This window comes from Hymenobacter sp. YC55 (assembly GCF_029433095.1).
Lineage (GTDB): Bacteria > Bacteroidota > Bacteroidia > Cytophagales > Hymenobacteraceae > Hymenobacter.
Genome location: NZ_JARNTX010000001.1, coordinates 459,811 through 690,496, shown reverse-complemented (window position 1 = coordinate 690,496; position 230,686 = coordinate 459,811). Strand labels below are relative to the sequence as shown.

At 51.9% G+C, this 230,686-nt stretch carries 189 protein-coding genes, 1 tRNA gene and 1 pseudogene (2 of these 191 running past the window's edge); 81 read left to right on the top strand and 110 right to left on the bottom strand.

The genetic code is table 11. The features are described 5' to 3' along the window. The 3 genes from P1X16_RS02955 to mltG form a co-directional block, all read right to left on the bottom strand. On the bottom strand, window positions 1–668 hold the 5' portion of the coding sequence (locus P1X16_RS02955; protein WP_277226210.1) for a YihY/virulence factor BrkB family protein. Its footprint begins 337 nt before the window's first position; 668 of the gene's 1,005 nt are visible here — the first part of the coding sequence; the start codon lies at window positions 666–668; its stop codon lies beyond the left edge, outside the window. A 67-nt stretch (window positions 669–735) separates the two neighbouring features. Continuing rightward, window positions 736–1,224 carry a thioesterase family protein gene (locus P1X16_RS02950; RefSeq protein WP_346771229.1) on the bottom strand — a complete coding sequence of 163 codons (489 nt, stop codon included), beginning with the start codon at window positions 1,222–1,224 and terminating at the stop codon, window positions 736–738. 97 nt (window positions 1,225–1,321) lie between these two features. Beyond that, window positions 1,322–2,398, bottom strand: a complete 1,077-nt coding sequence (gene mltG, locus P1X16_RS02945; protein ID WP_277226208.1) for an endolytic transglycosylase MltG — start codon at window positions 2,396–2,398, stop codon at window positions 1,322–1,324. Between the two features lie 20 nt (window positions 2,399–2,418). Here mltG and P1X16_RS02940 point away from each other — a divergent pair, with 20 nt between their 5' ends. Both P1X16_RS02940 and P1X16_RS02935 read left to right on the top strand, forming a co-directional pair. After that, complete coding sequence (locus P1X16_RS02940) at window positions 2,419–3,519, top strand: T9SS type A sorting domain-containing protein (protein ID WP_277226206.1); 1,101 nt, start codon at window positions 2,419–2,421, stop codon at window positions 3,517–3,519. Window positions 3,520–3,707: 188 nt separating this feature from the next. Beyond that, a complete protein-coding gene (locus P1X16_RS02935) occupies window positions 3,708–4,340 on the top strand; it encodes an L-threonylcarbamoyladenylate synthase (RefSeq protein WP_277226204.1) in 633 nt (210 codons plus the stop codon). Between the two features lie 60 nt (window positions 4,341–4,400). Here P1X16_RS02935 and P1X16_RS02930 read toward each other — a convergent pair whose 3' ends face one another. Together P1X16_RS02930 and P1X16_RS02925 are read right to left on the bottom strand one after the other, a co-directional pair. Beyond that, a complete protein-coding gene (locus P1X16_RS02930; RefSeq protein ID WP_277226202.1) occupies window positions 4,401–5,303 on the bottom strand; it encodes a lysophospholipid acyltransferase family protein in 903 nt (300 codons plus the stop codon). Further along, entirely contained in the window at window positions 5,300–6,142 is an 843-nt protein-coding gene (locus P1X16_RS02925) for a hypothetical protein (RefSeq protein ID WP_277226201.1), read from the bottom strand. Before P1X16_RS02925 ends, P1X16_RS02930 begins: the two co-directional genes overlap by 4 nt. Before the next feature lie 246 nt (window positions 6,143–6,388). Here P1X16_RS02925 and P1X16_RS02920 point away from each other — a divergent pair, with 246 nt between their 5' ends. After that, entirely contained in the window at window positions 6,389–7,048 is a 660-nt protein-coding gene (locus P1X16_RS02920) for a WbqC family protein (protein ID WP_277226199.1), read from the top strand. A 121-nt stretch (window positions 7,049–7,169) separates the two neighbouring features. Next, window positions 7,170–9,776: an ATP-dependent Clp protease ATP-binding subunit gene (locus P1X16_RS02915; protein ID WP_277226198.1), complete on the top strand. Its 2,607-nt coding sequence runs from the start codon at window positions 7,170–7,172 to the stop codon at window positions 9,774–9,776. A gap of 142 nt (window positions 9,777–9,918) precedes the next feature. Here P1X16_RS02915 and P1X16_RS02910 read toward each other — a convergent pair whose 3' ends face one another. Next, on the bottom strand, window positions 9,919–10,272 hold the full coding sequence (locus tag P1X16_RS02910; protein WP_277226196.1) for a hypothetical protein: 354 nt from the start codon (window positions 10,270–10,272) through the stop codon (window positions 9,919–9,921). 204 nt (window positions 10,273–10,476) lie between these two features. Here P1X16_RS02910 and P1X16_RS02905 point away from each other — a divergent pair, with 204 nt between their 5' ends. The 4 genes from P1X16_RS02905 (at window position 10,477) to P1X16_RS02890 (ending at window position 14,438) form a co-directional block, all read left to right on the top strand. Continuing rightward, window positions 10,477–12,042, top strand: coding sequence for an acyl-CoA carboxylase subunit beta (locus P1X16_RS02905; RefSeq protein WP_277226194.1), 1,566 nt, complete (start codon window positions 10,477–10,479; stop codon window positions 12,040–12,042). Between the two features lie 20 nt (window positions 12,043–12,062). Then, window positions 12,063–12,374 (top strand): hypothetical protein, encoded by a 312-nt coding sequence (locus P1X16_RS02900; RefSeq protein ID WP_277226193.1) that lies wholly within the window; start codon window positions 12,063–12,065, stop codon window positions 12,372–12,374. 39 nt (window positions 12,375–12,413) lie between these two features. Then, the gene (locus P1X16_RS02895; protein ID WP_277226192.1) at window positions 12,414–13,484 is read left to right on the top strand and encodes a M42 family metallopeptidase; all 1,071 of its coding nucleotides are present in this window, start codon (window positions 12,414–12,416) and stop codon (window positions 13,482–13,484) included. Window positions 13,485–13,622: 138 nt separating this feature from the next. After that, complete coding sequence (locus tag P1X16_RS02890; RefSeq protein WP_346771228.1) at window positions 13,623–14,438, top strand: helical backbone metal receptor; 816 nt, start codon at window positions 13,623–13,625, stop codon at window positions 14,436–14,438. Here the strand turns inward: P1X16_RS02890 and P1X16_RS02885 are convergent, their stop codons facing one another. Both P1X16_RS02885 and aroB read right to left on the bottom strand, forming a co-directional pair. Further along, on the bottom strand, window positions 14,439–15,659 hold the full coding sequence (locus P1X16_RS02885) for a 3-phosphoshikimate 1-carboxyvinyltransferase (protein ID WP_277226191.1): 1,221 nt from the start codon (window positions 15,657–15,659) through the stop codon (window positions 14,439–14,441). A gap of 186 nt (window positions 15,660–15,845) precedes the next feature. Continuing rightward, the gene (gene aroB, locus P1X16_RS02880; RefSeq protein WP_277226190.1) at window positions 15,846–16,886 is read right to left on the bottom strand and encodes a 3-dehydroquinate synthase; all 1,041 of its coding nucleotides are present in this window, start codon (window positions 16,884–16,886) and stop codon (window positions 15,846–15,848) included. 153 nt (window positions 16,887–17,039) lie between these two features. On the opposite strand from aroB, the gene P1X16_RS02875 reads away from it, so the two are divergent. Together P1X16_RS02875 and P1X16_RS02870 are read left to right on the top strand one after the other, a co-directional pair. Continuing rightward, window positions 17,040–17,465 carry a hypothetical protein gene (locus P1X16_RS02875; RefSeq protein WP_277226189.1) on the top strand — a complete coding sequence of 142 codons (426 nt, stop codon included), beginning with the start codon at window positions 17,040–17,042 and terminating at the stop codon, window positions 17,463–17,465. Window positions 17,466–17,561: 96 nt separating this feature from the next. Then, window positions 17,562–17,951 carry a lipocalin family protein gene (locus tag P1X16_RS02870; protein ID WP_277226187.1) on the top strand — a complete coding sequence of 130 codons (390 nt, stop codon included), beginning with the start codon at window positions 17,562–17,564 and terminating at the stop codon, window positions 17,949–17,951. 5 nt (window positions 17,952–17,956) lie between these two features. On the opposite strand, the gene P1X16_RS02865 is transcribed toward P1X16_RS02870, so the two are convergent. Then, a complete protein-coding gene (locus P1X16_RS02865; RefSeq protein WP_277226185.1) occupies window positions 17,957–19,054 on the bottom strand; it encodes a chorismate mutase in 1,098 nt (365 codons plus the stop codon). Window positions 19,055–19,207: 153 nt separating this feature from the next. On the opposite strand from P1X16_RS02865, the gene P1X16_RS02860 reads away from it, so the two are divergent. The 6 genes from P1X16_RS02860 to lysS all read left to right on the top strand — a co-directional run bounded on the left by P1X16_RS02860 (window position 19,208) and on the right by lysS (window position 27,473). Then, window positions 19,208–20,398: a proline dehydrogenase family protein gene (locus P1X16_RS02860; protein WP_277226184.1), complete on the top strand. Its 1,191-nt coding sequence runs from the start codon at window positions 19,208–19,210 to the stop codon at window positions 20,396–20,398. 115 nt (window positions 20,399–20,513) lie between these two features. After that, on the top strand, window positions 20,514–20,882 hold the full coding sequence (locus tag P1X16_RS02855) for a hypothetical protein (RefSeq protein ID WP_245122639.1): 369 nt from the start codon (window positions 20,514–20,516) through the stop codon (window positions 20,880–20,882). Window positions 20,883–21,396: 514 nt separating this feature from the next. Beyond that, on the top strand, window positions 21,397–21,891 hold the full coding sequence (locus P1X16_RS02850; protein WP_277229436.1) for a hypothetical protein: 495 nt from the start codon (window positions 21,397–21,399) through the stop codon (window positions 21,889–21,891). 316 nt (window positions 21,892–22,207) lie between these two features. Beyond that, window positions 22,208–24,358 (top strand): carboxy terminal-processing peptidase, encoded by a 2,151-nt coding sequence (locus P1X16_RS02845; protein WP_277226182.1) that lies wholly within the window; start codon window positions 22,208–22,210, stop codon window positions 24,356–24,358. A 297-nt stretch (window positions 24,359–24,655) separates the two neighbouring features. Next, entirely contained in the window at window positions 24,656–25,687 is a 1,032-nt protein-coding gene (locus P1X16_RS02840; protein ID WP_277226180.1) for a hypothetical protein, read from the top strand. 232 nt (window positions 25,688–25,919) lie between these two features. Continuing rightward, a complete protein-coding gene (gene lysS / locus P1X16_RS02835) occupies window positions 25,920–27,473 on the top strand; it encodes a lysine--tRNA ligase (protein ID WP_277226178.1) in 1,554 nt (517 codons plus the stop codon). Between the two features lie 655 nt (window positions 27,474–28,128). Here the strand turns inward: lysS and P1X16_RS02830 are convergent. Together P1X16_RS02830 and P1X16_RS02825 are read right to left on the bottom strand one after the other, a co-directional pair. Continuing rightward, entirely contained in the window at window positions 28,129–28,506 is a 378-nt protein-coding gene (locus P1X16_RS02830) for a YtxH domain-containing protein (protein ID WP_277226177.1), read from the bottom strand. Window positions 28,507–28,698: 192 nt separating this feature from the next. After that, window positions 28,699–29,136: a YtxH domain-containing protein gene (locus P1X16_RS02825; protein WP_277226175.1), complete on the bottom strand. Its 438-nt coding sequence runs from the start codon at window positions 29,134–29,136 to the stop codon at window positions 28,699–28,701. 377 nt (window positions 29,137–29,513) lie between these two features. Here P1X16_RS02825 and P1X16_RS02820 point away from each other — a divergent pair, with 377 nt between their 5' ends. The 5 genes from P1X16_RS02820 to P1X16_RS02800 all read left to right on the top strand — a co-directional run bounded on the left by P1X16_RS02820 (window position 29,514) and on the right by P1X16_RS02800 (window position 32,802). Then, on the top strand, window positions 29,514–29,750 hold the full coding sequence (locus P1X16_RS02820; protein ID WP_277226173.1) for a Kazal-type serine protease inhibitor domain-containing protein: 237 nt from the start codon (window positions 29,514–29,516) through the stop codon (window positions 29,748–29,750). 23 nt (window positions 29,751–29,773) lie between these two features. Continuing rightward, a complete protein-coding gene (locus P1X16_RS02815) occupies window positions 29,774–30,145 on the top strand; it encodes a cupin domain-containing protein (RefSeq protein WP_277226172.1) in 372 nt (123 codons plus the stop codon). Window positions 30,146–30,181: 36 nt separating this feature from the next. Then, window positions 30,182–31,057: a hypothetical protein gene (locus P1X16_RS02810; RefSeq protein ID WP_277226171.1), complete on the top strand. Its 876-nt coding sequence runs from the start codon at window positions 30,182–30,184 to the stop codon at window positions 31,055–31,057. Between the two features lie 372 nt (window positions 31,058–31,429). Then, window positions 31,430–32,290 carry a dienelactone hydrolase family protein gene (locus P1X16_RS02805; protein ID WP_277226169.1) on the top strand — a complete coding sequence of 287 codons (861 nt, stop codon included), beginning with the start codon at window positions 31,430–31,432 and terminating at the stop codon, window positions 32,288–32,290. After that, window positions 32,248–32,802, top strand: coding sequence for a hypothetical protein (locus tag P1X16_RS02800; protein ID WP_277226168.1), 555 nt, complete (start codon window positions 32,248–32,250; stop codon window positions 32,800–32,802). The genes P1X16_RS02805 and P1X16_RS02800 overlap by 43 nt, the downstream gene beginning before the upstream one ends. A gap of 138 nt (window positions 32,803–32,940) precedes the next feature. Here the strand turns inward: P1X16_RS02800 and ilvA are convergent, their stop codons facing one another. The 10 genes from ilvA to P1X16_RS02750 all read right to left on the bottom strand — a co-directional run bounded on the left by ilvA (window position 32,941) and on the right by P1X16_RS02750 (window position 45,619). Further along, window positions 32,941–34,209 carry a threonine ammonia-lyase IlvA gene (gene ilvA, locus P1X16_RS02795; protein WP_277226166.1) on the bottom strand — a complete coding sequence of 423 codons (1,269 nt, stop codon included), beginning with the start codon at window positions 34,207–34,209 and terminating at the stop codon, window positions 32,941–32,943. 174 nt (window positions 34,210–34,383) lie between these two features. Then, window positions 34,384–35,451 carry a ketol-acid reductoisomerase gene (gene ilvC, locus P1X16_RS02790; protein ID WP_277226164.1) on the bottom strand — a complete coding sequence of 356 codons (1,068 nt, stop codon included), beginning with the start codon at window positions 35,449–35,451 and terminating at the stop codon, window positions 34,384–34,386. Window positions 35,452–35,682: 231 nt separating this feature from the next. Next, window positions 35,683–36,291 (bottom strand): acetolactate synthase small subunit, encoded by a 609-nt coding sequence (ilvN, locus tag P1X16_RS02785; RefSeq protein ID WP_277226162.1) that lies wholly within the window; start codon window positions 36,289–36,291, stop codon window positions 35,683–35,685. Window positions 36,292–36,454: 163 nt separating this feature from the next. After that, window positions 36,455–38,137: a biosynthetic-type acetolactate synthase large subunit gene (gene ilvB, locus P1X16_RS02780; protein WP_277229433.1), complete on the bottom strand. Its 1,683-nt coding sequence runs from the start codon at window positions 38,135–38,137 to the stop codon at window positions 36,455–36,457. 37 nt (window positions 38,138–38,174) lie between these two features. Then, a complete protein-coding gene (gene ilvD / locus P1X16_RS02775; protein ID WP_277226160.1) occupies window positions 38,175–39,893 on the bottom strand; it encodes a dihydroxy-acid dehydratase in 1,719 nt (572 codons plus the stop codon). Window positions 39,894–40,122: 229 nt separating this feature from the next. Continuing rightward, window positions 40,123–41,025, bottom strand: coding sequence for a branched-chain amino acid transaminase (locus P1X16_RS02770; RefSeq protein ID WP_277226158.1), 903 nt, complete (start codon window positions 41,023–41,025; stop codon window positions 40,123–40,125). A gap of 310 nt (window positions 41,026–41,335) precedes the next feature. Then, the gene (gene leuB, locus P1X16_RS02765) at window positions 41,336–42,460 is read right to left on the bottom strand and encodes a 3-isopropylmalate dehydrogenase (protein ID WP_277226157.1); all 1,125 of its coding nucleotides are present in this window, start codon (window positions 42,458–42,460) and stop codon (window positions 41,336–41,338) included. Next, window positions 42,448–43,044 (bottom strand): 3-isopropylmalate dehydratase small subunit, encoded by a 597-nt coding sequence (gene leuD, locus P1X16_RS02760; protein WP_277226156.1) that lies wholly within the window; start codon window positions 43,042–43,044, stop codon window positions 42,448–42,450. Before leuD ends, leuB begins: the two co-directional genes overlap by 13 nt. Before the next feature lie 12 nt (window positions 43,045–43,056). Next, window positions 43,057–44,451 carry a 3-isopropylmalate dehydratase large subunit gene (gene leuC / locus P1X16_RS02755; protein WP_245122598.1) on the bottom strand — a complete coding sequence of 465 codons (1,395 nt, stop codon included), beginning with the start codon at window positions 44,449–44,451 and terminating at the stop codon, window positions 43,057–43,059. 1 nt (window position 44,452) lies between these two features. Next, window positions 44,453–45,619, bottom strand: coding sequence for a 2-isopropylmalate synthase (locus P1X16_RS02750; protein ID WP_277226152.1), 1,167 nt, complete (start codon window positions 45,617–45,619; stop codon window positions 44,453–44,455). A 166-nt stretch (window positions 45,620–45,785) separates the two neighbouring features. On the opposite strand from P1X16_RS02750, the gene P1X16_RS02745 reads away from it, so the two are divergent. Both P1X16_RS02745 and P1X16_RS02740 read left to right on the top strand, forming a co-directional pair. Beyond that, window positions 45,786–47,330 carry a hypothetical protein gene (locus P1X16_RS02745; RefSeq protein ID WP_277226150.1) on the top strand — a complete coding sequence of 515 codons (1,545 nt, stop codon included), beginning with the start codon at window positions 45,786–45,788 and terminating at the stop codon, window positions 47,328–47,330. Window positions 47,331–47,495: 165 nt separating this feature from the next. After that, window positions 47,496–47,816 (top strand): hypothetical protein, encoded by a 321-nt coding sequence (locus P1X16_RS02740; RefSeq protein ID WP_277226148.1) that lies wholly within the window; start codon window positions 47,496–47,498, stop codon window positions 47,814–47,816. A 321-nt stretch (window positions 47,817–48,137) separates the two neighbouring features. On the opposite strand, the gene P1X16_RS02735 is transcribed toward P1X16_RS02740, so the two are convergent. Beyond that, entirely contained in the window at window positions 48,138–49,718 is a 1,581-nt protein-coding gene (locus P1X16_RS02735) for a M20/M25/M40 family metallo-hydrolase (RefSeq protein WP_277226147.1), read from the bottom strand. A gap of 601 nt (window positions 49,719–50,319) precedes the next feature. Between P1X16_RS02735 and P1X16_RS02730 the strand changes: the two genes are divergently transcribed. The 12 genes from P1X16_RS02730 to P1X16_RS02675 all read left to right on the top strand — a co-directional run bounded on the left by P1X16_RS02730 (window position 50,320) and on the right by P1X16_RS02675 (window position 65,671). Further along, window positions 50,320–53,508, top strand: a complete 3,189-nt coding sequence (locus P1X16_RS02730) for a SusC/RagA family TonB-linked outer membrane protein (protein ID WP_277226146.1) — start codon at window positions 50,320–50,322, stop codon at window positions 53,506–53,508. 10 nt (window positions 53,509–53,518) lie between these two features. Then, on the top strand, window positions 53,519–55,138 hold the full coding sequence (locus P1X16_RS02725) for a SusD/RagB family nutrient-binding outer membrane lipoprotein (RefSeq protein ID WP_277226144.1): 1,620 nt from the start codon (window positions 53,519–53,521) through the stop codon (window positions 55,136–55,138). A gap of 176 nt (window positions 55,139–55,314) precedes the next feature. Next, entirely contained in the window at window positions 55,315–56,601 is a 1,287-nt protein-coding gene (locus P1X16_RS02720; RefSeq protein WP_277226142.1) for a M20/M25/M40 family metallo-hydrolase, read from the top strand. A 368-nt stretch (window positions 56,602–56,969) separates the two neighbouring features. After that, the gene (locus P1X16_RS02715) at window positions 56,970–57,764 is read left to right on the top strand and encodes an alpha/beta hydrolase (RefSeq protein ID WP_277226140.1); all 795 of its coding nucleotides are present in this window, start codon (window positions 56,970–56,972) and stop codon (window positions 57,762–57,764) included. A gap of 111 nt (window positions 57,765–57,875) precedes the next feature. Beyond that, entirely contained in the window at window positions 57,876–59,687 is a 1,812-nt protein-coding gene (locus P1X16_RS02710; RefSeq protein ID WP_277226138.1) for an ABC transporter ATP-binding protein, read from the top strand. A gap of 29 nt (window positions 59,688–59,716) precedes the next feature. Next, entirely contained in the window at window positions 59,717–60,229 is a 513-nt protein-coding gene (locus tag P1X16_RS02705; RefSeq protein WP_277226136.1) for a hypothetical protein, read from the top strand. A gap of 214 nt (window positions 60,230–60,443) precedes the next feature. Continuing rightward, the gene (locus P1X16_RS02700) at window positions 60,444–61,457 is read left to right on the top strand and encodes a hypothetical protein (RefSeq protein ID WP_277226134.1); all 1,014 of its coding nucleotides are present in this window, start codon (window positions 60,444–60,446) and stop codon (window positions 61,455–61,457) included. Window positions 61,458–61,544: 87 nt separating this feature from the next. Continuing rightward, window positions 61,545–62,363: an alpha/beta hydrolase gene (locus tag P1X16_RS02695; RefSeq protein WP_277226133.1), complete on the top strand. Its 819-nt coding sequence runs from the start codon at window positions 61,545–61,547 to the stop codon at window positions 62,361–62,363. 136 nt (window positions 62,364–62,499) lie between these two features. Next, complete coding sequence (locus P1X16_RS02690; protein WP_277226132.1) at window positions 62,500–62,907, top strand: hypothetical protein; 408 nt, start codon at window positions 62,500–62,502, stop codon at window positions 62,905–62,907. A 203-nt stretch (window positions 62,908–63,110) separates the two neighbouring features. Then, entirely contained in the window at window positions 63,111–63,719 is a 609-nt protein-coding gene (locus P1X16_RS02685; RefSeq protein WP_277226131.1) for a hypothetical protein, read from the top strand. Between the two features lie 97 nt (window positions 63,720–63,816). Continuing rightward, window positions 63,817–64,497 carry a metallophosphoesterase gene (locus tag P1X16_RS02680; RefSeq protein ID WP_277226129.1) on the top strand — a complete coding sequence of 227 codons (681 nt, stop codon included), beginning with the start codon at window positions 63,817–63,819 and terminating at the stop codon, window positions 64,495–64,497. A gap of 310 nt (window positions 64,498–64,807) precedes the next feature. Further along, window positions 64,808–65,671 (top strand): glycosyltransferase, encoded by an 864-nt coding sequence (locus tag P1X16_RS02675; protein ID WP_277226126.1) that lies wholly within the window; start codon window positions 64,808–64,810, stop codon window positions 65,669–65,671. Window positions 65,672–65,872: 201 nt separating this feature from the next. Here the strand turns inward: P1X16_RS02675 and P1X16_RS02670 are convergent, their stop codons facing one another. Beyond that, window positions 65,873–67,441 carry a hypothetical protein gene (locus P1X16_RS02670; RefSeq protein ID WP_277226124.1) on the bottom strand — a complete coding sequence of 523 codons (1,569 nt, stop codon included), beginning with the start codon at window positions 67,439–67,441 and terminating at the stop codon, window positions 65,873–65,875. Window positions 67,442–68,123: 682 nt separating this feature from the next. On the opposite strand from P1X16_RS02670, the gene P1X16_RS02665 reads away from it, so the two are divergent. After that, window positions 68,124–69,782 carry an FAD-binding dehydrogenase gene (locus P1X16_RS02665; protein WP_277226122.1) on the top strand — a complete coding sequence of 553 codons (1,659 nt, stop codon included), beginning with the start codon at window positions 68,124–68,126 and terminating at the stop codon, window positions 69,780–69,782. Window positions 69,783–69,956: 174 nt separating this feature from the next. Here P1X16_RS02665 and P1X16_RS02660 read toward each other — a convergent pair whose 3' ends face one another. From P1X16_RS02660 to P1X16_RS02645, 4 genes are all read right to left on the bottom strand, one after another. Then, complete coding sequence (locus tag P1X16_RS02660; protein WP_277226120.1) at window positions 69,957–71,744, bottom strand: serine hydrolase; 1,788 nt, start codon at window positions 71,742–71,744, stop codon at window positions 69,957–69,959. Window positions 71,745–72,132: 388 nt separating this feature from the next. Continuing rightward, window positions 72,133–72,762, bottom strand: a complete 630-nt coding sequence (locus tag P1X16_RS02655; RefSeq protein WP_277226118.1) for a class I SAM-dependent methyltransferase — start codon at window positions 72,760–72,762, stop codon at window positions 72,133–72,135. Between the two features lie 176 nt (window positions 72,763–72,938). Continuing rightward, window positions 72,939–73,355 carry a hypothetical protein gene (locus P1X16_RS02650; RefSeq protein ID WP_277226117.1) on the bottom strand — a complete coding sequence of 139 codons (417 nt, stop codon included), beginning with the start codon at window positions 73,353–73,355 and terminating at the stop codon, window positions 72,939–72,941. Between the two features lie 108 nt (window positions 73,356–73,463). After that, window positions 73,464–74,789, bottom strand: a complete 1,326-nt coding sequence (locus tag P1X16_RS02645) for a cytochrome P450 (RefSeq protein WP_277226115.1) — start codon at window positions 74,787–74,789, stop codon at window positions 73,464–73,466. A gap of 333 nt (window positions 74,790–75,122) precedes the next feature. Between P1X16_RS02645 and P1X16_RS02640 the strand changes: the two genes are divergently transcribed. After that, window positions 75,123–75,851 (top strand): hypothetical protein, encoded by a 729-nt coding sequence (locus tag P1X16_RS02640; protein ID WP_277226113.1) that lies wholly within the window; start codon window positions 75,123–75,125, stop codon window positions 75,849–75,851. A 387-nt stretch (window positions 75,852–76,238) separates the two neighbouring features. Here P1X16_RS02640 and P1X16_RS02635 read toward each other — a convergent pair whose 3' ends face one another. The 9 genes and pseudogenes from P1X16_RS02635 to P1X16_RS02595 form a co-directional block, all read right to left on the bottom strand. Further along, complete coding sequence (locus P1X16_RS02635) at window positions 76,239–77,060, bottom strand: SDR family oxidoreductase (protein ID WP_277226112.1); 822 nt, start codon at window positions 77,058–77,060, stop codon at window positions 76,239–76,241. A 152-nt stretch (window positions 77,061–77,212) separates the two neighbouring features. Then, window positions 77,213–78,886 (bottom strand): DNA repair protein RecN, encoded by a 1,674-nt coding sequence (recN, locus tag P1X16_RS02630; RefSeq protein ID WP_277226110.1) that lies wholly within the window; start codon window positions 78,884–78,886, stop codon window positions 77,213–77,215. A 244-nt stretch (window positions 78,887–79,130) separates the two neighbouring features. Then, window positions 79,131–80,015 carry a DUF4835 family protein gene (locus P1X16_RS02625; protein ID WP_277226108.1) on the bottom strand — a complete coding sequence of 295 codons (885 nt, stop codon included), beginning with the start codon at window positions 80,013–80,015 and terminating at the stop codon, window positions 79,131–79,133. Window positions 80,016–80,052: 37 nt separating this feature from the next. Further along, window positions 80,053–80,703, bottom strand: coding sequence for a phosphopantothenoylcysteine decarboxylase (locus P1X16_RS02620; RefSeq protein ID WP_277226106.1), 651 nt, complete (start codon window positions 80,701–80,703; stop codon window positions 80,053–80,055). Between the two features lie 143 nt (window positions 80,704–80,846). Continuing rightward, window positions 80,847–81,374: pseudogene (locus tag P1X16_RS02615) on the bottom strand (flavoprotein); the annotation flags it as partial. Between the two features lie 154 nt (window positions 81,375–81,528). Continuing rightward, window positions 81,529–81,873 (bottom strand): DNA-directed RNA polymerase subunit omega, encoded by a 345-nt coding sequence (locus P1X16_RS02610; protein ID WP_277226104.1) that lies wholly within the window; start codon window positions 81,871–81,873, stop codon window positions 81,529–81,531. 115 nt (window positions 81,874–81,988) lie between these two features. Continuing rightward, window positions 81,989–82,816, bottom strand: coding sequence for an outer membrane protein assembly factor BamD (bamD, locus tag P1X16_RS02605; protein ID WP_277226102.1), 828 nt, complete (start codon window positions 82,814–82,816; stop codon window positions 81,989–81,991). A 106-nt stretch (window positions 82,817–82,922) separates the two neighbouring features. Continuing rightward, entirely contained in the window at window positions 82,923–84,638 is a 1,716-nt protein-coding gene (locus tag P1X16_RS02600; protein ID WP_277226101.1) for an OstA-like protein, read from the bottom strand. 147 nt (window positions 84,639–84,785) lie between these two features. Next, complete coding sequence (locus P1X16_RS02595) at window positions 84,786–85,640, bottom strand: glycerophosphodiester phosphodiesterase (protein ID WP_277226099.1); 855 nt, start codon at window positions 85,638–85,640, stop codon at window positions 84,786–84,788. A 156-nt stretch (window positions 85,641–85,796) separates the two neighbouring features. On the opposite strand from P1X16_RS02595, the gene tilS reads away from it, so the two are divergent. The 4 genes from tilS to P1X16_RS02575 all read left to right on the top strand — a co-directional run bounded on the left by tilS (window position 85,797) and on the right by P1X16_RS02575 (window position 89,699). Continuing rightward, entirely contained in the window at window positions 85,797–87,125 is a 1,329-nt protein-coding gene (gene tilS, locus P1X16_RS02590) for a tRNA lysidine(34) synthetase TilS (RefSeq protein ID WP_277226098.1), read from the top strand. A 145-nt stretch (window positions 87,126–87,270) separates the two neighbouring features. Beyond that, complete coding sequence (mdh, locus tag P1X16_RS02585; protein WP_277226097.1) at window positions 87,271–88,212, top strand: malate dehydrogenase; 942 nt, start codon at window positions 87,271–87,273, stop codon at window positions 88,210–88,212. A 117-nt stretch (window positions 88,213–88,329) separates the two neighbouring features. Beyond that, window positions 88,330–88,962, top strand: a complete 633-nt coding sequence (locus tag P1X16_RS02580; RefSeq protein WP_277226095.1) for a macro domain-containing protein — start codon at window positions 88,330–88,332, stop codon at window positions 88,960–88,962. Between the two features lie 38 nt (window positions 88,963–89,000). After that, window positions 89,001–89,699: a DNA alkylation repair protein gene (locus P1X16_RS02575; RefSeq protein ID WP_277226092.1), complete on the top strand. Its 699-nt coding sequence runs from the start codon at window positions 89,001–89,003 to the stop codon at window positions 89,697–89,699. Window positions 89,700–89,764: 65 nt separating this feature from the next. Here the strand turns inward: P1X16_RS02575 and P1X16_RS02570 are convergent, their stop codons facing one another. The 5 genes from P1X16_RS02570 to mutL form a co-directional block, all read right to left on the bottom strand. Then, complete coding sequence (locus tag P1X16_RS02570; RefSeq protein ID WP_277226090.1) at window positions 89,765–90,910, bottom strand: acyltransferase; 1,146 nt, start codon at window positions 90,908–90,910, stop codon at window positions 89,765–89,767. Between the two features lie 300 nt (window positions 90,911–91,210). Then, the gene (locus P1X16_RS02565; protein WP_277226089.1) at window positions 91,211–92,083 is read right to left on the bottom strand and encodes a glycosyltransferase family 2 protein; all 873 of its coding nucleotides are present in this window, start codon (window positions 92,081–92,083) and stop codon (window positions 91,211–91,213) included. A gap of 146 nt (window positions 92,084–92,229) precedes the next feature. After that, entirely contained in the window at window positions 92,230–93,114 is an 885-nt protein-coding gene (locus P1X16_RS02560) for a rhomboid family intramembrane serine protease (RefSeq protein WP_277226087.1), read from the bottom strand. Window positions 93,115–93,221: 107 nt separating this feature from the next. After that, entirely contained in the window at window positions 93,222–94,019 is a 798-nt protein-coding gene (locus P1X16_RS02555) for a rhomboid family intramembrane serine protease (RefSeq protein WP_277226085.1), read from the bottom strand. A 211-nt stretch (window positions 94,020–94,230) separates the two neighbouring features. Beyond that, the gene (gene mutL / locus P1X16_RS02550; protein WP_277226084.1) at window positions 94,231–96,285 is read right to left on the bottom strand and encodes a DNA mismatch repair endonuclease MutL; all 2,055 of its coding nucleotides are present in this window, start codon (window positions 96,283–96,285) and stop codon (window positions 94,231–94,233) included. Between the two features lie 318 nt (window positions 96,286–96,603). Here mutL and P1X16_RS02545 point away from each other — a divergent pair, with 318 nt between their 5' ends. Together P1X16_RS02545 and bshA are read left to right on the top strand one after the other, a co-directional pair. Continuing rightward, a complete protein-coding gene (locus tag P1X16_RS02545) occupies window positions 96,604–99,558 on the top strand; it encodes a glycoside hydrolase family 3 N-terminal domain-containing protein (protein WP_277226083.1) in 2,955 nt (984 codons plus the stop codon). A 168-nt stretch (window positions 99,559–99,726) separates the two neighbouring features. Next, complete coding sequence (bshA, locus tag P1X16_RS02540) at window positions 99,727–100,866, top strand: N-acetyl-alpha-D-glucosaminyl L-malate synthase BshA (protein WP_277226081.1); 1,140 nt, start codon at window positions 99,727–99,729, stop codon at window positions 100,864–100,866. A gap of 342 nt (window positions 100,867–101,208) precedes the next feature. Here bshA and P1X16_RS02535 read toward each other — a convergent pair whose 3' ends face one another. After that, on the bottom strand, window positions 101,209–101,739 hold the full coding sequence (locus tag P1X16_RS02535) for a 5'(3')-deoxyribonucleotidase (protein WP_277226079.1): 531 nt from the start codon (window positions 101,737–101,739) through the stop codon (window positions 101,209–101,211). A 77-nt stretch (window positions 101,740–101,816) separates the two neighbouring features. Then, window positions 101,817–102,353, bottom strand: coding sequence for a hypothetical protein (locus P1X16_RS02530; RefSeq protein ID WP_277226077.1), 537 nt, complete (start codon window positions 102,351–102,353; stop codon window positions 101,817–101,819). Between the two features lie 290 nt (window positions 102,354–102,643). On the opposite strand from P1X16_RS02530, the gene P1X16_RS02525 reads away from it, so the two are divergent. Next, window positions 102,644–102,994: an iron-sulfur cluster assembly accessory protein gene (locus P1X16_RS02525; protein WP_277226075.1), complete on the top strand. Its 351-nt coding sequence runs from the start codon at window positions 102,644–102,646 to the stop codon at window positions 102,992–102,994. A 106-nt stretch (window positions 102,995–103,100) separates the two neighbouring features. On the opposite strand, the gene P1X16_RS02520 is transcribed toward P1X16_RS02525, so the two are convergent. After that, window positions 103,101–103,448, bottom strand: coding sequence for a hypothetical protein (locus P1X16_RS02520; protein WP_277226073.1), 348 nt, complete (start codon window positions 103,446–103,448; stop codon window positions 103,101–103,103). A 100-nt stretch (window positions 103,449–103,548) separates the two neighbouring features. Between P1X16_RS02520 and P1X16_RS02515 the strand changes: the two genes are divergently transcribed. Then, entirely contained in the window at window positions 103,549–105,744 is a 2,196-nt protein-coding gene (locus P1X16_RS02515) for a penicillin acylase family protein (RefSeq protein WP_277226071.1), read from the top strand. 85 nt (window positions 105,745–105,829) lie between these two features. On the opposite strand, the gene P1X16_RS02510 is transcribed toward P1X16_RS02515, so the two are convergent. The 10 genes from P1X16_RS02510 to P1X16_RS02465 form a co-directional block, all read right to left on the bottom strand. Then, window positions 105,830–106,786 (bottom strand): 3',5'-cyclic-nucleotide phosphodiesterase, encoded by a 957-nt coding sequence (locus tag P1X16_RS02510; RefSeq protein WP_277226069.1) that lies wholly within the window; start codon window positions 106,784–106,786, stop codon window positions 105,830–105,832. 22 nt (window positions 106,787–106,808) lie between these two features. Next, the gene (locus tag P1X16_RS02505; protein WP_277226067.1) at window positions 106,809–107,261 is read right to left on the bottom strand and encodes a GNAT family N-acetyltransferase; all 453 of its coding nucleotides are present in this window, start codon (window positions 107,259–107,261) and stop codon (window positions 106,809–106,811) included. Between the two features lie 57 nt (window positions 107,262–107,318). Further along, a complete protein-coding gene (locus P1X16_RS02500; RefSeq protein ID WP_277226065.1) occupies window positions 107,319–107,963 on the bottom strand; it encodes a hypothetical protein in 645 nt (214 codons plus the stop codon). Window positions 107,964–108,098: 135 nt separating this feature from the next. Next, window positions 108,099–109,001: a ChaN family lipoprotein gene (locus P1X16_RS02495; protein WP_277226063.1), complete on the bottom strand. Its 903-nt coding sequence runs from the start codon at window positions 108,999–109,001 to the stop codon at window positions 108,099–108,101. A 128-nt stretch (window positions 109,002–109,129) separates the two neighbouring features. Then, window positions 109,130–110,497, bottom strand: a complete 1,368-nt coding sequence (locus tag P1X16_RS02490) for an ABC transporter permease (protein WP_277226061.1) — start codon at window positions 110,495–110,497, stop codon at window positions 109,130–109,132. A gap of 45 nt (window positions 110,498–110,542) precedes the next feature. Then, a complete protein-coding gene (locus P1X16_RS02485; RefSeq protein ID WP_277226059.1) occupies window positions 110,543–111,484 on the bottom strand; it encodes an ATP-binding cassette domain-containing protein in 942 nt (313 codons plus the stop codon). Window positions 111,485–111,569: 85 nt separating this feature from the next. Then, window positions 111,570–112,193: a hypothetical protein gene (locus tag P1X16_RS02480; protein ID WP_277226057.1), complete on the bottom strand. Its 624-nt coding sequence runs from the start codon at window positions 112,191–112,193 to the stop codon at window positions 111,570–111,572. Continuing rightward, window positions 112,193–112,705, bottom strand: a complete 513-nt coding sequence (locus P1X16_RS02475) for a sigma-70 family RNA polymerase sigma factor (protein ID WP_277226055.1) — start codon at window positions 112,703–112,705, stop codon at window positions 112,193–112,195. The genes P1X16_RS02480 and P1X16_RS02475 overlap by 1 nt, the downstream gene beginning before the upstream one ends. Window positions 112,706–112,976: 271 nt before the next feature. After that, complete coding sequence (gene dnaJ, locus P1X16_RS02470) at window positions 112,977–114,125, bottom strand: molecular chaperone DnaJ (protein WP_277226053.1); 1,149 nt, start codon at window positions 114,123–114,125, stop codon at window positions 112,977–112,979. A 103-nt stretch (window positions 114,126–114,228) separates the two neighbouring features. Beyond that, on the bottom strand, window positions 114,229–114,798 hold the full coding sequence (locus P1X16_RS02465; RefSeq protein WP_277226051.1) for a nucleotide exchange factor GrpE: 570 nt from the start codon (window positions 114,796–114,798) through the stop codon (window positions 114,229–114,231). 505 nt (window positions 114,799–115,303) lie between these two features. Here P1X16_RS02465 and rfbF point away from each other — a divergent pair. The 4 genes from rfbF (at window position 115,304) to P1X16_RS02445 (ending at window position 119,531) form a co-directional block, all read left to right on the top strand. Beyond that, entirely contained in the window at window positions 115,304–116,161 is an 858-nt protein-coding gene (gene rfbF, locus P1X16_RS02460) for a glucose-1-phosphate cytidylyltransferase (RefSeq protein ID WP_277226050.1), read from the top strand. A gap of 86 nt (window positions 116,162–116,247) precedes the next feature. Next, window positions 116,248–117,354, top strand: coding sequence for an SDR family oxidoreductase (locus P1X16_RS02455; protein ID WP_277226048.1), 1,107 nt, complete (start codon window positions 116,248–116,250; stop codon window positions 117,352–117,354). 42 nt (window positions 117,355–117,396) lie between these two features. Then, window positions 117,397–117,954 carry a dTDP-4-dehydrorhamnose 3,5-epimerase gene (gene rfbC / locus P1X16_RS02450; RefSeq protein ID WP_277226047.1) on the top strand — a complete coding sequence of 186 codons (558 nt, stop codon included), beginning with the start codon at window positions 117,397–117,399 and terminating at the stop codon, window positions 117,952–117,954. Window positions 117,955–118,187: 233 nt separating this feature from the next. Continuing rightward, entirely contained in the window at window positions 118,188–119,531 is a 1,344-nt protein-coding gene (locus P1X16_RS02445) for a Gfo/Idh/MocA family oxidoreductase (RefSeq protein WP_277226045.1), read from the top strand. A 181-nt stretch (window positions 119,532–119,712) separates the two neighbouring features. Here P1X16_RS02445 and obgE read toward each other — a convergent pair whose 3' ends face one another. From obgE to P1X16_RS02420, 5 genes are all read right to left on the bottom strand, one after another. Beyond that, complete coding sequence (gene obgE / locus P1X16_RS02440; RefSeq protein ID WP_277226044.1) at window positions 119,713–120,705, bottom strand: GTPase ObgE; 993 nt, start codon at window positions 120,703–120,705, stop codon at window positions 119,713–119,715. Window positions 120,706–120,971: 266 nt separating this feature from the next. Further along, a complete protein-coding gene (locus tag P1X16_RS02435) occupies window positions 120,972–121,595 on the bottom strand; it encodes an adenylate kinase (protein WP_277226043.1) in 624 nt (207 codons plus the stop codon). A 112-nt stretch (window positions 121,596–121,707) separates the two neighbouring features. Then, entirely contained in the window at window positions 121,708–122,247 is a 540-nt protein-coding gene (gene hpt, locus P1X16_RS02430) for a hypoxanthine phosphoribosyltransferase (protein ID WP_277226042.1), read from the bottom strand. Window positions 122,248–122,437: 190 nt separating this feature from the next. Next, on the bottom strand, window positions 122,438–124,681 hold the full coding sequence (locus tag P1X16_RS02425; RefSeq protein ID WP_277226040.1) for a sodium-translocating pyrophosphatase: 2,244 nt from the start codon (window positions 124,679–124,681) through the stop codon (window positions 122,438–122,440). A gap of 140 nt (window positions 124,682–124,821) precedes the next feature. Continuing rightward, window positions 124,822–125,736, bottom strand: a complete 915-nt coding sequence (locus P1X16_RS02420) for a M20/M25/M40 family metallo-hydrolase (protein WP_277226038.1) — start codon at window positions 125,734–125,736, stop codon at window positions 124,822–124,824. A gap of 109 nt (window positions 125,737–125,845) precedes the next feature. Here P1X16_RS02420 and P1X16_RS02415 point away from each other — a divergent pair, with 109 nt between their 5' ends. Together P1X16_RS02415 and P1X16_RS02410 are read left to right on the top strand one after the other, a co-directional pair. Beyond that, on the top strand, window positions 125,846–127,090 hold the full coding sequence (locus P1X16_RS02415) for a tetratricopeptide repeat protein (protein ID WP_277226037.1): 1,245 nt from the start codon (window positions 125,846–125,848) through the stop codon (window positions 127,088–127,090). Window positions 127,091–127,109: 19 nt separating this feature from the next. After that, window positions 127,110–128,444 (top strand): hypothetical protein, encoded by a 1,335-nt coding sequence (locus P1X16_RS02410; protein ID WP_277226035.1) that lies wholly within the window; start codon window positions 127,110–127,112, stop codon window positions 128,442–128,444. Between the two features lie 21 nt (window positions 128,445–128,465). On the opposite strand, the gene P1X16_RS02405 is transcribed toward P1X16_RS02410, so the two are convergent. The 9 genes from P1X16_RS02405 to P1X16_RS02365 all read right to left on the bottom strand — a co-directional run bounded on the left by P1X16_RS02405 (window position 128,466) and on the right by P1X16_RS02365 (window position 137,153). Next, on the bottom strand, window positions 128,466–129,254 hold the full coding sequence (locus P1X16_RS02405; protein ID WP_277226034.1) for a formyl transferase: 789 nt from the start codon (window positions 129,252–129,254) through the stop codon (window positions 128,466–128,468). Then, window positions 129,254–130,276, bottom strand: a complete 1,023-nt coding sequence (locus P1X16_RS02400; RefSeq protein WP_277226033.1) for a polysaccharide deacetylase family protein — start codon at window positions 130,274–130,276, stop codon at window positions 129,254–129,256. Before P1X16_RS02400 ends, P1X16_RS02405 begins: the two co-directional genes overlap by 1 nt. Before the next feature lie 13 nt (window positions 130,277–130,289). Beyond that, the gene (locus tag P1X16_RS02395; RefSeq protein WP_277226031.1) at window positions 130,290–131,363 is read right to left on the bottom strand and encodes a glycosyltransferase family 4 protein; all 1,074 of its coding nucleotides are present in this window, start codon (window positions 131,361–131,363) and stop codon (window positions 130,290–130,292) included. Between the two features lie 27 nt (window positions 131,364–131,390). Then, window positions 131,391–132,524 carry a dTDP-4-amino-4,6-dideoxygalactose transaminase gene (gene rffA, locus P1X16_RS02390; RefSeq protein ID WP_277226029.1) on the bottom strand — a complete coding sequence of 378 codons (1,134 nt, stop codon included), beginning with the start codon at window positions 132,522–132,524 and terminating at the stop codon, window positions 131,391–131,393. A gap of 37 nt (window positions 132,525–132,561) precedes the next feature. After that, window positions 132,562–133,245 (bottom strand): acetyltransferase, encoded by a 684-nt coding sequence (locus tag P1X16_RS02385; RefSeq protein ID WP_277226027.1) that lies wholly within the window; start codon window positions 133,243–133,245, stop codon window positions 132,562–132,564. A gap of 64 nt (window positions 133,246–133,309) precedes the next feature. Then, window positions 133,310–134,245, bottom strand: coding sequence for a glycosyltransferase family 2 protein (locus tag P1X16_RS02380; protein WP_277226026.1), 936 nt, complete (start codon window positions 134,243–134,245; stop codon window positions 133,310–133,312). After that, entirely contained in the window at window positions 134,242–134,964 is a 723-nt protein-coding gene (locus tag P1X16_RS02375; protein ID WP_277226024.1) for a WbqC family protein, read from the bottom strand. The genes P1X16_RS02380 and P1X16_RS02375 overlap by 4 nt, the downstream gene beginning before the upstream one ends. Before the next feature lie 42 nt (window positions 134,965–135,006). Further along, window positions 135,007–136,227, bottom strand: a complete 1,221-nt coding sequence (locus tag P1X16_RS02370; protein WP_277226022.1) for a glycosyltransferase — start codon at window positions 136,225–136,227, stop codon at window positions 135,007–135,009. Between the two features lie 23 nt (window positions 136,228–136,250). After that, the gene (locus tag P1X16_RS02365) at window positions 136,251–137,153 is read right to left on the bottom strand and encodes a glycosyltransferase family A protein (protein WP_277226021.1); all 903 of its coding nucleotides are present in this window, start codon (window positions 137,151–137,153) and stop codon (window positions 136,251–136,253) included. Window positions 137,154–137,351: 198 nt separating this feature from the next. On the opposite strand from P1X16_RS02365, the gene P1X16_RS02360 reads away from it, so the two are divergent. Then, window positions 137,352–138,317 (top strand): hypothetical protein, encoded by a 966-nt coding sequence (locus tag P1X16_RS02360; protein ID WP_277226019.1) that lies wholly within the window; start codon window positions 137,352–137,354, stop codon window positions 138,315–138,317. 23 nt (window positions 138,318–138,340) lie between these two features. Here P1X16_RS02360 and P1X16_RS02355 read toward each other — a convergent pair whose 3' ends face one another. The 25 genes from P1X16_RS02355 to asnB all read right to left on the bottom strand — a co-directional run bounded on the left by P1X16_RS02355 (window position 138,341) and on the right by asnB (window position 166,773). Next, window positions 138,341–139,774: an oligosaccharide flippase family protein gene (locus tag P1X16_RS02355; RefSeq protein WP_277226017.1), complete on the bottom strand. Its 1,434-nt coding sequence runs from the start codon at window positions 139,772–139,774 to the stop codon at window positions 138,341–138,343. Window positions 139,775–139,879: 105 nt separating this feature from the next. After that, on the bottom strand, window positions 139,880–140,992 hold the full coding sequence (gene gmd / locus P1X16_RS02350; protein WP_277226015.1) for a GDP-mannose 4,6-dehydratase: 1,113 nt from the start codon (window positions 140,990–140,992) through the stop codon (window positions 139,880–139,882). A gap of 165 nt (window positions 140,993–141,157) precedes the next feature. Beyond that, window positions 141,158–142,264: a glycosyltransferase family 10 gene (locus tag P1X16_RS02345; protein WP_277226014.1), complete on the bottom strand. Its 1,107-nt coding sequence runs from the start codon at window positions 142,262–142,264 to the stop codon at window positions 141,158–141,160. 54 nt (window positions 142,265–142,318) lie between these two features. Then, window positions 142,319–143,416 (bottom strand): glycosyltransferase family 10, encoded by a 1,098-nt coding sequence (locus P1X16_RS02340; protein WP_277226012.1) that lies wholly within the window; start codon window positions 143,414–143,416, stop codon window positions 142,319–142,321. A 79-nt stretch (window positions 143,417–143,495) separates the two neighbouring features. Then, window positions 143,496–144,455 (bottom strand): hypothetical protein, encoded by a 960-nt coding sequence (locus tag P1X16_RS02335; RefSeq protein WP_277226010.1) that lies wholly within the window; start codon window positions 144,453–144,455, stop codon window positions 143,496–143,498. Between the two features lie 52 nt (window positions 144,456–144,507). After that, window positions 144,508–145,329: a DUF5672 family protein gene (locus P1X16_RS02330; RefSeq protein ID WP_277226009.1), complete on the bottom strand. Its 822-nt coding sequence runs from the start codon at window positions 145,327–145,329 to the stop codon at window positions 144,508–144,510. A gap of 118 nt (window positions 145,330–145,447) precedes the next feature. Beyond that, a complete protein-coding gene (locus P1X16_RS02325; RefSeq protein WP_277226007.1) occupies window positions 145,448–146,449 on the bottom strand; it encodes a glycosyltransferase in 1,002 nt (333 codons plus the stop codon). Beyond that, complete coding sequence (locus P1X16_RS02320) at window positions 146,446–147,408, bottom strand: glycosyltransferase (protein WP_277226005.1); 963 nt, start codon at window positions 147,406–147,408, stop codon at window positions 146,446–146,448. Before P1X16_RS02320 ends, P1X16_RS02325 begins: the two co-directional genes overlap by 4 nt. A gap of 125 nt (window positions 147,409–147,533) precedes the next feature. Then, on the bottom strand, window positions 147,534–149,090 hold the full coding sequence (locus P1X16_RS02315) for a glycosyltransferase (RefSeq protein ID WP_277226004.1): 1,557 nt from the start codon (window positions 149,088–149,090) through the stop codon (window positions 147,534–147,536). 90 nt (window positions 149,091–149,180) lie between these two features. Beyond that, window positions 149,181–150,170: a glycosyltransferase gene (locus tag P1X16_RS02310; protein WP_277226002.1), complete on the bottom strand. Its 990-nt coding sequence runs from the start codon at window positions 150,168–150,170 to the stop codon at window positions 149,181–149,183. A 44-nt stretch (window positions 150,171–150,214) separates the two neighbouring features. Then, window positions 150,215–151,096: a glycosyltransferase gene (locus P1X16_RS02305; protein ID WP_277226000.1), complete on the bottom strand. Its 882-nt coding sequence runs from the start codon at window positions 151,094–151,096 to the stop codon at window positions 150,215–150,217. A 19-nt stretch (window positions 151,097–151,115) separates the two neighbouring features. After that, window positions 151,116–151,937, bottom strand: a complete 822-nt coding sequence (locus P1X16_RS02300; RefSeq protein WP_277225999.1) for a glycosyltransferase family A protein — start codon at window positions 151,935–151,937, stop codon at window positions 151,116–151,118. Window positions 151,938–151,984: 47 nt separating this feature from the next. Further along, on the bottom strand, window positions 151,985–152,854 hold the full coding sequence (locus P1X16_RS02295) for an FkbM family methyltransferase (RefSeq protein ID WP_277225997.1): 870 nt from the start codon (window positions 152,852–152,854) through the stop codon (window positions 151,985–151,987). 30 nt (window positions 152,855–152,884) lie between these two features. Beyond that, window positions 152,885–154,153, bottom strand: coding sequence for an ABC transporter ATP-binding protein (locus P1X16_RS02290; protein ID WP_277225996.1), 1,269 nt, complete (start codon window positions 154,151–154,153; stop codon window positions 152,885–152,887). Between the two features lie 83 nt (window positions 154,154–154,236). After that, on the bottom strand, window positions 154,237–154,989 hold the full coding sequence (locus P1X16_RS02285; protein WP_277225994.1) for an ABC transporter permease: 753 nt from the start codon (window positions 154,987–154,989) through the stop codon (window positions 154,237–154,239). Between the two features lie 337 nt (window positions 154,990–155,326). Next, entirely contained in the window at window positions 155,327–156,289 is a 963-nt protein-coding gene (locus P1X16_RS02280; protein WP_277229431.1) for a GDP-L-fucose synthase, read from the bottom strand. Window positions 156,290–156,335: 46 nt separating this feature from the next. Next, complete coding sequence (locus P1X16_RS02275; RefSeq protein WP_277225992.1) at window positions 156,336–157,319, bottom strand: glycosyltransferase family 2 protein; 984 nt, start codon at window positions 157,317–157,319, stop codon at window positions 156,336–156,338. Window positions 157,320–157,335: 16 nt separating this feature from the next. Beyond that, window positions 157,336–158,337 (bottom strand): STELLO glycosyltransferase family protein, encoded by a 1,002-nt coding sequence (locus tag P1X16_RS02270; protein WP_277225991.1) that lies wholly within the window; start codon window positions 158,335–158,337, stop codon window positions 157,336–157,338. Window positions 158,338–158,818: 481 nt separating this feature from the next. Further along, entirely contained in the window at window positions 158,819–159,922 is a 1,104-nt protein-coding gene (locus P1X16_RS02265) for a DegT/DnrJ/EryC1/StrS family aminotransferase (RefSeq protein WP_277225990.1), read from the bottom strand. A gap of 188 nt (window positions 159,923–160,110) precedes the next feature. Next, window positions 160,111–161,061 (bottom strand): glycosyltransferase family 2 protein, encoded by a 951-nt coding sequence (locus P1X16_RS02260; protein ID WP_277225988.1) that lies wholly within the window; start codon window positions 161,059–161,061, stop codon window positions 160,111–160,113. Between the two features lie 39 nt (window positions 161,062–161,100). After that, entirely contained in the window at window positions 161,101–162,051 is a 951-nt protein-coding gene (locus tag P1X16_RS02255) for a hypothetical protein (protein WP_277225987.1), read from the bottom strand. Next, window positions 162,039–162,443: an FdtA/QdtA family cupin domain-containing protein gene (locus P1X16_RS02250; RefSeq protein ID WP_277225985.1), complete on the bottom strand. Its 405-nt coding sequence runs from the start codon at window positions 162,441–162,443 to the stop codon at window positions 162,039–162,041. The genes P1X16_RS02255 and P1X16_RS02250 overlap by 13 nt, the downstream gene beginning before the upstream one ends. Window positions 162,444–162,449: 6 nt before the next feature. Continuing rightward, window positions 162,450–163,394, bottom strand: a complete 945-nt coding sequence (locus P1X16_RS02245; RefSeq protein WP_277225983.1) for a UDP-glucuronic acid decarboxylase family protein — start codon at window positions 163,392–163,394, stop codon at window positions 162,450–162,452. Window positions 163,395–163,451: 57 nt separating this feature from the next. Then, window positions 163,452–164,810, bottom strand: a complete 1,359-nt coding sequence (locus P1X16_RS02240; protein WP_277225981.1) for a UDP-glucose/GDP-mannose dehydrogenase family protein — start codon at window positions 164,808–164,810, stop codon at window positions 163,452–163,454. Window positions 164,811–164,835: 25 nt separating this feature from the next. Further along, a complete protein-coding gene (gene asnB, locus P1X16_RS02235) occupies window positions 164,836–166,773 on the bottom strand; it encodes an asparagine synthase (glutamine-hydrolyzing) (RefSeq protein ID WP_277225980.1) in 1,938 nt (645 codons plus the stop codon). 126 nt (window positions 166,774–166,899) lie between these two features. On the opposite strand from asnB, the gene P1X16_RS02230 reads away from it, so the two are divergent. Both P1X16_RS02230 and P1X16_RS02225 read left to right on the top strand, forming a co-directional pair. Then, on the top strand, window positions 166,900–167,400 hold the full coding sequence (locus P1X16_RS02230; RefSeq protein ID WP_277225978.1) for an acyl-CoA-binding protein: 501 nt from the start codon (window positions 166,900–166,902) through the stop codon (window positions 167,398–167,400). Window positions 167,401–167,645: 245 nt separating this feature from the next. After that, the gene (locus P1X16_RS02225; RefSeq protein ID WP_277225976.1) at window positions 167,646–169,574 is read left to right on the top strand and encodes a peptidylprolyl isomerase; all 1,929 of its coding nucleotides are present in this window, start codon (window positions 167,646–167,648) and stop codon (window positions 169,572–169,574) included. Between the two features lie 64 nt (window positions 169,575–169,638). On the opposite strand, the gene P1X16_RS02220 is transcribed toward P1X16_RS02225, so the two are convergent. Continuing rightward, entirely contained in the window at window positions 169,639–169,980 is a 342-nt protein-coding gene (locus P1X16_RS02220; protein ID WP_277225975.1) for a cupin domain-containing protein, read from the bottom strand. Between the two features lie 217 nt (window positions 169,981–170,197). On the opposite strand from P1X16_RS02220, the gene P1X16_RS02215 reads away from it, so the two are divergent. Together P1X16_RS02215 and cysK are read left to right on the top strand one after the other, a co-directional pair. Then, window positions 170,198–171,037 carry a serine O-acetyltransferase gene (locus P1X16_RS02215; protein ID WP_277225973.1) on the top strand — a complete coding sequence of 280 codons (840 nt, stop codon included), beginning with the start codon at window positions 170,198–170,200 and terminating at the stop codon, window positions 171,035–171,037. Between the two features lie 108 nt (window positions 171,038–171,145). Then, window positions 171,146–172,066 (top strand): cysteine synthase A, encoded by a 921-nt coding sequence (gene cysK, locus P1X16_RS02210; RefSeq protein WP_277225972.1) that lies wholly within the window; start codon window positions 171,146–171,148, stop codon window positions 172,064–172,066. Between the two features lie 138 nt (window positions 172,067–172,204). On the opposite strand, the gene P1X16_RS02205 is transcribed toward cysK, so the two are convergent. The 6 genes from P1X16_RS02205 to P1X16_RS02180 all read right to left on the bottom strand — a co-directional run bounded on the left by P1X16_RS02205 (window position 172,205) and on the right by P1X16_RS02180 (window position 184,476). Continuing rightward, window positions 172,205–172,278, bottom strand: a tRNA-Ala gene (locus tag P1X16_RS02205). A gap of 169 nt (window positions 172,279–172,447) precedes the next feature. Beyond that, window positions 172,448–175,999: a TonB-dependent receptor gene (locus P1X16_RS02200; RefSeq protein ID WP_277225970.1), complete on the bottom strand. Its 3,552-nt coding sequence runs from the start codon at window positions 175,997–175,999 to the stop codon at window positions 172,448–172,450. 246 nt (window positions 176,000–176,245) lie between these two features. Further along, on the bottom strand, window positions 176,246–177,049 hold the full coding sequence (locus P1X16_RS02195; RefSeq protein WP_277225968.1) for a DUF4397 domain-containing protein: 804 nt from the start codon (window positions 177,047–177,049) through the stop codon (window positions 176,246–176,248). Window positions 177,050–177,078: 29 nt separating this feature from the next. Next, window positions 177,079–180,324, bottom strand: coding sequence for a TonB-dependent receptor (locus P1X16_RS02190; protein ID WP_277225967.1), 3,246 nt, complete (start codon window positions 180,322–180,324; stop codon window positions 177,079–177,081). Window positions 180,325–180,544: 220 nt separating this feature from the next. After that, on the bottom strand, window positions 180,545–183,736 hold the full coding sequence (locus P1X16_RS02185) for a TonB-dependent receptor (protein WP_277225965.1): 3,192 nt from the start codon (window positions 183,734–183,736) through the stop codon (window positions 180,545–180,547). A 131-nt stretch (window positions 183,737–183,867) separates the two neighbouring features. Further along, complete coding sequence (locus P1X16_RS02180; protein ID WP_277225963.1) at window positions 183,868–184,476, bottom strand: C40 family peptidase; 609 nt, start codon at window positions 184,474–184,476, stop codon at window positions 183,868–183,870. A 104-nt stretch (window positions 184,477–184,580) separates the two neighbouring features. Here P1X16_RS02180 and P1X16_RS02175 point away from each other — a divergent pair, with 104 nt between their 5' ends. The 12 genes from P1X16_RS02175 to P1X16_RS02120 all read left to right on the top strand — a co-directional run bounded on the left by P1X16_RS02175 (window position 184,581) and on the right by P1X16_RS02120 (window position 196,641). Continuing rightward, window positions 184,581–186,002 (top strand): FAD-linked oxidase C-terminal domain-containing protein, encoded by a 1,422-nt coding sequence (locus P1X16_RS02175; RefSeq protein WP_277225961.1) that lies wholly within the window; start codon window positions 184,581–184,583, stop codon window positions 186,000–186,002. A gap of 220 nt (window positions 186,003–186,222) precedes the next feature. Then, window positions 186,223–186,804, top strand: coding sequence for a TetR/AcrR family transcriptional regulator (locus tag P1X16_RS02170; RefSeq protein WP_277225959.1), 582 nt, complete (start codon window positions 186,223–186,225; stop codon window positions 186,802–186,804). 83 nt (window positions 186,805–186,887) lie between these two features. Continuing rightward, entirely contained in the window at window positions 186,888–187,967 is a 1,080-nt protein-coding gene (paaE, locus tag P1X16_RS02165) for a 1,2-phenylacetyl-CoA epoxidase subunit PaaE (RefSeq protein ID WP_277225957.1), read from the top strand. A gap of 80 nt (window positions 187,968–188,047) precedes the next feature. Further along, the gene (paaA, locus tag P1X16_RS02160; protein WP_277225956.1) at window positions 188,048–189,010 is read left to right on the top strand and encodes a 1,2-phenylacetyl-CoA epoxidase subunit PaaA; all 963 of its coding nucleotides are present in this window, start codon (window positions 188,048–188,050) and stop codon (window positions 189,008–189,010) included. A gap of 272 nt (window positions 189,011–189,282) precedes the next feature. After that, window positions 189,283–189,570, top strand: a complete 288-nt coding sequence (paaB, locus tag P1X16_RS02155; RefSeq protein ID WP_277225954.1) for a 1,2-phenylacetyl-CoA epoxidase subunit PaaB — start codon at window positions 189,283–189,285, stop codon at window positions 189,568–189,570. A gap of 11 nt (window positions 189,571–189,581) precedes the next feature. Continuing rightward, a complete protein-coding gene (gene paaC / locus P1X16_RS02150; protein ID WP_277225952.1) occupies window positions 189,582–190,385 on the top strand; it encodes a 1,2-phenylacetyl-CoA epoxidase subunit PaaC in 804 nt (267 codons plus the stop codon). Next, window positions 190,379–190,888 (top strand): 1,2-phenylacetyl-CoA epoxidase subunit PaaD, encoded by a 510-nt coding sequence (gene paaD, locus P1X16_RS02145; protein ID WP_277225950.1) that lies wholly within the window; start codon window positions 190,379–190,381, stop codon window positions 190,886–190,888. The genes paaC and paaD overlap by 7 nt, the downstream gene beginning before the upstream one ends. A 269-nt stretch (window positions 190,889–191,157) precedes the next feature. Beyond that, window positions 191,158–191,943 carry an enoyl-CoA hydratase-related protein gene (locus P1X16_RS02140; protein WP_277225948.1) on the top strand — a complete coding sequence of 262 codons (786 nt, stop codon included), beginning with the start codon at window positions 191,158–191,160 and terminating at the stop codon, window positions 191,941–191,943. Then, complete coding sequence (locus P1X16_RS02135; RefSeq protein ID WP_277225946.1) at window positions 191,940–193,109, top strand: 3-hydroxyacyl-CoA dehydrogenase NAD-binding domain-containing protein; 1,170 nt, start codon at window positions 191,940–191,942, stop codon at window positions 193,107–193,109. Before P1X16_RS02140 ends, P1X16_RS02135 begins: the two co-directional genes overlap by 4 nt. A gap of 423 nt (window positions 193,110–193,532) precedes the next feature. Next, complete coding sequence (gene paaZ, locus P1X16_RS02130; protein WP_277225944.1) at window positions 193,533–195,584, top strand: phenylacetic acid degradation bifunctional protein PaaZ; 2,052 nt, start codon at window positions 193,533–193,535, stop codon at window positions 195,582–195,584. A 3-nt stretch (window positions 195,585–195,587) separates the two neighbouring features. After that, a complete protein-coding gene (locus tag P1X16_RS02125) occupies window positions 195,588–195,845 on the top strand; it encodes a hypothetical protein (RefSeq protein WP_277225942.1) in 258 nt (85 codons plus the stop codon). A 22-nt stretch (window positions 195,846–195,867) separates the two neighbouring features. Next, window positions 195,868–196,641: an enoyl-CoA hydratase/isomerase family protein gene (locus P1X16_RS02120; RefSeq protein ID WP_277225940.1), complete on the top strand. Its 774-nt coding sequence runs from the start codon at window positions 195,868–195,870 to the stop codon at window positions 196,639–196,641. Window positions 196,642–196,692: 51 nt separating this feature from the next. On the opposite strand, the gene P1X16_RS02115 is transcribed toward P1X16_RS02120, so the two are convergent. Beyond that, window positions 196,693–197,481, bottom strand: a complete 789-nt coding sequence (locus tag P1X16_RS02115; RefSeq protein WP_277225938.1) for an NUDIX domain-containing protein — start codon at window positions 197,479–197,481, stop codon at window positions 196,693–196,695. A gap of 740 nt (window positions 197,482–198,221) precedes the next feature. Between P1X16_RS02115 and P1X16_RS02110 the strand changes: the two genes are divergently transcribed. From P1X16_RS02110 to P1X16_RS02095, 4 genes are all read left to right on the top strand, one after another. Next, complete coding sequence (locus P1X16_RS02110) at window positions 198,222–201,461, top strand: TonB-dependent receptor (RefSeq protein WP_277225937.1); 3,240 nt, start codon at window positions 198,222–198,224, stop codon at window positions 201,459–201,461. 3 nt (window positions 201,462–201,464) lie between these two features. Next, window positions 201,465–203,036, top strand: a complete 1,572-nt coding sequence (locus P1X16_RS02105; protein WP_277225935.1) for a RagB/SusD family nutrient uptake outer membrane protein — start codon at window positions 201,465–201,467, stop codon at window positions 203,034–203,036. Window positions 203,037–203,040: 4 nt separating this feature from the next. Beyond that, window positions 203,041–203,232, top strand: a complete 192-nt coding sequence (locus tag P1X16_RS02100) for a hypothetical protein (protein ID WP_277225933.1) — start codon at window positions 203,041–203,043, stop codon at window positions 203,230–203,232. Window positions 203,233–203,420: 188 nt separating this feature from the next. After that, the gene (locus tag P1X16_RS02095; protein WP_277225932.1) at window positions 203,421–205,064 is read left to right on the top strand and encodes a carboxylesterase family protein; all 1,644 of its coding nucleotides are present in this window, start codon (window positions 203,421–203,423) and stop codon (window positions 205,062–205,064) included. Window positions 205,065–205,188: 124 nt separating this feature from the next. Here P1X16_RS02095 and P1X16_RS02090 read toward each other — a convergent pair whose 3' ends face one another. After that, the gene (locus P1X16_RS02090; RefSeq protein WP_277225931.1) at window positions 205,189–206,247 is read right to left on the bottom strand and encodes an MJ1255/VC2487 family glycosyltransferase; all 1,059 of its coding nucleotides are present in this window, start codon (window positions 206,245–206,247) and stop codon (window positions 205,189–205,191) included. Between the two features lie 341 nt (window positions 206,248–206,588). Here P1X16_RS02090 and P1X16_RS02085 point away from each other — a divergent pair, with 341 nt between their 5' ends. Continuing rightward, window positions 206,589–207,509: a hypothetical protein gene (locus P1X16_RS02085; RefSeq protein ID WP_277225929.1), complete on the top strand. Its 921-nt coding sequence runs from the start codon at window positions 206,589–206,591 to the stop codon at window positions 207,507–207,509. Window positions 207,510–207,601: 92 nt separating this feature from the next. Here the strand turns inward: P1X16_RS02085 and P1X16_RS02080 are convergent, their stop codons facing one another. The 4 genes from P1X16_RS02080 to P1X16_RS02065 form a co-directional block, all read right to left on the bottom strand. Beyond that, complete coding sequence (locus tag P1X16_RS02080; RefSeq protein ID WP_277225927.1) at window positions 207,602–208,207, bottom strand: DUF4136 domain-containing protein; 606 nt, start codon at window positions 208,205–208,207, stop codon at window positions 207,602–207,604. A gap of 391 nt (window positions 208,208–208,598) precedes the next feature. After that, window positions 208,599–209,054, bottom strand: coding sequence for a GNAT family N-acetyltransferase (locus tag P1X16_RS02075; RefSeq protein WP_277225925.1), 456 nt, complete (start codon window positions 209,052–209,054; stop codon window positions 208,599–208,601). A gap of 46 nt (window positions 209,055–209,100) precedes the next feature. Further along, on the bottom strand, window positions 209,101–209,694 hold the full coding sequence (locus tag P1X16_RS02070; protein ID WP_277225924.1) for a hypothetical protein: 594 nt from the start codon (window positions 209,692–209,694) through the stop codon (window positions 209,101–209,103). Between the two features lie 267 nt (window positions 209,695–209,961). Then, the gene (locus tag P1X16_RS02065) at window positions 209,962–211,842 is read right to left on the bottom strand and encodes an ABC transporter ATP-binding protein (RefSeq protein ID WP_277225923.1); all 1,881 of its coding nucleotides are present in this window, start codon (window positions 211,840–211,842) and stop codon (window positions 209,962–209,964) included. Between the two features lie 195 nt (window positions 211,843–212,037). Between P1X16_RS02065 and P1X16_RS02060 the strand changes: the two genes are divergently transcribed. After that, a complete protein-coding gene (locus P1X16_RS02060) occupies window positions 212,038–213,282 on the top strand; it encodes a serpin family protein (protein ID WP_277225921.1) in 1,245 nt (414 codons plus the stop codon). A 117-nt stretch (window positions 213,283–213,399) separates the two neighbouring features. On the opposite strand, the gene P1X16_RS02055 is transcribed toward P1X16_RS02060, so the two are convergent. Beyond that, window positions 213,400–213,660, bottom strand: coding sequence for a hypothetical protein (locus P1X16_RS02055; RefSeq protein WP_245122256.1), 261 nt, complete (start codon window positions 213,658–213,660; stop codon window positions 213,400–213,402). A 547-nt stretch (window positions 213,661–214,207) separates the two neighbouring features. Between P1X16_RS02055 and P1X16_RS02050 the strand changes: the two genes are divergently transcribed. Next, window positions 214,208–215,734, top strand: a complete 1,527-nt coding sequence (locus P1X16_RS02050) for a hypothetical protein (protein WP_277225919.1) — start codon at window positions 214,208–214,210, stop codon at window positions 215,732–215,734. A gap of 100 nt (window positions 215,735–215,834) precedes the next feature. Here P1X16_RS02050 and P1X16_RS02045 read toward each other — a convergent pair whose 3' ends face one another. Together P1X16_RS02045 and cmoA are read right to left on the bottom strand one after the other, a co-directional pair. Continuing rightward, window positions 215,835–216,560 carry an isoprenylcysteine carboxylmethyltransferase family protein gene (locus P1X16_RS02045; protein ID WP_277225917.1) on the bottom strand — a complete coding sequence of 242 codons (726 nt, stop codon included), beginning with the start codon at window positions 216,558–216,560 and terminating at the stop codon, window positions 215,835–215,837. Then, on the bottom strand, window positions 216,561–217,307 hold the full coding sequence (cmoA, locus tag P1X16_RS02040) for a carboxy-S-adenosyl-L-methionine synthase CmoA (protein WP_277225915.1): 747 nt from the start codon (window positions 217,305–217,307) through the stop codon (window positions 216,561–216,563). Window positions 217,308–218,484: 1,177 nt separating this feature from the next. Here cmoA and P1X16_RS02035 point away from each other — a divergent pair. Then, on the top strand, window positions 218,485–219,579 hold the full coding sequence (locus P1X16_RS02035) for an acyltransferase (RefSeq protein ID WP_277225913.1): 1,095 nt from the start codon (window positions 218,485–218,487) through the stop codon (window positions 219,577–219,579). Window positions 219,580–219,960: 381 nt separating this feature from the next. On the opposite strand, the gene P1X16_RS02030 is transcribed toward P1X16_RS02035, so the two are convergent. Further along, a complete protein-coding gene (locus P1X16_RS02030; protein ID WP_277225911.1) occupies window positions 219,961–221,631 on the bottom strand; it encodes a catalase in 1,671 nt (556 codons plus the stop codon). Window positions 221,632–221,815: 184 nt separating this feature from the next. On the opposite strand from P1X16_RS02030, the gene P1X16_RS02025 reads away from it, so the two are divergent. The 5 genes from P1X16_RS02025 to P1X16_RS02005 form a co-directional block, all read left to right on the top strand. After that, the gene (locus P1X16_RS02025; RefSeq protein ID WP_277225909.1) at window positions 221,816–223,015 is read left to right on the top strand and encodes an MFS transporter; all 1,200 of its coding nucleotides are present in this window, start codon (window positions 221,816–221,818) and stop codon (window positions 223,013–223,015) included. 214 nt (window positions 223,016–223,229) lie between these two features. Then, a complete protein-coding gene (locus tag P1X16_RS02020) occupies window positions 223,230–225,173 on the top strand; it encodes a DUF3857 domain-containing protein (RefSeq protein ID WP_277225907.1) in 1,944 nt (647 codons plus the stop codon). A gap of 272 nt (window positions 225,174–225,445) precedes the next feature. Beyond that, on the top strand, window positions 225,446–227,497 hold the full coding sequence (locus P1X16_RS02015) for a DUF3857 domain-containing protein (RefSeq protein WP_277225905.1): 2,052 nt from the start codon (window positions 225,446–225,448) through the stop codon (window positions 227,495–227,497). Then, on the top strand, window positions 227,494–229,458 hold the full coding sequence (locus tag P1X16_RS02010; RefSeq protein WP_277225904.1) for a DUF3857 domain-containing protein: 1,965 nt from the start codon (window positions 227,494–227,496) through the stop codon (window positions 229,456–229,458). Before P1X16_RS02015 ends, P1X16_RS02010 begins: the two co-directional genes overlap by 4 nt. A 206-nt stretch (window positions 229,459–229,664) precedes the next feature. After that, a protein-coding gene (locus P1X16_RS02005; RefSeq protein WP_277225903.1) for an SDR family oxidoreductase crosses the window boundary here: on the top strand, window positions 229,665–230,686 show its 5' portion. 82 nt of this gene lie beyond the right edge of the window; only the first 1,022 of its 1,104 coding nucleotides appear in the window; it begins with the start codon at window positions 229,665–229,667; its stop codon lies off the right edge, out of view.

Sequence of the window (230,686 nt, the reverse complement as noted above, 5' to 3'; positions counted from 1 at the left end):
GTGAGCAGAAACAGCCCAACCACCGAACCGTATTTGATGACCGTAATTAACTCGCTGGTATACTGCTCAGGCACTATTTCCTCGAACACCAGCGCATCAATTATATACGTACCGAAGAAGATACCCGCCACCGACACTAGCAGTACGGCTGAAAGTACTACCGTTAGTAGTGTGGCAATTACGCGCTTGCGCACATACGTCCGCTTCTTGAATGAGGGATACTTCTTCTCGAAGGCATCGAGTAGTGCCATGATGCCGTTGCTACTTAGCACCAAGGCGGTAGCAAAACCGAAAGAAAGCAACCCCCCGTGTGGGATGTTTACAATGTCCTCGATGGTGCCCGACACTACTTTGTACATCTCCCCCGGAATCAAGTCGGCCAGAAACTGCAGAATATCGACGTTGAGGTTGGGGATAGGCAGGTAAGGAATCAGGGTGAACAAAAAGATGATGGTTGGGAACAGAGCCACGGTGAAGTTGAAAGCCATGTAGCCGGCTCGCTTCTCCACACTATCCTGCTTCAGTTCCTGAATCATCCGGTCCACCACATCGTATACGGACGCCTTGCCACCGGCAATACGCAACCGCTTTAACCACACAATAAACCGCCGGTAACTACGCCGACGGCGCAAGTCCGGCAAATGGTACCGACGAACTGGCAGGTGCATGGGATGCTTATTAATTACTAAGGGGCGGCTCGTTGCAATGACCAATAAGCAGCCATTCAACAACTATTTACTTTTTCAAAAACGCGGCGGGCGCGGGGGCATCTACGGGAGCTTGAGGTGGCGTAAGTGGGCTAGTCAGTTCGTCATCTGTGAAATACGGAGCAAGCTTTGCTTTGATTTGCTCTGGAATCGGAACAGGCCGCCCATTGCTGGTGCTTACGAATACCATCAGCGTATGGCCTTCCGTTAACAACTCATTTGCCTCGTTATAGATTTCATATTCAAACATCACTCGCGACCCTTCAGGAGGCTGACGTAGCAACAGGCGCACCGTAAGCAAGTCGTCGTAGCGAGCGGGCCGCCGGAAGCGGGTCCTAATTTCTCCTACTGGCATCCCCACACCACTGGCTTCGAGGTCTTTGTAGCTGATGCCCAACTGGCGAAACGCTTCGGTACGGCACACTTCAAAGAAAGCCGCGTAGTTGCCGTGGTACACGTAGCCCATTTGGTCGGTTTCGGCGTAGCGGACTCGAATTTTGGTGTCGGATTGGTACATGGCTGAATGGCTGGATCGGTAAATGGCTGGTAAGTCAATTATTCGCTTGAACAGCTAACCATTTACCGATTCAGCCATTCAATCCAATCCTGTACCCTTACTTCATAATTCCTGCACGACTCAGCGCGGCCTGGTAACGGCGGGCATTCACGAGGTGCTCTTGCTCATTACGAGCAAAGGCGTGGTAGCCACTGAAGTCTTCTTTGGCGCAGAAATAGAGGTAATCGTGCTTTTCGGGTTTGAGAACAGCGTCGATGCTCGCAATGCTAGGCAGGTTGATGGGGCCAGGCGGTAGCCCAGCGTACATATACGTATTGTAAGGCGAGTCCTTGGTTAGGTGTACGTTGAGTACTCGCTTGATAGTAAAATCATTGTTGGCGTACACCACGGTTGGGTCGGCTTGCAGCTTCATGCCGCGCTTGAGGCGGTTGAGGTACACGCCCGCCACGCGGGGCCGCTCATCGGCATGCTGTTGCTGCTCGGCTTCCACTATGCTGGCCAGCGTACTTACCTGAGCCCGAGTCAGGTTTAGTTTTTCGCGTTTGGCGTCGCGCTCAGGCGTCCAGAACCGCTCATATTCTTTCTTCATGCGTTGCATGAGGTTGTTAGCCGACGCATTCCAAGGCAGCTCGTACGTGTTCGGAATGAACATGGTAAGAATGCTTGTGGTATCAAAGCCCAAGCTCTTGGTGTAGCTAGGGCTGTTGAGTAGGCTGTCAAACTGCCCAGGCCGGGCATCGATGGTAGTCGCCAGCTTACGGGCTAAATCTTCGCGCAACCGGATGTTTTGGAAAGTAAGCAGCAACGGCAGCCGGTTACGGCCAGTGCGCAGGTCGTTGATAAGTTGACGGTTAGTATATCCGTCCTTCAACTCGTAGCGGCCAGGCCGCACTAGCTGATCGTACTTCATCAGGCGCGCCACAAAGTGCAAGGACAGCTTGTCGACAATAACGCCCGATGCATCAATCGAGTCGAGCACCGATTTGGCTGATTGGCCGCGCCGTACGACCACGTATGTGGGGTGGCCCTTCGTTTCCACGTTGGGCGTAAAGAAAACCTGATAGAAGTAATAAGAAAACGTAATGAGCAGCAAGCCAATAATACCTACCGTGTAGGAGTAAATATTGCGGCGGCGAGTCGCCTTGGCTTTGTAGTCGATGCGGGGTTTGGTCATCGGGAACAGATAGGTCAGGAATGTTACCAGAAGAACTTCTGGTTGACAGCTTGAATAAGCGAAACAGTTTGAAGCGGATTTGCCACTTCAAAAGTACGTGGAATCCAGTAGTGGCTAATGTCCAGGTTATGTATGCAGGCTATTGGGTTTGTGATGTTACATTTGTTATGCCATACAACTACCATTTTCTACAACCCTTCATTTACACATTTTCAAGGCGCTTTGTGCCGACAAACGACTTCACTTACTTCTTCACATTATCCATTCTCTTCTTTAATTACATGAAAGATTTGTACTCTTTACGGTTAAAAAATTTAACCCTTTTGGTATCCTTTGGCCTATTCAGCAGCGTAGCGCATGCTCAAATAGCCACCTATACTTTTACGGGTGCGACTGGTTCTGAAGCCACTGTTGCAGTAGATGCGCAGCCTATCAATGCCTCCTTTAGCCCGATGTCGCGCGGAGCGGGCGTCACAGCTTCTGCTGGTGCCAATACATTCGCAGCTACCAACTGGACTTCAGCAGCTCTTGATGCCACCGACTACTTCGCATTCTCAGTACAGCCAGCTACTGGCTTCCAAATGCGGCTAGATAGCGTGGTGTTAGATGAACGCCGTTCAGGTACTGGTATTCGTGAATGGGCTGTTCGCTCTAGTCTAGACAATTTCACAGCTAACATCATAACGGTGACTGTGCCCGATGACGATCAGACACGTGCTAACAAGAAAATAGTATTACCGGCTAGCTTTGCTGCCCTCACAACGCCAGTGGAGTTTCGTATTTACGGCTACAATGCAGAAGCCGGAGGCGGCTCTTGGCGCCTCGACAACGTGCGCACTTATGGCGTAGTCAGTTCCAGACCTTTGAGTACCCAAAATGCAGTAAAAACCAGCGCCGTGAGCTTGTTCCCAAACCCAGCCACAGATGTATTGAGCATTCAAGTGAATGGTAAAAGAACCAAAGCTTCTGTGATAGTAGCTGATCTGACTGGCCGCAAAGTAGCGAGTGGCACCACTGCTGCTGATGGCACATTTGACTTGCACAGCCTACCTGCGGGCAGTTATACGATCACCGTTAATGACGGCACCGAAAGCTCGGTTCACAAGGTGATCAAGCGTTAATCTATTTCAGTTTCAATAGAAAAGCCTCTGCCTTTTGGTAGAGGCTTTTTTGTGAGCTGGATTTAGAAGGCAAGTAACCTAATAGCAATTTTACACGAAGATTGTAAGCAGAAGTCTGCCACATCGGCTACCTTGCCCCGCTCCGGCCGCCGGGCCGTTTGTTTCACCTGCCACTCCCCTGTTTCATCATGCCTGCTACGCTGCTCCGCATTCATCCTGATAATCCACCCCAGAATCGTATTCAACAAGTAGTGGAAGTGCTACGCAAAGGTGGCATCATTATCTACCCCACGGATACAGTCTACGGTATCGGCTGCGACATTCACAACGCTAAAGCGGTAGAGCGGCTTTGCCGCATCAAAGGCCTCAATCCCGACAAGGCCAACTTGAGCTTTATCTGCTCCGACCTTTCCCACATTTCCGATTACGCGCACGGCATTACTACGCCCACTTACAAGGTGCTTAAGAAAGCCCTTCCCGGTCCGTTTACTTTTATTTTCGAGGCCAGCGCTAAGGCTCCACGCCAAGGCGGCAACAAGCGCAAAACAGTAGGTATTCGGGTGCCCGACAATACCATTATCATTCAGCTGGTGAAAGAACTCGGCAACCCCATCATCAGCACTTCGGTGCGCGAAGATGAAAACACCCTGGAAGAGTATGTAACCGACCCCGACCTGATTTACGAGAAGTACCGCTTGCTCGTAGACTTGGTAATCGACGGCGGCTTCGGCGGCAATACCCCTAGCACCATCATCGACTGCACCAACGACGACTTCGAGCTAGTTCGCCAGGGCGCTGGTGATATCGAGCAGTATTTGTAAGAAGAGTCAAAAGCACAAAAGAGTAAGGAGCTAAAAGCAAGAGAATGTTCTTGTCGATTTTCAGCTCCTTACTCTTTTGTGTTTCCATCTCCTGTGGCTCCAGAGATAGTCGGAGGGGAAAGAGCGAATGTCGGCCTCTAAGAGTTGCACAAACGACTCGGTAATAGGAAAACTATCGGTAGGCAGAGGGGAATCACCGTCGTAGAGGTCGGCCAGCACGATTTCGTACCGGCCCCGATGCAGGCGGTGAATGCCTACGTACACAACTGGGCAGTTGAAACGGCTAGCTAAACGCTCGGCACTTGTATAAAAGCCGGCTTCCTGATTCATGAAAGTTGTCCAGTAAGGCCGGTCCTCAGGTCCGGCCGCCTGGTCGGAAAGGAGGCTAACTACCCGTGTTTCACCCCGCCGCTGGATTAGGTCGCGCAAAGTGTCTCGCATGGGTATCAAGCCAGCACCTGTACCTGTGCGTAGCTGCCGCATAAAATTCTCGAAGAAAGGATTCATCAACGGCTTATACACGCCGTCTACGTGCGCCGACAACCAGAGCGCCCCAGAGGTAAGCACCCACTCCCAGTTACCAGCGTGCGACGATAAACCAAGCACAGTACGTCCTTGCGCAAAATGCCGCTCTAGAACTTCCGGGTTACTGAACGTGACCCGTCGCTTTAGCTCAGCCTCCGACATTGCGGCCAGCTTCAGCGTTTCGACTATAACCTGCGCGAAGTTGCGGTAGAACAAGCGCTGAATCCGCTGAATTTCGCTTTCCGACTTTTCCGGAAACGAATTGCGCAGATTGGTAAGCACCACCCGCCGACGATACCGCACTACGTAAGCCATCAAAAGGTAAATAAAGCTAGCTAACCAATAAAGCACAGTAAATGGCAGGTGCGCTAGCCCACGCAGGAGCCAACCAAGCGGGTGGTAGTACCAAGCATAGGATTTAGAAACAGACTTGCTCATCGGGCAGGGCCTGCACCGCTTGGAGCGTAGTCGTTCGGCATACGATGCACGGTAGCAGTTTGAGAGGCTAGAAGTAGCTTAGGAGTTCGAACTTCCACTGTAAGGACATAGTCGCCAGCAGGCAGCTTGCTTAGATCTAGCTCGGTGGTAATAGGCGTAGGCCGACCCGAGAGTCCGCGAGTAGTACCCGGCAAAGCAAAAGCGTCCGTCTTGCTTCCAACTCGGCGTAACCGGTAGCGCAGTTGCAACTCTTGCTCGGGAGCTACATTGTACAGTTCGGTATAGAACCAGAGCTTATCGGCTCCGCGGGTATATAGGCCACCAGGAGTGCGCGTCAGGCTAAAGCCACCACGACTAAAGTTGCTGGCTTCTGCGCCTTTAGCGGCTGGTTTCGCCAGAAGCACAATATCGCTAAGGGCTGGTTTGGTGTCTGTAGAGGCTAGCACCAGCGGCAATTCCAGCAATGCTTGTTGAGCAGAACGATACTGGTCCCGCACCAACCCGCGAATGTTATATGTACCATCAGGCAGTACCACCCGCTTCTGAAAGCTAAGGGGATTTTTGATGGCAGCGGTAGTATCACTTAGTACGGGTGGCTTGAGCGTGACAGTTTCCTGATAAGCTGCTTGTCCATCAGGCCGGATGATTTCTAGTGTCAGCACGGCGGCAGCCTGATACATTTTCGGGGCCCGACGCATGTACGTCAGCCATTGGGTAGGCACGGTGGCATATAGTTCCACTACATTACCTTTTACGCTCGTGTCCGTATTGCGGAACCGAGCCACATCCAGTAGAAGTTGGGGCTGAGCAGCCACCGCCGAACTGGCTAGTGGCAGCATTATTAGCAGTAGAAAGTAGAACGCGCGCATTGTGTCAAATTGGCTGGCAAAGGTAGGGCGACTTTAACTGGAATGTGAATTATTGGCGGGAGCCATAATTTTATTCATATGGTTAAAGCTCTTTAACATCTCACTTCGGCGGCCCCTACAGCCACAAGTTTCAACCTTGTCAATAGTCTTTGCATTGGAACGCCAGCTACTTTGCAGGCTCAACGTCATGTTGTTTTTTCTTCTTGCATGTTTCCAATGCCTATCGTACTTTTTGAATCCCAATACCACCCGCCGCTCCCCTTTTTCTCGGAAATTATTGGGGCTGAAGCACTAAGGTTAGAAACGCAAGAGCACTACCACAAACAAACTTACCGCAACCGTTGCCTCATTCTAACAGCCCAGGGCGTTAAGCCGCTCACTGTTCCTGTGGTTGATGGCAACCGTAGTGAGAAAGTAAAGATTACCGACATAGAGATTGATTACCGCCAGAATTGGGTGCACCAGCACTGGCGAACCATCCAAACTGCTTATGGCGGTACACCGTATTTCGAATACTACTCCGACTATCTGCACGATATCTACGTACAAAAGCATCAACGCCTATTCGATCTGAATCTTGCTTTCTTGCGCTTCTACCTGCGCTGTCTTCGGTTGCGGACTCCCGTGGAGTTTACCACCGAGTATTTTTCTAGCTATCCTGCAACGACATCGCCCTCTTACTCTGTTGATCAAGTAGCCAATGAAGTAAAGGACTGTCGTGACTCACTGACACCAAAGGCACTCGTGACATCTGAACCTGACAGGAAGTCGGTACAAATGTACACGCAGACCTTTGGTAAAGATTTTGTATCGGGACTGAGCATCCTAGACCTGTTGTTTATGCAGGGCCCGGCTGCCGGCAATTTTCTCGTGTAGTATATCTGCCGCCCGAACCATCGCCCGTTTATATCTGTTTTCAGATTACTACGGCCCAACCCGCCGGAAAACGCTTTTACTGCGCTTGCGGGGTTCCGTTTTTCTTCACTACCTTATCTGCATGGAAGCTAAATTCTCAAATCGAGTCAAAGAGGTCATCTCTCTGAGCCGGGAAGAGGCCATCCGGCTCGGGCACGATTATATCGGTACCGAACACTTATTGTTGGGCATGATTCGCGAAGGGGAAGGCACGGCTATCGGTTTGCTCAAGAAGTTGGGCGTATCTGTAGACGAGCTGAAGTATGCCCTCGAGCAAGCCACTCGCAATACGGCCACGCAGGGCACGAGCATCACTGGCTCTATCCCGCTGACGAAACAGACCGAGAAAGTCCTCAAAATTACCTACCTCGAAGCTAAAATCTTCAAGAGCGAAATCATTGGCACCGAGCATCTGCTGTTGTCAATCTTGCGCGATGAAGACAATATTTCGTCTCAAATTCTCAGCAAATTCAACGTGAACTACGAATCCGTGCGCGATTCGCTGGACTACCACGGTAACACGGCGAACAACCCTACCAACGGCCCCGAGGCCGATGACGACGACAACGACCGCCTCTTCGGCGGTGGTGCAGGCCGCGGCGGTGCCGGTGCTGGCGCCACGCCTAAGAAAGGCACCGAAAAGTCGCGTACTCCTGTACTCGACAACTTTGGTCGCGACCTTACTAAGCTAGCCGAAGACGACAAGCTGGACCCCATTGTTGGTCGCGAAAAAGAAATTGAGCGTGTAGCCCAGATTCTGAGCCGCCGCAAAAAGAACAACCCGATTCTGATCGGTGAGCCTGGTGTTGGTAAAACAGCTATTGCTGAAGGCCTAGCTCTGCGCATCATCCAGAAAAAAGTATCGCGCGTGCTATTTGGCAAGCGCGTCGTGACGCTGGACTTAGCCTCGTTGGTGGCAGGTACCAAGTACCGTGGCCAGTTCGAGGAGCGCATGAAGGCCGTGATGAACGAGCTGGAAAAGTCGCCCGACGTGATTCTGTTCATTGACGAGCTGCACACGATTGTAGGCGCTGGTGGAGCTTCGGGCTCACTGGATGCTTCCAACATGTTCAAGCCGGCTCTGGCCCGCGGCGAGATTCAATGCATCGGTGCTACCACCCTCGATGAGTACCGTCAGTACATCGAGAAAGATGGTGCTTTGGCCCGTCGTTTCCAGATGGTAATGGTAGACCCTACCACGCCCGAGGAAACCATCGAAATCCTGCACAACATCAAAGACAAATATCAGGACCACCACCATGTAGTGTACACTGATAAAGCTATTGAGTCGTGCGTGAAACTGTCGGACCGCTATATGTCGGACCGTTTTCTGCCAGACAAAGCCATCGACATCTTGGATGAAGCTGGTGCTCGTGTGCACATCAACAACATCGTGGTTCCTGAGGATATCTTGAAGCTCGAAGAGAGCATCGAGAACATCAAAACCGAGAAGAACCGCGTAGTGAAGTCTCAGAAGTACGAGGAAGCTGCCAAGCTCCGCGACAACGAGAAGAAGCTATTGGAGCAACTCGACCAAGCCAAGAAGGATTGGGAAGAGGAGACCAAGAAAAAGCGCTATACCGTTAAGGAAGAAAACGTAGCCGAGGTCATTGCCATGATGACCGGTATTCCGGTTAGCCGCGTCGCGCAGAACGAAAGCGCCAAGCTTTTGAATATGGGCGAAGAGCTGCAAGGCAAGGTTATCGGTCAGGACAAGGCTATCAAGCAGTTGGTGAAAGCCATTCAGCGCACCCGCGTAGGCTTGAAAGACCCTAAGAAGCCTATCGGTTCGTTTGTGTTCCTTGGCCCGACAGGTGTTGGTAAAACCGAGCTTGCCAAAGTACTGGCTACTTACCTCTTCGACAAAGAAGATTCGCTGGTGCGCATCGACATGTCGGAGTACATGGAGAAGTTCAGCATCTCGCGCCTGGTGGGCGCACCTCCCGGCTACGTAGGTTACGAAGAAGGCGGTCAATTGACGGAAAAAATCCGCCGCAAGCCGTACTCGGTTATCCTGCTCGACGAGATTGAGAAGGCGCACCCCGACGTGTACAACTTGCTGCTGCAAGTACTCGACGATGGTATCCTGACCGACGGCCTCGGCCGCAAGGTGGATTTCCGCAACACCATCATCATCATGACCTCCAACATCGGTGCCCGCGACTTGCAGGACTTCGGTGCAGGCATCGGCTTCGGCACGAAGGCCCGTCAGGAGAATTTAGATGAGTTGACGAAGAGCACCATCACCAACGCCCTGCGCAAGACGTTCTCGCCTGAGTTCCTCAACCGTTTGGACGATGTGATTGTCTTCAACTCGCTCGAGAAGAAAGACATTCACCGCATCATCGACATCTCGCTGTCGAAGTTGCTCAGCCGCATTCAGTTGCTTGGATACCGTGTTGAGTTAACGGAGGCTGCTAAGGACTTCGTGGCCGAGAAAGGATATGATCCGAAGTTTGGTGCTCGCCCGCTGAACCGGGCTATCCAGAAGTACATCGAAGATCCGATTGCTGAGGAAATCCTGAAAGCGGAGCTTGTGCAAGGTGACGTTATCACGGCCGACTTCACGGAAGGCAGCGAGGAGCTAACCTTCACCGTGAGCAAGAGCGACGAACCGCAGAACCTTGCCAGTGACGAGCGGCCAGCCGAAAAGCCTGAGCCAAGCGACGACGTTGATTCCAAGAAGTAAGCGAATAGCGCAGACTAGAAACGGCCGGTTCCTGCAAAGGAGCCGGCCGTTTTGGTTTGTGGCACTAGCGAGTAAATAGAAAAGTGGCTCAGTAATTCGCCAATCGTTTTTTTGCGAATACTATGTTTGGTGGTTCGTGCATTCAGAGGAGTTGTACCACCATAGTATTCATTACAGGGTCTACTTCAAGCCAGTCACTATTTTCAGCATTGGGCACACATTCTTCTAGGCGCAGATTTCTTGTGTATCTACTTAAAGTCTTTCTACCAAATAATAATGTCAGTTTGTATTCCCCTTGCCCTGTTTTTCCTGCGAATGCTTTCGTGACAACGCACCGTTTGTCATGAACCTGCTTTTTTGAATACTCACTGTCAATGTCAGGAGGCAAAACGCCGTCACACCAGAAGCCTTTCAACCGCTCATCAGTTTGCCACAGGAGTTGTAGTGCACCTCCGATTTGCCATTCAAGATGTTCACAAAATGTTTGGTCTAACATTGCCTAAATATTTTCTCCAATTGCTATGCAGTACAGCTCTAAAATAACGTTTTGAAATTGGCCTCTAGCTGCCGCCAAGGTTGATGCAGTAGTATGCCAAGTCCAAGTAGCCGCCCCGGAATTCTGGTGCGGCTTTTCTATGTCGCTACATTACCTTTGATTTACTGACCTAATTCATACTTGTCTAATCTGAATTCCCACTCCATGTCTGATCCGCAGGCGGAAGCCCATTTGAGCAAACTTGAAGTTCTCGAACGCAAAAACCAAGAAGCCCTGCTTGGCGGCGGCCAAGCGCGCATCGATGCGCAGCATAAGAAAGGCAAGCTCACAGCGCGGGAACGGGTAGACTTGTTGCTCGATGAAGGCTCGTTCGAGGAAATCGGCAAGTTCGTCATGCACCGCTCCAAGGACTTTGGTCTTGATAAGGAGTACTACCTCGGCGACGGAGTAATAACTGGCTACGGCACCGTGAACGGACGGCTTGTGTACGTCTTCTCACAAGATTTCACGGTTTTCGGCGGTTCACTAAGTGAAACGCACGCCGAGAAAATCGTGAAGATTATGGACTTGGCCATGAAGAATGGCGCACCTGTCATTGGCCTCAATGACTCAGGCGGCGCCCGGATTCAGGAGGGCGTAGTGAGCCTCGGCGGTTATGCTGACATCTTCTACAAGAATACCCTGGCCTCCGGTGTGGTACCGCAGTTGTCGGCTATTATGGGGCCGTGTGCAGGCGGCGCAGTATACTCGCCGGCTATTACCGACTTTATTTTGATGGTAGAAGACACGAGCTACATGTTCGTGACTGGGCCTAACGTGGTGAAGACGGTAACGCACGAAAACGTAACCAGTGAGGAACTAGGCGGTGCCAGCACGCACTCCACAAAAAGCGGCGTTACGCATTTCTCGTGCGCCAACGAGGTGGCCTGCATCAATCACCTCAAGCAGTTGCTGAGCTACATGCCCCAAAACTGCGAGGAAACAGCGCCGGCAGTTCCGTACGAAGCCGGCAACGAAGAACGCCCCGCTCTCGACAATATCATCCCTGAAAATCCCAACCAGCCCTACGACATTCGGGAGGTGATTGAGGGCATTATCGATGCTGACTCCTTTCTGGAGGTGCACCAGAATTTCGCCGAGAATATTGTAGTAGGCTTTGCTCGCCTTGGGGGCCGTAGCATTGGCATCGTAGGCAATCAACCGGCCGTGTTGGCTGGCGTACTCGACATTAATGCCAGCACCAAGGCCGCGCGATTCGTACGGTTCTGCGACTCGTTCAACATTCCGTTGCTGGTGCTGGAAGACGTACCGGGCTTCTTGCCTGGCACCGACCAAGAGTGGCGCGGTATTATCACCAACGGCGCCAAGCTGCTTTATGCGTTTTGCGAAGCCACTGTGCCACGCATTACTGTCATCACGCGCAAAGCCTATGGGGGTGCCTACGACGTAATGAACAGCAAGCACATCGGAGCCGACATGAACTACGCTTGGCCAACAGCCGAAATTGCGGTGATGGGCGCCAAAGGCGCCGCCGAAATTATTTTCAAGCGTGAAATAGCTGCGGCCGCGGATCCGGAAGCCAAACTGCAGGAGAAAGTAGACGAGTACCAGCAGAAATTTGCAACTCCTTACCGAGCCGCCCACCGTGGTTTTGTGGACGAAGTCATCCTGCCTTCTCAAACCCGGCAGAAACTAATTCGGGCATTTAAGATGCTGGAAAACAAAGTAGATACCATGCCTCGTAAGAAGCACGGCAACATTCCATTGTAAGCTATTACACTGAATAAGACATGTCTCCTACTCTCTATTTATTGTTGCCTGCTGCAATTTTTGTGGCAATAGGTGCACTTATCATTTCTCTTGGTAGATCAGTGCGCAATGGTAATTTGGAAATATTGAGTGGCTATGATGCCGATAAAATAATCAACAAACCTGGCCTTGCTACCTGGGCCGGTAGCAACCTAACTCAGCTTGGCTACTGGCAAATGGTGGCTGGTCTATTGGCAACAGTTAACTTACCTGCTGGCGGTGGCTTATTCTTTCTTGCTACAGTCGCCCTAGTAGGACGTACTGTTTTCGGTAGCTTTCGATTTTATCGTTAGCCACTACATCCTTTTACTCTCCGTTCGTCACAAGTTTTTATGCGTCAAGAATCTTTCGACTTTTTACAGAAGTACCTCAATAACCCATCTCCTACCGGCTTCGAGAAAGAAGGACAGAAAATTTGGTTGGATTACATCAAGCCGTACATCGACGAGTATTTTGTTGACACTTATGGTACGGTAGTAGGCGTTATTAATCCAGAAGCCAAGTACAAGGTGGTGATTGAGGCGCATGCCGATGAAATCAGCTACTTCGTCAATTTCATTACTGAATCAGGCTTCTTGTATCTGCGTCGCAATGGCGGCTCTGACCCGCTGGTGGCGCCTAGCAAACGGGTGAATATTCACACGGCCAAGGGCATTGTGAAAGCAGTGTTTGGCTGGCCTGCCATTCACGTGCGCAAAGTGGAGCAGGACAAGGCTCCTACTATTGAAACTGTGTTCCTGGACTGCGGCGCTTCAAGTAAGGAAGAAGTCGAGGAAATGGGTATTCATGTTGGCTCGGTCGTCACGTTTGAAGACGAGTTCATGGTGCTCAACGACAAGTTCTATGTGGGCCGGGCACTCGACAACCGCGTGGGTGGCTTCATGATTGCTGAAGTGGCACGCATGCTGAAAGAAAACGGCAACACCCTGCCTTATGGTCTCTACATCGTAAATGCGGTGCAGGAAGAAATAGGCTTGCGGGGTGCCGAAATGGTGGCGCATCGGATTCAGCCCGACGTAGCCATTATTACGGACGTAACGCACGACACTCAGTCGCCGATGTACGAGAAGAAAACCGCCGGCGACTTGTTCTGCGGCAAAGGACCCGTGATAACCTACGGCCCGGCTGTTCAGAACAACCTGCGTGACTTGATCTTGCGCACGGCGCAAGAAGCGGAAATTCCGTTCCAACGGGCTGCCGCTACCCGCGCCACTGGCACCGACACCGATGCATTTGCTTACTCTGGCGCCGGTGTTGCATCGGCCTTGATTTCGTTACCACTCAAGTATATGCACACCACTGTTGAAACCGTGCATAAAGATGACGTGGAAAATGTCACTAAGCTTATCTACGAAACGCTGTTGCGCATCGAAGACAACCATGACTTCCGCTATTTCAAATAAACCAGGTCAGCTGAGGCTGGAATCTATTCAACGGCTGCTCCTGCTTGGAGCAGCCGTTTGTTTTGCTTTCACTGTCACTTTTAGAGGGGCATGCTATGGCTTATTTCTCCCCTACCATCATCTAGAAGCTCTAAAGCTGTGCAACTCGAGCAACTCGGAAATTTAAGGGTACCGCTCACCGTCACCGACCAAATGAATCGGCGGGTAGCGGTGCCATTTCCCCCGAAACGGATAGTATCCTTGGTGCCTTCTCAAACGGAACTGCTGTTCGACTTAGGGCTAGGGGAGCGAGTGGTTGGGGTGACGAAATTCTGTATTCATCCTGCCGAAGCCAGGAAAACGGCAGCCGTGGTGGGGGGAACCAAAAACTTCGACTTCGAGAAAATAGCTGATTTAAAGCCAGACCTTATTCTGGGTAATAAGGAAGAAAACTATCGGGAGGGAATAGAGCAGTTGGCGGCCCAATACCCGGTGTGGCTCAGTGATATTGCTACCTTAGATGAAGCTCTCGACATGATTCGACGGATCGGGTTAATCACCGGGCGCAAGGAAAAAGCTGATGCTCTAGCAACCGACATAGCCACTTCTTTCGCGCTACTGAAAGCAGCAGCCACACCCATTACGGGTGCTTACTTCATTTGGCGTAAGCCCTACATGGTAGCTGCACCAAGCACGTTCATTGATGATTTGCTGCACCGTGCTGGCTTTCAAAACGCATTTGCTCACCTAAGCCGCTACCCCGAAGTGACTGCCGAGCAACTAGCCACCGTTGCGCCGCAACAGATTTTGCTGTCTTCGGAGCCCTATTCGTTCGGCGAAAAGCACATAGCCGAATTTCAAGCCATTTGCCCGTCAGCACAAATACGAATTGTGGACGGCGAGTTGTTTAGTTGGTACGGCAGCCGGTTACGTCATTCGGCAGCGTACCTCCATGAACTGATTTCCGCTGGCTAATCAGCGGAAATCAGTAACGAAGGCAGCCTTTTCCAATTCCGACCAGAATTGCGGATACGACTTGCGCACTACTTGCGGCGTTTCGATGGTAAGTGGGCCACGTAACGCCAGCGGTGCGAAGGCCATAGCCATGCGGTGGTCGTGGTAGGTGGCTACGGTTTGGCCGTTTACCCTGAATTGTTCGGTCGAGACGCGGAAATAGCCTTCTGTTTCTTCCGTCAAGAAAGCGCCGAAGTTGGCGAGTTCAGTTTGCAAAGCAAATATCCGGTCAGTTTCCTTGATCCGGAGGCTTTCCAAGCCGGTCATGAGGACGGGCACGTTTAGGGCAGCAGCTACTACAGCTACGGTTTGCGCCAAGTCAGGGCAGTCGGTGAAGTCTTGCGTGAAACCAGCTGAGGGAGGTGTTTGCATCAGGCGCACACCATCCGACAAGAACTCGGTTGCCACGCCTAGCTGCGCCATTATATCGACTATAGCTTGGTCGCCTTGCCAAGAGTAGCGGCGCAGACCGGGCAGCGTGAGGTGTGAGCCAGCCGGCGCCAACGCCACCATAGCATACCAGTAGCTAGCCGCCGACCAGTCCGACTCAATCGTATAATCGGCGGGTTGGTAGCGGCCGGCACGGGCCTCCAGCGCTGTACCTAAGTCGCGGCACTGGCCCCCGAAATGCTGCATAAGCGCCATGGTCATGCGGATATAGGGGCGCGACCCTACTTTGCCGGTAAGCCAAAGCCGCAGTCCAGTTGGCAGCATTGGCCCAACCATCAGCAGGGCCGATATGTACTGGCTGCTGATGTCGCCGCGTACTTTCAACTCAATGGGTTCGGTTTCGTCTGCTTGTGGCTCCTGCCCTTCTACTTGGTGCCAACCGCGCAAGCGCAAAGGCGGATAGCCTTCTGCTTCTTCGTAAGCAATATCGGCCCCGAGTTGACACAAAGCCTCGACTAGGACGCCTATGGGCCGCTCACGCATGCGGGCGGTGCCTGTGAGCAGCGCATGACGGTCGGTCACGGCCAAATAAGCTGTTAGGAAACGCATGACGGTCCCGGCATCTTCGGCGTCGAGCACTTCGGCAGTAGGATCAGCCAATAAGCGCTGCATAAGCTGCGTGTCGTTGGCATCCGACAGATTATCGAGTTGGCCTCCGCCAGCTAACGCTCGCAGGATAAGGGCACGGTTACTTTCGCTTTTCGACGCCGGTAATTGCGCTGTCCCGCGCAACGGACCACCAGGCCAGGTAAGGTTGACTGAAGAGCTAATGGCGGTTAAGAATGTAACACCAAGCTGTTGCTCGGTGAATAGGTGAAAAATGAATTCAACAAATGGGTTTGTACCTGCACCACGGTAGCGGATACGTATCTGTAATGCCGCTTACCACTACAGCCACTCAGGCCGGTACGGCTGGCTTTACAACCTGTGATAATACCGCAAGGATGACGCTATTTCTGCTACCGTTACGGGCTGGTTGTAAACGCCGCGGCCTATGCTTTCGAGCAGGGTACAGTTGATCGTAGAGCCGGCATTTTTCTTGTCCTGACGAGCGTAATCAGCAATAGCTTCGGTCTCTAAGGAGACAAACTGCACCTTTTCGAAAACTGAGAACAAGAAAGTCTCGATTTGGTCCAGTTCATTCTCATCGAGCAAGCCGTGCTGAACGCTCAACCAAGCTTCGCAAATCATACCTGCAGCTACTGCTTCGCCATGCAAAATCTCACGGCCCGGCTGCGACAACAAGAAGCTTTCCAGCGCATGACCTACCGTGTGTCCGAAGTTGAGCAGCTTGCGTGGACCGTTCTCCAGAGGATCTTGAGTCACAATTTCCTGCTTCAGCGCCACAGAATGCCGAATGGTATCGGTCCAGTTGTCTATGAAGACGCTATTGATCCGCTGCTCCCGAAAAGCAGCTGCATCGGCAATCAGCGCATGTTTTACCACTTCAGCATAGCCCGATTTCAGCTGGCGTGGGTCCAAGGTATCCAGAAACTTAGGATCAATGAAAACGCCTGCTGGCTCCTGAAAAACGCCTAAATGGTTCTTAAAACCCTGGAAATCAATACCCGTCTTGCCGCCCACACTGGCATCTACCTGCGCGAGCAGCGTGGTGGGCACCTGCACAAACCGAATACCCCGTTTGTACAACGACGCGCAGAAACCACCTAGGTCCGTTACCACACCACCGCCAAGGTTTACAAGAACCGCAAATCGGTCGGCTCGCTGCTCAGTTAGCTCGTTCCAAACAACCTCGCAGGAGTCTAACGTCTTGGCTTCTTCACCAGCGGGAATCTCAATTAGAGAATGAGCTTCGGGCAAGTAAAAACGCAGCAGCGGATAACACAACCGGCTGGTATTAGCGTCCGTGAGTACAAATACTTGACTAACAGCGGGCTGGCGCAGCAACTCGGCTAAGGCTGGCAGGGCCTCCGAACCGATGGATACTTTATTATTCAAATTTGATTCCTTTTAGAAGAAATGGGACCGTTCAGGTATGGCATTTGCTGAGGACAATTTCATCATGAATAAGGCGCAAAAATAAGATTCTTTAATGCAACCCTACAGGCTTGGCCTTACTCATACAACTGCAACTTACATTCTATATTAGTTATGCCTTCCTATTTGCGCGGCTTATCTGCCGCCGTGCTACTCTCAGCCGTTCCACTGTGGGTTGCTTGTCAACGTGAATCTATACCTAAACCAGAAGAACAGTTAGTAGGGCGTTGGGAGTGGCAGCAAACGGCTGCTCCCAACTCGCCCGTACTTACGCCAGCTAGCACGGGCCACCGTGTGGTAGTTGAGTTCGACCGGCGCGGCCGAGCCCGCTTTTATGAGGACGACAATTTTGTGAGTGCCACTGTCTTTGCGGTTCGGCGCGAACGGCAAGGGCTTGGGAAACCCGTTCGTCAGGTGCTGATGTACCGGGGCTACCGGGGTACGCAACTATACTCTATATCGGGCAACAGTCTTCAATTGCGCGACTCCAACGGCGAGCCTTTCGAACACCGCTACGTTCGGATAGCCCAAAAGAATTAGTGCGCCACTTTCTGATTTGATCCAGTAAGTGGTTGCTATCGGCAAAAGGAATTTGCGCCCGATAGCAACCACCCTTACCTCTATTCACTGCAAGCCATGAAGCTGCTTTATGCCTCCTTGCTCTTATGTAGTATAAGTGCCTGCAAGCCAGACAAGGATGCTGGACCAGCTATTATAGTTGGTCGTTGGCAGCTAACTAGTGTGGAATGCTACTGCGTGCCAAGTCCGACGCCCAATGTAGCTGTCGAGTTTAAAGCAGATGGCAGTGTTGTGTTCTACAAAGACAACAAAGAAGAAGCACGTGGCACATATGCTTTTACCACAGGCAAAACTCCGTGCTCGCCAAATGACGTTCCTGTGCTTGAGTTAAAAACCTCATCTGCTTTTCCTAGTGGTTCGCCAGCCTACACTATTAAGCCCTCCGAGTTGGTAATTGATTATGGTTTGTGTGTGGATCTTTTTCGCATGACTTATCGGCGCGACTAGTTCCGCTATTCAGGCCGCTGCATAATTTCGGTTTGCCGCCGGATGCTTTCCAAGTGAACCAGTTTGTAGAGTTCGGCAATGAACTTCTCGTTGACTCCTAGCTTGCGAGCCCACGCTTGCCGAGATTCAAAAATCTCATTCCAACGGTCCATTTGCAGGATTTTAACGTCGTTTTCTTTTTTGTATTCGGCTAGTTCACCCACTAGCGCCATACGTCGCGCCAGACCTTCCATAATTTCGCGGTCGGCTTCATCCATCTTGTGCCGTAGCTCCTCGGCTTTGTTTAGGTACTCGGCATTGTTGGAAGAGCGGTAGCGGAAGCGCAACTCATTGAAGATTTCGCCTAGGCGCTCTGGCGTTACTTGCTGGGCAGCGTCGCTGAGGGCGTGGTCGGGGTCGGGGTGCGTCTCTATCATCAAGCCGTCGTAGTCGAGGTCGAGGGCTTTTTGAGCGATGGGCAACAGTAGGTCGCGACGGCCACCAATATGGCTAGGGTCGCAGATAAGCGGCAGCTGCGGAAAACGGCTCTTCAACTCGATGGGCAGAATCCAGGTGGGGGCGTTGCGGTAGCGCGAGGGAGCAAACGTGCTGAAGCCCCGGTGAATTGCCGCCAAGTCGGTGATACCTGCCCGCTCTAAGCGCTCCAGTGCGCCGGCCCATAAGGCTACATCGGGGTTTACTGGGTTTTTCACCATTACCGGTACACCCGTTCCAGCCAACGCATCGGCCAGTTCTTGAATCGCAAAGGGGTTTACGGTAGTACGAGCCCCAATCCAGAGCACATCAATGCCGTGTTCTAGCGCCTCTTCTACGTGGCGTGGCGTGGCCACTTCCACAGTAGTCGGAATGCCTGTTTCGGCTTTCACCCGCTGCAACCAAGGCAAGGCTACTGAACCCATTCCCTCGAATCCGCCCGGCTTGGTGCGCGGCTTCCAAATACCAGCCCGAAACAAATCTATTTTGCCGAGAGCCTTCAGGCCGTGCGCAGTGGCCAGCACTTGCTCTTCGGTTTCGGCTGAGCAAGGACCCGCAATAAGCAAGGGACTACCTTTGGCAGTGAGGTGGCGGGTGAAGAAAGTATCGGGAGCCGAAGAAGTTTGCATGAGAAAAAGGAAATAGAGAAGTCGCAGATTCGATGAATGAATGCGAGAATAACTGTGTTTAGTGCAAGATAGATGGGTCGACAACTAAGCCCGGCAAAATCTTGTTTAAAGGCTACCTTTGTCTACCTAAACTTCCGCCCAAAGCTACACCCAATGCCTGTAACCCAAGCCCCGCCGGTTTCTTTTGATGACACTGCTGTTGCCTTCGCCTCCAAGTCAGATGCGGAGTTGCGAAAGATGTATGCCCTTTTCGCCTCCATGAACAACAATACGCTGGTAAAAACTGGCGGAGGCTTAATGAAAACGGCACTAAAGTGGAATCTACCCGGCACGAAGTTTCTAATTAAGAACTCTATTTTCCGGCAGTTCTGCGGTGGCGAAACCATTAAAGAATGTATTCCGGTAATTGCCGAGCTTGGTCGGTACGGCATCGGCACCATTCTCGACTACTCGGTGGAAGGTGAAGGCAGCGACAAAAGCTTCGACCAAACCCGCGACGAAATCCTAGCTACCCTCGACTTAGCACACCGCTCCACGCATATCCCGTTTTCGGTCTTTAAAGTAACGGGCTTAGCCGACAGCGCATTGCTTGAGAAGATACAGGCCGGCAAACCTCTTACGCCTGTCGAGCAAGCCAGCTACGACCGGGCCCATGCCCGTATGGATGCCATTTGCCACCGGGCTCATCAGTATGGCGTACGCGTGTTTGTTGATGCTGAAGAAAGCTGGTTTCAGCAGACCATCGACAACATGGCTTACGAAATGATGCGCAAATACAACCGCGAGTCGGCCATCGTCTGGAACACCTACCAGCTCTACCGCCACGACCGGCTCGACGCCATCAAGGAGGCACACGATGTGGCCAAACGTGAAGGCTACTTCTTGGGCGGCAAGTTGGTACGCGGTGCTTACATGGAAAAAGAAGCGCGTGTGGCTACGCAGCGCGGCTACAAAAACCCTATCAACCCTACCAAGCAGGAAACAGATGCGCTCTACGACGAGTCGTTGCGCTATTGTGTGCAGCACGTCGACCGAATCAGCATTTGCGCTGGCACGCACAACGAAGCTAGCTCCAAGTTGCTCACCCAACTGATGCAAGAGTACGACGTGCAGCCCGGTGACCAGCGCATCTGGTTTGCCCAGCTCTATGGCATGAGCGACAACCTAAGTTATAACCTTGCGCACGCCGGTTACAACACCGCTAAATACGTGCCCTATGGCCCCGTAGACGCCGTTATGCCCTATTTGCTGCGGCGGGCCGATGAGAATACGGCTATTGCTGGTCAAAGCAGCCGCGAATTTCTTCTCATCCAAAAAGAAATAAGACGACGCCAAGGACGTTAGGATTGTTTTGCCTATTCGGCACGGTTTTGGGTAGCCGCCGCCCGTTGTTTCAGATACCGCTCTGGAACAACGGGCTTTTTTGTACTTTCCGTCTTTAATCCCATCCCCTCTGCCCATGTTCGGCCGAATTCGCAGCCATTTAATTCGCTTTTCCCGCCACCAGGTAGGCACTATCAGCTACCTGAATCTTGTACAGGAGGCCGAATTGGGCCTTAATCTGGACATCTCGCACGAGAAAGGCCGCTTAAACGAACTCCTAGCTGAAATTTCGGAACAGGAATACAAAGCGGGGCGCCCTATACTAAGCTGCCTTGTTAAAGTAGAAGGCTCGAAAGGGCAAGGCGATAATTTTTACAAACTCTGTGAGCGGCTCGGAATGGGCGAATGGCGCACCCTTAAGCACCAAGAAGACCTGTTAAAGAATATGCGCCGGGAGTGCAGGGCGTTCTGGCAAGACGATGCCAACTACGAACGGTGGGGCTAAAGCTCGGCTGTGCAAAGAAAATAGTTGAAAAATAGGGATGCCTTAATTATATGTGTAACCCCTATAGGAACGGTCGCGTTTAGCTACTCACATTCGGTGCAGCATTCCACTTTCACAGCTGCATTGATTGCTTCCTTTCCCCACCTTTTCAACTTAACATCTCTCGCACATGAACACCAACGAATCGAATAACCCGATGAATACCGGTACTGGTTCAGGTTCAAACTATGGTACTGGCAATGCTGGCACTGGCTTTGGCAGCGGCTCTATGGGTTCTAACGCTACTTCGAGCGGCAACTTAGGCAACTCCAGCACTGGCGATTCTAGCATCAGCGGTGCAGATACTAATCCTACTCACGACTACAGTGCCACTCAAAAAGGAGCTGCTCTAGCAGGTTCAGCAGGCGCAACTGTTGGCGCTGGCATTGATGCCGTACAAAATGCTGCTAGTGACGCAGGCAACGCCCTAACTGGCAACAGCTCTACCTCTAGCAGAGGCGGTATGATGACGGGCATGTTCCGTGACCGCAGCAGCGCTGAGCAAGCATATCAGTCATTATCGTCGCGCGGCTACACTAAAGACGATGTGAACGTGCTCATGTCTGACGAAACGCGCAAAACGCACTTCGGCAGCGACACAGCTGATACCGAGCTTGGCGACAAGGCCATGGAAGGTGCTGGCGTAGGTTCAGCTATCGGTGGCACAGCCGGTGCCGTAATTGGCGCCATTGCAGCTATTGGTACTTCGGTAGCTCTTCCAGGCTTGGGCTTGATCATTGCTGGTCCTATTGCAGCAGCTTTGGCTGGTGCTGGTGCCGGTGGCCTGACGGGTGGCCTAGTAGGCGCTCTGGTAGGCTCGGGTATTCCTGAGGAGCACGCCAAAGAGTATGAGTCCGACATCAAGAATGGCGGCATTGTGATGGGTGTAAATCCCCGCAACGATGAAGATGCTCGTTATTTCGAAGAAGAATTCCGCCGCAGCAACGGTGACAAAGTACGTCGGTACTAGCCGCTAAGTAGCTCATCCTCAAAAGCCCCCTCCTAGTTCTAGGAGGGGGCTTTTTTTGTCTGGAGAGAATCAGTAAATTACTGCACCTGCCGAAATAACATATTTCGTTCTTTGGCCCGTTTTTAGCACCTGTACGCTCTAGAAAGCAGACAACTTTAAAGCAACTTATTTGTCTTTGTTTCTAGAATAGCAGCGCCTGATGGCACTTATTTCTTAACCTTCGGCGTTTTTAGTTTAACCAGGGCTGCTACCGTGCCGTAAGTATCAGAACGGCGCTTTGTTACAATTGATTTTCCTCCATTTCACTCGATTTTCCATGTCTTTTCCCCGAATCAAGATAGGCTTGTATGCCGCGGTGGTGCTGGCAGTTTTCGTGCTGGCTTCCTACAAGCTCTACCGTCGTAGTGATGCGCGGACGCCTCAGAAGGACGCCGTGCTGGTTCAGGCCATGCTACAGGGCCTCACTACGATGCACTACCAGCCTGAAAAGCTCGATGATACCTTTTCCAAGCGTGTCTTTGATCTGTATCTGAAGCGTGTAGACTCCAATAAGAAATTTTTGCTGGCCTCTGATGTGGCCCAGCTTCGCACAAAATTCCAGAGTGATATTGATGAGGAAGTGAAGCGTGGCACTCACGAATTCATGGACCAAACCAATGTTCTGCTTGATCAGCGCGTGAAAGACGTGCAAGCTTTGTATCGTGACATTCTAACGAAGCCTTTCGATTTTACCACGGAAGAGACTTTCGAGACCGAGCCCGACAAAGCTAGCTTCGCTGCCGACAAGGCCGCGCAGCGTGAAGAATGGCGCAAGTTCTTGAAGTATCAGACCTTGGTGCGCGTTTCGGAAATGATGGACGCTCAAGCAAAGAAAAAAGACAAGCCGCTGGCTTCGACTAGTGTTACCCCTTCGCCAGCTACCACTTCTGAGCCAACCCGTACGCCTGCTGAGATGGAAATCGAAGCCCGTAAGCGCGTACTGAAGTACTTCGACGACCAGTTCAACGACCTGCTTCAAAACGATGCAAATGACCGTTTGGCCATGTATGCCAACGTTATTGCTAACACCTACGACCCCCACACCGAATACTTCGCTCCGCGCGATAAAGAATCGTTCGACCAGGCAATGACCGGCCGTTTCGAAGGTATTGGTGCTTCGCTGCAAGAAAAAGACGGTCAGATCAAAGTATCTGATATTATTCCTGGCAGTGCTTCTTACCGTCAAGGTGAGTTGAAAGCTGGCGACATCATCACCCGCGTTGCGCAAGGCGATGCCGAACCAGTATCGGTAGAAGGTTTGCGCCTCGACAAGGCAGTGTCGATGATCAAAGGCAAGAAAGGCAGTGAGGTTCGTCTCACAGTAAAGAAGCCTGACAACAGCACTAAGATTATCTCTATCATCCGCGATGTAGTGGTGATCAAGGAAACCTTCGCGCAGTCGGCTACTATCAACGAAAGCGGTAAGAAGATTGGCTACATCAAGCTTCCTACCTTCTATGCCGACTTCAACGACAATGGCGGCCGCAGCTCAGCCGAAGACGTGAAGAAAGAACTCGAAAAACTCAAGCAAGAGAATGTATCGGGCGTAGTACTTGATTTACGCTTCAACGGTGGTGGTTCTTTGCAAGACGCCGTAGAAATGGCAGGTCTGTTCATTGACAGCGGTCCAGTAGTGCAGGTAAAGGGTCCTCAGGGCGCACCTAGCGTGCTCAACGACCGTGACCCCCGCGTGCAGTACAGCGGTCCGCTGGTGGTGCTTGTAAACAAGTATAGCGCTTCGGCTTCCGAGATTCTGGCTGCTGCCATTCAGGACTACAAGCGTGGTGTAATTATGGGTGCGGCCAGCACCTATGGCAAAGGCACGGTGCAGCGTATCTTCGACCTTGATGATGCTCTTCCTTCCGAGTTTAACAGCATCAAGCCTTTTGGCTCGCTGAAGCTGACTACGCAGAAGTTCTACCGCATCAACGGTGGCTCGACTCAGTTCAAAGGTGTAGTACCAGACATTATTTTGCCAGATGCATACAGCTATCTTGATCAGGGCGAAAAAGAGTCGGATTACCCATTGAAGTGGGATGAAATCACGCCAGCTCGCTACCGCCCTTGGGCACAAGCTCCTGCTACTGATAAGTTGCGTACTGCTAGCCAAGCTCGTGTAGCTGCTAGCCCAAGCTTCCGTCTTGTAAACGAGTTAGCCCAGCGGATGCGCAAGCGCAAGGACGATACGAAAGTATCGTTGAAACTGACCGCTTACCGCGCCGAGCAGCAAACCAACAAAGCTGAGTCTGATAAATATGAGGCCGCGCAGAAGGCCGCCGCGCCTATAGCTATTGCTCCCCTCTCTGCTGACTTGCGGGCTCTAGGCTCCGATACGGTAGAAATCAACCGTGCTTCGCGCTTTACTAAAAATCTAAACAAGGACATTACGCTTCGCGAAGCTGTGTCCGTAGTGAAAGATCAGATGTAATAGCGGCTTAGTCGTCAGGAAAGGTTCACTTAGCCTTCCTAGATACTAATTCAATTGACAAAAAAAAGCCCCCGTTGCTATAGCAGCGGGGGCTTTTTCTTGTTAGAAAACTAATGAGACAACCACACGTTAACATACTTAGCAAATCAGCCCTAAATTGCCCACTAAATAACAGGCTGTTTCACCTACATAAATCATTGATAATCAACTACTAAAAATCATTAAATTTCACCCAATATTTTTAGCAAATAAGAACTATAAACTATACCTTCATGTTAAACTAGCATGACGACGAACATGGAAACACCTATCATTCCGCTCGTGACGGACGAGCAGCAGAAGCTAGCTGACGAGACCTGGCGCAAGTCTATCCCGGCGCAGGTTTTCCTCAACTACTTCTTCGCCATTAACTATCATATTCAAGAGGCCGACGACGCTACTGGCGGCTTGCAGCACTTGCCGTTCTTCCGGGCACACCAGGCCGAGCTTACTGAAGCAGACCTAACGGCTGTAACTAAGCTATTGCATTCGTGCTGGAGCACTGAATACGCGCTACGCTCTACGGCCGAGCTAGGCGATGAAGACTATCTACGCAACGCCCTGCACTGGACGTTCCCGCAGGCATACCATACCATCATGGCTGGCTTGCAGGCGTTCTTGTTCACAGCTGGTGTACGCAACAACAACCCTTCGCTGGTGCGCCGCGAGGTAGGGCGCTTGGTAGTGCGCAATGCATATCCACGCCCAATATCGTTCTACGCGGCCGGTGCCTACGGCGACTTTAGCATTCACCGCTTGCCGCTGGCTGGCTACAAAGCCGGGCTTAACATTGCCAGCAAGGAGATTGATGCCCAAGCGCAGATTGGCCAGTTTTTGCGTACCACCCGCAAGATGAAGGCACAGGCTACGCGCTTGCAAGTGCAAGCTAACCCCAACACGGCTCTGCGCAGCCAGAAGACGGGCAAGGTGCTCGACAAGTGGACAGCTTCGCATTGGCAGCAGATTACGTGGCGTTTAGGCTACACCACCATCTTCGACTTGCTAGGCCGCTTGCGCATCTCGCAGACTAGCCGCGAGATTGAGCGCTACATCGAGGCGGAGATTGATTTCAAACTCTTCCATCAGTCGCTGCTCAACATTGTGAGCTACCTCAATGGTATCCACGAAACGTATGTAGCCAAGGCTATCGGCCTAGAGCGCTACCAGCAATTGGTTGACGAGTTGCCAAAGCACTTGCGTAATAGCTTCGTAGAGGAGCGCCTACGCACCCGCGTGCAGCCCACGATTACGGGCGAGGCACCGGCCCCACAAATGGGAATTGCGGCATAAGGTTTGCATTGCTCTTATTAGCTAGATCCTACTCCATATACACCAAAGCGCCGTCTCAGGGAGACGGCGCTTTTTGCTTGTAGTCGTCTAGCAACTTATAAGCTACGTACTGCCAGCTATCAGTGGAAAACCAACACGGGCAAGTACCGGTTAGGTTAGCCGAGCGGACCATCCTATTTTTGCAGTTCGTCTTTTTTGGCCCTGTGCGGGCCTTCTTTTTACACCATGCCCCATGCACCATCTTAGCGAACAAGAAATAATTCGCCGCAACAAGCTCGACGAGCTTCACAAGCTTGGCATCGAGCCGTATCCGTCCGAGCTGTTCGACGTGAATTTCTACGCTCAGGAAATCCTCGACAATTACCATCCCGAGCTCAACAACTTTCAGGAAGTAAGCTTAGCGGGCCGGATTATGTCGGTGCGGGTGATGGGGAAAGCATCATTTGCCGAGTTGATGGATTCCTCGGGCCGCATTCAGCTCTATGTAAACCGCGACGAAATATGTCCTGGTGAAGACAAGTCGCTTTACAATAACGTGTTCAAGAAGCTCGTAGACCTCGGCGACTTTGTGGGCGTAAAAGGCCGTGTGTTCACCACAATGGTTGGCGAAATCTCCATTCACGTTACGGAGTTCAAGTTTTTGAGCAAGAGCCTACGCCCCCTGCCAGTTGTGCGCGAAGCCGTAGACGAAGCCACGGGCGAGAAAAAGACCTACGATGCCTTTACGGATCCTGAGCAGCGCTACCGCCAACGTTACGTGGACTTGGTAGTGAACCCGCAGGTACGTGACGCTTTCGTGAAGCGGACGCAGTTGGTGCAGGCCATGCGCAATTACCTCAACGACAAAGGGTACCTAGAAGTGGAAACCCCGATCTTGCAGCCGCTCTACGGCGGCGCGGCGGCCCGGCCCTTCAAGACCCACCACAACACGTTGGACATGACGCTGTACCTGCGCATTGCCAACGAACTGTATTTAAAGCGTCTGATTGTAGGCGGTTTTGATGGGGTGTACGAGTTCAGCAAGGACTTCCGCAACGAAGGCATGTCGCGCTTCCACAACCCGGAGTTCACGCAGATGGAGCTCTACGTAGCCTACAAAGACTACTACTGGATGATGGACCTAGTAGAGGAAATGGTAGAGCGGGTGGCGCTAACCTTGCACGGCCAAACCGAAGTGCAGGTAGGCGAGAACCGCATCAACTTCCAGCGCCCTTGGAAGCGCTACACCATGGCCGAAGCCATTGAACACTTCACCGGCCTCAACATTGATGGCAAGTCGGAAGAGGAATTGCGTGCGGCGGCCAAGGAGTTGAAAGTAGGCCTCGACCCAAGCATGGGCAAAGCCAAGATCATCGACGAAATCTTTGGCGAGCATGTAGAGCCCAAGCTGATTCAGCCAACGTTCATTACCGACTACCCCGTGGAAATGTCGCCGCTGGCGAAGAAGCACCGCAGCAAGCCGGGCTTGGTAGAGCGGTTCGAGGCTATTTGCAATGGCAAGGAAATCTGCAACGCCTTCTCGGAACTCAACGACCCTATCGACCAGCGCGCCCGCTTCGAGGAGCAACTGGAGCTTGGCAAGCGTGGCGACACCGAAGCTATGGTGCTCGACGAAGATTTCTTACGGGCCTTGGAATATGGCATGCCACCCACAGCGGGCCTCGGCATCGGCATCGACCGCCTAAGCATGATCATGACCAACTCGAATTCGATTCAGGATGTGCTGTTCTTCCCGCAGATGAAGCCAGAAAACACCAAGTCAGAAAACGCTCCGAAACCTCAATAGCAGCTTCCTTTTTACTAACACGAACGCCACCTCAATTGGGTGGCGTTCGTGTTTGTGGGCCTATAGAGCTTGCTACGCTTTTCCTTAAACGCGTTGCCCTTAAATCGAGAAAGCCTCCCGCATATCACTGTGCGGGAGGCTTTCTTTTGTAACCAATTTACCTTTCAGCTGGGAGGCTTACTTAAAGAAGCTTGCGATGAACAAGTACGATTTTACTGTCGGATCAAGTTAACCACGATCAAACAGAAGCTCTTACTGTCGGCAATTTTACTTCAAGTGTACTACTCAGCTTCTTTCAAGCTAGTTACATTCTCTTTAACGGCACCTCTACGGATAGGGTTACCCTTAGCCGTATTATTTCTTAGAAATTCTCTTTGGCTCTTTGGGTAGAGGCCAAAAATCAGAAAGCCTCCCGCTCATTGAATTGCGGGAGGCTTTCCTTTTGAATTACAACCAACTTACCCTTCCAATCGGGTTCAATTGCAGAAGCTTGCGATGGGCGAACTAGATTTTACTGATGGGCTAATAACCAAGTCCCGCCAGAAGCTCAGCAGCCGGCAATTTTACGACAATGAAATCTCCGATCTTCTTTCAAGCCGGTTATATATTCTTTAACGGGGTAGCTAGAAACAGGTTACAAAATCCAGCAAGTTTTTTAGAGCCCTCTGCCGTAACCAGGGAAATGGCGGGAGTCGCCGCCACTACCATCGTAGTCAGAGTCGATGTCTCCAATGCTTCCGGCATCTGGTTCGGTGAAGCCGCCTGGCGTATTGATGGAGCCGAGCAAGCTATCGGCAGCCGAGCGGTCTGACTGTTGCTGAGCAGAAACAGGTGCTTGTTCTTTCAGCGAACTGATACGGTTAAGTCCTTCTTTCAACAGCTTGTTGAGGTCGTCGCCGAGTTTGCCAGCCGATTCTTTAAGACCTGCCCGAGTTTTGTCGCCGGTTTCGGGCGCTAGCAACAAGCCGGCTACAATGCCTGCAGTAGCTCCAGCCAACAAGGAGAGAATTACTTTGCCTTTGGTGTCTTCCATGATGCAGCGAATATGAAGTGAGAAAGAGAGTGAAGCCAAGAGTTTAGCTACTGGTTTACTTACCTGCCTCTTAAGGCGGGTAGGCAACAGTTCAACCTGTTCTGTGCTAACGGCTTCTGGCAAAGCAAGGTTAACAGAAAAGCCTCTGCTTTCTCGCGAAAACAGAGGCTTTTCTGTGCAAGCAAACTTAGCTTACAAATCGTTGAGCAATTTTACGATTTCGCTTTTGCCTTTGCCGAGCTTTTGCTGCAAACGGCCTACTAGCTCGTCGCTTTTGCCTTCAGCGTACTCCAGGTCTTCGTCGGTGAGCTGCGCGTATTGCTGCTTCAGCTTGCCTTTGGCGTCGTCCCAGCTGCCTTTCAGTTTCAGGCTGCTGCCAGCGCCCCCGATACCGAGGTCTTCCAGCTTTTCTACATAGCCTTTAAACTTGGCATCCAAATCTTCGGTGTATTTCGAGAGCTGCTCGCCCAGCTGGCCACTATACTTTGTGGCGGCGCTGCCAATTTTCTCGCGGGTAGCTTTGCCTTTGTCGGGAGCCATCAGCAAACCAGCAATAATGCCGGCGCCGGCACCAGCCAGAGCAGCGAGGAGAATTTTGCCCGAGTTGTCTTCTTCTTCGTAATACGACATAGTGTGGAGAGAGAAAGGTGATGAATTTCAGACAGATGACTTGCTACAGCCGAGTTGCGGCTCACACCATAGATAGGCTGCTAGCAGCGCATTATGGCTCGTCATTCTGTGCCTAATACGGCGCTAAGCTGCACAGGTTTTCGTTGAACACCAAAAAAGTAGCGTTCCACAATATAGTATTTCGTCACTACGCCTGTTGCGTATGCAGCAGAAGGTAGCTGCACCGTAGCAAACCTCTCCTATCGCCGACTAAACCATTAAACGCCTTCCCTTAAGGAGATGGCAGCGTGAGAGCTACTTGTTTTAGTACTTGGCAGCGGGGCGCTATATGGCGCTGAAGTTCTACTTTCGCGTTCCACCTCTTCTGTATACTGCTGATGAGAATCTTATTCCCCCTGCTGGCCTTGCTGCTTAGTGGCGCCTGCCAAAAACAGCCTGCATCAACTGCTGCAAAACCGTGCATCGACCCGGCCAAAATCCGTACGGACGCCATGTGTACCATGCAGTACGACCCAGTGTGTGGCTGCGACGGCAAAACGTACGGCAACGCCTGCACGGCTACCAATGCTGGCCTGACCAGTTTCACTCCTGGCGCCTGCCCCGATAAGAAGTAGTACCCTTTTTCTATTCTGTACTTATGTCCGAAAAGCGTTTTTTCCGCCAGCAGAACCCATTCGTGGTGCCTACCACCGACGGCAAGCTCATTGAAGAGCACATTGGTTTGGCCAGCACTCAAACCGGCGAATACAGTGTGGCCCACATGGTAGCGCCGCCCCAATGGAGCGAGCCGCACCAACGCCCCGAATTCGACGAAGTAACAATCGTGGTGCGCGGACGCAAGCGCTTCGAGATTGATGGCGATGTAGTGGAGCTAGGGGCTGGCGAGTCGTTGCTGATCAAGGCTGGCGCGCGGGTGCGCTACTCCAACCCGTTTGATACCGAGTGCGAGTACTGGTCGGTGTGCGTGCCGGCATTTAGCCCGGCTACCGTGAACCGGGAAGAAGAGTAACTCCTGCTGTTGAGGCGAAACGCTGCTCCCTTCTTTATGAATTTATTGTATCTGGTGTTCGGCGACAATGTGCGGAATCATTTCCAGGCGTGCTTCTCTATTCTGAGCTTTCTGCGGCACCGCACTGGTCTTGGCACCATTACCATCGTGACGGACGCACCCGATTTCTACCGTCATCTCGCCGACCACGTTACGGTACTGCCGGTAGAGGCGGCCACGTTACGCGAGTGGAAAGGCGAGTTTGATTTTTTCTGGCGCATCAAAATCAAGGCACTGGAGTTGGTTGCCGCTAAATATCCAGGTACTCCCCTGCTCTACCTCGACTCCGACACGTTTTTGCACGGCTCGTTTGAGGGCTTACAACAAGCCCTCGCCGCTGGTCAGGCTTTCATGCATGAACCCGAAGGCGCACTGGCAGAGCTAGGCAGCAAAACCGAGCGGCGGATGTGGCAACAAGTGGGCGGCAAGTCGTTTGGGGGTGTGTTGTTCCACGAACGACACGGCATGTGGAACGCCGGGGTGGTGGGCATTCCAGCCCAGGGTGCCACCGAGGCCATAGCCTTGGCCCTGCGCATCTGCGACGACCTCAGCCGGGCCGGCGTGACGCCTCGCCTGATTGAACAATTTGCCCTATCCGTAGCGCTACAAGAACACTTCAACTTGCAGTCGGCACTCCCATACATCGGGCACTATTGGAGCAACAAAACAGAGTGGAATGATGCCATTGCTTCCTTTTTGTTGGAATCTCAGTTGAAAAACCGTTCTGTGGCAGAGGAAATCGAAGCAATTAACAACTTCAATTTTCGGTCCGTGCCGGTCAAGAAGCGGCTCAAGAACACCCGCTGGCGGCTCTACCACCTCGTCGACCGTCTTTTCCCGCCGAAAGAAACTATTTACGCCGGCGATACCTGAGCTAGCCACGTTACCAAGGTTAGCGGAGGCTTCAACAAGAAACCCATCAGGCATAGGCAGTACTAACTTGCGTTGGCACTACCCGTGGTTGATGGGTTTCTATTTAAATATACTGGTAGGTTGGCCGGAATATGAGTTGGGACTACAGGATACAATGAATTTAAGGATGTACCCAAAGCCCTTGTAGATAACTGCTTTCCAGGTAGCTTAGCTGCTGAAGGGTAAGCCGCTTCAACCAAGCTTTAAGGTTGGTTGCTGGCACTAGCACCCTATCACTGTCAAGGCTTAGGCATGTTAATTAGTAACCGAAACACGAAACATTCCGCCGAGCTTACGCTGCACTTCCCTAAGCACCCCAACTAAACGCACTCCATGGATCAGCGCATCATCAACCTCTTCGACGAGTATACCCACGCCCCGCTCAGCCGCCGCGACTTCCTGGACCGCCTGCACAAGCTAACCGGCGGCGCGGCTATGGCCGCGGCAGCGCTGGCCGTGCTGGAACCTGGCTACGCCCAGGCCGCCACCGTGCCCGAGCAAACGGATGACTTGGTTACGGAAGAGGTAACATGGCCTAGCGATGCCGGCGTGACCATGAAGGGCTACCTAGTGCGCCCGAAGAGCAAAAAGAAACTAGGTGCTGTGGTAGTGATTCACGAGAACCGTGGCCTCACGCCTCATATCAAGGACGTAACGCGCCGCGTGGCGCAGGCTGGTTATTTGGCATTGGGGGTTGATGCGCTGTCGGTGTTCGGCGGCACGCCCACCAACGAGGACGAAGGCCGTACGCTGATTGGTAAGCTAGATAAGCAACAGAATCTGAACAACTACCTAGCCGCTCTCACCTACCTGCGTGGCCGCAAAGACTCGAACGGCAAAACCGGCTGTGTTGGCTTCTGCTGGGGCGGGGCCATGGCCAACAGCCTGGCCGTAGCCGACCCCAAACTAAACGCAGCCGTGGCGTATTATGGCACCCAGCCGAAGGCTGAGGATGTGCCTAAAATTAAGGCAGCCCTCCTACTCCACTATGCCGGCCTCGATGAGCGGGTGAATGCCGGGAAAGACGCCTACGAAGCCGCCCTGAAAGCTAACAACATCAAGTACGAGCAATACGTGTACGAAGGCGCCAACCATGCCTTCAACAACGACTCCTCACCCGCCCGCTACAATCCCGAAGCCGCTAAATTGGCGTGGGACCGGACGCTGAAGCTGTTCAAGGAGAGGCTGGCGTGATGCGTCAATTAGCTTATGCCATGCGCCTTATATTGGCCAGCTTAGCTACTGCTTGTCAGGAAAAAACCAGTGCTCCTGCTGACTCAATTGCCTACTGGCTTGTCACCAAGCAATTAGAGGTATATCCAAAATCGGTGTTGCAAGTAGACACTATAGCCCACAGCTATAGCGTCGTACCTGGGACTAAAACAGTGCTAATTTTCTCTCAACAAGATTCCCCTGTTTTTAAACCAAATAGAAGGCTAACTGACATGTACAGCGAGAAAGCCTTGCTCATGCAGTTAGATCCAACGAAACCAGATAATAAGCCTATTGTACTTCGTAAGTTGATAGCCTTTAGCCCTTATCATGGAATAAAGAAGCTTCCTAAGCATGAAACCGTGCGATTTAAGAAAGTCAATGACTCTTTGCCAAGCACATGGTGGATTGAATCACACGTCACTGGTATAGTGTTCAATACAAAGGTCGATTTGAATTCTAGCGTGACTTTACAAGAAGTCAATAAGCACTAATAACTTTCCACCTGTGACGCTGAACAATCAAGTTTGGCTAGGTGCACTAGTCTACAACCAATAAAACAAGCTACCCAACTCATTACGACGAGTTGGGTAGCTTGCTTAGACCAGTAGAAAAGGGGACTTATTTATTATTTAAACCAACAGGGCCAGGAAATCCGGCTTGCCATTTAGATACTCGAAGGCAAAGCCTTCCTCCACCATGCGGGCTTTTATGCCTTCTACATCGTGGGGTCGCTTGACTTCGACGCCAATGAAAACGGGGCCTTTTTCCTTGTTATTTTTCTTGATGTACTGAAACTGGATGATGTCGTCGCCCTCGTGGAGCACGTTGTTGACGAAGCGGCGGAGGGCGCCGGGGGCCTGGTTGAAGGTCACCATGAAGTAGTGCTTGAGGCCCTGGTGCTGCATGGCGCGCTCCTTGATATCCTCCATGCGGGTGATGTCATTGTTGGAGCCACTAACCACGCACACCACCGTCTTGCCCTTGATTTGCTCCCGAAACTGGTGCAGCGCCGAAATGGTGAGCGTACCAGCCGGTTCGAGCACGATGCCTTCCTCGTTGTACATCTTCAGCAAGTCCTGGCAGATCTGGCCTTCCGGCACCAACACTACCTCGTCCAGCAGTTCGCGACAGATTTCGTAGGTCAGTTGGCCGGGGCACTTCACGGCCGCGCCGTCCACGAAGCTGTCGATGCTGGCGAGGGCGGCGTGCTGGTTGCCGCGGATGGCGGAGTACATGGATGGCGCACCCAAGGGCTGCACACCAATAAGCTTAGTGGTCGGGCTTAGCTGCCGAAACACGCTGGCTACACCTGACGCTAGCCCGCCGCCGCCGATGGGCATAAAGCAGTAGTCGATGGGCACAGTGGCGGATTTTAGGATTTCCAGGCCGACGGTGGCTTGGCCTTCTACTATAGCGAGGTCATCGAAGGGGTGGATGAAGGTGCTGCCCCGCTGGTCGCAGAACTCACGGGCCGAGCGGAATGAGTCGTCGAAGCTGGCGCCGGTGAGGACCACTTCCACGTATTCTTTGCCGAAGAGCCGCACTTTGTCCACCTTTTGGGCGGGCGTAGCGGCGGGCATGAAAATGTAGCCTTTCAACCCGAGCATCTGGCAGGCATAGGCGACGCCTTGCGCATGGTTGCCGGCGCTGGCGCACACTATTTCCCGCTCCCCGCTAATGGGCGGCAGCGTGAGCATCTTGTGGTAGGCGCCCCGAATCTTGTAGGAACGTACGACTTGCAAATCCTCCCGCTTCAGCAGCACCGTCGCGTCGTAGGTGCGCGAGAGGCCGTGGTTTTGCAGCAAGGGGGTTTTGTAGATGACACCTTTCAGGTTGCGCGCGGCCTGCTCTACGTTTTCCAGCGTCACGGCCAACGGCGCGGCTACTTCCTTTTCCATGTCCTTGGTAGTTGGTGTCTCATTAGGTGAGACTAGAACAAGTCCTGCTGAGCTTGCCGAAGCATCTCGCGTGCTGATGTGTGATTACCTCTCCGGCGTCAGCACGCCAGATGCTTCGGCAAGCTCAGCATGACGTTCTTTTGTTTGCCTGATCTTATTTCAGCCAGAACGTTACTAGCTTAATTCCTCCACTTTTTCCGCGGCTTTCGAGCGGAGCTGGCGTACGGTAGCGCCGGTCTGCCATAGCTCGGAGTCGCGCACTTCTTTGAGTTCGGCTTCGAGTTCGGAGCGGTAGTTGGGCGTGGAGCCGCGCTGGATGGTGCGCTCGGCTTCTTTGCCGCTGGCTACGCTGTCGTACAGCTCGTTAAGTACGGGCAGGGTGGCTTCGCGGAAACGGCCTTTCCAGTCGAGGGCGCCGCGCTGCGCAGTTACCGAGCAGTTGCTGAACATCCAGTCCATGCCGTTTTCGCCTACCAACGGCACTAGGCTTTGGGTGAGTTCTTCTACAGTTTCGTTGAAGGCCTCGGAAGGCGAGTGGCCGCGCTGCCGCAGCACTTGGTACTGCGCTTCGATAATGCCCGCCAACGCGCCCATCAACACGCCCCGCTCGCCGGTGAGGTCGGAGTACACTTCCTTCTTAAAGTCGGTTTCAAACAGGTAGCCCGAACCAACACCGATGCCCATGGCCACTACTTTCTCGTAGGCCTTGCCACTAGCATCCTGGTACACGGCAAACGACGAATTCAAGCCACCACCGGCCACGAACAAGCGGCGCAAGCTGGTGCCGCTGCCCTTGGGCGCTACCAGAATCACGTCCACATCGGCGGGTGGGATGATGTTAGTTTGATCGTTGAATGTGATGCCGAACCCGTGCGAGAAGTACAGCGTTTTGCCGGGCGTCAGCTTGGCTTTCAGCGTGGGCCACAGCGCAATTTGGCCGGCATCGGAGAGCAGGTTGCAGATGATGGTGCCGCGCTCGGCTGCTTCCTCAATCGAGAAAAGCGTTTCGCCTTCCACCCAACCGTCCTTCAGCGCCCGCTCCCACGACGGAGAATCTTCGCGCTGACCGACAATAACGTTGAACCCGTTGTCGCGCATGTTGAGCGCCTGGCCCGGACCCTGCACCCCGTAGCCGATAACGGCAATCGTTTCGTCTTTGAGAACGTCTAATGCCTTTTCCAGGGGAAATTCCTCGCGGGTAACTACAGTTTCGTCTACTCCGCCAAAATTGATTTGTGCCATTTTGCTGTGGGCTATTAAGGGTGAATGTGTGTTGTTGCTTTGTTTGATTTAGACTGCTATGCTGAACTAGCACTAGCGCCTGCTGACATAGTTAAACCATCTGTCATGCTGAGCGGAGCCGAAGCATCTTGCGTGCTGACGTTGTGATGCCATTGGTTTACCACACTAGCGAGATGCTTCGGCTCCGCTCAGCATGACGTTCTTTTGGTTGCGGTCTACTGTTCGGTACTGTTACATCGTGAACACCTTGCTGCGGCTGTTCAGGAACTCGTTTTCGGCGGGTTCGGCGCTGGGCTCGGTTCGCTCGAACTCGCGGAGCTTGTGGTTGAAGCCGTCGCTGGCTTTGATGATGGCAATGCGGGCGCTGCGCACGAATTCGATGAGGCCGTAGGGTTGCAGCACGCGGATCAGGTTGTCGGTTTCCTCGCGGTGGCCGGTGGTTTCGAACACCGTGTAGTCTTTGCGAATCACCACGGCGCGGGCCCCGTTTTCGCGCAGCAGACGCTCCACTATGGCTTTTTCAGCAATGACATCGGTAGGCACTTTGTAGAGCGCCATTTCCTGCCAAATCACATCGGCGTTGGTGTTGTAGTACACCTTCAGCACCTCGATCTGCTTCTCGATTTGCTTGGCCAGTTTGCTAACCACCTCTTCGGTTTCGTGAATCACGATGTTGAAGCGGTGAATGCCCTCGATTTCAGAAGGCGACACATTCAGGCTCTCGATGTTGATTTTGCGGCGCGAGAAGATGATGGCAATACGGTTCAGCAGCCCCACCTGGTTTTCGGTGTACGCCGTGATGTTGTATTCCTGCCGGTCGATGGATGGTTGCTGACTCATGGCTGATTGCTATTAATAAAGAACTGTCATGCTGAGCGAAAGCAGAGCCGTAGTCGAAGCATCTCGCGTGCTGATGCCAGAGTACAAACTAAGTTTACCACACGAGCGAGATGCTTCGGCTTCGTTGCACTGCGCTCAGCATGACACGTTCTTTTTGATTTTGCTACCGCAGGCGGATTTCGGCTACGCTGCACCCTTGGGGCACCATGGGGAAGATGTTGTTCTCTTTCGACACCATGACCTCTAGCAGGAAAGAGCCGGGGTGCTCCAGCATCTGTTGCAGGGTTTGCTTTAGTTCGGCGCGGGCTTCTACACGCTTGCCGGTGATACCGTAACCGCGGGCCACCGTCACGTAGTCGGGGCTGGCGATGTCCACGAAGGAATAGCGCCGGTCGTTGAAAAGCTCCTGCCACTGCCGCACCATGCCGAGGAAGCGGTTGTTGAGGATGATGATTTTCACGTCGACTCCGGTTTGCATGATGGTGCCGAGTTCCTGAATGGTCATCTGGAAGCCCCCGTCGCCGATGATGGCCACCACCGGGCGGTGCGGCGCGCCGAACTTGGCCCCAATGGCCGCGGGCAGCGCAAAACCCATAGTGCCGAGGCCACCACTGGTGATGTTGCTGCGCGTGTTGTTGAGCTTGGCGTAGCGGCAGGCTACCATCTGGTGCTGCCCCACGTCGGTCACGATGATGGCCTCCCCACCTGTCAGCTCATTGAGCTGCTGGATGACTTCGCCCATGGTCAGTTCCTCGCTGGTCGGGAACAGCTCCTCCCGTATGACGGCGTCTACCTCCTGCTCCATGTGCACCCGGAACCGCTCGTGCCACTCGGGGTGCAACTTGGCTTCGACCAGCGCCGTGAGTTGCGGCAGCGTCTCTTTGCAGTCGCCCCACACGGGCACGGTCGCCGCCACGTTCTTGCCGATTTCGGTCGGGTCGATGTCGAGGTGGATTACCTTGGCTTGCTTGGCGTACTTGTCGAGGCGGCCGGTTACCCGGTCGTCGAAACGCATGCCGATGGCAATGAGCACGTCGCACTCGTTGGTGAGGACGTTGGGGCCGTAGTTGCCGTGCATCCCGAGCATGCCCACGTTCAATGGGTGGTCGGAGGCCAACGCACCGGCCCCGAGGATGGTCCAGGCCGCTGGAATGCCGCTTTTCTCGATGAAGGCTTTGAACTCCTGCTCGGCTTTACCCAAAATCACCCCCTGGCCCCACAGCACGAATGGCCGCTTGGCTTGGTTGATGAGGGCCGCCGCTTCCCGGATGTACTCGGGCCGCACAATGGGCTTGGGGCGGTAGCTGCGGATGTGCGTGCAGGGCTGATACGGCGCGAAATCGTGCTTCTGCTGCTGCGCGTTCTTGGTGATGTCAATAAGGACCGGGCCGGGCCGACCGCTGCGGGCAATGTAGAACGCCTTGGCCAGCGCCTCCGGAATTTCCTCGGCGTTGGTTACCTGGTAGTTCCACTTGGTGATGGGCGTGGTGATGTTGATGATGTCGGTTTCTTGGAAGGCATCGGTGCCCAACAAGTGCGCGAAAACCTGCCCCGTGATGCACACCAGCGGCGTGCTGTCAATGAGCGCATCGGCCAAACCCGTTACCAGGTTGGTAGCGCCCGGGCCGCTGGTGGCAAACACCACTCCTACCTTGCCGGAGGAGCGCGCGTAGCCCTGCGCCGCGTGGATGCCGCCCTGCTCGTGGCGCACCAGCACGTGATTTAGCTGCTCTTTGAAATCGTAGAGGGCATCATAAATCGGGATGATGGCCCCGCCCGGATACCCGAAAATGGTATCCACGCCTTCCGCCAGCAGGGCCTGTAAGGTGGCCACCGCGCCGGTCATGGTTTCCGTTTCCGTCTGTACCGCCGTGGCGGTAAACTCAGGCAGGGTTTGCGCTGATTGCTCGTTCGTTAACATAGCTTTCGTCTAAGTCGGTGATACAGCCGTGACTGGCGTCGCTGACCGTGCGGATATATTTCAGGAGTACTCCTTGCGTGGCGTTAGGGCGCGGGCGCTGCCACTGGCTGCGGCGCAGTTCCAGCAGTGCGGGCTCTAGCTGCACATCCATGGTGTTGGTGGCGGCGTCGAGCACTATCCAGTCGCCGTCTTCCACCAGGGCGATGGGGCCACCGTCGTAGGCCTCGGGGCAGACGTGGCCGATAACGAAGCCATGCGTACCGCCCGAAAAGCGCCCATCAGTAATCAAAGCCACTTTGTCGCCGAGGCCGGCCCCGATGATGGCGGAAGTCGGCTTCAACATTTCCGGCATGCCGGGTCCGCCCTTTGGTCCCACGTAGCGAATCACCACCACATTGCCAGCCTTGATTTTGCCTTGCACGATGCCTTCGTTCAGCTCTTCTTCGGAGTTGAAGACCACAGCCGGACCTTCAAACCGCAAGCCTTCCTTGCCGGTGATTTTGGCCACAGCGCCTTTCGGAGCCAGGTTGCCGTACAGAATCTGAATGTGGCCGTCGGCTTTGATGGGGTTGCTGAGCGGGCGTAGTAGGTCTTGCTCGGCGCCGAGCGGCTTCACGTTGGCCAGGTTTTCAGCCAGCGTCTGGCCCGTTACGGTCAGCAGGTCGCCGCGGAGCAAACCGGCATCAAGCAGGGTGCGCATCACGGCGGGCACGCCCCCGAGGGCGGCAAGATCTTCCATGAGATACTTACCGCTTGGCTTGAGGTCGGCCAGCACCGGCACCCGGTTGCTGACTTCCTGGAAGTCTTCCATGGTGAGGTGCACGCCGGCCGCGTGAGCAATGGCAATCAGGTGGAGGACCGCGTTGGTAGAGCCGCCAAGCACTGTAATCATCACCAGCGCATTCTCGAAGGCTTCGCGCACCAGAATGTCGCGGGGCTTGATATCAAGCTCCAGCAGGCGCCGCAGGTACACGCCGGTATCCAGGCATTCCTGGCTTTTCTCGGCACTCACCGCCGGCGACGACGACGAGAACGGTACGCTCATGCCCAACACCTCAATAGCCGATGCCATGGTGTTAGCCGTGTACATCCCCCCGCAAGCTCCCGGACCAGGGCAAGCATTGTGGATGATGCCCTTGTAGTCCTCATCGGAAATCTGCCCTTGCAGCTTCTTGCCGTACGCCTCGAAGCACGATACAATATTGAGCTGCTGCCCCTTGAAATGGCCACCTTTAATCGTGCCGCCGTACACCATCAACGACGGCCGGTTCAGCCGCGCCATGGCAATCAGGGCGCCCGGCATATTCTTGTCGCAGCCTACCACGGTGGCAATGGCGTCGTAGTTGTGCGCGCCGGCCATGGCCTCAATGGAATCGGCAATGATTTCCCGCGACACCAGCGAGAAGCGCATGCCCGGCGTACCGTTCGTGATACCGTCGCTGACCCCAATAGTATTGAACCGCAGCCCCACCAGCCCTTGCGCCTGCACGCCGACCTTTACCGCGTCGGCTAGGCCGTCGAGGTGCATGTTGCAGGTGTTGCCTTCGAAGCCGGTGGAGCAGATGCCCACGAACGGCTTACGCAAGTCTTCGTCCGACAACCCGGAGCCAATCAGCATGGCTTGGGAAGCCGGCAGGCTGTCGTCTTGGGTGTAGATGCGGCTATACTTATTGAGAATCATTTTCAGAGCGTAGATCAGGAATGGAAATGCGAACGGGAGGCGGTATAGAGACGCGACACTTGGCTTTGCCGACCTTCGGTTTGCGTCTCGTCGTTGTCAAACTATCTGTCATGCTGAGCGCAGCCGAAGCATCTCGCGTGCTGATGCAGGAGTAGTATATACCACACTAGCGAGATGCTTCGACTTCGGCTGCGCCTCCGCTCAGCATGACGTTCATTGTTTATGTGGGTTAGCTATGCGCAAGGCTGGAACTGTGAGCTACCGATTGGCCGGTTACTAGGGCGTGGTAGCGCTCGGCTAGCACGTGGCCGAGGGTGTCTTGGTAAGGCGTGCTGAACACCAGGTCGTCGATGGAGGTGATGCCGATTACTTCGGCGGCGGTGCCGGTGAAGAAGGCGCCGGTTGCGCCTTGCAGCTCGTCGGGCATGAAAAACTTTTCGGTGACGTTGATGCCGGCTTCGCGGGCCAAATCGATGATGGTGTTGCGGGTGATGCCGCGCAGGATGCTGCCGGGAGGCGCTGTAAACAGCTCACCGTCTTTCTCGAAGAAGAAGTTGGCGCCGGGTCCTTCGGCCACGAAGCCGTTCATATCCAGCAGTAGGGCTTCATCGAAGCCACGGCCGCGGGCCTCCGAGCTGGCAATGATGGAATTGACGTAATGGCCCGATACTTTGGCCTCGATAGGTACGGCCTTGGGGTTGGGGCGCTGGTAGGGCGAAATACTCAGGCGCAGGCACTGGTCGCCGAGGTACTTGCCCCAATCCCACACGGCAATCATCAGGTTGCTGGTGCTTGCGTGCTTGAGGGTCATGTTGGGCGTGCCGGCGTACACCAGCGGCCGGATGTAGGCATCCGACAGGTTGTTGAGTTCGAGCAGCCGGTAGGTGATTTCCGTCATTTCCTCAATCGAGTAAGACAGCGGCAGCCCCACGGACTTGCAGGAATATTGCAGCCGCTCGTAGTGCTCCTTGGCCTTGAAAATCTGCGTGCCCGCCGGTGTAGCGTATGACCGAATGCCTTCAAAAACAGCATAGCCATAGTGCAACGACTGCGCATACGAGCTGACCTGCGCCTGGTCGGCTTTTATGTATTCGCCGTCTACAAAAGCGAGGGTGTCGGGATTGAAATACATGCGTAACGTACTTGAAAAGAAGAGGAAGCAAAAGAAAAGCCTTTCTGAGCGCGGGGCTTAGAAAGGCTTTTGTCGAGATACAAAAAGCTGTTCCTATGCGCCCGCGAGGCAAGGAATAATCACTATAATCACCAGTAGCAGCTGCTGTCTCATTGAGTTATGTAGGTCTATCCAGTCCGTCATGCTGAGCGCAGTGCAACGAAGTCGAAGCATCTCGCTAGTGTGGTATAGTCTGATGCCTGCGGAACGAGTCGAGCGAGATGCTTCGGCTCCGCTCAGCATGACGTTCGTTTTTTATTGTTCAGCCGACCTAGATAATCGTGCTAGCGCCGATTTCCACGTTGTTTTTGTTCCACTGCTTCTCGTTGGAATCAGCAATCCAGAAGGCGATGTAGCTGCCTACTTCCTCGGTGCTGTACGGGGCATTGGGGCTGAGTTCTTGGGTCAGGATGCCGTTGTGCAGGGCTTCGTCCACGGCCTCGCGCACCATGGCGGCTTCCGTGTTCAGGTCGAGGTGCTCCAGCAGCATGGCGGCCGAAAGAATGGCGGCAATGGGATTGGCAATGCCTTTGCCCTTGGCCTGCGGGTACGAACCGTGGATGGGCTCGAACAAGGCCACTTCCGCTCCTACCGAGGCCGAGGGCAGCAAGCCCATGGAACCAGCAATAACCGAAGCTTCGTCGGAGATGATGTCGCCGAACATGTTCTCGGTCAGAATCACGTCGAACTGCGTGGGGTTCAGGATAATCTGCATAGCGGCGTTGTCCACGAACAGATAGTCTACCTCCACCTCGGGGTATTGAGCGGCCATTTCGCGTACTACTTCGCGCCAGAGGCGGGAGGTTTCCAGCACGTTGGCTTTGTCAACCAGCGTCAGCTTTTGGCGGCGGCCCGCAGCAGCCTTGAAGGCCAGGTGCGCGATACGCAGAATCTCGTCGCGGCTGTAGGTGCAGTGGTCGTAGGCGCCGGTGCCATCAGCGGTGCGGCCTTTCTCACCGAAATAGATGCCGCCGGTTAGCTCCCGGAAGATGACCATGTCGGTGCCCTGAATCCGCTCCCGCTTCAGGGGTGAGTGGTTCAGCAGCACATCGTAGGCGGTTACGGGGCGGATGTTGGCGTACAAGCCCAACGACTTGCGCAGGCGCAGCAAACCCTGTTCGGGGCGCACCTTGGCGGATGGGTCGTTGTCGTATTTCGGGTCGCCGATGGCGCCTAGTAGTACGGCGTCGGCCTCGCGGCAGGCAGTGAGGGTGGCTTCAGGCAGCGGGTCGCCGGTGGCGTCGATGGCGCACGCGCCCATCAGATGGTTGCGCATCTCGAACCGATGGCCGAACCGCTCGGCCACGGCTTGGAGCACCTTCACCGCCTGTCTACACACCTCCGGCCCGATACCGTCGCCGGGCAATACCGCTATTTTCTTGCTTACCATGCCCATGTTCTGCGTTGTTCGTAGGCCTCGATGGCCTGTTTCTGACTTACTAGGAAATCGATGTCGTCGTACCCATTAATTAGGCATTCCTTCTTGTAGGGGTCGATATCGAAGTGAATAACTTGGTCGGTGGCCGGCACGTGCAGCGTCTGCTCAGGCAGGTTGACCACAAACTGTGTGTTGGCGTCCTGCTCTACCAAGTCGAACAGGCTACTTAGTTCGGCGTCGGTTACTTGCAGCGGCAGCAGGCCGGTGTTCAAGGCATTGCCGCGGAAGATGTCGGCGAAGTAGCTGGAAATCACCACCCGGAAACCGGCATCGTAGAGCGCCCACGCGGCGTGTTCCCGACTGGAACCACACCCGAAGTTCTTGCCCGCCAGCAGAATCTGGCCGTTGTAGCGCGCGTCGTTGAGCACGAAGTTGGGCTTCGGCGTTCCATCGGCGTTGCAGCGCCAGTCACGAAACAGGTTTTCGCCGAAGCCCTCCCTCGTGGTGGCTTTCAGGAAACGGGCCGGAATAATCTGGTCCGTGTCGATGTTTTCGAGTGGCAGCGGTATTGCGCTGGAATGTAGGGTCTGAAACTTTTCCATGGTCGTCGGCCCTTAGTTCAAATACTGCGTGATGTCGACAATGCGGCCCTGTACGGCCGTAATGGCGGCTACGAGCGGCGAGGCCAGCAACGTGCGGGAACCCGGCCCCTGGCGGCCTTCGAAGTTGCGGTTGGACGTAGCCACGCAATAAGCGCCGGCCGGAATCTTGTCCTCGTTCATGGCCAGGCAAGCGCTGCAACCCGGCTCGCGTAGCTCGAAACCAGCTTCCGCCAAAATCTTGTCCAGGCCTTCAGAAATGGCTTGCTGCTCGACTTGCTTGGAACCGGGCACAATGATGGCCTCCACGTGCTTGGCTTTCTGCTTGCCTTGCACGTACGCCGCCACAGCGCGCAAATCCTCGATGCGCGAGTTGGTGCAGCTGCCGATGAATACGTAGTTGATTTCCTTGCCCAACAACGACTCGCCGCGTTGGAAGCCCATGTAGGCCAATGATTTATCGAAGCTCTCGGATTCGCTGGCGGCTACCTCGCTTGGGATGTTGCCGTTCAAGGCAATACCCATACCGGGGTTGGTACCGTAGGTTATCATCGGGGCAATGTCGCGGGCGTTGAAATGGTGTTCGGCGTCGAACACCGTATCATCGTCGGAATACAGGGTTTTCCAGTAGGCAACGGCTTGTTCCCACACAATGCCCTTCGGGGCGTAGGCGCGGCCTTCGACATAGGCAAACGTAGTAGCATCGGGGGCAATAAGGCCGCCGCGCGCCCCCATTTCGATGCTCATGTTGCAGACCGTCATCCGGCCTTCCATGCTCAGGCCGCGCACAGCACTACCCGCGTATTCAACAAAATAGCCCGTGGCACCACCGGTACCGAGCTGCGAGATAATATAGAGAATCAGGTCTTTAGCCGTCACTCCGCGGCGCAACTCACCATCCACCGTAATGCGCATGCGCTTGGGGCGGCTCAGCAGCAAGCACTGCGTAGCCATTACCTGCGCCACCTGGCTGGTACCGATACCAAACGCCACCGCACCGAACGCGCCGTGCGTAGAGGTGTGACTGTCGCCGCACACGATGGTAGCGCCGGGCAGCGTAAGGCCCAATTCCGGCCCGATTACGTGCACAATGCCTTGGCGGGCATGGCCCAAACCGTACAGCTCCACGCCGTACTTTTCGCAGTTCGCAGTCAGCTTATCCACCTGCGAACGGGACAGCGGCTCCTCGATGGGAAGATGCTGGTTGCGGGTCGGAACGTTGTGGTCGGCGGTGGCCAGGATGCGGTTAGGGCGGTAGAGCGGCAAGTTGCGGGCTTCGAGTTCGTCGAAAGCCTGCGGGCTGGTCACCTCATGAATCAGGTGCCGGTCGATGTACACAATATCCAAGCCGCCCGGCGCGGTTTTCACCACGTGCGCATCCCAAATTTTATCAAATAAGGACTTGGCCATGTTAGTTGACTGCTACTAATTTTTCCTGCTCTACCAACGCGTGCAAATCCTCGTCTACTACCTCCCGCTTGCGGTCGGCGAGTTCGAGGAAGCAGGCGTAGGCTTTGTTCAAGGCGACTTTTTCAAAATCGTACCCAATCTTCTGGAGGCGGTAGGCCAGAGCCGCACGGCCCGAACGAGCCGTGAGCACAATCGAAGAATCGGCGACGCCCACTTCCTTGGGGTCGATGATTTCGTAGGTTTCGCGGTGCTTGATGATGCCGTCTTGGTGGATGCCGCTGGAATGCGAAAACGCATTGGAACCCACAATAGCCTTGTTGGGCTGCACTGGCATGGTCATCAAATGCGACACCATGGCGGAGGTTTCGGCCAGCAAGCGGGTGTTGATGCGGGTGTCAAGGTTGAGGTACGGGTGCTGACGCAGGATCATCACCACTTCCTCAAGGGCTGTATTGCCGGCCCGCTCCCCTACCCCGTTGATGGTGCATTCAATTTGGCGGGCACCGTTCATCACGCCCGCAATGGAATTGGCTGTGGCCAACCCTAAGTCGTTGTGGCAGTGCGTGGAGAGGCGCACGTTTTGAATGCCCGTCACGTTTTCGTGGAGGAACTTGATTTTGGCGCCGTACTCCTGCGGCAGGCAATAGCCGGTGGTATCGGGGATGTTGAGGACAGTAGCTCCAGCCTTGATAACTTCCTCGCAGACGCGGGCTAGAAACTCGTTGTCGGTGCGGCCGGCATCCTCGGCGTAGAATTCCACATCTTCCACAAAGCTTTTGGCGAGCTTTACAGCAGCTACTGCCCGCGCCAGCACGTTTTCGCGCGTGGTGCAGAGCTTGTGCTGGATGTGCACATCGGAAGTACCGATGCCGGTGTGGATGCGAGGGTAACGGGCCTTTTGTAGCGCTTCGGCAGCTACTCGGATGTCGTTTTCAACGGCGCGGGACAGGCCGCACACGGTAGCATCCTTCGTTTGGGCCGCTATGGCCTGAACGGCGGCAAAATCGCCGGGACTGGAAACAGGGAAACCAGCCTCAATTACATCGACGCCAAGTAGCTCTAGCTGTCGGGCAATAACAAGTTTCTCTTCCCTGTTTAGCTTGCAGCCCGGCACTTGTTCGCCGTCGCGGAGCGTGGTATCGAAGATTTGGATTTGCTGGTGTGCCATGCTAGAATAGCCTAGTGAAACCCGAACGAGGTATTGAATAAGTGACTAAGTACCGTGTTCTACCCTCCTCTGTAAACTGCTTTTTACTTAGTTCTACTATTTCAAACTTCGCCCTATACTAAATTAATCATTTATCTATCAGCGCATTACCGAATAACTTCTTACAATGCCCAACAAGAACACAGAGCCCATTTTTCAGTTAATAAAGTCTCTTACCCGCTCCGAAAAGCGTCATTTCCGGCTTTTTACCAATCGGCAAGGCTCCTCGGAAGACCTGAAGTTCCTTCAACTTTTCGACGCCTTGGAAGCGCTGGAAACCTACGATGAGGCGCAGATTCTGGCGCATGTGCCGACACTCAAGCGGGTGCAGCTCGCCAATCTAAAAGCCAACCTCTACAAGCAGCTCCTATCCAGCTTGCGGGTTTACCATGCCGGTCAGAACCCAGACATTCAGCTCCACGAGCAGCTCGACTACGCGCGGGTGCTGTATAACAAAGGCTTCTACCAGCAAAGCCTGCGCATGCTGGAAAAGGTAAAAGTGGCCGCCCGGCAGGTGGAAATGCCGCACATCGTGCTGCTGGCGCTGGACTTCGAGAAGCTCATCGAAAGCCAGTACATCACGCGCAGCATAAAAGACCGCGCCGAAACGCTGGCTACCGAGGCCGTAGACACGGTGGAGCATTTGGGTAAGATGCACGCCCTTTCCAATGCATCGTTGCGGCTATATGGACTGTACTTGAAAGCCGGCCACGCCCGCAACCGCGCCGACCACGAGCAGATTACTGCTTTCTTCCGGGAAAACCTGCCACCCTTTGAAGACAGCAAAGGCGGCTTTTTCGAGAAGCTGTATTTCTACCAAGCACACGTGTGGTACTACACACTCAACCAGGATTTCCGGGCCTGCTACCGCTATGCGCAGAAGTGGGTGGATTTGTTTGAGCAGGCCCCGCACATGAAGGACTTGCAGACCATGCTCTATATCAAAGGCTTGCACAACCTGTTGGCTACGCTCTACAATATGCTGTACTACAGCAAATTCATGGAGGTGCTCAAGAAGCTGGAAGAGTTTTCTGCCAACCAAACCCGGCGTAGTAGCCCCAACACCGAGATTCTGCTGTTTCAGTACATCTATACCAACCGCATCAACGCCTACTTCTTGGAAGGCCGTTTCACCGAGGGCCTAGAAATTATTCCGGAGTTGCTGGAAAACCTAGAGCACTACAAGTCGCAGCTGGATATGCACCGCACGTTGGTATTCTATTACAAAATAGCCAGCCTCTACTTCGGCAGTGGCCAATACCATAAGGCCATCGAGTATTTGAACCTCATCATCCAGCAGAAAGACCTGAGTTTGCGCGAAGACTTGCAGTGCTTTGCCCGCATCCTCAACTTAATTGCGCACTACGAAGCTGGCGAAGATGCCAGCCTAGATTATCAGGTGCGGTCGGTGTACCGCTTTCTGGGCATGATGAATGACCAGCAACCTATGCAGGTGGAAATTTTCCGGTTTCTGCGCAACGTCGGCAATATTGCGCCACATCAAGTACGTGAGGCATTTATCACGCTCCGCGAGAAGCTGATTGTTATTGCCGCCAACCCCTTTGAGAGTCGGCCCTTTCTCTACCTGGATATTGTTTCGTGGCTGGACAGCAAGATTACCAACACGCCGGTACAGGAGATTATGAAGCGTAAATTTCTGCTTATGAAGTAGCTGTTAACCCCTGACAGTCAGGCACCTTTGTACTCTTTCGGCTTTTGCTGCGCTGAACTTGTGAAGCAGCCTGCTTGCTTCAACAGAAAACCGTGGCAGCTTTGTACCGATGCACAGACAACCCTCTTTGTAGCAGCAGCATCTTTATAGCGTCATAAGGGTCCGATGTCTATCAGTAAACTATTTACACTTCTGGTTGCGCTACTACTGCTCACGGCCGTGAACAGCCAGGCTCAGAGCCGACCAGCGGCTGATACTCCTCCCTCGGAACCGCAATACAAAGAAGTGAAAGTGAGCGTCACGCTCCCGAAAGCCGTCAGCGTCATCCGGGACTATGGTAAGATTCTGCTTTCCCGCAACAGCGAGAAAGACAGGCTCAGCCGGTTGACTGACCGCTTAAAAGACAAAACCGACAAGCCAGTAGTCGAAGTGACAGTAGAGGTACCGAAGAATTGGGTGACGAGGAAACTAGGCTTAGCTGAGTAGCAATATAGAGCTGCTTCTTCCGAGAGAAAGTCATACAAAGCTTTCTGAAGCGCTTCTCAGGCTGACGTTGCAATAGGCGTTGCTATACATACCTGTCATGCTGAGCGCAGTCGAAGCATCTCGCGTGCTGATGTTGCTAAAGTAAATGAGGTTTACCACACTAGCGAGATGCTTCGGCTCCGCTCAGCATGACAATAGTTTTGCTGCGTCAACACTTATACAATAATTTCAACAAGTGGACTCCAGCCAGTAGCTGCTTCAAACAAAACGCCCCGCCGACTTCAAAAGTCAGCGGAGCGTTTTGTTTGAAGCAGCTACTGGTTATTGCGCCTTAGCAGTAGCAGCGGGTAGCGGCTTGCGGGGCAGCTTTTGGTCGCGCATGGCAGCATTGTACACAAAGGAGGCCACTACTACCGAAGCTTGCTTCAGGTCTTCTGGGATAAGACGGTCGTAAGTATCCTGGTTGGTGTGGTGGGTGCGGGTACCGTAATCGAGTGGGTCCTGGATGAACTGGAAGCCAGGCAGGCCCACGGCGTCGAACGACAAGTGGTCGGTGCCGCCGGTATTGCGGGGCGTAACGGTAGTGGCGCCGAGGTCGGCAAAGGGCACGAGCCAAGCAGTGAAGATAGGAGCTACTGCTTCGTTGCTTTGCTGGTAGATACCACGGATTTTACCGCCGCCGTTGTCGAGGTTGAAGTATGCTGCCAGCTTCTCGTGCTCGGGCAGCAGCTTCATGGTAGCGGGGTCGGCAAAGTGGTTTTTCACGTAATTGCGCGAGCCAAATAAGCCTTGCTCTTCGGCGCTCCAGAGTGCAATCCGGATGGTGCGGCGCGGCTTTAGGCCGCTGGCCTTCAGGATACGAACAGCTTCCATCATTACGGCGCAGCCGGCGGCGTTGTCGGTAGCGCCGGTTGCCGCGTGCCAGGAGTCGAGGTGGCCACCGAGCATCACCACTTCGCTTTTCAGTTTCTTATCGGTGCCCGGAATTTCGGCTATGACGTTGTAGCCCTTCAGGTCTTGGGTTTGGAAGCGGGTTTTGGTTTCCATCTCCACTTCCACCGGAATACCCGCTTCTACCAGCCGAATAATACGTAGCTGGTCCTCGGGCGACATTTCTATTTCGGGCAGAACGGGTTTGGCATCGGGAGCATAGGGCGCACCGTTTGAGGTGAAGAACGTGCCTTGGGAGCCGCCACGGGTGCTCAGCACGGCCGCAGCGCCTTCGCTCATCATCATTTCGCTCATCTTGGTGCGCAGCGCCATACGGGCCCGGTAGGTGGCCATTCGGTCGGCTTCGGAAGTGGCAGGAGTGCCAGTCGCCGCTGGGCGAGCAGCGGGGGTGCCGTCGGCCATTTTCTTCAACTCTTCATCGGTGTAGCGCTTGGCATCGGGCTCGAAGCCTTCTTTCGGCGGGGTGGCTACTTCCAGCACCACTATTTTGTCGCGAAGCTGGCCCTTGTATTTGTCGAGTTCGGCTTCGGTGGTGGCTTTCACGTAGGCTACTTGCTTTTTGACGTTGCCGCTGGTGCTAGGAGTCCAGGCCTTGGGTGCTCCAATCATGGTGTGGTAGTAGGGAGCCGTCATGGCCACGTAGGACTTCTCGATGTCCCATCCCCGACCAAAGTCACCCCAAGGCTCGAGGTTGGCATTAGTGAGGCCGTATTGGGTGAGGCGGGTCTTGGTCCAATCATAGGCGCGCTTCAAGCCGTCGGAACCAGCCAGGCGGGGGCCACACACATCAGTAAGATAGAAGGCCGTTTCCATCACCTTGGAGCGGTTCATGCCCTCGTCCTTGATTTTAGCAATAGCCGCCTGATCCACCTTCTCAGTGGTTTGCTGAGCTAAAGTAGGAGCGGCTATGGCTAAACTGCTGGCGAGGGTAAAGAGTCGGAATGTGTTCATAGAAGGTTTTAGTGAGAGAATCTTCAGTAGCTAAAGTACCAGCAATTACCGTTTCGTTGCGTTGAATTGTGCATTCTACCCATTTAAAACAGGATTGCAGCTTAGCTAAAAAGTTTTTTCTCTGCAAAAGCCCGTCTAAAACAGGGCAAGGTGGTAGCTACTGATAGTAATAACTATTAGCAAGCTTTATATAATAAAAACAAGAACAACCCTCGAACAATTCGATGAAATAATTTCAGTGAAGTCGGCGGACTGTTAGCAACTAAAACGGGCTTTTGCCAGCATTTTACTTGTGCTTGTTTAAATGCAGTAAAGTGCAATCGATTTACGGAAATGTAAACACATTATGACGGCCTGCATTTACGAAATTATGCGGAGATAACCATGTAAGTACATCAATAGGAATATAATGAGCCGACAACAATCTGATGATATAACATTGATACCCTAGAATTATTGAAAAACAAGGAATTAAAGCGGCCTTCAATTACATTTTTTTAAAATCGTCCGCTTGATTTAATTATTATTTAATGGAACATCTGCTGTATACTTGTACAGTTGCATGTTTCCAACAACCATTTTCACTCACCAAAACAAACACATGAAGCAAAAATTACTTCTGACCTCTGTTCTGACTGTCAGCCTGTTGCAGCAGGGGATGGCCCAGAGCAGAGCAATTTCAGGTAAGGTTACTGACCAAGCAACCGGTCAGGGGCTTCCTGGAGTAACTGTGTTAGCCAAAGGCACCTCGGTTGGCGTATCGACGAATGCTGACGGAGGGTACTCTATCAGCGTTCCGGCAGGAACTACAGTTCTTACTTTCTCCTCGATTGGGTACGCCGCTATAGAACGGCCCATCGGCGATGCAGCGGTTATTAATGTTGGGCTCGGTGCCGATACCAAACAACTAGGTGAAGTTGTTGTAACGGGCGCACTCGGTATTCAGCGGCAAGCGCGCGAAATAGGATACGCCACTTCCACTATCGACGCAAAAGAACTGAACCAGGCTCGCGTAACGAACGTCACCAATGGTTTGGCTGGCAAAGTGTCCGGCTTGCAAATTCAAACGGTCAACAACGGTATCAACCCGAGTGTGCGGATCACGTTGCGTGGTACCCGCTCGCTGACGGGTGAAAACCAAGCACTCGTGGTAATCGACGGGGTGCAGACCACACAAGATGTATTGACGGCGCTCAACCCCGATGACATTGCCGACATTACTATTCTGAAAGGAGCCAACGCCGCCGCACTCTACGGTTCGCAAGCAACCAACGGGGCGTTGATCATCACGACGAAGAGAGGTGGTACTACTCCGAGTGTCACCTTCTCGCACACGTCGCAGCTAGAGCAGATCAGTTTCTGGCCGAAATTCCAAAACGAATTCGGCCCAGGTTCTTCAGAATGGATTCGGGAGTATACGCCCTACGAAAACCAGCAATACGGCGACCGTTATGACGGTTCTATTCGGGAGTTAGGGTACCAGACACTAGGCCCCAATAACCAGAACACCATTCAGAGCATCGAGTACAAAGCCCGGCCGAACGAGCGCAAAGACTTCTTCAACACTGGGTACCAGATGCAAAACAACGTCTCGTTCTCGGGTGGCGACAAGGACACTAAGATCTTTGTGTCGTACCAGAACGTGAAGAACAAGGGCGTGTTGCCAAAAGATCAGTACGACCGCAACACGTTCCGAGCCAATGCCTCGCGCCAAATGAACAAGCTCTCAACGGGCATGAACGTTTCGTTTGCACAAGCGAAAGTGGATCAGAGCAATGGTGCTGTATATGATCAGTTGCTCAATACTTCGGCCCTAATTCCGATTACTAGTTATAAGGATTGGCGCAACAATGTGTTTGCTAATCCTAACGGCTATTACAACGAGTATTACGCCAACCCCTATTTCACCCTCGACAACAACCGCCGCAATATTCGCCAAAGCACCCTGATTGGTAATATTGATTTGGGTTACAAAATTAACGATTGGTTGTCAGCGCAGTATCGGATTGGTCTGACCTATATCACCCAAGACAATAAGAACTGGCAGGACAAATTCACTTACACTGCCAGCACCCTTGGCCGTCCTGTCAATTCGCGGAGCAACATTGCTGGTGGCGTAACGGAATTAAATAGCAGCGTTAGCCGTCTTAACTCCGACCTCTTCATCAACATTGTCAAGCAGGTCGGCGACATTTCGATAAAAGGTATTCTGGGCAACAACGTTCAGATGAACAACTCTCAGTTCTTGTCAGCTACAGCGAATGCCTTGGCGGTACCCGGCATTTTCAACGTCGGTAGCAACCGGGTTGGAGAAGCCACAGTTAGCCAAGGCCGGTACCGTTATCGGCAGGCTGCCTTCTTCGGTGACTTGACGTTGGGTTACAAAGACATGTTCTTCCTGCACGGTTCGGCTCGCCAGGAAGAAGTTTCTGTGTTGAACCCAGAAAACCGCTCTTATTTCTACCCTAGCGTAGATGCTTCTGTGGTGCTATCAGAAGTTATTCCAGCTCTGAAGTCAGTTGCGTTCTTCGACTATGGCAAGCTTCGCGGTGGTTACTCTAAAGTAGGTCAAGTGAACTTGGGTGGTAACGTTGGTGGCGTAGCCAACAACTTTGGAGCGTATAGTATTGCGCCCGTTTATAACCCTGGCAGCGGCTATCCTTTCGGGTCAGCAGCTTCCTACACGCTTAGCGACCGAACCATTGTACCAAACCTAAAGCCAGAGTTTACACACTCCACGGAGGTAGGCACCGAATTGAGCTTCCTGAAGCAACGCCTCAATTTTGCTGCTACCTACTATTACCAGCTGTCCATCAACCAAACTATCAACGCCAACATTGCGCCCTCAGGCGGCTTCACCAACTATCTGCTTAACGCGGGTAAAGTGCAGAACAATGGTGTAGAATTGGATTTGAATGTAACGCCAGTAGAAGCTGAAAACGGTTTGACCTGGAGAGTAGGCCTGAATTACAACTACAACAACAACAAGGTTCTTAAAATCACGGATCAAACCAAGCAGCTCCCCCTCACGACAGGTGGTGATGCACAAGTATATGCCATCGAAGGGCAGCCGTATCCGGTGCTTCAAGGAACTGATTACAACCGTGACAATCAGGGCCGTGTGATCTTAACGTACATCGATCTGGGCGAGGAGGAAGCAGCAGATGGGTCTACCTACCAGCGTCAAGGCTGGGTGCCATCGCAGGCGAGCCAACTCACCACTTTTGGTAACACGCTGCCAAAACATAAATACGGCTTCAATACTAGCCTTACGTTTAAGGGTATTACGCTGGCCGCCCAGGCCGAATACCGGACGGGCTACTACGTGTATCACGGCCTTGGCTCGACTATGGACTTCACGGGTGCTTCGGCACGCAGTGCTTCTACAGGCCGCGAGCCATTCGTGATGCCAAATTCCTCAATACAGGCCCCTGACGGCACCTACGTAGCCAACACTACAAATTTGACTCCTGGAGGCGCCGAATTCTGGGCCAACAGTTCTTACAACCGGAACATAGCAGCGAACTACGTTACGAAAGGAGACTTCTTCAAGCTGCGGGAGGTTTCGCTGAACTACAGCTTGCCAGCTTCCTTACTCAGCAATACACGTTTCATCAAGGGCGTGACGCTCAACCTGTACGGCCGTAACCTGTACACTTGGGTTCCTAAAGCAAACCAGTTCACCGACCCCGAATTTAGCTTCACAAGCGGCAACGGCATCGGTATCAACAACTCCGACCAGACGCCTCCGACTCGTTTCTACGGCGCTAGTTTGTCGGCCACTTTCTAATTTAATAGTGATGAAAAATACAAGTAAGTTTTTGGTGGCTCTAGCGCTCGTCTCCGCGATGACCGGCTGCAGCGACGACTTTTTCGATATCAACGAGAACCCTAACAGCTTAACCCTCGAGTCAGCGACGCCCAACGCCATATTGGCGCAAGCACTAAAAGTGACTGCCGACAACTATGGCCTCACGTTGAATACATATGGCAGCTGGACCGCCGGTTATTGGGGCAAAACGGGTACGGTAAACGGCTACAACGCAGAACGCACTTACACCTACAGCAGCACCTACCAGCAAGGGCTTTGGGGATCTGTGTACGACAACCTCAAGGATTACGACAACATCGAGAAGAATGGTGCCGCTCAGGGGTTGGTTTATATCTCGTCGATTGCCAAAATCATGAAGGCGTTGAACTATCAACTGCTGGTTGATCAGTACGGCGACATCCCGTATTCTCAGTCATTACAGGCTGATGCAACGGCACCTGTCCTTGCCCCGCAATACGACAAGGCGGAAGACATCTACAAAGACTTAGTGGTAAAGCTCGACGAAGCCGTAGCTGCCATCAAAACCGAGCAAGCTAACACCGCAGCCGTAGCCGTAGGACCCGAAGACATTGTGTTCGGGGGTACGATGGCTAACTGGATTCGGTTTGCCAACACGCTTAAACTCCGGATGCTGCTGCGTCAATCGTTCGTTCCGAGCCTGAGTGGGTACGTGCAAACTGAAATGACCAAATTACGGTCGGCTGATGGCTTTGTTACTGCCGATGTATTAGTGCAACCAGGCTATTTGCAGACGGCTGGCAAGCAGAATCCTTTCTGGAACTCCTACCGTGCCAACCCTGCAGGTGCGCGTATTGCCCAGAGCAACTATCAGGCTGGTACGCAATACGTCATTGATCAGTACGATAAGAACAATGACCCTCGGGTATCACAACTCTACGTACTAGCATCGGCTGGCGCTTTCAGCGGCAAATACAAAGGGGTAGTCTTAGGCGACCCAAACCCACTGCCTGGTAGCACCCAGATATCTCGCTGGAAAGATTACGGTGGCATTCTAAAAGGGTACGATGCTCCCACGCCGCTCATGCTCGCTGCGGAGAGCTATTTCTTACAGGCAGAAGCTAAATCCAGAGGCTTCCTAGCCGGTGGTGATGCCGCCGCAAAAACCGATTATAACAACGGTATCCGCACTTCGTTTGTGTATTTCTACGCGCCGGCTCCTAGCCGCGCAGGCACTACCAGCAACGTATCGGCCAACGCGGCTGCTGACTACGCGAAATACCTGGCGGCAAATACCACCAATGGCTTAGTGGATTGGGATGCAGCTACCACTACTACTACGTTGGGAGCTCCAGCAAGCAGCCCAACTCGTCCGGTAAGCAAGCTGGAGAAGATTATCTACCAGAAGTATCTGGCAATGAACTCGGTCACTGGCATTGAGGCTTGGAATGAGTACAGAAGAACTGCTTTCCCTAAGTTTCCGGCTTCGTTGCAATCCACTTCGCCAAGAGCTGATAAGCTGCCAGTTCGGCTGCTATATCCACAAACAGAAATCAGCACAAACTTCTCGAATATTCCTACTGATGTAAATCAGTTCACTTCCAAGATTTTCTGGGATGTAATGGACTAACTGATAAGGTCTAGGCATAAAAAAGGGGGTTGAATTGTTCAACCCCCTTTTTTATGCTACCTATAGTAGGCGTCATCTCATATGTACTGCGCTGCAGGCGCTATCTATTATACCTAGTTAGCAGCAGCCAGGCCATTCCTGTATGTTTTTTCTTGAAAGCTGTTCTACCTTATTCTATGAGAAAACAACTTACCCTTGCTTGCGCGCTGGCGTGCAGCATTGCTGCCAATGCCCAGAAGCTGACCGCCACCGAGCAAAAGATAATTGCCTCCGTCAAGCAGAATATGCCGCAGAGTGAGAAGCTGCTGGTGCAACTCGTCAACATCAACAGCGGCACCCTGAACCAGAAAGGCGTGCAAGAGGTGGGAGCTATACTGCGCAAAGAGTTTGATGCTATCGGCTTTAAAACCGAATGGGTAGCCATGCCCCCGGCTATGCAACGAGCAGGCCATTTGGTGGCGCAGCGCAAAGGCAAAAAAGGCAAGAAGCTTTTCCTGATCGGGCACCTCGACACAGTATTTGAATTGGACATGCCCTTCACCAAATACACGCAGCTCAACGACTCGACCGCTACCGGCCAAGGTCTCAACGACATGAAAGGCGGCGACGTAGTAATTCTAGCGGCTTTGCAGGCCTTGCAGCAAAACGGCCTGCTCGACAACACCACCATCACGGCCTATTTCACCGGCGACGAAGAGCGCAAAGGAGAAGGCGAAGCCAGCCGCGCCGACTTCATTGCCAAGGCGAAAGAATCGGATGTGGCGCTGGCTTTTGAGTCGGCGGCGGGGTTGCACTCGGTGGCAACGGCGCGGCGCGGCTCTAGTAGCTGGCAACTCAAAACGTATGGGCAGGCGGGCCACTCGTCTACCATCTTCAAGCCAAATGTGGGCTACGGCGCTATTTTCGAGGCGGCCCGCATCCTGAACGAGTTCCGGGAGAAGCTAAGCCAGGAACAGTACCTGACGTTCAATCCGGGTTTGATTGTGGGTGGCTCAGAGGTGAAGTATGAGGCAGCCAAAGCGCATGGCGAGGTAGCCGGCAAAACCAACATCATTTCGCCGGAAGTAGCAGTGGCTGGGGACTTACGGTTTCTCACCGAAAAGCAGAAGGAAGACGCTCGGGTGAAGATGCGCGAAATAGTGGCGCGCAGCCTCCCGAACACCCGCGCCGAAATATCCTTCACCGACAACCTGCCAGGAATGCCTCCCACCCCCGGCAACCAGAAATTAGCCGCACTCGCTGATCAAGTGAGCCGCGACCTAGGCTTTGGCCCCGTAACCGCTGGCGACCCAGGCTCCCGCGGCGCTGGCGACGTGTCGTTGGTGGCGCAGTACCTGGACTGCCTCGATGGGCTGGGGGCTTCGGGCAAAGGTGCCCACGCTCCCGGCGAAACTCTCAACACCAAGGAGTTTCCCTTGCTTGTGCAGCGTGCGGCCCTTATGATCTACCGGCTTACTCGCTAGAATAGAGCAGTTGTAGCATGGAGTGATACGGCTACTATGCACTGCTCTCAGCCTACTTATTAAGATGGATTAGCCTGTAGCGCCACGTGTTGCGCTACAGGCATTATGTGTAAAAGCAGCTGCGGGTATTCTTGCGCTATACCTGAACCGTATTGACTGGAAGCATTGCCGTCGAACTCCCTCACAGCGGCCTAAATCGGCTTGTTACCTTCAGCAAAGCTGTCCAAAACGCTCCCATTTTGAATCGACGGACGGTAAAACTGCCGGAAAAGGCGAGAAAAAAGGGGAAATCCGTCCTATTTTGAAATTAATTGATATTGAATATCACTAAAAAATAAATTCAGTGTTACTAGGCTATAGCGTTATCTATGAATGTGCTCAAAAAAAACAATGTACAAGTAATAGGTCAAGGGCAACAGACCCTCCTATTCGTGAATGGCTTTGGGTGTGACCAAAGCATTTGGCGCTACATTTTACCGCCTCTTTCCAAGCAATTCCGCCTAGTGCTTTTCGATCATATAGGTGCGGGGCAATCCGACGTATCGGCTTATGACCCCACCAAGTATGCTTCGCTGGACGGCTATGCGCAGGATGTGCTTGCAATTTGTAGGGAGCTAGAACTTACCGATGTCACGTTGGTAGGCCATTCGGTGGGTGCCATGATTGGGATGCTTGCCGCTATTGAAGAGCCCACTCGGTTTCAGCAACTGCTACTACTATGCCCTTCTCCCTGCTACTTCAACCAATCCGACTACTATGGTGGATTCGAGCGAGGGGATGTTGAGGCCATGCTGTCCTACATGGAGCAAGACTATGTAGGCTGGGCCGACTCTTTTGCTCCATTTCTGATGGGCACTCCTGACCGTCCTTCACTGGCGGCTGAGTTGGCTCACAGTTTCTGCCAAAATGATCCTTCTATTGCCAAGCAGTTTGCCCGCGTTACTTTCTTGTCGGATAACCGCCAGGATTTGCCGCATGTGCACACTCCGTGCTTGCTGGTACAGTGCGCTCAAGACCTTATTGCGCCACCGGAAGTAGGCGACTATTTGAAAACTGCCATTCCGGGAGCAACTCTTATCACTTTGCCGGTCAACGGACATTGCCCGCACGTAAGCGCCCCCCGCGAAACGCTGCAAGCCATTGAAGCTTTCCTGGAAATTTGAGTTGACTAGCTCTCTTATCCTATGCTTTCGGAGGCAGCTCTTCTTTTAGGATAACCTCGTCCAGTACTCCCGCGTCTAACCGGCTACCTCTTACCTAGCCCCTACCGACGCATGAGCCTCTGGGAAATTATCAAGCGCCTTTACCCGTACGTCCGGCCCTACCGGCCTCTTGTGCTTGGCACCTTGCTGCTGACGCTGGTAGGGTCGTTGGCGGCGCAGGTAAATCCCTTTGTGCTGCGCTACACGGTGGATACGGTGCAGGGCCTACTCAACGCCAACAAAGGTCTTATAGAAGGGGCCAACTTGCTGCTGCTGGTAAGTGGGCTGCTGCTGGGCAAGGAAATCATCAACACCTTCATCCAGTTCGGGCAGAAGTTCTACGGCGAGAAAATCCGCATCAACGTGTCGAGCACCCTCTCGCAGGATGCGGTGCGCAAGATTCTGAGCTACCAGCTTGGTTTCTACTCCGACAATGGCAACCAGACCGGCAAGCTCCAAACCCGCATTGATCGGGGCGTGGAAAGCCTCATGAAGCTAGTGCAGAACTTCTTTATCGACATTCTGCCGCTGTTTGCCAATGCCATTGTGGCGCTGGTCGTTATGTTTTCGGCCAACTTGTACGTGGGTTTGGTAGCGGTGTGCATTCTGCCACTGTACTTCTGGATCAGCTACCGGCAGGCCGACAAGCTGAACGGCACTCGTCGGGCCTTACGGGGCCTGCGCGAAGCCAAAAGCCAGGGCCTCGTCAACCTCATCGACTCGGCGGTGGTCATCAAGAGCTTTGTGCGCGAAGACTACGAGGAACTGAAGCAAGCGCAGGCGCAGCAAAACCTCCAGGAAGCTCAGCTCCAAACCCGCAAAACCAACTTTCTCTTCGACGGCCTCAAAACCTTCACCGAGCAGGTGGGCGTGGTGCTCATCATTATCCTGACGGCCTATCTGGTGCTCGACCGGCAGATTTCCATTGGGGCCATCATGTTCCACATCTTGCTCTTCAACAACGTGTCGGCACCTATCCGGCAGTTGCACCGCATTTATGATGAAATGAACGACGCCCTCACTTACTCTGAAGGCTTCTTCGACATCCTCGATGCCAAAGAAGCCGTGGAGCCCACGGGCCCGCTGCAACCCACTCACCTGCACGGCACCTTCGACATCTGCAACGTCGACTTTACCTACCCTAGCGGCACCCAGGCGCTGCACGACGTGTGCCTAACCATTGAAGCCGGCAAAACCACTGCCTTGGTGGGTCTGAGCGGGGCGGGCAAGAGCACCATCATCAACCTGCTCTGCAAGTTCTACGCCCCCGACCGTGGCAAAATGCTGCTCGACGGCAAGCCCCTAGCCGACTACGACACCCACACCCTACGCCAGCAAATTGGGCTGGTGCTCCAGAAAAACCACATCTTCAAAGGCACTATCGAGGAGAATATCCGCTACGGCCTGATGAATGCCAGCTTCGAGCAAGTGCAGCACGCTGCCAAGCAAGCTTACTTACACGAGCAGATCATGCAGTTACCCAAGCAGTACGAATCCGATGCGCAGCAGCTTTCGGGTGGGCAGCAGCAGCGTATTGCCATTGCGCGGCTGTTCCTCAAAAATCCGCCCATCATCTTCCTCGACGAGCCTACCGCCTCCCTCGACGCTATTGCCACCGAGCAAATCAAGAACTCGCTCGACGCCATCAAGCAGGGACGCACCGTCATCATCATCTCCCACAGCCTAGCCCAAATCGTGGATTCCGACTGCATCTACGTCATGAAGGAAGGGCGCATGGTGGAAAGCGGCACCCACGAGCAGCTCTACGACCAGCGCGGCACCTACCGCGAAATTTTCGACGCCTCTGCTCGCAGCCTCAACATCGAGAAACTAGCCCGCGTGCTGGTGGATGATGAAGACGAGGTAGGCGATACGGCGGCGTGAAGTAATTTTCGTGGCTTAACTGATGCACTATGGGATACGCAGCTATTGTTAGATGCAACTGCTACCGGGATGGTCTTACAACAGAGCCACCACACAAGGAATATGTGCAGGTAGATGAGGAAGGTGTATATATCAATCTTGATGAACTTGGCTTAACTAAGACTACACGCTTAGCGTGGTACTTAGAGTTTGATTCATGGCAAATGAAGGCTTGCATACATCCGGATATGCATTACGCTTACGAACACCTCCAGAACATATCTGGTATGGCCAATTTCCGTTCAACTCTAGCTAAATTGAATGCCCCACGCCGCTTTCAAGCGTTGAATCAATACTTACCTGTTGCCAACAGTGGTGCTTTGCCAATCGAGCACGCCGCTACAGCGCTGCAGGAAATTAATGCTCTTTCAATGGAATACATAATGGCATTTGAGTCAACCAAATTGGTGCAAGTTGGTATCCGTCACGCTTACATCCTGGATGCGCTGCGTAGAGTGCTAACTGCATCTTTAGAAACAAATAATCCAGTCATCTGGATATAGCGGCGTCAGATGCTAGATTTTGCCACACTGGCGCCAGTCTAACGTAGCATAATTCGTGACTAGCAACGACGATGAAGTTATACCTCATTTGCTGCACGAGCGGACTCCTATTCCCACCGTTCTTCATATTTTCTATAGCTAGCTTCATCCATCCATAGCGAACTTTGCAGGCTGCCTCGTTGTCCGATTCGGCCTGTACTCTTCTTGCTACTAGATGTTACGCTTTCCACACCTGCTTCTCCTGGTTCTGCTGCTACACACCAGCGCAACCACTGCTCAAAAGTCGCCCTTTACCGTTCGTACCCTCAGCTTACCGAAGGAAATAGCCGACCGCAACAATCAGTTTTCGGGGTTATATCTCCATAGAAATCAGTTGCTACTGCTCGCCGAGAGCCGCTTGCAGGAGCAGGCTGAGGCCAAAGTATACGCCTTGGACCTGGCTAGCATCTACGGCCAGTTGGCCCAGAAGTCGGCGGAGCTGACGTATAAGAAATACGTTATCCAAAACCTCGATAAGCTTAAGACCCGGATAGACAGCGCGGGCCAACACTACGAAGGGCTGGAAGCTCTGACCATGCTGGACAACGTGGTGTATTTCTCGATTGAAACGGCCACACTTTCGCCTTACTGCTACGTGGTTAAGGGCTCGATTGACGATGCGCAGGCCACCATCACCCTAGACGTGCGCTATCTGGTGGCAGTAGCCAAACCTACCCTCACCAACGGCACGCACATCTACAATGCGGGCTTTGAAGCTATGGCAAGCTACCGCAAAAGCCTGCTGTTGCTCTATGAATACAACTACTTCACGCACGACAACTACGCCCTCACCCTCCCCGATGCTGCCGCTACGCCCGACATTCCGAAGTATGTACCAATGGCGCGTCTGCCTTTCCGCGTAACAGACATGGTGCAAGAAGGCAAAAACCGCTTTACTGCTATCAACTACTTCTTTAGTGGCGCCGACGACAGCGTGTACCGCACCCCCGCCAACGACCCGAACACGCGGCTCATCCGGGAGGATAGCGGCTACCAGAACTACTGCCGACTTATCAGCGTGCACTACAAAGGCAACAAAATCAGTTGGAAGCCCTTATTCGAGTTGCCCAAAGAGTATATGACCTACAACTGGGAGGGACTAGCTGCTTACCGAGGTGGCTATTTTCTGATCAACGACAAGTATGGCCCTTCCAATCAGTCAACCTTGTTGTATCTTCAGAAGCGGTAAGTCGTTTTCCTACGGGCTATCAATAAGGAGGCTGAGGCGCAAGGACTTTGCCGCCAGTGTTTACTTTAGGGTATAGTTTACCTGACTATGCCTCATCTCTTACTTGTTGCGCTACTGCTACTCACCCGACTGGCTTATGGGCAGGCGGTACCGTATGGCAATAATCCCGCTGCCGGCAAGTATGCTACCGTGCGCGGTGTGAAGCTGTACTACGAAGCGTATGGTGCTGGTCCGCCCCTGCTGCTCTTGCATGGCAACGGCGGTAGCAGCAAAGAATTCGCCAAGACCATTCCCTATTTCGCCAAGCGCTACCGCGTAATTGCCATGGATAGCCGGGCGCACGGCAAATCGGTGGACCGCGCCGATTCGCTGAGCTTCGAGATGCTGGCCGATGACTGCGCCGCCCTACTCACCCACCTGCACCTCGATTCGGCCTACGTGCTTGGGTGGAGCGACGGCGGCATTACGGCGCTGCTGCTGGCATTGCGCCACCCCGAGAAAGTGAAACGGCTGGCTGCTACCGGCGCCAACCTCTGGCCCGATTCCACGGCCCTGATGCCGGAACTGTGGCAGCAAATGAAGCGTGGCTACCAGGAAGGCCGCACCCAAACCTTCACCGACCCGACTCGCAAAAACGACTGGAAAGTTTTCCTGCTCGACTGGCGGCATCCGCACATCCCGCTGACGGCACTGGCGCGCATCAAGGCTCCTGCCTTCATCATCGCCGGCGACCGAGACGTTATTCGGCCTGAGCATACGGTGGCCATTTACCAGAATCTACCTCGCGCTTGGCTCTGGCTTATTCCCAATAGTGGCCACGCTACCCTCCACGAACACGCCGACGAATTCAACCGCAAAACCGACGAATTTTTCCGGGCGCGCGCCATCTTGCCTCCTTCGCGCTAAGCTCCTGCTAATGCTGTGCACAAGCTGATTTGCGTGTCGACGGCGCAGGAGCACAACTAATATATTGCTACGCCGTTATTTGTAGCTTTGTCTCCTTGCGCGAGGCAGCCTAGGCCCTTTATCTGACACACCTAACATGATTGATTCGCTGCGGCGGGGAGACGGAAGCGTGTACCTGACCATAGAGTACGACCAAGACGAAAACTGGATACACGCCCGTTGGTATGGCCGCCAGACCCTGGGCACCGTAATGGACGGCGGCCTTACATATCTAGACTTGCTGCGGCAGACGCCTTGCCCCAAACTGCTCAACGACCACCGCGACCTTGTGGGCACCTTCACGGATGCCAACGACTGGATTCAACAGGTCTGGACGCCGCTTATTATCAAGGAAGGGCTTCGCTCTATTGGCCAGGTCGTGTCGCCTGACATTTTCGGCCAACTTTCCATCGAAGACTTGAAGTTTCGTATCAGCGACCAGCTCGATATCTACTTATTCGATAACCTGGAAGACACTCAGGCTTGGCTTCGGGCCCAGAAGTAGCCTTCAACTTTAACGCTACTGCTTCAAGGTGCAAAGCGGCAAAGCCATGCCAGGTATATTTCTGCATTTTCTTTTGCGACGCCCTACCCGAAAACGCTTGTGCGAAGTATTTTAGTGCTCGGCTAGCTTGTATCAGTGTGTAACTGCCTCGACACGGCACTGTAGGGCTAGCTGCTCTTCACCTGTGCGAAAAAGTATTGCCTGTGTTCCAGAAGTACAAGCTTGTCATCTTTGGGGCTTTAGCTATAGCGTATGGCTGCGCCCAGTTGCTGGCACTTACTTATTTCTCGAACACTGTACTAGACCAAATTCGCGCCCTTGAGCCGCAACCGGCTTCGGTGGTTCGGGGGCTCCCGCACGGCACTCCCGTGTTGGTGGAAGGCCGTATTAGTTCTGCCACGGCGCAGCGCTACGGCACGTTGGTAGCGTACGTTCGGAGCAGCGAATTGAAGTACTCCGACAAACAGGGAGCCGTTTGGGTAGAAGACGATTGGGTTACTCCTCCCCTATTACTCGACGTTGGTGGTGCCACCATACCTATTGAGGCGGGGTATATGATAGAGCGGTCCACCATCCAAAAGAACAGGAAAAAGGTTAACTACAAAGGGTTCGACCGGGGCTCTCAGGTATTTGCCGTCGGCGTTATTAGCCCAGCCGGGGCTGTCAGGGCGACTACCGTATACGGTGGTAAACGCGACGATTATCTGTTTACTAAAACCGGCGAGAAATGGGTCGGCTACTTTTCGAGCCTATTTCTTATAGCGCTCGGCACCGTGTTTATAGTCGTTAAACTAGTATTCGGCCGCCGTTGATACCACAGCTCCGGCGCGAAGGTTCAACGCAGATGGCGCGCTTCAGCGTCTGCTGTCTGAAGCATTGCCCTACCGCTGGTTTGCACGTAGTAAGCACATGGAAACCTACGTACTCGGCGACATACATGGCGCTTTCCGGGCCCTGGAGCAGGTGCTGGAGCGCAGCCCGTTTCGCCCGGGCATCGACCGTCTCGTCCACCTAGGCGACGTAGCCGACGGCTGGCCCGAAACCCCGCAATGCGTTGAGCGGCTACTTACCATTCCCAATAGCATCTGGCTGCAAGGCAACCACGACTGGTGGGCCGCCGAGTGGATGGCTACTTCGCTACCACAAACTCAGCTAAACCAAATTTGGTACCTGCAAGGCGGTAAAGCGACGTTCGACGCTTACTCGAAAGGCCCCAAAGAACAGATTCAACGGCATTTCCACTCTTTTTTTGGCAAGCAGCGGCCTTATTACGAAGACAGGGCCGGTAATCTTTACGTCCATGCCGGCTACGACCCAACCCTTCCTATTGCCGAGCAAGAACCGTACGAATTGATCTGGACGCGCACGCTGTGGCGTTATGGCCTGGAGGCTTCTGCGTACAAAGAATGCTTTATCGGCCATACTCCTACTTGGCCCCTAAGCAAAGTCCCGCTTCAACGCGCCAATGTCTGGAACGTTGACCAAGGTGCCGCTTACGGTGGCCGCTTGAGTTTGATGAACGTCCGCACCAAAGAGTTTGTACAGAGCGACGTGGTGCAGGAGCTCTATCCGGGCGTGAAAGGCCGTTAATGGTTAAGGTCCTCACGATACGGGCCTCCCTGCTATGACCCTGACTAGCATCGAGTAGCAAGCTAGTCTGCCGGCTGCAGCAATGGCAAGCCACGGTATGTCGTACAGTTGATGGCGATGGTAGGGTACTGCTAAAGGAGCCCTGATGGTGAATACCGGAGAGTTTTCGTCATTGACGAACAAGAAAGTATGAGGTTGTATTTGCTGACGCCCGCTAGCTTCTTACTCTTTTTACATCTTTGCGCAGGATTTGCAATATTGTTGTCAGGCAGTGATTGGCTGGCCCTTATCAGATTGCATCGTATCAACTATGACACAAGCTCTTTCCTCTCCTGCTCCACACACCGGCAGGCAAGCTCATTTGCAGCCCCTAGATGAAGGCACGGCTATTCCCCGTGTGATTCATCAGACGTTTATGTCGAAGAATTTGCCGCCCGAGCTACAGGAGAATGTCAACAACCTCAAGAAGTTGAACCCCGGTTGGGAGCACATCCTTCACGACGATGATGATATCAAGGCATTCATTACCGAAAACTACGGGCCTCGCATACTCAGTTATTATGAGCGCATAAATCCACGGTACGGCGCAGCCCGTGCCGATTTGTTTCGTTATCTGCTGCTCTACAAGCGCGGCGGCGTTTATCTGGACATCAAGAGTACGTGCACGCGCCCCCTCGACGAGGTATTACTGCCCGACGACCGGTACATTCTAGCGCATTGGCGAAACAAGCCCGGCGAATCGCACGAGGGCTTTGGCCTCTCGAAAGAAGTGGCACACCTGCCGGGTGGTGAATACCAGCAGTGGCACATTATTGCCGCCCCCGGCCACCCCTTTCTGAAAGCGGTGCTTGAAACGGTGCTTACCAACATCGACAACTACCGGCCGTGGCTCCATGGCACGGGCGGCATAGGTGTGCTCAGGCTGACTGGCCCGCTTGCTTACACACTTGCCATCAATCCGTTGCTGCCAACTGCTCCCCACCGATTAGTAGCCGACGAGTCGGTTGTGGGTCTTCAGTACAACATTTACAAGACCACTTCGCACCGAGCCGTCTACAAAACGAACTACTCTCTGCTGACCGAGTCCGTTATCCACATGAAGTGGATCGACAAGATACCAGCTCACTTGTACAGCATTGCCAAGAAAAGCAAACACCTGCTCTTCGGCAGATAACGCCTAGCGTCGGCACTGAAAGCATACAACAGCAAGGAATAAAAAGGCTGGCGTACTAGCTTGGGTTACGTAACCCAAGCTAGTACGCCAGCCTTTTTATTGCGCCCACAAAAGCGAAGCCTTGCCTATGCCGTGGTCGATTAGCGCAGAATAGACTCTAAAATCCGTTAACGGCCCGTTTTAGGCCCGTTTTGCTGTGGGTTATTGCTTACTGACTCTTTGCAATAAATGCCACTTATTGACATCCTTCACTTTCCGGAAGGTATTCAGAGAATCAAGGATTTTTTGATCACGAGCAGCAATATCACCTCTTACCAACAAGTAGTCTGACTTTGCAATCATTTCTCTCGGGCTCTCATTATAGTACATATACGCCTGATACGGCAATCCGCCGCTTGCCTTTCTTCTGATCATACCGAATCTGTAATCAATTATTCTAGTTGTGGAAATTCCCTTATCGCGCACTATGAAATAATTCTGAAAATGGTCGTATATCATCCTCCCTCTATAGTTAGGATCATAATTCATATACGATAATTTCTTCGTGTTATCTTTTGGCAACACCTCAGAGAAGCCTTTATTTTCCTGATCGAACTGGTAGAAATATTGACCCCACAGTATCAAATGCGCAAAAGCCACGAGAATAGCTGCATACGCAAAAACTCTATTATCTACCTGGGGCGCTTTGCAGGCAATAAATAGTAAGGCAAACAGCAGGATAGTAGAGAACCGCTCGTACAGTGGCTCTTGCCCCGGAATACGCTGAGGCAAAATAAAATAGCAAAAACAGCTTACAAGTAATAATATAAACACGTAGGCCATCTTCTCATCTATGGCAGGAAATAACCCTTGCTGCTGCGCATTATTTCTGTTAAAGAAATATTTATAAGCAATTATTATAAAGGGAACCAGGATTATAAAAGCTAGCAGCAGAGCAACTATTTTTCCAAGTGGGCCATTAAACAATTGCGCATTATCAGCCACAATAAACTTGGCTCTAATTAAAAAAGTCTGCAAGTACTCGTGCATGTAGTACTCTTTCATAAACGCTCCGGTCGACGTTTCTTCGGTTGTAAACCCTGCGCTATTCTCGGCTGATTTTTGAAGAACAAACCACCAATAGACAACTAGCAAGCCCAAAGGCACCAAAACAAAAGAATTCAGAACTAAGCCTATGAAGTTGGTCCTGTACCTATACAGCAGAAAGGACCCAACCATCATCATACAGAACAAGGCCACCATAGCGTGCGAAAAATACACGACTAGTAACAGCAAGGATATAAAAATCATATTCCTCACATACCTAGACTTGTTGCTAACAGCTCGCAGCCACAACCACAAAATAAGCAGCACCACATTATTAGCAATGGCGTTTCCGGTAAAGCCAAAAGTTAGGTTATAATTATAAACGAGTATAAAAGAGATAATAGCAAACCACCTATTGCCATTTAATTCCTTAATTATGAGCAGAACTAGTATTGGCAGCGTAACGACGAGAAGTAGGTGCAATATCTTGTTTGCAATTTCTACGTCAGGGAAAATAGGTAACGCAAAAAAGAATAAGTGAAACGTATTCGGGTAAAACTTATAGTTTAATGTATAATATTGATTAAATAAATTCGAAGCATCATTATAATATCTATAAATAACTCCTTCTGCTAAATGACTAGGTACATCGGCAAACGGAAAGAAATCAATACGCAAGACTAAAGCTGCATGAATACAAAGCAGAACAATAAAAAAAATCCAGAAGCTGTCTTTAAGTCTCAAAACGCAAGAATTTAATGTAAATAATGGGCAATTTTATTCGCGTACTAGTACCCGCGCCTTACAACGGAGTGTAGCAGGGGCGCTCAGTAGCACAAGTAAGAAGAGGACAGTTTTACTCCGGCATCGAGCACCAGGAAAAAGTAGATCAATTATCTACAGCAAGGGCATTTGCGCTATTTAGTATCCTTTCAGGATTCTATTCTTTTTCACTTGCTTAAGGCCTTGTGCACTAACCGCAGGTGATTTAGAGTAGCTACCAGCCCCCTGAAAGCAGGTGTACCGCTTATCAAGAGGAACTCTCTTAGGTAGAGGCAGCAAGGCATAGCAACGCCGCAATATACGTATTCCAATTAAAAATTGTATATATCCGTAAGATCATAAAATGTACAAGAACAGCACGCTTTCAAACCTGTCGGGCTAAGCTGCCTTATATTCCCGAAGCAGAGTACACCGACACATTGCTCAAAGAATAGCCGCCCTCCTTATCCTGTCCTAGTCTCACTGCGTCTTTTAGCACGCATTTAGCTGTTGGTACTTTCTCCGGCCGTTGCGCCAAACGCCTATTCGTGCCCATCCGAAGTTGGCCGAGACATTGGTATATTCGCTACATCAGAAAATCACCCACCTTGCTCTGACTCTGTTGCGCCAGCAGCCCTCAAGGACAGGCAAAAATCTAGTTACCATGCAAACGGAGGCCGACGTACTAATCATTGGGGCGGGCTTGGCAGGGCTGGTAGCAGCAACTGAGCTTGCTGATGCAGGCAAACGGGTAGTACTGCTCGATCAAGAACCCGAGCAAAATATGGGTGGTCAAGCGTTTTGGTCGTTCGGAGGGTTGTTCTTAGTTGATTCTCCCGAACAGCGGCGTCTCCGCATCCGCGACTCCTACGAGCTGGCTCTGCAGGACTGGTTTAGTACAGCAGGCTTCGACCGCACCGAGGACAAGTGGCCCCGGCGGTGGGCCGAAGCCTATGTAGGTTTTGCCGCAGGCGAAAAGCGTAGCTGGCTGCACCAGATGGGTGTCCGATTCTTTCCGGTGGTGGGCTGGGCCGAGCGGGGTGGCTACGGAGCTATGGGACCCGGCAACTCGGTGCCGCGTTTTCACGTGGCCTGGGGCACCGGCACGGGCGTAGTAGCGCCATTTGCTCACCGAGTGCGCGAGGCCGTAAAGCGTGGCTTAATCACGCTTAAGTTTCGCCACCGGGTTACGGAGCTAACGTCAACCAACGGCATAATCGACGGAGCACTCGGAGAAATACTAGAGCCAAGTTCCGTATTGCGGGGCGAGAAAAGCTCTCGGCTGGTAGTGTCCGACTTCGCGTTTCGTGCCCAGGCTGTTATCGTAACCTCCGGGGGCATTGGAGCCAACCACGACCTAGTACGCCAGAATTGGCCGGCCCGCTTGGGTAACCCACCGCAGCACATGCTCTCAGGCGTGCCCGACCATGTAGACGGCTTGATGCTCGGCATTAGTGAGGCGGCTGGCGCCAAATGCATCAACCAAGACCGGATGTGGCACTACACCGAGGGGGTTGACAATTGGAACCCTATCTGGAGTCGCCATGGCATCCGCATTCTACCAGGTCCTTCTTCGTTGTGGTTAGATGCTCGCGGCAACCGGTTGCCCGTGCCGTTGTTTCCAGGCTTCGACACCCTAGGTACGCTCCAGCACCTGCGCCAAACCGGCTACGACCATAGTTGGTTTGTCTTGACGCAGAAAATAATCCGCAAAGAATTTGCCCTCTCTGGCTCCGAGCAAAACCCCGACCTAACCAATAAAAGCTGGCGCCAGACCTTGCGCCGCGCGGTGGGCAAAGGAGCCCCGGCCCCCGTAGAAGCCTTCAAAAACAAGGGCGTTGACTTTGTAGTGGAAAAGAACTTGCCTGATTTGGTACGGGGCATGAATGCACTAACTCCCGAACCCCTACTCGACTTTCAGAAGCTGGAACAGGAAATAGTAGCGCGTGACCTGCAAATCGATAACTCCTTCAGCAAGGACTCGCAGATTACGGCCATCAGAGGAGCCCGCCAGTACCTAGGCGACAGGCTTATTCGGACAGCCAAACCCCACAAGCTGCTTGATCCGGCTATGGGGCCGCTGATTGCCGTCCGCCTACACATCCTCACTCGCAAGTCGCTGGGCGGGCTTGAGACTGACTTATCGGGCCGGGTATTGGGAGCCAATGGTGAACCGGTACCGGGACTCTACGCGGCCGGGGAAGTAGCAGGTTTTGGTGGTGGTGGCATGCACGGCTACCGAGCGCTGGAAGGCACCTTTCTTGGGGGCTGCCTCTTTTCAGGCCGCATAGCAGGACGCGCCGCTGCCCAGGCAGTACTCTAGAATTCTTAATGTACAGTACAGCCTTAAGCAAGCTGCATTTATCAAGCACCCCGAGCCTGCTTGGAACCCATACTAGCTTGCCGAAGCGGCTTGCTAACTAAGCAGGACTCAGAGTGGTTATTGGTACGTTGTGTTAAAGCTTGCTACGTTTTCAAACCCAACCGCAAATGATGCTTACTCCTTCACGAAGCGGCGAGAAATAGGCCCTTCTGGCGCTTGAAAACGAATGAAGTAGGTGCCGGGCTGTAAGTCAACGACGGGTATGGTTTGTCCTGGTGCCATCTGCCCGCTCGTTACCTGCTTTCCGTCTTGGCTTAGCAGTTCGTATGGCAACGTAACGCTAGAGCCCGCCACAGCTAGTTCTTCGTGCGCCGGGTTAGGATATATGTTCAGTGCCAATACGCCAGTTGGTTGCAGTACCAAGGTTGGGTTCCCGTCCAGGGTGTACACAGGCTGATTATGGGTAGCGGCGTTGTCGGCATATTCTACTACTCGAATGTGGTAGGAATGCCGCGCGTCCAGATTGCGGATAGTGAGGGAATCAGCAGCTTCATCGGCTACTACGTAGGTGCCATGGCCCAGCGGCTCGCCCTGGCCGAAAGGGGCGGCCGTGTACCGAACCCCGTCCGTAGGAAATACATCAACTGGTGCATCGGCGCGCATCAGCACCAAGCGGCGGGTACCCGTCCCCCGGGTCCAGCGCAGCAGCACGCTTGCCGTATCTTGGGTGGCAGTAAGGGCCGTAGCGTTTTGTAGCGGAGTAGAGAGGTTGTGAGACGGCCACCCGGCTGCAGCCGGAACGGCAATCCAGCCCAATTGGTCGAGTTCCTGCCAAAAGGCCGGTGTGCTCGGACAAGTGTTGAGCAGAATAGCCCACGTATAGCCCCCAGCAGTGCGCACCAAGTAAGTAGCGGTGCCATCTAACCGCCCCCCGTGCCAGCGGTTGCCGGTCCGGTTCACCTGCCACCCCTTCGCATACCCCGGCTCAGAAGTAGAAGGACGAACCAAAGTGGCTAGCGTGGCGGGCGTCAGCAACCCAGGGCGGTCGGGGCCGCCTTCCACAGCTTGTACTAGGCGCACCAAGTCGCGGGCCGAACACACCCAGCCGCCGTGGGCGCTCATAGCTTCGAGGTGGAAGCCTCCGTAGGCGGCGGGCACAGTTTGCCCCGAGCCATTGCAAGCCAGCGTTCGGTATTGGCTTTGATACTCCGCCTCCCGCTCCATCCGATTTGCGCGCAGGTCATAGCCTAAATGGGCTTCGAGTGCACCGGCAGGCGCAAGCAAGTTGTTTTGCACCCAGGTTTCGTAGCCCTGCCCCGTGACTGCCTCCACTATTTTGCCCAACACCAGGTAGCCTATATTGGAATACGCGTAGCGCGTGCCAGGCGCGAAGTTTAGCTTTTTGGACAGCAGGAAGCGCACCATCGTAGAGTCGCCAACGGGGCTAGGCACATTCTGCTTTTTAGCTACGTGCAGAGGAAAGTCTACCGGGTCGCAGCTGCCGAACCCGTCGCAGCCAACAAGCCGGTCCCAACCAGCGCTGTGCTCGAGCAGTTGCTGCACCGTGATGTCGTAGACCCGTTGGTCGGTGATGACGCTCGTGTAATACGGACTACGCAGATAGCCTTGCGGCCCAAATGCTTTGCCGGCCAGGTTGATACGGCCTTGCTCTACCAGCTTCAAAACGGCCATAGCAGTTACTGGCTTCGAGAGGCTAGCTACCCGTAGCAAGTGGTAAGGCTGCAAGGGCTCAGTACGGGCTAAATCGGCGTAGCCGAATGCCCGTGCGTAAACCAGCCGGTCTTCCGTACCGAAAGCAACCGAGGCACCTAAGATTTCCCAGCGCTGCATAAACTGCTGCAACGCCACTTCAAACTGTTTAAATTCTGGAACCGGAATCCCCGTTTGGGCTCCAACATTAAAGGATAGTAAGAAGAAGATAAGAGTGTAAAATTTCTTCAAATTAAATATAAATAAAAAGCCATAAAACCGTCATTCACAGCCTACTTTAGACTTCGAATGACATGGCAATTTTATTATATAATCTGAAGTTTAAAATACAATTATTGTGTATAATTTATAATTTTTACAATATAATAAGCTCAAATAACTATTATAAATCAACAAACAGACATTTGCATTTTACCGCTTCAAAGACAACATAATTTATAAAGCAAAATCACTGCTCATCCTTACGCCAAATACTGGAGCGCACTACTGATTTCTCGAATGCGCCTGTACAAGCATTTCTCGGATGAACTGTTGCATGTGCGTTGCTCGAAGTAACACGCACAACTAACATCACAAGGCTCAACTCTGCCATTTACTAGCAAGGCCCGTTCTCACGTCTCTACTCTTTCCGAAACAGGAACGAGGCAATTCGTGGCACACCAGTTGGATTCTCTTCATCAAACCATTCTTGCAAGGCTACGCAACTGAAGCCGTTTTTGCGGGCGCCTTCGGTGTAGTCTGAAATGTGGTGTACGTGGCACTCTAATTCGAATACGGCACCAGTGGCCGTGTCGAAGCGGGCTTTGCTACCTTGGTACTGCTTGAACGGATGCAACTCGCCAATGTAGAACAACCCACCAGGCTTGAGTGCTTGGTAAGCCTGCGCGAACACAAAGTTTAAGTCTTGGATATGCTCTAGAATAAGGCTGCACGTAAGTAGGTCGGCGGGCTTGTCGACGAAGTGCCACTCCTTGGTAATGTCGCCTTGCTGAAACGTTACGTTTGGCAGTTGCAGTTTCTCCTTGGCTTTGTCAAGCATCTGGGCCGAGAAATCAACAGCGGTGACGTAAGTAGCCTTGGTAGCTAGCCATTCCGTATTCTTGCCAGTGCCGCATCCTAGCTCTATTATTTCCGAGACACTTGCCGTTTCCAATACACTTCTGATGGCGTGAGCCTCCAAATCGCGCGTTTTGTTGAGAACCGTGTCGTAGGTGTCGGCCCATGTATTGTAGGCTTGCTGAATATTCATAATAAGTATACAGGAAGACGTTTAGGTTGAGGCAGAGCAATATAGGTGCTCCAACTAACAACAGAAAGCAACGGTCAACTCTACTAGTTGTTGGTTTTACTTCCTACTTGCTAAACGAGAAAGAGACGCGAAAATTCGCGTCTCTTTCTCGTTTAGGCTAACTCTAAAACATCTCTTTAGCTGACGGTAGCGGCATTGCGGCCGGAATCGGGAGTGCCACCGGTTAGTTGAGCAACCATGTCATCCAGGATGCCTTTGCTGTAGCCGATGCGGTTAGCGTATTCCATGCAGAGGCCATATTCGCGCGGGTCAATCTGGCCGTCCTGCAGCATCATTTGCACCAGGGTTTGCAATTCCAAGGTTTTCTGGAGTCCCTCAGAAGGTACGATAAAGCTCAGTACCCCGAGGTTGTCGACAATAGGCTGCACATCTTCATAGGTGAGCGACAACCGGTTGCCGATTTGCAACAAGAATTGGCCTTCTTCCTTGTCCAACTGCCCATCGGCAGCGGCTACCAGCACAAGATTTTGGAAGAAGGCGAGCTTCTTTTGCTGGGTATTTAAGAGTTCTTCGAGTGTTTTGGTATCCTGCATGGCGGTGGGTTTCTACGAGGCAGCTGAAAAGCGAGCCACTACGGTTGCCTTTATCGAACGCGGCGCATCCATGAAAGTTATAGCTCAGCTTGAGGCCCTTCCTTCCCACTACCCATGATGGAACGGGCACCCTCCGGTAGGAGCTGGAGCGGGACTAGCCACTGGCGTAACGATAGGAGCCGTTTTGCCAGTGACGCGCACATTACGCATCACAAAACCACTGGCTGGCAGCGTAGGCATACGGGTCAGGTCGTAGCGTAGGTCTTGAGGTGGCACATCGTAGGTGATGCCTTCGTTGAGAAAGTGCACGGCTTGTTTCATGGCTTCAATCGTGATCCACTCGCCGGCACAGCGGTGGCCAGTGAGGAAGTCGCCGCCGCCTTGCGGAATAAAGTTGAAGGCGTTGTCTTGCCAGTGGCGGAACCGATCGGGCCAGAACACTTCCGGGTCTTGCCACCACCGCGCGTCGCGGTTGGTGCCGTACACGTCGAGCAGTACCATGGTCCCTTTCGGAAACTTGAAGCCGTGCCAGGTGAAATTGTCGCGCACAATAGCTCCCACAAACGGCGTAAACGGGAAGTAGCGCCGCACTTCCTGCACAAACAACTCGGCATAGTCTTCCGACGGATTGCGCAGTTGCTGCCGGTACGGCGGATACTCGTGCAGGGCCACGGCCGCGAAGGCGATGTACGTGGCAATAGCCACGATGGGACGCACCGCATTTATGAGTTCGATAGCGGCCATTTGCACGTCGAACAACTCACCATCAGGCTCCCGATGCCACGCCACCGCATGGGCGGCGGTGCCTGGCTGAGGCTGCAATTTGCCGGAGCGGATGTCTCGGATGATTCCGCGCATCCATTTTTCGCCGCGTATCCGGGCCTGCTTGCCACGCCAATGCCGCGGGCCAACGCCGCCAAAACCGTCAATCATTGCGCCGAAGTCACGGGCTCGGAGTTCCACCTCGTCTTCTTGTAGCGGCACTCCCGCCCAAGTACAAGCAGCCCGGCACAGAATCTCCTGCGACTCCCGGAACAAAACCACTTCCTCTGTTTGCTCCCACCGTTGCGCATACTGTTGCCACTGCTCGGCCAACAAACTCATCAACCGCTGCCGACTCTCCGGCACCATCAGCGACATAAACATCTCCTTGCGGCAGCGGTGCTCCCCGTTGTCGCGCGTCTGAATAGCGTGCAATCCCATCAACGTGGTTTGTACTCGCCGCGGAATAGCTCCGGTGCGGATAAAATACTCCGGGTCATAGAACAGCTGAGCAGCCTCGGGGCCATGCAGGCATATAGCCTGCATTCCCATCAAACGAATCTGAAATATATCGGAGTCATACTCGCGGCTGCGGTCATACAGGAAGGTATAGCCTTGGCGCAGCACGTCTAAGGTGCTGTCGAGCTTTGGGTCGCGGACGATTTCGGGCATAAGGAAATAAGGCCGGAGGTGAGTGTATGACCGGCTCCATTCCTACGCACCAGCCCCTAGCAAGATGCAGCCGAGCTTCTCGTTTTTAGGCCGTCGCACCTACAAAACCTACTGCTATTGTCTTAATCTGTCTCAGCTCAGCGACTAGTACGATGACCATATGCTGTTAGCGGGAGCCTCGCACTTGGTACAATCATCAATTGGTATAGTCCTACTACAATGAACTGCAAAACTATTTACAAGGCTATTAACATAAAATAATTATATAATATACTTACTTTTGCGGCTGTATTATAGCCCTTCATTAGCTAACAACTTTCTGCTTTAGCCTCTATGTTCAAACGTTTATTTACCGGAGTAGCTCTTCTTACTTTGCTCACTAGTTGCGAGAAAGACCCCGACCCCATTATCCAATTAGAAGGCACTTATGAAACCAGCAACACTATAGTACCCGGCCCTATTCAACTCTACACAATGGGCGGCCGGCGGATAACCGATCAGCAAGTCATCAAATCTTTTATCAAACGGAGGCGCGCAGAAGAGTATTTCCTGTTTGGAAATCAAACTATACCCGACAGCAGCTCTATTGAAGTACAGTTTCAACCTGCCGGCAAAGTTATCCTGTCGTTCAAACAGCCCAATCAGAACGCTAAGGTTGTCGAAACTGAAATAACGGCTAGAACCCAGGAACAACTGACGCTAACCACTCTGGCCGAATCGAGGTTTTTTAAAACCACCGACGGACCAAGCAACCACTGCACTGAGTTAGGCGATAAAATCAAGACCGTCTATCCGGAGCTCAACTGGCAAGCAGTGTCATCGGCTAGTGGCTACTCGGGTTCCTATTGCACCGGGCGGGAGACACGGGTGCTAACCCTCAAAAACGGTAAGCCTGTCCTAACACTTCTGAGTTGGGCGGTTCTTGCTTATGGAAATTTTGGTGGCTGCTCTTCCGCTTACAATAATGAATGGAACACGTTTAACACTGCTCTGCCTGCGCAGCTTGGCAGCAAAGACACCGTTATGGTGCAAACCAAGGAAATAGCACTACTCAAAAAATAGAACCACTTCTCCGTCTACAGTAAAGCAAAGAGCCCGAGCATCTGGCTTGTTGTTACCCAATATTTAGAAGCCCTCCTAACCATGTTGGCTAGGAGGGCTTTTTTGATCCTGCGCGGACTGTTTAGGAGGCAACAAGAATAATCAGCTTACGAGTAGAAAGGCGTCTTGACTTCTGAAGCCAGACTCAGTGAACCAGTTGGGTAAGGACAAGCTCTTGTATGGGCGCAGCTAGGGCAACTACCGGGACCTGCGACAAATGCTATGTGTGGTCGTCCTTAAAATAAGGCATCAAAAAAGCGCTACCCTAACGGCCAGCGCTTTCTTGATAAGAGTTGGGTCAGAACAAGCCACTTGGTCGGGCTTTTTGCGTTCCTGTAAGCGGAAAGCTTACGAGTTAGCTTTCGTAATCAATTCCACAATTTCCTCGGAAATACCGGTGGTGCTGAAGCCGCCGTCGTGCATGAGATTTTGCATGGTTACGTAGCGGGTCAGGTCCGAAAACAGGCTCACGACATAATCAGCACAGGCTTCGGCCGGAGCATTACCGAGCGGCGACAGCCGGTTGGCGTACTCGAAGAAAGCATCGAAACCGCTGATGCCGGTACCAGCTGTGGTTTTGGTAGGCGACTGCGAGATGGTGTTAACGCGCACTTTCTTGAGCTTACCTAAGCGCTGCCCGTAGCTGCGGGCAATGCTTTCGAGCACGGCTTTGGCCTGCGACATATCGGTGTAGTCGAGGAAGGCACGCTGAGCGGCTATGTAACTTAGCGCTACCACCGAACCCCATTCGTTGAAGGCGTCCTGCTTCTCGGCTACGGCCAGCATCTTATGGAACGACAGAGCCGATACGTCCAGCGTCTTTTGGTACCACTCGTAATTCAACTCGCCATAGTGCTTGCCTTTGCGGATGTTGGCGCTCATGCCTATGCTGTGCAGCACAAAGTCGAGCTTGCCGCCGAGGTGTTCTTGCGCGCCGCTGAAAAGCTTTTCCAAATCCTCCATCGAAGTGGCATCGGCCGGGATGATGGGGGCGTTGCACTGCTCGGAAAGGCGGTTGATTTCGCCCATGCGCATGGCTAGTGGCGCGTTCGTGAGCACAAACCGAGCTCCTTCGGCATGCGCTTTCAGTGCCACTTTCCAGGCAATAGATTCTTCATTGAGCGCACCAGAAATGATGCCGACCTTGCCAGCAAGTAGGTTGTTGGACATATGGGGAAAAAGTAGTTGAGCAGATGAGAGTAGTTGGAGTTACAAAAGAGGCAAAAAAATGTCATTCCGACCGGCAGCAGGAATCTAAGTACGCTTCAAGAGCGGCTACCTAATTCCCCCTGCCGGTCGGAATGACATTTTTCAATCTCGCCTTATCCTACTAATTCCTCGCCGCGCATAGCTAGTAGTTCGCGGGCACTCTGGAAGGCATGCTGACTCGGATTGGCTCCAGCAATCATGTGCGCAATTTCGCTGATGCGCTCGTCGAGGTTCAGCATCTTGATGCAACTCACCGTGCGGTCGGCGCGGTCTTGCTTGTACACGAAATAGTGCGTATCGCCGGCGGCGGCCATTTGCGGCAAGTGCGAAATGGCAATCAGCTGGTGCTTCTGCGCCATTTGCTGCATCATACGGCCAACTTTCACCGCAATTTCGCCGGAAATACCGGTATCAATTTCGTCGAATACGATGGTTGGCAAGGCAGTCTTATCGGCTAGCATGTACTTGATGCATAGCATAAGGCGCGAGAATTCACCACCCGAAGCGGCCTTGCTGAGCGTTTGAGGCTGCGCCCCTTTGTTGGCCGTGAACAGGATGCTGATAACATCCATGCCGCTAGCCGTCAATGGTCCGGCCTGATGCTGTACTACTATGCGCGAGTTAGGCATTCCTAAATCGGCCAGTAGAGCTACCAATTCCTTTTCGAATTTCGGGAAACTCTTGCGGCGCGACTCAGAAAGACGAGTAGCTAGTTTGGTAGCGGTGGCTAATGCCCCTTCAGCATCTCGCCGCAAGCGAGAAATTTGCTTGTCTAGGTTCAGTACCGAGCCGACTTTGTCGCGCAGTTCGTCGCGCACGGTCAGCAGCGCTACTATGTCGCGCACTTGGTGCTTGCGCTGCAAGTTGTAGATGACGTTGAGACGGCTTTGCAGCTCATCAATGCGAGCCGGGTCGCCCTCGGTGCGGCGCTCGGCGGCTTCGGCCTCGGCAGCAATGTCGTTGATTTCAATCAGGCAGCTATCGAGGCGCTCCTTCAGGTCGCGGAAGGTGTCGGCGTAGGGAGCAATCTGGCCGAGCAGAATGGCGGCGTCTTTTAGGCTGCTGCTGGCGCAGTACTCGCCTTCGCTCAGGCTTTGTAGGGCGTTGGTGAGCTTGAACTTGATTTCTTCGGCGTGTTCAAGCTGCTTCACTTCCTGCTCTAGCTCGTCCTGCTGTTCGTTGTCGAGGCGGGCTTCTTCCAGCTCATTCAGCAGGAAGCTATGGTAATCAAGCTCTTTGTTGGCCTTGGCTACCTGGTCTTCCAACGATTTCAGGTCGGCTTCCAGCTTGCGGTACTGGCGGTAGGCGCTGCTGTACTGGCCCCGCGCGGGTATCAAGCCGGCATACAAGTCCAGCAGGTTAAGCTGAAACACGGCATCCCCGAGCAGCAGCGTATCGTGCTGCGAGTGAATATCCATCAGGTTGGCCCCGATGTGCCGCAGTGTTTCCAGCGTCACGGGCGTATCGTTCACGAAGGCCCGCGACTTACCCGCCGGACTAATTTCGCGGCGCAGGATGCACTGCGTATCGTAGTCGAGGTCCTCGGATTCGAATATATCCTGGAGCTGGTAGCTGGAAATATCGAACTGCCCCTCGATTACGCATTTCTTCTCGGTGTCGAAAAGCATGCGCGAGTCGGCGCGGTTGCCGAGCAGCAACCCAATCGCGCCAAGCATGATGGATTTACCGGCGCCGGTTTCGCCGGTGATAATATTGAGGAGCGCTGAAGGCCGCAGCTCCAGCTGCTCGATCAGAGCGTAATTGCGGATGCGAAGATCAACCAGCATAATATCAAGTGAAGGCCGGCACCGGCCGTAGCTAACAAACAAGAAACCCGCCGCGCTGACAATGTCAGACAAGACGGGTTTTACAAACCTACTAATTACTTTAGGTTATTGCCAACTATATTCGCATCAAGTTTTTATGAATTTCTTGACTGTCCTTACGCAACAGGGAAAATACAGCCAAACCCAATAAACAAGCAGTTCAGCTTGCCCTTACCTTGGGAATGATAGCGGGGTTAAAGGGCCATCAGGGCTGCTTGAGCATGGCCTGATACTTAGCAGAATTGGTAGGATCTACCTCGGAAAGCAGATTTGCCAGGTTTTGCTTTTGCTGTACATCCGTGCCGCTACGGAAAATATTAGCTATTTCGTCGGCCTTGGTATCGAAGAAAGCGCGGGCTAGTAAGGTACCAGGGCGGCGCGTTGCGGCTTGTTGTACTCCCTGTAAAGCAGTGAAAATACTCGTGCGAGCGTCGTCGGGCTTCTCGATGAAAACGTCGAGACCTTGGCGGTAGTAGGCATAGCTGCCCGTGCGAATAGCTACCAGCTGAGGGTCCTGCAGGTTGTTGAGCAACCAGTAGCGGTTGCGCGTCTGGCCGTCTTTCCACGCCTCATCTACCTCATTGGTTGTGGTTTGGGAGGCAGCATTTTGCAGCACGTTGCGGGCTCGGTCGTAGTAGGGCGAACCACCAAGCCGGGAGAAGCTGTCTTGGTCGAGCCCGATGGCGATGTAAGCGTAAAAAGATAATAACGAGGATAGATTGCCGACAAACGTGTTTTCCGAGTAGTCTATCGGGTTTTGCGGCGAGTAGTTGAACTTGAAGTTGCGGTCAGTGAAGCTCAGCAGGTTGGTTTCGTAGCCGGTGCCATACACAGGCCGCGTCGTGACGATGCGGGTAGTGGCTACGTATTGTCCGTTCTGAGGAATAGCCGTGATACCAACGAACATCCGCATCCGGATTCGCTCTTCCGGACGGTAGGTCTGGCTGGTGAAGGACCTGGTATTTATGAAGCCTTGAATGTCCTTCTGCAGTTGCTGCACCAATTGCTGGTCGGCAATGGTTACGTTTTCGGTAGTAACGCGCACTTCCGCCAGTATCTCTTGGGCGTGACTAGCACGCGTTGAGAGCAAGCAAACCAGAACAATTATAACAGACGACAGTAGAGAATTACGCTTCACGGGGCAGGCGGGCAAGAACAGCTTGAACAATATCGTGAGCCACGGCGGCTTTCAGCTTTACTTCAAAGATAAGCATTTCGCCCTGGGCATCCAGCAAGGTTACTTTGTTGGTATCAACGCGAAAACCCGCGCCGGCATCACGCAAAGAATTAAGCACTACCAGGTTGAAGTTTTTGCGGTGCAGCTTCTCACGGGCGTTGGCTTCCTCGTTATTGGTTTCCAACGCAAAACCCACCGAAAATTGTTCGGGCCGCTTGGTTTTCCCTAGCGTGGCGGCAATATCCACGTTCTTGACCAGTTCCAGCGTGAGCGTATCGCCTTCCTTCTTGATCTTGTTTTCGGCTATGTGCGCGGGCTTGTAGTCAGCTACTGCCGCCGCAAACACCCACACGTCTGCAGTCGGAGCCACTGCCGCCGCTGCCGCATACATCTGGTCGGCAGTTTCTACCCGTTGGGTTTGAATACGCGGATTCAGTGGATCGGGCAGGTTGGTAGGTCCGCTAACCAGTGTTATCTCGGCCCCTGCGTCAGCAAATGCTTCGGCCAAGGCGTACCCCATTTTGCCAGTACTATGGTTGCCGATGAAGCGCACCGGGTCGAGAGGTTCGTAGGTGGGGCCAGCCGTGACGAGGACGCGCATATTTTAAAAAGAATCGATAGTAGTGTCAGTGAAGAAGTAGCGCGTGGTGCGGCCTACAAACCTAGCGCCGCTACGCGCATTTGCCGAATCAGGCCGCAAATTCCTTAGGCTCTATCCTTCATTCTTATCTCACTTAGTGCTGCTACAATATCCTCGGGCTCTAACATGCGGCCCGGACCGGATAGGCCACTAGCTAGTTCACCAGTAGGCGAATCGAGGATGGTATTGCCGTAGGAACGTAGCCGCGCCAGGTTAGCCGTGGTGGCGGGATGGGCATACATATCGAGGTCCATGGCGGGAGCCAGCACCACGGGGCAGCGGGCCGAGAGGTACACGGCATCCAGAAGCGAATCGCAGAGGCCATGCGCAAAATGCGCCACGGTATTGGCCGAGGCGGGCGCCACCAGTAGCACATCGGCCCACAATCCTAAGTGCACATGGTTGTGCCACTCACCGGCTTGTTCGTCTTTCAGAAAACTTTGGAGCACAGGCCGTTTTGAGAGCGTACCTAAGGTGAGCGGCGTCACGAAAGCCGCTGCCGAAGCAGTTAAAATAACTTGTACCTCGGCACCGGCTTTGGTGAGCAGACGCACCAAAGGAGCGGCTTTGTAAGCTGCAATGCTGCCGCAAACTCCAAGCAAAATCTTGCGCCCTTCCAACGATGAAGACATGATGGCACTAAATGAAGTGGTACAAAAGGAAAGAACGCCCTGCCAGCCTCTTGAAACACTTCGCGTGCTGACACGGGATTTTATCCCAACATCAGCACGCGAGATGCTTCGACAAGCTCAGCAAGACGTTCTTTTTTGATTAGTCTAAGACCGATTACTCGGCTTTGGCAACACCAGTATTTTCTTCTTCCGAAGGAGTGCGGTAGTATACTTTGCCTTCCAGGAATTCCTCGATGGCGAGGTTGGTAGGCTTGGGCAGACGCTCGTAGTGCTTGGAAATTTCAATCTGCTCCCGGTTCTCGAACACCTCTTCCAAGTTGTCGACAGTGGTAGCAAACTCGGCCAATTTGCCGTTTAGTTCTTCTTTCAGCTTAACAGCCAATTGGTTGGCACGCTTCGAAATAACTGCAATTGACTCGTATACGTTGCCCGTTTCGGCAGCGAATTCCGACATGTTGCGCGTTACAATAGAGGCAGAAACGTTGCTAGGGGTCTTCATGAGTTGATGGTTTTAATTGTTAAATCGTTAAACCGTGGATTGCTGGTTATTGCTTGTTCTGCTAAGCCATTAGGCATCACTTGTCAATCAATAATCAGCAACCAACAATTTCAAATTAGTTAGCTGCGGCAGCGTCTTTGGGCTTGAGCTTGGCAGCTTGTGCGGTTGCATCCGTGTACATCCGCTCGGCTGCCTTTATGTTGCGGCTCTGCGGATACGTGTCTACGAAGTGCTGGTAGAAAGCTATTACTTCGAGGTACCGTTCGCGCTGCTTTTCCGTTACGCTTTCCCGGGCCAAATCGTACTGCGCACTAATCTTCAAGTACTCGGCTTCTTCGTTGAAGGCCGAAGCCGGAAACTGCTGCTGAAAATTGGTTAGCGCCACTACTGCTGACTGGTAGTAACGCAGGTCGTAGTAGAGCTTGGCACCTTGGTAGGCTTTGTTTTCAAGCTTCTTCTGTAGCTCCTGCGACATATTCTCGGCCTCGGGACGGAACGTGCTGCTTGGGTAGCGGTTCAGAAACTCCTGTATCGTTTCCAGCGCCGAGTACGTGTTAGTTTGGTCTAGTTCGTACTCAGGCGAGTCGCGGAACAGAGACTTGGCTTGCAGAAACGAGGCTTCTTCGGCGTAAGTCGAGTTCGGGTAGGTGTCCGCAAACGTCTTGAAGTAGTAGGCGCTGAGCGTGTAGTTGCGCTGGCGAAAGTTGGTATTGGCAAAGTAGAACTGCGCCTTTTCCGCTTCCGGACGGCCTTTCAAGAGCGGCACCAAATCTTCGAGCAGTGTACCAGCTTTGAAAAAGTCGCCTTTGTCGTAGTACTTGATGGCAGCTTCGTACTTCTTGTTCACGTCGCCGCTCTTGAGCAGCTTTTGGTAGCCAGTACAGGAGCCTAATAGCAACGTACTCAACAAGAGAACAAAAAGAGTTGGGCGGAATGAATGCATAAGGGGCACAAAGGTAACGGATTCTGCCTGAATCACTGAACTGGTAAATCGTTGATTGTTGGCGGCTTGGTTGCCGCTGGTTGCCACAACCGACGCAGAGGCCCTGCTATTTCTTAACGGGCAGCGCTGGCGTGGCACCGGGTGGGGCGGTAACGCGAGCCGCCGCTGGCTTGGAAACGGGCTTAGCTACGGGTTTGGGGCTGGTTTTCGGTGCTGACTTCGTTTTCAACTTACCCTTTGGTTTGGCCTTAGGCTTGGCTTTCACGGGCAAGGCAAAGTGCTTGCCTAACACCGCGCGGCGCGTGGGTCGTTCCGTGGGGCGCCAACTGAAATCTTTGAGTTTCTCGTCTTCGGGCTTCAACTCATGGGGCGGAATAAAGCTGGCATCGGGATTGGTCAGAAAGCTGATGGTCTGCAGCTTGCTTTCAGCAAAGCGCAGCACCATCGTGGCCGACAAGGCTTTGTTCATGCCGCTCACGGCCGTGTCACCCTCAAGAGCATAGTAGATGCTCTCCGCGTTGCCAAGCACGTCGACTTTTTTTATGGAGTTGCCTTGAAAGTAGGCTATCATCCGGCGTCCCTTCACTTGATTAAAGTTCAACAGGGTATCCTGCCCGATAATAAAGGCCCGGGCATAGAGCCGCATCTGGTCAACTTTGCCTTTCCGCTGCCGAATTTCCATGCTGTCGGAGGTAAGCTGGTTTTTGTTGTTCCAGAGGATGGGGTTTTTGTTGAGGTAGATGATGGAATCGAGCCGGTTATAAGTCAGCGAGTCACAGCGGCCTTGTAAGTCGGTGCGGAAGATTTTAGTTTTCGGAAAGGCGTATATCACCCCGGCATTGTTGAGGGGCGCCTTGCCTTCCTGGCTAATCAAGGTATCGGCCGCCAAGTACAGGGTGTCTTTGCCCGATATGTTGCGCATCACCGGCGAGCCGTACACTTTCACTCGGCCTTGCAGTCGCCAATACCGCCCCACGTCGCCGCGTATCACCACGTTGTCCTTCTTCGAGGTCATCGAGACGTGGCCGGTTGCTACCCCGTACTTTTGCGCTTGGTCGTAGACGAGCTTGTCGCCGGTGAGCAGGTAATTAGGCGTTTCAACTTTAGCGTTTCGCTGAAACGTGGATACACCGGTAATGGTGTTGTGCACTCCGTTTTCCGCATACAAGGTCTGATTTTGCTTATCAGTCAGCCGCGTGGGGCCGAAGAAGTACGCCACTTTCGTTACGGTATTGTACTGCAGCGTATCGGTGTCGATGGTGTTGTCTTTGGTGAGCACCTTCACGTCGCGCTTAAAGCTGAAGATCTTGCTGGTGGTGTTGTAGTAGCCGTATTGGCTGTCGAGCGTGTTTTCGGGGTCGACGATGTGGCCGCCGGTGCTGTAGTACGCTAAGTTGGTAGTGAGGTCGTAGTCGAGCAAACTGGTGGTGAGGGTCATGCGGGGGTCGCGCATGGTCACGTTACCAATCATGCGGGCTTTGCGGGTATCCCCATCGTAAGTAGCCCGGTCGCCAGTGATGGTAATGGTGTCGTTCTGGATGATGCGCACGTTGCTGAACGCTTCCAGCGCGTTTTTATCGGTGTATTGATAAGCCGAGTCGCAGTAAAGCAGCGTGGTACCCTGCCGGAAGCTCACGTTGCCAATGAGTTTGCGGATTTCAATACCGTTGAACTTACCACCTACCAACTGCTGGGTGCCGGGTAGCAACTCAATACGTTGGCCTCTAGCGGGTGTAGATTGGGCGGCTGGCTTGCGCTGCGCCGTAGCCAGCAACGGAAGCCAAACCAATAAAAACAAAGAAAGAAATCTAGATAAGGGCATTATAAAGCAAAGGTATGAAATCTACCTCCTTGCGGCAGGGCGCGCTTGGTTAGATACTATGGTAGGAGCGGCGCATCGCCAGTTGTTCAAGCAGGCCGCGAAGCCAGCGCTTGGCACCATGGCAGAACAACAAGCTGCAAGCCAAGATTAAGGTTGTTTGCGACCTAGCAGTCGTAGCATAGTTGGCACGTTATCGACTTCAATGGCATCGGGTTGGCAATCGATGAGGCGTTGCACAGTGCCTTCAGCACGACCTCCGAACGTAACAACTTGCAGGCCCGCTGCGTGCGCCTGCGCAGTATTTTCTGGTGTGATAATATCCTTCTTCACTACAATAGCCTGCACCTTTTCTGCTTTCGCTACTTGCAACTGCCCCTCGAAATCCTCGGTTATTTCCAACCCGAGCGGTGTAGTGGGCAGCGCTTGTCGCAATGCCGCCAACGACGATTGGTTGATGGTAAGCACCAACAGCCGATCTGGCGGCCAGGAATAACGCTTTAGCAACTTTGCTAGTGCCCGCGCCAAAGCCGGTGCGCGAGCCAAGGGCTGGTCGGGGTTGCAGACGTTGGTTTCGTGCAAGTCGAAGTGCAGGTAGGGCAAGGTGGGGCGCTTGCTGAGCTTGTCGAGCAGCTGTTCCAGCGTGATGGGGTGCTCGTCTTGCCATAGGTCGTAGAACCAACCGGCTTTGTACGCTAATTTCTGCACAGCCGCGGCGGGCTGCTCGTAGATGCAGCCTGTGCCGTTGGTCATCGACTCCAGCTTTTGGTCGTGATACAGCATCAATACGCTGTCTTGGCTGAGCTGCACGTCAATTTCTACGCCATCGGCGCCACGGGCTAGGGCTTGCTCTATGCCGCCTAGGCTGCTCGGGGGCAACGGGTTGAACGGATTGAATGGCGTGAGAAAACCTGACCCAGCGTGCCCAATTACAAGTGGCTGTTGGCCAGCGGGCAGTGGTTTAGCGCCCGAGCCGCAGGACGCCAACACCAGCGCCCAACTCACAATTAATAACGTGTGTAGTAAGTGACGGAAGGAAAAGGGCCTTAAGCTCCCTCCAAACTCTTTGTTTCTACGATTCATCCGTATCAGATTTCCCATGCGTAACGCCCGATGAGGCGGCGTCCGTATTTTTGTGTTTCGCTTTACTTCTTTATTTAAATGCTCGACCAAGTTCGCCAGTACATCGAAGAACACCACCTCTTCTCGCTCACCAATGATCCGCTGCTAGTAGCCGTAAGCGGCGGCCAAGATTCGGTGGTGCTTGCTGATGTGCTGCACCGGCTAGGCGTGCAGTTTGCCATTGCCCACTGCCATTTTGGGCTGCGGGGCGAAGAAGCGGATGCCGACGAGCAGTTTGTGCGCAAGCTGGCTAAGAAATACGAGGTTCCCTACTTCGCCGAGTTCTTCCAGACCAAAGCCTATGCCGAGCAGGAAGGCATTTCCACGCAAATGGCAGCCCGCGCTCTGCGCTACGAGTGGTTTGAGCGGCTGCGCCAAACCCAAGGCCTAGCCTACATTGCCACCGCCCACCACCAGCGCGACGCCGCGGAAACCATGCTGCTCAACCTCACGCATGGCACTGGCTTAGCAGGTTTGCACGGCATTCCGCCCAAGAATGGCTTCCTCGTGCGCCCCCTACTCGGCATTGGCAAACCCGAGCTGTTCGAGTATCTGGTGGAAAATCACCTGATCTGGCGCGAAGATGCTTCCAACGACAGTCCCGTGTACCAGCGCAACCGCCTGCGCCAGGAGGTGCTGCCCGTGCTGCGCGAAATCAACCCCAACCTCGACCAAACGCTGCAATTCACGGCCGAACGGGTAGGCGGGGCCGAGGAAATTGTGCGCCGCTACGTGCAGGACACGGCCGCGCAGGCGCAGCGCACCGAAGAGGAAGTAACGTACCTCAACATAGGTATGCTCCAGCGCACGGCCGCTACCACGCTGGTTCTGCACGAGCTGCTGCGGCCATTTGGGTTCAGCTTTCCGGTAGTGAAAGACATTGTGGCCTCTTTCCCTTCCGAGCCCGGCCGCCGCTTCGAGTCGCCGACGCACCGGCTGGTGAAGGACCGGGAACAACTGGTTATCACCCGTAAAACGCTTACCAAGTTTGGCACGCATCAGATTCAGGCCGGCCAGGAAGCCCTGAAAATCGACGGTTTGCACCTACGCCTAGAGCTGAACGAAGCGGCTGGCCTCGACATTCCGCGCGGTAAAGCCATAGCCGCCCTCGACGCTGATTTGCTGAAGTTTCCGCTTATTGTGCGGCCCTGGCAGGAAGGCGACTGGTTTATGCCCATCGGAATGAAAGGCAAAAAGAAGTTGTCGGACTTCCTAATTGACCAGAAAGTGCCGCTCAACCTGAAAGACAACGTATTTGTGCTGGCTTCGGGCGACGGCAAAATTGCCTGGGTGGTCGGCTTCCGTCCCGACGAACGGTTCAAGGTAACCGAGAAAACCGAGCGGGTTTTGGTGGTGAAGCGGATGTAAACTACTTAGGTAAAGTATTGATTTGATACTGGTTGTCTACCCCGATGATTCATTACTCAGCTAACCGGTTAACATTTCAACATTTTACCCATCCAACCCTTAGCTTTACGCCCGAACCCAAACCGTACACCCAATCCATCACTCGATGAAAGTTACCGTAGTTGGGGCTGGCAACGTAGGCGCTACTTGCGCCGACGTATTAGCCACCCGCGAAATCGCCAACGAAATTGTTCTGGTTGACATCAAAGAGGGCTTCGCTGAAGGCAAAGCACTGGATATCTGGCAGAAATCTCCCATCATTGGCTACGACTCCCGCACCGTAGGCGTCACCGGCGACTACAGCCGCACTGCTGATTCCGACGTGGTAGTTATTACGTCGGGTTTGCCCCGCAAGCCCGGCATGAGCCGCGACGACCTGATTTCGACCAACGCCGGTATCGTGAAAACGGTGACGGAGCAAGTGGTAAAATATTCGCCAAACGCCATCATCATCGTAGTAAGCAACCCGCTCGACGTGATGACCTACCAGGCGCACCTCACCTCGGGTCTGCCCCGCGAGAAGGTGTTTGGCATGGCCGGCATTCTGGACACTGCCCGCTACCGCGCTTTCCTGGCCGAAGCCCTGAACGTAAGCCCCAAGGACATCCAAGCCGTATTGATGGGCGGCCACGGCGACACAATGGTGCCCCTCCCCCGCTACACCACCGTTGGCGGTATCCCCGTAACCGAGCTGATCGGCAAGGCGGAGCTGGACGCCATTGTGCAGCGCACGGCCGTGGGTGGCGGTGAGCTAGTGAAGCTGATGGGCACTTCCGCTTGGTACGCTCCTGGCGCAGCAGCTGCGCAGATGGTAGAAGCCATTGTGCGCGACCAGCGCCGCGTGTTCCCCGTGTGCATCGAACTGCAGGGCGAGTATGGCATCAATGGTGTGTACTTGGGCGCCCCGGTTATCCTCGGCAAAAATGGCATCGAGAGAGTAATCGAGTTGCAACTCAACGACGAGGAAAAGGCAGCCCTGGAAACTTCGCGCGGCCACGTAAAAGAAGTAATGGACGCGCTGGACAACATGAGCAAGGCTTCGGCTTAGTTCCGTTTTTCGCTCTAACTGAAACCGGCCGTTCCGCACTAGCGGAGCGGCCGGTTTTCGTTTAGCAAGCATAGTGAAAGGCAGGTATTCACTACCTTGCTAGCCTAACATCCTTACATGCACTTTCACCTTATTGATGTCAACCAAGAAATTACGGATGCCTGGCAGCGAGTATTTGCCGACATCGACCAAGTAACAGTCCGGCACGGCTCCATCTTCGACTTCCCGTGCGACGCCATTGTCAGTCCGGCCAACAGCTTCGGCTTCATGAACGGCGGTATCGACTTTGCGATATCCAAACACTTAGGCTGGCACCTCGAGAAAGAGTTGCAGCGCATTATCCGCGAGAAGTTCTACGGAGAACTATTGGTTGGGCAGGCCACCATTCTGCCCACGGGTAGCGGCCTATTTCCCTACCTGATTTCGGCGCCTACCATGCGCACGCCCATGACCATTACGCGTGGGCCCAACGTGTATCATTGCATGAAGGCGCTACTGCTTTTGCTCGAGCACGGCGTGCTGCCTACTGGCGAGTTAGTGAAATCAAAAATCAAGAGTGTGGCCATTCCGGGTCTTGGCACCGGAGTGGGGCAAGTACGGCCGCTGGTGTGTGCCCGCCAAATGCGCATTGCCTGGGAAGATGTAATGCACCAGAAGTACGCCACCAAAGCCGGTTGGGAGGAGTTGCGCTCCAACTACGCCTACTTCTACACGCACAACGAGTCAGATATAAAGTACAACATCAAGTAACTTCCGGCTTGCTGTTGGGCACCTATATTTCGCTCCCAATGACCGCCGCCAACCTCGAAGCTGCCCTTCACGCCCTGGCTGATCCAGCCCGTGCCGTTCTGCTTGCTCGTTTCTTTAAAACCAAGCCCGGTGAATATGGCGAGGGTGACCAGTTTTTAGGTCTCGATTTGCCGCAGCAGCGCCAGTTGGCCCGGCAGTTTCGGGCGCTGCCGCTTGCTGAGGTAGAAAAGCTATTGGCAAGCCCGTGGCACGAGTGCCGGCAGACGGCACTTATTGTCTGGACGCTGCAGTTTCCAAAGGCTGGCCCCGCGGGCCAGCGCGTTATTCACGAGCGGTATCTGGCCAACCGGCGCTTCGTCAACAACTGGAATCTGGTGGATATCACCTGCCCGATGCTGGTGGGCACCTACCTGCTCGACAAAGACCGGGAGCCGCTGTATGAGTTGGCGGCCGAGCCGCAGCTTTGGAGCCAACGCATGGCGTTGGTTTCCACGTTGGCCTTCATTCGCAAAAACCAGTTTGCCGATACCTTCCACCTGTCCGCCCAACTTCTCTCCCACCCTCACGACCTAATTCATAAAGCCATGGGATGGATGCTGCGCGAAGTGGGCAAACGGAATGAGGATGCCCTAGAAGAATTCTTGGCCGACTACCGGGGCCAACTACCTCGCACAGCCCTGCGCTATGCCATCGAGCGTCTCCCACCCGACCGGCGTCAATTTCACATGCAGAAGTGAAGCGCTTTGCTGCACTGCGTATATGTCAAAGAGGTAGCACTGCTGAGAAGCTAGCGTGTAAGCGTTCATCTAGCAGCTAGCAGCTTGTTTCTCAACCAGCGTCTGACCGGTTCATCGTACAGCCTTAGGCAGGCGTAAGCAAGCAAAACAATAGCCGCAAACGTAAACAGAGCCACGGGCAAGGCCTGTTGCAGAGAGGGTTTATGGGTGCTTACCCAGCCGGTATAGGTATAGATGAGCGGGTAGTGCGTGATGTACACGGGGTAGGAAATATCACCGAGAAACTTACATAGCCGAGTAGCACTTGTCCCGCCAGCTAGTTGCCCGCTAGCCCCTAGCCACACAATCAAGGGGAACACAAACACAATATTGAGCGAGTCATACAAGCCGTTTAACCACAAGTGTTCGGCACTACCTACTCGGGGGAAGGCAAGAACCAGGGCCAGCAACAAGCTGCACCACAAGAAAGCGTGTTTTACTGCGGCAAGAGTGGCGACGCGGCAAAGCAACAACCCAGCAAAAAAAGGATACATCATCCGCGTAAACCCGATGCGCAATTGGGTGGGCTCCAACGACCACCCCCCAATTACGTCCCCGGTAGTATTAGTGACGGCGAAGTGAATTAGGGCCGCCCCGGCCAGTACCACCAGCACCGACAGCGCCGTCTTGGAAAATTTCCGTACGCCAAGCGCGTACAGCAAATTGGCGATGTACTCGAAGAACAAGGACCAGCCAGGCCCATCGAGCGGGTGCATTTCCTGCCAGCCCCGGATGTCCATCGAAATTGGCACCGGCAATAAGGTAAACCCGATGACCATCACCAGCAGCATTTTCCAGACCGGCACCTCACTAATAGTAGGCCACAGGGTGGAATCCTGGAAATAGAAAAACAAGGCCCCGATAATCATGCCCAGCACCACCAGCGGTTGCAGTCGGATAAGCCGGACCTTGAAGAAGTCCTTTAGCGTCATCTGGCCCCATCGGTCATCGTAGGCGTAGCCAATAACAAAGCCAGAGAGCAGAAAGAAAAAGTCGACGGCCAGATAGCCATGGTTGATGATCTGGTCGAGGTGGCTGGTGGCATGCGCCTCAAACAAATGAAAGGCTACTACCAGTAATGCGGCCACCCCTCGCAGCCCGTCCAGAATAGCGTAGTGAGGCTTAGTACTTAACACCGCTGCTTTCGGCTCTGATAGTAGTTGTGCTTTCATGCGCTGCGTCAACCTGTATGTTGCTTAACTACAAGCAACGGGAGTGGCTTCCCCTTTTAAACATACCATTCCTTTCTGGTTGCACACTCAATTACTTCCTGAACTCACTTTACTTTCAGAATCTTCCACCATGCGCTTGTCATTCCGACGCAGGAGGAATCTGGATAAGCTCATCTAACGGTGATACTCAGATTTCTCCCGCGTCGCGGAACGACAACCAGCAAGGGCTTTGATTCTGCTCGCTATTCCAGTCCGTGAACGGCTGACTCAGCTTTAACTTGCAAAGCCTTACGGGCTTGGCTATAGCAACTGATAGTTTCGATACTCGCCAATGCGGTAGCCGGTTAGGCGAAACACCACTTGCTTGAACTTATCTTTCAGGCGGTAGCGGTTGCGGCTCATGTCGTGGTCGTAGCGCCAGTTTTGCTGGCGTACCCGCTCCTGCATCACCGCCGGATGAGTGCCCCGAAAGTGTTGCAACGAGTCGATTTCGCTGTAATCGAATTCTTCGGCGGGTACTACGTGCTGGGCCATCCACTCATCGGAATGCCAGAGTTTGCCGAAGGTTTCCTGCTTGCGCTGCATGGCGGCGGGCGTTTTCACGTAGCCGTAGTGATGCACAGTGGCGTCGATCAGCTTCACGCGCAGCTTTAGGTTACCAGTTTTGCGGAAGCCCTGTGCGTCGCGGTAGGAATAGATGCCGGCACCGGGTCGCACCACCCGGATTTCGCGGCGGTACCACCGGGGGGAGTCGCCAATGTAGTCGTAGCTGGCGTAGAAATGCCGGTAGTTCAGCAGCAAGCCATCTACTTGCTTGTCCGCCCGCCAGCGCTCCATTCCGACCCGGATAGCAGGGTAATCGGCCTCGTGTAGTACCTCATCAGCTTGCAGGTAGATGGCCCAATCGGCATCGGCGGGCACGGCAGCCAGCGCTTTATCGGTTTCTACGGCCAGTACTTTGCCGCCCTCGCGCAGGGTGTCGTCCCACACAGTTTCCAGGATGCGGATTTTAGGCGAGTTGAGGCTCTTTATTAGGCCGAGCGTATCGTCGCTGGAATTGCCCACGGCCACCACCACTTCATCGCAGAGCGGAAGCAGGGACTTCAAGCTCTCGAGCACCGGGTAATCATAGGTGACGGCATTGCGCACAAAGGTGAAACCGACAACTTTCATAAGACACGTAAAAATGAGCGAACCTGAGGCGTAACCTACCAAGGATTTACGACTTAGTAGCCGCTCATAGGAAGCCGCTAACGCTAGGCCGCTGCTGCCAACCCACAAAAAAGGCCAAGCATTGTGCTTGGCCGATTGAGAAACAATTACTTCTGACTAGCTCGAAATAGCTTTTGCTTTTCGTCTTTGGAAAGGCTTTCATAGCCGGAGCGCGAAATCTTATCCAAGATGGTGTCGATGTCGTTTTGCTCGGGCTTAGGCATGGGGCCTTTTTTAGAAGCTGCTGTTGTGCTACCACCGCGGTGCGTAACCCGTAGGCGCGGCCGCCCCGAAAGCAAGGCGCCCACCCAATCGCCGACGGCTTGCACGGGCGTACCTAGGTCGCGTCCTCGTTGCAGCTGTTTGATGTAAAGAAAGCCTAATAAAGCACCACCTAAGTGCGCAATTTCGCCGCCCGCGTTGCCTTTGTCGAGGCTGGCCAACGACACCAGTACCACCACGGCCGCAATGTATTTGATCTTGACCGGGCCAATGAGGATGACGCTAAAAGTGTAATCGGGTAGCAGCGTAGCAGCCCCTACAATGATGGCCACAACGCTGGCCGAAGCTCCGTACAGAATAGAGGGCCGCCCCTGGAAAACAGGCAGCAAGTTGAAAGCCAGCAGATACAGCACCACACCCGCAAGCGCGCCTAGCACATAGAGACTTACCAGTTTACGGTCGCCGAGGTACTCGCGTACTAGGGAGCCAAACCAGTACAGGTTTAGCAAGTTGAATAGAATGTGAAAGAACCCGATGTGGGTGAAGCTGTATGTAAGCAGCGTCCAGGGGCGGGTCAGCAGCAGCATGGGCTCCGAGGGCACGGCAATCCACTCCAGCACCAAGCCCTGTTGGCTCGAGCCAGTGGTCACGAACATAACAGCACCGAACAGTATCAACACGACGAACACTATCGCATTAATCAACAGCAGCTGATTAAGCGCGTTGTCGCGCCGGCTGAAGGCAGTACGGATATCGTTGATAAAACTCATGGGAAGAGAAGCTTAAAACAAAGAACGCAGATTCCGAAAAGTGTGCTGACGCAAATGCTGCCTACACCCAACCTCGGGAAGTTGTCCACCACGCAGCGACACTTCACTTAACCATAATGGGTGCCGTTCCGTTGCCAGATTTTCAACACGATAAAGCCAATCAACATTCCGCCCAAATGTGCGAAGTGCGCCACATTGTCGCCAGGCGTTTGGTGTAACCCGGCATATAGCTCGTAGGCCGTATAGAGGAAAACAAACAGCCAGGCTTTGATAGGAAACGGGATGGGAAAGATGAAAAGTGTCTGCTGCGGAAACAAGTAGCCGAAAGCAAACAACACCGCAAACAAGGCCCCGGATGCACCCAACATACCCGCCACTGGGCTATTCAACGACTGGTCGTAAATAGTATCTACGGCCTCTGTGGCCATTGATACCAACTTCTGGTCGTTGGGTGTGCGTTGCAGCTGCGCAGCAACCTGCTGGTAAGATTCACCGGCGTTCGGAAGATGATCGCGGAAGAAGTCGGCGAAAGCAATACCTGAGGGCTCCTGATGAAATGCCGCACGGTCTACGTTCATCTGGTACAACTCATAATTACGCACGCCTTCGTAAAGCACGCCCGCTCCTATTCCACAAATCAGCCAATACGTCAGGAACCGTTTAGGCCCCCACACGTCTTCCAGCGAAGCCCCGATGAACACCAAGCCAAGCATGTTGGACAACAAGTGCCCAATGCCGCTGTGCATGAACATGTACGTCACGAACTGCCAAGGCTTGAAATACACGGAACCAATTGGGTACAAGGCGCCAATTACGGTAAGTTGAGCGCCAAGCTGGCTTTGCAGGAAGAACACCAGCACGTTGATGATGAGCAGGGTGCGAACAGTAGGGGTAAGTCGGAACATGAAGGGCTTAGTTGAGTCGCGGGGTGTGCTGGTTTATTGTGAGTTCACTGCTTCTAACGCATTGACTGGTTCTTACGCTGATTGAGGCGATTTGGCCGGACTACCCGAACAGTATACCAAACCGCCAGCTCACAGATCATTCGCTCCGTCTGCTGAATGGTTGTTTACTTGACTTAGCGAGTTCCGCTCGGTGAAATCAGCATTAGCCAACTTAGCGCGTAAAGAAGGCTTGCAGCTGGCTCATCTCCAGCATCACCAGCGTCCGGCGGCCATCGGGCGTGTAACCGGGTACTTGGCAAGCGAAGAGCCGGTCGACTAAGGCCGTCATTTCGGTGTCGGAGAGGCGGGCCGTAGCGGCGGTGGTTGCCACTCGGCGAGCCAATGCGCGGGCCATTTGCTCGCGGCGCTCTAGCTTAACCAGACCCGCGCTATTGCGGAATTGCTCGATGAGGCTTTCTAGCAACTCTTTTTCGTCGCGGGCGGGTACGTCGGCCGGAATACCTTCCACCGCAATGGTGTTCTTACCGAAATCGGAAAAGCGGAAGCCCAGGGCGCGCAACGCCTCCTCCACTTCCCGCAGCACGGCAAAGTCCTGGGGCGAGAAAGTAACTGTACGTGGGAACAACAACGTCTGGGACGTGCCTGTTTCGCGCTCCAGCTCCTGCGCGTACTGCTCGAAGAGAATCCGCTCCCGCGCGGCCGCCTGGTCAATCAGCATCAAGCCCGACTTGACTGGCACCAGCAGGTATTGCTGGTGCAGCTGCAGCACTTTGCCGCCAGTGCTACCGCTGCTTTCGCGCAAGGGAAGCTGCGGCGCAGCAGCAGGTGTTGCGGCAGGCAGTACGGGTACGGATGCGGGAACCACTGGCACACTCGTAGTAACAGCTTTCGGTATTTCTGCAGCGGCTGTTTGGGCAGCCGTCAGGGCCGAAGCCGACGGAACCGGTACCCCAATAGCGGTGGCCTCGCGCTCTACCTCGGGCACGTTGATCTGGCTCAACGACTTGTAGAACTCCTCCAGCTCACGCTTGGCTTGCTCGGTTGGCCGGGGCGGCACCTGCCGCTCGTAGGCATCGGAACGGGTGGTACTACTGCCGGAGCCGCTGCTAGTGCGTGGTTCGCGGGGAGTGGGCTGTGCTGCCTGCGAGGCTGCCGATGCCAGAGCATCGGGCCGGAAGCTGCTTGAGTCGAAGGTGCTTTTCTGGCTGCCTCCCAGGTTTAGTGGCTGAATAGGCGCGAAGTTCACGTCGCCCTCGAAATCCAGGGAGGGCGCCATGTTGTGCAAGCCCAAAGACTGCTTCACGGCGGCGCGCACAATGGCATACACCGTTTTCTCGTCCTCGAACTTGATTTCTGTTTTGGTGGGGTGCACGTTGATGTCAATGGACTTCGGGTCGAGGTCCAGAAACAGCACGTAGAACGGGTAGGTGTCTTTGGGCAGCAGCCCCTCGTAGGCCGTCAGCACGGCATGGTTGAGGTAAGCCGAGCGAATGAAGCGGTTGTTGACGAAGAAGAACTGGTCGCCGCGGCTTTTCTTGGCCGATTCCGGTTTGCCAATAAATCCCCGCACGGTGATGAACGGTGTTACTTCCTCGCAAGCCGCCAGTTGCTCCTTGTAGCCGTTGCCAAGCAAACTCACGATGCGCTGGCTTAGCTTGCCCGACGGCAGGTTGAACACCTCGAGGTCGTTTTGGAACAGCGAAAACGCTATTTGCGGGTTAGCCAGCGCGATGTGCTGAAACTCGTCGAGGATGTGCCGCATTTCCACGGCGTTGCTCTTAAGGAAGTTGCGGCGGGCCGGCACGTTGAAAAACAAGTTCTTCACGCTAATGCTGGTTCCGTCGGGGCAGGCTACAGGTTGCTGGCTGCTGATCTGCGAGCCTTCCACGAGCAACAGCGTGCCGGTATCTTGGTCGCGAGGCTTGGTGCGCAGTTCTACCTGAGCCACCGCGGCAATAGAAGCCAGCGCCTCGCCCCGGAAGCCGAGCGTACGGATGCGGAACAAATCGTCGGTGGTGCGGATCTTGCTGGTGGCGTGGCGCTCAAGGCTCATACGGGCGTCGGTGGCGCTCATGCCGGCCCCATTGTCGACTACTTGCACCAGCTGTTTGCCAGCGTCTTTAATGATGAGCTGAATTTGGGTAGCGCCCGCGTCGACGGCGTTTTCGAGCAGTTCCTTTACTGCTGAGGCCGGGCGCTGCACCACCTCACCAGCCGCAATTTGGTTGGCCAGATATTCGGGAAGCAGCTGAATTATGTCGGCCATGCCAGTGGAAGAAAAAATGTACGAAAGGTGAAAATGAACACGTTAGTATGTGGAAAAATTGCATTACGGCGGTGCTTCTACGTCCAGCCACCAAAATTTATCCGTAGATTTGCAATCAACATTCGTGTGTAAAGCGTTGTTCGGATACCCGAATCAAGGCTTTGGGAAGAGTAGTAGAATGGATGCCGCGGCCCCGTCTCGTCGACCGCCGGATGATCTGGTCCGCTCTTTTTCTTTTACACGGATTCAGGCAAAAGTAGGGCGAATTCCGCTTGCTTTCAACCAGAGTATATCACGCCAGAATTATCAAGGGAGCCGATGCTCAAGGATTTTCGGATTAGACTCTTATTGTTGCTTTTGGCCGCGACGGGTCTACTCATTACATCGGCAGTGCCCTACGACGATGTCGCCGGGCCCCGGTCAGCAGCCGAGCAAAACTGGGTGGACAGCGTGTTCACCTCGCTCACGCCCGACCAACGGCTGGGTCAGTTGTTTATGGTGGCGGCCTATTCCAACAAGGACAAGCGCCACGCTCAGTCCATCGAAAACCTGATCCGCAACCAGAACATTGGCGGCTTGATGTTTTTGCAGGGTGGTCCGCGCCGACAAGCCGTTCTCACTAACCGCTACCAAGCCGCCGCCAAGGTTCCGCTCCTGATTTCGCTGGATGCCGAATGGGGCCTCGATATGCGCCTGGATTCGAGCATGCACTTTGCCAAGCAAATGACGCTCGGCGCCATGGACGATGACCAGTACGTGTACCAGATGGGCCGCGAAATTGCCCTGAAGATGAAGACGCTGGGAGTCCACATCAGCTTCTCGCCGGTGATGGACATCAACTCCAATCCTGATAATCCGGTTATTGGCAACCGTTCCTTCGGCGAAGACAAAGAACAAGTAGCCAAGCGTGGTATCCAGTACCTGCGCGGCCTCCAAGACCACGGCATCATAGCCGTAGTAAAGCACTTCCCCGGCCACGGCGACACCGACGTGGATTCGCACGTGGCGTTGCCCGTTATCAACTCCGACTTGGCCCACCTAACCAACGTAGACCTGTACCCATTTCAGCAGGCTATCCAGTCGGGGGTAATGGGCGTGATGGTAGGGCACCTCTACATGCCGCTCTTCGATACGGTACGCTCCGTGAGTGCCACCGTATCTCACAACCTCGTTACCGGTTTGTTGAAAGAGAAAATGGGCTATAAGGGGTTGGTTTTCACGGATGCTCTCAACATGAAGAGCGTATCTAACCTCTACAAACCAGGCCAGCTGGATGCGATGGCCCTTTTGGCCGGCAACGACGTGCTGCTCTTTTCCGAGGACGTGCCGGTAGCCCTAACCAAGATCAAAGAAGCTATTGCTGCGGGCAGCATCGCGCAGGAAGACGTAGACCAGCGGGTGCGCAAGATTCTGCGGGCCAAGTTTTGGGCTGGCCTCAACCACTTCCAGCCGATAGACGTGCGCAACCTGATGACCAACCTAAACCGGCCCCAAAGCCGTACGGTGGCACAGGAAATTTTCGAGCACGCCACCACGGTCGTCAAAAACCAGGACAACCTCCTCCCCTTCCTGCGCCTCGACACCCTGCGGATTGCCACCGTTACCATTGGCGCGGGCACCGGCAGTACGCTCGGCGAGATTATGGGCAAATACCAGAGCGGCCCGGTGTATCCGGTAGCCAACCGGTATGCACCAGACACGACGTTTGCCCGCCTGCTGCCGCGCCTCGCGCCCTACAACACGGTGGTCGTGACGCTGCACAACATGAACAACACGCCAACCCATAACTACGGTATTGGGGACGGGGCAATAAAGTTTATAAAGCAACTACAGGCCAACCCGCGCTTGAAAACAGTGGTGGTGGCCATGGGCAATGCGTACTCATTGAAGTATCTCGATAGTGCACGCACCCTAGTTTGTGGCTACGAGGACACCTACGCGGCGCAGCTAGTGGTACCACAGGTGCTGTTCGGAGCCCTGCCTGCCAAAGGCCGTTTGCCCGTTACGGTGACGCCAGAGCTAAAGGCCGGTACCGGCATACCGACTCCCGACCTTCGCCGTCTGCGTTATGCCACGCCGGAAAGCGAAGGGCTCGATTCCAAGGTGCTCGCCCAAATCGACAACATTGCGCTGGAAACGGTAGCGTATGCCGCTGCCCCAGGTTGCCAGGTGATTGTGGCCAAGAACGGAGCTGTGGTGTTCGATAAGAGCTACGGCTACTGCACCTATGACAAAGCGCAGCCAGTAAACCAGAGCACATTGTACGACTTGGCCTCTGTAACCAAGGTTGCGGGCACTTTGCAGGCTATTATGTACCTCAAGGACCAAGGCACGCTGAACCTAGATAGCAAAGTGTCGTCGTACTTGCCGGAGCTAAAGCAATCCAACAAGAAAGACATGACGGTGCGCGAGGTACTGCTGCACCAAGCGGGCTTGAAAGCGGGGATTCCGACTTGGGAGAAAACCATTACCAAGACAGGACCGAAGCCAACTTTCTACGCCAGCACCAGCGCAGCCGGCTTCCCGAACGAAGTAACGCCTTCACTCTTCAGCGTCCAGACCGCTGAGGATTCGGTGTGGAACTGGGTGATGCGCTCCAGCCTCTTGCCGAAGGTAAAAGGCAAGTATCCGGTGGAGTACAGTGACCTGAGCTTTATCATCCTGAAGCGGGTAGCTGAAAAGCTCTTAAATCAGCCGATTGAAAACTTCTTGGATCGGCAGTTTTACAAGCCACTCGGGTTGGGCACCATGACCTACAACCCGTTGGCTAAGTTTCCGCAGTCGTGCATTGCGCCCACCGAAAACGATACGTATTTCCGTCGGACCCAATTGCAAGGCACCGTCCACGACCAGACTGCCGCCATGATTGGTGGCGTGGGTGGTCACGCGGGCTTGTTTGCCAATGCCAATGACTTAGCCATTCTGATGCAGATGAACCTGCAAAATGGCCGGTACGGTGGACGGAATTATTTCCAGGCGCCCGTAGTGACGGAGTTTGCGCGCAGCACGGTGGCGGGCAACCGGCACGGCTTGGGCTGGGACCATGGCGACCCAAGCAAGCCCGAAGGCCCAACGTCCAACCTCTCGCCTGCCAGCACGTTTGGCCACACCGGCTTCACAGGTACTTGCGTTTGGATGGACCCCGAAAACAAAATCCTATACATCTTTCTTTCCAACCGGGTGTACCCCGACGCTGGCAACAACAAGCTGCGTCAATACAACATTCGCACCCGTATACACGACGTTATCTACAAGTCGCTGCTGAAATCATGATTTGTTGTCTGACGCTACTGTTCTCCTGACCTGCAATTGGCGGTGAGGCATCCACTCGGGATGGCTTGCCGCCTTTTTTGTTTTTTGTTGTCCTTGCTAGTGTAGGCTGCCATCTCTCTCTTCTCATGACAGCCTACGTTGCAAAGGACATATCTCTCTCCCTCTCTCATGAACATAGGTATCGTTTGTTACCCCACCTTCGGCGGCTCCGGCGTCGTAGCAACTGAACTCGGCAAAGCATTGGCCTTGAAAGGCCACCGCGTGCACTTTATCACCTATAGCCAACCTGTACGCCTCGATTTCTTCAACGAGAACCTGTTCTACCACGAGGTATACATTCCGCCGTATCCGCTGTTTCAGTTTCCGCCTTACGAGTTGGCGCTAGCCAGCAAAATGGTAGACATCGTGCAGAATGAAAAGCTGGACGTATTGCACGTGCACTATGCCATTCCTCACGCTTCGGCGGCCTACATGGCCAAGCAAATTCTAATTACCAAAGGCATCCGGGTGCCCATCATCACCACCCTGCACGGCACCGATATTACGCTGGTAGGCAAAGACGCCAGCTACGAACCGGTAGTCACGTTCAGCATCAACCAGTCGGATGGCGTAACGGCAGTTTCGGCGGACTTGCGTAAGGAAACTTACGAATACTTCGCCATCGAGAAAGACATAGTGGTAATCCCCAACTTCATCAACCTCGACCGGTTCAAGAAGCAAGACAAGTCGCACTTCAAGGCCGCCATTGTGCCCGATGGCGAGAAGCTCCTTATCCATACCTCTAACTTTCGCTCGGTAAAGCGCGTGGAAGACGTGGTACAAATCTTTGACGGAGTACGCAAGCAGGTGCCTTCTAAACTTTTGCTTGTGGGAGACGGACCAGACCGGCCACGCATCGAGAAGCTGTGCCGCGACTTGGGCTTGACTAGCAACGATGTGCGTTTCCTGGGCAAGCTCGAAGCCGTGGAGGAAGTACTAAGCGTGTCGGACCTGTTCCTGATGCCTTCCGAAAAGGAAAGCTTCGGCCTTGCCGCGTTGGAAGCCATGTCCTGCGAAGTACCCGTTATCAGTACCAACGCTGGCGGCATACCCGAGCTGAATGAGCACGGCGTAACCGGCATGGTCAGCAACGTAGGCGACATAGCCGACATGGTGAAAAACGCGCTGTATGTACTAGAGGACGAAAACCTACCGCGCTTTAAAGCAGCGGCCCGCGCCCACGCCGAAACTTTCGCAACCGACAAAATTGTGCCTCATTACGAAGCCTGCTACCAACGTGCTATCGACGCGCAATTGGCAACTGTGTAGAGCGCCGTTGACTGTAGTAAAAAGCTAGGCCACCTTCCCCTTTCTTTCCTCAGCTGCTGTTGCGCATCTGCAAGGAGGGGCTAGGGGTGGTGATTAACCACTCGTTGTTGACGTTGCTCAACTATCTGTCATGCTGAGCGCAGTCGAAGCATCTCGCTCGTCTCGTTGAGTTAGCACCACAACCTCAGCACGCGAGATGCTTCGGCTGCGCTCAGCATGACAGTCATAGTGAAATATCCAAGGGTTGGTCAACTACTCCTAACTTCTCCTGGCTAGATGCGCAACAGCAACTGTGCTCAGGAGGAGAGCTGGTTTTTCATTCTAGCTTACTTCAAATAAGCCTTACAGAAACATCTCCCCTATCTCCTGCCAGCTATGAACTCGCCGGTAGCGAGTTTCGTGGGCATTGTGCGGGGCGTCGAACAAAAGGCCTTCGCCACGGAAACCGTCGAAGTTGAAGGCGTTGTCGTCGATGAGGTAATCGGCGTTGAGGATGCTCTTGTCGCCGCAGAACACGATGTTGCGCCACGGAATAAAGTCGAAGTGCTGCTTGAGCCAGTTGTACTTGTCAACAAAGGAGTTGGGGAACTCCATGGCGGCAGTGGCAATAAACAGCTCGTGGCGCTGGGCCATTTCGCGCAGCACACGCTGACTATCGGCAATGAGAGGTAAGTCTTTGAAGAAGCCAGGGCGGTTGGGGTATTCCCGCAAAGCCGGTCGGTGCTCGGGGGCAATAATGTCGCGCATCTTTCTGCCGTGCAGTTGCTCCCGCGTTATCGTGATTTCGAAGTCAGTGCCGTACCATTCCTGAAACCGGGAGATGGAGTCGGCAATTACCTCGTCCATGTCCACGGCAATGCGTGATTTTACCATACGTTGGGTGTGAATACGAAGCAGGCCTAGAATGCTAGCCTGTAGGTTTGTTGCGGAAATAAAAAAAGGGCCGAATACTAGAAAAGCCCGGCAGCTTCGCGCTTCACGGCATTGAGGGCCCGTTCCGTCGGATCAACTTCCTCGTTGATCAGCGTTTCGAGGACGCGCTTGGCCAGCTCGGTGCCGCGGGCTTGCTGAGGCTGCGCTAGTCCCTGGTACGACTTGTTGATGACCGTGAGAATATGCTCTTTGGCTCCTTTGACTTCCGCCCAAGTGTCGGGGCTCATGTATAGCTGCTGCGAGAGGTTATGCTCGTATTCGGCCCGGATTTCCTGAAGCAAAAGCCGGTAGTAGTCGGGAGCTGTCTGGCCGGCGCTGCCCAAACGAATCAGGATGTTGTTGGGCGTGATGCGTTCTAACAGCAGCGTAACGCGCTCCAGGGCCTGTAGCCGTAGAGGCAAGGTGGTTTTGGTTGCTTCGAGCCGGAGTTCGATTATGCGTCGCTGTTGCTCTTTCTCCAGATACTGCTGAATCAGATAGAAAATGGAGCCAGCCACGATTAACGCCGGCAAAATGATTTTCAGTAAATCGAAGAGGTAAGCAGTGGTATCCATTAGAAAGTAGTACAGACCAAAAGGTAGCGCGAACGACAACTAAAGAAAGTTACGGCAGGGCGCAGCGTATTGTTGGACAACGAAAACTGGTATTTCCCGCCAAACTACTGCATCAACCCGTTCTAATAAGTTTTCGTGGGCGCAAAGATACATTCTGAACCGCAGGCATGGCTACGCTGTTATAGGCTCAGAAGACCCTACCAGGGTAGTAGTATTTCGGGAAGCTTGTCCGCGCAATACTGCTCAACTTCGTATCTTTGCTGACATACTTCCCTAAACACGAACACACTATGGCTACCGCCGTTGCTAAGCTTGCTCCTATCAACCTCACGCCCCGCGCTTTGGAAGAGGTTCGTATTATTCTGCGCGAGAAGAATGTGCCTGCTGAATACGGCCTGCGCGTAGGCGTTCAGGGCGGTGGCTGCTCGGGCATGAGTTACCTACTTGGCTTCGACAAAGCCAAGGACCAAGACGAAACTTTCGACCTCGATGGCGTACTGCTCATCATGGATAAAAAACACGCCATGTACGTGATGGGCATGGAAGTTGACTTCCAGGATGGCCTTAACGCTCGTGGTTTCGTTTTCAATAATCCTCAAGCAAAAAGCACCTGCGGCTGCGGCTCGTCGTTCTCGGCGTAAAGAGCCGCTTTGAGCAGATTCTCTAAGCTTTAGATTTCAATACCAATAAAAGCGAAAGCCCTGGCCTCACGGTCAGGGCTTTCGCTTTCTATGTTTTAGCGTGTTCTTACTTTCCAGTTAGTAGCGTTATTACGGCGGCCGGGTCTTCCACTTCCACAATCAGCTGGTTGTATTCATCGTGCACTACGTCAATGATGACGGCTTTCTCGGCATTGTGTACATCCCAAAAGATTACTTTGTCGGCTTCATAGAAGGTGCCTGCCGTTATCAAACCCGGAATGTATGTACCGGGTGCCCTAAAGCCATGCCACCAGCCTTTTAGCGCTTCCGCATCTTGGCGGGCGCTACGAATATCTTTCAGCGGAATTTCAATCTGACTTTTGAAAGCCCACAGCTTGTGCAACCCTTTGACTTCGAACACGGCGTTGTCGCCTTGGGTGGTTACTTCGACCATTCTGCTTTTATGTATTTAGGCCATAAAAAATATTGCTGGTAAGTTAGCGGTTCACGGTTCAAACGGCCTAGCAAAATTTCTTTTTATACCTACTCGCCTTATGCGCTACCTCTTTGCTTTCGGTATGCTATTGTCTGCCTTCGGGACGCAGGCCCAAGCATTCAAACCCGCTGAAATAGCCCGCTGGCAACAGCAAGCCAAGCAGGCGACTATTGTGCGCGACAATTGGGGCGTGCCGCACATCTACGGCAAGACCGACGCCGATGCGGTATTCGGCCTACTATACGCGCAGTGCGAAGACGATTTTGCCCGGGTCGAAGACAACTACATCACCTCCATCGGCCGGCTGGCCGAAGTGCAAGGCGAAGCCGCCATTTACGACGACCTGCGCGCCCGCCTGTTTATGGACAGCACCCAAGCCATTGCTATCTATAAAAAGAGCCCTGCTTGGATGAAGCAGTTGCTGGACGCCTTTGCCGACGGCACCAATTATTACCTCCACACCCACCCCACGGTGCAGCCCAAACTGCTGCGCCGCTTTCAGCCCTGGATGCCCCTGATGTTCAGCGAAGGCAGTATCGGCGGCAATATCAGCGTGGTGTCCGTGGACCGGCTGAAGGCATTTTACAGCCAGAAGAAATCTTCGTCTTGGATTCATAACGACTTCGAGAAACTAGACCGGGAGCCAGTCGGCTCGAACGGCTTTGCGGTAGCACCAGCCAAAAGTGCCAGTGGGCACGCTTTGCTGCTCATCAACCCACATACTTCGTTCTATTTCCGGCCCGAGGTGCAAGTAACCAGCGAAGCCGGCCTCAATGCTTATGGTGCCGTGACGTGGGGGCAGTTTTTTGTGTACCAGGGCTTCAATCCCAACTGCGGTTGGATGCACACTTCCAGCAGCGCCGACTCCATGGACGAATACCTGGAGACGATTGAAAAGAAAGACGGCAAGTTCTATTACCGTTACGGCTCCAAGCAGCGGCCCGTGCAAGTAGCTACCGTATCAATACCTTACAAGAAAGACGGCCAGATTGTACGCAAGGAATTTACCACCTACCGCACCCACCATGGCCCCGTAGTAGGCCAGCAAGCCGACAATAAGTGGGTGACGGTGCGCATGATGGATACGCCGCTGGAAGCCCTGGAGCAATCCTATCTGCGCACCAAGGCTACCGATTATGCCAGCTTCAAAGAAGTGATGAAGCTAAACGGCAACGCCTCCAACAACACAGTGTTTGCCGATAGCAAAGGCACCATTGCTTACTGGCACGGCAACTTTATGCCCAAGCGCGACCCGCAGTTTGACTGGAGCCAACCCGTAGACGGTAGCAACCCCAAAACCGAATGGAAGGGCCTACATAAAGTGGAGGACTTGGTGCAGGTAATGAACCCGGCCAGCGGCTGGATTCAGAACTGCAACTCCACGCCGTTCACGGTGTCGGGTCCGAGCAGCCCTGCCAAGGACAGCTACCCAACCTACATGGCCCCCGATGCTGAAAACTACCGGGGCATCAATGCTGTGCGCGTGCTGAGCCGCAAGCGCACCTTCACGCTCGATACGCTGATTTCGGCAGCCAAAGACCCGTATCTGGCTGCTTTCGAGGAGTTGATTCCGGCCTTAGCGAAAGATTTTCAATTTGTGGCCGATGGTACAAACCCACCGGAAGGGGAAGTGGTGGAAGCCATGAAATTGCTGCGCGCCTGGGATAAACGTTACAACAAGGCCTCGGTAGCGCAAACACTTGCCATCTATTGGGGTGAGAAAATCCAGCGCTTGGCCCGCACCCGCGTAGCCCCCGACCAGCGCCTCGACTACATTAGCTTCACAGCTTTCACCATCGCCAAAACTACCCCACAAGAGAAGGTGACGGCCCTGCAAGAAACACTCGACGACCTAACCCGCGACTTTGGCACCTGGAAAATGCCTTGGGGCGAAGTAAACCGCTTCCAGCGCCTGACCGGCAACATCCAGGAAATCTACCACGACCAAAAGCCAAGTCTGCCGGTAGCCTTCACGTCCTCGGCCTGGGGTTCCTTGGCCGCATTCGGCTCGAAGACGTATCCGGGCACCAAGAAGCGCTACGGCAACGTGGGCAACAGCTTTATTGCAGTGGTGGAATTTGGCCCGCGCATCAAAGCCCGCTCGGTACTGGCAGGTGGCAACAACAACCAGCCCTCCTCCCCCCACTTCACTGACCAAGCCGCTCTGTATGTGGAAGAGAACTTCAAAGACGTGCTCTTCTACCCAGAAGACGTGAAGAAGCACGCCGAGAAGACGTATTCGCCGGGACAGTAGCCAGCTAGCTAATTTGCGGTTTGCATGAACGGTGTGCAGAGGCGAAGTGTCGCGTCTCCACATCGTTCATGCAATTGCTATAAAACTAAAACTCCAGCCGTTGCCCCTGCTCCGGGAAGATGAGCTTCACTTGCAGCTTATTCCCTACTGCTAGCTGCTTTCTGATAGCAGCTTCATTAGCGGCAGTAGGTTTCAGGTGCGTAACTACGACAGGAAGGTTGTGCAATGCTTTTGCGCCTGTTAACTGGCTCAGAACGGTTAGCTCTTGCATCAGACGCGCGGGTGTGAGGTGGCCAAAGAGCTGGTTTTCGGGCTGCTCGTTGGGGTAAGATGCTTCGAGGAAAATTGCTTTGAGTTTGCCAGCCACTACTAGTGGCTGAACAGTTTGCCATAGGTCACGCAGGTTGTGCGACTTCTCTAGCTCATCGGCCCCCGTGTCACCCAAATACAATAGATAAGCTCCCTTGCTTTCAAGCAAGAAAGCGGCGCTTTGGTAGGCGGTTCCGTGGCTCAACGGGAAGCACTGCACGCTCATAGAAGTGCGCTCGATAGGGGTTGTTTGCCGCGGCACTAACTCGTGTAATTGATACTTGTGCAAGGCCGGTGGATTGCCGCCGTTCCCGAAATTAGGCCAAGCATGCCAGTTGAAGTAGTCCCGCTGCATGACGGTCAGGCACTCGGATAAGCCGTAAATAGTCTTCTTCGCGTCATCGGGGGCATTGAGGAGCAGGCCGGCTACGTGGTCGAGGTGAGCATGCGAGATTAGGTAGGCTTTGATGTAGTTGCGCAACACCGTATCTGCTTTAACCGAGAATATGTTGTTGGCAATGGCCTTTTCTATGCCTTGGTGCAGACTTCCCGCGTCGAGGCAAACGTAAGACGTAGTGCCAGCCGGGGCTACCAAGTAAGCCGAAAGGTTGCCCTCGTCGAGGCCACCTTTCACTCCGAGCGGAACTACAGTAAAAGAGGCGGGTTGCTGCGCAAAAGCTTGGGGCAAGCATGCAACCACTAGCAACAGAAAGCTCCAATAGAAAACACGCATAGCTACTGCGAGAAGGAAAAGATTAGCTAAAGTCAGTAGGCTGGCTCTGCCACTCCTCTTTCGTTATCTCAAACCGCACCTCACCGCTGGCCGTGCGGCCAGTTTCTCGCCAGCCCTGGCGCCGGTAGAACTCTTCGGCGCGGGTACCGAAGCCAGTGCTTAGCCACAGGGTTTCCGAGGTTTGGGCGAAGTACCAGTTCAGCATGAGGCGGTGCAGGCGCTTCCCTATACCTTGGCCAACCAATTCGGGGCGCAAGAACAAGGCCCAGATACTGTGATCCTGCAAATCGGCAATGGCAAAGCCTACTATCTGCCCATGTACTACGCAAACCCACCCCTTACCCCGGCGGGTGAGGTAGTCTTCGGTATCCGCCACCGTGACTAGCGCCCGGTTGCGCAGCACGTTTTCGGTTACAGAATACCGTACGTCGAATAAGGCTGGAATGTCGGCAAGTTGGGCTTCGCGGAAGAGCATGTCCAAAGATGCGCCGGAAATCCTGTCTTGCTGCGCTGCCTACTGTGGCTTTCCGGATTAGCTAAAATCGTAGGGGTAGCCGATTTCCTGCAAATCGGTTTCTAGCTGCAACCAATCGTCTACGTTATCTACCAAGGCGAGCACCATGGCTTTGGTCAGGGTTTCGCCTTGGTAAATTTGTGAGACGGTTGCTAGATCAAGGGTTTGCTTGGTGTCGTCTTCATCGAAGTACTCGCTAGCCCATTCTGTGTAGGTTTGCGGCTGGTTGTCGAAGATATAGAGCAGGTCTTCGGAGCCGTCTTCTTCGTTTTCGAGGGGGCCCGTCTGCCAGCCGTAGCGGGGGGTGTACCAGAGGCAAAACGTAGTACCAATGGAGTTTACTGGCTCCCCGAACATAAATTCATCGAATATCTCGGGCAGCCCACGGGTCACGCGCGCTTTGTCGGGCTGCTCCAGGCCATCGGCATAGCCGTTTATCACGCAGCCTTCTTCTTTGAACAGCACGACCATTTGGTCGCCTTCCCCATCGTTCATCTCGAAGAACTCTTCGCCCTTGTCCCAGTTAGCATCATAGGTATGATAACGGTATTCCGTCTCCGGCGAATTGATGGCATCGAGCACGGCCAGCGCTTTGCAGAGGCGCTGTAGGGTCTTGTTGTCGGGAAGAGCCGCGTAATTCTGAGTGGAGAGTATGGGTTGCATAGGCTGTAGCGCTTGTGCTGACATTGGGTTTTAGCAATAGGGCTGATGCCGGCGCAAGCAGCGGTTCACACAAAGGTGCACCTGCTGCCTGACTCGCCACCGAAAAGTTTTTGGCTGGTGCTACTGCTACCGCACTTAATAGGTTTTGGTCATGTCGGTGGGTATCACCAACACAAAATCAGCTTTCTGCTCGTTTTCCTTGTCCAGTTTGCTTAGCTGCTCCTGCGAAACCGTACTGATGGTGAGCACCTTCAGCTTCGGATTGGATTGCCGCAAGTAAGCAATAATACCGTCGTGGTTGTCGGAGTGGTAGCTGCCGTTGAGGTGCAGCAGCAACTGGCCTTCGGCGCGAGCTTGGGCGAGGAAATGCGCCATGGTGGCGTCTTTTAGGGCCTGCGCCTGAATAATGTTCTGCACGCCGGCGGCATGGGCCGCATCACCGCCGAACATCTTCGCCATGTTCTTGTAGCCAGGCAACTCGTAATCTACGGTCATGGGCAAGGGCACTATCCAAGCTTTTTCTTCGGCAGGCAGTTCGTTGAGGGCCGTTAGGCTGCCTTTGGCCACTTGGGAGGCGTAGCGGCGCGGTACGTTGGTACCTACCACCCTAAATTTCTGCTGTTTGGCTAGTTGCAGTAGCGGCTTATAATCGGTGCCGTAGTTGGGCCAGGGGCGGCTTTGCTCTTCGAATGCCTTATCGTCTAGTTCTCCTGTGGTATACTGGTCGACCTGCGGCTGTACGTCGCGTTCCAGCATCTCCATGCCGAGCACGAATTGCCCTTGCTTGAGGCGGGCCAGGTCTTTGGTGAGTTGCAGCTCCAGCCAGTGCCCCATGGGGTCGTTGTGTTGCTCGCCAAAGAACACCACATCGGCTTTCGCCAGCTCCTTCAGCATCTTCTCGTAATCGGCAGCTTTGCCAGTGGCCGTGAAAAGACGGTAAGCGGGCTTATCGGCGGCAGTGAAGCTGGAAAGGAAAATAACAGCCAGCCAGACGGCAAGTGGCTGCAGAAACTGTTGAACTCGGGGTTGTGCGAACATATATGAAGATACCCACCGACGGCAGGAAATGTTATGGAACAGGTGAGGCTATAAACAACGAAAGCCCCGGCACCAACGGTACCGGGGCTTTGCGTTCAGGTAGGTTTGCGTATTACACTCAACACTAGTTACCCTTTGTAGAACATCCAGCGCGACAATTCGCGGTAGTTCACCTTTTTGCCGTACATCAGCACACCTACGCGGTAAATGCGGCTGGCCACCCACGTAGTGAACATGAAGCCGCCTACTAGCAGCACCGCCGACAACAGTATTTGCCAGATCGGCACCCCAAAAGGCAAGCGCATTACCATGGCAATTGGCGAGGTAAACGGAATCATGGACAGCCAGAAAGCCAGCGGGCCGTTCGGGTCCCCGTTGATAACCACGTTGATGCTAACGATGTAGCTCAAGATAAGCGGAATCGTGACCGGGAACATGAATTGCTGCGCGTCGGTCTGGTCGTCGACAGCGGCTCCGATGGCCGCAAACATCGACGAGTAGAGCAAGTAGCCGCCCAGGAAGAAAAACAGGAAGCCCCCAATGATAGAGCCCACGGGCAGGCCATCGAGGAAGCTCCAGGGGCTGCTAGCTGCTGCCGAAGCCGGGGTTGGGGCGAGCGTAGCATCAGCGGTAGCCGGTGCTTTTTCCTGCGCCGCGGTGGCTTCCTGAATACCAGCAGCGGCAGCAGCGGGCGGCGACTTCCGAATGGAATCTGTCAGCAAAGGGGCCGCCAGTGTCGTTAGTCCCCACGAAAGCACAATCCACAAAGCAAACTGCGTGAATACCACCGCGGCAATGCCCAGAATCTTGCCCATCATCAGCTGAAATGGCTTCACTGAGGACAGCATCACCTCCATAATCCGGCTGGACTTCTCTTCGCTCACGCCGCGCATCACTTGCACGCCGTAGATGAAGATGAACATGTACACCAGAATCGAGAGGATGTAGGCCGCTCCGGTAGTGGCGCCCACGTTGTTTTTGCGGCCTCCTACCTGCGTTAAGTCTACGGCATCCAACTCCACATTAGCTTGCAGGTTGTCGATGGTGGTCTGGTTGAGGCCCGAGCGGCTCATCTTCAGCTCACCTACTGCTTTGTTTACCGCTTTCCGAATCGTGCTTTGGCGCTTCAAACTCACGTTGCCATCAGCAAGCAGCTGAATGCCTTTGGTGTCGTCCATCGTGAAGCTCGGCGGGAAATAGAGCAGCGCGTTTTGCTTGGGCTTCGCCTTTTTGAAGGCCTCTGTGGCTTCGGCCAGCGAACTACCCGCGGCGGGCACAAACCGCACATCTTCGGTGCCGGCAAGCTGTTGCAATAGCCGTTGGCCGCTTTGGTCGAATACGGCTACCACGTCGGTATCCGAAGACCCCGAGAGCTTGGCAATGCCAATGGTGGTGCCCGCCAGCAGCAGCGGCGCCAGCAACGACATAATCAGAAAGCTCTTTTTCCGCACCCGCGTGAGGTATTCGCGCTGCAGAATCAACCATATTTTATCCATGGGTACTAGCGTGTAATCGTTGAAGTCATCTTGAAGTAGTAGGCACTAAGCCGGGACGTTTTCCACCAGGCTCTCGGGCATGGTTTCTTGCACCCGACGAATGAAGATGTCGTTGATGCTCGGAATCTGCTCCCGAAAAGCGTGTACCTCCACGTTGTTGATGAGGTAGCGCAACAGGTCGTTGGGCGTGGTGTTGGCGTGCAGCTTTATTCGGTCGTAGAAGTGGCCGTTTTCCCGCTCTTTGTGTTCGAGTACTTCAAAATCGGGGTGCGTTACCATGAGGCGGCCGCGACCTTCCACCACGTAGGTTTGCGTTTTGAAAGTGTTTTTGATGGCCCGGACCGAGCCATCGAGCACCTTGCGCGAGCGGTTGATGAGGGCAATATTGTCGCAGAGCTCTTCCACCGATTCCATGCGGTGGGTGCTGAAGATGATGGTGGCACCCCGTTCGCGCAGCTCTAGAATTTCGTCTTTGATGAGGTTGGCATTTATGGGGTCGAAGCCCGAAAATGGCTCATCCAGAATGATGATGCTCGGCTCGTGCAGCACGGTAGCAATAAACTGCACCTTCTGTTGCATGCCCTTACTGAGGTCTTCCACGTTTTTGCTTACCCACGGGCGCAATTCCAGCCGGTCTATCCAGCTTTTGATGCGTTGTGTGGCATCGGCTTTGGTAAGGCCCCTGAGCTGCGCCAGATACAGTAGCTGCTCCCCTACTTTCATCTTTTTGTATAGGCCCCGCTCTTCCGGCAAGTAACCAATCTGGCCGATATGCCGAGGATTGAGCTTCTCGCCCCGAACCCGGATTTCGCCGGAATCAGCGCCCGTAATCTGCGTGATGATGCGGATCAGCGAAGTTTTGCCCGCCCCGTTGGGGCCAAGCAGCCCGAAGATGCTACGCTCCGGAATGTCGAGGCTGACGCCATTGAGAGCGACGTGCGCGGCATAAGCCTTGTGCACATCAATAGCTTGTAGAATAGGTTGCACAGCTGGAAAGAGAGGTAAGAGGTGAGCGTTAAATGTAGTGGTTTTCCTATGCTTGCGGAGCTTGGAATCTATTGAATTAGCGTACTCACTCTTCTAATTCCTGCAGCATACCTTCCAGCCGGTCGAGGTGCTGACCGTAGAGGCGCTGCAAATACCAGCGAGTGAACCAACGCATGGCAACGTGTGTCAGCGCCCATACTGCGCCGTAGGCGACCACCAGAATCGTTAGGCCGAGCAACAATTTTTGGCCAGAGAACTTATCGGTGATGCGGGCACCAACGAAGAACAGTCCGATGATGAAGGAAACCGGCAACGACCACATGGTTGCTTGGTAATAAAGCTTCACCAATCCGCGCAAGCTGCTTATCTGCCGCGCCACATGCTCGCGCAAGGCCCCGCTGGCGTCACTCAAACAGTGCAGCACCTGCAGCTTCCGACGGAAATAAAAGCCGCTGCTTAGACACATAATTATCAACCAAACCAGCAGTGCCCGAGTGTAGGGTTGCTGCGCAACCAGCAGCGCCGCGCTACAAATCAGCAAGCACAGCACCACAAAAGCTATTTCCAGCCATGCGTTGCGGCGCATCTTACTCACTGGGGTTTTTGAGCCACTAGCCAGCATCTTGGCCAAGACTGCAGTATCGAGGCCAACCGGCGCTTCAGCTGCAGTAGGCAGCTTCCAGCTCCGACGAAAATCATCAAGTTCCATTAGGCGGGTTGGGTAAGCAATTGGCGAAGTTTTTCTTGCACGCGGTGCATTTTCACGCGCACATTATTCTGGGTGATGCCGAGTATTTCAGCCATTTCTTCGTAGGTGCGCTCTTCTAGATAAAGCAGCACAAATGCCTTGTCTACTTCCGATAGCCGGTTGATAGCCCGGTACAAGGCAGCCATTTCTTCGGGCTCGTAACCGCTGGGCTCGGCCGTTTGTGCTAAGTACAGGGCCTCGCCTTCCAAGCTAGTAGGTTGTGGCCGACGGGTACGCTGCCGTAGGTTGCTGATAGCTACATTCAGCGCAATACGGTATAGCCACGTGCTGAGCTTGGCGCCCACTTGCGGCACATATTTGGGCCAGGCCCGCCAGAGTTGCAGCACCACTTCCTGAAACAAATCCTGCCGATCATCGGCATCCGCGCAGTACAACCGGCACACCCGCCGCAGCAGCGGCTGGTACTCGTTGATAACGGCAACAAAATCGGTAGAGGGCACAGCGGGGCTCATGCAGGCAGCAGTTTCATAGCATATATCGATGGCTCCACGCTGGCATTACATATAGATTCCTAATTTTTTTGATGGCGCCATAAAGCCTCTTCCTAGATACCGTTCAGGCGCTCAGCGAAAGCATACACCATTTCGCTAAAGTAACTGCAGTAACTTGGTAGGTAGCAACTAGCAGAGCCTAACTACCAAGCTGATAAACAAAAACGCCCGCTCTCCAACAAAGGAAAGCGGGCGTTTTTGCTTGCGCTGCTGCAGTTAATGCAGGCAACTCTTATTGGAAGTACTCCTTCACTTTCTCGAAGAAGCCTTTTTCGTTCTTGCCGGGGTTCGGGGTGAAGTTCTGCGCGTTACGCAGTTTCTCCAGCAATTCCCGCTCCTCGCCCGTCACGTTCTTCGGTGTCCAAACGCTGAGATGAATCAGCTGGTCGCCGCGGCCGTAACCGTTGAGGTCTTTGATACCCTTGCCGCGCAGACGCAATATTTTGCCGGGCTGCGTGCCGGGGTCTACCTTAATCTTCACCTTGCCTTCGATGGTTGGCACCTCGATGCTGGCACCCAGTGCGGCATCCACGAACGAGATGTACTGCTCGAACATGATGTTGTTGCCGTCGCGCTTGAGCTGCTCATGGGGCTCCTCCTCGATTTGGATGAGCAAGTCGCCGGGCACGCCACCCCGCTCGGGGTAGTTGCCTTTGCCGTTCATGCTCAACTGCATGCCCTCGGCTACACCAGCCGGAATGTTGATTGGAATAACCTCTTCGTGCAGTTGCCGGCCTTCGCCTTGGCAAACATCACACTTGCTGGTTACCACTTTGCCTTCACCGTCGCAGGTTGGGCAGGTGGAGGCGCTCACCATCTGACCGAGCATGGTGTTTACCACCCGCTTCACTTGGCCTTGGCCTTGGCAAGTGCCGCAGGTTTTGATGTCGGTGCCGTTTTTGGCGCCAGTACCAGAGCAGGTGTTACACGCCACGTAGCGCTTCACCTTGATTTTCTTCTCAACGCCGTTAGCTACTTCCTCTAGGTCTAGCTTAAGCTTGATGCGTAGGTTAGAACCTTTGCGCACGCGCCGGCCACCTTGCCCGCGGCCACCGCCACCAAAGAAGCCCTCGAAGCCACCTTGGCCACCGCCGCCGAATATATCGCCGAAGTGACTGAAGATGTCTTCCATGCTTGGGCCGCCGCCATTGCCGCCCATGCCCTGGTGGCCATATTGGTCGTAGCGGGCACGCTTGTTCTGATCCGACAGCACTTCGTAAGCTTCAGCAGCTTCCTTGAACTTGTCTTCTGCCGATGGGTCGTCGGGATTTTTATCGGGGTGATACTTGATGGCTACTTTGCGGTAAGCCTTCTTGATTTCATCTCCCGACGCACTTTTTGCTATGCCCAGTACCTCGTAATAATCTCGCTTCGTTGCCATGTTCTGTAGTAGGTAGTAGGTATTGGCTACCAGGTAGTGTGCTTGCTTTCGTAGCGGTTGTGCTCCGGCTGCCGCCTAGTACCCGATACCGATTACCAGGTAATTACTGGCCCAGTACCACTTTTGCGTGGCGGATCACTTTATCGCCCAGGTAATAACCACGTTCTACCTCATCCACGATTTTGCCTTTCAAATCTTCCGACGGGGCCGGAATCTGTGTAATGGCTTCGTGCAAGTCAGGATCAAACGCGCTGCCCTTCGCCTCCATAGGAGCAAGTCCTTTCTGGTTCAGAGTTTTTTGGAGCTTATTATATATAATGTCGATGCTCTCACGCACCGCGTTGGCATCTTCAGTGTCTTTGGTGAAGTTGCGCGCCCGGTCGAAGTCGTCAAGAGCCGGCAACAGAGCTACCATCAACTCCTGATTGGCCGTTTTAAACAAGTCGGCACGTTCTTTTGTCGTGCGGCGCTTGTAGTTCTCAAACTCGGCCGCCAAACGCAAGTACTTATCTTTAAGCTCGTTTAGCTCGGCATCGGGCTTGGTGCCATCAGCTTTCGCAGCGCCTTCTCCTTCCGCCAGGACCGACGCCTCGTTATCGGTCATTTCGCCAGCTACTTGCTCTGGATCTACGGCCAGGTTGTCGTCCTGTGGTACGTTGATATCGTCAGCCATTTTATTGAATATTCGTCGAAACGGGTTTTTCACTTTGTTTTAAGCCAGATGGCAAAAGTTGCGGGCAAGGAGTTTGCCAAAGCCATTTGTGCTGCCATTGTGGCACAAACAAGTGCTCAGCTGCAATCGGGTTCCTTTAGTTTTTTCGTAAGTACATCAACCCACTTACGGCAGGTTCCTTAACAAGCTTGAAATTGGCTATTTGTACAACAACAAATTCAAATCCTCATTGAAATTTCATAAAGTATTGGCGTTGTTGTATCTATCTTTCCATATACTTTACTCCACGTCTTATGAATATGACATAAATTAGTTGTTATAAAATTATCATGAGATTCTATGGAAAATTTAATGGAAAATGTTTGAAAGTTTATAAGATCTTGGTTAATTTTCAGCGTCCTAAGAAATACATAGTGCTATTGTTGCCTACGACTTAGCTATCTTCTGCCACAATCAACACGCTCCACACCTGTTTCACACTTAACTCTTTATTTAATTACTACGCATGAAAGCAGTGATTTTTGCGGGTGGCTACGGCACTCGAATCAGCGAAGAAAGTGCCGTTCGACCCAAACCTATGGTTGAAATTGGAGGCCGCCCTATCCTTTGGCATATCATGAAAATATATGCTCACCACGGCATCACCGACTTTGTGATTTGCTGTGGTTTCAAAGGCCACCTTATAAAGCAGTATTTCGCCGATTATTTCCTGCACAACGCCGACGTTACCTTCCGCATGGACCGCAACGAGATGCACGTGCACCGGGCCCACGCCGAACCCTGGACCGTTACCTTAATAGATACTGGCCAAGAAACAATGACGGGTGGCCGTCTGCGCCGCGTGCGTGAGTACATCGGCGACAGCACGTTCTGCCTCACGTACGGCGACGGTGTAGGCGATGTTGACATTACGGCTTCTATCAAACACCACCAAGAGGAAGGCGCTCTTGCCACACTCACAGCCGTACGCCAGCCAGGCCGTTTTGGTGTTTTCAACTTAAGTGATTCCTCTTCTTCGGTACACGATTTCACCGAAAAGCCTACTGGCGGAGAAACCCCTTGGATTAACGGCGGCTTCTTTGTGCTGGAACCAAGCGTTTTAGATTATATCGAAGACGACGACACTGTGTGGGAAAAAGGCCCCCTCGAACAATTAGCCGCAGAAGGCCGCCTGAGCGCCTTCCGTCACTCCGGCTTCTGGCAGCCGATGGATACGCTTCGCGACCGGAACATGCTGGAAGGTCTGTGGCAGGCCGGCAATGCTCCGTGGAAAGTATGGAATGACGTACGGACCCCACTAGCGCCGGCCGCTCAACCTACTACCGTATCAGTGCCGAATCCGAGCAATCTTGTAACCAACTAATCCGCTTAACCCACCGCTCCTTTTCTTTCTAATTACCTGCTGCCACACTAGCAGAATACTTATTTCGCTTTCTAGCTTACACTTCCATGAATCGCATTCTTATTACTGGTAACATGGGCTACGTAGGCCCAGGCGTCGTTGCGCGCTTACGTCAAGAGTTTCCTCAGGCCGAGTTGATCGGCTACGATATGGGGTATTTCGCGCATTGCCTCACTGGGGCAGGTCGCCTTCCAGAAACCCGCCTTGACCGTCAAATTTTCGGCGACGTACGTCAGTTGCCAGATTCTTTGCTGCAGGGGCTAGATGCTATTGTGCATCTGTCGGCTATCAGCAACGATCCCATGGGCCAAACCTACGAGGACGTAACGCTGGAAGTAAACCATGCAGCTGGTATTGAGTTGGCCCAGCGCGCCAAGGCCGCTGGTGTGCGCTCCTTTGTGTTTGCTAGTTCTTGCAGCATCTATGGCGCGGGCGGCGAAGGAGCCAAAACCGAAGATTCGACTCTGAACCCACTTACGGCGTATGCCCGCTCCAAAGTGAAAAGCGAGCAAGATTTGCAGCCGCTGGCCGATGAGTCGTTCTGCGTTACGTGCCTGCGCTTTGCTACTGCCTGCGGCTGGAGCGACCGGCTGCGCCTCGATTTGGTTGTCAATGATTTTGTGGCCGGTGCAGTTTCTGCTGGCACTATCTCTATCCTGAGCGATGGTTCGCCATGGCGTCCGCTGATTCACGTGCAAGACATGGCACGTGCCATCGAGTGGGCTCTAAAGCGCCCAACCACTACGGGTGGCGCCTTCCTGGCCATCAACGTGGGTGCTGATGAGTGGAACTACCAAGTGCGCGAGCTAGCTGAAGCCGTAGCAGAGGTTATTCCGGGCACTAAAGTAACCCTGAATTCGGCTGCTCCACCCGATAAGCGCTCCTACCGGGTTGACTTCAGCTTGTTCCGCCAGCTGGCCCCAAACCACCAGCCGGTTCGTACCCTTTCGGACACGCTTGCCGAGCTACGTGACGGCTTGCTGAGCATCAACTTCAAGGATGCTGATTTCCGTTCTTCCGAGCTGATGCGTTTGCGCGTTATCAGCCGCCTGCAACAGACTGGACAGCTAACGGATGCACTCACTTGGGCTCCTCAGTCAGCACAAGCACAAAGTACACCAGCAGAAGCCGCGCTGCAATCAGCCGCTGTATAGTCAGCCTGCGCTGCTTTCCTCTCGTTTTAACTCCTATTCAACATGCTATTTACCCCAACTAAGTTAGCTGGTGCCTTCATCATTGATGTAGAGCGCCGGACGGATGAGCGCGGCTTTTTCGCTCGTTCTTGGTGCGAAGACGAATTTGCTGCTCACGGCATCCATATGCCTCCGCTGCAAGCTAACGTATCCTCTAACCCTCTTCGTGGTACGCTGCGGGGCATGCACTACCAGTTGCCACCACACGAAGAAACCAAATTGGTACGCTGCACCCGTGGTGCTATCTACGATGTGATTGTAGACCTGCGGGAAGAGTCGCCAACGTATGGCGAGTGGATCGGTGTCGAGTTGACCGCTGACTCGTTCCGGATGTTGTTCGTACCCGGCCGTTTTGCCCACGGCTTCATCACCCTCGCCGACAATACCGACGTTACTTATCAGGTATCGGCTAAGTATGCTCCCGGCGCCGAGCGTGGCTTGCGTTGGAACGACCCAACTATTGGCATTCAGTGGCCAATCCAGCCTGTTCTGATTTCAGAAAAGGACAGCATCCACCCCGACTTCACGCTCACGCCACAGCAAGTTGCTGCCGCAAAATAGGAAGCAGCTATTAGCAGATTTGATTAGCCAAATAGGGCAGCCATGCTGCAGCATAGCTGCCCTATTTCTTGCTTCATGCTTGCAGTTGTAGCTTACATACGCTTCCCTGTTAGCACTAGTCCTTCGCTCTTTCCACGACGAGATGCAGCCACGATACGCTGCAACTCCCTCGTATACTAGCTGCGCCACCCAGCTATCTATTAAGTACCTTTTGCATTCACTTTCTCTGTTTTATGATAATCGTTGATAAGGCACTAGAACAACGGCAGAAAGCCGGAAACCCAATCAAAGTAGCCATGATAGGCGCTGGTTTCATGGCCCAAGGCGTAGCGCGTCAGATTTGCCGCTACGTACCCGGTATGGAATTGGTGGCCATTGCCAACCGCACCATAGATAAAGCCCGGCAGGCATACACCGACTCGGGTGTAACCAACATTCGGGAAGTAGGCACGCAGGCACAGTTGGAAGCTTGTATTCAGCTAGGTCAGCCCGCTATTACGGATGATGCGTTGCTGCTTAGCCGTGCTGCCGGCATTGATGCCATCATCGAAGTAACTGGTGCCGTAGAGCACGGTGCTCACGTGGTGATGGAAGCCATTAAACACGGCAAACACATCATTCTGCTCAACGCCGAACTTGATGGCACAGTAGGCGCCATTCTGAAAGTATATGCCGACCGCGCTGGTGTGGTATATACCGTCTCCGATGGTGACCAGCCTGGCGTGACGCTTAATCTGGCCCGTTTTGTAAAAGGCATTGGTGTAACGCCCGTATTGTGCGGCAACATCAAAGGTCTGCACGACCCGTACCGGAACCCGACCACCCAAGAAGGCTTTGCCCGGCAGTGGGGTCAAAACCCAAGCATGGTTACCAGCTTTGCTGACGGCAGCAAGATCAGCTTCGAGCAGGCAGTTATTGCCAATGCCTTGGATATGCGCGTCGCGCGTCGTGGCATGTACGGCCCTACCGTTGAGCCCGGCACTCCCATTGCAAAGGCAGCCGAATGGTATCCGCACGACTTACTGCTCAACGGCGGCCCCGGCATCGTCGACTATGTAGTAGGTGCTGACCCCGGACCTGGTGTGTTTGTACTCGGAACCATCGATGATCCTGTTCAGCAACACTATTTGAAGCTCTACAAGCTTGGTCCAGGGCCGCTTTACTGCTTCTATACTCCTTATCACCTCTGCCACTTCGAAACGCCAACTTCGGTTGCCCGCGCTGTCCTGTTCCAGGATGCGGCTCTGGCACCTGCCGGCCCAATGCGTGTAGAAGTTGTTACGGCCGCCAAGATACCTCTCAAAGCCGGACAGCAGCTTGATGGCATCGGGCACTACCACACGTATGGCCTGGCCGAAAACGCCGACGTAACGCGCGAGGAGAACCTACTCCCAATCGGTGTGGCTGAAGGCTGCATTCTGCGCCACGACATCGAGCGTGACCGAGTGCTGACGTATGACGACGTGATTCTGCCCGAAGGCCGCTTAATCGACCAACTGCGTGCTGAGCAGGCTGCTCACTTCAATTACGCGAACACTGCTACCAGTGTAGCAAACACTGAATCGATTGCTGGTTAACTATAAAACAATAAGTGGCATAACGGGTAAAATAGCTTCCCCTTTATGCCACTTACTGGTTACATAAACTCGCTATCAGCTATTCTTTTATAAGCATCTTTTCAGATTACAGCTATACCCTAGCCAAGACGATTTTCAAACTACATCAGCAAACCGCAGCGTACACCACGCTGCGGTTTTTTTATGAATGCAGCGCTTGCCAAATCATGTCTTTCAGCTGTTGTATATTCTTATTCGTCAGACTGGAGATAAATACTGTCGGGATGTCCGAAGGCAGTGTTTTGCGTATCTCGGCTTCTAATTCCTCGTCCAGCATATCGGACTTGGTAATGGCCAGCAACCGGTTTTTCTCTAGCAATTCCGGATTGAATTGTTCTAGTTCGTTGAGTAGCACATTGTACTCGGCTACAATGTCCGGACTGTCGCAAGCTATCATAAAGAGCAAAATGGAATTGCGCTCAATATGGCGCAAGAAGCGGGTTCCTAATCCTCTACCTTCTGCCGCTCCCTCTATAATGCCGGGAATGTCGGCCATTACGAAGGATTTGTAGTCGCGGTACGCTACCACTCCTAGGTTGGGAGTTAGAGTAGTAAAGGCGTAGTCGGCAATTTTGGGCTTGGCCGCCGATACCACCGAAAGCAGCGTGCTTTTTCCAGCGTTCGGGAATCCTACTAAGCCTACATCGGCCAGCAGCTTCAATTCCAGAATTACCCATTCATCAATGCCTTCCTCACCGGGCTGCGCATAGGTGGGAGCTTGGTTGGTAGCGGATTTGAAATGGTCGTTGCCGAGGCCACCACGGCCTCCCGGGGTCAGAATAAGGCGCTGGCCGTGTTCGGTTATCTCTAGTTTTTTTTCGCCGGTTTCGGCGTCGCGGGCAATGGTACCGAGCGGCACCTGAATAATAACATCATCGCCTTGAGCACCGGTGCGCAGGTTTTCGCCTCCATTTTCGCCGGGCTTGGCAATTAGGTGTTTTTGGTATTGCAGGTGCAGCAAGGTCCAGAGCTGCGAATTGCCCTCTAGGATGATGTGGCCACCGCGCCCACCATCTCCCCCATCGGGGCCACCGTTGGGCAAGCCCTTGGCTCGGAAAAAGTGATGCGACCCTGCCCCACCCCTACCGGAGCGGCAATTAATTTTAACGTAATCTATGAAGTTGTTGGAAGCCATGCTTGTACTTGGTTGTTGGTCGTTAGTTTCAAGCTACCAGTGGTCTACTACGTTCTAGGCTGGCAACTTGACGCCGAGTAGCTGATAACTCGGTTTTTGACCGACTACTTAAAAACGGTCATCCTGAGTACAGCGAAGGCTCTTTTACGTTGTTGATTAAGTAGGCTTCTATCATAGGAAGCTGCCTCGAACAACAAAAAGAGCCTTCGCTGTACTCAGGATGACAGACGAATAGGATCGACGCCCGAGTGGGCGCCGCCACAAAGTTATGCTTTTACTTCATCGGTAGCCTGCCGAGTGTCCTCGGTGGTGGCTGCTTGATGCTGATCGATGATGGTGCAGATCTGCTGAAATATGTCTTCAATAGCTCCGATGCCATTTAAGGCATGGAATTTTTGTTGAGCGGCGTAGAAACCAGCCACCTGGGCCGTTTCGGTGTTATACACGGTGACACGCTTACGAATTTTAGCTTCGTCCTGGTCGTCGATACGGTTGCTGGTTTTGCCACGTTCCAGAAGGCGTGATACTAGTTCTTCTTCGGCTACTTCCAAGGCAATCATACACGACACACCTGTGTCATAGCGCTGCATGAGAGCGTCGAGGCTTTCGGCTTGGGGCACCGTGCGGGGAAATCCATCGAAAATGAAACCTGCGGCCGTGGTGTTGCTAGCAAGTTGGCTTTCAATCATACCAATCACTACCTCATCGGGCACGAGCAAACCTTCGTCCATGAGCTTTTTGGCACGTAACCCTAGTTCGGTACCTTGGGCGATTTGGGAGCGCAGCAAATCGCCAGTAGACAAGTGCACTAGATTATAGCGGGCGATTAGCTTCTGACTCTGCGTTCCTTTGCCAGCGCCGGGCGGGCCGAAAAGCACGATATTTAACATAGCGTGTGGTTTTTTACAGGAAAAAATTAGATGGGGTTGAGAAAGATAAGCAAGTAAAGGCAAAGCCTATATGCTTGTCAGCGAATTTTAGCTGCTGTAGCCAGCTCTTATTCTATACGGCTTTATAAACATCGGGGTAATTGCGCCCCAAACCGTCAAAGTCAAGTCCGTAGCCAACAATGAAGTCGTTGGGAATACTAAGGCCCACATAGCGAATGGCCAGGTCATGCTGCAAACATTCGGGCTTAATGAACAAGCTAGCTACTTCGAGCGAAGCAGGCTGCTTGGCTCCTAATGTGTCGAGCAGCATCCGCATGGTATGGCCCGTATCGACAATATCCTCCAAGATGACCACATGACGCCCTTCTATTTCCTCGGTGAGGCCTAGCACCTCCTGCACCTTGCCGGTGCTGCTTGTGCCTTGGTAAGAGGCGACCCGAATAAAGGATATCTCGCAAGGAATGTGCAGGGCTTTCAACAAGTCGGCCGCGAACATAAACGAGCCGTTAAGCACAGCCACAAACAATGGAGTTTTGTCGGCGTAGTCTTGGTCGAGCCGCGTAGCTAGCTCTTCAATAGCTGCTGTGAGACGGGCAGCCGACAAATAGGGCTCAAACTGCTTGTTGTGCAGCGAAATATGATCCGGGTTCATCCGTATGGGGTTGGGCCGCAAGGGAGCGGGCTGTCAAAGGTAATAGAAAAAGCCGCCGCCCCGTACCGGGGCGGCGGCTCTTCCTTTGCAGCCTCTAGCGATGAACTGCTAGCAACTAGGTGTTCTTCGAGTATCCAGCGTTGCTCAACATGGCAGCACGCAATTCTTAATCCGCCAACTGAGCAAACTATTAGAGCTGCTGGCGGAGCAATACGGACACCGCTTCGGTGGCTTTATCGGTGATGTTGGTATAGCGCACGTAAGGGCGGGCCTGCATCTCCATTTGATACCTGCCTTGTACTGGGGCCACACCACGTTCTGGAGCGGCAATGTGCGGTGCAATGACGAGTGAAACAATACTCATCAGCTTGATAAGAATGTTCATCGACGGCCCCGACGTATCCTTGAACGGGTCGCCTACTGTGTCGCCGGTTACCGATGCCTTGTGCGCATCAGAGCCTTTATACTGCATCACGCCGTCAATCATTACGCCTTTCTCGAACGACTTTTTGGCGTTGTCCCAGGCGCCCCCGGCGTTGCTCTGGAAGATGGCCATCAGCACACCACTCACGGTTACACCGGCTAGCGTGCCACCTAGCACTTCCGGGCCGAAGGTAAAGCCAATGATAATGGGCACAATCAAAGCAATAGCCCCAGGTAGCATCATTTCCCGAATGGCAGCCTGCGTGGAAATAGCTACGCATTTCTCATACTCTGGCCGGCCCGTTCCTTCCATGATACCCGGAATCTCGCGGAACTGCCGCCGTACCTCCTGCACCATGGCCATGGCCGCCCGGCCTACTGCCGCAATAGCCAATCCCGAGAAAATAAACGGAATCATAGCACCCACAAACAAGCCTCCTAGCACGCGGGCATTGCTGATGTCGATAGAAGTGATTTTGGCAGTGCCCATGAAAGCCGCAAATAAGGCCAACGACGTTAGGGCAGCCGAAGCAATAGCAAAACCCTTACCGGTAGCGGCCGTGGTGTTGCCAACGGCATCCAGGATGTCAGTCCGCTCGCGGACTTCCTTGGGCAACTCACTCATTTCAGCTATACCACCGGCATTATCAGCAATAGGCCCGAAGGCGTCAATGGCTAACTGCATAGCCGTAGTGGCCATCATGCCGGCGGCAGCAATAGCCACGCCGTATAGGCCGGCGCACTCGAAGCTGAGCACAATGCCGGCAGCCAGCACAATGATGGGCAATACCGTGGATTCCATGCCCACCGATATTCCCCCGATAACGGTAGTAGCGTGCCCAGTGCTGCTTTGCCGCACAATGCTCAATACTGGCCGTTTGCCCATGGCGGTGTAATACTCGGTGATAATGCTCATCAACGTACCTACTACCAGTCCTACTACTACAGCATAAAAAACGTCGAGAGAAGTAAAAGGAACCGAACCAGGCCGGCTGATAACCAAGTCGCCAGCGGGCAACATCCAGCGGATGATAAAGTAAGAAGCAACCGCCGACACTATCACCGACACATAGTTGCCGAAGTTGAGCGAGGCCTGCACGTTGCCATTCTCCTTCACTCGAACCAGCAGAATACCAATCAACGAAGCAACAATACCCAACCCAGCAATTACCATCGGAAGCAGGATAGGCGACAAACCTTGGAATTGGTCACCACGGGCCACCACTTCGCGGCCAAGCACCATGGTAGCCAGAATAGTGGCTACATACGACCCAAACAGGTCGGCGCCCATGCCCGCTACGTCGCCTACGTTGTCGCCTACGTTGTCGGCGATGGTAGCGGGGTTGCGAGGGTCGTCTTCCGGGATGCCCGCTTCTACTTTACCCACCAAGTCGGCTCCCACGTCGGCAGCTTTGGTGTAAATACCCCCGCCCACACGGGCAAACAAGGCAATGCTTTCGGCGCCGAGCGAAAAGCCTGTCAGCACTTCGAGGGCCGTTTCCATTTCAATGCCATTAGCCCCACCGCCCTTGCTTACCACGAATAGTTGGTAGAAGACAATAAATAAGCTCCCGAGCCCTAATACGGCCAGTCCCGCGACGCCCATGCCCATGACGGAACCCCCGGAGAATGACACGTTTAATGCTTGCGAAAGGCTGGTGCGGGCGGCCTGTGCGGTTCGCACGTTGGCTTTGGTAGCAATCTTCATCCCAATAAACCCCGCCGCCGCTGACAGCAAAGCCCCAATAATAAAGGCAATAACAATAACAGGACTTGATTTTTCGCCTGTGCTGCCCAAATAGAAAAGAAAAGCTCCGGCAATAAGACCGAAGATGGCCAGCACTTTGTATTCAGCTTTTAAGAAGGCAATGGCGCCCTCTGCAATGTATCCTGCAATGGTGCGCATTCGCTCGTCGCCGGCATCTTGCCGACTTACCCAGCCCGAGCGTAGCCATGTGTACACCAAAGCCAGTACCCCCAATGCGGGCACTACGTAGAGAAAATTCATCATAAAGCGGCAGTAAATGGTGGGAGTTTAGGTTGGCAGGAAATATGGAATTACCCGGGTAAAATAGAGCTTTTACCTACAACTCCAACCACCTCACTCCCTTCTCTTTAGCTACAGCTTACACTTTATGATAATCGAGCCACTTACAACTCCTGCATGAGTGCTCGGTACAGTGCTAGCATGCTGTTTATGTCGCGCTTATCCACTATTTCATCAGGGGAATGCACGTTGTCTTCGGGTGCACCTACAAAGCACCAATCCCATGGCTGTGCACCGTGTTGCAGTTCCTTTGCGTCAGAGCCACCGCTACCCTCCACCTCTAGTTGGTGGGGAATACCCGATGCTTCTGCAATGCGGCGGATACGGTCCACGTAAGCGCGCCGCGGAATTAGCGAGTCGCGCAAGGAAATAACTACGCCCCAGCCTGGCTGCACGCCTTCGGTCACCCACGTAATATCAGAAATGAGGGCTTGGCGCACGCCGTAGGTTTCCTGCATGTATTTGGCTAAGTAAGCTACCGAGCCGCCACCGTGCTCTTCCCAACAACTGAAGGCAACGATGCCGTTTTCCAAGGTCTCGCATAGGCGCAACGCATTCCAAACTCCAAGCCGGTTATCTAGGTAACAGCTCTGAACAGTGGTAGCTGTTTCTCGGAAGTCGCAGTAAAATGTGAGTTCGGTGCCTCTCTCAATCTCTCGGGTGAACTCATAGCCTATTTCCCCGGTTTCATCGTCTATGGTCAGTGTACAATCAATTTCACCTTGCGCATCGCGCCCAACAAGGCGGCTGCCTGCTTCTATTACTGGTCCGCCAATACGCACGAGTTGCTGGCCATAGCGCACAGTGAAGCCAATGCTATCTATATGGGCAAAAACTGCAGTACGTGGCGCACCAAAGACCAGCATAATACAATCTTGCCATTCGTTACCCGCTAGCACAGTAGGTTGCACTCGCCAGCTGCTTTGGTGCTGCTCAATGTACTCTAGCAGATAGCGCGTAAGCGGAGCTTCGTTTCCAGAGGGGGCCGCAATGCGACATAAGGTGTGTAAAAGCTTCATGACGAGCAGTTATTTATTTAAAACTAGGACAAAAGCCATACTTTAGTTCTCCCGATGGGAGGCGATGCTTTGGCTTTTGCCGAATCATTACCTGCAAGTAACCGTGTCTATGATTCTCCGCCTCCGATTTATCCTCTTATTGCTGTTGTTGCCCTTGCTAGCTGTTGCCCAGCAGCCCGATACCGCTCGGTCATCGTCCCCCATCCGCAATATCCAAACCGATAATGTCGATGTGATGCCCACGGCTAATACCAAGGGCTGGCTTTTATTGGACAAGGATATTCAGACAGAATTAGAAGGAGCAGTTCAGAATCTGTACAACTGCAAGTACGACCGAGCCGAAAAGCAATTCCGCTCCTTGCGGCGCCGCTACCCCAACCACCCCATGCCCTATTTCCTTATGGGTCTGAGTCAGTGGTGGAAAATCGTACCAACTAATATCAAGACCAAGCAGTATGATAAGCTCTTCTTCGCTTACATGGATACCACCATTACGAAGGCAGAAGCTCAATTCGACAACGATAACAAAAATTACGAAGCCTGTTTTTTCTTAGCAGCTGCCTATGGCTTCGATGGCCGCTTGAATGCTGAACGCTCAAACTGGCCCAAAGCAACTATTAGTGCCAAGCGGGCTCTGAAGTATTTGGAACTGAGCAAGGAGGCCAATGGCCTGAGCCCTGAGTTTTTGTTTGGGCAGGCTCTCTTCAACTATTATGCCGTCTGGATTCCTACTAATTACCCACTGCTCAAGCCAGTACTGCTCTTGTTTCCCAAGGGAAACAAACAGTTAGGCTTGCAACAGTTGCGCAACGTAGCCGACAACGGTTTCTATGTCGGCCCAGAAGCCAAAGTATTCCTCATGCGCATCCTCAATAACGAGGAAAACAACTGGGAGGCTGCTGCTCCCATTGCTCGCAACCTCGCCAAAACCTACCCCGACAACGGCTACTTTCAGCGCTTCTACGCGTTGTCGTGCTTCAACCTTGGCGATTTCAGGGAATGTGAGCGTCTAAGCTTAGAAATACTTAACAAGCTTAACCAAGGAATGCCAGGCTATGAAGCCACTAGTGGACGGTATGCAACTTACTTCCTAGGCTGGCTGATGCAAAATCGCTACAAAGATTATGACAAAGCGAAGGATTATTATCAGCGGTGCATTGTTTTCTCTGAACTGACAGATGAAGTAAAAGGCGGCTTCTATCTCCACTCCAACTACAACTTAGCCCGCTTAGCCGATAAAGAAAAGGACGTAACTACAGCACGCCGTTACTACTCCGTCGTGCGTGATATTGCCGATAATAAATCGGCTGCTTCTAAAGAGGCAAAGGCATATCTAAAGAAGAATAAGAAGTAGGCTTTTAGCTTTTACCAAAATGGATTTAAAAGACCTATTTCTGGCGCCGCTTTATCTAGCTCTTTTCTATGGTATAGCGTTCGCGGCTCGCCGAAAGTACACTAATGCTTATACTCGAAAATATTTTATTCCTGCTCTGTCGCTAAAATTTATTGGGGCAGTCGCTTTAGGTTTAATTTATCAATTTTATTATTCAGGAGGGGACACTTACAATTATTATTATCACATTAAGATTATTTATGAAGCTTTTGGACATGATTTTAGTTTAGGACTAAAGTTATTTCTAGCAAATGGGCAACCAGTTCCTGAGCTCTCAAGATATACTTCCCAAATGTTTTGGTGGCAGCCTCACTCCACAGAACTATTCATTGTGCGAGCAGCAATGCCACTAGCAATGCTTTGCTTTAACACATACACTGTCATAGCGTTATCTTTTGCCTTCATTAGCTTTTGTGGAATGTGGGCTATGTATATTACTTTTCTGCGTATTTATCCTGCTGCATACAAACAACTAGCTATTGCTATTTTCTTTTTGCCTTCCGTTTTCTTCTGGGGGTCTGGATTAATGAAAGACTCGCTTTGTATTGGTGGATTAGGCTGGACTTTTTATGGATTTTATCATGTGTTTATTGCCAAAAAAAATATTCTTCAAGCAAGTATATTAGGCAGCCTTGGTATCTACGTTTTAGTTTCTGCTAAAATATATATTCTATTATCTTTTATGCCACCAGCGTTGTTCTGGATTTTTAATGAAAACAGTTCTAGAATCAAATCAGCTTCTCTCAGAGTTTTTCTTAAGCCTTTCCTTATTATAATTGGAGCTGGGGTAGCATATTATGGAGCGACAAACCTTACTTCTGGCGATGAAAGATTTGATGTAGAAAAAATTGGTGAGCGCAGTAAAATAACTCAAGAATATTTAAGCGAGTACGTTGCTAGTGGCTCAGCTTATCATATTGGCGAACTAGATGGTTCTATCGGCTCTATAATACGAGTAGCGCCTCAAGCAATTTTTATATCATTATTTCGTCCTTTCTTATTCGAAGTTCGAAATCCTGTAATGTTGTTATCTGCAATTGAAGCCACAGTGTTTCTTTATTTTACCTTAAGTTTAGTTTACAGGACAGGACTATCCAGAAGCTTAGTTTTAATTGCAGCAGAACCAATATTAACGTTCTGTTTTATTTTTTCTATAATAATGGCTATCGGCGTAGGGACTACTAGTGGGAACTTCGGCACACTAGTTCGTTATAAAATTCCTTTGATGCCTTTTTTCCTGTCAGCATTGTATATAATGAGATTTAAGGCCCAAGCCTTACAAGGACCTAAGTATAAAAAACGAGTAGCAGCTTAACTGAGACAATTACGACTTTAGCTAACCGACACCATTTTGAAGCCTATTAAGCAGATACTCATTTAGCGTAGGATGTGACCATAGCTTCGACTGACCTTCTGGTGCTGGCTGTAACTGAATTTCACCGAACAGGGCAGCATGTACAGCAGCCTTAAGCAGAGGTATTCCAGCTGCCAGTTGTAGCAATGGATAGGTTGCAAAATTATCTTCCTCTGTTGGTTTAATAAGAGCTTGTGCGATAATAGCTCCTGTATCGATGCCCGGATCCACTAAGTGTACTGACACACCACAATGCTGTGGATCTTTATTAGCTAAGGCCCAATAACCACCATGCACACCTCTGTAAAGTGGTGTAATTCCAGCATGTGTGTTAATGAACTTGCATGACACACTTGTCAGCACCTTTTTGGCAATTATACGAGTGCCATTTACGACAATAACATCAGGCTGTAGCTCCTGCAGTTGGGCGATACACTCCTGCGAATTTACGGATGACACCCGGATAACTCGATTTTCTGGTAGCGGCTTGTCGTCAAGATTTTCCTGTTTTTTGATTGTTTGCAGCCGGCTTTGCGATGAATAACTCAAAGGACAAGCCACCAACAGCTTAAACAATATCTGGCCAGCTACGGTGGCGTATCCTAACTTCTCTGCGCGCCGCTTCAGCAGTTGCTTTTGGCTTACAGGTGTTTCTACAAGGATGCGGTGAATCCCAAACTCAGCATCAAGTGCATGAAAGAGGATATTGGTGGATTCACCTGGACCAGCGAGAATAACTATTCTTTTTGTGGTGGAAATCGAGGAGTTCATTAACTAGCTATTGCAGGCACATGATGATGTAGTTCAGCAGCCAAGTCGCCCATAGATTGGCTTTCCATTCCATAAGTGGCTTTCAAGTACTTGTAATGTTCGGCAATGCGCCGCAAAACAGCCATGTTTTGCGGAATATTGACTCCGAAATTGTGTGGATGCCACCACAGATGAAAGACTTTATTAGTGCGAGCTGCATACTCCATGGCGCTCAGAATACGGCGCAAACGCAGTCTCTCAAGAGACTGTAGCCGCCCCGACCAAGGTCTTAGAAATCTACTTGCTGGAATATTGTAGGGAAACTGCTGAGCAATTTCCTGCAGAGTATAACAGTTGAATCCAGAAAGATTAAAATAAGCGTCTAGCAAACGTGCGCCACGTTTGTATAGGCTTTGCTGTTCTTCATTGCGCTCTTTATAAATCCAAGAATTTTCGTTTCCACGGTAACTCGTAATCCCTAAATCCGCACAAATAGCTAAATACTGAGCATTATATTGATTCCGGGGGAAAACTAAGCTGCGTAGCGTGATATTCTGCTCATTAGCTATTTGTACCGCCGCTTCCAGATCAGCACGGAAGCTTTCGGCTGTCTGGCCCCGCTCCAAACAGTAATAATGACAAAAAGTATGGGTAGCTATTTCCTGTCCAGGTGTATCACGAATCTGCGCAATTAATGAGTACCCAAAATGATATGGGTCAACGGCTTCGTCGTCACCAACATTGTTTAAAGCTAGATATGGGGATAATGTTGAATTAGAATATTGAGGCTGCACATAGGGCAAATGGGTTAGCATTTCTTCTTTGTTTGAAAAAAAAAGCAGTCCTACCGTAGCCCAAGTCACTCGTAGATCAAACTCTTGAAATAATTCCAGCATAGCCGGAATAGCTTGTCGTACACCTAACAAATTAGGGCCGTATTGATCCAGAGTTTGCTGATCACGAACGCCCCAATTGATTTCAAAATCAAGCGATATAACAAAACGGCCTCCCTCTTTCTTTTCCCCTACTATTCGCTGTTGCATAACAGTGGATGGCTTAGCTGAACAAGTTTATGAAGTTGTGTTTGTTCGACGCCACTGAATAGCGCTCCACAATAGTACGACGGGCGGCAGTTCCTTGTGTGGCTCGCAGCTTCTGATCAACAAGCAACCGGCGTAGAGCTTCATACCATTGCTCTAGCTTATTGCATACAAAGCCGTTGTAGCCGTTCTGAACTACCTCCGTATTCATTCCTACTGGTGAGACAAGCGCAGGCATTCCCAACGACATGTATTGCAAAGCCTTGAAAGCACATTTACCACGAGCCCAAGGATCATCTACTAACGGCATCAACCCTACGTGGAACTGACTTAAGTCCTCGATTTCGGTGTCCTTACGCCAAGGGATAAAAGCTAATGCTCGCAAACCTACATAATCAGGCGGCTGGTTGGAGATAACGCGAAACTCAAAGTCGTATCCTTCTTGCTCTAAACGCTCTAGTACTGGCCACACTAAATCTAAGTGACGCAAGGTAGTATGTGTACCTGTCCAACCTATAACAGAACGAGTTGAGTTATATTGGTCTCGGATGCGGTTGTGTAGATGCTCGGTATCGAGCGTAGTGGGGTTGATAATACAGTGAGCATTGAACTGCTGAGCGTAATCACGCAGGTATGCGTTCCCACAACTCACTTTATAGGCCCATCGGCAGATTTTCCCCACCTTCTGCTGCCACTTCAACCGGCTGATGAAAGTTTGTTCACCAGCAGGATCCTTCATCCAGATAGCATCATCAAAATCATAAACGATCTTTTTTCGTAACACCTTCGCGATGATCCATTCTATTACTGGTGGCCCAATAGGCGCAGCCTCTCGATGAATAAAGACATAATCATAGGCAGGCACTGTAAAGAGCAGGCCCGCTCGCCGCACAAAACCCATCAAAATACCCAACACCTTTGCTAAGGTATGTTGGGGCTTATAAAGTATCGCCCAAGTAGAATCAGAGAGGAAAGGCGCTAAGCGATAAGAGTGTCCCGCTTGTGTAAGAATATCCAGGTATTGTTCGAACCGAAACCGTTGTGAGGGAGCTTTGCCGGGTGGGTACGGAACGATGAAGAGAATGCGCATAGGTGGCAAACGGCCAATCAGGGAAATCTACAATACTTGATAGAACTCTAAGACAGCACTAATAATTCGCTGCTGCTGACTTGCTTCTAATTCAGTGTACAAAGGTAGCCTAACCAAACAATCAGCATAATAAATTGCCCACGGCAACTCCCGGCCATCGTGTCGCGATGCGTAATATGGGCTGTTATGTAGAGGTTGGTAGTGAAATATGGCCGTAATATCTCGCTGTTTCAGGAAGTCAATTAAAGCAGTACGTTCAGTAGAGGAGCGGCAGACTAAGTAAAATAAATGACCATTCTGGGCTGAATAATCAGGAACATTGGGCAGGCCTATACCAAAAGCATTTAAGGATTGTAATTCCTTATAATAGCGCGCCCATAACTCTTGGCGTCGCTGCTGAATAAAATCTAGCTTTTCTAGTTGGGCCCATAGGAAAGCGGCATTTATTTCTGCAGGTAGGAAGGAGGAGCCTACGTCTACCCAATTATACTTTGCTACCTCACCCCGAAAGAAAGCGGCTCTGTTGGTGCCCTTTTCACGTAAAACCTCGGCCCTCGCCACTAAACTTGGTTCGTTTATTACCAACATTCCTCCTTCACCGCCAGCAGTTACATTTTTAGTTTCATGGAACGAGAAAGCAGCCAGTGCCCCTTGTGTACCTAATGGTTTTCCCTCAAACCTGCCTCCAAGTGCTTGTGCTGCGTCCTCTATTACCAGCAAATTGTTCTTTTCGGCAACCGCATTTATAGTCGTCATATCGCAGGAAATTCCGGCATAGTGCACAGGCACAATAGCCCGAGTGCGGGGCGTAACAAGGCTATCTAGTTGGTCAGCGTCAAATGCAGGTCTGTTTGCTGTGCTATCCACAAAGACAAGCCGCGCTCCACGGAGTGCAAAGGCGGTGGCTGTAGAGGAAAACGTAAAACTTGGCAACAACACTTCATCATTTGGCTCTAGGTTAAGCAACAGAGCAGCCAGTTCCAGGGCATCGGTGCCTGAGGTGGTGAGCAGTACCCGAGGAGCGCCTAGTTTGGCTTGTAGCCATTCTTCGCAGCGTCGAGTAAACATACCATCGCCGGATAGCTTGCCCGAGCGTACCGCCTCTTCTATATAGCGAGTCTCAGTACCAACGAAAAAAGGCTTGTTGAACGGAATAAGCATAAACTATAGTCGGCTACCGACAAAAGAGGCAGCAAAACTAGCAGGATTCCAGTGAACCGGGCTCCGGTGTAATGGAGTGTAATGGTAGCCGGCGGGCAGGCACTCCTACATAAGTACCGGAAGCATTAGCATCGTGAATGAACACAGCTCCGCCTCCGGTACGCACATTGGCAGTTAGTGACAGAGAGTCAATGATAGTAGTGCCAATACCCAAAAAGCACCCCTCCCCTATTCTAACCTGACCTGCTAGGCGAACACCAGGCGCTAAAATGGAGTGCGCACCTATTTGGCTGTCGTGGGCTATTACGCATCCTGGGTACAACATGACATTGGCCTCCACTTGCACATTCAAGTCGAGAATACATCCAGGTGAAATAAACACTCCAGGTGCCAGCACTGCACTAAAATCAACATACGCACTTGGATGTACAAAACGGGCGAATGGCACGTCCGCACCTGTCAATTCCTCAAATAACTGCTTCCGCCGATCCATATGGCGGTAACCAATTGCGAGTAACAGATTATCAAATTGTCCTGCTGCATATGCAGCAACCACGTCAGCAACTTTACCAAGTATAAGCTCTGAGCCAGAACTAGCTGTTTGCCAATCGTCAAAAAAGCCCGCAACCTTCCACGGTGGTGTTTGCCGTAAGTGCTGAGCAAACTGCTGACCTAATGCACCTGCCCCGATAATAGCAGTTCGTATGGCAGGTTGCGTCATTATATGAAATACAGGCTGTTAATTTCTACTAGCAATTCGCAATGTTACTACGTAAGAAGCTTTGTTAGTTTAAAATTTCAGCTTCAATAAAATCGGGACGACGCGTGGTTTTGAGGTTGATTCGGTGAATGTATTCTCCCAATACACCCATACCCAGCAGCAGCAATCCTACTCCAAAACCAATGGCAATAATTAGGCTAGTAAAGCCAGGCAATAAGTCATTGTATAATAGCTTACGTAGCAGAATATAGAATGAGTATATGCTAGTACTAGCAAACACTAGCAAGGATGCATAGGTAAGCAGCCGCACTGGCAAATCAGAGAACGTAACAAAAATATTAATAGAGTGCCGCACCAACCTACCTAATGTATAGCTACTACGGCCAGCAACTCGTGGCTGGTGAGTAACCGGAACACTGGCCACACTGTTAGTTATCCAAGTTAAATACCCATCCAAAAATGTATAAGAGTTACGCATAGCTAAGCAATGACGAGCCACCTCTGTCTTGAGCAAGCGAAACGCAGAGTAATCAGCGTGTAACTCCGGAATGCCAAGGCGTAGCATTTGCCGCAAAATCGAAGAGGTAAAGTTTCGCCAGCTTGCGTGTTGCTTTATCGTGTAGCAGCCGTATACAACATCGAAATTTCCTTCAGCCTGGCGCTGAATCAAACACCTGATATCAGCTGGAGCGTGCTGCAAGTCCTCATCAAGAGTGACAATAAAACGCCCTTTTGCATGACGAAAACCACAAAGCAGCGCGTTGTGTTGCCCAAAATTGCGCGAAAGCCGAACTGCCTTGACATTAGACGCTCCTAGTTTCTGGCGCATCTGTAGCACAGCGTCCCAAGCTGCCGCCTGTCCACCATCGTGTACAAATACCAACTCATAAGAGCGGCCAATCTCAGTAAAAAATGCCTGAAGCTGCTCCACCAAACCAAGCAACGTATCCTGCCCTTGAAAAACCGGCACCACCACCGAGTAATCAGGAGTAGGTATCATAACGCAATACGATCAGGGAATGAGAGCATGTATCGTGGGGCTTCTGGCCCTTCATTTAATAGCAAGTCTAGCACACTTAGCCGATGCTCAAATGAACCATGTAATTGACGGTATTCAGGATATCCCTCATAACTCATCCAAGTAAGGGATATACCAGCCTCTGCAAACTGAGCAGGATCTAGATACGCTGCCGCAGCTGGACCTACAATATACTCGGTACCCCCTAATGCCTGCACCAGCTGTACTAGCCGCGCTGTCCGGTCGGTACTAGTACGCTTTTCAAAATCATCTGATACGTGTAATCGTGTTTGAATACCTAACCAATCATTAATTGTTTGAATAAAAAGCTGATTGATTTCACTAAGCCATTTTGAATGAACACATTGATATAACTTTTCTAAATCGGCTCGATACAGTTCAAAATATGGAGCCCGGGCATACGCCTGCATTAGTTTACGCCAATGGCGGGCTCCCCAGCTAGGATCAGCCACAGGAGTTTCACGGATTTTTTGCGAGAGCTTTCCCTGATGTACTGGAATAGTGAGCCAAGGGATACCCTGTGCGGTTTTGATACGATTACGATTACGCCAATCACCAGAAGTATACTGCACCTCGTCATAAAATATAAAATCATCAGCCTGATTCAACAGGTCGAAATAGCCTTTCCAAGGAATATAATTAGACTGCAGAATGGCAACCTTCTTGGTAAAATCAGACACCGCTTAAACTTAGTTAATTACAAATATAAGAAAGCTACGACCTCAAGGATGCTGCATGGCCAACGGCAACAACAACTGTTCATATGCTTCTGCGGCACGTGTCACCGCACGATGCCGGACTGCCAACTCCCGAATTTTCTTTCTATAGTCGGGTTTCTGCAACAAGAAGGCAATTCGTTGTAAAGCAGCAGGAACGGTAGCAGGCTGATCTAGATTAAATATAGCCCCGCCGCCTTCCTGTTTGATAATGTCACTATCGTCGCCCACCCCTTCCGTAAGTAGTACAGGCAAACCTGCCGCCCAATACTCGCCTACTTTAATTGGTGAACAAAAACGTCGGCACTCGGCGGGCTTAATGGTAGCAAAGGCAAAATCTGAAGCCGACAAATAATCAGGCACTTCGGCATGCGGGGACTTGGTTACAAATACTTGCTCGGTGCTGAATCCTACTTTGGCTAGCTTGGCGCGCACTTCTGGCTCAGGATTGGGTGTAAGCACTATCAAACGGAAGTTAGGCCCAAAGTGCGCCGCAGCATCTCGAAACAAATCAAAAGCCTCTGCATCATAATAGATGTCGCCAAACTTGCCAACGTAGATTCCCACTGGTGCATCGGCCGCAATACCAAGGCGGGTGCGCACCTGCTGCCGGCGACTAGAGTCATAGCTAAAGTCAGCTACATTCACCGAACAGGGAACTGTAACAATATTTCGGGCAGCAACTCCCTCCTGTATGAGCTTGCGCCGGTAATTCTCCGCAACAGGCATTAATCCCACGGCTAACTGCTTCTGTTTTTTTTCCCAATAACGCTGGAATAGATACCGCGGGTCGTAAGCCTTCCATACCCCCGATTCCAGCATATAATCAGCATGCGGCTCGAAAGATTCGACAAGAAATGGGGTTTGTGTTTTCTTCCATACCAAATAAGCTAAAGCTCCTGCAGGCGCTCCGCGGCCAATAATCACCTCGATAGTGTGCCGCTGGACTAAATTAACCAATTCATTAGGGAACCTTACGAAATCATCGATTTTGTTGAGCAACAACGGCTGGTTTTGGCGGCTTCGTAGGGGTGCAAGCGTGATTTTATTTGTTGCAAACTCTGAACCTAAGTGCAACTCCCGGTTGGCACCCGGTCCTCGCTCTATCGTAACTAGTACAATATGCTTCACTTCGGGCAGTTGTTGAAGCAGCCGCAGATGAGGGAATACTGTAGAAACAGTAAGTGGATCTTCGAGGCCCCAATAACTCAAAAAAAGAAGGTTCATCAGCAATTAGATAGACAATGTAGTTAAGCGCGAGGTCCCTTCAACAGACCTATCAGCTGTGGACCTGCCACTATACGCACAGCTAGTAGCAGCGCTTTACGTAATGGCAAGTGCGGCCAAGCTTGGCGCAAGAAACCCACTGCTTGCTGACGGTGATTGTCAGCATATGCATGTATGGCACAGAGGTAGAAGATATGGCCTTCTAACTGCTTGTTTTGGGCTGGCGTAAGGCTCAAATGAACTGCCACCCACTGCATAAGCTTCAACCAGCGCTTGATAAGACCTTGGTTGTCGGCGCGCATCGAGCGCGCATCATGGTCGTTCATGGTTAGTGTCACTGCATCTACTAGGTATACGGTATCAGCCTGCATATTTTCCAACATGAACATCCAATCCTCGACAGCTGCAAAGGAACGGTCTTCTTCGAACAGCTTCAAGGCCGGATTCTGCCGCCGCACGCAGATATTGCAAGCCAGGGCGTTGCCTTTTAGGAAGAATTCTAAACTATAACTACCAGCTGGCAGCAGTGCCAAGTCGCTAGCACTACGCTGACCATTACGGTTGAAATCAAACTTCGTAGCAATAAAGTTAGGCTGGTTCTGCTGTTGAATAGCAGCGTGCAGTGTGGCCAGATGATTAGGGTGCAATACGTCGTCGGAATCCAGAAATAGCACATATGCCCCCTGTGCCCGTGCAAAACCGTAATTGCGAGCTACTCCTCGCTCTCCATTTTCTTTAAAATGGTATTGCACACTTGGCTGCGTGAATTGCTGCACTACCTCGGCCGTGTTATCCTTGCTACCATCATCCACTACAATAATTTCGAAAGCTGCAAATGTTTGAGCTAACACGGAACGCAAGGTGTCCGCAATAAAGCTAGCACGATTGTATGTGGGGATAATAACGCTGAAAAAAGGCACAGACATGTAGGCGCGAGCTTTACCGTAAATAGTCTTGCTTGTAAATGGCGCTTAGAAAGATTCTCTATGGCCACAAGCTTGATGGGTTAGTCTACAAAGGTAGCTTGGAAGTTTACACTCTCGCGCAAGCTGCCATGCCCCTATGCAATCATGTAACTTTACTGTGTTTTCCACGAGGTAACACACTCCATTGCCTTATAAGTAATGACTACAGAAGAGTGGCTTCAGCAATACAACAAGCTTAATAATTCATTTAAGCAGAGGCTCATATTTCGCTTGGGAGTAGATTCTGGCTTTTTCTCCGAGTATAATAACATGATTCTGGCGCTGCTTTACTGCCTGAAATATGGTATTCGCTTCGAGCTATACTCTGACCATGCGCGTTTCGCCTTGCGCGACGGTTGGCAGGACTTTTTTCTGCCATTTGGAGCCATAAATACTCAGCATATAAATAAGGATTACAGTTTAAGACCTTATATCATTGAACAAAGCAGAGAAGCTCAATTACAGAAAGTCATTAAGTATCGTTACATCACGGCCGCCTATAAATTTCTGTTTGGCATCGATTACATGACTCAGGACTTATGGGCATTCCATCGAGACCAAGCATTTGCTCAGTCTATCTTTAATATACCTGAATTGGGTTTTAATCAGACTCCTCTCTTGGCAGCTACCCAACAAATTATTAAGGCTTTCTGGCGCTATAATGCACAGAGTGCTCCCATCATAAATTCTTTTACTAATTCAGTTCAGCTACCTGACGAGTATATCAGTTTGCACGTGCGAGCTGGCGACAAGTTTACGGAAGCTAAGATGTACGATTTCAGTGAGTACATGATACCTGCGGCAAAGTTTTCTGTTAATAATGAGGCCTTTATAATGACAGATGATTACACAGTAATAGAGCAATTGCAACAACAATATCCTCAATGGAGATTCCATACACTGTGCACCCCTTCAGAACGCGGTTACTTTCACCGTGACTTCGTGAAACAAGATCGGTATTTCAAGTACATGCAACACCTTAAGCTATTTGCTACTATAGATATATGCGCTGACTCCACTAAGTTCATTGGCACCTACAGTTCCAATCCAGGTATGTATATGGGTATGCGTATCGGACCCGAACGTTGTCATTGCTTGGATTTCGATGAGTGGCTGATTTGGTAAGCTTACCAGCCTATGCGTAAGAATTAGATTCTAGCGGTGCTGGCAACTCTGACGAAGGATCCAGCAAGAAAGCCCTCTAGGCTTGCTCGCAAGCCCCACAGTAATCCTAAGGTTATAACCACAAAAAGCAAGGTCCTCATAGCTACTCGCAGCATTGGCACATGAAGTAGGTATAAAACATTTAGATCAACCAAGAACGTTACAATTAGGCTGCTTAACCCAAAAAGCAACATCCCTAAGTTTAGGTTGTGTAATCTCATGCCAAGTACCAAGCTGCCGGCTCTTGCCAGTACCAATAGCGCAGTACCGAGCAAAGCAATTCGCTGTCGCTGCAGTACAGCGTATATAGGACTAGTAGCGTAAGAAGCCAGTTTAAATACGTAGTAGTAGCCTAAGTATCCAGTAAATACCCCTGCTTGCTCCCAGCGGGCGCCAAATACAAAACTGAATATCCAGTCGCCAAAAACTGTGATAACACCAAAAGGTAATAGTCCCAGGTAGAAAAGCTTATTATATAGATTCAAACAAATCTGCTTAAGCCGCTCAGGATCTTGCTGATAAGTTTCGGCCGCCTTCTGCAGAAAAACAGGAGCCACTGCGTTGCCAATCAAATTAATTGGCAGTTCAAGCAAACTGGTTGAGAAAGCAAATAGTCCTACTGCAGTAGTACCAAACCCTGTGGCCAGGAAGAAAATAGGCAGTTGCCCAGCCAAAGTATTTAAATAGGCTGTTGGCATTACATAAAAAGGATATTCTCTGTACTCCCAGGCCACTGCCCGAATTAGAGACCATGAGAATGGCCGCCGCAGTTCTCCTAACTGCCGATGTATGCCGTTGAACAGCATACTGAAGAACATGGTAAACTTGGAAAACAGGTCCCCTAGTAGTAGCCCCCCTGCTGGCCCGTGTCCTAACCAACCTACTGCTAATGTGATACTCCGGCCCGCAACTGCCGTAACCACATCAATGCCAGCACGCTTCTTAAAGTCTTTGGTGCGCAAGTACCAAGCACTCATCAGCACGTTTAGGTTGAAAACAAATACTGCTAATGGAATTACATAGAACCACACGCCGAGCTCCTCTGCTCTCAACCAGCGCAGCAACTTGTCATGTATTAACCAGAACGCCAAACTCATGAGCAACAATGCTGCTAAGCTAAGCAACACTGTTAGCTGCACTAATGCTATAGAGCGCTTGCGCTGACGAGGCAATACAAATGCGGGAGCATACCCAAGAGTCGAAATCAAATTAACGTTGTTAACTATAGCGGTAAATAGGGCAAATAGGCCATAGCTCTGCGGATTGTAAAGCCGCGTCATAATTGGTGAAACGGCAAAACCTAGAACTGCTACAAATGCAGTAGCAGAAAATGTAATGGCGAGGTTCTGTGCAAATGAGCCTTTCTGCCGAATCTGCTTGACGTTAGCTTTTAGGTTGCCTCGAAATCGATTAATCACTAGAGATAGAGTATAATAAAATAGTGGCAGAAGCCGCCATCTAGGCGGATACTGCCACTATCTAAAAAGACAAAATATAAACCGCTACAAACGGCAGTTTGCCGGTTACTCGTGATAGTTATACACTTTGTGTCCGCCTTTCAACAGATACTCGTCGCGCTGGAATAGGGCAACGTCAGCGGCCATCATATCTTTAACCAGCGACGTGAGGTCATGCTTGGGCTCCCATCCTAGTTTAGTCTTGGCTTTCGTAGGGTCGCCAATCAGCAATTCCACTTCAGTTGGACGGAAATAGCGAGGATCAATTTCGAGCACTACTTGACCTACTTCTAGGCCGGCAGCTGGATTATCGCAGCTTACTACATGACCTTTTTCATTCACACCCTCGCCCGAGAAGGCAACTTCAATACCTACTTCGGCAAACGCCCGCTGCACGAATTCCCGCACCGTAGTGGTTACTCCGGTGGCAATAACGAAATCCTCGGCGGTATCCTGCTGAAGAATCCGCCACATGGCTTCCACATAATCCTGTGCATGACCCCAGTCGCGTTTGGCGTCAATGTTACCAAGGAAAATCTTTTGCTGTAGGCCTAGTGAGATACGAGCAACACCACGCGTAATCTTACGCGTCACAAAGGTTTCGCCCCGTAGTGGCGACTCGTGGTTGAAGAGGATGCCATTGCAAGCATACATACCATAAGCTTCGCGGTAGTTTACTGTAATCCAGTAAGCGTACATCTTGGCCACCGCATAAGGTGAGCGAGGATAAAAAGGGGTAGTCTCGCTCTGCGGCACCTGCTGCACCAATCCATACAATTCGGATGTGCTAGCCTGATAAATGCGAGTTTTCTTGGTAAGACCCAGAATTCGGATAGCTTCGAGAAGGCGCAACGTACCAATACCGTCGGCGTTGGCGGTATACTCCGGCGTATCGAACGATACTTTCACGTGCGACATCGCGCCCAGGTTATAAATCTCATCGGGCTGTACTTCCTGAATAATCCGAATCAGGTTGGTAGAGTCCGACAAGTCACCATAGTGAAGCTTGAAGCGCACATTTAGTTCGTGCGGATCTTGATACAAATGGTCGATCCGATCCGTGTTAAAGAGCGAGGAACGGCGTTTGAGGCCGTGTACCTCGTAGCCTTTTTCCAGTAGGAGTTCAGCCAGGTACGCGCCATCCTGGCCCGTGATACCCGTAATCAGGGCTACTTTCATGGTGTAAAGGTAAAAATGGGTCGTATATGGACTTCCTGTCCAGATTCCAGTAAAACTCAGCGTTTAACGCGAATACGCGCTAGCAGTTGGCAAAGATAAGAGCAAAAAAGAAAGGCTCCCAAACCATTGCTTGTTACAACGCTTGGATAGCTGCATTTAAGCCTGCTATTCTATATCCTTTAGAATTACTTCGCTAATACGACGGGCATTAGCTTCAGCACCAAACTTTTCTTGCTTTACGTCACTTATGAATTCAGCAATTGCTTCAGTGTATTGCTTGTACTCTTGGTAGTTCATTCCTTTTAGAAATCGGTACAATTCCTCATGCGATTTAAAATTGCGTCGATCAATAAAACACTCTTTGGGTATTGATTTCTCTACTTCCGGATCGCCCCAATAAATAGGTACGCAGCATGCGGCAAAGCTGTCGAATATCTTCTCCGTGAGGTAGCCGGGTAAACCACCTGTGTTTTCGTATGCAATATTGAAGCGGTACTGGCGCAGGGCTGGAATCTTTTGATCGTGCGGTACGGGGCCTTTATTTACAATATCGAACAATGCCTTGCGCCGGCTAGCTACTACTTGAGTAATCCCCTCCACTAGGGCGGCAGGAGCTATCTTCTGCAAAAGACCTAGGCCCCTAAAGCTCTGGTATGTTTTAGGGTGAATCATCCGGCTATAAAGACTAAATTCATTAGGATGATTCTCTGCAAACCATTTAAGCGTTAAATAACGCTCATGTAGTAACGAAAGCGAGTTATGTAGTGGCTTCACCACCCCAAACGAAGCGGCCATCAGTACACACAGCTTACGACGTTCAAACTCTTCTTCAGTTGCAGCTCTAAATTGATTGTTCTCTTCTAAATCGATAGCAAAATAGTAGTGGAAGTACCGCTTGTTATCCACCATATTATAGTTGTAGGTAAATATCTTATCGAATACGTGGTGGTTTTGAGGATTCCAATTATGCGGATAATAAGTAGCTGGCTCGCTCAAAACCAAGTAGTTCTTGCGTCCTGCCCGCCAGACAGCTTTTTGAAACGGCAAGCAATTATCGAGGCTAATTAGCAAATCAGATTCTTCGGGAGGATGAATATCTTGAGTAGCTAAGTCAATGTTATGCTCTGCTAAGTCGGTACGCAACGACGCAAACATGAATGCGTTATTTTTCATACCATAAAATGACTTATTCAAAAAAATGCCATTTTGCAAAAGCACAGGGTCCTCTATAACATAAAGCGTCGCCTTTATTGATTTTCCGTTATGTTTCATTTCTGCTTTCGTGCCCAGGATGCATCTGATATTAGTCCGACGCAAAGCTTGTATCTAGCTTAATGCGGGCGACTGTAAGTCTTGAAGCATAACTTTTGCAATTCGCTCAGCATTTGGCATAGAGCCAAACTTATTGTACTCCACTCCTTGCATAAAGTCAGATATTGCTTGAATATAATTATTATATTGTGCATAGTCCATGTTTTTGATAAAATTATATAATTCCTCGTTAGATTTAAATTTGCGTCTATCGATAAAGCATTGAGTTGGAATGAACCGATGTATCTCTGGCTCGCCTAGATAGATAGGAACACAGGAGGCAGCAAAACAATCGAATATTTTTTCAGAAATATATCCCGCCAATTCAGTGTTTTCGTAGCAAATTGCAAAGCGGTAGTTTTGAAATGTGCTAATTTTAGCATCTGGCGCTACCGGGCCCTTATTAACTAAATCGAACGCAACCTTACGACGGGCCACAACAGAATCCGTTATTTGCTTTAAAAAAGGAGTTGGCAAAACTCGCTGCAACACGCCCAAACCTCTGAAACTTTGCAAGTGACGCAGATTAATACCTCTGCTGTATAAAGCAAAATCTTGTGGATGATAACGTGAAAACCATTTCATTATCTGATAACGATCATAAAGCAGAGAAGTGGAGCCTTTAGTTGGTTTAGTTACCTGAAACATACCGGCCATCAAGACACATAGTTCTCTACGATTGAATTCATGCTCCGAAACAGGCATGAGAGGGGGAATTGCCTCTAAATCAATAGCAAAATAATGATGAATATATTTTCTGTCATCAGCTAATGTATAGTCATAAGTAAAAATTTTATCGAAAACAGCATGATTACTCTTATCCCATACCTTAGGGTAGTATGTTGCTGGTTCATTAAGAAGCAAGTAAAGGGCCTGGCCTAATTTCCGTTTGTAGGTCTGAAAAAAATCTACTACATCAAGACCAATGATAATACTTGATTCTTCGGCAGGATGAATATCATGAGTAGCTAAGTCGATATTAAATTCAGCAAGCTGGCGGCGTAATTCTGCAAACATATAACCATAGTTTTTTACGCCATTAATAGGCAGATCAGAAAAAATCCGGTTATTCAAGAAGTCTGGCTCGTCTAATACTACCAACGTTGCTTTCATGCTATTTTATTTTATTTAAAGCAAATAATTAATGCATTAATACGCATTACGACCATTAATGAATAAATACATTACGCCATTACCACATTACCCAATTATCGAAATCTACGCATGAACACCTCTCTGGCCCAATACGCATACCCATATACATGCCAACATTAGAACTGTATGTTCCAATGAACCTAGCTGCTGCTGATGCAATGTCCAATTCGGCAAATAGACGTAGATTATGCCTATACTTGACCTCTTTATCTAACTTATTAAAATCATCTTGATGATAGCCTCTTTCGGAGGGGTCACATAACGTATAAAATTCCCAATCACTATAATCACTTCTGAGAAATTCAACTACAGTATAATCATCAGTTAGTATAAATGCTTTTTTGTTAAGCGAAAATTGTTGAGCTAAAACCATATATTGACTATAATCATACGTTTTTGTTTCCGATGATTTGTCACCTGCTCTAATATGAATACTAACATAACTTGCGGGTAAAGGAACCGTATCAATTATTGATGAAATAATTTTGGCGGCATTATTATTATATCTCCAAAATGCATTAATAAATGGACGTGCAGCTTCGACTAAAGTAGCTTGGTTGATTCCAAGCGCAGAGATAGTAAAATGTTCTGAAGCAAGTGATGGGTCGCGTTGCCTCGACCACAAATCTTGTGTAAGATACGTGATACCGTAAAGGGCTTTATAGGCAATACCTACATAACGGGGCTTTATAATAGATTGTAATGGGTATTCAAGCTCTACTCGTTCTACTCCATAGCGCAAGTTGAAATATCTATTTATATCTTGATTATTTACAGCTACAAATGGCACAAAGAAGTCATTCCATCCATCACTTTTTGCAAAATTCGCATGACGAGAGTACAATTCGAACTTTATACTATGTTTAAGGCAATATAAAATTGATATAATTAGGTTATTATATTCAGAGAAAAATCCTGCCTCCACGCCAAATCTAAAAACTAATTTCTTTTTAAAGGAATTATTTATCCCTCTGTATGTATCTATCCATTCATTCATATCAAGAATGCAAGCAGTTAGAAGTAGAACGTTCAGTTAATTTATGAATTACTCATTTTATATTATAGCCAAATTTTTCTATATAAGGCTTCCAGAAGTGCATATCGTATCGCTGCCATGCATGGCACCCCATAGGTAAGTTACCGTTGTTCATAACAAGTAGCACTTGGGGATTTATTTCGAAACTAAACTTTAGTGCTTCGGTAACTAGAGGCAATTTAAAATCATGGAAGTATTGTGGCGCTAATTTACTAAAGAAGAAATCTTCGTGAATGTCACCTGCACTTTTAAGTGTATAATTTTCACCAAATTGGTTACGCAGCCAACGGTAAGCTGCTCTTATATAAGCAATTCCGGTGCCGATACCTGAAGAGGGGCTATGCAATGGATTCTGATAATAAATTTTATTGAGAATCCGTCGAGCAGTTTGTATATTACGAAGAGAGAAACCAGAATTGCCCACACCTACAATAGCCGCATCTGGTTTGGCATTACTTAAACCTTCAAACCATGGGGCTCCAATATAATCGTAGCCTTGCGAGCACCAATAGTCCAGCTCATCACGAAATATGAAGCAGTCAAGCTCGTATGTCAATAAGTAATTGTATCGACGAAATAGTTTGTAAAAATATTTACTGAGTTTTAACTTATTATAGGCGGCAATGGAAGCCTGCCACTTTGGATCAATAAATAGCACATCAAAGTCCGCTACATGATTGCGATACGCATGCAGTTCTAATCCCTGTGGAGCTAGCACCTTGATTGTACGTCCATGTAATACACGAAAGCACTGCTCAAATGCTATAAGCTCGTTGGCTGTTGGCTGAGCACTATGCACGGGAATCACGACAACTACATTGGCTGCTTTATTCACTTACTTTGGACTAAGGTTTTACATTGCACAAAGCTGATTGAGAGGCATTTCTCAACACCATCTCGTCCAACTATTATTAAGGCTTGCAACAGCTATTCTGCTTGAATTTAAAATGCCTCTAGGCAATCTTTGTATGAAGCTCGCGTATTATAGAAACAAGCATCCTAGAATTACGCAACAGAAAGTAATTGTATAAAACTTTTGCTTCATGGGGCAAGGAATACGCAATATCATCCCTTAAACGGCTGTATAGGTACTGGGGCAAAATGGACAGTTCGCCCACGAGGTTTTGCTTGGCTACTGCTTTCCAATGCCCTTCTGTAAAAAGCTTAGCATCTATAGTTGTACCTAGCACAGCTTTATACGCCTCAAATACCAGCCAAGAGTAACTGTACTGGTGCCACATTGAGGCCAGGTACTTCTTAGTCATGCGCCCACTTGGCATGTAATGCTGCAACGTTAACGCAGAACTATAAGCAATTTGGTAGCCAGCCAGTTTGAAAATGTAGCACAACTCTACATCGCCGCCACCAACTACTTTATTACCTATTCTATCAGTAAGGTAAAATTTAAAACCTTTCTGCTTAATGCTTGTGTACGCGGTTTTTCTAAAAGCCATACCGGCTCCCACTATATACTGATTACCTTCTAGGATCTCAAAGTTCAGCTTACCCTGTGTGCCAATCGCGTAGGAATGCTGAAAAAAAGGCAACCAAGAGGGAGGCGGGGTTTCAAACACTCCTATGTTATTACCACCTACTACCGCTACTTGTGGGTGTGCATGTAGTAGTTGGTAGGCGTTGCTAACGTAGCTAGGATCCAACCAATTATCATCATCACAAAAAATCAGAAAATCATATACGGCCTCCCCTATCCCCTTCTCACGAGCAGCTGATAGCCCAGGCGTACTCTCATCTACTACACGGAATGGAACAGCAAGACTATAGTGTTGCCATTCTGCTTCTGCTTTCTCCCTAGTATTATCACTAGAGTTGTTGTCAACAATGATTATCTCCCACGGTATAGCGACAGACACGTTTTGATTAGCCAAATGCTTTATAGTAGCACCAAGTCTGGCAGCACTATTGTGGCAACACACAATTACTGAAACCCCTTTCATTTTTTCAGGTAATGCAAGGAATATGGATACATAAGTTTCAAAAACAATTTTTCACCTAGTATGTACCTTGACTTGGAATAAAAGAAAGCAGGAGAAATTTTCTTAAAAAAGAGAGCCCGCAAATTTATAGCTAAATTTTGGTCTATTCTTTTGTCAACAATAAGATGTTTTAGTCTTTCGGCTAATACCTCTTGCTTTTTATAGTTTGTAATGACCCTTTTGGACTCTAGATAATCCAGAAGTTTTATATGTTCTGAATAAAACAGCCCTTTAGCATAAGCACCACCACTTACATCCTTATCGTGCTTACGGAAATAATTTAGTATTTTTCCTGAACTATATACTTTACCCTGTAGCGCAATTTCAATCCAGAACAACCAATCTCCACAAAACTTATAACTAGTGAAGTAAGGGCTAATCTTATAATAACAATCTTTCTTAAAAATGCACATGCTAGCATTTATAATGGCATTGCCAAGCAACATTTTATTAGCAATAAAATCATCTCCTGCTAGTATTTGATTAAATCTATCAGCTCTTGTATTCCAAAATATATCGCCATTATTGTGAACAACAAGCGATTGGCAAAACGCAATTGAACAGCTCTCGTCAATGCCTTTTATTAAGGTTTCCAATAACGTTGGCTCACACCAATCATCACTTTCAGCTATCCATATCCATTCTCCTCGTGCCAGTTCAATACCTTTTTGCCATTGTTTGAATGTTGTACCACTGTTTACTTCATTTAAAACAATATAGCTTACTTTCGGATGCTCACGATATAGTTCTAATATATCACGGCTGCTATCGCTAGAGCAATCGTCTAATATAATGACCTCTAAATTCTGGTATGTTTGATCTAACACGGACTTAATCCGTTGTTGTAAAAACGAGGCGTGGTTATAATTAGGGATAACAACGGAAACCTTTAGAAGCTTCTCCTGACTATTTACCATCATCAATAATTACAGTAGCTTGTACAGGTGAAAAAAATATGTGTTTCTCTTTAGGTAAGGCAGTTGATATTATTTAGACATAAGCTTGAATTTTGGTCAAACGAACTTATGAACTGTTACAACCTCACTTAGCTGTTTAGTTTGACCTTACTACTCCAATGCGACGAAGTTTTAGCATTGGAGTAGTAATATTTTTGCTCTAAGGTAAGCGCACTAGTATTTTCATACCAAGGTAAGTGACGTGCGCTATAAGGTGACCTAGTTCTAAACGCATAAAGCATTCCTGCATCCCCAAATCGGTTGGGTGGGTAGAGCGCAAACGTCGTGTCTACCATAGCTTGATATGCTAAAATTTCTACTTTCTTCTTTTGAAAGCCGGCTTCCCACTGTCTAACTTCATCGCGGTTAGCAAAATGAGCAGGCAAGTCCTCGGTCAATAATGATAGCCCAACTTTTCCCAACGGATATTTATTCAGGAGATAGTGAAGAACCGTCAAAAAGTCGTTGGGACATTCTTCAACCAATTCCAAGTCACTGTCGGTATAGACGTAATAGGAATCTTTAAAATAATCAAAGATTTCAGTGTCCCAAAGTGCACAAAAACCAACGTTTTTACCCAGATAAAACACTTTGTAAGGGGTTTCTCCATAAAATTTTAGCAGTGGTTCATAATTAGAATCATTGTCAAGGATGTAGATATTCTTGTAGCCCCTCTTTTCCAAAGAAGCAATTAGCCGCTGAAGGTACGTTAGCTGGTTACGATTGTTGATGATGATAGGAATCTCATAACATTCCTTGGCAAACTTTTTACGGTATGCTGGCAGTTCAATCATGGTCCGAATAGACCGGTATTGCCTCTTCATACTCTCTACGGCCAGTATCTTCCAATGCGATACTTTGCTTAACAATCGCAATTGTACTTGTAGCATGGGATGCCGCAACATGTTAGATTGCGTTTTTTCTAATTGCTCTCTGTCTGTTAGTAGCTTTCTAATTACAGCGGGCAAATAATTCTCTATAACCCAATATTTTTCCTTAACGGCAAGCTGATTATTAGATAATTTATCGGTACCACCGTGTCGACCTACCGGCAGGTGAGTTACAGTAATATTCTGGTGTGCATATTGTACTGTAGGCCATAAAAGAACTTTTAATAAGAAAGTCCAGTCTGTAGTTAATACCAAATTTTCATCATAGAAATCAAATTCTTGAAACAGAGTATACTTGATAAAGGAAGCCTGGAGTAGATTATCCAGCTTCCAAGCGTATGTTTCTAGATCAAGTTCTGCGGGCACAACTAGTGTTTCCAGTGTGCTGTCAGGATGCACTTTAATTAAATTGCCAAACAGCACATGCTGATCCTGCCCTGCGGCCAGCATCCGAGCTACTACTGTTTCCTCACTAAGTGTGAACCCGCTATTTAAAACCAGGACGTAGCCCTCCGTAGCACGAACCAACAAAGTTGCCGTTAGTGCATTCAGAGCAACATGCTTTTCGCTTACCCAATGCGTAATGATGTTACTATACCGTTCTATAACAGACAAGCTTGCCTCATCCGAACCATTGTCAGCAACGAGACATTCTATTGACTCATATGTCTGAGTGGCTACGCTCTCTAGCGTTTGTCCCAGTCCTATGGGGTTATTATCGTTGCGAACTATGATGAAGAGTTTTGGGTACTGCATTGCTTGCGCTTTGGTCCTCTGTTTAGAATGCGAAGCTACTATATGAAAGTTTAGGGGCCTTACCAGATATAGTCTGCTGTTATGCTCTATTCAATCGAATAGATTTATTCCCCTAAAGGCGCGGTATTGTACCTGCCTGAGGGAATGATATTGCACCAGCGCGTAATAAGCTGGGCTTATCTTAATAAGATTTCCCATCATTTTCATTAAGCGCAATGGCTGCCGCCGTTCTTTCACCACTAGATACACCAACTTGATATACTCGTTACTGCTTTGGGCAAGCATCGTCTTGCGCGACTTATTGTCTAAGGCGCTAGACTGGTATACATAGGCAAAGCACTTCTGACGTTCGTAGAGTTGATTGCCATTTGCCTCTGATGCTTTACTAGCATTTGCTCCATGCTCACGGTAATTGTTCAAGCAAGCCGCCTTATAAGCTATTTTGCCTAACAAACTCAGCTTTATATACATCATCCAGTCACCAGTGTATCGGAAACTGGTATCTACTCCCCCAGCAGCTTCTATACTGCTACGTCTGAATAGTACTGCACTAGCATTATTTACAGTGCATTGCAATGATAAAAAACGCCGAAGCTCTGTTTTACCCTCTGCAATGTAATTATGGTCCCAATAATCCGTTTTAAAAATACGCTCTTTTATATCGGATATTTTACCTATTGGCTCCCCCTTCTCATTAACTATGCGTGAATCGCTATAAGCAAAAGCTACTGATTCGTCGTTATCAAGTAATGGAATTAGGGTTGACAAAAAGTCAAGCTCAGCAAAATCATCACTTTCTGCTATCCATACGTATTCGCCCTTGGCTAACGAAAGGCCTTTTTCCCACTGTTTGAAAACACTGCCACTATTTTTAGTGTTAAATACTGGCTGTATCCTCTTATCTAACGCAGCATAATTTTTAATTATTTCACTACTATTATCTAATGAGCAATCATCCAACAATATAATCTCAATGTCTGAGAACGTTTGATTTAGCACACTGTCAATCCTTTTCGGCAGGTAAAGTGCATGGTTATAGTTTGGAATTACAACTGAAACCTTAGGACGATTAAGTGACATGTCAAACTATTCAAAATCAAATTATTTTCAAGCTTAAGCAAAAGCTATTCTACATTAGCCTTTTTTAATATATTATTACGTATGTATCTCTTAATCAAATTTACTAGATGTTTATCTGTTAAGCTATATGAAGCAAGTTTTACAATATTACTTAAAATTAAGCTATGTGGAGCACCCATATCAATAAGACGTTTCACAAAGTCATGAGTAGCATTTTTCTCTAATAAAGCATTTTGCTCTTTATCAACACTCACTACACCGAAAGGCAAAGCGGATTTATACTTTGCTTGATATTTCAAAGCATTGATTAACCATGGCTTATTAATTGTGCCATTTGAAAAGTGCTCTATCAATATATCAAATGTGACACAAATACGATAATGAGGAAATATACTTGCACAGAAGTCTACATCATAAAAGTGAAAATCCTTAAATGTCTTTTCATCAAATTTATGCTGCAACCACACGTCTTTGCGCGAACATAACCACAGACCGTCTAGCACTGCGACATCTGCTAAACCCGTTTCTTTTGGATTAGCTGATAATAATTCAGAATCCTTGCCTGGCAACTTTTGCAATATCTGAATTCTATTGAATTGAGCACCAATTGACCACCAAGATGAAGGAGCCTTAATTTGGTATTCGCTTCCGGCTACACCTAACACACCAACTGTTTGGTCAGATAAAATATCTTCTACAATACTACCCCACTCCTGGGTGTGAAAACAAATATCTTCATGCATAAAGCATAATATATCATACTTGCTCTGAGACGCGCCTATATTGTATGCTTGGCAAATACTATACTCACCTTTTCTATTATCAACCCCTATAATTTCGTAAGGCACACCAACTGTACTCTTCACATTCCTGCTTACCAATTGCAAGCTTTTGTCATCACGAGAGCAAATGATTACTGAAATCATAATACTTTAATTGATCTAACTAAAACTTATATCCTAATATTAATTTAAATATACTCCTTAATTTATAATGAGCAAGGTAGTTGATAATTTCATGCTTACTAGCTTCTAATTTCTTAACACTCTCCGAAAGATTATTTATGATACTATTTGTATGCTTATTATAAATATAATCTTTATTAGCTTTATGTTTAGCCTCTAAGTCGGTTACTAACATTGATCCAACAACAATTCTATAGCGAAAGCACACTTCGTTTAGGTAGTATAGGTTTCCACCAGAAAGAAATATATGAATCCACATCTCCCAGTCTTCATGGCCCATAGCAGGCATCTTACCGTCATATCCACCTACTTTCTTCCATGCTGACTTTCTAAATATTGCGCATGCATCTATATAATTAGAATTAAGTATTCTAACAAGGTCGAAAGAGCCAGCTTCGCTCAGACCTGTTTTCCTTATTCCATCATTATCACCAAAAAAAATAGCATCACCGTACACTACATCAACAGATGGATCTTTCTCTAAAATACCCACTCCTGTCTTTAGATAAGCCTCTTCAAGCATATTATCGCTATCCAAAGGAATTATATACTCACCTGATGCTATATTTATTCCATTATTCCTCGCTGCAGCAAGCCCTTGATTACTTTGATTAATAACGATATACTTGTCCTTGTTCAGGGATGACACAATATCATTGGTATAGCTATCAGTAGATCCGTCGTTAACTATTATGATTTCATAAGAATAAAGACCGTAAAAACGCTCAACACTCATGATAGCATCATAAAGATACTTGCCATGGTTAAAACAAGGAATTACAATTGATACCAAATTTTTCATTTACAGCCCGACAATCATTACCCTTTGGAAAGAACTATCCTAAATAATCAAGACTTATTTATACCAATTACATATTCCCCACTGCGACTTATTTCAAATTTATATCTCTGAAGAATTGCTATAATACCTTCCGAGACATTAAACTCATCATGCAGTTCAATAGCAATAACTTTTGTTTTTTCGAGGAAATGTAACGAATTTTTATATTCATCAAATATAAATCTTTCGCCTCCTTCTACATCAATTTTCAATAAATCAATTTGATTAATATTGTACTTACCTAATAAATCATTAACACTTATCGCATCAACAAAATCTCCTCCTACATTCTCTTCAGTCAAAGAAATAGACCACTCTTTACCATCTCTAAAACTTCGATCAAAGTAGAGTTTAGTACTTTTGTTCCATAACCCGCTTTTAAGTGTCGTGGCATCTATGTTGTTTATTCTTATATTTTTTTCTAGCATATTATAATTAGCAGAGAAAGGCTCTATGGAATAGACTTTTGAACCAGTAAACTCTTTACTAAATCTTATGGTAGATAGACCAATATTACTACCCGCATCAATTATATTCTTTACAACTACACCTTTTAACCTTACCAATTCAATAAGCTCTTTGAATTCATCATCAATAAATATCTGTTTAACAACATCAACATCGCTTGTGTGCTTTCTACACAATATTTTAAAGTTCTCATTTCTATTGCTGAACTCAAGGAGATTACCATGCCTTGAAACTTCATAACCAAAAGATTTTATAACTTCTATTTTCTTGTTTTCATCAATTAAGTATTTAAAATTATTAACATATAATTTATTTGCTTTTTCATAAAATTTAACAACATAAATACCAGCCAATAGCTTAATTGAATCTAAAAACCCCCACTTAGCAAGTACATTTTTTATTTTGGACATGGCTTTTTTATTTTACAATTTAAAATTCATCTATTGCAAAATAGAGACTTTAGAATGAGGTACTATATATCCATGGTTAGCAGAGTGCGGATATAAGCGTCCTTCAGTAGGAGACTCAATTATTTCAAAGCGTATAATTTCGTTCTTAAAATCTATAGTTTCAGTATTATGAGAACCAGCCCAAAAACTAAGATAATATTCACCTGGAATTAAAGGAGGACAATCAATAATTACTTCTATTTTACTTTTTCTATCGCCCTTAAATTTTAAAAATTTTTCAAAAGTAGGTAAGGCTTGTAACAGAACAGTACCTACATTATTACTCAAATCGATTGCTATAAATGCATCCTTATGATTAGCAAAATGAGCATAGCTCATATCTAGTTTAATTTGATATGAACCACTACTTCTAACTATATCAGCAATCTTAGCATCAATCAAAGTAAGCGAAGATTCAGGAGTAACCTCCGTAGCCGTCCACTGATCTGTGATTCTTTGAATAGTGTTCCTTTCACTGATGTATTTCTCTACAGCCGTATCTGTTATGCCTGAATAACTAACAACTCCTTTGCTTAATAATATTGACCGGTTGCATAAATTTTGAACTGCACCTAAGTCGTGACTTACAAAAAGTACGGTACGTCCATCATTCACACTCACATCTTTCATGCGACCTAAGCACTTTTTCTGGAATTCAGCATCACCTACTGCTAGTACTTCATCAATGATTAAAATTTCCGGTTCTAAAAAAGCTGCTACAGCAAATGCCAATCGCACATACATACCGCTACTGTAACGCTTTACAGGCGTATCGATGTAACGTTGTACACCAGAGAAATCGACAATCTCATCGAATTTTGACCGGATTTCGGCCTTAGTCATGCCCAAGATTGCCCCATTCAGGAATATATTTTCGCGGCCAGTCAACTCTGGATGAAAGCCTGTGCCAACTTCCAACAAGGAAGCAATGCGGCCATTAACTTTGATGCGTCCCGTAGTAGGGGTAGTGACTTTAGAGAGCAGCTTAAGTAATGTGGATTTGCCGGCACCATTACGACCGATAATACCCAACACTTCGCCCTGTTTCACCTCGAAGTTCACATCCTTCAACGACCACACGTAGTCGCTGATACCCTTAGTAGTGCGGTCATTTGTTTCGCCCACTAAACCAAAGGGATCCTCCTTGCCACGAATGCGAGCCCACCAGCGATTCAGGTCGTGGCTAACGGTGCCGGTGCCTACTTCACCTAGGCGATAGAGTTTGCCAAGGTTCTCAACTTTTATAGCAATGTCGCTCATCAATGGTTATGCGGCCAGTAATACAGTTTTCTCTATTTGTGTCAGGGCATGCCCGCGGTAGCGGGGCCATATTGGTAATGAGGTTACACCGTATCCGTGAAGCTTTTCTGCACTTTGTTGAAAATAACGATACCAACTCCCAAAATCAGCAACGTAACGACCGTTGTGTAGGCTAAGTGTAGCCAGTTGAAGGTTCCCGATCCTAAGAAGCCATAGCGGAATGTTTCCACAATCGATGTCATCGGGTTGGCCAGCAGCAGCAATTGGAACTTGGCCGGTACACTCGACAATGGATAGATGACTGGTGTAGCATACATAAACAACTGCACACCGAAAATAAGCAGCATAGCCAAATCACGGTACTTCGTAGTGAGGGCACTGAAGATCATACCTAGGCCTAGCGAGAGCAGCCCCATCAGTACCACCAGCAGCGGCAAGAGTATCAGCAGCCAAGTAGGTTGCACACGGCTGTCGGCAAGTAGGTAATACACCCAGAGCGCCACGAAAAGAGCCAGCTGAATTCCAAAACGCACTAGGTTGGATAGCACGATAGAGAGCGGCATAGTCAGGCGAGGGAAATATACCTTACCGAATATGCCTGCATTGGCCGTGAACACCGTCGAAACGTTCGTTAGAGTTATAGCAAAGTAGTTCCAGACCGTAATACCCGCCATGTAGAACAATAGCTGCGGCATGCCATCGGTAGAGAGCTTTGCTACATTGCCAAAGATGATAACGTAGGTAAGTGTGGTAAGCAGAGGCTGGATAAAGAACCATATTGGCCCCAACACAGTCTGTTTATAAGTCGAGACAAAATCTCTCCGTACGAAGAGCATTATCAGGTCTCGGTAACGCCACACTTCGTCTAGCCTCAGGTCAAATAGGCCAGTCCGCGGCTCGATAATTTCCGTCCATCTTTCATCCTTAGACGAGTCAATGCCCGAAGTTGATCTGGTTTGTTCTAAAGCTTCTGTGGTTTGCACAATAAGTTAGATAATAAGATTTTATTCAGTAAGCCTGAAAGCAACCACAGCCAAAACAAAGCTCTATGGCTCAGCAAGTTCCCACTAACGCACGCCTCGTTTATAAGGCAAAGGTAGCCCAAACGCACAAAACGCCGATTGATAAGCTCGTCTTCTCTACTATTTGAAATCTGCTAAATCTCGTTTCCGGCTATGCCGGACGAGCCGTCTCGAAAGCGTCGGCGTACACAGCAGCTACTCCTTCTTCGAGCCTGATAGTTGCTTTCCAACCTTTTTCAGCCAGCTTGCTCACATCCATCAGCTTGCGCGGAGTACCGTCAGGATAATCTGAGTTGAAGCGGATAACTCCTTCGTAGCCTACGATGCGCTGTACCAGTTCGGCTAGCTCGCGGATGCTGAGGTCGGTGCCAGTACCCACGTTCACGAGGCCGGGTTCGTTGTAGTTTTCTAAAAGGTAGAAGCAGGCATCAGCCAAATCATCAACATGCAGGAACTCACGGCGAGGTGTGCCGGTGCCCCATACTTCTACTTCGGGTGCTCCACTAAGCTTGGCTTCATGAAACTTGCGAATCAGGGCTGGCAGCACGTGTGAGTTCTTGAGGTCGTAATTGTCGTGAGGCCCATAAAGGTTAGTGGGCATGGCTGAAATGTAATTGCACCCGTACTGGCTCCGGTAGGCGTCACACATTTTGATGCCCGCAATTTTCGCAATGGCATACGGCTCGTTAGTGCTTTCTAGCTCACCGGTTAGCAAGGCATTCTCCTGCAAGGGTTGGGGCGCCATTTTGGGATAGATGCACGACGAACCCAAGAACAACAACTTCTTCACGCCATTGAGGTAGCTGTGATGAATAACGTTGTTTTGAATCATCAGATTGTCGTACAGAAACTCAGCTCGGTAGATGTTGTTGGCATTGATACCGCCCACTTTGGCCGCTGCCAGTACTACGTAATCTGGCTTTTCTGTAGCGAAAAACTCGGCTACAGCTTCTTGGTTGCGCAAGTCAAGCTCTGAGGATACGCGCGTCACAAAATTGTGGTAGCCTGCTTTTTCGAGGCGGCGTAGGATGGCGGAGCCCACCATACCGCGGTGGCCGGCTACATAAATCTTTGCGTTCTGTTCCATGAGGTAAAGGCTGTTTTCTCGTCCGATTACGCCGCAAACACTAGCGACACATCAAATAGTTTGAGAAGGAGTATCAGTTAGTTTTCCACCAAGTTAGGTTTACTGGCGCAGCAGCGCTAACAGGTGCCGTAGTTTGAGACCTCAAGGTCTGAACTAAGGTAGCAGGCAGCAGGCCTTTCACTATCGGGCTTAAGGTAGAACCCAGAATCATGCGCCGGGTCCGCGAGCTGTAGCTCATTAAGCCAGGTAACTTGGCCCAAGCAATAGGCCGGGCAGCGGCGGCGTCGCGCTTGGCCGTCCAGTTGATTTCCCAGTAGGTATACAGATTGCGCCGCTCGTCCGCAGTAAGCTTAAACTGGGAACCGTAGGTGGGGTTTTCCTCGCAGCTTTCCACCATTTTCACCAGATTAGGATACCATTTGGGAGAAGTAGCGGTACGCTGGTCGGGGTGCAGCTGGTAAGCGGCTAGCATGTCGGGAATGGCATAGCCGGGAGCGAAATGAGCTACCCTATACCATAGGTCAATATCAGCGCACATATCCACTTCTACCCGCATGCCACCTGTTTTCTCTAATACCTCCCGGCGCACAAAGGTAGCATGCTGAGGCGGCACGAACTGAAAGAGTATAGAATGCGGAGTAATGGGTCCGGTGAAAGAATTGGCATATTCTATTTTGTCGTGCAGGTCGATGCCATATTCGCCGCCGGAAATAAAGCTAGCTTCGGGGTGGTTTTGAAAGGCTTCGGCCATGCGCCGGAAAGCGCCTGGTAGATAAAAGTCGTCACTGCTTTGAATAGCTAGGATTTCGCCGGTGGCCGCAGCCAGCCCTTTTGTTACCGCATCCACAAAACCTTTGTCGCGCGCCGACCACCACGTGAGCCGGTCGTCGTACTTTTTTAGTACCTCGACCGTTTCGTCGGTAGAGCCCCCATCGGAAACGATAACCTGCACCTCACCTGGATAGTCTTGGCGGAAGATGCTAAGTAGCGTCCGCTCGATAAAGCGGCCCTGGTTCCAGGAAGGGATAATAACGGAAAGCGAGGGGAAAGCCTGCATAGGTTAAGAACAGCCTTTAGTTGGTTAAGGCATGCACATCAGCCAGCCACAAGTCAAGCAGCTCGATTTCTTGCGCCGTAACGATATTTTCTTTGGCCAGTTCGGCATAAGCGCGGCGTAGATTCTCACTTACGCTCACGGATTTGTCGATAGCGCGCGTTACAGCAGCAATTACACGGTTGGGATGCAGATAGCACGGAATTTCGGACTCGAAATCCTTTACGTAATCATGCGGGTTGCGCTCCTGTAGTACCGTGGCTTCGGTGAAGCCAAGCCGATAGCCGTGCGCCCACAAAATGGGTTGCGCTACCAGACCACGCAGAATGTCGGTGAAGCGGAACGTAACGTAGGCCGGCAGGTAGAGCAACGGAAACAGTTCGCGGCGTACTGCTGTGTTTTGCGAGTTGAAGGGGCAGAGGGTGCCTTCTGCCAGCACGATAGGCGCCCGCTTATCAAAGAACACCTCCGTATTGTCAACGAGGCGGTAGATGGCATCCACGTCCGGGTCGCTGTCGGCCAAGCCTTGCCAAATACCAATTTTTGCGGTTTCAGTGGTCAGTTCCTCTTCCTTTAGGTTATGGTCCTGGTTGAGAATGAGGTCCAGGGGGTACCCACGGGGCCAGATATGGTGACTCGTGAAATTCTTGTATATGTTAACAAAGCCTTTGTTGGCCGGCGAAGTGGCAAAATCACCTTCCATCGACGGGAACGTCCAGTCGTCGTAAGGAATATTGTCATCGTCGGTATCCACTATTACCTGCGCTCCTTGCTGTATGGCGTGCAGGTAGCCCATCATTTTGCGGCCATAATGGTTGAAAGGCAGCTTTGAGGCCATTTTAAAGCCCATTGCCTCCTGGTCGGCCACTGATAAATACACTACATTCGGCTCACTCCAGGCAGCAGGTGACTTCTTGTCGCCGGCTACAACCAACTGATAATCCGGCAAACCGGCAAATTTGGTAACCGCTTTAGTTGGGGCAAAAATGGAGGTGATAACGATGCTCGTAGTCGTACTCATGCAACTTTTTAAATGAGATAAAAACCCAGCGAATCCGGCGGCGCAACAACCAAATGAGTTTGATTGCGCTTCTTAGGAAGAACCGAAACTGCTTTGGAGTCGCAAAGGTAGATGATTTTCAGCAAGCAGATTTATTGCTTGTTTGTATTTAACCGGAAGTAGCAACAATCCCTCAGCTTATATTAGGCCATGACGATCCATTCCATATGCCTTGCTCAGCATATTATAATCTTATACAACACCTGTGTGTCTTGGTAAGCATCGATTAATTGTATATTGCTCTACAACAGTATTTTATAGGTTTAATAAGCATCTTGTTTAGCTTTGACAGATATATGTCGGTAGCTAACATTACAGCCGCAGTGCTACCTGCCTGTTACTATTTTTCGAGTAACAAGAGCACATACACACTTAGATTAATGCAATAAGAAAGCTTTTTACAGCAAACTCATGTTGGCTGTATTTTGAGGCCTCATTTCACTTATCGATTTGCAAAGAAGCTGCTCACGATACTCGCTACTTCGCTTACGTGCTCTGGCTGCATACCCGGCCACAATGGGAGGCTCAGGCTAGTAGCAGCAAGTTCATCAGCAATGGGGTAAGCACTAAGATGCATGTGAGCATATGCTTGCTGCTTATGCGGTGGCACTGGATAGTGTATGAGCGTGCCTATGCCGTACTTTGTTAAATGCTGTTGCAGAGCATCTCGAAACTGCGTACGGACCACATACAAGTGATATACATGGTTGGCACCAGCGGCTACAGTAGGTAGTATTAAATCGCCAAGGCCCGCAAGGTGTTGATCATAGAGGCGAGCCACCTCCTGGCGTTGTTGGGTCCAGATAGGCAGGTAAGTCAGTTTCACCCTGAGTACTGCAGCTTGCAGCTCATCGAGGCGGGAGTTATGCCCAATTACCTCGTTGTAGTACTTCTGCTGCGAGCCATAGTTGCGTAAGGTTTGTATTCGAGTTGCTAACTCAGCACTGTTAGTTGTTACGGCACCAGCATCCCCTAAAGCACCTAGGTTTTTACCAGGATAAAAGCTTGTTCCGTTAACAGCACCAAAACTACCAGTAAGTCTTCCCTCCCACGCGGCACCCTGGGCCTGGGCATTATCTTCTACCACCCACAATCCATGGCGCTCAGCTATAGCCATAATTGGTCCCATGGCGCAAGCCTGGCCATACAGGTGAACAGGCATAATACCTTTCGTACGCGGGGTTATAGCAGCTTCAAGGCAAGCAGGATTAAGATTGTATGTAAAAGGGTCAGGTTCTACAGGTACTGGGGTAGCCCCCACAAAGGATACTGCCAACCAAGTAGCAATGTATGTGTTGCTAGGTACTATGACTTCGTCGCCGGGCCCTACTTGCAACGCCTTCAGTGCTAGGTGCAAAGCATCCAACCCATTAGCTACTCCCACGCAATAGCTTACCTGATTATAATGCGCATAAGAAGCTTCAAAGGCCCGAACTTCGTCGCCCAGTATATACCACTGCTTGTCGTACACTGCTGCCATAGCCGCCAAAATCTCTTCTCGTAGCGGATCATGCTGAGGCGCAAAGGATAGAAAAGGAATACGCATAGCCAGTTTTCGACGACAAAAGAATATGAAGATGTTGCGCAGCTATGCTCATGATTGGCATGGCTAGAATTTCAATAAACAGTTAGCCGGCTGCTTTAATGCAAGCAGTACTTATGTAGCACAAAACCTATTCGGCATTTTCTATACTTAAGCCAGTCAGTAATCAGGGTAGTTGAGCAAATGGGGAATTATTGTACCCCCGTTTTGCTAGTGCTGTACACGTTCTTAACGACGTAAAGCGGCCTATTACGCGCGGCGTCCATACCACGCCACACATATTCGCCAATAATACCAAGCGCAATCATCTGGAAAGCTGATACGAACAGTACCACTACCATAAGCGTAGTCCAGCCAGCGGGACCTTGAGGTGCGAAAATCCTCAATCCAATTACGTACAGACCATATAATAATGCTGTTACACCTAATAGCAACCCTACAACCGAAATAGCTCGAATAGGCGAAAAGGAGAAAGAAAGCAAAGAGTCAATAAACAGCTTAAGCTTTTTTTGCAGAGTCCAGCGCGACTTTCCTATTTCTCGTTTTCGGCGCACATAAGGAATATTGACGTAGGAGTAGCCTAACCATACCATCAAATAAAAAATGTTGCTATTGCGCTCCTGCATGCGCACAATCTCATCACGAACCTGCCGATCGAAAAACACAAAATCAAATCCTCCGTCAGGAATATTGCGCAGGGCCATATGCTTCATCAGCCAATGAAACAGTTCGGACATCCACTTTGATAAGCCTGTCTCTTGCCGGTCTTGGCGGTTTCCAATAACAAGCTTGAAGCCCTGTTGCCAGTATTGGTACATCTGCACCATCAGTTCAGGCGGGTCTTGCATATCGGCCGTGATAATGGCCATACAGTCGCCGCCTGCCTGCGCCATACCGGCCACAATAGCATTGTAGGAACCTACATTGCCAACAAGCTCAACTACTTGAATTCGGTCGGGATACTGTTTCCGAGCAGTTAACAATGCTTGTAGCGTTTGGTCGCGTGAGCCATCATCTACAAACACATATTCAAATTCTACCTCCGGTGGAAATCTGCCTTCGTTAGCAATCAGTTCCCGTACTGTAACAGGGATGTTGTCTTCGTTGAAATAGCAGGGTACGATGACGGAAAGCTTGGGCATTGAGCTAAGATGGCAGTAAAACAAGCAGAAAAACTACTGTTAAGCAGCATGGTGGCAGGCTAAAATATGCGTAGTTCCTCCCAATCTGAAGCCGAGCTTCTCGCATGTGCGGAATACAGCGCGATTGGTAGCCTGAGTGGTCATCAAAACGTAGCGGGCCCCTTGCTCACGCGCTCGGTACACAGTCTCCGACACTAGCCGCTGATGCCAACCTTTATTCTGCGGCCCCACTGCAGTTAGCACTACTCTTGATAAACCAACTCCAAGCTTGGAAGCATCAGCTACAAGGTCACTGATAGCCAAGAACGAGTCGACTGAAACATCAGGCTCATTAGGTACGAGCACAGTGTCGCAATAACCTTGCACTGCAGCACTAGCATAGCGGGCAAGAAAAGCATCAGCGCGGGTAGCGCCAAACCACATATCCGCATGAAACCGGTCATAGGAATTGCGAGCCGCCGCTGCAATTTGCCCAATGTGTTCGGCCTCTTCTAGTCGCGCTGCCCGCACGGCGTATCGCGGCTGCCTGAACTCTTCTAGTTGGTTGTGATAAAACTGCATGCGAGTTTCTATAAGTCGCCAACCACTACTAGTTAAGGTTTGCAATAAGGTAGTATCCTCTACAGGAATTTCACTGAAGCAGTAGAAGCCGCCTGTGGCGGCTAATTTTCTCTGCCAAGCATGCAGGGCAGCAACCCGATCGAGCATGGGTGCAGCTTGGTCAAAAAGACCAGTCAGGAGCTTAAAGGTCGGAACACCAAAATACTCAGAATCCCACGGCAGGGCGGTATACAGTATCTGTATTTGTTGCCCGTGTTGCTGGTAAGTGAATATCTGCTCATGCACACTGGCAGGAAACCGAGCAAAACGTCCTGCACCATACATTTCAGTTTGCGGGTCGATGGGCAAATCCCGCAAAAAATTGTAGGGAGAATAAAATGGAAGTACAGACGCCCGTTTGGATAGTAAACTGGCATTTACGCCTTCCATATTTGCCGAAACTGATCATGTTGCCGAATGTAGTCCTGCTCATCGTAAGTGGACGAAGCCAAAACTAGTTGTACCGCTGAGTGCGAATACTGCATGGTGTGCCACACGTTTGGAGGAATGTAGAGCCCTACATACGGGTCTTCAAGGCGAAACAATTCTACCGTACCATTAGCTTGTTCTGCCGTAACAATAATGCGGCCGGCTACGGCCACTAGCACCTGCTCGGTGATGTGGTGCGCATGCCGGCCGCGTAGAACGCTCTCTGGCGTGTAATACGTCCAAAAAACGCGCTTTACTTCGAAAGGAATGTACTGCGGATGTTCTGCTATAGAAATAAAGCCAATATCGGAAGCCCCCACCTTGGGAAACTCAATTAGGTAGGGAACCTTCATTTGCTTTTATTTCACGTGTGCCTGAAAATACTCAAGAGTACGACGCAAGCCTTCAGCCCGATCCACCTTCGGTTCCCATCCAAGAATTTCCTTCGCCTTGGTGATGTCCGGCTTACGCTTCATGGGGTCGTTTTCGGGTAAGGGCCGATAATCAGGCTTGAACTCGACACCAGTGAGACGGGCAATTTCTTCACCAAACTCCTTAATGGTGATTTCCGCTGGGTTACCGATGTTCACCGGCAAATGATAGTCACTGAGCAGCAACCGATAAATACCTTCTACAAGGTCATCGACATAGCAGAAAGAACGTGTTTGCGAACCGTCGCCGAATACAGTCAGCGCTTCGCCGCGAAGAGCTTGCGACAAGAAGGCTGGCAACACGCGGCCGTCGTTGAGGCGCATACGTGGGCCGTAGGTGTTGAAGATGCGAATAATGCGCGTTTCCAGACCGTGATGGTTGTGGTAAGCCATCGTAATGGCTTCTTGGAAGCGCTTAGCCTCATCGTAGCAGCCACGGGGGCCAACGGGATTTACGTTACCAAAGTACTCTTCTACCTGCGGGTGAATCTCCGGGTCACCATATACTTCGGAGGTGCTGGCAATGAGCACCCGGGCGCCTTTCACGCGTGCCAGACCGAGCAAGTTGTGCGTGCCTAAAGACCCTACTTTCAGCGTTTGAATTGGGATCTTGAGGTAGTCGATGGGAGATGCGGGTGAAGCGAAGTGCAGGATGTAATCCAGCTTGCCAGCCACAAATACGAATTTCGAGACGTCAGCGTGGTGAAACTCAAAATCCTCGCGGCCGAACAAATGCTCGATGTTGGATAGGTCCCCGGTGATGAGGTTATCCATGGCAATAACATGGTAACCTTCTGCCAAAAACCGGTCGCACAGGTGAGACCCTAAGAAGCCAGCTCCGCCGGTAATAAGTACGCGTTTCTTGTCAGACATAGTAGTTGAAGTTGCAAGCAAAACGCTGCAAGCTTTTTGAAGTGAAAGGCTAGTGGCTTAGAATTTCTCGCTTGCTGCTATTACAGGCTCCTTGTGGTCGGTACGGATACCAATACAGTGGTAGGCAAAGCCAATTTGCTTCATCTCCTGCGGATCATAGATGTTGCGTCCGTCGAAGATAACTTTTTGCTTGAGGAGCTTGCCTACTACCTCGAAGCTTGGCGAACGGAATTCAGGCCACTCAGTTACGACTAGTAGCGCGTCGGCATCAACTAAGGCTTCGAACTGATCTTTTGCGTACTTCACCGTGTCACCTAACGAGTGCTTGGCTTCTGGTATAGCAACCGGGTCATACACAGATACCGAGCAACCATGGGCAAGCAGCTTCTCGATAATAACCAACGAGGGAGCCTCGCGCATATCGTCTGTTTTAGGCTTGAACGACAAACCCCAAACGGCAATTTTCCGGCCTTCCAATTCGCCGCCAAAATGCTTTTTCACTTTATCGAAAAGCACTTCTTTCTGCGCTTCATTTACGCTTTCTACGGCCTGTAATACCTGCATCTGATAGCCGTTTTCGGCAGCAGTCTTGATCAGCGCTTTTACATCCTTCGGGAAGCACGAACCGCCATAGCCGATGCCTGGATAGATGAACTTTGTTCCTATCCGAGCATCAGAACCGATGCCTTTGCGCACCATGTTTACATCGGCTCCCATGATTTCGCACAGGTTGGCAATGTCGTTCATAAACGAAATCTTAGTTGCCAGCATGGAATTGGCAGCGTACTTCGTCATCTCAGCTGATGGAATATCCATGAAGATAATTGGGTGGCCATTGAGCAAGAAAGGCTTGTAGAGCTTGCTCATTACCTCCTCAGCACGTTCCGACGAAACGCCTACTACAATACGGTCAGGCTTTAAGAAGTCATCGATAGCAGCACCCTCCTTTAAGAACTCAGGATTGGAAGCTACGTCGAACTCGATATTGGCTCCTCGCTTTTCCAGGGCTTGCGTCAGTTCTCGGTGTACTTTGGCAGCTGTACCGACTGGTACTGTGCTCTTGGTCACCACCACGCTGTAGCCATTCATATTTTCACCGATACCCCGAGCTACCGCCAGTACGTACTTCAAATCAGCGGAGCCGTCTTCGCCCGGAGGGGTTCCTACGGCAATAAATGCAACGTCACAATCCTTAATGCCATCACCTATGTTGGTGGTGAAGTGCAAACGCCCCGCTGATACGTTGCGCGTGACCATCTCCTCGAGGCCAGGCTCGTATATTGGTAGAATGCCTTCCTTGAGGTTGTCGATTTTTTTCTGGTCGATATCAATACAAGTGACATCCATACCTACCTCGGCAAAACAGGTACCTGTTACCAAGCCAACATAACCAGTGCCAACTACTGCTACTTTCATAAGGGGTGTGAAGCGTAAGATTGTTTTATAACGTGGAGCTAGCCACCTGTGGTACTGAAGCCATCATGTAGCGCTTCCACCAGTGCTGAAATACAATTAGTGCCCAAATACGGGCATGTACGTCGCCGGGGCTGCGGGAGAAAAGCTGCGTTTTCAAAGCCCGGACCGCATTTAAATCAAATATACCCTGTGCCTCAACAAAAGCATCGGATAATAAATCATCTTCGATAAGTGGACGAAGCTCAGCACGGAACCACTTCAATAAAGGCACCTCAAATCCATGCTTGGGGCGCTTGTAGAGTTCTTCGGGCAACATGGGACGGAAGGCATCCTGCACAATGCGCTTCTTCATATTCGCGTCGATTTTGCTTTCCACTGGCAAGCTAAACGCAAAGCGAACCACGTTGGGGTCAAGGAAAGGCGGCCGAACTTCCAACGAATTGGCCATACTCATGAGGTCCACTTTGGTCAGCATGTCGTAGGGCAACACGAGTTGCATATCGGTCAGCAGCACCTCATTTAGGTCGCCTTGGGCATGCAGATTTTCCAAGATGTCTTTGCGGCGCTTTTCAGCGAGCTTCTTGCCTACTTTGCGGCGAGCTTCGGCACTCAGCAAACCGCGCGCATCGGCTGCGGAGGCAAAACTCGCCCAATCCCAATACCTGTCTTTAGGGCCACTAAGCATGCCCCGCGAAAACCGTTGAAACTGTCGCACCCGGTTGCCGAAAAACGAGTTGCGTGACTTGGGGAGAATGTCCCAAAGCAGGTTCAACCCCGTCACTGCCTCTGCTTTGAAGCCACCTTTGCGCACCTGGAATTCGCCCATGTGCTTATTATACCCCGCAAACATTTCATCGGCACCATCGCCGGATAGGGCAACCGTAACCTTTTCGCGGGTGCGCTTACTGAGGATGTAAACTGCTAGGGCTGACGAGTCGGCAAACGGCTCATCGATGTAATCCAGCACCTCGAAAATATGGTCATAGAGGTCCTGGTTGGAAAGCGAGAAAACTGTGTGGTTGGTCTTGTACTTATCGGCAACTAGCTTGGCGTACTTCGTTTCGTCGAAGAAAGGCTCGTCGCGGTAGCCAATGCTGAATGTATTTAGGTGTTCGGTATGCCGTGACGCCAAAGCGACAATTACGCTGGAATCAATACCGCCACTTAGAAACGCGCCGAGAGGCACATCGGCCACAAGCCGGCGGGCGGTAGCGTCATCAAGCAGGTTGACGAGCTTGGCTTGCTGCTGCTCGTAGCTAAGCTTATTTTTTTCGACCTTTTTCGGGTCATAAGGGATTTTATACCAACGCTTGCGCACCACTTTCTTCCCTTTGATATAGAGGTAGTGGCCCGGCAGTAGCTTTTTAACTCCTTTAAAGATAGTAGCAGGCCCCGGGATATAGTTGAGCTGCAAATAGTGACTCAATGCTACATAGTCGAGCTTGCGGGGAATGCCCAACGCCATCAACGACTTCATCTCGGAGGCAAACATAAACTTGTCCTCGTCGCGGTACACGAGTACGGGCTTCTCCCCCATTCGGTCGCGGGCGATGAACAGCGAGTCTTCTTCTTTGTCGTAGATAGCCAAGCCAAAAAAGCCATTCAGCTTTTTCAGGAAGCCTCGTCCTTCCGTGATATAGAGGCGCAATATAACTTCAGTATCAGTTTGAGAATGAAACTGATACCCTTTATTCATAAGCCGTTGCCGCAGCTCCCGAAAGTTGAAAATCTCCCCATTGAAGACGATGGTATACCGGCCCGACTCATCGGTCATGGGTTGGTTACCATCAGCTGATAAATCGAGAATAGCGAGTCGGCGGAAACCAAGGCCACAACGGTCATACACGAAGTGTCCTTGCGAATCGGGGCCCCGGCTAATAATAGCGTCGGTAGATGCGGGCAGCGAAGCTAGCGCATTACGGCCTGTATCAGTGAAAGCGAATAGTCCAGTTATTCCACACATATGGTGGGTAAAAGTACGAAGTCTGAAGACTTGTTGAGTGAAAAAGTAGCAAGGCACGCCTTGCAACCAAAGCCGTGCTTGCTTAGTACACAAGATAAATTCCACTCTTCAGCCACCTCCTTTACCATGAATCTTCAGGATAATCTTAATCTGCAACAGCAGTTTGAAGCGGCTGTATCGCGCGTAGATAACCTTCCCGGCGATAAAGCCGCCGCCCATATGAACGAGTTGTATGGCCTCTACAAACAAGCAACTGAAGGTGACCACGACACCGAAAAAGACGTGGTAGGCGACGACACGCCTTCGAATCCAAGCGGCCCACAGGGCATGTCACAGGCGCAATGGGATTCGTGGAGCAAGTTCAAGGGCATGAGTGAAGATGAAGCCCGCCGCGAGTACATTCAGAAAGTGAACGAGCTAGCAGGTCCAGTAGGCGAAGCCGCTTCGGTTATCACGGGTAACGGGCAGCCTGCTACCGGGTCTCAGGTGAATACCGCCGAAGAAAACAGCACTTTAGCACAGCAACCTAATACAGGTCCGGGCGTGTCGCAGGGTGGTTTACGGGGTGATATCACCGCTGGAGCACCTTACGGCGGCGAAGATCATCTGAAAGACGAACAAAACTAAGACGTTCCTTATTCACGACTCGGCCCACTGCATCACACAATACAGTGGGCCGAGTCGTGTCTAGATGGTTATAAGAGCTGTTCAAGCAACGGCACTTTATAGTTGTGCTGGCAGAGAACTCAGTAGCTTCTAAACAGCCATGTAACTATCGGCTGACGGATTTTGGCTATTTTGGGCGAGCCATGATTCTATGTACTCGTCCGATTAGGTTAACCAACTTAGTTTGTTGGACTAGCCTGCTAGCTGTGTTCACAACAGCCTGCACTACTTCCTCGCCCAAAGCTTCTGTGCCAACGGCACTGGCTGCTGCCAATCCGTTTGAGGATGCCACTTTGCGGGCTATTGCAACCGCTCAGGACGAGCGCAACACCGCGGCGCTGCTACCTTATCTGACGAATGCTGAAGTACGCTACCGGCGGGCCGCGGCGTTGGCATTGGCTTCGGTGCAAGACAAGGCTGCCACTGTCAGTTTGCAGCCTTTGCTCGGCGACGCTGACCAAGCCGTTAGGCGGGCGGCAGCATACGCGTTAGGCCAAACCGGCGACTCAACCGCAGTGGCACCCCTCATGGCGCGGCTTACGTCGTCTTCCCCCGCTCCTACTGATCAGCGCTACTTGTTTGAGGCACTGGGCCGTTGCGTCACTACTACTTCCTTGCGCCAACTTGTTCGGAGCTTTGTCGGCACCGACACAGCAGCCGTGGCAGGACAGGCGTGGGCGCTACTTCGGGCCGGTAATCGAGGCGTTACTTCCGAGGCGGCAGTGGCTCGAGCAGTAGCTTTGCTCGATCAACAAATGCCCCTGGCGGCCCGGCAAGGCGCGGCCTTCACGTTGGCTCGTACTCCGCGCCTCGACCTTACAGCCTACCAAACAGCGCTAACAACTGCCACCACCGACCGTGATGCGGTAGTTCGGGCCATGGCAACTACCGCACTAGGCAAAGTTAAAAGTCCGACTATCGCTCCCACGTTGGTGGGTTTGGCCCGTCGGGACTCGGATTATCGGGTGCGGGTAAGTGCCTTGCGAGCCATGAATGCTACCATGTACGCTCCCGTGAAAGAGGCGGCGTGGGAAGCCATTTCTGACCCGAGCAACCAAGTGGCCTTAACGGCGGCCGAGTTTTTCTTGAATCACGCCAGCGGCGAGCCTGGAGTATTGTTTCTAGAGAAAGCCAACAAGCTTACTAATTGGCGCGTTCGGGCCACACTGCTAGCTACAGCACTCAAACTTGGGGGTACCGAGCGAGGTGCCATCCGGACCGCGGTGCAACAGCGTTATGCTGCCGCTACCGATCCGTATGAGAAGGCCTATCTGCTGAAGGCCTTGGGCGAGGACCCGGCAGCCTACGAATTTGTGGAGCAAGCCACGTTTGCCAGCGGGCAGCCGCTAGTTGTAGGGTCTTATGGAATGGAGGCGCTGGTAGCTATGCGCCGGCTGCCTGACTTCCCTGAAGCTCAACAAGCTGCCTTTGCTCTTACGATACGCCGGGCTATGGGCAGCGGCGACGTCACCATCATGAGCACTGCCGCCGAGGCGTTACGTGACCCCAAGCTAAACCTACGGCAGTTGCTCCCCGACTCAACTTTTATTGTTGCGGCCCGCGACAAATTGGTATTGCCTCGCGACTTAGAAGCTTGGCAGGCATTGCAGCAAACCCTGGACTATCTTCAGAATAAACCTGCTACCCCGACGCCCGTAGCTACTGCCGCTAGCCACCCTATCAATTGGGTTGTGGTGCGCTCTGTCTCAACTCAGCAACGGGTGTTGCTAAGCACGACAAAAGGCGAAATTTTCATGCAGTTGCACGTGGCAGATGCTCCGGGCTCGGTGGCTAACTTCGTGGAATTAGTGCGCCAAGGCTTCTACAATGGCAAAACGTTTCACCGCGTAGTACCCAATTTTGTTGTGCAGGGCGGGGACCCTCGCGGCGACGGCTCAGGCAGCACCGACTACAATCTGCGCTCGGAATTTGGCGATTTGCGTTACGGGGAAGGAGCCGTAGGACTGGCCTCAGCAGGCAAAGACACCGAAAGTTGCCAGTGGTTTATCACTCATACGCCCACCCCCCACCTCGATGGCCGCTACACTATTTTTGCTCAAGTAGTGAAGGGCATGGATGTAGTGCACCGCCTCGACATTGGCGACAAAATAGTGCGAATGGAGCTAGTAAAATAAAAAAGGGCATCAAACTGCACGGCTATAGTACGGTTTGGTGCCCTTTATGCCTCGTATGCGCTGCTTAGTGTCCGTCGCGGCCGTGTGCTTGGGCTGGCGGCGTAGTGGCTTCAACAGCCGAGAAGGTTTCTAGAATTTTGTAGGTGTGTGCGGCACCTTTAGGTACCACCCATGAATTGCCGGGTTCAAGCAATACCATCTGGCCTTCTGAATGCAGTTCGGCTCTTCCCTTTAGCACATACCCAACTGTTTCATAAGGACGACTAACGGGTTCTTTCGATTCGCCGGGCTCTTCATCTTCCCACAGGCGCATGGCTACGTGAATGCCGGAGGCCAAATACTTTTCGCCTTCCGCACCTTTAGGTGAATGCGTGGAATCAATTTTCGTAATGGTGGTATCGGCCATGTCGATGTAGCGTAAATGAGTGTACGAATGAATGCAGCGTCTTCGCGGGAAGACCAACTTCCTAACGCAGACTCCTCGGTTGCGGTTGCTACGTTTTATGGCTCGAACTTTCCGTGTTGTTGCTAGTTGAGAGCTGTTGCAGAAGTGCTGCATGTTTTTTCAGCTCCTTTTCTTAGCTCAAGCGTAAATTAAGATTGCTGGCTCTGCCCGTTTTTCTATGTCTTTTTCCTCTGATACTCCTTTTGTGCGGGCTCTAGCGCGGGCGCACCAGCAAGTAGCTACGCCGCTGCCAGGTCCTGCCTTTTGTCAGCTTGCCGAGTCACTGCTTGAGCTGCTGTTTCCGGAGCGGACCAGCCAGCCACTGCTCCGCCCAGATGCCATAGCGGCTACTCTCAGTCAGTTCCAAACCGACTTGGCGTCTCTCCTTACCCGCGTATCTATGCCCGATACGCCCGCAGCCGTGGCCGCCGCTCTTATGGCTGGCTTGCCATCCATGCGCGAGCAACTTCTACGTGATGCCGCCGCTGTTCTGGCTGCCGACCCGGCTGCACAAGGCATTGAAGAGGTTATTGCTACGTATCCGGGCTTCTACGCTACGGCTATGCACCGTGTGGCTCATGCCCTGCATCTGCTGCGTGTCCCCCGGGTACCACGCCTAATCAGTGAGCATGCGCACCAACTCACAGGGGTTGATATACACCCGGGGGCCCGCATCGGTCCTTCGTTTTGCATCGACCACGGCACCGGTATCGTGATTGGGGAAACCACGGTTATTGGTGCTCATGTGAAGATATACCAAGGCGTAACGCTAGGGGCCCTGAGTGTTAGCAAAGAATTGCAGGGTATCAAGCGCCACCCTACCATCGAAGACGATGTAGTGCTGTACGCTGGGGCCACTATTCTGGGTGGCAACACAGTAATCGGCCGCCACAGCATCATCGGCGGCAACGTCTGGCTTACAGAAAGTGTCCCTTCTCACTCGCGCGTGTATCACCGGGCCCAAATACACGTCACGCGCAGCGAGGACCCCGCCGCCGACCTTACTTTCTCGATTTAACTAGCTTGTCCTTGCCAAGAATAGAGAATTCCTCATTTTTAGTGCGAGACTCTCACAGGCAACAAGCACTTTCCAACTCCCAACTCTCACCTTCTTACAGATTCTCTGATGAAAGCCCAATCCATTCTGGATACTATTGGCAGCACGCCCCTATTGCGTATCAACAAACTTTTTGCCCACCGCCCCGATGTGGAAGTGTGGGTGAAACTAGAACGTGCCAACCCCGGCGGTAGCATCAAGGACCGTATTGCCTTAAGCATGATCGAACAGGCGGAGCAAGACGGCATTCTGACCCCAGACAGCCTGATTGTAGAACCGACCTCCGGTAATACCGGAGTAGGCTTGGCCATGGTAGCAGCCGTGAAAGGTTATAAGCTGACGTTGGTAATGCCCGAATCCATGTCGATAGAGCGGCGGCGACTAATGGCTGCCTACGGCGCTAATTTGGAACTCACCCCTCGTGAGAAGGGCATGAAGGGCGCCATAGAGAAAGCGCACGAAATCGTGCGAGATACCCCCGGTGCTTGGATGCCCATGCAATTCGAAAATCCAGCCAACATCAAGGTACACGCCGAAACAACAGCGCAGGAGATTCTGCGCGACGCACCCGAAGGCTTCGACTACCACATCACTGGGGTAGGTACCGGTGGCCACATCACAGCTGTTACGGAGGTGCTCAAGCCCCTTTTTCCGAACATGAAGACTTTTGCCGTTGAGCCGGAACTCTCGCCGGTTATTAGCGGCGGTGCTCCTGGCCCCCACCCCATCCAAGGCATTGGCGCTGGCTTTATTCCTGCCAACCTGCACCGCGAGATTCTCGATGGCACTATCCAAGTAAGCCAGCAAGAAGCTTTCGATATGGCCCGTCGTGCTGCTCGTGAAGAAGGCATCTTCATGGGCGTCTCTTCAGGAGCTTCATTGGCAGCAGTAGCTAAGAAATTAGACGAAGTACCACAGGGTGGCCGGGTCCTCACCTTCTGCTACGACACCGGCGAACGGTACTTATCTGTTGAAGGCTTGTTTGTATAACCTCCGAAGCCCACTAGTTGAAAAGCTGTTCCTAGTTTCAGGAGCAGCTTTTTTGTTTTCACACAAGTTCGTTTAGGCAACAAATGCAAAAGTAGAAAAACAAAAAAGCCTAACCGTGTGGGTTAGGCTTTTAGGAAGTGGAGAATATCGGAGTCGAACCGATGACCTCTTGCATGCCATGCAAGCGCTCTAGCCAGCTGAGCTAATCCCCCATTTTTAATTCCTCATTCGCCGCTTGCGTTTGAGTGGGACAAAAGTACGGCTGGTTTTGGAAACTGCAAGGCTAAACACGAAAAAACAGTGAAATAAATAGCGTATGCGCACAAAAAAACGGGGTTGGCAGTAGTGCCAACCCCGTTTTCAGTAAGCTAAACCACTGGCTTAGTTGAAGATGTAACGTAAGCCAATCTGTCCTTGCCAACGTGAGCCAAGTCCACCCGTATCGTTACGGAAGGTTTTGGTAAGTGGCGTGCCTTGCGTCACTGTGTTGTCCGCAGCGTTACGAACTGGATTGGTGAAGTAAGGGAAAGTAAAGACCGGCTGGCCTTGTGCATTGTACCCGGCAAAAGTGAGCGGGTTGGTGCGGTTAGGCGTCTGCAACACTCCCCAATCTTTGTTGATTAGGTTACCGATGTTGAAGATGTCAATGCTCAACTGCAACGCGTTACGGTTTTCACCAATGTTAGTGAATAGGTCCTGAAGCAAACGAGCATCAAGACGCTTCTGCCATGGACGTACGGCGCCGTTACGCTCGGCATACTCGCCACGGTGTTTGCTCAAATACTTATCCTGATTGATATAGTTCTCCAGGTCAGCATACTGCTGAGCTACCGTGTACCGTGCATACTCCACTGGTGTCGCACCTGGTGCAGGCGTATAGGTGTATATAATATCCCGCAGGTTAATCTCAGCTTGGTTACGCGGGATGTACATCAGGTCGTTTGAGGTTTGGTTGTCGCCGTTCATATCGCCAGAGTAGACATATGAAAAGCGTGCCGTACTGCTAACCACCGCTGGGGCAGCTTCATAGAACAACGAAATAGTGGTACCTAAGTGGCCGAGGTACTCCTTACGATAAGAACCCGATGCAATTACACGGTGCTGCTGCAAGAACTGCGAATAGCTTAGTACATCCGCATTCGGGTCGCCCGAAATAGAACGGTCGCGCCAGATTGACTGAGCAATCGAACCACCATCGTTTACCGAACGAGCATCCGAGTAGGTATAAGCTGCACTCAAATAGAAACCACTAGCAAAGCTCTTCTGCAGCTGTCCGGTTACAGCGTAAGAATATCCTTTCTTGGTGTTCGTCATCAAGATAGCATCGCTAATATTTGGGCGAGCAGCTGTGTTGCCTCCTTGAGCTGCAGGGACTGAACCGTAGATCTGATAGTTGCGTGTTGCTACTCGCAGATCAGCATTCGGAGCTGCTTGCGCTGCACCCAATGTGTAAAAAATCTCCCGGTTGTCGGCACCGTTTGCGCGAGCAAATGGTGCGCTTTCACTACCGGGCAAGTTCACGTTCTGGTGATATATGGCGTTAAGATCCTTGGTGTAGAAGGCTTCCAACGTGGCAATAACACCTCCAGGCAATACCTGGTCAACGGCAATGTTGGTCCGCCATACTTGCGGGAATTTGAAGTCTGTATCAGTTACAGCTAAGTTGTAAGACGTGTTAGCCGTTGCATTCTGAGGACGATACGCATCAACATCGGGGCTGAATGGATAGATGGAAGCGTTAGGAGAAACTACGCCTGTAGTAGCATTAGTAGTAGCCACCGAACCCGAGGTGCTAAACGAACCGAACTGCAAGCCGTTGTTGCTGGCCTGGTTGGAAAGCCACACGAAAGGAATACGTCCGGTGAAAATACCCGAACCACCTCGCACTTGCGTCTGCTTGTCATCGTTCACATCCCAGTTGAAACCAACCCGGGGCGAGAACAGTACCGATTTCTTAGGTACGCCGCCCGTGTTGAGTTGCACTCCATCGCGGAAAGTTAAGCTTGCAGCGTTGGTGTTTTGTAGTAGATCTGAGGTGAGGAACGGCAGGTCGGCACGCAGACCGTAAATTACTTTCAGGTTATTAAGAAGCGACCATTCATCTTGAGCATATAAGCCAAGCTGTGCAGCCTTCAATCCTACAATAGCTGTCTGACCAGGCGTAGTGTACTGCAGGTTGTAGCGAGCAGGACCAGGCCGAACAGCACCAGCAGCTAGTGGCGTCACGCTAGCACTAGCGCGGTCATAATTGTAACCAGCCGATGCGTAGAAATCCTCCAGCGAGTTGAAAGAGTAGTTGCCGTAATAGTTCGGCGCGAAGCCGTTTTCGAACTTATAAAACTCGTTGTAGGTACCAACTGTCACGTTGTGCTTGCCTAAGTAGGCAGTGAAGTTGTCACCAATTTGATATACATCCGAGTTTAGAATGTTGAATGCCGTAAAGGGTTCATAACCGAACGAAGTCAGCGAGTTCGTTGCAGTAATACCAGCTAAAGCAGTTGTTGTCGTGCTTCGACCAACTGAATTTCCAATATCAACCAGCGGAAACGGATTGCCTCCTAGACTCTCGCGAAAATCGCGAAAAGCTGAGTAACCTGCCGTTAGGTTATTAGAGTATTTACCCCCACCCAGTGTGCTGTTTAATTCCGCAATCAACGAGTTAAGGTTGTTGTTGATTACGTAATAAGACGACGAGAAAGGGAGGCCAAACTGCGACTGCGAACGTTGACCAGCAATAGCACCTGACGTGCTTGGTGGAATGTCGGCGTATGACTTCAAGTAGTTGTACTTGATATTAAAGCGGTTGTTCTGGTTGATGTTCCAGTCAACTTTAATGGTCGCCTTGTCGCTGTTCGAACGCAGTTTGAAGCTCTCGTAAGAACCGGGGTTGTAGCCGTATTGCTCCTGTAAGAAAGAACTCAGGGCATCCAAGTCGCGGGCTGAAGCCTGCGACGTTTGCGAGCCAGCTGGCGGAGTAGTGGTTTCGCGGTTTGCGGTGAAGTTGCCAGTCGGTGGGTCCGTACGACGTTCTTGTTCGGCATTAACGAAGAAGAACAATTTGTCTTTAATGATAGGGCCGCCAACACGGAAGCCGTAGTTCTTGAGTTTGAAATCAGGATAATCCTGCTTGAAGTCACCTACCTTGCTACCCACCAGATTTTGGTCGCGGTAGAAGCCATAGATAGAACCCGAGAATTTGTTGGTGCCAGAGCGAGTTACTACGTTAATGCCAGCTCCCGTAAACGAGCCCTGACGTACGTCGAAAGGAGCAATGCTTACTTGGATCTGGTCGATGGCGTCTAGCGAAATAGGTTGTGCACTAGCTTGGCCACCTACAGTTGACGATAAACCGAAGGCATTGTTAAAGATGGCACCGTCAACAGTAATGTTGTTGAAACCACTGTTCCGGCCACCAAAGCTCTGTCCATTGGCTTGAGGCGTGAGGCGAGTGAAATCATTCAACGAACGGTTCAGTGTGGGCAGACGCTCAATTTGCTCGCGCTGCACCGTTGTGGCAGCACCCGTACGACCGGCATTGATTACTGGGTCCTGGCGGCCTGAAACTGTTACACCAGCCAGTTCAGTGGTAGCCTCGCTCAAGTTGATATCCAAGCGCAAGTTCTGGCCAAGAGTCAAAAAGATACCTTCTCGCGTAGCTTCCTTGTATCCTACAAAGGTGATGCGGATGGTGTAAGGGCCACCTACCCGCATGTTCTGGATGTTGTAACGCCCTTCTGAGTTAGTAGGTGCTACATACTGTGTGTTAGTAGGCGTGTGTACCGCAATGATAGTAGCGCCAGGCAAGCCAGCTCCTTCCTTGTCAGTAATCACGCCGCTCATGGCTGCCGTAGTAGTGCCTTGCGACCAGCCTTGCTGTATCGACAGGACTGCTAGAAGCAGTAGAAGAAGAGAACGGTAAATGGTGCTTCTCATAAAAAAGTTATAGGTGAAAACCAGCTACAAAAGTACTTATCAGCGCAACTCATCCCATGTTATTAAAATGTTATTAAGAAATTTTATTTAGCCGATATGCACCTCGGCTATACATTTCTAGACAAGCACAGATATTACACTGCTCATAAGAACACACAGAATTATAGCAGGCAACAAACAAAAAGGCATAAAAAAAGCGAGCAGAGAATATCTCTGCTCGCTTTTTCCGATACTAATCAGGCTCTATTAGTTATGTAGTACTGTAGAAATTCCTAATGCTGTAGCAGAATTGCCTGCTACCCCACGCACATACAAAGTATAGATCTTGCCAGCAGCAAAGGTGAAAGCCTGTTGCGTACCAGTTACCGGTGCAGCTGTAGCCGAGGAGCGTACATCTAATGCATACGTGCGAGCATCTACCTCGATAAAATTAGCGAAGTTGAACGTACTACCGTTTATAGTGGTGGTAGTTCCTCGCGAGGAACGTGTAGGAGCAACAGGGAAGAGTGGAGTTGCTGGCGACGCACCCGTGATGAAGATGCCGTAGGTGCCTGAAGTCGCCAAATTCACAAAACGGATTTTAGCCTTACCTGCCGCTGGAGCTGCTAGGTTGTCAGATAAAACTACGCTACGAATACCGCCAAGATCAGTTCCTGATGCAGCGCGTGTAGGCAAATCAGTAAGGAATACCGTGCTGGTTGTGTTGGTACCAAAGGTAGCACGAGCCGGAATCAACTGATTGTTAAGGTTAGTAGGCGTAGAAAACAGCAATAGCCGTGGTCCAGCCGAAATGCTAGTGTAAGCTGCTGAAGTACTCAGGTAAGGAACTGCAGCTGGGGGGGTAGTCACATTCACATTGTCAATGCTGACGAGTTGACCGCTACCTGAGTTTGGGGCAGCATTAACTACCAGATATCGACCCTGCGAGGTGGAAGGAGCTGTAGCCGGTGTGGGAGTGGGATATTCTGGATCGTCGCAACTAGCTACTGAAGTAGCTACAGCGGCAGCAAGTGTTAACTTGGTGAAAGTCGAAGAAAAAGAGAATTTCATGGAATGATGCTTTAGCAATTTCTACTGACTTAGAACGAGTAGCGTACCCCGAACTGAGCCTGCCAACGTGAAGACAACTGGCTAATTTGATAACCAACTGTTGGTGAAGCAGACGTGCCAGATCCAAAGCTAAACGTCGGACGGCCACCGGTACCTTCTAGGCCCTGGTAACGCAGCAAGCCAAAATTCTGGTTCGATACAAAATAGTCGCGGCCCCAGTCTTTGCTTAGCAGGTTACCGAAGTTAATGACGTCAACCGACAACTGAATAGTGTGGTTTTTGCTGCCGACTTTCGTAAAGATGTCTTGCAATAAACGAACGTCGATGCGGTGCTGCCAGGGAGTACGGCCGCCGTTACGGGCAGCGTACTCACCCCGATGTTCACTTAGGTATTCGTCGTTTTCGATGAATGCATTCAATTCGTTCCACTGCTGATCTAGCGTGCGACGGTCATTTGGACCATCGGTTACCAGCACAATTTCATCGCGGGTACGTGGAACATAAATCAAATCGTTGGAATTGCTAGTGAAGCTGCCACCATCGCCGTTTACGTCGCCACCATAATAAGTATACGAGTAAGGTGCGCCTGACTGACCAACATAGATGGCAGAAAACGTCGTAGCAAAGTGGTTAGCATACTCTTTACGATATGACAACGAACCAACTACACGGTGGCGCAGATCAAAATTCGACCACGACATGGTCAAGTCGTTCGGATTGCCAGCATGAGGGTTGAATTCCCAAATCGAAACAGCGGTTGAGCTAGATCCTGAGTACAGGTCACGCGATTGGCCATAAGTGTAAGCTGCCGACGCGAACAAATCCCGAGTTACCTGATTCTTAAGTTCACCTGTGATACTGTACTGGTGGCCTTTGCTAGTGTTAGTGAGCAGAATTACATTGTTGAAGTCGGTGCTGTTACGCAGACGGTTCGAAGGGTACACAGGGCGACCGTCACCTGCTAACGTTCCTGTTGGGTTGGTCAGGTTAATATCCTGCGGTAGCACGTCGTTGAGCGTCTTCGAGTAGATACCTTCCAGTGTAGCCACGAAACCTAGCGGCAGGCGGTAGTCGACTGCCAAGTTAGAGCGCACCAACTGTGGGTTACGGAAATCTTTATCCGTTACAGCTATGCTACCACGAGCAGCAGTAGCTGGTGTGCTACTGATTACATCGCGCAGTGTAGTATAATCCTGGGTCAGACCCAGACCACTAGCTGGCACAGGTGTACCGAAGGTACCTGTATCGTATGTAGCGAAGTCAATACCTGTGTTACCATATTGATTGGAAATCCATACATAAGCTGGACGCCCAGTGAAGATGCCTACGCCACCACGCAACTGCAGAGCTTGGTTTTTCTGCACGTCCCAGTTGAATCCTAAGCGGGGTGAAAACTGAACGCGTGATTTAGGTAGACGATTAGTTTTTACATCGTATGCCGGACCAGCAGTTGACTCTGTTGCGAACGTGGCATCAACCTTCGAGTTATAGGATGGATCATCGAAGTACATCGGCATATCGAACCGAATGCCACCAGTCAGACGGAAATTGTCTGTGATGCTGTATTCATCCTGAGCGTATAGACCGAACTGAGCAGCACCAAATTTAGCAGTCGGCTTGCCACCGGGCAGCGCGAAGTTTTGGCGATAACGAAAGCCCGAGGCGGTTACGTTATTATCTAGGAAAGATTGAATACTTGGGAAGTTATAACGTCCTTGAGTGCTCTGCACGAACAGGTTGTCAAAACGAAATATTTCGTTGTTAGTACCAATCGTAATAGCGTGTTTTCCAGCGAAAATATTGAAGTTATCGTTTATTTCGAGGATATCTTGGTCAAGACGGTTAGCTACCGAGCTGAATTCCGAACCAGCGAAGATTGAAGCATTACCAGCCGTAATTTCAATAGAAGGGAACAGGTCGCCTACTGGTGAGCGGCTGTCACGGATACGCGAGTATCCAACAAGTAAGTTGTTTGCGTAGCGGCTGCCAAAGCGGCTTTTCAACTCCAAAACTGTTGAGTTAGTATTACTCAGGAATTGGTAAGCGTTGTTGCCGAAGCGAAAGTTCGTCAAGCTGCGCGTGATGTTATCATCCGTAGCATCTACGAGGTTGTGGCGCAGCGTAAGTTGGTGGTTTTGGCTGATGTTCCAGTCTAAACGAGCAAAAGCCTTGTTGCTACGGGTCTCAGCATTGATTTCACCAAATTCGCCCGCATCGTAGCCGTATTCAGCTAGTTTATCAGAAATGCGCTGCAAATCTTCTGTGCTTACGAAGCGAACCAAGCTAGAACTGGTGCTCGATGTAATGTCAGCGGCGCTTCCCGTGTTGAACAGTAAAGGAGCAGTACGACGAGTGATTTCGCCGTTTACGAAGAAGAACAGCTTGTCCTTAATAATTGGGCCGCCCAAACGGAAACCAGCCTGGTAATCGTTGAACTTGTCGAGCTTAGTTCTGTTGCCAGCTGCGTCAGGTGTTGGACTTTTGCCAGCGGTGTTTTGGTTGCGGCCAAAAGCGAAAGCTGAACCCGAGAAGTCGTTGGTACCGGAACGTGTTACGGCATTGATACCGCCACCGCTGAAGCGTCCTTGGCGTACGTCGTAAGGAGCAAGCACCACTTGGAATTCCTGAATAGCATCCAGTGAGATAGGATTGGTACCGGCCTGGCCACCTGGCGCACCCGAGCTACCCAAACCAAACAAGTCATTGTTAGAAGCACCATCAATTTGCACATTATTAAAACGGCCACTACGGCCGCTCAACGAATTGCCGTTGGCTTGTGGGGTGAGGCGAGTGAAATCTTGGAAGCTACGAGAGATAGTAGGCAGACGCTCGATCTGCTCACGACGTACGGTAGTAGCAGCACCAGTCCGACCAGCATTAATTACTGGGTCCTGGGTAGCTGTTACGGTTACGCCTGCCAGTTGTGTTGTGGTTTCGCTTAGATTAAGGTCCAAGCGTAGGTTCTGACCCAAGCTCAGGAAAATGCCTTCCCGGCTAATGTCCTGGTAGCCAACAAATGTTACCCGAACGGTGTAGGGACCACCTACCCGCATGTTCGGAATGTTGAAGCGACCTTCTGAGTTAGTCGGCGCTACGTACTGTGTGTTGGTAGGTGTGTGCACAGCAATAACTGTCGCGCCAGGTAAGCCCGAACCCTCCTTGTCAGTAATCACACCGTTCATGGCTGCCGTGGTGGTGCCTTGGCTCCAACCGATGTGTGCCGACAGCAGCATCAATAGTAGGAAGAGAAAATGTCTGTAATACGTGTTTTTCATGAAAGAGTGATTGATGAAAACTGGGCACAAAAGTACCTACCCCGTCAGTTTAAAACACACTCTTAGGTAATTATTAATTTTGATTAGGGCCGTTACATATGCAAAAAATAATATTTATAACTATCTGTTGCATATTGCTTTTACCTAGCAAGATCCTCGATAAATGAAAAGCGGACGAAGATCTTCTTCGTCCGCTCCCACTAAATACAGGATTAGTACCTTAGTTGAAGGTGTAGCGCACACCTAGCTGTCCTTGCCAGCGCGAATTAAAAGGCGCTATATCGTAGCCGCGGTTATTATTGGCGGCAAATGTGGCCGGGAAAGAGAAAGTGGGGCGGACGTTAGGGCCGGTGATAGTCTCCGGGCGAAGTAGTTCGATGGCGTTATTAGCTACCGAATACTGGTTGCCCCAGTTATTGTTGAGCAGGTTGCCGACGTTCTGAACGTCGAAGCTTACTTGGATGGTGTTTTTCTTGCCACCAGCTACAAAGTTGAAATCCTGCGCTACACGAATGTCCACTTGGTGCGTCCAGGGGGTGCGCGCGGCGAAGCGCTCAGCGTATTGCCCGCGGTGAGTACGCAGGTAGGGGTCGTTTTGAATGAAGGCTTCTAGCTGATCTTGTATCTGGGCTATAGTGCGCGTATCCGTTGAACCACTAGTTACCAGAGCAATTTCGTTGGGGTCGCGGGCGTTGCGAGGAATATAAATCAGGTCGTTCGAGAATGCGCCGTCGTTGTTCACATCACGGCCACCCTGACCGTAGACATACGCAATGGGCGAGCCAGCCAGCCCTTCATAGATAATCGAGATGTTGGTAGCAGTTTTGTTGTTTGCATACCGGATGGTGTAGCCCCCAGTAGCTAGGATGCGGTGCCGGCGGTCATTTATTGAATAGCCTAGCTCGGGATTGTTCGGGTCGGATTGCACTTGGTTGAACTGCCAGTTCGATAAGGCGGTGCTACTAGTACCACTATTTATCTCCCTTGCCCTACCATAGGTATACGCTACCGTTGTGTTCAGGCCGTTGGTGAACTGCTTTTGCAACTGCGCCGTGGCGTTGTAGCGGTAACCCTCGTTGGTGTTGTTAAGCAACAACACGTTGGTGTAGTTTTGATTGATTCGGCGCCCGGCTGTGGTACTAGCATAAACCGGCCGCTGGTCCGGGCCGGCAAGACGATCCACGGGAGCAGTTAGGTTGATGTTTTGATAATAAATATCATTCACTGTTTTAGAGAAAATACCTTCCAGCGTAGCTACAATCTCGCCGGGGAGGCGGAAGTCAACTGCTACGTTGGTGCGCCATACCTGGGGCAGTTTAAAGTCTTTACCCAACACGTTGATTTCGGCCGTTCCGACGGCGCGGTAAGGAGCCGTAGTAAAGACGGTTGGAATGCGCGAAGGATCGGTGACAATCGGTGGATAGACGGTGTTGGCGCCCGTGCCCATTGGACTAGCGTCAACTGCGCCTTGAATCAGGCCATTGTTGGTGAAGCTATTGGAAACCCAAACAAAGGGCACGCGGCCTGTGAAAATACCCGTACCCCCACGCACCTGCACTTTGGCGTCGTTATTAACGTCCCAATTGAAACCTAGGCGAGGAGCCCACAGCAGCTGCCCGTTGGGCACATTCCGCGTGCTAATGTTGCTGCCGAATTGCTCGGTAACTCCTGCATTATATACCGGTCTATCAAAGAAGAAGGGTACGTCCAGACGCACACCTAGCGTAAGGCGCAGGTTCTCAAGGGGTGAGTATTCATCCTGCGCATACACACCAAACTGCATGGCGCTAAACTTGGCTTCGCCATTGTTGGCAGTAGCATAGGCCGCCTGAATCCGGTTGGGCTGGCTATTGAGAAACGCACTCAGCGACGGAAACTGGTAGTACCCGACCCCGTTGTTGATAAACAGGTTGCGGAACTTGAACAGCTCGTTGTGAGTACCTACTGTGACGTTGTGCTTACCAAACGACTTGGTCACGTTGTCAGTGAGTTCGAAAATGTCCTGATCAAGCTCGTTGAAGCCCGAGCTACGTTCGGTACCAAAGGTGTAACGGTTGCCAGCTTCGTTGATTTCAAATGTCGGGAACAGCGAACCGGGCACATCACGTGTGTCACGGATGCGGGTGTAGCTTAGCAACAGCTTATTGGAAAATGTACCTAGGTTGCTGTTTAGCTCGACAACGCTGCTGTTGGTTTTGTTATTGAATACGTAGGCGTTGCTGCCGAAGCGCAGGGCCGTTGACGTACGCGTGATATTATCGTCAAAGGCATCTACGTAGTTATGGCGCACCACTAATTGATGTTTGTCGGACAAGTTGAAGTCCAGGCGGCCGAAGATGCGGTTGCTTTCGGTGCGTCGGGTGATGTCGCCGTACTCGCCTATTTCGTAGCCGTAGCGCTCCAGAGCGGTGCTGGCAATCTGGTTGATAACGTTCACGTCCAGCCGCGAAGTGGAGGTGCCAGGCACAAAAGAAAGCGGCTCATTGCGCCGGTTGATTTCCCCATTCAAGAAGAAGAATACCTTATCCTTCACAACGGGGCCACCCACCCGAAAGCCGGTTTGGTAGTTGTAAAACTCGGCCGCTTTAGTGCGGGGCTCGGTTACACTTTTGCCCACAATGTTCTGGTTGCGGCCGAAACCGTAAATCGACGCCGACAGGTCGTTGGTCCCGGAGCGCGTCACGGCGTTGATGCCGCCCCCAGTAAAGTTGCCAAGGGTCACATCGTACGGTGCAAGTACAATCTGGAGTTCCTGAATGGCATCCAGCGAAATCGGTCCGGTACCGGCTTGACCACCTGGCGTGCCGGTACCAGACAGCCCGAACACGTCGTTGTTCACGGCCCCGTCAATGGTGATGTTGTTGTAGCGGTTGTTGGCGCCGCCGAGGGAACTGCTTCCCCCGCCAGTCGCTTGCGGCGACACCCGGATGAAGTCCTGCAAGCTGCGGTTGAGCGTAGGCAGGCGCTCTATCTGCTCGCGTTGCACAGTGGTAGCGGCCCCCGTACGCCCTGCGCTAATCACAGGGTCGGGGCGACCTGTCACAACTACTTCGTTGAGTTGCTGTGTGGCGTCGGTCAAGCGAATATCGAGGCGCAGGTTTTGACCCAAGGTCAGAAATACGCCTTGCTGGGTAGCATCCTGATACCCGATGAAAGTAGCCCGCACCGTGTAAGGGCCACCCACTCGCATGTTCTGGATGTTGTAGCGCCCTTCCGCATTGGTGGGCGCTATATATTGAGTGTTGGTTGGTATGTGAACCGCAATGACGGTAGCTCCCGGCAGGCCTGCGCCACTCTGGTCGGTGATGATGCCATTCATAGCCGATGTTGTGGCACCTTGGCTCCAACCAACGCGCGCCGACAGCAGAAGCAACAGCAAAAAGAGGTGGTAGTGTAAACTCGACTGTTTCATGTAAAAAAAAAACAATCGTGCTTTCAAGCGCTATACAAAGATAGTCAGCACTTTAACGTTTGCTATTACAGAATGGTTAAGGGCACACGCTCCCCTGCCTCGTCAGTAGAAGCCAAATTCAACTAAGAATTTTACAAAGGGGGCCGCACCGCCTTAATAAAGCGGCTTAAGTAGTAGTCGGTCTCCAGGCTGTTCTCAATCACCCCGAGCGAGCTGGAAGAGTGAATAAACTGCACGCCTTCCGGGGTGGCTTCCGTTACGAGGCCTACGTGCGTGATAGAGTTGCTACCCGGCGACGCTCCGAAGAACAGCAAATCCCCCACTTTCAAATCTTGCGGCTTTACTTGTTCGCCCCACGCGGCTTGCTCATTGCTGGAACGCGGAATGGGCACTTCAATGGCGGCAAACGCCGCGCACAATAAACCCGAGCAGTCCATGCCCAAGCGCGTGGTGCCGCCATACTTATAAGGAGTGCCCTGGTAAGAACGGGCCGTTTCAATAACCGTTACCATTTCGCGGCTGGCATTAAGGGGCGTACTCCGGCGTTTGGTTACTATCTTGGCTGTACCGGATGCCGTGGTAGCCCGCGTTTTGGATTTAGCAATTGGGGCGCGGCCCCGGCGGTTGCGCTCGGCGGCTTTTATGCGGGCCATGTCGCGGGCCGAATAGTAACGGCCGTTGCGGTAATTGACTTTCTTTGAGCCGCTGCAACTTGCCAACCAACTCAGTAGAACTAGCATCAATAATGGCCACGCAATACGCCTGTGCGCCGAATGATGTACCTTCGTCATGTATTCTCGCATTGAGCCAAAGATACGCGAATCAGCCATAAGCTCTTCTATTTATGAATTTCCAATCCCTCACGCCCGAGCTGGTGGTAGCCTTTGAAGCTATTGTTGGGCCAACTCACGTTTTGACCGCGCAGCGCGCCGAGGCCGCTGCTACCGCCGACGCCTACGCCGACTATGGCCGCGACCATACCGAGGACTTGCACTACGCCCCGGATGTGGTGCTGCGCCCGGGTAACGCCGAGGAGATAGGAGAAATTATGCGCCTGTGCTACGAACACCGCATTCCGGTGACCCCGCGCGGGGCCGGCACCGGCCTGAGCGGTGGGGCGCTGCCTATTCACCACGGCGTGGTGCTGAGCACGGAGCGACTCAACCGCATCCTGCACATCGACGAGCGCAACCTGCAAGCCACCGTCGAGCCGGGCGTCATCAACGAGGCGTTTCAGAATGCCGTGAAGGAAGTAGGCTTGTTCTACCCGCCCGACCCGGCCAGCAAAGGCAGTTGCACCCTGGGCGGCAACCTGGCCCATAGCAGTGGCGGCCCCAAAGCCGTTAAATATGGCACTACCCGCGACTACGTGCTCAACCTGCAAGTGGTGCTACCCACCGGCGACATTATCTGGACGGCGGCGAACACGCTCAAGAACTCCACGGGCTACAACCTCACGCAGCTCATGGTGGGCTCGGAAGGTACGTTGGGCATCATTACCAAGGTAGTGTTCCGCCTGCTGCCTTACCCGCAGCAGAACATCCTGATGCTGGTGCCATTCCGCCAGATCGAGCAAGCGGCCGAGGCCGTGTCGGCCGTGTTCCGGGCGGGCATCATCCCCTCGGGCATGGAGTTCATGGAGCGCGAAGCCATTGCCTGGTCATCCGACTACTTGAAGATTCCACTCACCCTGCCCGAGGACATCCACGCTCACTTGCTGATTGAGCTAGATGGACAGGACCTCGACCAACTCTACAAAGAAGCCGAGCAGGTGTACGGCGTACTCGAGCACTACGACGTAGGCGAAATCCTGCTGGCTGACACGGCCGGCCAGAAAGACGATCTGTGGCGCATCCGCCGCAATATTGGCAATTCGGTGCGCTACAATTCCGTATACAAAGAGGAAGACACCGTGGTACCCCGCGCCGAACTGCCTACCCTCCTGAAGGGCGTCAAGGAAATTGGGGCGCGCTACGGCTTCAAGAGCGTGTGCTACGGCCACGCCGGCGACGGCAACTTGCACGTCAACATCATTCGTGGCGAGCTCACCGATGAGCAGTGGAACGTGGGGCTGCGGCAGCCGATAACAGAAATCTTCCAGTTGTGCGTCAAGCTCGGCGGCACTATCTCGGGCGAGCACGGTATTGGGCTGGTGCAGAAAGGCTACATCGGCATTGCGCTGCCCGAAGCCAACCTCGAGCTGATGCGCGGCATCAAGCGCGTGTTTGACCCGGCAGGGATCCTGAATCCAGGTAAAATATTCTAGCAGTAACCGCTTAACGCTGCATAAAGAGGCCCCGCCGGAACTTGGTTCTGGCGGGGCTTTTTGGTGGTGTAAACTGAATTTCTAATTGAACCTTTAAAAACTAACAGGTATTAGTTTTTAAAGGCTAGTTTTGCTGGGCCGCCCGCTGATATTCTTTTTCAGGGTGATGTACGTAAAGCATCAGCGGAAAACCACGAGCAATAGCCAGCATCAGTTATTCATGGCCAAACGGAGTAAAGTCAATCAGCGCCAACGCATACTAGACGAGGCAGCAAAGCTTTTCAAAGAAAAAGGCTTTGCCGGTACTTCCATGCGCGACTTGGGCGGCGAGGTAGGCATGGAAGCCGCCAGCATGTACAACCACATCAAGTCGAAAGACGAGATATTGGAAAGCATCTGCTTCTACGTGTCCAATACGTACATCTCGCAACTAGCCGAGGTGGAAAAGATGGACGCTTCCTACACGAAGAAGGTGGAAACGCTGCTCCGGCGCCACGTGTACTTGATGATAGAAGATGGAGCTGCCGTATCGGTGGCCAACAACGACTGGAAATACCTTACCGGCGACAAACTCATCCAATTCAAAGAGGCCCGCAAACGGTATGAGCAAGGCTTTGCGGCCCTAATTGAGCAAGGCATTGCGGCCGGTGAGCTACAGCCCGTCAATGTATCAGTGGCCCTGTTCACCATTCTGTCGGCAGTGCGCTGGGTGGAACTGTGGTACCGGCCCGGTCGGGGCATCTCCGCCGAAGATTTAGAGCGAAATATCATGACCATTCTGCTGAATGGCTTAGCAAAATAAGATCAGCTGCCAGCTGAGAGTTGCATGTGAGTCGATAATTAATAACTCATAGCTCTCAGCTAGTTACTGGTAATTCACAACTCATGAGTCGTTTTCATAAAGTCAAAATCAAGCGTATCCAGCGGGAAACGCCCGATTGTGTTACCCTGTCTCTGGACGTGCCCGCCGAATTGCAGGACACGTTCAAATTCACGCAGGGGCAGTATTTGACGTTTCGGCGGGAGCACAACGGGGAAGAACTCCGCCGCTCCTATTCTATATGCAGCAGCCCGCTAGATGGCGAGTGGCAAGTGGCTATTAAGAAGGTGCCCGATGGGCGGTTTTCGTCGTTGGCCGTAGAAAACTTGCGCGTGGGGGAAGAGTTGGAGGTGATGCCGCCGGCTGGCCGCTTCTATACAGAACTGCACCCGGCCAACGCGAAGCGGTACGTGGCTTTTGCAGCCGGCAGCGGTATCACGCCGGTGTTTTCCATTGTGAAAACCATTCTGCTAACCGAGCCAAATAGCCAGGTCACGCTTATTTACGGCAACCGGGGCCGCAACTCCATCATTTTCAAGGAGGCCATTGAAGCCCTCAAAAACAAGTTTCTGCGGCGCCTGAGCGTCTACCACATTCTCAGCCGGGAGCAAGGCGACACCGACTTGCTTTTCGGCCGCATCGACGAAGCGAAAACCCGGCAGTTCCTCGACAAGATTTTGCCGCCTAGTCAGATTGATGAGTGCTTTATTTGCGGCCCGGAGGAGATGATAAACGGCGTACGTACCGCTCTAACCTCTGCCGGGGTAGCGCCCGAAAAGATACACTTCGAGATGTTCACCTCGGCGGGTAGCAACAAGCAACAAGCTGGCCCTACAAAAGTGCACCCCGTTGGTGAGGACGATAAGAAAAGCCAAGTCGCGGTGAAGCTCGACGGCAGCACCCACTTGCTTCAGATGTCGTACTACGGCAACACCATTCTGGATGCTATGCTGGAAACTGGTGCCGATGCCCCTTATTCCTGCAAAAACGGTATGTGCAGCACTTGCCGCGCCCGCATCGTGGATGGCAAGGTGGAAATGGACGTGAATTACTCGCTATCCGATACGGAAGTGGCCAAAGGCTACGTATTAACCTGCCAGGCCCGGCCCATGTCAGAGAAGGTAACCGTTGATTTTGATCAGTAACCGGAGCCTCACTTCGATGAACCAACAGAAATTTCTTTACTTTTAGCTAACGAATGTTAGTTAATACTTGTTGCTAGTGCATGGAAACGGTAGAAATCAACCTTGAAGAGCAGTTTCAGGCCCGTATCGACGCGGACGTCCGCATTGAGCCCAAAGACTGGATGCCCGACGCGTACCGCAAAACGCTGATCCGGCAGATTTCCCAACACGCTCACTCCGAGCTGGTGGGCATGCTGCCGGAAGGCAATTGGATTACCCGCGCCCCGTCGTTGAAGCGCAAGTCTATCCTGCTGGCCAAGGTGCAGGACGAAGCGGGCCACGGCCTCTACCTCTACAGCGCCGCCGAAACGCTAGGTGCTTCTCGTGACCAGATGCTGGCTGACTTGCATTCTGGTAAAGCCAAATATTCCAGCATTTTCAACTACCCTACCCTCTCCTGGGCCGATATGGGCTGCGTGGGCTGGCTGGTTGATGGTGCTGCCATCCTCAACCAGGTGCCGCTTTGCCGCACTTCGTATGGTCCCTATGCCCGCGCCATGGTGCGGGTGTGCAAGGAAGAAAGCTTCCACCAGCGCCAAGGCTTTGAGATTATGCAGACGCTGTGCGAAGGCACACCGGTGCAAAAGGAAATGGCGCAGGAAGCTCTCAACCGCTGGTGGTGGCCTACGCTCATGATGTTCGGCCCGAAAGACGCTGACTCGCCTAACACTGCTCAATCGATGAACTGGCGCATCAAGCGCTTCACCAACGACGAGCTGCGCCAGAAGTTTGTGGATATGATGGTACCGCAGGCCGAGTTCTTAGGCTTGACAGTGCCGGACCCCAACGTGAAGTGGAACCAAACTAAGAACGGCTACGACTTCGGCGAAGTGGATTGGGAAGAGTTCTGGAATGTGGTAAAAGGCAATGGCATGTGCAACAAAGACCGCCTCGGAGCCCGCATCAAAGCCCACGAAGAAGGCGCTTGGGTGCGCGAAGCCGCCCTAGCCCACGCCGCCAAACGCAAACAGCGCGAACAGCAGGAGAAGTCTGCCGCAGCTTAGAAACAACTAGAACCATTTAGAAGCCCGTCATGCTGAGCGCAGTGTAACGAAGCCGAAGCATCTCGCTAGTGTGGTAATTTCTTTCGTCAATTCAACGATTCGAGCGAGATGCTTCGACTTCGCCTCCGGCTACGCTCAGCATGACAATAGTAGCACAACCTCAGTCCGCGAGATGCTTCGGACCCTGGCTTGATGCGCCACATGCTCAGCATGACGTTCTGGTCAGCGTGACGGGTTTCTAGGGTGAAGATGAAGGCATAAATAATTTACAGATGAATCAAGCAGAATGGCCGCTGTGGGAGGTTTTTATCCGCAGCAAGCAAGGCCTCGACCATAAGCATGTGGGCAGCTTACACGCTGCGGATGCCACCATGGCTATTCAAAATGCCCGCGACGTGTATACCCGCCGGATGGAAGGCGTCAGCATTTGGGTGGTAGAGTCGGTGCACGTGCACGCCTCTAACCCCGATGACTCCGCCGCCTTCTTCGACCCGGCCAACGACAAAGTGTATCGGCACCCCACGTTCTACGAAGTGCCCGATTCCATCAAGCACATGTAACTCCCTTCCGCATGCAAGTCGCCCCATCCGACACCACTGCGTTGAGTGCCTACTCGCCCGAGGTGCGCCAACACCTGTTTCAGTATGTGCTGCAATTAGCCGATACAAGCCTGATTCTGGGCCACCGCCTATCTGAATGGTGCGGGCACGGGCCGATTCTGGAGCAAGATTTGGCTATGGCGAATATTGCGTTGGACTTGCTAGGCGAAACTCGTAGCTTCTACCAATACGCTGCCGAACTGGAAGGCAAAGGCCGCACCGAAGATGACCTCGCCTTCTTGCGCGTTGCCACCGAGTACCGCAACCCACTGCTGGTAGAACAACCCAACGGCGACTTTGCCGCTACCGTAGTGCGGCAGTTTCTGTTCGACACTTTTCACTTTCACTTCCTGCAACAGCTACAAACCAGCTCCGATGAGCGGTTGGCAGCTATTGCCGAAAAATCGTGGAAAGAGGCTGCCTACCACCTCAAATGGAGCTCGGAATGGATAATCCGGCTAGGCGACGGAACCGACGAAAGCCGCCAGCGCCTCAACAAAGCCTTGGCTAACTTGTGGCGCTACTCCGGCGAGCTAACCACGCCCACAGCCACTGAGCAAGCCTTACAAACCCTAGGCATTATTCCTGAATACACGAGGTTTCAGGAGGCTATGACTGCGCATGTAGCCAAAGTGTTTGCCGAAGCGACCGTACCGGTTCCGCAAGAAACATACATGCAGCGCGGCGGAAAAGAAGGCCGCCATTCCGAGCACTTGGGCTACATTCTAACTGAGCTACAGTACATGCAGCGCACTTATCCGGGTATGACATGGTAGCAACGCAGGCGCCTACTGAGGAACGTGTATGGCAGCTGCTGGAAGAGGTATCGGACCCCGAAGTGCCCGTGCTCAGCATCCTGGACTTAGGCATAGTCCGCAAGGTGCAGGTGCAGGACCAAGCCGTGACGGTGACTATCACGCCTACCTATTCGGGGTGCCCGGCCATGAACACCATTGCCACCGATATTCGGCTGCGGCTCCTGGCCGAGGGTATTACTCAAGTCACCATCCACAACCAACTCAGCCCAGCCTGGACCACCGATTGGATGTCGCAAGCCGGGCGCGAAAAGCTGGAAGCGTATGGCATTGCTCCGCCCGTAGATGGCACAGCGACTGGTCACTTGCTCAACCTATTCGGTCAGGATACCGCCGTGCGCTGCCCGCTTTGCAAGTCCGAGCACACGCACCTAGTTAGTCAGTTCGGCTCTACGGCCTGCAAAGCCTTCTACCAGTGCGACGACTGCCACGAGCCGTTCGACTACTTCAAATGCCATAGCTGATACAAAGAGTATAATCAGCCAATAACTAAAGAAACCCGGTTTTCCTCCTCGTTCAAGGAGTTAGTTAAAGAGGTAACCTTCCACCATAATACTCAAGCCCGTCATGCTGAGCGAAGCCGGAGGCGTAGTCGAAGCATCTCGCGTGCTGATGTTGTGGCACTAAACCCAACGCGTCGAGCGAGATGCTTCGGCTACGCTCAGCATGACAATACCTCGCTAGATTCTCTGACTCTCTATCACTGCAAAACTCTCAAATCCACCCTCTCTCCATGCTCGATTCTGATTCCCTGATTTTCTCTCTGGAAGCTGGTATTGCCACCATCCGGCTCAACCGCCCCGACGTGTTCAACAGCATCAACAAGCCGCTGGCTTTGGCTTTGCAAGAGCGTTTGCGCGCCTGCAAGGAAGATGCTACGGTGCGTGCGGTGTTGCTGACGGGTACCGGCAAGGCCTTTTGCGCTGGGCAGGACTTAGCAGAAATCACCGACCCCAGCAGTCCAGGCGTCTCGGAAATTGTAGAGCAGCACTACAACCCCATTGTGCAATTGATTCGGGACTTGGACAAGCCGGTGGTAGCCGCCGTGAACGGCGTAGCGGCCGGTGCGGGTGCCAACATCGCGCTGGCCTGTGACCTAGTGGTGGCAAAGGAATCGGCCTCGTTTATTCAGGCATTCAGCAAGATTGGGTTGATTCCCGACAGTGGCGGCACGTATTTTCTGCCCCGCCTTGTTGGCATGCAGCGTGCCACAGCCCTAATGATGACTGGCGACAAAGTAAGCGCCTCGGAAGCCGAGCAGATGGGCATGATCTACAAGGCAATTCCAGATGAAAACTTCGACAACGAAGTAGTGGCGCTGGTGGTCAAGCTAGCCACTATGCCCACCAAAGGCCTGGCCTACACCAAACAGCTACTCAACGCCTCGTTTCACAATAGCCTGGAGCAGCAGCTACGTTGCGAGGCCGACTACCAGTACCGCGCCGGCCACACCGCCGACTACCGCGAAGGTGTGTCGGCCTTCATGGAGAAACGCAAACCAACCTTCACGGGCGAATGATTATTGGCATTATCGGCAGCGGCGCCATGGGAGCGGGCATTGCGCAAGTGGTAGCCACGGCCGGTCACACCGTGCGCCTGCTCGACCAGAACTCCGAGGCCCTACAACAAGCCAGCCGCTCTATTGAGGCAAACCTGCGCAAGCTAGCCGAGAAAGGTAAGCTCACCGCTGCCGCCGCCGAAGCGGTTACAGCCCGGCTGCACCCCACCGGCGATATACAGCAGTTTGCGGATTGCGAATTGGTGATAGAGGCGGTAGTGGAAGATTTGACGGTCAAACAACAGCTGTTTCAACAGCTAGAAAGCATTGTGTCTACGGAGTGCGTGCTGGCCAGCAATACCTCGTCCTTGTCTATCACATCTACTGCGGCCGCCTGCCAACAGCCGGAGCGGTTTATTGGCATCCACTTTTTCAACCCGGCCCCCTTGATGCAGCTGGTGGAAGTAATTCCGGCTGTTCAGACGCGGGAAGGACTGGCAACGGAAGTGCGAAAGCTGGTGGAAAGCTGGGGGAAGTTGCCCGTGCTAGCCAAGGATACACCGGGCTTTATCGTAAATCGGGTGGCGCGGCCGTACTACGGCGAGGCCATTCGTATGCTAGAAGAAGGCCTTGCCGATATTGCTACCATCGACTGGGCGCTTACCGAGCTTGGGGGGTTCCGGATGGGGCCGTTTACGCTCATGGACTTCATCGGCCACGACGTCAACTACCGGGTCACGGAATCAGTGTTTACGGCCTTTTTCTACGACCCGCGCTACAAGCCCTCCTTCACGCAGAAGCGGCTATTTGAAGCCGGCTACTACGGCCGCAAAACTGGCCGCGGCTTCTACAATTATGCCCCCGAAACCATACAGCCCGAGCCAAACCGCGACGAAGCGTTAGGCAACGTAATTGTGAACCGCGTGCTGGCCATGCTCATCAACGAAGCCGCCGACGCGCTAGCCCTACAAGTAGCTTCCCGCGACGACCTAGAGCTAGCCATGACCAAAGGCGTCAACTACCCAAAAGGCTTGCTAGCCTGGGCCGATGAGTTAGGCATTGCCGATGTGCTCGACACGCTGGATAATCTCTACGCCGAATACCACGAAGACCGGTACCGCGCCAGCCCCCTGCTGCGCCGCATGGTCCGAAACCGGCAGCACTTTTTTCCATCAACAGCCACTTAGCCTAACATAGATTACTCTTCTAATAGATAGGCCATACCTAGAACTAGAGCTAAAAATTAGTTTACCTCTTCCGATGAGGAGGGGTCAGGGGTGGTCGACTCCGCACTGTTTACTTAGCCCGTACCGTCATGCTGAGCGCAGTGCAACGAAGCCGAAGCATCTCGCTAGTGTGGTAAACTCAAGTAGCACCACAATGTCAGCACGCGAGATGCTTCGGCAAGCTCAGCATGACAGTAAGTATTTTGCATGTACGATGCTTTGACAAGCCATTGACAGATCGAGCATGACAGTTCTGTAGATTGTTCTGGCGCCAATCAACTACTTCGAACCCCTCCTCATCGAAGTAGGGGAAATAGTGCTTAATACCTGTCTTCTTTCCGCTTAACAGCAGACTTCAGAAAGTAAAAATCCCACCCATTGTCTATGACTCCCGCACTTGAAAATTACGCCCTCGGCCGCTGGGTTGCCGGTACGGGCCAGCCACAAGAGCTATACGACGCGAGTACCGGCGATATCATTGCAACCGCCAGCAGCGACGGCCTCGACTACGCCGAAATGATGCACTACGCCCGCACCAAGGGCAACAAGGCATTACGCAAAATGACGTTCCACGAGCGGGGCCGCATGATCAAGGCGCTAGCTCTGCATCTGGACAGCAAAAAAGAAGACTTCTATACCCTCAGCTACCGCAGCGGTGCCACCCGTGCCGACTCTTGGATCGACATTGAAGGCGGCATCGGCAACTTGTTTGCCAATGCTTCCCTGCGCCGAAAGTTTCCAGACAAGCCCTTCTATGTAGACGGCGACCCAATTGCGCTGTCGAAAGCCGGCAACTTCATTGGGCATCACATCATGGTACCCAAAGAAGGGGTAGCGGTGCACATCAATGCCTATAACTTCCCTATCTGGGGGATGCTGGAGAAAATTGCCGTGAACCTGCTGGCCGGCATGCCGGCCATTGTGAAGCCGGCAGTGCCCACAGCCTACCTTACCGAAGCAGTGGTACGGGAAATTATTGCTTCGAAAATTCTGCCGGAAGGCGCCTTGCAACTGGTATGTGGTACAGGCCAAGGCATTCTCGACCACGTCACGTACCAGGATGTCGTGACCTTCACAGGCTCTGCCGAAACGGGACGCAAGCTAAAAGCCCACCCGCGTATTCTGGCCGAAGCCGTGCCGTTCAACATGGAAGCCGATTCGCTGAACTCGGCAGTGCTGGGTCCGGATGCCGTGCCAGGCACCGTGGAATTTGATTTGTTTATCAAGGAAGTGCGCAAGGAGATGACGGCCAAAGCCGGGCAGAAATGCACCGCCATTCGCCGCATCATTGTGCCCGAAAACCTGCTGGAAGACGTGCAGATTGCCCTGGGCAAGGCATTGGCCCAAACTACCATTGGGCACCCGCTGGCCGAAGGCGTGCGCATGGGTGCCCTGGCGGGCATGGCGCAAGTGCAGAAAGTGCGGCAGCAAGTACAGGAACTCGCCAAAAACACGCCCATCGTGTACGGCGACCTGGAAAACGTGCAGGTAATCGGGGGCGACTGCAAAGTCGGCGCGTTTATGTCGCCCATCGTGCTGCTCAACTCCGACCCGTTCCGGTTCACCGACACCCACGAAGTGGAAGCCTTCGGGCCTGTAGCTACCTTGATGCCCTACCACGATGTAGACGAAGCTATTACGCTGTCGAATATGGGGAAAGGCTCGTTGGTTTGTTCGGTTGCCACTGCTGACCCACGCACGGCGCAGGAGTTTGTGTTGGGCGCAGCCACGCACCACGGCCGGATCTTGGTTCTCAACGAGGAAGTGGCCAAGGAAAGTACTGGCCACGGTTCTCCCCTCCCCTTACTCATTCACGGCGGCCCCGGGCGGGCGGGCGGCGGGCAAGAAATGGGCGGCGTGCGTGGGGTAGAGCATTTCATGCAGCGCGTAGCCATTCAAGGCTCACCGAGCATGATTACGGCCATCACGGAAGTATACCAGCAGAATGCCAAGCAGATAGAGAAAGACAAGCACCCCTTCCAGCATTACTTCGAGGAATTGGAGATTGGTCAAACTTACGTCACCCACAAGCACACCGTCACGGAAGCCGACATCAGCAACTTCGCCAACGTGTCGGGCGACAATTTCTACGCCCACGTTGATGCTACCTCTCTAGAAGGCACGCTCTTTACGGGGCGCGTAGCGCACGGCTACTACATCTTGTCGAAGGCAGCCGGTATGTTCGTGGACCCGCGTAAAGGGCCCGTGCTGCTCAATTACGGGCTCGACGAGTGCCGCTTCACTAAGCCCGTGTATCCTGGCACCACCATCGGCGTGAAGCTCACTGTGAAGGAGAAAGTAGACCAAGAAAAGCGCGACGAAACCGACGTAGCGAAAGGCATCGTCCGCTGGCTGGTAGATGTAACCGACCAAACCGGCGAAACTGTAGCCATAACCACGATTTTGACGATGGTGAAGAAGAAAAATCAAGAATAAAACATGGATGATACCAGGGCCAACAATACAGTAGATAGTCGGGCATCATTTGTTGAATTTGTGGCCCTTTTGCGCCAAGACTTTCTCAAGAGCCCAAATAGTTGGGAAAACAACACTCTCGAAAGTTTCTTGGAAGCATTAGGACGGTATGCAGAAGACATTCAGGGCTATTACGACAACTGTGAGGCAGGTGTGAATGCTGACGAACCTAGCTGGCAAAACTTTGCAAATATTTTGAGAGGAGCATCCATGTATGAATAGCTCGTCACCATTACCCATAGATATGACAACGTCAGCACTTACCGCCGGCAAAGTAGAAGCTTCCACTGATGCGCACGGCATCACCACCGTCACCTTCTTCCACCCTTCTCACAACTCTCTTCCTAGCCGCGTACTGACTGATTTGGCAGATACCATTCGTCAATTTGGGCAGGACCCGCAAACGAAAGTCATCGTGCTGAAAAGCGGTGGCGACCGTACTTTCTGCGCGGGGGCCAGCTTTGATGAGCTACAAACCATCGAGACCAAAGAGCAGGGGGAGGAGTTCTTCTCGGGTTTTGCGAAGGTGATAAATGCCTGCCGTACATCGTCGAAAATCATCATTGGGCGAGTGCAGGGCAAAGCAGTGGGCGGCGGCGTGGGCGTAGCGGCCGCGACCGATTATTGCTTTGCCACCACGCAGGCGGCCATCAAGCTCAGCGAGCTAGCGGTAGGTATTGGTCCGTTTGTGGTAGGGCCAGCCGTGGAACGCAAACTTGGTACAGCGGCTTTTCAACAATTAGCACTCGATGCTACCGAATTCCGGTCGGCCGCATGGGCCCGTGACAAAGGCCTATACGCTGACTTGTTTGAGGACCAGGCATCGTTGGACACGGCAGTGCAGACCTTCGCCCTAAAGCTAGCCGCTTATGCGCCCGATGCGTTGCGCGCCATGAAGCGCGTGTTCTGGGAAGGCACCGAGCACTGGGACACCTTACTGCTGGAACGGGCAGCCATCAGCGGAACCTTGGTGCTGTCCGACTTTACGCGCAACGTTATACAAAAGATGAAGGGGTAGATGAAGTATCGCTAGGCTTCTGAGTTGGTTTACGGGAAGATTGAAAACTGCTCAGAAGCCTAGTACGGCTCCCTCTTCTAAAGCTCGATGGTAGGTTTCGCTGTCGAACTCATACAGGAAAGGCGAACGATGCGGCCCTATTTTCTTTTGCTCGGCAAGCTGCCTGATCAAGCCAAGCGCGAGAAGCTTTTTGCGGAAGTTGCGGCGGTCGAACTGCCTGCCGAGGATGGTTTCGTAGAGTGCGTGGATTTCGGGTAAGGTGAATTTTTCGGGCAACAGGTTGTAGCCTATCGGTTGCTGGTACATCTGGCTGCGTAGCGTGAGCAGGGCCGTTTCAATGATTTCGTTGTGGTCGAAGAGCAATGAGGGAATATCGTTTACATCACGCCAGCAGTACTCATCAACCAGAAACTCCGGCTTTATAATGACGTCCGAATAATCGACCAGTGCATAGTAGCCGATGGATAATGTTCGGTCGGCTAACCAGTTGTTCTGGTCGATTGTGACACCCACCTTGGAATAGGTAGTGTTGTGGACCTGCCGCGCCCCGAGTTCGTTGAGTCGCGTGGGACTATCACCAAACGTGTGAAACTGCCGCAAAAATAAATTGTGGAGTTGCGTCTTATCGGCCAATATTCGGCTTGCGGCCTGCGTCAGCGTTTCATCTCTGGCTATAAAACCACCCGGTAAGCTCCACTTGCTGTGGGCATGGTAGCGAATCAGCAAAATTTTGAGCTGGTGCTGATGGTAGCCAAAAATGACACAATCGATTGAAAGGTGGGGCAAATACCGCTCATGGCCGTTATGAACAAAGTCGAGAACCTCATGGGTAGTGTCCATAGGCAGCAAAAATTTATTGCGTAAAATAAACGTATTAAAAAAAAATTTCTACATTTAATCTCCTGATAATACATAATAAGTTCACCTGCACACAAGGGAATATTAGGTTTGTACTATCAGCATCGCTCTTTTCTCTCCAATTCCCAAATTTATTAATATCTGTATGCCTGTTTGGTACAGAAGTAATACGTGGCATGTGCTGGCTTTTGCTGACCCGCACCTTGCCCAAATGATTGGTGGAGCTTCAGATGCCTCCCAAAGGCACTGTACTTTCAAGTAAGTTGCATTACGCCAAAGCTGAATACAAATAAGAGCTGGCTTACGTAGCCGTATACAACCTTCTGCCTTTCTAGGCTTTAGAAGCATATCTATTCATCTGTACTGGTGCGGCAATTGTCGCCCCTTTCACTGAGCTGATTTTCTTAATTCAATTCTTTACTGCTACCCGCTGCTAAGCGCCGGGCGCCGTTCCAGCAAATTCCCGCCCTTGTTGCCAGCTTCTCTTATGCTGGTGACCCGACCTCCTATTGCATTTTAGGGCAGTACCTACCACCTCCTTGTCAGGAGATAAAGGCTTCTGCATTCTAGGTTGTTTCCATTTTCTGTTTTCTGGCTAAGCAAGCAGTTGCCTGTAGACCATCTACATGCTTCTGGCTTCCTTCCTATTTGCCGCACTGGCTTATAGATAACTGTGCCATTCCTTCTGCCCTCTCTTATTTCCCATTTTTACCCTTTTTCATATGCTACCATCTTCTTACAAAAACCTGCTGCTACGCAGTGCAGTGCTATTTGCTGCCAGCGAAATGCAAACGTTTGTATTACAAGCCGCCGCCCGTCCAACAGACGGAGCTCCAGGTGCGAATCGGCCAGCTAGCGTAGCGAATGTGCGTGTGAGCGGCCGGGTTCTGACGGCAACGGGCGAGGGACTACCAGGTGTTACGGTGGTCGTTAAGGGGAGTTCTGTGGGCACTAGCACCGATGGAACCGGTGCGTATAGCCTAGACGTACCAGAAGGCGGAACGCTGGTGTTCAGCTACGTGGGCTATATCCGCAAGGAAGTACCCGTCACGGGCGCTAGCACCTCGCTCGACGTCACGCTGAGCGAGGACAAGCAATCCTTGAAGGAAGTAGTAGTAGTGGGCTACGGTACGCAGGAGCGCGCCAGCGTAACGGGCGCAGTAGCCTCGGTATCGGGGCGCGAAATTGCGGCGCAGCCCGTAGCCGATGCTTCGCAGGCTATTCAGGGCCGTGCGGCGGGGGTACAGGTAGTGTCTAACTCGGGGGCTCCCGGCGGCACGGGCGGTACTTCCATCCGCGTACGCGGCATTACCTCGGCCGGCGACAACAACCCACTGTACGTGGTAGACGGCTTTCCGCTGCCTCCCGGCGACGACAGTGCCCTTAACAACATCAACCCCAACGATATAGAGAGTGTGGACGTGCTGAAAGATGCCTCGGCCACCGCTATTTATGGGGTGCGGGCTGCCAATGGGGTGGTAATTATCACCACCAAGCGCGGCAAAGCGGGCACTTCTTCCGTGAACCTAGACGCCTATGCGGGAGTGCAACAGGTGTGGCGCAAGATTCCGATGCTTAATGCGCAGGAATTCGCCACCCTCAACAACGAAGGACGAAACGCTTCCAACGCACAGGGTCTTACCACTCCTGCGCTTACGCTAATTCCGGCTTATGCCAACCCGGCTTCGCTAGGCGAAGGCACGGACTGGCTAGACGAGATTTTCCGCACCGCCAAAATCCAGAACTACAACATCTCGGCCCTCGGTGGCAGCGAAAAAGCCCGTTATTCGGTGAGTGCGGGCTATTTCCAGCAGGATGGTACTATCATTGGGTCGGCTTTTCAGCGGTTTACGCTGCGGGCCAACGGGGATGTGCAGCTCAGTAAAATCCTGAAGATTGGCAACAGCTTAGCGCTGACCCATCAGCAGTCTAGGCAGGAAAATTCGGCCAACAACGAGTTCAGCGGTGTTATCCAGTTGGCTTTGCAGGCCCCGCCCACAGCGCCAGCCTACCGGCCCGACGGCAGTTTCTACGAGTTTACAAGCGCTGATAACTACGGCGAGGAAAACCCCGTGACGGCGGCGCTACGGCCCAATATTAAAAACAACCGCAACCGGGCCATTACCACATTCTTCGCTGAGTTGGAGCCGCTACCGGGTCTGCGCATCCGCAGCAACGTAGGTGCCGACTTGCTGTTCGATCAGCGGGACGCTTTTTTCCCTTCTATCCAGGGCTCGTCGAAGTACCCAACCAGCCAATCGAGCTTAACCAGCAGTTCGAACTACAACCCAAGCTACCTCATCGAAAACACGGTGACGTACGACAAGCTGTTTGCGGGCAAGCACCAAGTCACGGTTCTGCTTGGCCAATCGGCTCAGCAGTTCAATACCAGCTTCTTGAGTGCCAGCCGCACGGGCTACACCAGCAACAACTTGCAGGTAATTGAGCGTGGCCCCATCAACTCCCAAACCAGCAACAACGGCGGTAACGCGCAGGCTCGACTAGCCAGCTACTTCGGCCGCGTCAACTACGAGTTTGCGGGCAAGTACTTGTTCCAGGCCATTGCCCGTTACGATGGTTCGTCGGCCTTTGCCCCCGGCAACTCGTTCGGCTTCTTTCCGGGTGTGTCGGCGGGCTGGCGCATTTCCGAAGAAGATTTTCTGAAGGATTACAGCTCGATCAGCAACCTGAAAATCAGAGTGGGGTATGGCCGGGTAGGAAACCCAAACAACGCGGGCACCTTTGCTTACCTGTCGCTGATCAACTCCAACAACGGTTCCTCTACCTCGACTATAGGCTCCTACACCCCCGGCACGGCGTATGTGTTTGGGCCGGGCACTCAGAACCTGGTGGGTGGCGCCGCTCCTACGCGCCTAAGCAACCCCAACTTGCAATGGGAAGAAAACACCCAAACCAACCTGGGCATTGACTTGGGCTTGCTGGATAACCGCATCCAAGCCAGCGTGGACCTGTACACCCGTAAGTCGCCGAACTTGATTGCCTCGGTACCGGTAACGTACACCTCCGGCACCAGCGAAAACATCAACACCAACGCCGCTTCTGCTACCAACAAGGGCATAGACGTGGCCATCACGACCAACAACTTCGTGAACAACGACAACGGCTTCACCTGGACTACTACGCTCAACTTCTCGACCTACAAAAACGAGTTGAAGTCGCTGGGAGCTGGACAGCCGTTTTTCGGTCAGGGCACGCGCGGCGGGGCTAGCTTGGTACGGTACGCAGCCGGGATACCTTTTGGCTCGTTCTACGGCTACGTGGCCGACGGCCTGATTCAGACCAACGAAGAGCTGCAAACCTTGAACGCCAACGCGGCCGCGCAATCCAACGGCCTGAACACGTTCTATCAGACGTCGGGCACTCGCCCTGGGGATATCAAGTTCCGGGACATCAACGGGGACGGCGTAGTGAATAGCCAAGACCAAACCTATATCGGTGACCCGAACCCTAGCTTCACGTACGGCTTAACCAACAATTTCACTTTCAAGGGCTTCGACCTGAACGTGTTTTTGCAAGGCTCGCAGGGCAACGATGTGTACAACCTAAACCGGTACTACACCGAGGGAGGTATCTACGGCTCGTCCAACGCCAGCACCTTGGCACTGGAGCGGTGGACCGGCCCCGGCACCAGCAACGATATTCCGCGGGCTATAACCGGCGACCCGAACCAGAACTTGCGCGTTTCCAGCCACTACGTGGAGAATGGTTCTTACATGCGCATCAAACTCCTGACGCTGGGTTACACGCTGCCCAAAGGCGTGCTCGACCGGATTTACGCCAAGCAAGTGCGCGTGTACGTGAGCAGCCAGAACCTACTGACGGTGACCAAGTACGACGGCTTCGACCCTGAACTAGGTAACCAGGGCGGCAGCTTCGGCATCGACCGGGGCATCTACCCGCAGGCCCGCGTGTTCCTGGCTGGTCTTAACATCGGTTTTTAATGAATGCTTGACGCGCTTGCCGTGCGGCCAGCTTACCAGCAAGGCCGCGGCAAACCTGCTCACTTCTCAACGACTACTACCATGAAAAATAGAAAGCCCCTTTACGCTGCCTTATTGATGCTCGGCCTAACGGCCGGATGCACAGAAGACTATCTAGACCTCGACCCACGCAACGCTTCTACGGTCGAAAACTTCTATAAAACCGAAACCGACGCGCTGCTGGCCACTAACGCGGTGTACTCGCAGCTCAACCAGAGCGGCATGTTCAACTACTCGCTGTGGGCCATCGGCGACGTAATGTCGGACAACTCTTTCCTCGGGGGCGGGGGCGCCGCCGACGGTATCGAGTTTCAGCAGCTCGACAACTTCACCATGACGGCCACCAACCCGCTCACTACCACCCACTGGCAGCGGGCGTACCTGGGCATCGGCCAGGCCAACCAAGTGCTGCAGCGCGTGCCGGGCATCACGTTCGCTAAGACCGAACTGCAAAACCAATATCTCGGCGAAGCAGCGTTTTTGCGGGCCTTGTATTACTTCTACCTAGTGCGGGCCTTCGGGGATGTGCCGTTGGTACTAACGCCTGCCTCCACTACCGCCGACGTAGCTAGCTTAACCCGGACGCCCGTAGCGCAGGTGTACGACCAGATCATCAAGGACCTCAACGACGCCATTAGCAAGCTGCCCAACTCCTACACCGGCGAAAACCTGGGCCGGGCCACGAAGTGGTCGGCTACGGCTATGCTGGCGAAGGTGTACTTGACGCAGGGCAAGTTGCCTGAAGCGGCTACGCAGGCGCGGCTGGTTATTGCCAACTCCGGCAAAACGTTGTGGCCGAACTTCGCCGATAACTTCAAGGTGGAAAACGAGAACGGTCAGGAGTCGCTTTTCGAGGTGCAATTCAAGAGCGGCCTGAGCAACTACACCACCGACGGACCCGGTGCCGTCATGAACGAGTTCTGGGGAGCCCGCTTCTTCGGCAACCCCTACGTGGTGTCGTCGGGGGGGTACGGCTTCAACATTCCGGAAAAGGACTTGGTTGATAGCTACGAGGCCACCGACACCCGCTTGGCCGCCACCATCTTCAAGCCCGGCGACCGGTATCCGGACGGGCAAATTCAGCCGGCTTCGCTGGTGGGTGACCCGCTGGGCTTCAACGTGCGCAAGTTCTTTGTGGGGACGGTGAACGTTAGCAACTGGGATTCGCCGCTGAATGTGCCGGTACTGCGCCTCGCGGAGATGTACTTGATTTTGGCTGAAGCCGTGGGGCCGACAACGGAAGGGCTTGAAGCCATCAATAAAGTACGGCGTCGGGCGTATGGCCTGCCCATTAACACTCCTTCAGCCAAGGACCTGACGGCAGGTACGTCCAACTTTGCGGATGCGGTTCTGGCCGAGCGGCGCCGTGAATTGGCTTTCGAGAACGACCGGTGGTACGACTTGAAGCGTACCAACAAACTGATTCCAACTATGCGGGCGCAGGGCAAAGCCATTCAGCCCTTCCACGTATTGCTGCCCATCCCTCAGTCAGAAATCAACGTCAACCCAAACCTGACGCAGAATCCGGGCTACTAAGTGAATGGCTGAAGCTGCGGAATGGTGCGGCTACTGTTCTGGCTATGCAAGTGGCGCAGCCGGACATCAACTGCACCACTCCGCCACTGCCCATCTGCCGATTTCACCTCTCACCATTACGCCGGCAAAAGATGATGTCCGACGCTGGACGTTGTTTTTTGCCGGCGTAGTGCTAGGTACTATTCTGCTTCCTTGAAAGGGGCCAAGGAAATAGTCAAGAAAAGTAGCAAGCTGCTCGCGCCGCAAGAGAAAGTCCAGGAAATGAAATTGGCGAGGAAATAACTTAGGTTGCACTTCGCAACGGCGAGGCTTCAACTATTGCGTTTCTACCCTTACTTGCCACTCTGAGTTATCTTCCAGTGCCTCCAAGGAAAACCACCCCGCATGAAAACACTGCTTATTGTCTCGTTTCTGGCCCTGCAGCTGGCGCCAGTAGCTATGGCGCAAACCTCTAAACCAGCTGCTAGCACCACTGCTAACCGCGTGCAAACCGCCAACGGTCCGCTTGAAGGCACTTCGGCCGCCAGCGGCATCCGCATGTTCAAGGGCGTACCCTACGCGGCCCCACCCGTTGGCGACCTGCGCTGGAAGGCGCCGCAGCCAGTAAAGAACTGGACGGATGTGCGCCAAGCCAAAGATTTCGGCCCGCGGGCAATGCAGCTGCCTTTATTCGGAGACATGAACTTTCGCTCCAATGGCGTGAGTGAGGATTGCCTGTACTTGAACGTGTGGACGCCCGCCAAAACCGGCAAAGAGCGCCTGCCTGTGCTGGTGTATTTCTATGGTGGCGGCTTTGTAGCCGGCGACGGTTCCGAGCCCCGCTACGACGGCGAAGCTATGGCGCGCCGCGGCATTGTGGCCGTCACGGTAAACTATCGGCTCGGCGTTTTCGGCTTTATGGCCCATCCCGAGCTAACCAAGGAATCGCCTCAGCATGCGTCCGGCAACTATGGCTTGCTCGACCAAAGCGCCGCTCTGCGGTGGGTGCAGCAGAATATTGCAGCCTTCGGCGGTGACCCGAAAAAGGTAACCATCGGGGGTGAGTCAGCCGGCTCTTTTTCGGTTAGTGCCCAAATGGCCTCCCCCCTATCGAAGGGCCTGATTGCCGGGGCTATCGGCGAGAGTGGTTCGCTGCTCTCTTTGCAGCCTCCTACTACCCTCGTGCAGGCCGAGCAAAACGGTGTCGCCTTCGGCACGGCACTTGGCGCTACCTCACTGGCGGCACTCCGAGCTTTACCGGCTACGCAGTTGCTGGAGGCTACCGGCAAACCCGGTGCAACCCGCTTCTCCACCATTGTCGATGGCTACTTCTTCCCTTCTTCGCCAACCGAAATATTTACTTCGGGCCAGCAGGCGCACGTGCCGTTGTTGGTGGGCTGGAATTCACAGGAAATGAATGCTGGTGCAGTGCTAGGTAAAGAGAAACCAACACCCGAAACGTTCGCGCAAGCAGTTCAGAAGCTGTATGGCGACCGTTCCAATGAGGTGCTGAAAGTGTACGCTGCCACCAACGAGACTGAAGCCGAACAAGCCGCTACTGACCTAGCCAGCGACCGGTTCATAGCCTACGGTACCTGGAAATGGGCCGAAGTACACGGGAAAACCGGTGGCAAACAGGTGTACCGCTACCTCTACGCCCGTCCGCGCCCTGCCATGACGCCCGAGATGGGCAACGCCACGGCTGGCCTGGCCGGGGGCGTGGTGAAACAAACTGACCCCAATGCGCCCAAAGCTCCTCCGGCGCGCGGCGCCGTGCACTCGGCGGAAATCGAGTATGCCTTGGGCAACTTAGCAACCAACAAGGTGTATGCCTGGACGCCCGACGACTATAAAGTGTCGGAAACCATGCAGAAGTACTTCGCAAACTTCATCAAGACCGGCAACCCCAACGGCACCGGCCTGCCCCAGTGGCCCGCGGCCAACGGCAGCAACGCCGTACAAGTGATGTACCTCGATGTGACAACCCGCGCTGAACCCGAGAAAAATCGTGCGCGTTACCTGCTGCTAGAGCAAACCGCAGCCAAGTAGCTCGGACCAACGTCTTACAAAGAAGGCCCTGCAAACTTGCTGAAGCAGTTTGCAGGGCCTTTTCATTGCTAAACGCGGCAACTAGCATCAGCTACATAGCAACATGCTTGTTGTAGAGAACTTCCTACTTCGCAAGTCCAGTCAGAACCTCGTCCAGCTGCTGAAACAGCTCTTCGTTACCGTTCTGACCGTAGCCTGCCAACGCCGCTTCAAAGCCGCTTACATCGTACAGAAACGCCTTGATGTTATCGGCTGTCAGGCTTTCGAAGTGCCGGCCGTAACCAAGCTTTTCCAACTCTGCGGCGTTGAGAAACTGTTCGAATTGGGCAGGAATCGGGATGGCGCAGATGGGCTTGTGCAAGTAAACGGCCTCGCTGATCAAGGAGAAGCCTCCGTTGGTTACTACGGCGCGGGCACTGGCCAAATCATCAATAAAGCCTTGCTCGCTGAAGGCCTTTAGCTGCACGTTGCCGTGGCTTTCTTCTTTGTTGAAGCCATACACCCGAAATTCCTGCTTGGGCAGCCCTTGCAGCAACGGCACCAAATTGCTTTGCGTGGTAGCCGACTGATACACCAGCACATGCTCGCCGGTCGTGGGCTGCGCCGCCAGTATTTCGGGCCGGATGATGGGGGGCACCAGCGTGGTGTTTGGTTTGATGACGGGTAACGGGAAAAAGGTCGCCACGAAATAGTGGTGGCTGCGTGGCAGCTTCGCCCGCACTATTTGGCGCGCCAGTTCTAGGTTGTCGCGCTCCGCGGCGGGCACGGCCACATCCAGCCGCGCTCGACTGATGATCTGCATGTTGTCGATGCTAACAACAGGCAAGCCTTGCCACTTAGCAAAGAGGTAACTAAACGACTCAAAATCAGACACCACCACATCGAACTCCATTCCGCGCAGCATCTCCCGGTACTTGCGGAAGTTGACGAGCAGGTTCTCCGGGGCTGTCCGGAGGGTCAGGGCGGCGGTGCGCAGCTTCGATACGGTTAGGCTTTTGTAGGCTAAGTGGAACCCGCGTATCTCGTGCACCCGTCCCGGAAATGTGCGCGCGAGCAGTTGATAAGCGCGCGAACTGCTCACCACGCACACGTCATGGCCCGCCTCCAGCAGGTGCTGGATAATTACCTTGCTGCGCGTTGCGTGCCCCATGCCCTCGCCCGGCACTCCGTATAGGATATTCATTAGTTGGATACTGATTGTTGAGGTGGTGAAATAACGATTTCGTCACGAAAGTCAACCTCAGAACCCATGCAGGAACTAGCTAAAAGGTGGCCTTTAGGTTGATTGCAAAATCCTGCTTGATCTGATGAAGCTGTGATTCAGCCTCCATTGATTTTGTAACAACTTCAGGCTCAAGCTGAATCAGCTGCAGCAAAACAGGATAAGGCGGAAACAAAAAGATGGGTGAAACTATGAAGCTTCGAAGACGCTCCCCGTTGTAGAGTTGCTTTAACTACTTTCGGCCTGGTTTTGGCAAACCCGTTGCCAGTACCGAATTTCCTGCTTTTCGCACTCTCTTCTCTATGGCTTCCTCTTTCCATTTCAGCCGGGTAACTCTCCTAGCTTTGGCTGCGGCTACCATGTTGGTTGGTTCCTGCACCGCCCCACGCACCATTGTAAGCACGGGCAAGGTCACGCCCAAAGGTGAGTTTCGGGTTGGGGGCAACCTGGCTTTCAACGTAGCCACCGAAACTATCAGCAAAACCGGTTCGGCCTTGAAGTCGGCGGCCGAGGAAACGGTGCGGAAAGATACCGTGGGCTACTCCGGCACCATCGACCGGTTGCAGGTAGCCGCCCTGGCCTACGTGCTCGACCCGGTGCGCCCTTCCTCTGACTTTTATGTGCGCTACGGCGCGCTCGATCGGCTGGATGTCGGATACAAGTACGCCTTTGGCTCGCACGTATTCGATGCTGCCTATCAGTTCCTGGGGCCAACGGGTAGTGTAGAACGCCCTGGTGGACCGGCCGGAGCCAACTACGCCAGCATTGGGCTACAGTTCGCTACCCAACGTGCCAATTTACCGAGCCTACCTTTCCTCGACGATATCGACGAAATCCTGGGTTTCCGGGCTACCCGCCGCGATATTATCGTACCGTTGGTCTTTAGCCACTCCTTCGGGGCCGAGGAAGAAATTGGGGCTATTTCCTACGGTGTGGTCTACACGCACACCTTTATGCGCTATGGCTTCGAGCCAGGTCGGGTTTTCAATGGCAACGTGAAAGTGCCAGCGCTGCCAGAGCAAAAAACCAACTTCCCTTCCTTCGGCGCCTTTGCGAATGCCAAGTTCGGCTACCGCTACGCTTACATCATTCCCTCGCTTGGTATCTACTACCAGAACTACGGCACCTATCAACTGCTCAACAACAAGAGTGCAAGCCTCAGTGGCCTGACCATTGTGCCAAGCATAGGCTTGCAATTCCGAATTCCATCGAGCCGGCGGTAAACCCATAGAAACGCGAAGCCCGGCTTCACTGTCCCCGAAACAATATGACTGTTTCGGGGCAATGAAGTCGGGCTTCGCGTTTCTATAAACTTTTACTCTTCGCTTACTCGGTTGCCGCCATCAAGGTAGCCGGCCGTGAACACCCGGTACTGGTCGAAGATAGAGCGAACCGAACGGCGGAGCACTACCTCGCCCTGCACGCCATTGGGCACGGTCACGCCCGAAGCGTAGCCATTCCAAACGGCGCGGTTGGTTTTGTTGTCAATCAGGGTGATGAGCAAGGTACCTTCGGCGAGTAGCATCCGGACGGGCTGGTAGCCGGTGCGCTGCTCGGCGGGCGTTTCATCGTCCTCTATTTTTTCTTCGTTCACCCACCGCGAAATGTCTTCCTGCGCGTAACCGCGGAAGCGCATGTCGCCTTCATAGACCCGAAAATTCACCAGCAAATCGGGGCGGCGCTTGCTTGGCCGGTAACCTTGCACCTTCATCCGGGTACGGATAGCGTCGCGGAGTACCTCCCCCAGTTTGCTGGTATCGGCCGCCAGCCCTTCGCCAGTCACAAACTCATAGGTGCGGTAGCGACGGAAGGCGCCGGCGTAGCTGTAATCGGATTCGACGCGGGCTTCGCGGGCGGCAAAGCAACCAGATAAGGCCAGGGCTAAGCTTGAGCCCACCAAAAGAGTAGAAAACAATTTCATAACGGAGCAGACATGAGGGGAATCACAGGCTTCAAGTTACGAAACTATTTATAGGTTAGATGCTGATGATCAGACCTAAACCCGCAAAATTTCTTGTGCCTCAACTACTGCCTTTCAGCTACTCTAGGAGTTAAAGCCCCTTGTTTTAAAGCTGTGTGCAGTGTCTTAAATGGTGTTTTAACATCCTGGACCCTAAATTTTAGAGTAGCCACAGCACAATCGGAGAAGCAAGAATTTCAACTTACCAAGCAGGGCAACAAAGTAAAATTGTCCTGGCACTACTGCTTTCATCCGAAAGCAACGACACGATTAAATAATATCTACAGTTCAGCTTTGCTCTGAAAAATTCCAGCTCGTTCGGCTTTGGAGCGGACCTCGAACGTGCGACCAACTACGCCGTCAGTTCTTTTTCGAGCACAAGCACCAAACCACGCGAACCTTGCACCGTGCCCACAATGTCAAAACCGGCGTGCAGGTTCAGGAGCAGCATGGCGCGCCAGCGGTTATAGGTTTGGGTTCGGATACGGCGGTAGCCCTGCTGTTGGCACCAGGCGTGCTGCTGGCGCATCAACTCCCGCGCAATACCTTGGCCGCGTATGGCAGGCTGTACGCCACCCAACCAGCTATAGTAGTGCCCTGGCTTCCGCTCGTAGCCAAGCTTGCAGCCCACTAACTGCCCCTCGGAAAAGGCTAGCCATGCCTGCACCGGCTGACGGGTCAGCTGGTAGGTTAGGTCAGCGTTTACTTCATCAACGGAGCTTTCCAGCACCGTTGCCAGCAGGTGCACAATAGGTTCAGTGTCTGTGCCAGCGGGAGGCAGGAGTTCTTTGAAAGTATACTCTAGCATTTTTTACTTGCTGTGAATGCCACTACACTCGTGCCGTTGCATACAATCAGGTACAGTCGTAGGAAGAAATAGTGATAACCCCGTTCGCCTTGACCGTAAGCTTCAAATCCTGCGCGGCGTCTCTTCCCCCAAATCCGCAGGTGAATGTGTACACATTCCCTTTTCTGGCTATCAGCTTGGGCTGCTGTAGCTTCTTGCCCTTGAGGCCAACATCATATCCGGAATAGCCGCTTATCATGTGGTGATACGCCTCGGGCAGTGTAAGATGCCTGAACGTATAGTCATGGTCGAAACAGCTGTCATATGTGGTCATCGTGTAGGTGCCGTTTGCATATTCCGTCGTTTCAAGGATTGCATAGTCGGCGGCGCTGTTCGTGGTAGCGCCTGGTTGTTTCTTTTTCTCGACTCGGGTGCTCTTCTTGGCACCCAGCAAATCCACATACACGAATCCGTTAAACTCGTTTTTGACTTCCGGCTTTCGCTTCGTTACGTCGGAGCTGAAGATATAGCCAGTGTACCCGGGGGCTGCCACTTTTATCCAGTCGCCCTGCAAGGCGAAGCCGGCGCCAATCTGCTTCACATCATCCGACGCTATAGTTTGCTGCGCATTCACGGCCGCGCCAATCGGGATTTTCCGCACTATCTTCGATTGAAAAGACGGTTTTTCGTGTACCTCGCTTCCCGTTAGTGAAATGACGTACACTTTCGTGGCGACGGCCGGATCTGCCGCAGCGAATCTGAAAGCCCCTAGAACCAATCCACTCAGCAGCAAACACCTTCTATTCTTCATAATGCGGGATAACGTGCTGTACACGAAAGGCAACTAACGCTGCAAGCTACAGGCAGCGCGGGAAATATAGTAGGCTCAAGTTGTAAGACATTGGTTTCCCCGCGCTGCCCTTCCCTCCTACCGATATCCAGCGGCTTGCAGTTGAAATAGCTCCGCGTAGCGCCCACCACGAGCCAGCAATTCCTCGTGGCTCCCGATTTCAACGCTCTTACCGTTCTCCACCACCAGAATCCGGTCGGCCATGCGAACGGTGCTGAAGCGGTGCGAAATAAGCACGGCCGTTTTGCCTTTCGTGAGTTCATTGAACCGCTGAAACACTTCGTATTCGGCGCGGGCGTCGAGGGCGGCGGTGGGCTCGTCGAGGATGAGGAGTTGGGCGTCGCGCATGTAGGCGCGGCCAAGCGCAATCTTCTGCCACTCCCCACCACTTAGGTCCACGCCACCATTGAAGCGGCGGCCTATCATCTGGTCGTAGCCCTCGGGCAGCTTGGCAATAACCGAGTCGGCCAGGCTCTGGGCTGCAGCTTGCTCGATACGAGGGCGGTTTTCTTTCTCCTCTATGCGCCCAACGGCTAGGTTCTGGCCAGCCGGGAGCTGGAAGCGCACAAAATCCTGAAAAATCACGCCGATTTCCTGGCGCAGTTCGGCGGGGTCGTACTCGCGCAGGTCGTAGCCGTCGAGTAGGATGCGGCCCTCAGTGGGGTCGTAGAGGCGCGAAAGCAGCTTGACGAGCGTGGTTTTACCGGCGCCATTTTCGCCTACCAGCGCCAGCTTTTCGCCAGCCTTCAGTTGAAAATTAAGGTTGCGCAGCGCCCACTTTTCGGCGTTGCGGTACTTGAAGCCCACATTCTCGAACACGAAGCCTTCCTGGATAGGCTGCGGAAATGGCCGCACAACCTGCGTGGCATCGGGCCGAATGATGCGGGGCTTGAGGTGGAAGAAGTCGAAGAAATCTTGCAGGTACAGTGCGCCATCGGCCACACTGCTAAAGCGGCTAAGGATGCCTTCCAACAAACCACGCATCCGCCCGAATGAACCGGCCAAAAAGGTAAGCTGACCAATAGAAATTTGGCCGCGCACCGCTTGGCTGATGATGTAAACGTAGGCCGCATAATAACCAGCCGCACCTACCGCCGCGAAAAACGTTCCCCAGCTGGCTCGCCGAACAACGAGGTCCTTGTTCTTCTGGTAGAATTCGTCGGAGAGCAGCTTAAACCGCTCGATCAGAAACTCAGAAAGGCCGAAAATCTTCACTTCTTTGGCCGTTTCATCGGAGGCGCCGGTTTGACGCAGGTAGTCTAATTCGCGCCGCTCGGGGGTCCAGCTGTGTACCAACGAATAGCTGCGCTCATTGAAGTGCGACTCGCCTAGGAAAGCCGGAATAACGGCAACCAGCAACAGCAGCAGCAGCCAGGGGTTGAAAGCCACCAATCCGAAAGCCAGAAACGCCATGGTAATGGCATCCTGCGCCTGGCTGAGCACCTGAGCCATTAGCACAGTGCGCGACAACGTTTGGCGGCGGGCCCGCTCTAGCTTGTCGTAGAACGCGCTGTCTTCGAACTGGTCGAGGTCGAGCTCGGCGGCGTGCTCCATTAGGCGCACCGAGGTACGGTTGGCAAACAAGTCGCCGAGCAGGGAATCGAGCAGGGCCACGCCGCGGCCAAGAGCATCGGAAAGAATGGCGAGGCCAAATTCCAAGGCCACTAAGGTGAGTACAGGCGTCAGGAGCCGGCTAGAGGCCGGTTGGCGGCTGAGTTGAACGACGGTATCGAGAATAAGCTGACCGACATACAGCATGGCCACAGGCAGCGCGGCCCGGAGCAAGCGCAAACCGATGTTGCTTAAGGCAAGGCTGGGGCTGGTCTGCCAGATCAGGCGCAAAAATTCGGGCAGGTTTTTAAGAGCCGAAAACCGTTCACGCACGGTAAGAACCGGCTTGCCTTCACGGCGAGGCGCTTTGGCGGAAATTCGAGTTAAAACAGATGATATCCAAGACATAAGCTTGGTTTACGGCAACCTTCGGACCGGAGTGCAAGAGTTGCCGTTTTGGCAGGGAAACCAACCAGAAAGAACTAGAAATCCGGGGGATGCAACCTCTATTCAAGGCCGTGGCTCTTCTCAGTGGGTTGACCACACCTAGGCCCTGTTCCCAACAAGTATCAGCAAGTATCCATCTACCCTTACCTCTCCACAATGCAACAGATAATTACCAGAGCTACCTGGCTGGGAGTGGCCGGAGCCGCTTTACTGCTTTCTGCTTGCCAGAAAGACTCCGTAACGCCCGACAACACCGACAACACCCCGAATCTGCGGCCACTGACGGCGGCAGAAGTGAAAACTGTGGGTAGCTCCAATGACTTTGCTTTCCGCACCTTCTCGACGCTCCGGGCCAGTGATGCCGCCAGCAACCTGTTTATCTCACCGCTGAGTATCTCGTCGGCTATTACCATGACCTACAACGGGGCCGATGGTACCACCAAGCAAGCCATTAAGGAAACGTTAGGCTTCGCCCCGCAGACCGACTCCGAAATCAACGAGTCTTTCAAGATGCTGTCGGAGCTGCTGACCAACATCGACAAGACCGTAACGTTCTCAACGGCCAATTCCATCTGGTACAATCAGCAGTACAAGCTCCAGGCACCTTTTGCGCAGAAGAACGAGAACTACTTCGGGGCTACCGTGAAGAGCCTGGATTTCAATTCGGCCAGCTCCAAAGACGCCATCAATAACTGGGTGAAGAGCAAGACTAATGACAAGATTAAAAGCATTGTAGACAACATTAAGGCCGACGACGTCATGTATCTGGTGAATGCCATTTACTTCAAAGGCACTTGGACCTACCAGTTCGACAAGCAGCTCACCCGGCGCGCCGATTTCCGCAAAGAAGATGGCAGCAACGTTTCAACGGATTTCATGACCCTGAAAAACGGCCAGTACTCCTATTACGCCGACGTTACCAAGCAAGTGCTGGACCTACCGTACGGCAACAAACAATTCAGCATGACGCTAGTGCTACCTGCTCCCTCCAAAACGATAGCAGACATCACGCCAGAACTGAACAGTGCCAATCTTAGCACTTGGCTCACCAATGCCCACACCAGCAGCCTGGAACTGCGCCTACCAAAGTTTAAGATGGAGTATGAGAAGGAGTTGAAACAAGCGCTTACCCAACTCGGGATGGGAATAGCGTTCAGCAATCAAGCTAACTTCAGCCAGATGGTGCAAGCTTCCAATCAGCAGTTTGCAATCAGTGAGGTGAAGCACAAATCTTACCTCGACGTGAACGAGGAAGGCACCGAGGCAGCCGCCGCAACGTCAGTAGGCCTTGTCACGACTTCAATCCCACAAGCCATCATCGCCGACCGGCCCTTCGTGTTCCTGATCCGCGAGAAATCGTCTAACGCTATTCTATTTATCGGCCAGTTGATGGCTCCTTAGCGCAAGCCCTATTAAGCCTGGAAACGTATAAGTCGCTCTGCTGCTAAAGGCAAAAGCCCGCATCTTTTAAGATGCGGGCTTTTTTATGAGCGAGACAGGAGTTAATAGCAGCGTTGCTTATCGGCCCATAATCTTGCCTTGGTTGTCCCAGTGGCTGGATTTCACTTCCATGCTGCCGGGCACCCGCTTGATGGTACGCGTAAACCGTTCGCCGACAATCGTGCCGTCGGGGCGGCGCTTCCCAAAAAACAAAGTCACTGGTTCCCCATGCTCGTTGGTTAGGAAAGTGATATCGTAGCCCTTGAAAACATCATCGATACGAGACTTAGGCTCGTAGATTTTGCTGAGTTTTTTGTCTAACACTTCGTGAAGCGGCATGATGACAAGAGAGTTAGGTGGATTTCTGGATCGAATAATTCCAGTGTAAGACAACACAAGCACAAATCCGCGTCTTGTTGAGTGGCAACAACTGGAGTTGTTTCAGTTTGGTAGCTTACGTTCGTGAGGCTCTCCCGTCGGGGTGAAAAATACGTAATAGGCCTTGCGGCTAGTACCGATTTTGCGCTTCCCTCCTTCTAGCAGGAAGTTGGCAGAAGGGAAATGCTACTCGTGCCGAAGGTATCGAGCCGAAGTATTCGACGGGTATAGCTCATTTCCACTTTTGCTACTTCCTTAGGCCTAAAACTGTAGCGTTGACGCGGTTAAAGTACATAACGGAATGGATCGGTTAACCGTTTGCAGTTGAGTTTTCACCTTACTGGAGTTCATCGGAACCAACCACTAAAGCAGGATCGTTCTGAAAAACAACCCTCGCAGCGCCTAGCTTTTTCTTGTGGCGCTGTTTCTATATAGAAGCGCTGCCATACTTTCTACATTTAGCAGCGTTTACCCTATAGCCACTTGCTTTCCCTTATTCGCACTCGCCATGCTGCACACGTTTCTGTTTCCTCCGTTCACCGACCCAGTTCGCCAGGCCCAGTTTGAGGCTGTGCAAGCAGCGTTGGAAGCAGAGCCTGCTGCGCCTGTGTCGTTGTTGCTGGGCAACTTCGCGGTAGAAGAAGGTGGCGAAGTATATGATGCCGTGCTTGTCCGTCCGCACAGCGTTACGGTACTGCTATTCGTAGCAGGTGGAGGTCTACTGGATATTTCTTCCTCAGCACCTAGCACCTGGCAGCTTGGGGGGCAAGCCTTGCGCATGCCGAATGGAGCTACCAATCCGTTCAGCCAGTTTCGGCGGTTGAAAGAATCCTTGGCTGACTGGCTGGTTTCGCAGCTAGGAGCAGGAACCGTAGCCCCGGAGCTGATTACGGGCTTGGCATTGTTTTCAGCACCCGTCACATTTGGGCCAGGGGTCGAGCAGTATTTGCACACGCAGCCCGGCGCCGATAGTTTTCAGTTGCTACAGGACACAAACCAGCTGGTGCGCCGACTGCGCCAGCTGGCCCACCCCGAAATTCAGCTAAGCAACGCCGAACTAACGGACTGGGCGCAAGACCTAGCCGCCGAACACCCTGAACCTTCCGTAGCCGTCGATTATGGCGGCGACGAGCCCGCTGATTCTGTGGACGAAGGCTATTGGGAACAGAAAGCGCGTCAGCTCTGGCGCTGGTTGGGCGCTGAAGATGTGCCCCACGACGCGCCGTATGGGTCGGCAGCCGCCACAGTAGCCGCCAGCAGCGAGGAAAAACAACACCTCGAACAATTGCGCCAGCAGGTCCGGCTTGAGCTCAGCCAGCAACGCCAGGAAATGGAAGCCCGCGAACTTGAGCGCGAAGCCAGCATTACCAGATTACGGGCGCAATTAGCGCAAGCACCAGCCCCCAATTCTGCCGCGCTAGAAGCCCGACTTGCCGCCGAAACGCGCGAGAAAGAGGCGCTGGAAGAAGCTATTCGCGTTTCCCGCGCCGAAGCTGCCGTGCGCAATCAGGAACTAGACGCCCGCATTCAGCAACTCGGGCAACTCATCGAGCAATTTCAGACCCACCCGACCACACCCTCCGCCCCCGCGGTAGCTGCCAATCCAGCTTTAAAGCGACCTGCATCCCGGCCTGCTTCCACCAATTTATTTCAGCGGCCTACATCCCAATTGAAGTGGCCACGCGTAGCCTTGGTTGGCGCGGCTGTAGTTGGGCTCGGGTTTGGGGTTTGGGGCTTGACGCAAGTGCCTTGGGGCAGCGACAAGCCCAAAGAGGCCCCTCGGTATTCATCGGTTGCTACGCCCGCCCAGGACGAAACGACAGACCAAGAAAGCGACACAACAGAACCACTCAATTCGCTTGACCCGGAAGCTGCACCACTGGTTGACGATTCTGCGGCTAGCGAAGAGGGCGTAACAACTGAACCCATTGCCGCCCCAGTTGAAACAAACACAGAGGAAAACCCCGATACCCTCCGCCAGGAGCAAGAAAATATTCCTGCAGCTACCGATTCGGCGGCTGCACCAACTGAATAATCTAGGGCAGCTAGCCTCTCGGCCTTCTGCAGTTTAATAGGCAGTAGACCTAAAAAAAGGCGGCCTTGTGGGGCCGCCTTTTTGGTATCAGCTTAGCAGCTTACTCTGCTGCCCACTTACCTGACTTTTTCAGGTATTTGACCAGCAGATAAAGGAATGTCAAGGCACCTAAACTTACGCCTAACAGCGTATTTCGCAGGCTCTCATCAGAATGCGTAAGCTGTGGATAATGCACCAATAGAATGAGTGTAATACCCACCAGCCATACAAATTGCGTGTTGTATTCTTTTAAAATCCAACGGCTGGCACTGAAATCGTGGCTGCTGAACGTGTCACCTAAACCTACTGGGTTTATCAACCACCGATTAACCCGCGAGCAGTAGGCATCGAACTGAGCGCCAAACTTGCCGCGCAAGAATTTCTCTTCTGCTAATACAATGGCCTGATAGATAAATAAAAACAACGGAATAAAAACCGTCATATAAATAAGGGAGTTGCACAGAATACCTACCCCTACCAGCATCAGGATGTTGCCAACATACAGCGGGTTTCGGCAGTGGTTGAACATGCCCTGCGTCACCAAATCTTCGGCATACACCTTCTTGTCTTTACCACCGCGCACAATATAAACCAGCCCAATGGATGCACCCCGAATAAGCTGCCCCGTCACAGTTACTATAAGCCCAATGGTGATTGGCCAAACGTAGTAATGCTCGCCGAATACTTCGGGTGTAAACAGTGGTGGCGAAGGAATAAACAATGCTGCATACAGAAAAATAAAGAGCTGATTTCTGTACTTAAAGAAAAAATTACCAATTGAAATCATTTACTTTTTTATTGCGATGAGGCCCGAGAAATTATACCACTTGAAGAAGACCTCACAGGAGCCAAACCCAGCTTCCCGCAGCATATGAATGTTTTCGCTGAGCTTATAAGGAATCAGAACATTTTCTAGGGCCTCTCTTTTTTGAGATATTTCCATCTCGCTGTAGTGGTTGCGGCGCTTATAATTGTAATAGTACTTTATATAATCTCGGTTGAAGACACTGTCTTCCGTTAGTATTTTCTCAACCAATATTAATACGCCATTCGGCACCATACCATCAATGATTGATTTCAACAATCTTTCACGGTGAATAGGCCGAATAAATTGCAGCGTAAGGCACAATACTACCACCGAAGCATTATGTATTTGTGCTCCTTGATGTAAGTCGGCCACCTGCAGCTCATATGGCCTTACCATACCGGCCTCTTTCAACTTCACATCACACTTTTCCAGCATTTCGGCAGCATCATCGATACCAATAAATTTGATATCAGAAGGCACCGAAACGTCCATTCCAATCATGGTAGTGCCGGTCGAGCAGCCAAGGTCATACACATTGGTGCCTTCTTGCGCATGGTCGCCGGCCAGCTCAGAAATCATTCTTTGGATTTCACCATAATAAGGAACAGAACGGTTAACCATGTCATCGAAGACACCGGCAACCTTCGCACTGAATTTAAAATCAGATGCTTTCTTTATTTCCTCCTTAAATACTTCATCAGTATTTTTTTCAGAGTTTTCTAACATGGTTTTTTATTTTACTGAAGAAGTTGAAAAGCCAATTGAAAATAAATATGAATTAAATTTATATCGCACGCTAATTAGCAGCACTTATACTATTTATCAACTAGGCTTATTCGTTAGGGCCCGCAAATTTAGGTTAATTTCTACAATGCCAACCCTGTCTATCTGATTGAAGTTGAGCTTACTGTCTTACCATGAGTTCAACTTGGAAATAAAGTAGTCCGAAGATGAAGATGCAATGATGAACTACCGACAGCCTTATACTCCGAGCGTTGGCAGGGAAGCACGTCCTTCTCTAAGTAGTTAATCTGTAGAAAGCTGCTGGCTCACAAGCCTATTTACGCCCATGCAAAAGAAGGTAGGCAAGCCTACCTTACTCCGGACTTTGCAAATCTAGGTTTGTGCACTCAAAGCTTCCACTTACCCTGCACCTAGTAAGCAATTGTAAGTTGAAGTTGCCAAAAACACTAAGAAATAATAGGTACTGTCCTTGGTATAAGTAGCTAGACAAGTCCAGCAGCTCGGCGCTTGTGTCTGAACGGCAAAAGGAGAGTGGCATCTTCCGCAGCACCTGCGTATACCATTTAGCCCATACGCCTTAACAGCTAGCCTGCTTTAGGCCTGGCCTACTCCACCATACCTCAGATTATCTACACCAACCTCAGTGCTGTAGTTTTTCAGCTAGCACAGATATGGCTCTTCACAAGATAGATAAGTGTATCCTTAGGAAAGTTATGCCTGCAGCTAGTAGTAGAATGGCTGTCAAGAAGCTCGGCAGTTGAGACCCAAGCAAATGCGCACCTAATCCCACACGCGTCAGCAAATCTTTTGTGCCAACGGCTGAAAACACCAATTAACTCCCATCAGTGCGTTACATATCGGTACACAGATGCAAAGCTCAAGAGAAACTACATCTAATAATATGGCTTGAATCTTCTCGACATCAAATCTTAATCTGCAGTAAACCGTATTGACGGAATAGTCTAATTATCATGTGAATGATTTTTTAGCTTAAGCTCTGCGCTAAATGTCCCCATGAGCACGTATCAAGGACGCGTTAAATTATTTCTTTATAATTTTGCATCTAACGAAGTGAAATAATGTAATTGCTTTAGCTCAACACTATCATCCTAAACACCGATGATTTATGAGGTAGAGTACTATAATTAGCAGGGGCGCCATGGATAAATCAACACCTCGTTTAATCAGCACGAATTCGAGTTTATTTCTCGATACCCTACGATTATCTGCTGCCCTAATTGTAGCAGTTTTTCACGCCTATATCATGTGGTTTCCTGAGAAGGACAGCACTACCACGCCGCTATTCAATATATCGCACGCAGCGGTTGTGGTGTTTTTTGTTCTCTCAGGCTACGTTATTGCCTACACCACTACGATCAACAATCGGGGTAGCTTGCAATACGCGCAAGCTCGACTAAGCCGGCTGTATTCGGTGGTTTTGCCTGCCCTGCTCATTACTGGTGTCACGGAAATTATTGTCCGCTATACCAACTCCGACTTACATGCTATGTATTCTAGGGGTTCCTCATTACCCCGCTATATATTGTCTGGTAGTTTCTTAAATGAAATCTGGTTTTTTTCGGCGGCGCCACCTATGAATTCGCCGCTTTGGTCGCTTAGCTATGAATTCTGGTACTATATAATTTTTGGCCTGTGGTTCTTTCGTACTACGGGCTGGAAATCAACTGCTTTTCTATTGCTTGCGTGCTTTATTGCCGGGCCTAAAATATTGCTGATGATGCCCATTTGGCTGGCTGGCTTTGCTGCCTACCGGCTACCTAAGCTCAATATTAGCCCCGCCAAATCGTGGATTTTCGTATTCCTTGCCGTGTGCGTAACGGTGGCTACTGTAGTCTACGTGCCCATTTTTCCGCGCCCGATAGGCACCCCGCCGCTTTTCTTTGCCAACCAGTTTGTTACTGATTGGGTGAACGGTTTGTTTTTTGCGGTTGCGCTCTGGTTTTTGCCTTTAAGCAAACACGTAGTGCCTTCTAGAAATTGGGTGGCATCCTTCCGCAAGGTTGCAGACCTTACGTTCCCTATTTATGTACTTCATAACCCGCTATTAATATTATCGCGTGTTATTTTGGGTTATGAAAGAAATAACATTGCACACATGTGGCAAAACCTAATTGTCGTTTTAATAGCCTCCGCTATTATTGGCGTATTTCTAGAGAAATATCGGCCGCTCTGGTCGAAATCATTTGGAACACTCCTGGGCTTGAAAAGCAAACTCAAACGAGTTTATGCTTAATAGCAGCAATAGAATTGAAATACTAATTTTTAGCAGATAAATCAATTATCAAGACATTATCAAGCAGGTAAAAATTAACTTAATATTTAACCAAAGAAGATATTAAGTTAATATAGCAATCCAATAGGCCAGCTGCAAAGAAATATATAGGATACGAACGCAGCCTGCATATTATTTGCTACTAAATCAGAATAAGCACACAACTTCGCATTACCAAGAATATACAGAGCTCCAGCTCCGGAGGTGCTATTTTGGCTCGACAACCTTGAAGGTAGAAAGCCCCCATAAAATAAAACAGCCTTCCTCAGACCGTTGCCGGTACATGAGGAAGGCTGTTTTTATGCTAGCAGCTACCGCTACTAAACGTTACCAAGCATTTGCTTAGTAAGGCTTAGCGTCGTGCGCCATTTCTTCGGCTTGCGCTACGGCTTCGCTGCCTTTGCTTTCATTGTATTGGTTGCCACCTTCAGCTGATTGGCCACTGCGAGCGGCTTCAAGACCTTCAGCCAAACGACGGCCCCAATCCGGGTCGCAGTTGGTGCACAGCTCTACCATTTTGTCGCTAACCTTGCGGTTGGCCGTAGCGAGGGCACCTACCATGTTGTTGATCAGGTCGTCACGCTCCCAATCTTCGTGCAGACGGTAACGCTCACCGGCTTGCTTGAAGTTGTTGGTGCGGTCGAGGGTCTGACGTACTAAGCGGCCCGTGTACTCCGGCATGTGGTCGGGGGCAGTACGCGGGGCTTCCTTGAGGCCATTGAGACTGCTAGGCTCGTAGTTGATGTGGTTGTTCTGGCCAGGAGCCGAATCCACGTGGTACGCCATCTGACCGTCGCGCTGGTTGGTAGCTACGTGCTTCTTGGGCGCGTTGATTGGCAATTGCAGGTAGTTGGTACCTACCCGATAACGCTGCGTATCCGAGTACGAGAACGTACGGCCTTGCAGCATCTTATCGTCGGAGAAGTCGAGACCATCTACCAGTACGCCGGTACCGAACGCCGACTGCTCTACTTCAGCGAAGTAGTTTTCGGGGTTGCGGTTGAGCGTCATCTTACCCACAGGCAGGAAGGGGAACTGGTCTTGGGGCCAGATCTTGGTATCGTCGAGCGGATCGAAGTCTAGTTCGGGATGCTCGTCGTCGCTCATGATCTGCACGCACAGCTCCCACTGCGGGAAGTCGCCTTTTTCGATGTGCTCGAACAGGTCTTGCGTAGCGTGGTTGAAGTTTTTGGCCTGAATGGCTTCAGCTTCGGCAGCAGTCAAGTTCTTGATGCCTTGCAGCGGCTCCCAGTGGTATTTCACCAGCACGGCTTCGCCGGCTTGGTTTACCCACTTGTAGGTGTTTACGCCCGAGCCTTGCATCTGGCGGTAGTTAGCCGGAATGCCCCAAGGCGAGAACAGGAAGGAAACCATGTGCATAGCTTCCGGAGTGTTGGCAATGAAGTCGAAAATCCGCTCACCGGTCTGCCGGTTGTGTACTGGGTCCGGCTTTTGCGAGTGGATGAGGTCTGGGAACTTCATGGCGTCCCGGATAAAGAACACCTTTAGGTTGTTACCTACCAAGTCCCAGTTGCCGTCTTCAGTGTAGAACTTCACCGCAAAACCACGCGGGTCGCGCAGGGTTTCGGGCGAGTGACCACCGTGGCCTACCGTCGAGAAGCGCACAAACACGGGGGTTTGCTTGCCAGCCGTGTTGAACAGCTTGGCGCGCGTGTATTTCTCGATTGGCTCGTCGCCTACTTTGCCGTACGCTTCGAACACGCCGTGTGCTCCTGCGCCCCGCGCGTGCACTACCCGCTCAGGCACCCGCTCCCGGTCGAAGTGGCTAATTTTCTCCAGAAACTGGTAGTTCTCCAGTGTAGCCGGTCCGCGGCTACCCACCGTGCGTAGGTTCTGGTTGTTGGTCAGCGGATGGCCTTGACGCGTGGTGAGCGTTTGTGCGTTCTCACCGTCGGCCGTACGCTGGTCGTGGGAAGTGCCAGCGCCGGTGACAGCTGTGCCCGTACCCGACAGGGCATCAGCGGCACCATTCTGATTCTGGTCCTGATCCATTAGAATTGGGTTTTTAAAGAGTTTAGAACGACAGTCCTGATAGCAAGTAGAAACTACCGACCAAGGCTATAGTTTGCGATTTTCGCTATAAAATTTGGGTATTCACAGGGAAAAAGCGGTTTTTTCTTCCAGTGAGGAGCTGCCGTAAAGCCAACGCAGTGGCTACCTGCTACCTTTGCCCCTCATGCCTGCCACCATCATTGCTACTCGTACGTATACTATCGGCTTCTGGCTGATGTGTCTGTCGTCGTTCCTGTTTTTTGCCAGCTTTAACATGCTGCTGCCCGAGCTACCAGCTCATCTTACGCGGCTGGGTGGGGGCGAATACAAGGGGTTTATTATTGCGCTCTTCACGCTCACTGCCTGTATTTCGCGCCCCTTTAGTGGCAAGCTAGCCGATACGGTTGGGCGCATTCCGGTAATGGTTTTTGGCTCGCTGGTGTGCTTTGTTTGCGGCTTCTTTTACCCCTGGGCTGCTACCGTGGCGGGCTTTCTGCTGCTCCGGCTGCTGCACGGGTTTAGCACCGGCTTCAAGCCCACGGCCACGGCAGCATTCATTGGCGACATTATTCCGTTGGCCAAGCGCGGCGAAGCCATGGGCTTGCTTGGCGTGGCTGGTTCGTTGGGCATGGCAGCCGGGCCAGCGCTGGGTAGTCGCCTGACGGCGGCTACTTCGCTCAATACTCTTTTCTACGTTTCGTCGGGGCTGGCGCTGCTGAGCTTGCTGGTACAAGGCACCCTTACCGAGACGCTGCCGGTGGCTCAGCGCCAGCGGTTCAGTTGGAAGCTGCTGCGTTTGAAGTGGGACGAGATACTAGAGCCGCAGGTGTTTCAGCCGGCCATCGTTACGCTGCTGTGCTTGTTTCCGTACGGCGCTATCCTGACTGTGGTCCCCGACCAAAGCACAGCACTCGGTTTGAAAGCAGCCGACAAAGGCTTGTTCTATACCTGCTTTACCTTGTCGTCCTTGGCCATACGCCTGCTAGCGGGCCGCGCTTCCGACAAGTACGGCCGCCTACCCATCCTGCGCATATCCACCATCCTACTTGTCGTGGCGCTTGGAGTACTCACGCTGGCTACCCATTCCATACCGCTTTTCCTGGGCGGGGCGGTACTGTTTGGCTTATCTACTGGCCTCAACTCTCCCGCCCTCTACGCCTGGACCATTGACTTGAGCCATCCGGAGCGGCGTGGTCGGGGTGTGGCAACTATGTATATCGCTCTGGAAGCGGGTATTGGCTTTGGCGCTTTGCTGGCCGGCTGGATATTCTCCAACCAAATCGAGCATTTGCCTTACGTGCACGGCTTGAGTATGGCGCTCACGATAGCGGCCGTTGTCTACTTGCTGTTTGGAGTGAAAAAACAGCCCGTAGTGGAGCACTAAACTGATAATAAGTAGAATATATACAATATTTGGTAGACTATTCGTTTTATTGCACCTTTAGACTGCGTAACCTCCCTCCTATCTCTTATAAGGCGAAAAGAACTGTATTATTCGCCTCTCTTATTTTATGTCCCCTTTCATTACTCGCTGCATGCGAGTCCTAGCCGCCTGCCTAGTAGTGGCTGGCCCTCTCACCGCGCAGAGAATCACTAACATGCCGATTCAGTTCGGCAAAGTACTGCCTGCGGATTTTGCTAACCCACCCGCTGCTACAGATACCGCAGCCGCCGAAGCCGAATATTTATGTGACTTCGGCAACAGCAAGATTGTCGGCTCAAACGACCATTTTCAGGTGGTGTTCGAGCGCACGGCCCGGCTGCGCATCAACCGAAAATCGGGTTATGAATGGGCCACGGTGCAGGTACCGCTTTACACCAAAGATGGCAGTTCCGAGCGCCTGACTAACCTGAAAGGCTTTACCTACAACTTGCAAGATGGCCGCGTCTCGCAGGCGAAGCTTAGCTCGGAACCAGTCTTCAAGGAAAAGCTCGACAAAAACCACTTGCAGGTATCGTTTACGATGCCCGATGTGCGGGAGAATTCTATTGTGGAGTTTTCCTACACGATTATCTCCGACTTCATATTCAACCTCCAGGATTGGCAGTTCGAGCACAGCATTCCGGTGCGCTGGAGCGAGTACCGGGCCAATATTCCGCAATTCTACAACTACAAGTCGATTATACGTGGCTACTTGCCCTTTGCCGTAGAGGAAAAAACGACAGTGCCGTACAGCACCAGCTACAATATGTCGCCGGATGCAGGCTTAGGGCCTACTAAAGATATGCGCATTTCGGGGCAGGCAATGCAACTCCGATGGGTCATGAAGGATGTGCCAGCGTTTCGGTCGGAGCCCTTCATGACCACTCCGCACGACTATGTACGCAGCGTGCACTTCGAGTTGGCTGGCCGCGACTTCACTGGCCATGATTATGTCGATTTAACTGGCAAGTGGGAAACGCTCTGGAAGACGCTAAGCGAAGACGAGGAATTTGGCAAAGCCTTAACTTCTCCGGCGCCCCTTGCCGCCGAAGCTAAAATTATCCAAGCCAAGTACCCCGACCCTACTGCCCGGGCGGCGGCCGTGCTGGCCTTGGTGCAACGTAACGTACAGTACAATGGTCAACCGCGCATCTACGTGTCGCAGCCTTTGCGGCGCACGTTTGAGAAGCACCTTGGCAATGCAGCCGATGTGAATTTGCTGCTCGTGCAGACCCTGCGCCAAGCAGGCTTGCAGGCTACTCCCCTGTTGCTCAGCACCCGCGACCACGGGAATGTGCAAACGAATTTGCCGGTAATCACGCAGTTCAACTATGTGGCTGCTCACCTTACCCTGCCCAACCAGCCCGACGTACTACTCGATGCCACCGAACCGCAGCTGCCGCTCGGGTTCTTGCCCGAACGCTGCCTCAACGGCCAAGGCTGCCTGGCCGATGCCACCGGACGGTGGCTGCCCCTAAAACCCGCCGCTAGCCATGTGCAATATCGGACTGCTAAGCTGCGCCTTACGCCGCAAGGTTTGTTGGAAGGCACTGTTAAGCTGGAATATGGTGGGTATGCTGGCTTGGAAGCTCGCCGCCAAATACGAGAAAGCTCCACGGGCGACTACCTAGGGCGCATCAGCCACCGCTGGAGTGATTGGCAACCCGCTGCCGTGAAGCTGGTCGCCCTCGACTCAGTACGTAAGCCTTTAGCGGTGGAGTTGAACCTAAGCTTCCCAAGCGACAACCCGGATGCGGCCATGTTTTATCTGCCCCTGCTTAAAGCAGTGGACATGATGCCCCATCCTTTCAAAGCCGAGAACCGCATCTATCCTGTAAACCTGGGGATGCCGCGTGAATACACGGGCTTGGTAACACTGACATTGCCAGCAAACTTCACGGTGCAAGAGCTACCGGCTAGCGTACTGCTGGCGCTGCCGAACGGCGGCGGACGGTTTTCTTATCAGGCCAGTCAGATCAGTCCGGAAACCATCCAGATAGCTACTCGGCTTCAGCTTTCAAAGTCCGACTATAGCCCTGCGGAATACGCTGCACTCCGTGAAATACATCAGCGTGCTGCTTCCAAATACGCCGAAATGCTGGTGGTACGCAGAAAGTAAAGGCTATGTAACGCCGCTTATAAGGCAGGCCTCGAATAGCTTAGCCCTGCCCAAAACGACGCTTATTACGTGATAGAATAAATAAATTATATTAAGAATTAGATTCCTTTAATTTTCACCTCTAAATTGATGAGCTTATTCGACTATAGATTGATGTACCGTTAGCTATAAGTCTGTTTCCTTTCCATTAGGACCAATACCAATTACACTACTTCCTTCCTGCTTGTAGCAGGAACCAGCACTGCCTTTGCTTTTTCCTCACTATTTATTATATGAAAGAAATTGTATCCTACCGCCTTGCGCTGCTGCTCGCGCTTGGCAGCGTAGCCACGCTGCCGGCACTAGGCCAAGCAGATCCTATCAAGTTCGGAAAGCCCAATCTCGAAGACTTCAATTCTGAAAACTTTGTGGCCGACAGTGCGGCCGAAGCCGTCGTGCTTTGTGACTATGGTCGCTCCCGCTTCGAGTACGTGGACGGAGATTTTCGAGTGGTATTCGACCGGGTTACGCGCATCAAAATTTTAAGCAAAGCAGGGTACGACCGGGCTACGGTAGAGGTGCCGCTCTACCACCAGAACAGCCAAGAAGAAAAGCTCACAAACGTAAAGGGCTTTACCTACAACATGGTGAACAAGGAAGTAGCGAAAGAGAAGTTCGACGCTACCATCTTCCGCGAGGAAGCTAGTTCCAACATCACGGTGCGCAAGTTTACGCTGCCCAACGTGCGTGTGGGCTCGGTTATCGAGTATTCCTACACGGTTCTGTCCGATTTCACCTTTAATTTTCAGGACTGGCAGTTTCAGCACACTATCCCGGTGCGGTGGAGCGAGTATCGGGCCTCTATTCCGACGTATTTCGATTACAAGATGCTGATGCAAGGCTACGTGTCGCCCTCGGTAGTCGAGCACTCAGATGGTTCCATGCAAGTAACCGTGCGTGAGAGTGGCGGCTATGTCGGCGGAGGCTTCAATACACAGCGTGTTGCCGGCAGTAGCAACACCCACAACATACCGCTGAAAACGCACCGTTGGGCGACGAAAGATGTGCCAGCATTTCGGGATGAACCTTTCATGACCACCTCCCGGAACTACCTCTCGCGCATCGACTTCGAATTGGCCGGGGTCCGCTGGGAAGGGCAGCCGTATCGGGCGGTAGCCGATAGCTGGGAGAAAATCAACGAAGATTTGTTGACCGACGAAAACTTTGGGATGCAACTCAAGCGGGGCGGCTTTTTGAAAGAGCAGCTTACGCCGCTGCTGGCCAAGGAAAAAGAGCCGGCAGCGCGAATAGCGGCCATTCATGCCTTGGTGCGCAAAGCCGTGAAATACGACGGCAACGACCGGTTCCATAGCACCAGCACCATCCGCAAGGCCTACGACCAGCACCGCGGCACGGCCGCCGATGTAAACCTGCTGCTGATAGCCGCGTTGCGTGAGGCAGGCTTCCAGGCCAACCCAGTGCTGCTGAGCACCCGCAGCCACGGCATGGTCAACCAGGAGTTTATGCCATTGCTTTCCCGCTTCAACTACGTGGTAGCGCACGTGGCACTGCCCGAAAACAAGGAGTTGCTGATTGACGCTACCGAGGAACTGCTTCCGTGCGGTATGCTACCCACACGCTGCCTCAACGGCACGGGCCGCCTCATTATGCCGAAAGCCGCCGAGTCGCGCTGGGTGAGTTTGGTGCCCCAACAGCGCCTTACCGAGTATCAGCAAATTCAGCTTACGCTGGACGACAAAGGCGGCTACACCGGCAAGGTGCACAGTGAGCACGGCGGCTACGCAGGCTTGCACCAACGCACCCGGCTCACCGAGAAGGGCGAGAAGAAGTTTGTGGAAGAATTGCTGCACGGCCGCGAAGGCTGGAACCTGAGCAAGTATCAGTTCAGCCAGCGCGATGCTCTCGACAAGCCCCTAACCTTGGACTACGAGCTAACGGCTGCTGGCGGTGATGCGCCCGCCGGCATGCTCTATCTCAAACCTTTACAGCACTTCGGCAATGCCCGCAACCCGTTTGTGCACGAAGACCGCAAGTTTCCGGTGGACTTTGGCTTTGCAACAGACGAGACCCTGGTGATGACGCTCACGCTGCCCGCTGGCTACGAAGTAGAAGAATTGCCAAAAGCAGCTTCTATTGCGCTGCCCGGCGACGGTGGTCGGTTCCTGTTTCAAGCGCAGCCTTCAGGCTCTACCATCCAGATTATGAGCCGCCTCAATCTGAGTCGGCCGGTGTACTCGGCCGAGGAATACGCCAGTTTGCGCGAATTCTACCGGCTGGTAGTCGCCAAGCAGACCGAGCAAATTGTGTTGAAAAAGAAATCATGAGTTGCTTTTTGCTTTCCCGTAAGCCCGGCCACCGGCTTGGCGTGTTTCTAGGCGCGAGCCTGATGGCCAGCACCGTGCTGGCTGGTTCTCCCCCTAAGTACCCGGTAGCCGACATCCCCGCTGCTTTGCGCGAAAATGCACACGCTGTGGTGCGGCTATCCGAAGAAACCTTGTTGGTGAAATCAGCGGGGCGGACCATCGGGACCGAGCACCGTGCCGTTACTGTTTTCGATGAAGCAGGCTCCCGGTTTGCCACCGAAGTGGTGTACTACGACCAGTTAAATACGGTGGGGTTCTTCCGCGGCTTTGTGTACGATGCCGATGGCCGTTTGCTGCGCACGCTCAAAGCTTCGGATATCAAGGATATTTCTTTGTCCGATGGTTTCAGTTTGGCCAATGATGGGCGCGGCCGCACGGCTGACCTGCGCCAGCCGCAGTATCCGTACACCGTGGAATTCGAGCACGAAATCAATTCCACTAACACCCTTTTCTACTCCACTTGGCGGCCCCAACCCACCGAGCAGGTGGCCGTAGAGCAAGCCGTGTTTCGGGTGCTGACGCCCACCGAACTGCCGCTGCGCTACCTGGAGCGGGACCTGCCTACCGGCACCGCCGTAGCACGCAGCACGCAGGCCGGCGGTTTGCAAGCCTACGAGTGGCGGGTACAGAACTTGCCCGCCGTGGAAGACGAACCCGATGGTCCGCCCGTGTCCGAGACGACGCCCGTGGTATTTACCGCGCCTAGCCAATTCGAGGTGCAGGGCCACTTAGGTACGCTCACGTCCTGGCAAACGCTGGGCCTGTGGAACTACCAGTTGAACACGGGGCGTGATGAATTGCCGGCCGCCTTACAAGCCAAAATAGCAACATTGGTACAGGGCGAAACCGACGAGCGAGCGCGCATCAAGAAAGTGTACGAGTGGCTGCAGGGTAATACGCGGTATGTGTCGGTGCAGCTGGGTATTGGGGGCTGGCAGACGTTTCCGGCTTCTAGCGTGGCCGCCAACGGCTACGGCGACTGCAAAGCGCTTACCAACTATTGCCAAGCCTTGTTGAAAGCTGCCGGCGTTACGGCGTACTGTGCATTGGTGCGGGCCGACGAGGAAGATATTCGTACCGAGTTTCCGAGCCAGCAGTTCAATCACGTAGTGCTGTGCGTACCCTTGCAAAAAACCGCCAAGCGCGACACTGTTTGGTTGGAATGCACTAGCCAAACCAATGCCTTCGGCTACATGAGCAGTTTCACCGGCAACCGCCATGCGCTGCTGGTAACGCCGCAAGGTGGGAAGCTGGTGCGCACGCCCCGCTACGGCGCTTCCGATAACCGGCGCGAACGGCTCGCCGACGTGTATGTAGATGAAAAGGGCAGCGCCACCGCCACTATCCGAACGCGCCGCACTGGCCTCGAGCAAGACAACTACGCCGCGCTGGCGAATGCCTTGAATGGGGTAGATCAAAAGAAAGTGCTGGCCGAACACCTGCCGCTGGCCAACTTCACCATCAGCAAGCTGACGTATGCGGCCGACAAGCGCGGCTACGTACCAACTCTGACGGAGACATTGGGGCTGGCCCTGCCAAACTGGGCAAACGTATCGGGCAAGCGCGCTTTCCTGACCCCGAACCTGCTCAGCCGCTGGAATGCACTACCTCCGAGTGTGGGGGAGCGACGGACTGCCATTTGGCTTGAGAACCCCTTCAGCTACGCCGATACGGTGCGCATTCACGTGCCTGCCGGTTTCAAGCCCGAGAGTTTGCCGGCTCCTGTGCAACTTAGCACAGCTTTTGGCACCTATTCCAGCCAAGTGCAGGCACTTCCCGATGGGACGCTGCTATACGTGCGCCGGCTCTTGGTGCCTCGCACCCGGTTTGCCCGCTCGGAGTATCCGGCGTACCAAGATTTCCGCCGCCGCATCAGCACGGCCGATAAAGCGCAAGTGGTGCTCGTGAAGACCGACGCTTAGAAGTATCAACCATCTAATCTAGTTGCGAAGCCCTTTAGAAAATTTTCTAAAGGGCTTTTCTTATGCTCACCAGTGACCTGCTCTGGTTAAGCTCTTCGATAAAGTGAATTGGAGCACAAGAATAGCAGGAGTAATGACAAGGTCTTGTTGTACCAAAGCCCAGCGTTCATCGTACTCCCTTACTGAACTCATCCTACCTACAATCTATGAAAGTCAACCTGAAAAAGCTCCCTCAACAAGTTGTTGTTATTACCGGTGCCTCGTCGGGCATTGGGTTAGTTACGGCACGTATGGCGGCCAAGAAAGGCGCCAAGCTAGTATTGGCGGCCCGCAGCGAGGAAGCACTCCAACAACTCACCAGCGAAATACAAGAAGACGGCGGGCAAGCCACCTACGTGGTGGCCGACGTAAGCAGCCAAGAGGAAGTACAACGCATCGCACAAGTGGCCCAGGAGCAATTCGGCGGTTTCGACACGTGGGTTAACAATGCCGGCGTCTCTATTTATGGCAAGCTGGAGGAAGTGCCCATTGAAGACATGCGCAAGCTGTTTGAAACCAACGTCTGGGGATTGATCTATGGGTCGTTGGAGGCTGCAAAGCACCTCAAGCAACGGGGCGGTACCATCATCAACGTGGGCAGCATCTTGTCGGAAACCACTGCTATACTGCAGAGCATCTACAGCGCCAGCAAGCACGCCGTGAAAGGCTTCACGGATGGTTTGCGTATGGAGTTGGAGCTAGACGAGGCCCCCATTTCGGTTACGCTCATCAAGCCAGCCGCTATTGATACGCCCTACCCCCTACACGCCAAGAACTTTATGGAGCGCGAAGCCAAGCATGCGCCGCCCGCCTACGCCCCCGAAACGGTAGCCCGGGCCATCCTGCACGCTGCCGAAACGCCAACGCGCGAAATAACAGTAGGTGGCGGCGGTAAGATGATGGAAACAATGAACCACTGGGTACCCCGCCTGCTCGACAAGTTTATGGAAAACGTGTTTGTGAAGCAGGAACAGGCTGAATACCCAGCTGGCTCATTTGAAAATAACGGCCTCGATGGCCCTACCGGCAAATTAGAGGCGCGCGGCAACTACGACGGCCACACCCGTGAAACCAGTCTGTATACCACTGCTGTTTTGCACCCCGCCGTAACGGCAGCTGCAGTGGTAGGCGCCGGTGTGGTATTAGCGGCTTGGCTAGGCAAGTCGTCGGGCAGAAAGTTTAATGGAAA

Coding starts and splice junctions, on each gene's coding strand:
- P1X16_RS02215 (WP_277225973.1), top strand. CDS start 170,198: ATGTCTTTTTCCTCTGATACTCCTTTTGTGCGGGCTCTAGCGCGGGCG.
- P1X16_RS02175 (WP_277225961.1), top strand. CDS start 184,581: ATGAATTTCCAATCCCTCACGCCCGAGCTGGTGGTAGCCTTTGAAGCT.
- P1X16_RS02080 (WP_277225927.1), bottom strand. CDS start 208,207: ATGAAATTGTTTTCTACTCTTTTGGTGGGCTCAAGCTTAGCCCTGGCC.
- asnB (WP_277225980.1), bottom strand. CDS start 166,773: ATGTGTGGAATAACTGGACTATTCGCTTTCACTGATACAGGCCGTAAT.
- P1X16_RS02050 (WP_277225919.1), top strand. CDS start 214,208: ATGCTGCACACGTTTCTGTTTCCTCCGTTCACCGACCCAGTTCGCCAG.
- P1X16_RS02275 (WP_277225992.1), bottom strand. CDS start 157,319: ATGCAGGCTTTCCCCTCGCTTTCCGTTATTATCCCTTCCTGGAACCAG.
- P1X16_RS02190 (WP_277225967.1), bottom strand. CDS start 180,324: ATGAAAAACACGTATTACAGACATTTTCTCTTCCTACTATTGATGCTG.
- P1X16_RS02515 (WP_277226071.1), top strand. CDS start 103,549: ATGCGCTACCTCTTTGCTTTCGGTATGCTATTGTCTGCCTTCGGGACG.
- paaE (WP_277225957.1), top strand. CDS start 186,888: ATGAGTCGTTTTCATAAAGTCAAAATCAAGCGTATCCAGCGGGAAACG.
- P1X16_RS02370 (WP_277226022.1), bottom strand. CDS start 136,227: ATGAACCTTCTTTTTTTGAGTTATTGGGGCCTCGAAGATCCACTTACT.
- P1X16_RS02735 (WP_277226147.1), bottom strand. CDS start 49,718: ATGAACACATTCCGACTCTTTACCCTCGCCAGCAGTTTAGCCATAGCC.
- P1X16_RS02555 (WP_277226085.1), bottom strand. CDS start 94,019: ATGTTCCGACTTACCCCTACTGTTCGCACCCTGCTCATCATCAACGTG.
- P1X16_RS02100 (WP_277225933.1), top strand. CDS start 203,041: ATGGCTGAAGCTGCGGAATGGTGCGGCTACTGTTCTGGCTATGCAAGT.
- P1X16_RS02730 (WP_277226146.1), top strand. CDS start 50,320: ATGAAGCAAAAATTACTTCTGACCTCTGTTCTGACTGTCAGCCTGTTG.
- P1X16_RS02125 (WP_277225942.1), top strand. CDS start 195,588: ATGGATGATACCAGGGCCAACAATACAGTAGATAGTCGGGCATCATTT.
- P1X16_RS02045 (WP_277225917.1), bottom strand. CDS start 216,560: ATGATTTCAATTGGTAATTTTTTCTTTAAGTACAGAAATCAGCTCTTT.
- P1X16_RS02700 (WP_277226134.1), top strand. CDS start 60,444: ATGTTACGCTTTCCACACCTGCTTCTCCTGGTTCTGCTGCTACACACC.
- P1X16_RS02075 (WP_277225925.1), bottom strand. CDS start 209,054: ATGCTAGAGTATACTTTCAAAGAACTCCTGCCTCCCGCTGGCACAGAC.
- P1X16_RS02505 (WP_277226067.1), bottom strand. CDS start 107,261: ATGCTCTTCCGCGAAGCCCAACTTGCCGACATTCCAGCCTTATTCGAC.
- mdh (WP_277226097.1), top strand. CDS start 87,271: ATGAAAGTTACCGTAGTTGGGGCTGGCAACGTAGGCGCTACTTGCGCC.
- P1X16_RS02030 (WP_277225911.1), bottom strand. CDS start 221,631: ATGGATCAGGACCAGAATCAGAATGGTGCCGCTGATGCCCTGTCGGGT.
- P1X16_RS02170 (WP_277225959.1), top strand. CDS start 186,223: ATGGCCAAACGGAGTAAAGTCAATCAGCGCCAACGCATACTAGACGAG.
- P1X16_RS02580 (WP_277226095.1), top strand. CDS start 88,330: ATGCACTTTCACCTTATTGATGTCAACCAAGAAATTACGGATGCCTGG.
- ilvB (WP_277229433.1), bottom strand. CDS start 38,137: ATGACCGGCGCGGTGGCCACCTTACAGGCCCTGCTGGCGGAAGGCGTG.
- P1X16_RS02345 (WP_277226014.1), bottom strand. CDS start 142,264: ATGAAACATAACGGAAAATCAATAAAGGCGACGCTTTATGTTATAGAG.
- P1X16_RS02085 (WP_277225929.1), top strand. CDS start 206,589: ATGGCTTCCTCTTTCCATTTCAGCCGGGTAACTCTCCTAGCTTTGGCT.
- P1X16_RS02920 (WP_277226199.1), top strand. CDS start 6,389: ATGCCTATCGTACTTTTTGAATCCCAATACCACCCGCCGCTCCCCTTT.
- cysK (WP_277225972.1), top strand. CDS start 171,146: ATGAAAGCCCAATCCATTCTGGATACTATTGGCAGCACGCCCCTATTG.
- P1X16_RS02915 (WP_277226198.1), top strand. CDS start 7,170: ATGGAAGCTAAATTCTCAAATCGAGTCAAAGAGGTCATCTCTCTGAGC.
- P1X16_RS02445 (WP_277226045.1), top strand. CDS start 118,188: ATGATAATCGTTGATAAGGCACTAGAACAACGGCAGAAAGCCGGAAAC.
- P1X16_RS02600 (WP_277226101.1), bottom strand. CDS start 84,638: ATGCCCTTATCTAGATTTCTTTCTTTGTTTTTATTGGTTTGGCTTCCG.
- P1X16_RS02305 (WP_277226000.1), bottom strand. CDS start 151,096: ATGATTTCAGTAATCATTTGCTCTCGTGATGACAAAAGCTTGCAATTG.
- mutL (WP_277226084.1), bottom strand. CDS start 96,285: ATGGCCGACATAATTCAGCTGCTTCCCGAATATCTGGCCAACCAAATT.
- P1X16_RS02850 (WP_277229436.1), top strand. CDS start 21,397: ATGTTCCGTGACCGCAGCAGCGCTGAGCAAGCATATCAGTCATTATCG.
- leuC (WP_245122598.1), bottom strand. CDS start 44,451: ATGGCCAAGTCCTTATTTGATAAAATTTGGGATGCGCACGTGGTGAAA.
- P1X16_RS02095 (WP_277225932.1), top strand. CDS start 203,421: ATGAAAACACTGCTTATTGTCTCGTTTCTGGCCCTGCAGCTGGCGCCA.
- P1X16_RS02290 (WP_277225996.1), bottom strand. CDS start 154,153: ATGAGCGACATTGCTATAAAAGTTGAGAACCTTGGCAAACTCTATCGC.
- P1X16_RS02195 (WP_277225968.1), bottom strand. CDS start 177,049: ATGAAATTCTCTTTTTCTTCGACTTTCACCAAGTTAACACTTGCTGCC.
- P1X16_RS02220 (WP_277225975.1), bottom strand. CDS start 169,980: ATGGCCGATACCACCATTACGAAAATTGATTCCACGCATTCACCTAAA.
- P1X16_RS02620 (WP_277226106.1), bottom strand. CDS start 80,703: ATGCGCGTCCTCGTCACGGCTGGCCCCACCTACGAACCTCTCGACCCG.
- P1X16_RS02640 (WP_277226113.1), top strand. CDS start 75,123: ATGTTCAAACGTTTATTTACCGGAGTAGCTCTTCTTACTTTGCTCACT.
- leuB (WP_277226157.1), bottom strand. CDS start 42,460: ATGGGCATGGTAAGCAAGAAAATAGCGGTATTGCCCGGCGACGGTATC.
- P1X16_RS02020 (WP_277225907.1), top strand. CDS start 223,230: ATGCCGATTCAGTTCGGCAAAGTACTGCCTGCGGATTTTGCTAACCCA.
- P1X16_RS02575 (WP_277226092.1), top strand. CDS start 89,001: ATGACCGCCGCCAACCTCGAAGCTGCCCTTCACGCCCTGGCTGATCCA.
- P1X16_RS02495 (WP_277226063.1), bottom strand. CDS start 109,001: ATGTTCGCACAACCCCGAGTTCAACAGTTTCTGCAGCCACTTGCCGTC.
- P1X16_RS02870 (WP_277226187.1), top strand. CDS start 17,562: ATGAAGCTGCTTTATGCCTCCTTGCTCTTATGTAGTATAAGTGCCTGC.
- P1X16_RS02860 (WP_277226184.1), top strand. CDS start 19,208: ATGCCTGTAACCCAAGCCCCGCCGGTTTCTTTTGATGACACTGCTGTT.
- P1X16_RS02110 (WP_277225937.1), top strand. CDS start 198,222: ATGCTACCATCTTCTTACAAAAACCTGCTGCTACGCAGTGCAGTGCTA.
- ilvC (WP_277226164.1), bottom strand. CDS start 35,451: ATGGCACAAATCAATTTTGGCGGAGTAGACGAAACTGTAGTTACCCGC.
- P1X16_RS02715 (WP_277226140.1), top strand. CDS start 56,970: ATGAATGTGCTCAAAAAAAACAATGTACAAGTAATAGGTCAAGGGCAA.
- P1X16_RS02295 (WP_277225997.1), bottom strand. CDS start 152,854: ATGTCCAAAATAAAAAATGTACTTGCTAAGTGGGGGTTTTTAGATTCA.
- P1X16_RS02940 (WP_277226206.1), top strand. CDS start 2,419: ATGTTACCAGAAGAACTTCTGGTTGACAGCTTGAATAAGCGAAACAGT.
- P1X16_RS02400 (WP_277226033.1), bottom strand. CDS start 130,276: ATGCAACAGCGAATAGTAGGGGAAAAGAAAGAGGGAGGCCGTTTTGTT.
- P1X16_RS02035 (WP_277225913.1), top strand. CDS start 218,485: ATGGATAAATCAACACCTCGTTTAATCAGCACGAATTCGAGTTTATTT.
- P1X16_RS02465 (WP_277226051.1), bottom strand. CDS start 114,798: ATGGCTGACGATATCAACGTACCACAGGACGACAACCTGGCCGTAGAT.
- P1X16_RS02480 (WP_277226057.1), bottom strand. CDS start 112,193: ATGGAACTTGATGATTTTCGTCGGAGCTGGAAGCTGCCTACTGCAGCT.
- paaZ (WP_277225944.1), top strand. CDS start 193,533: ATGACTCCCGCACTTGAAAATTACGCCCTCGGCCGCTGGGTTGCCGGT.
- gmd (WP_277226015.1), bottom strand. CDS start 140,992: ATGAAAGTAGCCCTGATTACGGGTATCACGGGCCAGGATGGCGCGTAC.
- P1X16_RS02270 (WP_277225991.1), bottom strand. CDS start 158,337: ATGAGTACGACTACGAGCATCGTTATCACCTCCATTTTTGCCCCAACT.
- P1X16_RS02925 (WP_277226201.1), bottom strand. CDS start 6,142: ATGCTGCCACTAGCCAGTTCGGCGGTGGCTGCTCAGCCCCAACTTCTA.
- cmoA (WP_277225915.1), bottom strand. CDS start 217,307: ATGTTAGAAAACTCTGAAAAAAATACTGATGAAGTATTTAAGGAGGAA.
- P1X16_RS02365 (WP_277226021.1), bottom strand. CDS start 137,153: ATGTCTGTGCCTTTTTTCAGCGTTATTATCCCCACATACAATCGTGCT.
- P1X16_RS02250 (WP_277225985.1), bottom strand. CDS start 162,443: ATGAAGGTTCCCTACCTAATTGAGTTTCCCAAGGTGGGGGCTTCCGAT.
- P1X16_RS02635 (WP_277226112.1), bottom strand. CDS start 77,060: ATGTCCAACAACCTACTTGCTGGCAAGGTCGGCATCATTTCTGGTGCG.
- P1X16_RS02740 (WP_277226148.1), top strand. CDS start 47,496: ATGTCTATCAGTAAACTATTTACACTTCTGGTTGCGCTACTACTGCTC.
- P1X16_RS02420 (WP_277226038.1), bottom strand. CDS start 125,736: ATGAAGCTTTTACACACCTTATGTCGCATTGCGGCCCCCTCTGGAAAC.
- P1X16_RS02815 (WP_277226172.1), top strand. CDS start 29,774: ATGTCCGAAAAGCGTTTTTTCCGCCAGCAGAACCCATTCGTGGTGCCT.
- P1X16_RS02455 (WP_277226048.1), top strand. CDS start 116,248: ATGAATCGCATTCTTATTACTGGTAACATGGGCTACGTAGGCCCAGGC.
- P1X16_RS02475 (WP_277226055.1), bottom strand. CDS start 112,705: ATGAGCCCCGCTGTGCCCTCTACCGATTTTGTTGCCGTTATCAACGAG.
- bshA (WP_277226081.1), top strand. CDS start 99,727: ATGAACATAGGTATCGTTTGTTACCCCACCTTCGGCGGCTCCGGCGTC.
- P1X16_RS02935 (WP_277226204.1), top strand. CDS start 3,708: ATGCCTGCTACGCTGCTCCGCATTCATCCTGATAATCCACCCCAGAAT.
- P1X16_RS02360 (WP_277226019.1), top strand. CDS start 137,352: ATGACTACAGAAGAGTGGCTTCAGCAATACAACAAGCTTAATAATTCA.
- dnaJ (WP_277226053.1), bottom strand. CDS start 114,125: ATGGCAACGAAGCGAGATTATTACGAGGTACTGGGCATAGCAAAAAGT.
- P1X16_RS02930 (WP_277226202.1), bottom strand. CDS start 5,303: ATGAGCAAGTCTGTTTCTAAATCCTATGCTTGGTACTACCACCCGCTT.
- paaB (WP_277225954.1), top strand. CDS start 189,283: ATGAATCAAGCAGAATGGCCGCTGTGGGAGGTTTTTATCCGCAGCAAG.
- P1X16_RS02875 (WP_277226189.1), top strand. CDS start 17,040: ATGCCTTCCTATTTGCGCGGCTTATCTGCCGCCGTGCTACTCTCAGCC.
- P1X16_RS02525 (WP_277226075.1), top strand. CDS start 102,644: ATGGCTACCGCCGTTGCTAAGCTTGCTCCTATCAACCTCACGCCCCGC.
- P1X16_RS02725 (WP_277226144.1), top strand. CDS start 53,519: ATGAAAAATACAAGTAAGTTTTTGGTGGCTCTAGCGCTCGTCTCCGCG.
- paaA (WP_277225956.1), top strand. CDS start 188,048: ATGGAAACGGTAGAAATCAACCTTGAAGAGCAGTTTCAGGCCCGTATC.
- P1X16_RS02845 (WP_277226182.1), top strand. CDS start 22,208: ATGTCTTTTCCCCGAATCAAGATAGGCTTGTATGCCGCGGTGGTGCTG.
- P1X16_RS02490 (WP_277226061.1), bottom strand. CDS start 110,497: ATGGATAAAATATGGTTGATTCTGCAGCGCGAATACCTCACGCGGGTG.
- P1X16_RS02610 (WP_277226104.1), bottom strand. CDS start 81,873: ATGAAGACCCCTAGCAACGTTTCTGCCTCTATTGTAACGCGCAACATG.
- ilvN (WP_277226162.1), bottom strand. CDS start 36,291: ATGAGTCAGCAACCATCCATCGACCGGCAGGAATACAACATCACGGCG.
- tilS (WP_277226098.1), top strand. CDS start 85,797: ATGCTCGACCAAGTTCGCCAGTACATCGAAGAACACCACCTCTTCTCG.
- obgE (WP_277226044.1), bottom strand. CDS start 120,705: ATGGCTTCCAACAACTTCATAGATTACGTTAAAATTAATTGCCGCTCC.
- P1X16_RS02830 (WP_277226177.1), bottom strand. CDS start 28,506: ATGGAAGACACCAAAGGCAAAGTAATTCTCTCCTTGTTGGCTGGAGCT.
- P1X16_RS02810 (WP_277226171.1), top strand. CDS start 30,182: ATGAATTTATTGTATCTGGTGTTCGGCGACAATGTGCGGAATCATTTC.
- recN (WP_277226110.1), bottom strand. CDS start 78,886: ATGCTGGTTGATCTTCGCATCCGCAATTACGCTCTGATCGAGCAGCTG.
- P1X16_RS02315 (WP_277226004.1), bottom strand. CDS start 149,090: ATGCAGTACCCAAAACTCTTCATCATAGTTCGCAACGATAATAACCCC.
- rffA (WP_277226029.1), bottom strand. CDS start 132,524: ATGCTTATTCCGTTCAACAAGCCTTTTTTCGTTGGTACTGAGACTCGC.
- P1X16_RS02855 (WP_245122639.1), top strand. CDS start 20,514: ATGTTCGGCCGAATTCGCAGCCATTTAATTCGCTTTTCCCGCCACCAG.
- P1X16_RS02905 (WP_277226194.1), top strand. CDS start 10,477: ATGTCTGATCCGCAGGCGGAAGCCCATTTGAGCAAACTTGAAGTTCTC.
- P1X16_RS02090 (WP_277225931.1), bottom strand. CDS start 206,247: ATGAATATCCTATACGGAGTGCCGGGCGAGGGCATGGGGCACGCAACG.
- P1X16_RS02680 (WP_277226129.1), top strand. CDS start 63,817: ATGGAAACCTACGTACTCGGCGACATACATGGCGCTTTCCGGGCCCTG.
- P1X16_RS02865 (WP_277226185.1), bottom strand. CDS start 19,054: ATGCAAACTTCTTCGGCTCCCGATACTTTCTTCACCCGCCACCTCACT.
- P1X16_RS02010 (WP_277225904.1), top strand. CDS start 227,494: ATGAGTTGCTTTTTGCTTTCCCGTAAGCCCGGCCACCGGCTTGGCGTG.
- P1X16_RS02240 (WP_277225981.1), bottom strand. CDS start 164,810: ATGAAAGTAGCAGTAGTTGGCACTGGTTATGTTGGCTTGGTAACAGGT.
- rfbF (WP_277226050.1), top strand. CDS start 115,304: ATGAAAGCAGTGATTTTTGCGGGTGGCTACGGCACTCGAATCAGCGAA.
- P1X16_RS02385 (WP_277226027.1), bottom strand. CDS start 133,245: ATGACGCAACCTGCCATACGAACTGCTATTATCGGGGCAGGTGCATTA.
- P1X16_RS02015 (WP_277225905.1), top strand. CDS start 225,446: ATGAAAGAAATTGTATCCTACCGCCTTGCGCTGCTGCTCGCGCTTGGC.
- hpt (WP_277226042.1), bottom strand. CDS start 122,247: ATGAACCCGGATCATATTTCGCTGCACAACAAGCAGTTTGAGCCCTAT.
- P1X16_RS02805 (WP_277226169.1), top strand. CDS start 31,430: ATGGATCAGCGCATCATCAACCTCTTCGACGAGTATACCCACGCCCCG.
- P1X16_RS02570 (WP_277226090.1), bottom strand. CDS start 90,910: ATGAAAGCACAACTACTATCAGAGCCGAAAGCAGCGGTGTTAAGTACT.
- mltG (WP_277226208.1), bottom strand. CDS start 2,398: ATGACCAAACCCCGCATCGACTACAAAGCCAAGGCGACTCGCCGCCGC.
- P1X16_RS02105 (WP_277225935.1), top strand. CDS start 201,465: ATGCTTGACGCGCTTGCCGTGCGGCCAGCTTACCAGCAAGGCCGCGGC.
- P1X16_RS02770 (WP_277226158.1), bottom strand. CDS start 41,025: ATGTATTTCAATCCCGACACCCTCGCTTTTGTAGACGGCGAATACATA.
- P1X16_RS02265 (WP_277225990.1), bottom strand. CDS start 159,922: ATGCGTATTCCTTTTCTATCCTTTGCGCCTCAGCATGATCCGCTACGA.
- P1X16_RS02565 (WP_277226089.1), bottom strand. CDS start 92,083: ATGAAAGTTGTCGGTTTCACCTTTGTGCGCAATGCCGTCACCTATGAT.
- P1X16_RS02520 (WP_277226073.1), bottom strand. CDS start 103,448: ATGGTCGAAGTAACCACCCAAGGCGACAACGCCGTGTTCGAAGTCAAA.
- P1X16_RS02560 (WP_277226087.1), bottom strand. CDS start 93,114: ATGAGTTTTATCAACGATATCCGTACTGCCTTCAGCCGGCGCGACAAC.
- bamD (WP_277226102.1), bottom strand. CDS start 82,816: ATGCATTCATTCCGCCCAACTCTTTTTGTTCTCTTGTTGAGTACGTTG.
- P1X16_RS02705 (WP_277226136.1), top strand. CDS start 59,717: ATGGGATACGCAGCTATTGTTAGATGCAACTGCTACCGGGATGGTCTT.
- P1X16_RS02745 (WP_277226150.1), top strand. CDS start 45,786: ATGCCCAACAAGAACACAGAGCCCATTTTTCAGTTAATAAAGTCTCTT.
- leuD (WP_277226156.1), bottom strand. CDS start 43,044: ATGGAAAAGTTTCAGACCCTACATTCCAGCGCAATACCGCTGCCACTC.
- P1X16_RS02335 (WP_277226010.1), bottom strand. CDS start 144,455: ATGAATGAATGGATAGATACATACAGAGGGATAAATAATTCCTTTAAA.
- P1X16_RS02340 (WP_277226012.1), bottom strand. CDS start 143,416: ATGAAAGCAACGTTGGTAGTATTAGACGAGCCAGACTTCTTGAATAAC.
- P1X16_RS02200 (WP_277225970.1), bottom strand. CDS start 175,999: ATGAGAAGCACCATTTACCGTTCTCTTCTTCTACTGCTTCTAGCAGTC.
- P1X16_RS02260 (WP_277225988.1), bottom strand. CDS start 161,061: ATGCCCAAGCTTTCCGTCATCGTACCCTGCTATTTCAACGAAGACAAC.
- P1X16_RS02710 (WP_277226138.1), top strand. CDS start 57,876: ATGAGCCTCTGGGAAATTATCAAGCGCCTTTACCCGTACGTCCGGCCC.
- P1X16_RS02645 (WP_277226115.1), bottom strand. CDS start 74,789: ATGCCCGAAATCGTCCGCGACCCAAAGCTCGACAGCACCTTAGACGTG.
- paaC (WP_277225952.1), top strand. CDS start 189,582: ATGCAAGTCGCCCCATCCGACACCACTGCGTTGAGTGCCTACTCGCCC.
- P1X16_RS02245 (WP_277225983.1), bottom strand. CDS start 163,394: ATGTCTGACAAGAAACGCGTACTTATTACCGGCGGAGCTGGCTTCTTA.
- P1X16_RS02840 (WP_277226180.1), top strand. CDS start 24,656: ATGGAAACACCTATCATTCCGCTCGTGACGGACGAGCAGCAGAAGCTA.
- P1X16_RS02655 (WP_277226118.1), bottom strand. CDS start 72,762: ATGAATATTCAGCAAGCCTACAATACATGGGCCGACACCTACGACACG.
- P1X16_RS02285 (WP_277225994.1), bottom strand. CDS start 154,989: ATGCTCTTCGTACGGAGAGATTTTGTCTCGACTTATAAACAGACTGTG.
- P1X16_RS02325 (WP_277226007.1), bottom strand. CDS start 146,449: ATGAAAGGGGTTTCAGTAATTGTGTGTTGCCACAATAGTGCTGCCAGA.
- P1X16_RS02395 (WP_277226031.1), bottom strand. CDS start 131,363: ATGCGCATTCTCTTCATCGTTCCGTACCCACCCGGCAAAGCTCCCTCA.
- lysS (WP_277226178.1), top strand. CDS start 25,920: ATGCACCATCTTAGCGAACAAGAAATAATTCGCCGCAACAAGCTCGAC.
- P1X16_RS02310 (WP_277226002.1), bottom strand. CDS start 150,170: ATGTCACTTAATCGTCCTAAGGTTTCAGTTGTAATTCCAAACTATAAC.
- P1X16_RS02900 (WP_277226193.1), top strand. CDS start 12,063: ATGTCTCCTACTCTCTATTTATTGTTGCCTGCTGCAATTTTTGTGGCA.
- ilvD (WP_277226160.1), bottom strand. CDS start 39,893: ATGATTCTCAATAAGTATAGCCGCATCTACACCCAAGACGACAGCCTG.
- P1X16_RS02115 (WP_277225938.1), bottom strand. CDS start 197,481: ATGGACACTACCCATGAGGTTCTCGACTTTGTTCATAACGGCCATGAG.
- P1X16_RS02665 (WP_277226122.1), top strand. CDS start 68,124: ATGCAAACGGAGGCCGACGTACTAATCATTGGGGCGGGCTTGGCAGGG.
- P1X16_RS02895 (WP_277226192.1), top strand. CDS start 12,414: ATGCGTCAAGAATCTTTCGACTTTTTACAGAAGTACCTCAATAACCCA.
- P1X16_RS02180 (WP_277225963.1), bottom strand. CDS start 184,476: ATGCTAGTTCTACTGAGTTGGTTGGCAAGTTGCAGCGGCTCAAAGAAA.
- P1X16_RS02055 (WP_245122256.1), bottom strand. CDS start 213,660: ATGCCGCTTCACGAAGTGTTAGACAAAAAACTCAGCAAAATCTACGAG.
- P1X16_RS02825 (WP_277226175.1), bottom strand. CDS start 29,136: ATGTCGTATTACGAAGAAGAAGACAACTCGGGCAAAATTCTCCTCGCT.
- P1X16_RS02720 (WP_277226142.1), top strand. CDS start 55,315: ATGAGAAAACAACTTACCCTTGCTTGCGCGCTGGCGTGCAGCATTGCT.
- ilvA (WP_277226166.1), bottom strand. CDS start 34,209: ATGGAAAAGGAAGTAGCCGCGCCGTTGGCCGTGACGCTGGAAAACGTA.
- P1X16_RS02025 (WP_277225909.1), top strand. CDS start 221,816: ATGCCTGCCACCATCATTGCTACTCGTACGTATACTATCGGCTTCTGG.
- P1X16_RS02750 (WP_277226152.1), bottom strand. CDS start 45,619: ATGGCACACCAGCAAATCCAAATCTTCGATACCACGCTCCGCGACGGC.
- P1X16_RS02140 (WP_277225948.1), top strand. CDS start 191,158: ATGCTCGATTCTGATTCCCTGATTTTCTCTCTGGAAGCTGGTATTGCC.
- P1X16_RS02120 (WP_277225940.1), top strand. CDS start 195,868: ATGACAACGTCAGCACTTACCGCCGGCAAAGTAGAAGCTTCCACTGAT.
- P1X16_RS02065 (WP_277225923.1), bottom strand. CDS start 211,842: ATGTCTTGGATATCATCTGTTTTAACTCGAATTTCCGCCAAAGCGCCT.
- P1X16_RS02230 (WP_277225978.1), top strand. CDS start 166,900: ATGAATCTTCAGGATAATCTTAATCTGCAACAGCAGTTTGAAGCGGCT.
- P1X16_RS02255 (WP_277225987.1), bottom strand. CDS start 162,051: ATGGAAGGCGTAAATGCCAGTTTACTATCCAAACGGGCGTCTGTACTT.
- paaD (WP_277225950.1), top strand. CDS start 190,379: ATGGTAGCAACGCAGGCGCCTACTGAGGAACGTGTATGGCAGCTGCTG.
- P1X16_RS02820 (WP_277226173.1), top strand. CDS start 29,514: ATGAGAATCTTATTCCCCCTGCTGGCCTTGCTGCTTAGTGGCGCCTGC.
- P1X16_RS02405 (WP_277226034.1), bottom strand. CDS start 129,254: ATGAACTCCTCGATTTCCACCACAAAAAGAATAGTTATTCTCGCTGGT.
- P1X16_RS02950 (WP_346771229.1), bottom strand. CDS start 1,224: ATGTACCAATCCGACACCAAAATTCGAGTCCGCTACGCCGAAACCGAC.
- P1X16_RS02380 (WP_277226026.1), bottom strand. CDS start 134,245: ATGATACCTACTCCTGATTACTCGGTGGTGGTGCCGGTTTTTCAAGGG.
- rfbC (WP_277226047.1), top strand. CDS start 117,397: ATGCTATTTACCCCAACTAAGTTAGCTGGTGCCTTCATCATTGATGTA.
- P1X16_RS02650 (WP_277226117.1), bottom strand. CDS start 73,355: ATGCAGGATACCAAAACACTCGAAGAACTCTTAAATACCCAGCAAAAG.
- P1X16_RS02320 (WP_277226005.1), bottom strand. CDS start 147,408: ATGATGGTAAATAGTCAGGAGAAGCTTCTAAAGGTTTCCGTTGTTATC.
- P1X16_RS02185 (WP_277225965.1), bottom strand. CDS start 183,736: ATGAAACAGTCGAGTTTACACTACCACCTCTTTTTGCTGTTGCTTCTG.
- P1X16_RS02500 (WP_277226065.1), bottom strand. CDS start 107,963: ATGCAACCCATACTCTCCACTCAGAATTACGCGGCTCTTCCCGACAAC.
- P1X16_RS02435 (WP_277226043.1), bottom strand. CDS start 121,595: ATGTTAAATATCGTGCTTTTCGGCCCGCCCGGCGCTGGCAAAGGAACG.
- P1X16_RS02410 (WP_277226035.1), top strand. CDS start 127,110: ATGGATTTAAAAGACCTATTTCTGGCGCCGCTTTATCTAGCTCTTTTC.
- P1X16_RS02695 (WP_277226133.1), top strand. CDS start 61,545: ATGCCTCATCTCTTACTTGTTGCGCTACTGCTACTCACCCGACTGGCT.
- P1X16_RS02690 (WP_277226132.1), top strand. CDS start 62,500: ATGATTGATTCGCTGCGGCGGGGAGACGGAAGCGTGTACCTGACCATA.
- P1X16_RS02300 (WP_277225999.1), bottom strand. CDS start 151,937: ATGAAAAATTTGGTATCAATTGTAATTCCTTGTTTTAACCATGGCAAG.
- P1X16_RS02545 (WP_277226083.1), top strand. CDS start 96,604: ATGCTCAAGGATTTTCGGATTAGACTCTTATTGTTGCTTTTGGCCGCG.
- P1X16_RS02510 (WP_277226069.1), bottom strand. CDS start 106,786: ATGCGTGTTTTCTATTGGAGCTTTCTGTTGCTAGTGGTTGCATGCTTG.
- P1X16_RS02415 (WP_277226037.1), top strand. CDS start 125,846: ATGATTCTCCGCCTCCGATTTATCCTCTTATTGCTGTTGTTGCCCTTG.
- P1X16_RS02425 (WP_277226040.1), bottom strand. CDS start 124,681: ATGATGAATTTTCTCTACGTAGTGCCCGCATTGGGGGTACTGGCTTTG.
- P1X16_RS02060 (WP_277225921.1), top strand. CDS start 212,038: ATGCAACAGATAATTACCAGAGCTACCTGGCTGGGAGTGGCCGGAGCC.
- P1X16_RS02910 (WP_277226196.1), bottom strand. CDS start 10,272: ATGTTAGACCAAACATTTTGTGAACATCTTGAATGGCAAATCGGAGGT.
- P1X16_RS02135 (WP_277225946.1), top strand. CDS start 191,940: ATGATTATTGGCATTATCGGCAGCGGCGCCATGGGAGCGGGCATTGCG.
- P1X16_RS02675 (WP_277226126.1), top strand. CDS start 64,808: ATGACACAAGCTCTTTCCTCTCCTGCTCCACACACCGGCAGGCAAGCT.
- P1X16_RS02530 (WP_277226077.1), bottom strand. CDS start 102,353: ATGGATACCACTGCTTACCTCTTCGATTTACTGAAAATCATTTTGCCG.
- P1X16_RS02535 (WP_277226079.1), bottom strand. CDS start 101,739: ATGGTAAAATCACGCATTGCCGTGGACATGGACGAGGTAATTGCCGAC.